The organism is Streptomyces anulatus, assembly GCF_000721175.1.
GTDB classification, from domain to species: domain Bacteria; phylum Actinomycetota; class Actinomycetes; order Streptomycetales; family Streptomycetaceae; genus Streptomyces; species Streptomyces anulatus_C.
The window spans coordinates 114,458-345,143 of sequence record NZ_JOEZ01000003.1 but is presented as its reverse complement, the minus strand read 5'-3'; the positions used below and the strand labels follow the sequence as shown (position 1 = coordinate 345,143).

Annotated in this window: 193 protein-coding genes and 11 pseudogenes (1 of these 204 only partly in view); 81 read left to right on the top strand and 123 right to left on the bottom strand. The window is 71.0% G+C overall.

Annotated features, from left to right (window positions below; all coding sequences use genetic code 11):
* Positions 1-31: 31 nt before the first annotated feature.
* The 3 genes from IG90_RS0104575 to IG90_RS41455 all read right to left on the bottom strand — a co-directional run bounded on the left by IG90_RS0104575 (position 32) and on the right by IG90_RS41455 (position 1,381).
* On the bottom strand, positions 32-286 hold the full coding sequence (locus IG90_RS0104575; protein ID WP_030577884.1) for a hypothetical protein: 255 nt from the start codon (positions 284-286) through the stop codon (positions 32-34).
* A 130-nt stretch (positions 287-416) separates the two neighbouring features.
* The gene (locus tag IG90_RS0104565) at positions 417-1,022 is read right to left on the bottom strand and encodes a hypothetical protein (protein ID WP_030577882.1); all 606 of its coding nucleotides are present in this window, start codon (positions 1,020-1,022) and stop codon (positions 417-419) included.
* On the bottom strand, positions 980-1,381 hold the full coding sequence (locus tag IG90_RS41455; protein WP_233435905.1) for an ATP-binding protein: 402 nt from the start codon (positions 1,379-1,381) through the stop codon (positions 980-982). Before IG90_RS41455 ends, IG90_RS0104565 begins: the two co-directional genes overlap by 43 nt.
* A gap of 248 nt (positions 1,382-1,629) precedes the next feature.
* Between IG90_RS41455 and IG90_RS0104560 the strand changes: the two genes are divergently transcribed.
* Positions 1,630-2,877, top strand: a complete 1,248-nt coding sequence (locus tag IG90_RS0104560) for a helix-turn-helix domain-containing protein (protein WP_030577880.1) — start codon at positions 1,630-1,632, stop codon at positions 2,875-2,877.
* Between the two features lie 59 nt (positions 2,878-2,936).
* On the opposite strand, the gene cutA is transcribed toward IG90_RS0104560, so the two are convergent.
* Positions 2,937-3,263: a divalent-cation tolerance protein CutA gene (gene cutA / locus IG90_RS0104555; protein WP_030577877.1), complete on the bottom strand. Its 327-nt coding sequence runs from the start codon at positions 3,261-3,263 to the stop codon at positions 2,937-2,939.
* A 279-nt stretch (positions 3,264-3,542) separates the two neighbouring features.
* Complete coding sequence (locus tag IG90_RS43300; protein ID WP_051859979.1) at positions 3,543-4,223, bottom strand: PDDEXK family nuclease; 681 nt, start codon at positions 4,221-4,223, stop codon at positions 3,543-3,545.
* On the opposite strand from IG90_RS43300, the gene IG90_RS46845 reads away from it, so the two are divergent.
* From IG90_RS46845 to IG90_RS46610, 3 genes are all read left to right on the top strand, one after another.
* Positions 4,105-4,719, top strand: coding sequence for a transposase (locus tag IG90_RS46845; protein WP_342447232.1), 615 nt, complete (start codon positions 4,105-4,107; stop codon positions 4,717-4,719). The two genes, IG90_RS43300 and IG90_RS46845, sit on opposite strands and share 119 nt — an antisense overlap.
* Positions 4,709-4,960, top strand: coding sequence for a transposase (locus IG90_RS46615; protein ID WP_280922279.1), 252 nt, complete (start codon positions 4,709-4,711; stop codon positions 4,958-4,960). The genes IG90_RS46845 and IG90_RS46615 overlap by 11 nt, the downstream gene beginning before the upstream one ends.
* Before the next feature lie 63 nt (positions 4,961-5,023).
* The gene (locus tag IG90_RS46610) at positions 5,024-5,155 is read left to right on the top strand and encodes a hypothetical protein (protein WP_267958685.1); all 132 of its coding nucleotides are present in this window, start codon (positions 5,024-5,026) and stop codon (positions 5,153-5,155) included.
* A gap of 100 nt (positions 5,156-5,255) precedes the next feature.
* On the opposite strand, the gene IG90_RS0104540 is transcribed toward IG90_RS46610, so the two are convergent.
* Complete coding sequence (locus tag IG90_RS0104540; protein ID WP_030577871.1) at positions 5,256-6,632, bottom strand: IS1380 family transposase; 1,377 nt, start codon at positions 6,630-6,632, stop codon at positions 5,256-5,258.
* A 326-nt stretch (positions 6,633-6,958) separates the two neighbouring features.
* On the opposite strand from IG90_RS0104540, the gene IG90_RS0104535 reads away from it, so the two are divergent.
* From IG90_RS0104535 to IG90_RS0104520, 4 genes are all read left to right on the top strand, one after another.
* Positions 6,959-7,729 carry a GIY-YIG nuclease family protein gene (locus IG90_RS0104535; protein WP_030577868.1) on the top strand — a complete coding sequence of 257 codons (771 nt, stop codon included), beginning with the start codon at positions 6,959-6,961 and terminating at the stop codon, positions 7,727-7,729.
* Between the two features lie 133 nt (positions 7,730-7,862).
* A complete protein-coding gene (locus IG90_RS0104530; RefSeq protein WP_030577865.1) occupies positions 7,863-8,075 on the top strand; it encodes a hypothetical protein in 213 nt (70 codons plus the stop codon).
* Between the two features lie 71 nt (positions 8,076-8,146).
* Positions 8,147-8,776 (top strand): hypothetical protein, encoded by a 630-nt coding sequence (locus IG90_RS45135; RefSeq protein WP_209443546.1) that lies wholly within the window; start codon positions 8,147-8,149, stop codon positions 8,774-8,776.
* Positions 8,777-8,931: 155 nt separating this feature from the next.
* On the top strand, positions 8,932-9,732 hold the full coding sequence (locus IG90_RS0104520; RefSeq protein ID WP_030577859.1) for a hypothetical protein: 801 nt from the start codon (positions 8,932-8,934) through the stop codon (positions 9,730-9,732).
* 157 nt (positions 9,733-9,889) lie between these two features.
* Here the strand turns inward: IG90_RS0104520 and IG90_RS41435 are convergent, their stop codons facing one another.
* The gene (locus tag IG90_RS41435; RefSeq protein WP_319755266.1) at positions 9,890-10,060 is read right to left on the bottom strand and encodes a helix-turn-helix transcriptional regulator; all 171 of its coding nucleotides are present in this window, start codon (positions 10,058-10,060) and stop codon (positions 9,890-9,892) included.
* Positions 10,061-10,541: 481 nt separating this feature from the next.
* Between IG90_RS41435 and IG90_RS0104510 the strand changes: the two genes are divergently transcribed.
* A complete protein-coding gene (locus IG90_RS0104510) occupies positions 10,542-11,816 on the top strand; it encodes a tyrosine-type recombinase/integrase (protein WP_030577856.1) in 1,275 nt (424 codons plus the stop codon).
* A gap of 715 nt (positions 11,817-12,531) precedes the next feature.
* Here the strand turns inward: IG90_RS0104510 and IG90_RS45530 are convergent.
* From IG90_RS45530 to IG90_RS0104485, 4 genes and pseudogenes are all read right to left on the bottom strand, one after another.
* Positions 12,532-12,967, bottom strand: a pseudogene (locus tag IG90_RS45530) (zinc-binding dehydrogenase).
* Between the two features lie 136 nt (positions 12,968-13,103).
* Entirely contained in the window at positions 13,104-14,312 is a 1,209-nt protein-coding gene (locus IG90_RS0104500) for an NAD(P)/FAD-dependent oxidoreductase (RefSeq protein WP_030577854.1), read from the bottom strand.
* Between the two features lie 134 nt (positions 14,313-14,446).
* On the bottom strand, positions 14,447-15,388 hold the full coding sequence (locus tag IG90_RS0104490) for an RNA polymerase sigma-70 factor (protein ID WP_030577851.1): 942 nt from the start codon (positions 15,386-15,388) through the stop codon (positions 14,447-14,449).
* A gap of 155 nt (positions 15,389-15,543) precedes the next feature.
* The gene (locus IG90_RS0104485; RefSeq protein ID WP_030577849.1) at positions 15,544-16,017 is read right to left on the bottom strand and encodes a carboxymuconolactone decarboxylase family protein; all 474 of its coding nucleotides are present in this window, start codon (positions 16,015-16,017) and stop codon (positions 15,544-15,546) included.
* Positions 16,018-16,189: 172 nt separating this feature from the next.
* On the opposite strand from IG90_RS0104485, the gene IG90_RS0104480 reads away from it, so the two are divergent.
* The 3 genes and pseudogenes from IG90_RS0104480 to IG90_RS0104470 all read left to right on the top strand — a co-directional run.
* Positions 16,190-16,576, top strand: a complete 387-nt coding sequence (locus IG90_RS0104480) for a DoxX family protein (protein WP_030577847.1) — start codon at positions 16,190-16,192, stop codon at positions 16,574-16,576.
* 439 nt (positions 16,577-17,015) lie between these two features.
* Positions 17,016-18,113, top strand: coding sequence for a hypothetical protein (locus tag IG90_RS45525; RefSeq protein WP_245170707.1), 1,098 nt, complete (start codon positions 17,016-17,018; stop codon positions 18,111-18,113).
* Positions 18,114-18,231: 118 nt separating this feature from the next.
* Positions 18,232-18,762, top strand: a pseudogene (locus IG90_RS0104470) (DUF2252 family protein); the annotation flags it as partial.
* Between the two features lie 150 nt (positions 18,763-18,912).
* Here the strand turns inward: IG90_RS0104470 and narI are convergent.
* The 6 genes from narI to IG90_RS46840 all read right to left on the bottom strand — a co-directional run bounded on the left by narI (position 18,913) and on the right by IG90_RS46840 (position 27,138).
* Positions 18,913-19,632, bottom strand: a complete 720-nt coding sequence (gene narI, locus IG90_RS0104465; RefSeq protein WP_030577841.1) for a respiratory nitrate reductase subunit gamma — start codon at positions 19,630-19,632, stop codon at positions 18,913-18,915.
* Positions 19,629-20,327 carry a nitrate reductase molybdenum cofactor assembly chaperone gene (narJ, locus tag IG90_RS0104460; RefSeq protein WP_030577839.1) on the bottom strand — a complete coding sequence of 233 codons (699 nt, stop codon included), beginning with the start codon at positions 20,325-20,327 and terminating at the stop codon, positions 19,629-19,631. Before narJ ends, narI begins: the two co-directional genes overlap by 4 nt.
* On the bottom strand, positions 20,324-21,982 hold the full coding sequence (gene narH, locus IG90_RS0104455; RefSeq protein ID WP_030577835.1) for a nitrate reductase subunit beta: 1,659 nt from the start codon (positions 21,980-21,982) through the stop codon (positions 20,324-20,326). The genes narJ and narH overlap by 4 nt, the downstream gene beginning before the upstream one ends.
* Positions 21,982-25,719 (bottom strand): nitrate reductase subunit alpha, encoded by a 3,738-nt coding sequence (locus IG90_RS0104450; protein WP_030577832.1) that lies wholly within the window; start codon positions 25,717-25,719, stop codon positions 21,982-21,984. The genes narH and IG90_RS0104450 overlap by 1 nt, the downstream gene beginning before the upstream one ends.
* A gap of 280 nt (positions 25,720-25,999) precedes the next feature.
* Positions 26,000-26,332, bottom strand: coding sequence for a cupin domain-containing protein (locus IG90_RS0104445; protein ID WP_030577828.1), 333 nt, complete (start codon positions 26,330-26,332; stop codon positions 26,000-26,002).
* A 608-nt stretch (positions 26,333-26,940) separates the two neighbouring features.
* Entirely contained in the window at positions 26,941-27,138 is a 198-nt protein-coding gene (locus IG90_RS46840) for a hypothetical protein (RefSeq protein ID WP_209443545.1), read from the bottom strand.
* Between IG90_RS46840 and IG90_RS46835 the strand changes: the two genes are divergently transcribed.
* The gene (locus tag IG90_RS46835; protein WP_206433908.1) at positions 27,131-27,451 is read left to right on the top strand and encodes a hypothetical protein; all 321 of its coding nucleotides are present in this window, start codon (positions 27,131-27,133) and stop codon (positions 27,449-27,451) included. The two genes, IG90_RS46840 and IG90_RS46835, sit on opposite strands and share 8 nt — an antisense overlap.
* Positions 27,444-27,917: a hemerythrin domain-containing protein gene (locus tag IG90_RS0104435; protein ID WP_030577823.1), complete on the top strand. Its 474-nt coding sequence runs from the start codon at positions 27,444-27,446 to the stop codon at positions 27,915-27,917. Before IG90_RS46835 ends, IG90_RS0104435 begins: the two co-directional genes overlap by 8 nt.
* Before the next feature lie 298 nt (positions 27,918-28,215).
* Here IG90_RS0104435 and IG90_RS0104430 read toward each other — a convergent pair whose 3' ends face one another.
* From IG90_RS0104430 to IG90_RS0104380, 11 genes are all read right to left on the bottom strand, one after another.
* Positions 28,216-29,388 (bottom strand): GTP-binding protein, encoded by a 1,173-nt coding sequence (locus IG90_RS0104430; RefSeq protein WP_030577820.1) that lies wholly within the window; start codon positions 29,386-29,388, stop codon positions 28,216-28,218.
* Between the two features lie 5 nt (positions 29,389-29,393).
* Positions 29,394-29,564, bottom strand: coding sequence for a 50S ribosomal protein L32 (gene rpmF, locus IG90_RS0104425; RefSeq protein WP_030577817.1), 171 nt, complete (start codon positions 29,562-29,564; stop codon positions 29,394-29,396).
* A gap of 251 nt (positions 29,565-29,815) precedes the next feature.
* A complete protein-coding gene (locus IG90_RS0104420) occupies positions 29,816-30,994 on the bottom strand; it encodes a 3-hydroxybenzoate 6-monooxygenase (protein ID WP_030577814.1) in 1,179 nt (392 codons plus the stop codon).
* 317 nt (positions 30,995-31,311) lie between these two features.
* Positions 31,312-32,088, bottom strand: coding sequence for a 2,3-dihydro-2,3-dihydroxybenzoate dehydrogenase (locus IG90_RS0104415; RefSeq protein ID WP_030577812.1), 777 nt, complete (start codon positions 32,086-32,088; stop codon positions 31,312-31,314).
* A 5-nt stretch (positions 32,089-32,093) separates the two neighbouring features.
* Positions 32,094-33,509 (bottom strand): FAD-dependent oxidoreductase, encoded by a 1,416-nt coding sequence (locus IG90_RS0104410; RefSeq protein WP_030577809.1) that lies wholly within the window; start codon positions 33,507-33,509, stop codon positions 32,094-32,096.
* Positions 33,509-35,392: a squalene--hopene cyclase gene (gene shc, locus IG90_RS0104405; RefSeq protein ID WP_033893651.1), complete on the bottom strand. Its 1,884-nt coding sequence runs from the start codon at positions 35,390-35,392 to the stop codon at positions 33,509-33,511. Before shc ends, IG90_RS0104410 begins: the two co-directional genes overlap by 1 nt.
* A complete protein-coding gene (locus IG90_RS0104400; protein ID WP_051859977.1) occupies positions 35,389-35,817 on the bottom strand; it encodes a DUF2834 domain-containing protein in 429 nt (142 codons plus the stop codon). Before IG90_RS0104400 ends, shc begins: the two co-directional genes overlap by 4 nt.
* Positions 35,804-37,342, bottom strand: a complete 1,539-nt coding sequence (locus IG90_RS0104395; RefSeq protein WP_051859975.1) for a flavin-containing monooxygenase — start codon at positions 37,340-37,342, stop codon at positions 35,804-35,806. The genes IG90_RS0104400 and IG90_RS0104395 overlap by 14 nt, the downstream gene beginning before the upstream one ends.
* Positions 37,339-38,232: a 1,4-dihydroxy-2-naphthoate polyprenyltransferase gene (locus IG90_RS0104390; RefSeq protein WP_051859974.1), complete on the bottom strand. Its 894-nt coding sequence runs from the start codon at positions 38,230-38,232 to the stop codon at positions 37,339-37,341. The genes IG90_RS0104395 and IG90_RS0104390 overlap by 4 nt, the downstream gene beginning before the upstream one ends.
* The gene (locus IG90_RS0104385; protein ID WP_030577797.1) at positions 38,226-38,936 is read right to left on the bottom strand and encodes a methyltransferase domain-containing protein; all 711 of its coding nucleotides are present in this window, start codon (positions 38,934-38,936) and stop codon (positions 38,226-38,228) included. Before IG90_RS0104385 ends, IG90_RS0104390 begins: the two co-directional genes overlap by 7 nt.
* A 12-nt stretch (positions 38,937-38,948) precedes the next feature.
* Positions 38,949-39,998, bottom strand: coding sequence for a polyprenyl synthetase family protein (locus IG90_RS0104380; protein WP_157846282.1), 1,050 nt, complete (start codon positions 39,996-39,998; stop codon positions 38,949-38,951).
* A gap of 377 nt (positions 39,999-40,375) precedes the next feature.
* On the opposite strand from IG90_RS0104380, the gene IG90_RS0104375 reads away from it, so the two are divergent.
* A complete protein-coding gene (locus tag IG90_RS0104375) occupies positions 40,376-41,752 on the top strand; it encodes a cytochrome P450 (RefSeq protein WP_233435891.1) in 1,377 nt (458 codons plus the stop codon).
* 120 nt (positions 41,753-41,872) lie between these two features.
* Here IG90_RS0104375 and IG90_RS0104370 read toward each other — a convergent pair whose 3' ends face one another.
* Entirely contained in the window at positions 41,873-43,039 is a 1,167-nt protein-coding gene (locus tag IG90_RS0104370) for an IS701 family transposase (RefSeq protein WP_051859973.1), read from the bottom strand.
* A gap of 573 nt (positions 43,040-43,612) precedes the next feature.
* Between IG90_RS0104370 and IG90_RS0104365 the strand changes: the two genes are divergently transcribed.
* The 8 genes from IG90_RS0104365 (at position 43,613) to IG90_RS0104330 (ending at position 54,708) form a co-directional block, all read left to right on the top strand.
* Positions 43,613-44,971, top strand: coding sequence for an aminopeptidase P family protein (locus IG90_RS0104365; RefSeq protein ID WP_411572611.1), 1,359 nt, complete (start codon positions 43,613-43,615; stop codon positions 44,969-44,971).
* 45 nt (positions 44,972-45,016) lie between these two features.
* Positions 45,017-46,459, top strand: a complete 1,443-nt coding sequence (locus tag IG90_RS0104360) for an aminopeptidase P family protein (protein WP_030577781.1) — start codon at positions 45,017-45,019, stop codon at positions 46,457-46,459.
* Positions 46,460-46,908: 449 nt separating this feature from the next.
* A complete protein-coding gene (locus tag IG90_RS0104355; RefSeq protein ID WP_030577778.1) occupies positions 46,909-49,302 on the top strand; it encodes a sensor histidine kinase in 2,394 nt (797 codons plus the stop codon).
* On the top strand, positions 49,299-49,703 hold the full coding sequence (locus IG90_RS0104350) for a roadblock/LC7 domain-containing protein (RefSeq protein WP_030577775.1): 405 nt from the start codon (positions 49,299-49,301) through the stop codon (positions 49,701-49,703). The genes IG90_RS0104355 and IG90_RS0104350 overlap by 4 nt, the downstream gene beginning before the upstream one ends.
* A 69-nt stretch (positions 49,704-49,772) precedes the next feature.
* Positions 49,773-50,981, top strand: a complete 1,209-nt coding sequence (locus tag IG90_RS0104345) for an ABC transporter substrate-binding protein (protein ID WP_030577771.1) — start codon at positions 49,773-49,775, stop codon at positions 50,979-50,981.
* A gap of 1 nt (position 50,982) precedes the next feature.
* A complete protein-coding gene (locus IG90_RS0104340) occupies positions 50,983-53,094 on the top strand; it encodes an ABC transporter permease (protein WP_030577769.1) in 2,112 nt (703 codons plus the stop codon).
* A complete protein-coding gene (locus IG90_RS0104335; RefSeq protein ID WP_030577766.1) occupies positions 53,091-53,969 on the top strand; it encodes an ABC transporter ATP-binding protein in 879 nt (292 codons plus the stop codon). The genes IG90_RS0104340 and IG90_RS0104335 overlap by 4 nt, the downstream gene beginning before the upstream one ends.
* 10 nt (positions 53,970-53,979) lie before the next feature.
* The gene (locus tag IG90_RS0104330; protein ID WP_030577763.1) at positions 53,980-54,708 is read left to right on the top strand and encodes an ABC transporter ATP-binding protein; all 729 of its coding nucleotides are present in this window, start codon (positions 53,980-53,982) and stop codon (positions 54,706-54,708) included.
* A 99-nt stretch (positions 54,709-54,807) separates the two neighbouring features.
* On the opposite strand, the gene IG90_RS0104325 is transcribed toward IG90_RS0104330, so the two are convergent.
* The 4 genes from IG90_RS0104325 to IG90_RS0104310 all read right to left on the bottom strand — a co-directional run bounded on the left by IG90_RS0104325 (position 54,808) and on the right by IG90_RS0104310 (position 58,370).
* On the bottom strand, positions 54,808-56,025 hold the full coding sequence (locus IG90_RS0104325) for an FAD-dependent monooxygenase (RefSeq protein ID WP_030577761.1): 1,218 nt from the start codon (positions 56,023-56,025) through the stop codon (positions 54,808-54,810).
* Between the two features lie 178 nt (positions 56,026-56,203).
* Positions 56,204-56,530, bottom strand: a complete 327-nt coding sequence (locus IG90_RS0104320; RefSeq protein WP_030577759.1) for a hypothetical protein — start codon at positions 56,528-56,530, stop codon at positions 56,204-56,206.
* On the bottom strand, positions 56,530-57,921 hold the full coding sequence (locus IG90_RS0104315) for a hypothetical protein (protein WP_030577757.1): 1,392 nt from the start codon (positions 57,919-57,921) through the stop codon (positions 56,530-56,532). Before IG90_RS0104315 ends, IG90_RS0104320 begins: the two co-directional genes overlap by 1 nt.
* Positions 57,918-58,370 (bottom strand): hypothetical protein, encoded by a 453-nt coding sequence (locus tag IG90_RS0104310; RefSeq protein ID WP_233435890.1) that lies wholly within the window; start codon positions 58,368-58,370, stop codon positions 57,918-57,920. The genes IG90_RS0104315 and IG90_RS0104310 overlap by 4 nt, the downstream gene beginning before the upstream one ends.
* Positions 58,371-58,628: 258 nt before the next feature.
* Between IG90_RS0104310 and IG90_RS0104305 the strand changes: the two genes are divergently transcribed.
* From IG90_RS0104305 to IG90_RS0104285, 6 genes and pseudogenes are all read left to right on the top strand, one after another.
* The gene (locus IG90_RS0104305) at positions 58,629-60,098 is read left to right on the top strand and encodes an aldehyde dehydrogenase family protein (protein ID WP_030577755.1); all 1,470 of its coding nucleotides are present in this window, start codon (positions 58,629-58,631) and stop codon (positions 60,096-60,098) included.
* A pseudogene (locus IG90_RS45515) lies at positions 60,086-60,271 on the top strand (amino acid permease); the annotation flags it as partial. The gene IG90_RS0104305 and the pseudogene IG90_RS45515, both read left to right, overlap by 13 nt.
* Before the next feature lie 32 nt (positions 60,272-60,303).
* On the top strand, positions 60,304-61,863 hold the full coding sequence (locus tag IG90_RS0104300; protein WP_030577754.1) for a GMC family oxidoreductase: 1,560 nt from the start codon (positions 60,304-60,306) through the stop codon (positions 61,861-61,863).
* A gap of 57 nt (positions 61,864-61,920) precedes the next feature.
* The gene (locus tag IG90_RS0104295; RefSeq protein WP_030577752.1) at positions 61,921-62,550 is read left to right on the top strand and encodes an alpha-ketoglutarate-dependent dioxygenase AlkB; all 630 of its coding nucleotides are present in this window, start codon (positions 61,921-61,923) and stop codon (positions 62,548-62,550) included.
* Positions 62,551-62,646: 96 nt separating this feature from the next.
* Positions 62,647-65,238, top strand: a complete 2,592-nt coding sequence (locus IG90_RS0104290; protein ID WP_030577750.1) for a SpoIIE family protein phosphatase — start codon at positions 62,647-62,649, stop codon at positions 65,236-65,238.
* 663 nt (positions 65,239-65,901) lie between these two features.
* Positions 65,902-67,389, top strand: a complete 1,488-nt coding sequence (locus IG90_RS0104285; protein WP_030577748.1) for an exopolysaccharide biosynthesis polyprenyl glycosylphosphotransferase — start codon at positions 65,902-65,904, stop codon at positions 67,387-67,389.
* A 74-nt stretch (positions 67,390-67,463) separates the two neighbouring features.
* Here the strand turns inward: IG90_RS0104285 and IG90_RS0104280 are convergent, their stop codons facing one another.
* The gene (locus IG90_RS0104280) at positions 67,464-68,447 is read right to left on the bottom strand and encodes a GDP-L-fucose synthase family protein (RefSeq protein WP_030577747.1); all 984 of its coding nucleotides are present in this window, start codon (positions 68,445-68,447) and stop codon (positions 67,464-67,466) included.
* Positions 68,448-68,563: 116 nt separating this feature from the next.
* On the opposite strand from IG90_RS0104280, the gene gmd reads away from it, so the two are divergent.
* The 5 genes from gmd to IG90_RS0104255 are packed head-to-tail and all read left to right on the top strand — an operon-like array spanning position 68,564 to position 74,315.
* On the top strand, positions 68,564-69,577 hold the full coding sequence (gene gmd / locus IG90_RS0104275) for a GDP-mannose 4,6-dehydratase (RefSeq protein ID WP_030577745.1): 1,014 nt from the start codon (positions 68,564-68,566) through the stop codon (positions 69,575-69,577).
* Complete coding sequence (locus IG90_RS0104270; protein ID WP_030577743.1) at positions 69,574-70,479, top strand: DNRLRE domain-containing protein; 906 nt, start codon at positions 69,574-69,576, stop codon at positions 70,477-70,479. The genes gmd and IG90_RS0104270 overlap by 4 nt, the downstream gene beginning before the upstream one ends.
* Complete coding sequence (locus IG90_RS0104265; protein WP_030577737.1) at positions 70,476-72,737, top strand: LamG-like jellyroll fold domain-containing protein; 2,262 nt, start codon at positions 70,476-70,478, stop codon at positions 72,735-72,737. Before IG90_RS0104270 ends, IG90_RS0104265 begins: the two co-directional genes overlap by 4 nt.
* A 4-nt stretch (positions 72,738-72,741) precedes the next feature.
* Positions 72,742-73,482 carry an Rv1352/Rv1906c domain-containing protein gene (locus IG90_RS0104260; protein ID WP_030577722.1) on the top strand — a complete coding sequence of 247 codons (741 nt, stop codon included), beginning with the start codon at positions 72,742-72,744 and terminating at the stop codon, positions 73,480-73,482.
* Positions 73,479-74,315: a glycosyltransferase family 2 protein gene (locus IG90_RS0104255; RefSeq protein ID WP_030577711.1), complete on the top strand. Its 837-nt coding sequence runs from the start codon at positions 73,479-73,481 to the stop codon at positions 74,313-74,315. The genes IG90_RS0104260 and IG90_RS0104255 overlap by 4 nt, the downstream gene beginning before the upstream one ends.
* An 11-nt stretch (positions 74,316-74,326) precedes the next feature.
* Here the strand turns inward: IG90_RS0104255 and IG90_RS0104250 are convergent, their stop codons facing one another.
* On the bottom strand, positions 74,327-75,490 hold the full coding sequence (locus IG90_RS0104250) for a glycosyltransferase (protein WP_030577699.1): 1,164 nt from the start codon (positions 75,488-75,490) through the stop codon (positions 74,327-74,329).
* Positions 75,491-75,598: 108 nt separating this feature from the next.
* Here IG90_RS0104250 and IG90_RS0104245 point away from each other — a divergent pair, with 108 nt between their 5' ends.
* Positions 75,599-77,128 (top strand): hypothetical protein, encoded by a 1,530-nt coding sequence (locus IG90_RS0104245; protein ID WP_030577696.1) that lies wholly within the window; start codon positions 75,599-75,601, stop codon positions 77,126-77,128.
* On the opposite strand, the gene IG90_RS0104240 is transcribed toward IG90_RS0104245, so the two are convergent.
* From IG90_RS0104240 to IG90_RS0104230, 3 genes are read right to left on the bottom strand one after another with little or no spacing between them, the layout of a single operon-like run.
* Positions 77,097-78,341, bottom strand: coding sequence for an MATE family efflux transporter (locus tag IG90_RS0104240; protein ID WP_030577695.1), 1,245 nt, complete (start codon positions 78,339-78,341; stop codon positions 77,097-77,099). The two genes, IG90_RS0104245 and IG90_RS0104240, sit on opposite strands and share 32 nt — an antisense overlap.
* A complete protein-coding gene (locus tag IG90_RS0104235; protein WP_030577693.1) occupies positions 78,338-80,041 on the bottom strand; it encodes a hypothetical protein in 1,704 nt (567 codons plus the stop codon). Before IG90_RS0104235 ends, IG90_RS0104240 begins: the two co-directional genes overlap by 4 nt.
* Positions 80,038-81,300 (bottom strand): glycosyltransferase, encoded by a 1,263-nt coding sequence (locus IG90_RS0104230; protein WP_030577690.1) that lies wholly within the window; start codon positions 81,298-81,300, stop codon positions 80,038-80,040. The genes IG90_RS0104235 and IG90_RS0104230 overlap by 4 nt, the downstream gene beginning before the upstream one ends.
* Before the next feature lie 149 nt (positions 81,301-81,449).
* On the opposite strand from IG90_RS0104230, the gene IG90_RS0104225 reads away from it, so the two are divergent.
* Positions 81,450-81,899 carry an FAD synthase family protein gene (locus IG90_RS0104225; protein ID WP_030577687.1) on the top strand — a complete coding sequence of 150 codons (450 nt, stop codon included), beginning with the start codon at positions 81,450-81,452 and terminating at the stop codon, positions 81,897-81,899.
* Here the strand turns inward: IG90_RS0104225 and IG90_RS0104220 are convergent.
* A complete protein-coding gene (locus IG90_RS0104220) occupies positions 81,868-82,611 on the bottom strand; it encodes a CDP-alcohol phosphatidyltransferase family protein (RefSeq protein ID WP_030577684.1) in 744 nt (247 codons plus the stop codon). The genes IG90_RS0104225 and IG90_RS0104220 overlap by 32 nt on opposite strands.
* 162 nt (positions 82,612-82,773) lie before the next feature.
* Here IG90_RS0104220 and IG90_RS0104215 point away from each other — a divergent pair, with 162 nt between their 5' ends.
* Complete coding sequence (locus tag IG90_RS0104215; protein ID WP_030577681.1) at positions 82,774-83,142, top strand: nuclear transport factor 2 family protein; 369 nt, start codon at positions 82,774-82,776, stop codon at positions 83,140-83,142.
* A gap of 18 nt (positions 83,143-83,160) precedes the next feature.
* Here IG90_RS0104215 and mnhG read toward each other — a convergent pair whose 3' ends face one another.
* The 9 genes from mnhG to IG90_RS0104170 form a co-directional block, all read right to left on the bottom strand.
* Positions 83,161-83,514 carry a monovalent cation/H(+) antiporter subunit G gene (gene mnhG, locus IG90_RS0104210; protein ID WP_030577678.1) on the bottom strand — a complete coding sequence of 118 codons (354 nt, stop codon included), beginning with the start codon at positions 83,512-83,514 and terminating at the stop codon, positions 83,161-83,163.
* Positions 83,511-83,843 (bottom strand): MrpF/PhaF family protein, encoded by a 333-nt coding sequence (locus IG90_RS0104205; RefSeq protein ID WP_030577676.1) that lies wholly within the window; start codon positions 83,841-83,843, stop codon positions 83,511-83,513. The genes mnhG and IG90_RS0104205 overlap by 4 nt, the downstream gene beginning before the upstream one ends.
* Positions 83,840-84,469 carry a Na+/H+ antiporter subunit E gene (locus IG90_RS0104200; protein ID WP_030577674.1) on the bottom strand — a complete coding sequence of 210 codons (630 nt, stop codon included), beginning with the start codon at positions 84,467-84,469 and terminating at the stop codon, positions 83,840-83,842. The genes IG90_RS0104205 and IG90_RS0104200 overlap by 4 nt, the downstream gene beginning before the upstream one ends.
* Positions 84,466-86,118, bottom strand: coding sequence for a Na+/H+ antiporter subunit D (locus IG90_RS0104195; RefSeq protein WP_030577672.1), 1,653 nt, complete (start codon positions 86,116-86,118; stop codon positions 84,466-84,468). Before IG90_RS0104195 ends, IG90_RS0104200 begins: the two co-directional genes overlap by 4 nt.
* On the bottom strand, positions 86,115-86,732 hold the full coding sequence (locus tag IG90_RS0104190) for a Na(+)/H(+) antiporter subunit C (protein ID WP_030577669.1): 618 nt from the start codon (positions 86,730-86,732) through the stop codon (positions 86,115-86,117). Before IG90_RS0104190 ends, IG90_RS0104195 begins: the two co-directional genes overlap by 4 nt.
* The gene (locus IG90_RS0104185) at positions 86,729-89,632 is read right to left on the bottom strand and encodes a Na+/H+ antiporter subunit A (protein WP_030577665.1); all 2,904 of its coding nucleotides are present in this window, start codon (positions 89,630-89,632) and stop codon (positions 86,729-86,731) included. The genes IG90_RS0104190 and IG90_RS0104185 overlap by 4 nt, the downstream gene beginning before the upstream one ends.
* 319 nt (positions 89,633-89,951) lie before the next feature.
* Positions 89,952-90,410 carry a (4Fe-4S)-binding protein gene (locus IG90_RS0104180; protein WP_051859970.1) on the bottom strand — a complete coding sequence of 153 codons (459 nt, stop codon included), beginning with the start codon at positions 90,408-90,410 and terminating at the stop codon, positions 89,952-89,954.
* A 116-nt stretch (positions 90,411-90,526) separates the two neighbouring features.
* The gene (locus tag IG90_RS0104175) at positions 90,527-90,928 is read right to left on the bottom strand and encodes a RidA family protein (RefSeq protein WP_030577659.1); all 402 of its coding nucleotides are present in this window, start codon (positions 90,926-90,928) and stop codon (positions 90,527-90,529) included.
* Positions 90,925-92,124 (bottom strand): acyl-CoA dehydrogenase family protein, encoded by a 1,200-nt coding sequence (locus IG90_RS0104170; protein ID WP_030577658.1) that lies wholly within the window; start codon positions 92,122-92,124, stop codon positions 90,925-90,927. Before IG90_RS0104170 ends, IG90_RS0104175 begins: the two co-directional genes overlap by 4 nt.
* Before the next feature lie 150 nt (positions 92,125-92,274).
* Here IG90_RS0104170 and IG90_RS0104165 point away from each other — a divergent pair, with 150 nt between their 5' ends.
* The 4 genes from IG90_RS0104165 to IG90_RS0104150 all read left to right on the top strand — a co-directional run bounded on the left by IG90_RS0104165 (position 92,275) and on the right by IG90_RS0104150 (position 96,123).
* Positions 92,275-93,963: an AMP-binding protein gene (locus IG90_RS0104165; RefSeq protein WP_030577655.1), complete on the top strand. Its 1,689-nt coding sequence runs from the start codon at positions 92,275-92,277 to the stop codon at positions 93,961-93,963.
* A 9-nt stretch (positions 93,964-93,972) separates the two neighbouring features.
* Complete coding sequence (locus tag IG90_RS0104160; protein WP_030577652.1) at positions 93,973-94,794, top strand: PaaX family transcriptional regulator; 822 nt, start codon at positions 93,973-93,975, stop codon at positions 94,792-94,794.
* A 61-nt stretch (positions 94,795-94,855) separates the two neighbouring features.
* Positions 94,856-95,686, top strand: a complete 831-nt coding sequence (locus tag IG90_RS0104155; protein WP_030577650.1) for a GNAT family N-acetyltransferase — start codon at positions 94,856-94,858, stop codon at positions 95,684-95,686.
* Positions 95,683-96,123: a hypothetical protein gene (locus IG90_RS0104150; protein ID WP_030577647.1), complete on the top strand. Its 441-nt coding sequence runs from the start codon at positions 95,683-95,685 to the stop codon at positions 96,121-96,123. Before IG90_RS0104155 ends, IG90_RS0104150 begins: the two co-directional genes overlap by 4 nt.
* Here IG90_RS0104150 and IG90_RS0104145 read toward each other — a convergent pair.
* Entirely contained in the window at positions 96,110-98,431 is a 2,322-nt protein-coding gene (locus tag IG90_RS0104145; RefSeq protein ID WP_233435889.1) for a bifunctional salicylyl-CoA 5-hydroxylase/oxidoreductase, read from the bottom strand. The genes IG90_RS0104150 and IG90_RS0104145 overlap by 14 nt on opposite strands.
* 2 nt (positions 98,432-98,433) lie before the next feature.
* Positions 98,434-99,261, bottom strand: coding sequence for an enoyl-CoA hydratase family protein (locus IG90_RS0104140; RefSeq protein WP_030577640.1), 828 nt, complete (start codon positions 99,259-99,261; stop codon positions 98,434-98,436).
* Positions 99,262-99,544: 283 nt separating this feature from the next.
* Between IG90_RS0104140 and IG90_RS0104135 the strand changes: the two genes are divergently transcribed.
* Positions 99,545-99,994, top strand: coding sequence for an ATP-binding protein (locus tag IG90_RS0104135; protein WP_030577638.1), 450 nt, complete (start codon positions 99,545-99,547; stop codon positions 99,992-99,994).
* Here the strand turns inward: IG90_RS0104135 and IG90_RS0104130 are convergent.
* The 11 genes from IG90_RS0104130 to IG90_RS0104080 all read right to left on the bottom strand — a co-directional run bounded on the left by IG90_RS0104130 (position 99,945) and on the right by IG90_RS0104080 (position 112,790).
* Positions 99,945-101,432, bottom strand: coding sequence for an amino acid permease (locus tag IG90_RS0104130; RefSeq protein WP_030577636.1), 1,488 nt, complete (start codon positions 101,430-101,432; stop codon positions 99,945-99,947). The genes IG90_RS0104135 and IG90_RS0104130 overlap by 50 nt on opposite strands.
* 279 nt (positions 101,433-101,711) lie before the next feature.
* Positions 101,712-102,716, bottom strand: a complete 1,005-nt coding sequence (argF, locus tag IG90_RS0104125; protein WP_030577634.1) for an ornithine carbamoyltransferase — start codon at positions 102,714-102,716, stop codon at positions 101,712-101,714.
* A gap of 149 nt (positions 102,717-102,865) precedes the next feature.
* Positions 102,866-104,101 (bottom strand): arginine deiminase, encoded by a 1,236-nt coding sequence (locus IG90_RS0104120; protein ID WP_030577631.1) that lies wholly within the window; start codon positions 104,099-104,101, stop codon positions 102,866-102,868.
* A gap of 87 nt (positions 104,102-104,188) precedes the next feature.
* The gene (locus tag IG90_RS0104115; RefSeq protein WP_030577629.1) at positions 104,189-106,786 is read right to left on the bottom strand and encodes a polynucleotide kinase-phosphatase; all 2,598 of its coding nucleotides are present in this window, start codon (positions 106,784-106,786) and stop codon (positions 104,189-104,191) included.
* The gene (locus tag IG90_RS0104110; RefSeq protein WP_030577626.1) at positions 106,783-108,276 is read right to left on the bottom strand and encodes a 3' terminal RNA ribose 2'-O-methyltransferase Hen1; all 1,494 of its coding nucleotides are present in this window, start codon (positions 108,274-108,276) and stop codon (positions 106,783-106,785) included. The genes IG90_RS0104115 and IG90_RS0104110 overlap by 4 nt, the downstream gene beginning before the upstream one ends.
* A gap of 80 nt (positions 108,277-108,356) precedes the next feature.
* On the bottom strand, positions 108,357-109,274 hold the full coding sequence (mmuM, locus tag IG90_RS0104105; RefSeq protein WP_030577624.1) for a homocysteine S-methyltransferase: 918 nt from the start codon (positions 109,272-109,274) through the stop codon (positions 108,357-108,359).
* Between the two features lie 40 nt (positions 109,275-109,314).
* Positions 109,315-110,238 carry an LLM class F420-dependent oxidoreductase gene (locus IG90_RS0104100; RefSeq protein ID WP_030577616.1) on the bottom strand — a complete coding sequence of 308 codons (924 nt, stop codon included), beginning with the start codon at positions 110,236-110,238 and terminating at the stop codon, positions 109,315-109,317.
* A gap of 126 nt (positions 110,239-110,364) precedes the next feature.
* Positions 110,365-110,865, bottom strand: coding sequence for a DUF6099 family protein (locus IG90_RS0104095; protein WP_030577615.1), 501 nt, complete (start codon positions 110,863-110,865; stop codon positions 110,365-110,367).
* A gap of 124 nt (positions 110,866-110,989) precedes the next feature.
* Positions 110,990-111,349, bottom strand: a complete 360-nt coding sequence (locus IG90_RS0104090; protein ID WP_030577614.1) for a nucleotide pyrophosphohydrolase — start codon at positions 111,347-111,349, stop codon at positions 110,990-110,992.
* A 90-nt stretch (positions 111,350-111,439) separates the two neighbouring features.
* Positions 111,440-111,844, bottom strand: a complete 405-nt coding sequence (locus IG90_RS0104085; protein WP_030577613.1) for a cell division protein SepF — start codon at positions 111,842-111,844, stop codon at positions 111,440-111,442.
* A 148-nt stretch (positions 111,845-111,992) separates the two neighbouring features.
* On the bottom strand, positions 111,993-112,790 hold the full coding sequence (locus tag IG90_RS0104080) for a DeoR/GlpR family DNA-binding transcription regulator (protein ID WP_030577611.1): 798 nt from the start codon (positions 112,788-112,790) through the stop codon (positions 111,993-111,995).
* Between the two features lie 220 nt (positions 112,791-113,010).
* Between IG90_RS0104080 and IG90_RS0104075 the strand changes: the two genes are divergently transcribed.
* Together IG90_RS0104075 and IG90_RS0104070 are read left to right on the top strand one after the other, a co-directional pair.
* Entirely contained in the window at positions 113,011-113,898 is an 888-nt protein-coding gene (locus tag IG90_RS0104075) for an SIS domain-containing protein (RefSeq protein ID WP_030577609.1), read from the top strand.
* 31 nt (positions 113,899-113,929) lie between these two features.
* Complete coding sequence (locus IG90_RS0104070) at positions 113,930-114,595, top strand: DedA family protein (RefSeq protein ID WP_030577607.1); 666 nt, start codon at positions 113,930-113,932, stop codon at positions 114,593-114,595.
* Between the two features lie 125 nt (positions 114,596-114,720).
* Here the strand turns inward: IG90_RS0104070 and IG90_RS0104065 are convergent, their stop codons facing one another.
* The 6 genes from IG90_RS0104065 to IG90_RS0104040 form a co-directional block, all read right to left on the bottom strand.
* A complete protein-coding gene (locus tag IG90_RS0104065) occupies positions 114,721-115,275 on the bottom strand; it encodes a hypothetical protein (protein WP_030577605.1) in 555 nt (184 codons plus the stop codon).
* Between the two features lie 205 nt (positions 115,276-115,480).
* Positions 115,481-116,554 (bottom strand): FecCD family ABC transporter permease, encoded by a 1,074-nt coding sequence (locus IG90_RS0104060; protein ID WP_030577602.1) that lies wholly within the window; start codon positions 116,552-116,554, stop codon positions 115,481-115,483.
* Positions 116,551-117,588 carry a FecCD family ABC transporter permease gene (locus IG90_RS0104055; protein ID WP_030577599.1) on the bottom strand — a complete coding sequence of 346 codons (1,038 nt, stop codon included), beginning with the start codon at positions 117,586-117,588 and terminating at the stop codon, positions 116,551-116,553. The genes IG90_RS0104060 and IG90_RS0104055 overlap by 4 nt, the downstream gene beginning before the upstream one ends.
* A 49-nt stretch (positions 117,589-117,637) precedes the next feature.
* Positions 117,638-118,687, bottom strand: coding sequence for an iron-siderophore ABC transporter substrate-binding protein (locus IG90_RS0104050; RefSeq protein ID WP_030577597.1), 1,050 nt, complete (start codon positions 118,685-118,687; stop codon positions 117,638-117,640).
* 235 nt (positions 118,688-118,922) lie between these two features.
* Positions 118,923-120,059: a GDSL-type esterase/lipase family protein gene (locus tag IG90_RS0104045; RefSeq protein ID WP_078585175.1), complete on the bottom strand. Its 1,137-nt coding sequence runs from the start codon at positions 120,057-120,059 to the stop codon at positions 118,923-118,925.
* Positions 120,060-120,487: 428 nt separating this feature from the next.
* Positions 120,488-121,456, bottom strand: coding sequence for a hypothetical protein (locus IG90_RS0104040; RefSeq protein ID WP_030577584.1), 969 nt, complete (start codon positions 121,454-121,456; stop codon positions 120,488-120,490).
* Between the two features lie 154 nt (positions 121,457-121,610).
* Between IG90_RS0104040 and IG90_RS0104035 the strand changes: the two genes are divergently transcribed.
* The 3 genes from IG90_RS0104035 to IG90_RS0104025 all read left to right on the top strand — a co-directional run bounded on the left by IG90_RS0104035 (position 121,611) and on the right by IG90_RS0104025 (position 123,955).
* The gene (locus IG90_RS0104035; protein WP_030577581.1) at positions 121,611-121,835 is read left to right on the top strand and encodes a hypothetical protein; all 225 of its coding nucleotides are present in this window, start codon (positions 121,611-121,613) and stop codon (positions 121,833-121,835) included.
* A 137-nt stretch (positions 121,836-121,972) separates the two neighbouring features.
* Positions 121,973-123,490, top strand: a complete 1,518-nt coding sequence (locus IG90_RS0104030) for a cryptochrome/photolyase family protein (protein WP_030577578.1) — start codon at positions 121,973-121,975, stop codon at positions 123,488-123,490.
* Between the two features lie 18 nt (positions 123,491-123,508).
* A complete protein-coding gene (locus IG90_RS0104025) occupies positions 123,509-123,955 on the top strand; it encodes a hypothetical protein (protein WP_030577574.1) in 447 nt (148 codons plus the stop codon).
* A 4-nt stretch (positions 123,956-123,959) separates the two neighbouring features.
* Here IG90_RS0104025 and IG90_RS0104020 read toward each other — a convergent pair whose 3' ends face one another.
* Positions 123,960-125,303 (bottom strand): aminotransferase-like domain-containing protein, encoded by a 1,344-nt coding sequence (locus tag IG90_RS0104020; protein WP_030577571.1) that lies wholly within the window; start codon positions 125,301-125,303, stop codon positions 123,960-123,962.
* Between the two features lie 171 nt (positions 125,304-125,474).
* Between IG90_RS0104020 and IG90_RS0104015 the strand changes: the two genes are divergently transcribed.
* Positions 125,475-126,122: a LysE family translocator gene (locus tag IG90_RS0104015; RefSeq protein ID WP_030577568.1), complete on the top strand. Its 648-nt coding sequence runs from the start codon at positions 125,475-125,477 to the stop codon at positions 126,120-126,122.
* 15 nt (positions 126,123-126,137) lie between these two features.
* On the opposite strand, the gene IG90_RS0104010 is transcribed toward IG90_RS0104015, so the two are convergent.
* From IG90_RS0104010 to IG90_RS0103980, 7 genes are all read right to left on the bottom strand, one after another.
* Positions 126,138-127,196, bottom strand: coding sequence for a vWA domain-containing protein (locus IG90_RS0104010; RefSeq protein WP_030577565.1), 1,059 nt, complete (start codon positions 127,194-127,196; stop codon positions 126,138-126,140).
* 183 nt (positions 127,197-127,379) lie between these two features.
* Positions 127,380-129,932 carry a collagenase gene (locus IG90_RS0104005; protein ID WP_078585174.1) on the bottom strand — a complete coding sequence of 851 codons (2,553 nt, stop codon included), beginning with the start codon at positions 129,930-129,932 and terminating at the stop codon, positions 127,380-127,382.
* 317 nt (positions 129,933-130,249) lie between these two features.
* Positions 130,250-131,311, bottom strand: coding sequence for an ABC transporter ATP-binding protein (locus IG90_RS0104000; RefSeq protein ID WP_030577560.1), 1,062 nt, complete (start codon positions 131,309-131,311; stop codon positions 130,250-130,252).
* Entirely contained in the window at positions 131,308-132,381 is a 1,074-nt protein-coding gene (locus IG90_RS0103995) for an ABC transporter ATP-binding protein (RefSeq protein ID WP_030577557.1), read from the bottom strand. The genes IG90_RS0104000 and IG90_RS0103995 overlap by 4 nt, the downstream gene beginning before the upstream one ends.
* A 1-nt stretch (position 132,382) precedes the next feature.
* On the bottom strand, positions 132,383-133,369 hold the full coding sequence (locus IG90_RS0103990; RefSeq protein ID WP_030577554.1) for an ABC transporter permease: 987 nt from the start codon (positions 133,367-133,369) through the stop codon (positions 132,383-132,385).
* Positions 133,366-134,337 (bottom strand): ABC transporter permease, encoded by a 972-nt coding sequence (locus IG90_RS0103985; protein ID WP_030577550.1) that lies wholly within the window; start codon positions 134,335-134,337, stop codon positions 133,366-133,368. The genes IG90_RS0103990 and IG90_RS0103985 overlap by 4 nt, the downstream gene beginning before the upstream one ends.
* A 20-nt stretch (positions 134,338-134,357) precedes the next feature.
* Positions 134,358-136,103, bottom strand: a complete 1,746-nt coding sequence (locus IG90_RS0103980) for an ABC transporter substrate-binding protein (RefSeq protein WP_030577547.1) — start codon at positions 136,101-136,103, stop codon at positions 134,358-134,360.
* A gap of 355 nt (positions 136,104-136,458) precedes the next feature.
* Between IG90_RS0103980 and IG90_RS0103975 the strand changes: the two genes are divergently transcribed.
* Positions 136,459-137,169, top strand: coding sequence for a GntR family transcriptional regulator (locus IG90_RS0103975; protein WP_030577544.1), 711 nt, complete (start codon positions 136,459-136,461; stop codon positions 137,167-137,169).
* 148 nt (positions 137,170-137,317) lie between these two features.
* On the opposite strand, the gene IG90_RS0103970 is transcribed toward IG90_RS0103975, so the two are convergent.
* The 7 genes from IG90_RS0103970 to IG90_RS0103940 are packed head-to-tail and all read right to left on the bottom strand — an operon-like array spanning position 137,318 to position 144,174.
* Complete coding sequence (locus tag IG90_RS0103970; RefSeq protein ID WP_030577542.1) at positions 137,318-138,268, bottom strand: ornithine cyclodeaminase family protein; 951 nt, start codon at positions 138,266-138,268, stop codon at positions 137,318-137,320.
* Positions 138,265-139,347, bottom strand: a complete 1,083-nt coding sequence (locus IG90_RS0103965; RefSeq protein WP_030577539.1) for a proline racemase family protein — start codon at positions 139,345-139,347, stop codon at positions 138,265-138,267. Before IG90_RS0103965 ends, IG90_RS0103970 begins: the two co-directional genes overlap by 4 nt.
* The gene (locus tag IG90_RS0103960; protein WP_030577536.1) at positions 139,344-140,345 is read right to left on the bottom strand and encodes a 4-hydroxyproline epimerase; all 1,002 of its coding nucleotides are present in this window, start codon (positions 140,343-140,345) and stop codon (positions 139,344-139,346) included. Before IG90_RS0103960 ends, IG90_RS0103965 begins: the two co-directional genes overlap by 4 nt.
* 1 nt (position 140,346) lies before the next feature.
* Positions 140,347-141,255: a dihydrodipicolinate synthase family protein gene (locus tag IG90_RS0103955; RefSeq protein WP_030577533.1), complete on the bottom strand. Its 909-nt coding sequence runs from the start codon at positions 141,253-141,255 to the stop codon at positions 140,347-140,349.
* Between the two features lie 9 nt (positions 141,256-141,264).
* A complete protein-coding gene (locus tag IG90_RS0103950; protein WP_030577530.1) occupies positions 141,265-142,761 on the bottom strand; it encodes an FAD-dependent oxidoreductase in 1,497 nt (498 codons plus the stop codon).
* A complete protein-coding gene (locus IG90_RS0103945; RefSeq protein WP_030577527.1) occupies positions 142,754-143,017 on the bottom strand; it encodes a (2Fe-2S)-binding protein in 264 nt (87 codons plus the stop codon). Before IG90_RS0103945 ends, IG90_RS0103950 begins: the two co-directional genes overlap by 8 nt.
* A complete protein-coding gene (locus IG90_RS0103940) occupies positions 143,014-144,174 on the bottom strand; it encodes an NAD(P)/FAD-dependent oxidoreductase (RefSeq protein ID WP_030577525.1) in 1,161 nt (386 codons plus the stop codon). The genes IG90_RS0103945 and IG90_RS0103940 overlap by 4 nt, the downstream gene beginning before the upstream one ends.
* 185 nt (positions 144,175-144,359) lie before the next feature.
* Here IG90_RS0103940 and IG90_RS0103935 point away from each other — a divergent pair, with 185 nt between their 5' ends.
* A complete protein-coding gene (locus tag IG90_RS0103935; protein WP_078585173.1) occupies positions 144,360-146,036 on the top strand; it encodes an aldehyde dehydrogenase (NADP(+)) in 1,677 nt (558 codons plus the stop codon).
* 20 nt (positions 146,037-146,056) lie between these two features.
* Here the strand turns inward: IG90_RS0103935 and IG90_RS0103930 are convergent, their stop codons facing one another.
* Positions 146,057-147,052, bottom strand: coding sequence for a hypothetical protein (locus IG90_RS0103930; protein ID WP_411572608.1), 996 nt, complete (start codon positions 147,050-147,052; stop codon positions 146,057-146,059).
* Between the two features lie 17 nt (positions 147,053-147,069).
* On the opposite strand from IG90_RS0103930, the gene IG90_RS0103925 reads away from it, so the two are divergent.
* The 5 genes from IG90_RS0103925 (at position 147,070) to IG90_RS0103905 (ending at position 153,891) form a co-directional block, all read left to right on the top strand.
* Positions 147,070-148,248, top strand: coding sequence for a CapA family protein (locus IG90_RS0103925; protein ID WP_030577516.1), 1,179 nt, complete (start codon positions 147,070-147,072; stop codon positions 148,246-148,248).
* A gap of 209 nt (positions 148,249-148,457) precedes the next feature.
* On the top strand, positions 148,458-150,710 hold the full coding sequence (locus IG90_RS0103920; protein ID WP_030577512.1) for a PDC sensor domain-containing protein: 2,253 nt from the start codon (positions 148,458-148,460) through the stop codon (positions 150,708-150,710).
* Between the two features lie 6 nt (positions 150,711-150,716).
* Positions 150,717-152,300 carry a poly-gamma-glutamate synthase PgsB gene (pgsB, locus tag IG90_RS0103915; protein WP_030577509.1) on the top strand — a complete coding sequence of 528 codons (1,584 nt, stop codon included), beginning with the start codon at positions 150,717-150,719 and terminating at the stop codon, positions 152,298-152,300.
* A complete protein-coding gene (locus IG90_RS0103910; RefSeq protein ID WP_030577506.1) occupies positions 152,297-152,779 on the top strand; it encodes a poly-gamma-glutamate biosynthesis protein PgsC/CapC in 483 nt (160 codons plus the stop codon). Before pgsB ends, IG90_RS0103910 begins: the two co-directional genes overlap by 4 nt.
* 32 nt (positions 152,780-152,811) lie before the next feature.
* The gene (locus IG90_RS0103905) at positions 152,812-153,891 is read left to right on the top strand and encodes an NlpC/P60 family protein (RefSeq protein WP_030577503.1); all 1,080 of its coding nucleotides are present in this window, start codon (positions 152,812-152,814) and stop codon (positions 153,889-153,891) included.
* Between the two features lie 139 nt (positions 153,892-154,030).
* Here the strand turns inward: IG90_RS0103905 and IG90_RS0103900 are convergent, their stop codons facing one another.
* The 3 genes and pseudogenes from IG90_RS0103900 to IG90_RS0103895 all read right to left on the bottom strand — a co-directional run bounded on the left by IG90_RS0103900 (position 154,031) and on the right by IG90_RS0103895 (position 158,191).
* Positions 154,031-156,712: an FG-GAP-like repeat-containing protein gene (locus IG90_RS0103900; protein ID WP_209443543.1), complete on the bottom strand. Its 2,682-nt coding sequence runs from the start codon at positions 156,710-156,712 to the stop codon at positions 154,031-154,033.
* A 172-nt stretch (positions 156,713-156,884) separates the two neighbouring features.
* Positions 156,885-157,013 (bottom strand): annotated as a pseudogene (locus IG90_RS47020) (L,D-transpeptidase family protein); the annotation flags it as partial.
* 368 nt (positions 157,014-157,381) lie between these two features.
* Positions 157,382-158,191 carry an SMI1/KNR4 family protein gene (locus IG90_RS0103895; RefSeq protein ID WP_030577496.1) on the bottom strand — a complete coding sequence of 270 codons (810 nt, stop codon included), beginning with the start codon at positions 158,189-158,191 and terminating at the stop codon, positions 157,382-157,384.
* Between the two features lie 64 nt (positions 158,192-158,255).
* Between IG90_RS0103895 and IG90_RS45510 the strand changes: the two are divergent.
* The 7 genes and pseudogenes from IG90_RS45510 to IG90_RS0103860 form a co-directional block, all read left to right on the top strand.
* Positions 158,256-158,378 (top strand): annotated as a pseudogene (locus IG90_RS45510) (serine/threonine-protein phosphatase); the annotation flags it as partial.
* Between the two features lie 246 nt (positions 158,379-158,624).
* A complete protein-coding gene (locus IG90_RS0103885) occupies positions 158,625-159,752 on the top strand; it encodes an ABC transporter permease (RefSeq protein ID WP_030577490.1) in 1,128 nt (375 codons plus the stop codon).
* Complete coding sequence (locus IG90_RS0103880) at positions 159,749-160,465, top strand: ABC transporter ATP-binding protein (protein ID WP_030577487.1); 717 nt, start codon at positions 159,749-159,751, stop codon at positions 160,463-160,465. The genes IG90_RS0103885 and IG90_RS0103880 overlap by 4 nt, the downstream gene beginning before the upstream one ends.
* A gap of 62 nt (positions 160,466-160,527) precedes the next feature.
* Positions 160,528-161,139 (top strand): TetR/AcrR family transcriptional regulator, encoded by a 612-nt coding sequence (locus IG90_RS0103875; RefSeq protein ID WP_030577484.1) that lies wholly within the window; start codon positions 160,528-160,530, stop codon positions 161,137-161,139.
* Between the two features lie 187 nt (positions 161,140-161,326).
* Positions 161,327-161,523: pseudogene (locus IG90_RS41420) on the top strand (SpoIIE family protein phosphatase); the annotation flags it as partial.
* Between the two features lie 68 nt (positions 161,524-161,591).
* Positions 161,592-162,866, top strand: a complete 1,275-nt coding sequence (locus tag IG90_RS0103865; protein ID WP_030577479.1) for a PucR family transcriptional regulator — start codon at positions 161,592-161,594, stop codon at positions 162,864-162,866.
* Positions 162,867-163,078: 212 nt separating this feature from the next.
* Positions 163,079-164,671, top strand: coding sequence for a CocE/NonD family hydrolase (locus IG90_RS0103860; RefSeq protein ID WP_051859968.1), 1,593 nt, complete (start codon positions 163,079-163,081; stop codon positions 164,669-164,671).
* Positions 164,672-165,231: 560 nt separating this feature from the next.
* On the opposite strand, the pseudogene IG90_RS39105 reads toward IG90_RS0103860, so the two are convergent.
* From IG90_RS39105 to IG90_RS0103840, 4 genes and pseudogenes are all read right to left on the bottom strand, one after another.
* A pseudogene (locus IG90_RS39105) lies at positions 165,232-167,237 on the bottom strand (beta-glucosidase).
* Positions 167,234-168,055, bottom strand: coding sequence for a carbohydrate ABC transporter permease (locus tag IG90_RS0103850; RefSeq protein ID WP_030577473.1), 822 nt, complete (start codon positions 168,053-168,055; stop codon positions 167,234-167,236). Before IG90_RS0103850 ends, IG90_RS39105 begins: the two are co-directional and overlap by 4 nt.
* A complete protein-coding gene (locus IG90_RS0103845; RefSeq protein ID WP_030577470.1) occupies positions 168,052-168,987 on the bottom strand; it encodes a carbohydrate ABC transporter permease in 936 nt (311 codons plus the stop codon). The genes IG90_RS0103850 and IG90_RS0103845 overlap by 4 nt, the downstream gene beginning before the upstream one ends.
* Positions 168,988-169,019: 32 nt before the next feature.
* Positions 169,020-170,321, bottom strand: a complete 1,302-nt coding sequence (locus tag IG90_RS0103840) for an ABC transporter substrate-binding protein (protein ID WP_030577466.1) — start codon at positions 170,319-170,321, stop codon at positions 169,020-169,022.
* Between the two features lie 140 nt (positions 170,322-170,461).
* Between IG90_RS0103840 and IG90_RS0103835 the strand changes: the two genes are divergently transcribed.
* Positions 170,462-171,493, top strand: a complete 1,032-nt coding sequence (locus IG90_RS0103835; RefSeq protein WP_030577464.1) for a LacI family DNA-binding transcriptional regulator — start codon at positions 170,462-170,464, stop codon at positions 171,491-171,493.
* Positions 171,494-171,809: 316 nt separating this feature from the next.
* Here the strand turns inward: IG90_RS0103835 and IG90_RS41410 are convergent.
* Positions 171,810-171,980: pseudogene (locus IG90_RS41410) on the bottom strand (DUF4345 domain-containing protein); the annotation flags it as partial.
* 97 nt (positions 171,981-172,077) lie between these two features.
* Here IG90_RS41410 and IG90_RS45505 point away from each other — a divergent pair.
* Positions 172,078-172,263: pseudogene (locus IG90_RS45505) on the top strand (DNA-binding protein); the annotation flags it as partial.
* A gap of 56 nt (positions 172,264-172,319) precedes the next feature.
* On the opposite strand, the gene IG90_RS0103820 reads toward IG90_RS45505, so the two are convergent.
* Both IG90_RS0103820 and IG90_RS0103815 read right to left on the bottom strand, forming a co-directional pair.
* Positions 172,320-173,603, bottom strand: coding sequence for an MFS transporter (locus IG90_RS0103820; RefSeq protein WP_051860214.1), 1,284 nt, complete (start codon positions 173,601-173,603; stop codon positions 172,320-172,322).
* Positions 173,600-173,938: an MBL fold metallo-hydrolase gene (locus IG90_RS0103815; protein ID WP_030577455.1), complete on the bottom strand. Its 339-nt coding sequence runs from the start codon at positions 173,936-173,938 to the stop codon at positions 173,600-173,602. Before IG90_RS0103815 ends, IG90_RS0103820 begins: the two co-directional genes overlap by 4 nt.
* Before the next feature lie 87 nt (positions 173,939-174,025).
* On the opposite strand from IG90_RS0103815, the gene IG90_RS0103810 reads away from it, so the two are divergent.
* Both IG90_RS0103810 and IG90_RS0103805 read left to right on the top strand, forming a co-directional pair.
* Positions 174,026-174,703 (top strand): ArsR/SmtB family transcription factor, encoded by a 678-nt coding sequence (locus IG90_RS0103810; RefSeq protein ID WP_030577452.1) that lies wholly within the window; start codon positions 174,026-174,028, stop codon positions 174,701-174,703.
* 43 nt (positions 174,704-174,746) lie between these two features.
* Complete coding sequence (locus IG90_RS0103805) at positions 174,747-175,094, top strand: aminotransferase class V-fold PLP-dependent enzyme (protein ID WP_030577448.1); 348 nt, start codon at positions 174,747-174,749, stop codon at positions 175,092-175,094.
* Between the two features lie 360 nt (positions 175,095-175,454).
* Here the strand turns inward: IG90_RS0103805 and IG90_RS0103795 are convergent, their stop codons facing one another.
* The 5 genes from IG90_RS0103795 to IG90_RS0103775 all read right to left on the bottom strand — a co-directional run bounded on the left by IG90_RS0103795 (position 175,455) and on the right by IG90_RS0103775 (position 179,241).
* Entirely contained in the window at positions 175,455-175,721 is a 267-nt protein-coding gene (locus IG90_RS0103795; protein ID WP_008741329.1) for a metal-sensitive transcriptional regulator, read from the bottom strand.
* Positions 175,722-175,725: 4 nt separating this feature from the next.
* Positions 175,726-176,673: a sulfite exporter TauE/SafE family protein gene (locus tag IG90_RS0103790; RefSeq protein WP_051860213.1), complete on the bottom strand. Its 948-nt coding sequence runs from the start codon at positions 176,671-176,673 to the stop codon at positions 175,726-175,728.
* A complete protein-coding gene (locus IG90_RS0103785; RefSeq protein WP_030577438.1) occupies positions 176,670-177,254 on the bottom strand; it encodes a rhodanese-like domain-containing protein in 585 nt (194 codons plus the stop codon). The genes IG90_RS0103790 and IG90_RS0103785 overlap by 4 nt, the downstream gene beginning before the upstream one ends.
* A gap of 171 nt (positions 177,255-177,425) precedes the next feature.
* The gene (locus tag IG90_RS0103780; RefSeq protein WP_030577435.1) at positions 177,426-178,814 is read right to left on the bottom strand and encodes an MBL fold metallo-hydrolase; all 1,389 of its coding nucleotides are present in this window, start codon (positions 178,812-178,814) and stop codon (positions 177,426-177,428) included.
* Between the two features lie 100 nt (positions 178,815-178,914).
* Positions 178,915-179,241, bottom strand: coding sequence for a rhodanese-like domain-containing protein (locus tag IG90_RS0103775; protein ID WP_030577432.1), 327 nt, complete (start codon positions 179,239-179,241; stop codon positions 178,915-178,917).
* Positions 179,242-179,432: 191 nt separating this feature from the next.
* On the opposite strand from IG90_RS0103775, the gene trxA reads away from it, so the two are divergent.
* From trxA to IG90_RS0103750, 5 genes are all read left to right on the top strand, one after another.
* Complete coding sequence (trxA, locus tag IG90_RS0103770) at positions 179,433-179,804, top strand: thioredoxin (RefSeq protein ID WP_030577429.1); 372 nt, start codon at positions 179,433-179,435, stop codon at positions 179,802-179,804.
* Between the two features lie 393 nt (positions 179,805-180,197).
* Positions 180,198-180,554, top strand: a complete 357-nt coding sequence (locus IG90_RS0103765; protein WP_030577426.1) for a carboxymuconolactone decarboxylase family protein — start codon at positions 180,198-180,200, stop codon at positions 180,552-180,554.
* Between the two features lie 621 nt (positions 180,555-181,175).
* Positions 181,176-182,534, top strand: a complete 1,359-nt coding sequence (locus IG90_RS0103760; protein WP_030577423.1) for an MBL fold metallo-hydrolase — start codon at positions 181,176-181,178, stop codon at positions 182,532-182,534.
* Positions 182,535-182,602: 68 nt separating this feature from the next.
* Positions 182,603-182,968 (top strand): rhodanese-like domain-containing protein, encoded by a 366-nt coding sequence (locus IG90_RS0103755; RefSeq protein ID WP_030577420.1) that lies wholly within the window; start codon positions 182,603-182,605, stop codon positions 182,966-182,968.
* A complete protein-coding gene (locus tag IG90_RS0103750; RefSeq protein WP_030577417.1) occupies positions 182,965-183,708 on the top strand; it encodes a sulfite exporter TauE/SafE family protein in 744 nt (247 codons plus the stop codon). Before IG90_RS0103755 ends, IG90_RS0103750 begins: the two co-directional genes overlap by 4 nt.
* 84 nt (positions 183,709-183,792) lie before the next feature.
* Here IG90_RS0103750 and IG90_RS41395 read toward each other — a convergent pair.
* Positions 183,793-183,980 (bottom strand): annotated as a pseudogene (locus IG90_RS41395) (TerD family protein); the annotation flags it as partial.
* A 535-nt stretch (positions 183,981-184,515) separates the two neighbouring features.
* Between IG90_RS41395 and IG90_RS0103740 the strand changes: the two are divergent.
* From IG90_RS0103740 to IG90_RS0103725, 4 genes are all read left to right on the top strand, one after another.
* Positions 184,516-185,544: a FecCD family ABC transporter permease gene (locus IG90_RS0103740; protein WP_030577411.1), complete on the top strand. Its 1,029-nt coding sequence runs from the start codon at positions 184,516-184,518 to the stop codon at positions 185,542-185,544.
* A 34-nt stretch (positions 185,545-185,578) separates the two neighbouring features.
* Positions 185,579-186,667 (top strand): FecCD family ABC transporter permease, encoded by a 1,089-nt coding sequence (locus tag IG90_RS0103735; protein ID WP_030577408.1) that lies wholly within the window; start codon positions 185,579-185,581, stop codon positions 186,665-186,667.
* Positions 186,664-187,497 (top strand): ABC transporter ATP-binding protein, encoded by an 834-nt coding sequence (locus tag IG90_RS0103730; RefSeq protein WP_030577405.1) that lies wholly within the window; start codon positions 186,664-186,666, stop codon positions 187,495-187,497. Before IG90_RS0103735 ends, IG90_RS0103730 begins: the two co-directional genes overlap by 4 nt.
* A gap of 193 nt (positions 187,498-187,690) precedes the next feature.
* Positions 187,691-188,647 carry an ABC transporter substrate-binding protein gene (locus IG90_RS0103725; protein WP_030577403.1) on the top strand — a complete coding sequence of 319 codons (957 nt, stop codon included), beginning with the start codon at positions 187,691-187,693 and terminating at the stop codon, positions 188,645-188,647.
* 83 nt (positions 188,648-188,730) lie between these two features.
* Here the strand turns inward: IG90_RS0103725 and IG90_RS0103720 are convergent, their stop codons facing one another.
* From IG90_RS0103720 to IG90_RS0103685, 8 genes are all read right to left on the bottom strand, one after another.
* On the bottom strand, positions 188,731-190,089 hold the full coding sequence (locus tag IG90_RS0103720) for a glutamine synthetase family protein (RefSeq protein WP_030577399.1): 1,359 nt from the start codon (positions 190,087-190,089) through the stop codon (positions 188,731-188,733).
* On the bottom strand, positions 190,086-191,915 hold the full coding sequence (locus IG90_RS0103715) for an IucA/IucC family protein (protein WP_033893635.1): 1,830 nt from the start codon (positions 191,913-191,915) through the stop codon (positions 190,086-190,088). Before IG90_RS0103715 ends, IG90_RS0103720 begins: the two co-directional genes overlap by 4 nt.
* Positions 191,912-193,405 carry an MFS transporter gene (locus IG90_RS0103710; protein ID WP_033895328.1) on the bottom strand — a complete coding sequence of 498 codons (1,494 nt, stop codon included), beginning with the start codon at positions 193,403-193,405 and terminating at the stop codon, positions 191,912-191,914. The genes IG90_RS0103715 and IG90_RS0103710 overlap by 4 nt, the downstream gene beginning before the upstream one ends.
* Positions 193,402-194,817, bottom strand: coding sequence for a lysine N(6)-hydroxylase/L-ornithine N(5)-oxygenase family protein (locus tag IG90_RS0103705; RefSeq protein WP_051860212.1), 1,416 nt, complete (start codon positions 194,815-194,817; stop codon positions 193,402-193,404). Before IG90_RS0103705 ends, IG90_RS0103710 begins: the two co-directional genes overlap by 4 nt.
* On the bottom strand, positions 194,814-196,529 hold the full coding sequence (locus IG90_RS0103700) for an IucA/IucC family protein (protein ID WP_051860211.1): 1,716 nt from the start codon (positions 196,527-196,529) through the stop codon (positions 194,814-194,816). The genes IG90_RS0103705 and IG90_RS0103700 overlap by 4 nt, the downstream gene beginning before the upstream one ends.
* 227 nt (positions 196,530-196,756) lie before the next feature.
* A complete protein-coding gene (locus tag IG90_RS0103695) occupies positions 196,757-198,445 on the bottom strand; it encodes a pyridoxal phosphate-dependent decarboxylase family protein (protein WP_078585379.1) in 1,689 nt (562 codons plus the stop codon).
* Positions 198,442-199,839, bottom strand: coding sequence for a diaminobutyrate--2-oxoglutarate transaminase (locus tag IG90_RS0103690; RefSeq protein ID WP_051860210.1), 1,398 nt, complete (start codon positions 199,837-199,839; stop codon positions 198,442-198,444). The genes IG90_RS0103695 and IG90_RS0103690 overlap by 4 nt, the downstream gene beginning before the upstream one ends.
* A 94-nt stretch (positions 199,840-199,933) precedes the next feature.
* Positions 199,934-201,124: a type III PLP-dependent enzyme domain-containing protein gene (locus IG90_RS0103685; RefSeq protein WP_206433899.1), complete on the bottom strand. Its 1,191-nt coding sequence runs from the start codon at positions 201,122-201,124 to the stop codon at positions 199,934-199,936.
* 457 nt (positions 201,125-201,581) lie between these two features.
* Between IG90_RS0103685 and IG90_RS39100 the strand changes: the two genes are divergently transcribed.
* Both IG90_RS39100 and IG90_RS0103675 read left to right on the top strand, forming a co-directional pair.
* Entirely contained in the window at positions 201,582-202,217 is a 636-nt protein-coding gene (locus tag IG90_RS39100; RefSeq protein WP_051860209.1) for a hypothetical protein, read from the top strand.
* A gap of 309 nt (positions 202,218-202,526) precedes the next feature.
* Positions 202,527-204,467, top strand: a complete 1,941-nt coding sequence (locus IG90_RS0103675; RefSeq protein ID WP_030577373.1) for an ATP-binding cassette domain-containing protein — start codon at positions 202,527-202,529, stop codon at positions 204,465-204,467.
* A gap of 191 nt (positions 204,468-204,658) precedes the next feature.
* On the opposite strand, the pseudogene IG90_RS45500 reads toward IG90_RS0103675, so the two are convergent.
* Together IG90_RS45500 and IG90_RS0103670 are read right to left on the bottom strand one after the other, a co-directional pair.
* Positions 204,659-204,867, bottom strand: a pseudogene (locus IG90_RS45500) (hypothetical protein); the annotation flags it as partial.
* Positions 204,868-205,081: 214 nt separating this feature from the next.
* On the bottom strand, positions 205,082-206,548 hold the full coding sequence (locus IG90_RS0103670) for a non-reducing end alpha-L-arabinofuranosidase family hydrolase (RefSeq protein WP_030577370.1): 1,467 nt from the start codon (positions 206,546-206,548) through the stop codon (positions 205,082-205,084).
* Between the two features lie 567 nt (positions 206,549-207,115).
* Here IG90_RS0103670 and IG90_RS0103665 point away from each other — a divergent pair.
* Positions 207,116-208,549, top strand: a complete 1,434-nt coding sequence (locus IG90_RS0103665) for an endo-1,4-beta-xylanase (RefSeq protein WP_030577367.1) — start codon at positions 207,116-207,118, stop codon at positions 208,547-208,549.
* A 1,117-nt stretch (positions 208,550-209,666) separates the two neighbouring features.
* On the opposite strand, the gene IG90_RS0103660 is transcribed toward IG90_RS0103665, so the two are convergent.
* From IG90_RS0103660 to IG90_RS0103630, 6 genes are all read right to left on the bottom strand, one after another.
* Entirely contained in the window at positions 209,667-210,926 is a 1,260-nt protein-coding gene (locus IG90_RS0103660) for a TIGR02679 family protein (RefSeq protein WP_209443542.1), read from the bottom strand.
* Positions 210,917-215,032, bottom strand: a complete 4,116-nt coding sequence (locus tag IG90_RS0103655; RefSeq protein ID WP_030577361.1) for a TIGR02680 family protein — start codon at positions 215,030-215,032, stop codon at positions 210,917-210,919. The genes IG90_RS0103660 and IG90_RS0103655 overlap by 10 nt, the downstream gene beginning before the upstream one ends.
* The gene (locus tag IG90_RS0103650; RefSeq protein ID WP_030577358.1) at positions 215,029-216,261 is read right to left on the bottom strand and encodes a TIGR02678 family protein; all 1,233 of its coding nucleotides are present in this window, start codon (positions 216,259-216,261) and stop codon (positions 215,029-215,031) included. The genes IG90_RS0103655 and IG90_RS0103650 overlap by 4 nt, the downstream gene beginning before the upstream one ends.
* Positions 216,258-217,868 (bottom strand): TIGR02677 family protein, encoded by a 1,611-nt coding sequence (locus IG90_RS0103645; protein WP_033893633.1) that lies wholly within the window; start codon positions 217,866-217,868, stop codon positions 216,258-216,260. The genes IG90_RS0103650 and IG90_RS0103645 overlap by 4 nt, the downstream gene beginning before the upstream one ends.
* Positions 217,869-217,946: 78 nt before the next feature.
* Positions 217,947-219,041, bottom strand: a complete 1,095-nt coding sequence (locus IG90_RS0103640) for a polyketide synthase dehydratase domain-containing protein (RefSeq protein ID WP_030577353.1) — start codon at positions 219,039-219,041, stop codon at positions 217,947-217,949.
* Between the two features lie 613 nt (positions 219,042-219,654).
* The gene (locus tag IG90_RS0103630) at positions 219,655-220,041 is read right to left on the bottom strand and encodes a hypothetical protein (RefSeq protein WP_030577350.1); all 387 of its coding nucleotides are present in this window, start codon (positions 220,039-220,041) and stop codon (positions 219,655-219,657) included.
* Between the two features lie 216 nt (positions 220,042-220,257).
* Between IG90_RS0103630 and IG90_RS0103625 the strand changes: the two genes are divergently transcribed.
* On the top strand, positions 220,258-220,578 hold the full coding sequence (locus IG90_RS0103625) for a WXG100 family type VII secretion target (protein ID WP_030577345.1): 321 nt from the start codon (positions 220,258-220,260) through the stop codon (positions 220,576-220,578).
* Positions 220,579-221,304: 726 nt separating this feature from the next.
* On the opposite strand, the gene IG90_RS0103620 is transcribed toward IG90_RS0103625, so the two are convergent.
* The 4 genes from IG90_RS0103620 to IG90_RS0103605 form a co-directional block, all read right to left on the bottom strand.
* Entirely contained in the window at positions 221,305-221,697 is a 393-nt protein-coding gene (locus IG90_RS0103620) for a type II toxin-antitoxin system death-on-curing family toxin (RefSeq protein ID WP_030577344.1), read from the bottom strand.
* Positions 221,694-221,888: a ribbon-helix-helix protein, CopG family gene (locus tag IG90_RS0103615; protein WP_030577341.1), complete on the bottom strand. Its 195-nt coding sequence runs from the start codon at positions 221,886-221,888 to the stop codon at positions 221,694-221,696. The genes IG90_RS0103620 and IG90_RS0103615 overlap by 4 nt, the downstream gene beginning before the upstream one ends.
* A gap of 291 nt (positions 221,889-222,179) precedes the next feature.
* On the bottom strand, positions 222,180-223,508 hold the full coding sequence (locus tag IG90_RS0103610) for a class I SAM-dependent RNA methyltransferase (protein WP_030577338.1): 1,329 nt from the start codon (positions 223,506-223,508) through the stop codon (positions 222,180-222,182).
* A 139-nt stretch (positions 223,509-223,647) separates the two neighbouring features.
* On the bottom strand, positions 223,648-225,729 hold the full coding sequence (locus tag IG90_RS0103605) for an APC family permease (protein WP_033893631.1): 2,082 nt from the start codon (positions 225,727-225,729) through the stop codon (positions 223,648-223,650).
* Positions 225,730-226,051: 322 nt separating this feature from the next.
* Here IG90_RS0103605 and IG90_RS0103600 point away from each other — a divergent pair, with 322 nt between their 5' ends.
* Together IG90_RS0103600 and IG90_RS0103595 are read left to right on the top strand one after the other, a co-directional pair.
* Complete coding sequence (locus IG90_RS0103600; RefSeq protein ID WP_030577332.1) at positions 226,052-226,720, top strand: potassium channel family protein; 669 nt, start codon at positions 226,052-226,054, stop codon at positions 226,718-226,720.
* The gene (locus tag IG90_RS0103595) at positions 226,720-227,397 is read left to right on the top strand and encodes a potassium channel family protein (RefSeq protein WP_030577329.1); all 678 of its coding nucleotides are present in this window, start codon (positions 226,720-226,722) and stop codon (positions 227,395-227,397) included. Before IG90_RS0103600 ends, IG90_RS0103595 begins: the two co-directional genes overlap by 1 nt.
* A gap of 77 nt (positions 227,398-227,474) precedes the next feature.
* Here the strand turns inward: IG90_RS0103595 and IG90_RS0103590 are convergent, their stop codons facing one another.
* The 4 genes from IG90_RS0103590 to IG90_RS0103575 form a co-directional block, all read right to left on the bottom strand.
* Positions 227,475-228,266: a DUF3159 domain-containing protein gene (locus tag IG90_RS0103590; RefSeq protein ID WP_030577327.1), complete on the bottom strand. Its 792-nt coding sequence runs from the start codon at positions 228,264-228,266 to the stop codon at positions 227,475-227,477.
* Positions 228,267-228,269: 3 nt separating this feature from the next.
* Positions 228,270-228,698 carry an OB-fold nucleic acid binding domain-containing protein gene (locus tag IG90_RS0103585; RefSeq protein ID WP_078585376.1) on the bottom strand — a complete coding sequence of 143 codons (429 nt, stop codon included), beginning with the start codon at positions 228,696-228,698 and terminating at the stop codon, positions 228,270-228,272.
* 132 nt (positions 228,699-228,830) lie between these two features.
* A complete protein-coding gene (locus IG90_RS0103580; protein ID WP_030577321.1) occupies positions 228,831-229,526 on the bottom strand; it encodes a response regulator in 696 nt (231 codons plus the stop codon).
* A gap of 82 nt (positions 229,527-229,608) precedes the next feature.
* A protein-coding gene (locus IG90_RS0103575; RefSeq protein WP_030577319.1) for a sensor histidine kinase crosses the window boundary here: on the bottom strand, positions 229,609-230,686 show its 3' end. The gene runs 1,466 nt beyond the window's last position; the window shows 1,078 of its 2,544 coding nt (coding positions 1,467-2,544); the start codon falls outside the window, past its right edge; the stop codon is at positions 229,609-229,611.

Below are 230,686 nucleotides of genomic sequence, written 5' to 3'. Positions count from 1 at the left end.
GTTCCAACTCGGGGTACTGGGCCAGGGCCAGTCAGGCCGCTTCCGGCGGACCGTCAGTCGAAGGCGAGACCGATCCATTCGGCGCGGCCGGCAGGCGCGAGAGCCGGTGAAAGCGCGAGAGGTCGAAGCCGCGCCCCTGAACCTCGCCGGCGGGCACGGCGAAGAGATCGATGCCCTCTTCGCTGGGCGCCGTCGGGGCGGCTTCCCGGATGGCGAGGAGCGCTTCGCCCTGCTCGCGGTGCGGCAGGAGGCGCGGCGCACGATCGGTGTGTCCCTCGAAATTCATGGTCAGCCCTCGGTCAGGTGTATTTGAAGGTGAAGGCGAGTGCGACGCTCACGGTGACGATCAGGACGACCTGGGCGCCGATCTGCCGCCAGCCCCAGCCCTTCCTGTCCATCCAGCGCAGTGGACGCCTTCAAGTCGGCGCGACGGGCTCCTCGGAGATCACGAGGTGGAGAAACGCCCTGCAGTGCTCGCCCAGGTGTTTGATCACGGCGTGGTACTCGTCGTCGTCGGAGCTGATGTTGTGCCGGTCGAGGACGATCACGCCGTCGGCCAAGCCCTCTCGGAGCTGCCGCTCGGCTTCCCGCCAACCAGGTCGATCCCAAGGCGGCGTGTAGACGCCCTGGCTCGCACTGGATGCCGGGAAGTACGTCGTGGCCACCGGGACGGCCACATCGTGGAGCCGGGCGGCGATCGCGTAACCGAGCTGGTCGGCCTCAGCCTGTAGCGTCCCCCAGCCCTCGTCAGGTCGGGCCCTCGGACTCGGTACCAAGCTGTACGCCAGCACGCGCAGCGGCTGATCGTCCTGCGTTTCGACGACCTGTCGGTAGAAGTGCTGACGGAGGCCTCGGAGTTGGCCAGCTCGGGACTGGCATTTCCCCCGGGCGGTGCGGGGCCATCTCGGGTGGTCATTGCGAGCAATCGGCGACCCACCGCCCGTGTGCTTCTCACGCCCCCGGTCGAAGGCAACGAGGCTCAACACGTCGGATCCGTGCTTGACTGCGTCGTGCGACGACATGGGGGTGCCTCCGTGAGGGTCGGGATGACCGCGTACGTCGTTCGGCCGCCGTCCGCGACGCCCCACCGAAGCGACAGACAGGCGACGAGGTGCAGCCCTCGACCACCGAGGCCAGCGGCACTTGCACGTCGTCGCTTGGCCGGTGCGGTGCTGTCGTCGGTGACTCGGATTCGAAGCTCGTGGTCGTCGTGCCGCAGTCGCAGTCGGACATCCCCGGAACCGTGGATGATCGCGTTGGATACCAACTCCGAGACGACGAGCCGAGCGTCCTCTGCCGGCGCCTCCGGCAACGACCACTGCTTCAGCACGGTGGCCGTGGTTCGTCGTGCTTTAGCGACGTGCACATCCTTCGGCTCCATGGCCATCTCGAAGACTTGAGAGGTCAGCGGACACCGAGCGGTCGCGGCGCCGACGTCGTGGGCGCCACCGTCGTCGCCTCCAGGTCGAGGTGGCGTTGCTGTCCGGTGCGTGGTCATGTGCACATCGCACCGTGGCTGCGCGATCCAGAACAGGGGAAACCGGAGGGGGGAAATCTTTGTCAAGGGGGGAAAAACAGAGGGGAGTTGAGGGGAGTATTGGCTTTCTCCCACGGATAGGGGTCAGACTCATGGCAGTGGATCCATTTGCCGAGCTGCTCCGTCACCTGCGGCGTAACGCGAATCGGACGCAGGACGAGCAGGCCGGTGCGATCAACTCCGCTTCCGGCCGGGCAACGATGACCCGCCGAGAGGTGAACCGGTACGAGAACGGTGGCAACGTTCCGACGGACCACACCCTGGGGAACATCGCTTTGGCCTGTGGCGTCCCGCTGGAGCCGCTGCTGCGCGAGGCGAAAGTCGCCCGCGCCAGGCGGCGAGAGAAGAACAAGGCCGAGGCGGAGGACCTGGACGACGTGAATCGCCGAACGCTGTTGGGAGGCGCAGTCATCGGTGCGGCTGCGGCTGCCGAGCCGTGGGGCCGGCTGGCCTACGCACTCAGCAAGGGTTACAAGATCGACCCTGAGTCCGCGGGGGTGCTTATTGATCATGCGGCCCGGTTGCACATGGACGAGCTGAACGAGAGCGCGCTCAGCCTGCAGTCCCGGGTCGAGGCGCACTTGGACGCGATCACTGCGGCCCTTCCCCGCGCCGGAGCCCACGAGCGAGCCCTGACCATCGCGGCGGGGGAGACCGCTGCTCTTGCCGGATGGGTTGCCTGGGACCTTGGCGAGCACGACAAGGCCACTTCCTATTACGGAGTGACCTCGGAGTGCGCGAAGAAGGCTGGACACCCCCCGCTGCGCGCCCTCGCTCTGGGCTACGCGAGCTACGGTGCCCCCAGCCCTGCGAAGGCGCTGGAGATGCTTTCGCAGGCAGCTCAAGACGTACGCGGACGTGGCAATGCAACCGCCGCAGCGTGGGCCCTGGGCCGGTACGCGGAGGAGGCCGCTCAGTCAGGCGATGACGCTGGCGCCCTTCGTGCTCTCGACCAGGCCAAGTTCGCCTACGACTTCGCCGACCACACGAGCGAGCAGGCGTGGGTCCGCTTCGTGACGCCGTACCGGATGGACTCCTTGACCCTCTCGGTCTACGGCGAACTCAAGCGTCAGGAGCTGACGGCCACGGCCGACTCCGCAGTCGAGCGCCTCGGCGGTGAACTACCCGAGTCCGGTGTGGTCGTCCTGGGTGACCTGGCGTCCGCCCTTCTGCGCGGCGGCGACGTAGATCGCGGGGCCTACGTCGCGCACCAGTTCGCCGCAGCGGCAGAGTCGAAGCCCAACACCATGGGCCGTCAGCGGGCGCAGGCCATCGCTTCCGGGCTTCCCGACACCGAGCATGATCTGGCCAGCCACTTGCTGACGTTCGCGACGCTGTGAAGCGTCCAAGCGTCCAAGCGCACAGGCTAGGTGAGAGCGAGGCGCTGTGGTGGTGACCTCTACAGCGGACGCGTCTCGTCGACGACCCAGGACAAGTACGCCTCCGCCCCTCCGGTCACAGGCAGCGTGACCCACTGGGGGACGTCGTACGGGTGCCTCTCGTGAAGCCATGCCTCCAGCGCGGGGAGGCGATCCGACGACGTCATGTAGGAGATCCGCCACTCCTGAGCCTCTTCGACTTTCCCCTGCCACCAGTAGAAGGCGGTGATGGGTGCATCGATGTGAACACCCGCTGCCAGCTTGCTCTCAACAGCACCTCTGGCGAGCGTCTTCGCCAGTTTCTCGTCGTTACTGGTCGTCTGCGCGATCACGATCTCGTGGTCCATGCGGCTACCTCTCCACCTCGGGTACTGCGACCCTACCCATGTGTTCGACGCAGGCCAGCGAGAGGGACGGAGGTGGCCCGTAGTGTTCGAGACGCCATGATTTGAAAACGCCGGGCGCGCGAATCCGTTCCAGGCCTGCCGGGTTCAGCGCCCCCAGCCGACCGTCCCTGGGGAGCCGTCGAAGTGTCGCCGCCTCGTGGCGGCAGCACGGCGCCCAGTCGGTGCCGGGCGAGAGTGGACCTTCACCCGCGCGTGGGCGAGCATTACGCGCCCACGCCCTCACGCTTCGTACGGGGCCTCCGAGCGGGAGTGCTCCGAATCGGCGGCCTCTGCCTCAGCAATCTGTTCGGCGATCTCCCTGCGGATGGCCGCCGTGTCCGCAGGCGACCATACCGAGCCGCTCCCGAAAGGCAGCACACGGTCGTGGGGCTGGAACAGCTCCTCGCTTTCCAGACTGCGGCAACAGGCGCGGCACTTCCACGGACGCCGCAGGGTGATCCACTGTCTGAGCCCGCACCAGGGGCACAACACGAAGTACGCGCTGGGCCCGTGAGCGGCGGCCCAACTGGCATAGCCCGACCGGCTGCGTGCCACGTTGATGTCGCCGTGGGTGCGTTCCGCGACCCAGCCAAGGAGGACCATCTCGCCACCGGGCCACGCACAGGCGCAGGGGCCGTCGCAGCGGCAGGCGCGCGTCTTGCCCAGCTCGACGGCCTTTTCCTTACGGGGCGTGGCTGGTCCCTTGACCTCAAGCCATGTCCCGATCTCGGGCAGCCAGAAGTCCGGCAGATAATGCGCCCCTGACGGCAGGATGACTCGCTCGGGCTCGTACTGCCAGAGGATGCGTTGGGTGTCGAGGGTGCGGGCCCAGTCGGCTTCGAGCCGGGAACGGAAGGTGGTGCCGCTGTACTCCGTCGGCACGGCTTCGATGGGCTGGCCGTCTGTGGGGAGGTCCGTCACGGCGTCTCCGTTCCTGGTCAATTATGCGCCGACCCACAGTTTGACCGCTAACCTCGCGCTTTACGGCTTCTCTACTTTGTTGGCCATCACCGAGCTCGCCCTCAACAATGGCGCAACGCTCCGCTCACAGGCCGGATCGGTGCTGCTGGCCGAGATGGTCCGCAAGTCCGTTCTGAACACCGCGATATCGGTGGCACTCACGCCGTGGCGCAAGCCGCGGACCGTGCACGATCCGGGGAAGATCCTGCTGGATGTGGCCTTGGCCGTCGCACTCGGCGGGGCTGTCTGGTCGACATCGGCATGCTGCGGGCCGAGCCGGATGTTCGGCCCGGTGGCCTCCGATCCCGCAGTCTCCCGTGTCATCGGCAGACTCGCCGCGTCCGCCCGAAAGCCCACGCGGCGATCCGGGGCGCACGTTCCCGAGCACGGGGCGGGTCTGGGAGCTGGGCGGTGCGAACAGTCCGGCCACCGACGGCCAGGTGATCGTGGACATTGACGGAGTGTTAACCCTCGCGCACTCCGAGAAACAGGACGCCACCGCGACCCGGAAGAGGACCTTCGGCCACCATCCCCTCGTCGCGTTCGTCGACCACGGCCAGGCCGGGTCCGGGGAGCCGGTGGCCTCCCTGCTGCGGCCCGGCAACGCAGGCTTCAACACCGCCGCGGACCACATCGAATCCGCCCGACTCGCCCTGGCGCAACTCCTCAAGATCTGCGGCTGGGACGGCAGACACTGATCCGCACCGACTCCGGCGGCAGCATCCACGCCTGATGGGCAGTGGCTGTCGTATTTCGTCGGAATGACCATCACCGACGCCATCCACCAGGCCGTACTGAAGATCCCTAAGAAGGCGTGGCCGCCGGCCCTAACCTCGATCTTGCATGACGGTCCGCCGACGGAGTCGGTGGACCGTTTCGCTTTCGGTGGCTGATGGCGGGCATTCCGAGGGCCCGAGTGTCGCCTCGGGTGGGCGCCGGGTTCCACTGCTCCGGGCTGGGTCCTCTTCTCGTAGGGACAGGTGGATCCGCTGGTCAGTCGGGGTTGGGCAGGAGCGCAAGTCGTTCGAGTGCGGCGGTGATCTCGCCGGTCCAGGGCCAGTGGCGGGCGAGGCGGAGGATGCGGCGTCGGCCGGTGGTGACGAGCTGGCCGGCCGCGGAGAACAGGCGGAACCGCAGCCGGCGGGGCTCGAAGAGGCGGGCCTGGCCGGTCAGCGCGAGCATGGGCATCCAGGCCAGCAGGTCGAGGGCGATCTGGACGATCTCCAGCCAGACCTTGTTCTGGGCGGTGTGGTGCAGGGGCAGGTTGCGCAGTCCGGTCGCGCGGGCGGCCCGGATGCGGTCCTCGGCCCGGGCCCGCAGGCGGTGGCGGAGCTCGAGCTCGGCGATCGGCCGGTGGGGGGTGTTGGTGGCGAAGCAGGTGATCCGCATGCCGCCCGCGTCGGTGATCCTCAACTGGGCACCGGGATGCGGTCGTTCTTTGCGGACGATCAGCCGCATCCCTTTCGGCCAGCCGGTGAGGACATCGCCGGTGAGTTCGGCGACCCAGGCGCCGTCGCGGATCTCGCCGTCCGTTTCGATGGCCGGGGTCCAGGCCGGCGCGGGGATCTTGAGGACGTGGCTGTGGATGGTCTCGGTGATCACCATGCCGACCGAGTAGGACAGCCAGCGTCCTCGCTTCGCGAGCCAGGACACGAAGTCGTGGGTGCCGCCGGCGGAATCGCAGCGGATGAGGGTCTGCCGCCCGCGTCGGTACTTCTTCGGCAGCTGGGCCAGGGCGAGGCGGGCGGTGGTGATGTGGTCGGCGGCCGTGTTCGAGCCCGCGTTCCCCGGTCTGAGCAGGGCGGCGACCGGCTCTCCGGTTCCGCCCGGGCCGTGGTCGACGAAGGCCGTCAGCGGGTGATGGCCGTAGGTCTTCTTCCAGGTCGCGGCCGCGTCCTGTTTGTCGGAGTGCGCGATCACCAGGACGCCGTCGAGGTCGACCGTGACCTGTCCGTCAGCGTCCGGGGCATTCTCCCCGGCCAACGACCAGACCCGCTGCCGGACTTCGGACCGTGCGGACCGGATGGCCTGCAGGACCTTCTCGCCGGAGGTGGCGAGGGTGTCGATCAGGCGGGAGACGGTCGGGTCGGAGGCGACCGGGCCGAAGACGGCCGGCTCACACCGCAGCATCGCGACGTCCGCGAGGCAGTCCCCGCCCAGTGCGACCGCCAGGGCGACGTCCAGCAGGACCTTGCCCGGGTCGTGGACGGCCCGCGGTTTGCGCCACGGCGCCAGCACCTGCGATATCGCTTGATCCAGACCGGTCTTGCGGACTGTTTCGACCAGTAGGACCGATCCGGCCTGGGAGACCACGGCTCGGCCGTCATCCTGGACACGGACATGGGGGTAGGACCCGGTAGGCTGCTTCACCTGGAAAGTGCCTCCGACAGGAGCGGGAACAAGGACCTCAGCAATCCTCATTCTCGCTGGTCAGGGGCACTTTCTGCTTACCTGATCGCCTGTCGGACAGCCCGCTTCATGAAAGCGCGAGGCTAATACCCCGGCGGCACCGAACGGCCCAGCGCCTGGGCCGCGGAGATCACCGATATGCCCGACCTGGGCACCTGGCCCAGAGGGATGCGGCTGGTCGTCCGGGAGGAGCAGCCTCACCCCCGGAAAGCCGCACCCCACACGCACAGCGTCCCCGTCTGCGAACTGATGAGAACTCATGAACGATTGAGGCTAACCTCCGTTCCATGCAGTTCATCCTCGATGGCGAATCCTTCGAGCTGACGCCCACGCTTGTTCGTAGGCGTCTCGCTGGTCACGTACCCGAGGAGATCCGCGAGTACTGGGTCGAAGTAGATGGTGTGCATTGGCCGGTCAAGCAGGTCATCTCGCTTGCGACAGGTGCCAAGCGCAGCCGATTTCAGTCGCATGCCTCTCGGCGATGGCTGCAGAACCTCGGGTTCTTGATCGGTGCCGGGTCCTCGGCCACCGAGAGCGGCTCAATCCCGCGGCTGACCGGCGCGTCTCATCGTGGGCCTTTCAACGAGTCCCAGCTCAAGGAACTGGAGGCGCTCGACGTCCGCGTTGCGTTCTCGTGGCTGAGCGCCGGCCCTATCACGCTGGACGAAGCCGGCCTGCCGAGGTTTCCCGGACTCCCGCGAGCGCCAGGGCTCTACCGCTACGATTTCGGAGTGGCCGACGGCATCCGCGTGCTCTACATCGGGGAGTCCGTGGAGCTGGCCAGGCGAGCCAGCAACTACCGCAACGCCAAGACGGATCGCTCTAGTCAGCGCACCAGCCGCCGCATCCACAAGGAGATCGTCGGCCACTTGGAGTCCGGTGGTTCTATCGCATTCGCCATCGCAACGTCAGTCCGCTGGGGTGACGATGTCGAACTGGACCTGCGGCTCAAGTCCGCCCGTCGCCTTGCCGAGAACGCTGCGGTGCTCCTCGCGCAGTCGCAGTCCGGGATCCGCGTGCTCAACATCGACGTGGAGCTGGGAAAGGACAGCGAGTGAGCAGTCTTCCGGACCTTCGCTTCCTGCTCTCGATCAACAGCGAGAACGCGTGGAGCGATCTACTCGCCACCAGGAGTGGATTCCGTGGAAACCCCATCCGCCGCGCAAGACCTTGCAGTGGGAGAAGGATGGCGTGGCTCGACTCAAGGCGCTCGGCGCTCCAGCGTTCCTCGGCGCTGGCTACGGCGAGAAGCAGGCCAAGCTCAGCGGTGAAGTCGAGTTCGGCGCGCGCTTCGTGCTGCCGCCCTCAACCACACTCAAGGAAGCCGCCGAGGTGCTCAGCAGGGTGGCTGTGATCGGGTCCCGGATGGCACAGCACGCGACTCAGCCGCAAGGGAGACTGTGATCGACGGAGAATCTGACAGCGGCGATGCAGGGGTGGATGGATAGATGATGGGCGACTTTGGACCCGACCGCTTGCGGCAGCTCTTCGGCGACCCGAACGAGGACGGGGTCTACCTTGTCGGCGTCGTGGAGTTCTCGGACGATGCGAGCGAGGACCAGTGGTCGTTCGTCGGGAACACTCAGATGGGGACCCTGAAGTCAGTTGCCAGCAGGCTCGGCTATGAGCGGCGTGACATGGGGATTGCGGAGCCCTACCGAGAGCCTGGCCGTGGGGTGTTGCCGGACGGAACAGAGCTGGCAGTCACCTCGACCACAGTGCCGGGAAGCGCATCCTGGCATCGGATTAGCCGGGAGCCAACGCCGGAGGAACGGTTCCGGTGGGCAGGGCATCCAGTGCCGCCGCCACCTCCGCCCAAGCCGGTGCCGGTCGGTCCCAACATGGAGACGGCGAGGCCTCGGATCGAGGAGCACCAGGGCGAGGTCTTCTACACGAAGACCGGCAAGCCCTTCACCTACCGGACCAACCACTACACCCTGGTCATCGTCGAGAGCCGGCGCAACGTGCAGTGGCACGAGATCAGGTCAGCGCTGGAGGCCTGGCCGATCGTGGGACCGTCGGAGATTCCACGATGCCCCGAACGTTCTGGGCGGTACGTCTACGGGATCGTGTCCGACGAGCGGATCCGGCAAGGAGACTGGTGACAACCTTGGACCTGCGGCTCTGTGGCGGTTGATGCGATGTTCGCCGAACCTGCCGAATCGTCGGACGCTGCAGCTACGGTTATGGGTGAGGTTCTACTACCGTGACATCCTCGTCGACCGAGCGCCGAGGAAGACCCGAGCACTGACGAGGATGCATGGCCGAGGACCAGGAGTACGACGAGGTCGATGCAGTTGTTCGCATCCCCAAGGGCGAGCGTCTCGCCGAATCGCGGAAGAGCGAAGGCTGGAGTCGTGGGTTCACTCCCAAGACGAGTGACAAGGGGCCGGAGCACGTCGAGATCCGCCTGAAGGCCGAAAAGGAGTCAGGTTCCGCAGACAAGCCCGAGATCGTCTACGTCACCGAGTACGTGGAGGATCAGCGTCCTCAGCTCACCCCCGGCCAACAGGCCCAGGCTGACATCACGGGCCAGATCATCGAGGGTCTCGTAGAAATCGCAAAACCTCTCGTTGCCCACTGGTGGCACACCCAGACCGTGCCGTTCCTCGTTGCCAAGCGCGAAGCCTTCGTGCTGAAGCAGCAGGCCCGCAGAGCCCAGAAGAACGCCTTGCGGGCCGGGGTCACGACGACACCTCCTATTGCTGTCCCGGGGGGCGAGGCTGACGCGTCTTCCCAAGATGTGGCCACCGCGCGCAGCGACCCGAAGGTCACTGTGACGAGCGAGCAATTCCAGCAGATGTTCATGACTTGGCTCGCTCGTGAGGACGCCCAGCAGGCACTCTGGAGCCTCATCGTGAATGCCGAGGTCGAGGATGGCGGTGCCGCCACCCTGGCATGGCAGCAGGAACTGACAGAGCTTTCGCCTGAGCAGCGAACCGAACGGGTCATGGAGTTCCTAGCTACCAACCCCTCGATTCTGGAGGACTTCGCTCGTCAGCTCATGGGCAGCATGGCCCCCGGGCTCAGCGAGACGACTCTCAGACGCGACCGGGCGTAGAGCCGTGCCGTTTCAGGATGGCGCGTCGCTAGAAGGGTCCTCCGACCTGAGTCTGAGGCTCTCTCCAAGGCAAAGCGCTGGTGGCGTCAGGCGAGTCGGCCTGTACGCCGGGTTCTGTCGCCCGACCAAGGACAAGGGCACCAGTAATCATGGCCGATCAGGTCGCGCGATTCACCGCTTGAGCTTCCAGCCATGCCTCTACCTCCGACCAGCGGTAGCGCAAATAGCGCCCGACCTTGTGGGCTCGTGGACCCTGGTGTCGGTGATTCCATATGTAGACCGTGTTCAGAGGTACGCCCAGGAAGTCGGCCAGCTCCTCCGCGCTCATCAAGGGACAACGGTCCCCCGCGCCACTAGCGGCTTCTTCCGCGCGGGCAGTGGTTCGACGCATGGGCACTCCAGAACGGTTCGAAGCGAGCAGGAAAGAACCACGTGAGCGGTATTCCGCCGTGGTGGTGCACGGAACGTTTGCATTAAATTCCGGCCGGACCAAAAAGAGGGCCTTTCGACGAAATGCCTACGACTCTTGCGAACTCTCGAAGGACACAGGCGAATGCTCGCTGAGGGTTCGGCGAGCCCTCGTCGAACCCTCAGCGAGCATTCGTCTAGGTGAAATCTTCTCCACCGCTCTGCATCCTTTGTCGCGAAGACCCCAAGAATGCATTTGACATCCTCAGCTCGCCTGGATCAACATCCAATGCACTCAGGGTGCGATGAACGGGCAGACAATCTCGCCGTCGACGATGGCCCTGATTGAAACGAGTCCACAGATGGACTCAAAGGCCCGTTGGAAACTAGGAGTTGAGTCGATGCCGTACGACCGCTGGCACAAGTCGCGCCCGAAAGACGGGGAGTCGACCTGCAAGGAACACGGCAAAGTCCCGACGCGGGATCACGGGACGGGGAAGCGGTGGCAGGCCCGATGGCGCAACCGGGAAGATGTCCAGCAGACGGAGCTGTTCCGCACCGAGGCCGAAGCCCGCAAGCACGAGACCAAGATGCGGTCCGGAGTGGACGACGGTTCGTACATCAACCCTCGCGCCGGCGAGGTCAGGGTCGGTGAACTCGCCCTCACGTGGCTCAAGGGGCACGAACACAAGAATCCACGAACTTACCGACGCCACAAGGAGCGAATTCTCCTGCACGTCGTTCCTACCGCAGTCGGGAAGATGCGCGTAAAGGACGTGAACGCCTCGTCTTTGCTGGACTGGCTGCACGACCGTCGCAGGCTGCTCGAAAGTTCCACGCTGCGCCTGGTCTTCGACAATCTTCGGGCTGTCTTTGACCTGGCCGTGGACGACAGCCTGATACACAAAAATCCGTGCCTCGCCAAATCGGTGCAGGACGCCAAGCCGAAGCGAGGAGGTGGCGGCCGGGCAGAGCTGACCCTAACGTGGAAGGACACCGAGAAGATCCGTGCCGAACTTCCCGACCGCTACAAAGCACTCGTTGACTGTGGTCGCGGCCTGGGTCTTCGGCAAGGAGAGATATTCGGCCTGTCACCAGAAGATATCGACTGGGCACATCCGGACGGCGCCATGGTGCACGTGCAACGGCAAGTAGTCCACGACGGCTCGTTCCTCGTATACGCCCTCCCCAAGGGCGGAGACCACGAGGACCCGAAGGACCGGTGGGTCGAGCTGACCGACGACGTGGCCATCCCCCTGCGCGAGCACATGGAGAAGTACCCGCCGGTCGAGGTGACCCGACCGTGGGGCAGCAAAGGCGGCGACCCGGCCACGGTGCGGCTGATCTTCTACACCCGGGAGAAGACCGCCATTCAGTCGAATTGGTTCAACTCCTACCGCTGGAAGCCCGCCCTGGCGTCGGCCGGCCTCATCAACCCCCTTGAGCCCGACGCGAAGGGACGACGCTGGGAGAAGTCCCGCGACGTGATGATGCACGCGCTCCGACACCTCTATGCGTCGATGATGATCAACGGCGGGGTAGACGTGCACACGCTCGCGGACCGCCTCGGCCACGCCGATCCCGCGTTCACTCTGCGTAAATACGTGCACCGGGTCGTGGGAGCCGGTTCCAAGGTCCGCATCGCGGTCCGGAGCGCCTACACCAGGGCCGCGTGACTCCTGCTCCGTGCGGCTTGTGCAACAACCGTGCAAGATGATCTTCAAGAGGGGTCATTTGCGCAGGTCAGAAGCTTTGTCTATGAGTTCCGGGACATCTGAAAGCCTGCAAAAATGGCACCGCCACACCCCTTCTGACCTGCACAAATGCGAGTCGAGGCGGGGTGTGACGGAGTCCCTGGAGCTTTTCTGGGACTTTGAACCAGGAGCGACGGCTTCCGTGCACCGCGCTCTTCACATGATGAGTCATCGGAAAGACGTCGACCTGTGCGAGTCACAGAAAAGACCAGGTCAGAGCCGTGCTATCAACTCTCTGTCCCGGGTGCTGGCGCCCGAGCGTCAAACGAGCGTCATGACCTACAGTCCAGCCCTGCTCCTCGGACGGAAAGGATGCCACGACCAGGTGACCTGCACGAGCCTGCTCCCGCTCACTCCGGACGCAAGCTCGCGAATCCTGACCCTCACCGCTTCTCCGGCCGTCATAATCCCTCGTGGTCGAACACCTGAAGAGCGTCGAGGCAGTTGACAATCCACCGCCCCCTGCCGCTACGTACGATGCCCAGGCCCTGTGCGGCATCCAAACCCGCCTGGGACGCTGCGGGTTGCTGCTGGCCAAGCCTCTGGTCGACGGCGGTTACACCTCCCTGGTCGGCAGGGAACCGGCAACCCGGGAACGCAGGTCATGGTTACCGGGTATGTGCTGGTGTCCCTCGGGTCAGGGGGTCAGGACGGTCTTGCCGGCCAGCTCTCCGGCGGCAGCCGGGGCGCGGACTGCAGCCTGGTCGGCACGCAACCGCTCGGCCAGTTCTCCGCCCTCGACTTGGGCGGCCAGCTCGGCGATCCGGGCGAACCGGCCGGCGGCGCGGGCGTGGACCGTGGCCAGGTCGGCCAGTGGCAGCCGCTGGGCCACCTCGATCGCCAGATCTCCGGCGTCGACGCGGGCGACCAGCTCGGCGAGCTGGGTGGCGTCGCTGCGCACGAACATGAATACCGTGCGCACCCCCACGCCCGGCATCCTGCAGGCCGGGAGTGATGATGCTGACGAAGGCTCCGCCGTCGGCGACCAGGTCCATCAGCTGCGCGTTGTCCTCAGGGCTTGCGGGAGCCAGCTGCAGGACCACGTCGAAGTGCTGCCCGGCCAGCGCCTGCACAACGGGAGTCACTGCGTAGTCGACGATCCGGTCCGCGCCGTAGGAGCGGATACGCACAGCCCCACGCTTCGTGGTCGGCCCTGGCGGCCGACCACGTTCGCGTGCGTCCACAGACGAGCCTCGCAGCAGGCACCGGTCAGACTGTCCGGTCGGCGGCGGCCGGCGCCTCGACGCTGTGGGCGCTCAGCAGTTGCCGACGCTTGGCGACACCTCCCGGCATGCGGTGCAAGCGGAACGAGCCGGGCTTGTGTGCCTCTGCGGCCAGGTGTTTCAGGGTGCCGTTGCAAACCATTTCCTTGATCCTGGCACCCAGGCCGTCGTCGATGTGCAGCCCGATCGCGACGTCGGACCTGTTGGCGAACTGGTAGATGCCCGCGCTCCGGCCCAGGCTGATGCACTGGGCGTAGAACGATTGGTGGAGGCTTTCCGGCTGCTCACCCGCAAGTCGGCTGAACACGGTGTCGGCGGCTCGCGCGGCCAGCGGCGCCGCGTTCAGGCAACTCATCCGCAGCGGTAGGCCAGAGGGTGCCGCCGCATCCCCGGCCGCGAGGATGTGCTCGTCGTCCACGCTGGTCAGCGTCTCGTCCGTGAGCAGGCGGCCCGCGGCGTCGGTGCTGAGCCCGCTGCGGGCGGCCAGGTCGGGAACGCCGAAGCCGACGGTCCAGACGGTGACCTCGCTCAGCAGCTCACGGCCGTTCACGAGCCTTACGGTCTCGCGGGTCACGGCCGACACCTTCGCGTCGGAGCCGTCGATGACCGTCACCCCGAGCTTGGCGAGCCGCTTCCCAACCGAGCGCCGACCACGGGTGTGCAGGTACGGGCCGAGCGGGCCGCCGCAGACGAGGGTCACCCGGCGGCCCTGCTCCGCCAGCTCGGCGGCGGTCTCGATACCGGCGGGACCGGCGCCGACCACCGTCACCGGGGCTGTGGCGGGCGCGGCGTCGAGGACGGGGCGCAGCCGCTGTACCTCCTCCAGGGTGGCGATCGGGTACGCGAACTCGGCCGCCCCTGGCACGCTCGGTTCGGCGCTGCCACTGCCCACGGCGTAGACCAGGTAGTCGTAGTCGAGGGCGCCGTCGGCCGCCGTTGTCACGTTGCGCTCGGCCGCGTCGATACGGGTCACGGTGTCGACCACCAGCCGGACGCCCTCGGCCAGGACGTCCTGGTAGGCGATGACCGCGTCGTCGGACCCGCCCACCAGCTGGTGCAGGCGGATCCGGTGGACGAAGTCCGGGCGCGGGTTGATCAGCGTCACGGCCACGTCGTCGCGCAGCGTCAGCCGGTTTGCGGCCATCACGCCCGCGTATCCGCCACCGATCACGACCACATGCGTGTTCCCAGCCACAGTGTCTCCTCTGATTCCAGGTGTTCTGTCAGTGCTTCAGGTGCACGAAGGCGTGCTCGCGCACGGTCCGCTGGGCGGCGATGAGCTGGTTCACCTCCCTCTCGCCCCTGGTCAGTGTTTTGTTGCGGGCAGCTCTAAAGCCGGCGACCACGGCACTGCGTCCGCCTGCGATTCCACTTCACTTCCTCGTCGATGGCCCAGGCATCGGCGACCGGCCCGAGGTGGCCGAGCTTGTCTGGGTTGATCACCGAGCGGATGGTCCGGATCTGCCCGTCGAGCACGTCGAGCGCCAAGGCATGAAGGACCTTGCTGTCCCGGTCGCGGAAGACCGCGCCCGGCTGGCCGTTGATCTCGTGCTGCTCGAACGTGACGTGGATCCGGGCCATGAGGGGGAAGACGGAGGCGAGCAGGCGGGCCACGTTCTCGGCGCCGACGACGGTCTTGGCCAGCTGTGGGGCCTTGCCGCCACCGTCCCCGACCAGCTGGATGTCGGCGGACAACAGGCTCTGCAGCCCGCCCATGTCACCCTGCGACAGCGCCTCGAAGAACCTCGTCGCCAGCTCCTGCCGCTCCTGGCGGTCCGCCTCGAACCGGGGTCGCCCGGCCTGCATGTGCCGACGCGCCCGCACAAGCAGCTGCCGACACGCCGCCTCCGACCGTCCCACCGCGGTGGCGATCTCGTCGAAGCCGAAGGCGAAGACCTCCCGCAGCACGAACACTGACCGCTCCAGGGGGCTGAGCCGTTCCAGGAGCAGCAGCGCCGCCATCGATACGGAGTCGGCCAACTCGGCCGCGCGCGCCGGATCCTCGTACGGATCGCTCAGGAGCGGCTCGGGCAGCCACGGGCCGACGTACTTCTCCCGCCGGACCCGGGCAGAGCGCAGCACGTCGATCGCGATCCGGGTCACCGTGGCCGACAGGAACCCCTTGGCCGACACAGGGCGGGTCGCCGAGGTGTCGAAGCGCAGCCACGTCTCCTGCACCGCGTCCTCCGCCTCGCCCACGCTGCCCAGAATCCGGTACGCGATCGAGAACAGCAGCGGCCGCAGCTCCTCGAACTCCTCGACCTTGCTCACACGGTCTCTCCCTCACAGTCCTTGGCCCGCCGGTCCGACCCGCGCCGACAAAGCGTCCTTCGAAGATCATCCAATTCGTGGCCAGGGCGGCCGCTCGCCCCCGGACGGCGCCTTGCCCCGAACAACCCGGGGCCGGGGCGCGGCCGCACGGTTGTTCAGTGGAACTGGCCAACCTCGTAGTCGCCGGCGGGCTGCCGCGTGATGATGTTCAGCCGGGTCACCGTGTTCATGAACGAGACCAGGATCACCAGGGCGGTGAGCTGGTCCTCGTCATAGTGCTGCGCGGCACGGGCCCAGACCTCGTCGCTGACCCCGTCGGCCGCGTCCGCGACCCGGGTCCCCTGTTCCGCCAGCTCCAGGGCGACCCGCTCTGCCTCGGTGAAGACCGTCGCCTCCCGCCACACCGCCACCAGGTGCAGACGCACCGCCGTCTCGCCGGCGGCCGCCGCCTCCTTGGTGTGCATGTCGGTGCAGACCGCGCATCCGTTGATCTGGCTCACCCGCAGCGCCACCAGCTCCTGTGTGGTGGCCGACAGCGGCGACTCCTTCAGCGCCTTCCCCGCCGACATGAAGTGCTTGAGGGCCTTGCCGGCGGTCGGGCTGTCGAAGTAGTTCAGTCGCGCGTCCATCTTCTGTTCCTCCGTGCTCGTCGGTGACTTCACCCTCGAGACGAGGCAGCCCGCTTCGCTGTGACATGGCGGGATGTGACGCGCATCTCTCCACCGGCGAGGTTCGCCGATGTCACAGGACACGCCCCTGCGTCGTCTCGGGTGCGGAAAGACCTCGATCAGGGAGTTGATGATGAACATCGCGCTGTGGATCACCGCCAGTCTGCTGGCTGCCGTCTGCCTGGCCGGCAGCGCCAAGATGTTCGTGCCGCAGGAGAAGATGGCCGCCATGGGCGGCACCGCCACACAGTGGGTCCAGGACTTCAGCCCCAGTGCCGTCAAGGCCATCGGCGCCATCGAGTTCCTGGCAGCGGCCGGACTGATCCTGCCCGCGGTGCTCGACATCGCGCCAGTCCTGGTGCCACTGGCCGCCACCGGACTCGTTCTGCTGTTCCTCAGCGCGGTCACCATGCGGCTCCGCCGGGGCGAGAGGACCACGATCACGGGCGACCTGATCTACCTCTGCCTGGCGGCCTTCGTGGTGTGGGGCCGTTTCGGCCCCGAGTCCTTCACGGGCTGACCACCCACCGCTTCCTCAGGCGAACCACCATCGAGAAGACAGCGCACGGACCTCGCCAGCACACCACCTGCCCACCGGCCAGCATCTTCAAGATGGCGCAGGCTCAATGTTCAAAGCCGGTGACCGTACTGCCGTATTAAGCCGAAAGGCGCCCGTCAGCTCTGGGAGTCCCCTGGGACTTTTCTGGGACTTCCGGCCCCATCAAGCGGCACGAACGTGAAATAGCCGAAAGGTCATTCGCGCAGGTCAGCGACCGCCAGCCGCTCATCGCGGCAGGTCACAGCGCTGGCTGGTCTCTTCCGGGACATCTGACGGGCGGGGTGTCGTGCCCCTTGGGGACACGGGGCACGACACCCCTAAACACGCGACGACCTGCGGTTATACCCTTTCTCGGCCTTCCATTGATCACCGCCGTTTTTCATCACCTTGTGCAACGCGTGTGCAAGATGATCTTGAAGAGGTAACGGTGCATCAGTATGACCTGATCGCCCGTCAGCCTTCACGGAGAGTGCTCACCAGAGGAGCCTCGCAATGCCCGCACCGACGCTGCCACTGGCGTTCCTTCAAATCGGAGTCGACTACGACCAGTTTCGGCCCGGACCTCTACACGTACCGGACGAACATTCACCCAGCCGCCTCGGAACCCGGGGTGATACGCCTCGGTCCCCGGCTCGTTGATCAGTGCCATGGCCAGGGTGTTCTACACGGTCAGGACGAGTGCGGTGCGGGCACGGCGCGTGGCGCGATCGAGTCGACGCACGGGGCGTACCAGCGGGAGGGGATGGCGGGCGTACATCGACGCCAGCAAGGTCATCAAGACCACGAAGGGGCCGGCTTCTCGCCCGCCGAGAGGATCCCGGCCGTCCACACAGACTTCGTCGTGTTCGCGTCGGAGGATGTCGGCAAGGTCAAGACCTACGTGAGAGTGCTGGAAATCCTCGGGGGCTGGCTGCCCGTCATCGCGTTGCTGGTCGCGGCCGCCGGAGTGTACGTGGCCTTCAACCGCCGGCACGCGCTCATCGGGGCCGCACTGGCCGTGTTCGTCGCCATGCTGGTTCTCGGAATCGGCCTCACCGTGGCCCGTGACGTCTATCTCGACCGTCTGCCGCCCGGGACGTCCCAGGCCGCGGCGGGAACCGTGTACGACGCCCTGGTGAGGTTCCTGCGTGCCGGCCTCCGGGCGGTCGCCGCGGTCGCCCTCTTCACCGCCGCCGGCGCCTTCCTCGCCGGGCCGGCCCGGATCGCCGCGCTCACGCGCACCGGCTGCCGGAGAAGCATCGGTGCCCTGCGCGACGTGGCCACATCGGCAGGGCTTCGTCTCGGTCCGGTCGGTCGGTTCGTCCATCGTTTCAAGCGCTGGATCGGGGTGGCCATCCTGGTGGTCGCCGCGGTTGTGCTGTTCACCTGGAGCTACCCGACGACGGCGGTCGTGGTGTGGACCGCGGTGATCATCCTGGCGGGCTTCGCGATCCGCGAATTCCTGGACGATGACTCCGCACCGCCCGCCGCCTCCCGGGCCGGCTCCGCCACTCACTGACCCGACTCGCCGCCGGCCCCTCAGGGGACCCGTCGACTGCCGCGCATCGGAGCGGTCGATCCACTACTGACACCCCGTCGCCCTCGCCCTGGTGAAGGCCGGCTCTGGAGCCGCTGCCATGACCGAGAACCACCTGGACGGCCGCGGGTTGCGGCACCACACTCCGCAGGAGCGGGCCGCGCTGGGCAAGGCGGCGCGAGCCGCCGTGCCCCGCTCCAGCCACGCCTGGTTCTCGGCGGGGCCCGGGCGGCCGGACCCGTTGGAGATCATTGAGAAGCAATCGGCGACACGGCTGCCCGAGCTCGTGCCGATCCGCTACGGAAGGATGTCCGAGTCGCCGTTCCGGTTCTACCGTGGGGCCGCCGCCATCATGGCGTCGGACCTCGCTGACACACCGCAGACGGGCTTCCGTGCACAACTGTGCGGCGAAGCTCACCTGTTGAATTTCCGGCTGTTGGCCTCGCCCGAGCGGCGCCTCATGTTCGACATCAACGACTTCGACGAGACGCTGCCGGGGCCTTGGGAGTGGGACGTCAAGCGTCTGGCGGCCAGTCTCGTCATCGCCGGCCGGTCGAACGGCTTCAGCACCAAGGAACGCGCCGGGCTCGTTCGGGCCACCGTGCGGTCCTATCGCGAGAGCATGCGAGCCGGACATGACTCCGATTGGTTGCCTTGGCTCCGATTCTGGCTCCGCGGCGTCCACGGACAACTCGGATGCGAGTCCGTTGCCCGTCAGCGGGCTATGCCGGCTGACGGTTCCGGCAGGTGGCCGGGACCGGCGGGCTGACCATCATCCGTGTCAGCCCACCCGGTCCCAGCCGCGACGCGGCTGGTGGCTGCCGAGCCGGGTGGTGTCGCGGCTGCGGTAGACGATGTAGGGGCGGGTGAGGTACCCGAGCGGGGCGCTGAACACGTGGACGAGCCGTGTGAAGGGCCACAGCGCGAAGAGCGCCATGGCGAACAGGCCGTGGAGCTGGAAGCCGAGCGGCGCTTCGCCCATGAGTTCGGGGTGGAGGTCGAATCGGAAGATCCCGCGGAACCAGACCGAGACGCCGTCTCGGTAGTCGTAGTCCTCGAGGATGTTGGCCGCCACCGTGTTGAACAGACCGAGGAAGATCACCACGGCGAGGAACAGGTACATCACCTTGTCCATCCGGGTGGTGGCTGAGAAGACCGGGCCCACCGTGCGCCGGCGGTAGATCAGGATCACCATCCCGACGACCGTGGCCAGCCCCGCCAGCGCGCCGACCGAAAAGGCCAGGAAGTGGTAGAGCCCTTCGGACACACCGACCGCTTCGGTCCAGGACTTGGGGATGCCCAGCCCGATCACGTGGCCGAAGAACACCCCGATGATCCCGAAGTGGAACAGAGGGCTGCCGATCCGCAGGATCCGGTTCTCGTAGAGCTGGGAGGAGCGGGTGGTCCAGCCGAACTTGTCGTAGCGGTAGCGCCACAGATGTCCCAGGACGAAGGCCGTCAGGCAGATGTAGGGGAAGACCACGTACAGGAACTGATTCATGTGCGGGCTCCTGGAAAGGTGGGCATCGGCAGGGGTGTCGTCTCGCGAGACGCGGCTGGGCTGAACTGGGGGTTGGCAAAGGGTGCGAGCCCGACCTCTTCCTCGGGCGGCCCTTCCGCGGCGAGGCGGCTCACGGCGTCCCGCTCGTCGCCACGCAACGGTGGCAGGGTCGCGGTGACGGCTTCGACCAGGCCGGCCCACGGAGAGGCCATGTCCCGCAGCGACAGCCGAAGCAGCTCAAGACCGGCCCGGTGGTCGAGCATCAGCCCTCGGCCGAGCTCCCTGTCGACCGTTGCGGCGAACTCGAGCACGACGCACAAGTGGTCGGGCAGCTCCGAATCGTCGAGTGCGAAGCCGGCGCGCAGGTAGACCTGCTTGAACCGGAGGAGAGCGACTCCCCGTTTGCGGGTGTCCCCGTGGGCGAAGTAGGTCAGGAACAGGTTGCAGCGTCTGCGGTTGTCGAAGGTCTCGACGTACTTCGCCTGCAGCTCCGCCAGTGGCATGGCCTCCAGCTGCTCCACGGACGTGCGCATCGTCCCGCCGAGTGCCGGGGGCAGTTCCCGCATCGCCGACCGGACCAGCGCGATCCGTCCGGGGAGCTCTTCGTCCGGGTAGTCCAGCAGGAGGGAGACCGACTGCCACACGATGGTCAGCTGGTGCGGAGTCAGCGCGGGCTTCGCACGGACCCTGCTCATGAGTCCGATCCCTTCGAGGGGAAGAGCCCGGGGGGAGAGCCCCTGCCGTCCCAGTTGAGCAGGTTGACCCGGTCTGCCTTGTCGTCGGGGCCGGCCAGCGAGTCGGAGGTCTGCCGGTCCTGCAGCATCTGGAAGTTCTCCACCGCGATCGGTGTCGGGGCGCCCGATCCTTCCCCGAACGGTCCGGAACCACCCATTCCGGGACCGCCCTCGTAGTCGAGCGAGCACTCCGTGGCCAGCTCTTCCAGGGAGTGGGCCTGCTCGGCGTGGGCGGACGGGATCACATAGCGCTCGTCGTACTTCGCGATCGCCAACAGGCGGTACATGTCATACATGTCCTCCTCACTCATCCCGACGGCGGCCGGGATCGACGCATCGGGTTCGCGGCCCATGTTGATGTCACGCATGTAGCAGCGCATCGCGGCGAGCTTCTTCAGCACGCCGTCCACAGGCGTGACATCGCCGGCGGTGAAGAGTTCGGCGAGGTACTCGACCGGGATCCGCAGCGCGTCGATCGCGGCGAACAGGTTGCCCTTGTCCTCGGCGTCCTCGCCGGTCTCCTTGACCACGTCGACGACCGGGGACAGCGGCGGGATGTACCAGACCATGGGCATGGTGCGGTACTCCGGATGCAGCGGCAGTGCCACCTTGTAGGTACTGATCAGGGCGTGGATCGGGGAGCGCTGGGCAGCGTCGATCCAGTCGCGGGCGATGCCTGCCTTCTCGGCCGCGCGCACCACCTCCGGGTCGGACGGGTCGAGGAAGACGTCACGCTGTGCCTCGTAGAGCCCTTGCTCGTCGGTGGTGGACGCGGCCTCGAGCACCTTGTCGGCGTCGTACAGCATCAAGCCGATGTAGCGCAGCCGGCCGACACAGGTCTCGGAGCAGATGGTGGGCTGCCCGACCTCGATACGGGGGAAGCAGAAGGTGCACTTCTCGGCCTTGCCGGTGCGGTGGTTGAAGTAGATCTTCTTGTAGGGGCAGCCGGAGACGCACATCCGCCAGCCGCGGCACTTGTCCTGGTCGACGAGGACGATCCCGTCCTCCTCGCGCTTGTAGATCGCACCGCTGGGACACGAGGCGGCGCACGAGGGGTTCAGGCAGTGCTCGCAGATGCGCGGCAGGTAGAACATGAAGGTCTGCTCGAACTCGAACTTCACCTTGTCGGCGATCTTCTGCAGCAGCGGGTCCTGGTGGCCGTTGAGTGTGGAACCGCCGAGGTCGTCGTCCCAGTTGGCCGACCACTCGATCTTCATGTCCTTGCCGGAGATCAGCGACTTGGGACGCGCGACCGGCGTGTGCTCCTGGGCAGGCGCGTTGGTGAGCGTGGAGTAGTCGTAGGTCCAGGGCTCGTAGTACTCGTTGATCGAGGGGAGCTTGGGGTTGGAGAAGATGGTCAGCAGCTTCTTGAACCGGCCGCCGCCCTTGAGTGTGAGCCGGCCGCGCTTGTTGAGCGTCCAGCCGCCCTTCCACTTCTCCTGGTCCTCGTAGGTGCGCGGATAGCCGAGCCCCGGCTTGGTCTCGACGTTGTTGAACCAGATGTACTCGGTGCCGGAGCGGTTGGTCCATGCCTGCTTGCACGTCACCGAGCAGGTGTGGCAGCCGATGCACTTGTCGAGGTTCATCACCATCGCCATCTGCGCCATGACCCTCATCAGTAGGTCACCTCCTGCGAGCGCTTGCGGATGACGGTGACCTCGTCGCGCTGGTTGCCGGTGGGGCCGAGGTAGTTGAACGCGTAGGTGAGCTGGGCGTAACCGCCGATCAGATGCGTGGGCTTGACCAGCAGCCGGGTGAGCGAGTTGTGGATGCCTCCGCGCTTGCCGGAGGTCTCGGCGATCGGTACGTCGATGAGCCGGTCCTGTGCGTGATACATGTACACCGTTCCCTCGGGCATCCGGTGGGACACGATCGCCCGGGCGACCACGACGCCGTTGCGGTTGACCGCCTCGATCCAGTCGTTGTCCTTGATCCCGACCTTCGCGGCGTCCCGGTCGCTCATCCAGATGTTCTGGCCGCCCCGCGAGAGGGAGAGCATGAACAGGTTGTCCTGGTATTCGGAGTGGATGGACCATTTGTTGTGCGGGGTGAGGTAGCGCACGGTGAGCCCCTCGACGCCCTGGCCGTCGGAGCCGTCCGAGACGTTGCCGAGGGAGGGCTCGGCGAACAGGGCCGCCATGTTCAGCGGGGGCCGGTAGACCGGGAGTCCCTCGCCGAGCTCGGCCATCCAGTCGTGGTCGAGGTAGAAGTGCATACGCCCGGTCAACGTGTGCCACGGCTTCTTGCGCTCGACGTTGATGGTGAAGGGCGAGTACCGCCGGCCACCGCTCTCCGATCCGGACCACTCCGGTGACGTGATCACGGGGACGGGCGGGCCCTGGGTGTCGGCGAAGGTGATCTGTTTGCCCTCGTGCTCCTCGGCAAGGTCGGCCAGCCGCACGCCGGTGCGCTTCTCGAGAGTCTTGAACCCCTGGGTGGCAAGCGCCCCGTTGGTGGTGCCGGACAGCGCGAGGATGGCCTCGCAGACGTTCACATCGCGCTTCAGCGACGGTCGGCCTGCCGCCGCACCGGTCCGGACCGTGCCGTTCTTGCGCCGCAAGTAGTCCACCTGCGCGCCGAGTTCGAAGGTCACGCCCTTGGTGGTCGCTCCGAGCGTGTCCACCAGCGGGCCGAGTGCGTTCATCTTCTCGGCCACGGCCCCGTAGTCGCGCTCGACCTCGACGAGCCTGGGCATCGTGACCCCGGGGACCGGCTCGCACTCGCCCTTCTTCCAGTCCCGCACGGTTCCGTGCGGGTTCGCCATCGCGTCCGGGGTGTCGTGGGTGAGCGGAAGGGCCACCACGTCCTTGCGGACCCCCAGCCGGGTGCCGGCGAGCTCACTGAACTTCTCGGCGATCGCCTGCCAGGCGTCCCAGTCCGTGCGGGTCTGCCAGGGCGGCGTGATGGCCGGGTTGAAGGAGTGCACGAAGGGGTGCATGTCCGTGGTGTTGAGGTCGTGCTTCTCGTACCAGGTGGCGGCGGGCAGCACGACGTCGGAGAAGATCGTGGTGCTGGTCTGCCGGAAATCGATCGTCATGAGCAGGTCGAGCTTGCCCTCGGGGGCCTCGTCGTGCCACTTCACGTCGACCGGACGTCGGTCCTGCGGTGTCTCGGTGGCGCGCACCGAGGAGTCGGCGCCGAGCAGATGCTTGAGGAAGTACTCGTTGCCCTTGCCGGACGAGCCGAGCAGGTTGGCCCTCCAGATGGACAGGATGCGCGGATAGTTCTCGGGGGCGTCCGGGTCCTCCCCCGCGAACTCCAGGGCACCCGACTTCAACTGCTCGACCACGTACTCGCCCACCGGGGTCCCCGCCTCGGCGGCCTGGTCGCTCAGGTCGAGTGGGTTCTGGTTGAACGTCGGGTAGGACGGCATCCAGCCCATGCGCGCGCTCTGCGCGAGTACATCGGCGGTGCTCATTCCCGCGAGCTGCCCGCTGCCCGTCCGGGCGGACAGGGTGTCGGCACCGAACTGGTCGTAGCGGAACTGGTTGGTGTGGAGATACCAGTACGCGGTCTGGATCATGTTGCGCGGCGGCCGGTTCCAGTCCAACGCGTTGGCGATCTGTGTGTAGCCGGTGATCGGCCGCACCTTCTCCTGGCCGACGTAGTGCGCCCAGCCACCACCGTTGACCCCCTGGCAGCCCGTCAGGTTGGTGAGGGTGAGGAACGCGCGGTAGATCGTGTCGGAGTGGAACCAGTGGTTGGTTCCGGCGCCCATCACGATCATCGAGCGTCCCTTGGACTCCTCGGCGTTCGCGGCGAACTCGCGCCCGACCCTGGCCGCGGTGGAGGCCGGGACACCGGTGATCTTCTCCTGCCATGCCGGGGTGTAGGGCGACTCGGCGTCGTCGTACCCGGTCGCCCATTCTCCCGGAAGGCCGTCCCGGCCCACGCCGTACTGCGCGAGCAGCAGGTCGTAGACGGTGGTGACCAGGTGGCCGCCGACCCGCCGGACCGGCACACCGCGCGGCAGGTCGGCCGCCGCACCGTCGGGGGTGTCGAAGCGCGGGAACCGGACGAGCACGCTTTCCTGCGAGGTGCCCATCAGCGTCAGTTGGGGGTCGACGTCACCGAGTTCCAGATTCCACTCGCCCACACCGGCCTCGCCGTAGCGGTGCCCCAGAGAGCCGCCCGGAACAGTCGGCTGCCCTGTCCGCGCGTCGACCAGCACGGTCTTGAACGCGGCGTTCTCCTCGTGCTGGTGCTCGGGGAGGTCGGAGGCGGTGAGGAACTTGCCCGCCGTGTACGTGTTCTCGCCGCTCGTACCCGGTCCGGCTGTTTCGTCGAGCCGGACCAGGTAGGGAAGATCGGTGTAGGTCTTGACGTACTGCGTGAAGTACGGGGTGTGACGATCGACGAAGAACTCCTTGAGCACGACGTGGCCCATGGCCATGGCCAGGGCGGCGTCGGTGCCGGGCTTGGCCGGCAGCCATTCGTCGGCGAACTTCACGTTGTCGGCGTAGTCGGGGGCGACCGCGATGACCTTCTGGCCGCGGTACCGGGCCTCGGTCATCCAGTGCGCGTCCGGTGTGCGCGTCACCGGCAGGTTGGAGCCCCACATGATGAGGTAGCCCGCGTTCCACCAGTCCCCTGACTCCGGGACGTCGGTCTGGTCGCCGAACACCTGGGGCGAGGCCACCGGGAGGTCGGCGTACCAGTCGTAGAAGCTCAGCATCGAGCCGCCGACGAGGTTGATGAACCGGGCGCCGGAGGCATGGGAGACCATCGACATGGCCGGGATCGGTGAGAAGCCGGCCACCCGGTCGGGGCCGTACTTCTCGATGGTGTGCACGTGGGCAGCCGCGATGATCTCCGCGGCTTCCTCCCAGGTGGCACGGACCAGGCCGCCCTTGCCCCGCGCGGACTTGTACGCCTTGGCCCTCAGCGGGTTCTCGACGATGTGCGCCCACGCCCGCACCGGGTCGCCGTCGTGCTGTGACTTCGCCTCACGGAACATCTGGAGCAGGACACCACGGACGTAGGGGTAGCGCACCCGGGTCGGCGAGTAGGTGTACCAGGAGAAGGCCGCGCCGCGCGGGCAGCCGCGGGGCTCGTACTCCGGCGAGTCCGGGCCGACCGAGGGATAGTCGGTCTGCTGGGTCTCCCAGGTGATGATCCCGTCCTTGACGTAGACCTTCCAGGAGCAGGAACCCGTGCAGTTGACACCGTGGGTGGAGCGCACGACCTTGTCGTGGCTCCACCGGTCCCGGTAGAAGTCGTCGGCGTCACGGCCCCCTCTCTGCGACAGCGTCCTCAGATCGTCGGAGACCGTACCCCGGGTGAAGAACCGCCGACTGCGTACCAGCGCGTCGGCCAGGGGCCCGTCCATCCCGATGTCCTTGTCCTTGCCCATGGCGCTTCCTGTCCTCGTGCGGTAGGAGGGAACGGTGATCGCGCGGGTGACCTGTCCAGGGGTTGACCGATGATCGGCGGAGGTGCCCGCCGACCCCTGTCGACTCCGCAATGCCACCGACCGGTCGCGCACCGCACCACTATGTGGCTCGGGCGGTCTGCCGGAGCGCACGGAGGGGAGCGTGTCGAGCGGCGCGTGGCGCGGATGGCTCAGCGCTCGAGGTGCGGACAGCCGCGCCGGGCGACACGTCGAGCGACTCCGGGGACCGGCGCCGAGATCATCATTGACGCTTCGCGACGGTGAGCAGGACCGCGGATCTTTCCAGTGCCTCAAGACTGTGCCGAGCCGACGGTACTACGATCATGTCACCGGTCATTCCGTCCCACGATGTTTCGGCGCTGCGCAAGCGCACCCGTCCGCGCAGAACGAGCAGTGTGGCTTCGCCGGGGTTTTCGTGTTCGGCGAGTGACTGCCCCGCCTCCAGGGCGACGAGAGTCTGGCGCAGCATGTGCTCGTGGCCGCCGTAGACGGTCTCCGCACTACGCCCGGAGGCTGCTTCTGCGGCTCGCTGCACGTGCTCGCGGACTTTGGCGTCCAAAGAGAACTTCTGCATGGGGCCGAGTCTGCCACTCATTCAGTGATCGTCAATGCCCGGCACGACGCCGCCGTTGCGCGGACGCCGTCCGAGGCCCCGGAGTACTGGCGGCGCGGTATCGGTTCAGGTGCCGCTGCGTGCCTGCTCCGGGTGGCCGCGAGAAGTCTCACCGCGGTCCGTCGTACAGGCAGCGACGGAGCAGCATGAGTACGTGGATGCCGGTCACGCGCGCCAGGGTCTGCGGCCGAGGTGCGGATGTGCTGACCGTTGATCTCTCGCATCGGTCCTTCTGTCATGCCTGGTCCCAACGAGTCGTGGTCCGTCACGTGGTGGGGCGGCAGGGAGGGCCTCTCTCACCGGTACGGGGCGTCGTAGGTCATTCGACTTCCGGTAGCTGCGCTCTGGTCCCGGTCGGCAGAAAAGAGAGGCCGAACGGCCCTGCCGCCCGGCCGGCCGGTGGCCGAATCTGGGGATGGAGTCGCTGGTGGAGGATCGGGGGGGGTGTGCCGTTCCTTGCTGTCAGCTGGTGGCGGCCGCGAGCGAGACGGGGGGCGGCAATGCGCCATGTGAGCGAAGCGCGGTTGACGGGCGAGCGGACGCGGGTGGGGGGCCGGCTACGGCCTCGGTCAGGCGGACGCGGCGAACCGCATGTCGGGTTCGGTACCGCCGGCGGTCACGATGCGGCCGGTAGGCGGCGGGCTGCCGGACCGCGTGGGGCCGACACCGGTGCCCGGTACGGCCATGGCGGACGTGGCCGTCGGCGCGGCCGTACAGTCCGCTCCCCCGTCACCGGCTCCGGTGGGCAGCATCGCGTTCATGGCCATGGCCGCCGCTCCGGGAGCCGGCAGCGGTGCCACATTCGCCCTGGTCGCCCTGCTGTCTCCGGCGAACAAGGTCGGGTCGGTCACCGGGACGGTCGGCGCCGCCGGCGGACCGGGCGGCTTCATCCCGCCACTGGTCATGGGCACCAGCTACGGCACCGCAGCCTCCTGCGCCCTGGGGCCGGTCCTGCTCGCCGTCGTGGCACCGGCGGCACTCGCGTACACCGTCGCCGGCGTACGCCGCGTAGCAGCCCGTCCCGCATCGCCCGACACCGAGCGCGCACCCGTGCGCGAACGAAGGGATCCCCATGTGTGAGTACTGTGGTTGCCAGTCGATCAAGGCCATCGCCGAACTGACCGCCGAACACGACAGCGTGGTCAATCTGATCAGCCTCGTGCGTGCTGCCCACGACGGCGCCGATGCCGCGGAGATGGCCCGGGTGGCACGCCTGATCACTGCGATTCTCCTCCCGCACACCCAGGTGGAGGAACACGGTCTCTTCCCGGCGATGTCGGACGAGTTCCCCGAGCAGATCGACGCGTTGGAGGACGAACACCGGCGCATCGAGAAGGTCCTGGGCGAGGCCGCCGACGGCGTCCCGGCCGATCCGGGCTGGCCCGGTCGGCTGATGGAGGCACTCGCCCTGCTGCGTGAGCACATCCTCAAGGAACAGGACGGGGTGTTCCCGGCGACACTGGCAATCCTCACCCCGGAGCAGTGGGACATGGTGGACGCGGTACGCACCCGCGTCACCGACGCGGCTTCCACGCCCACCCGTTAGGCGTGTTGTCCACTGCTCGGGGGCCTGCTGCCGACAAGCCCCACGGATGAGCCCGGCCCTCGCCCGGCATCCCCCCTGTCACCTGCACGGGGACGGCATCCGCCGCTTCTCCTACCGCGCCGATCGTGCTCCAGGCAGGCGGAACCGTCGGAGTGTCCGGCCCGGAAGTGCCGGGAGGTGCGGAGTCGCATCGCGCGGCGGGACGGGCGGCGTCACCTTCCGCCTCTCGGGTGGGTGGCTGCACGTTGTACCGGGTTGGGCGGTGCCGTGGCTGCGACCACCGCCCAACCCGGAGATCTCAGGTTCGCGTGACGAGTTCGGGGTGCTCGTGCTCGCAGGCGTCGTCGATGCCATAGGTGTCCCACGAGGGAAACGCGTCGATGAGAGGACGGTCTTCACCATCGGACATGAGGCAGCTCGCCAGGGCGGCCTCCAGCTCTGTCGCGCGCAGTCCGGTGCCGATGAAGACGAGTTCCTGTCCCTGCGCGGTGTCCGCGTCGCGCGCACCGGAGGGCTCGAAGCGGGCGACGGCGCCGGCCTGTGACCACAGGCCGGTCACGTGGGGGCGGCTCGCGAGCCAGAAGAAACCCTTGGACCGCAGGACCTGTCCGTACGCTCCGCTGTCCAGCCCCTCGGTGACGAACGTCCACAGCCGGCCGGGGTGGAAGGCGCGGTCGGAGCGGAAGACGGTGGACGAGATGCCGTACTCCTCCGTCTCCGGGACATGGTCCCCGTTCAGTTCCATGACCCAGCCAGGGGCTTGCTCGGCGCGTTCGAGGTCGAACAGCCCTGTACCCAGTACGTCGTGCGGGTGCACGGTCCCACGGGTGGCCGGCACGATCCTGGCGAGCGGGTTGAGGCGGGTGAGTGCCACCTTGAGCACGTCGGCCGCCTCGGCGTCGACCAGGTCGAGCTTGTTGAGGACGATGACGTCGGCGAACTCGATCTGGTCCACGAGCAGATCGCTGACGGTGCGCTCGTCGTCCTCGTACTGGTCGAGGCCCCGCTCGGCCAGGCCGTCCCCGCCGGAGAGCTCGGGCAGGAAGTTCGCGGCATCGACGACCGTGACCATGGTGTCGAGCCTTGCCAGGTCGCCCAGGGTCGCGCCGTCGTCGCGGGGAAAGGCGAAGGTGGCCGCGACGGGCATGGGTTCGGAGATGCCACTGGACTCGATGAGGAGATAGTCGAAGCGGCCCTCGCGGGCAAGCCGGCCGACCTCCTCGAGCAGGTCGTCGCGCAGAGTGCAGCAGATGCACCCGTTGGTCATCTCGACCAGACGCTCCTCGGTGCGCGACAGCGCGGCCTCGCCGCCCCGAACGAGCGCGGCGTCGATGTTGATCTCACTCATGTCGTTGACGATCACCGCGACCCGCAGGCCCTCGCGGTTGCTCAGCACGTGGTTGAGCAGCGTGGTCTTGCCGGCGCCGAGGAAGCCGGACAGGACGGTGACCGGCAGACGGTCGTGCTTCATCGACTTCAGCCCTCGGGGCGCAGCAGGCCGCGCTCGTACGCCTTGGCCAGACGCTGAGGCACCCGGTACACGGTGCCATCGACGGTGACGGGCACCAGCTGCGGGGTCGTGGCCTTCCACTGCGCGCGACGGTGGCGGGTGTTGCTGCGGGACATCTTCCGCTTGGGGACGGCCATGGATATCTCCTGGGTAGGTGGTCGACACCCTCAGGCTATATGAAAATGGATCCCATTATCAATTGAGTCACTTCCGTCTTGACCAGGTGGCGAGTTCGAGGACGGCGAAGGAGCTGCGCCTTGATCGCGCACGGCCCCGGGTAGCGCGCCGGAGGCCCACCTCAGGCATCCGGCCCCATCGGCGTGGACACGCATGTGGACCAGCCGGCGGTTCGCGTCCTACAGGCCCGCCCGTGCCGCCGCCTCCTGCCTCACCCGAAGTGCCGGGCTCCGTGCAGCCAGGCGACCTTCTCGTACAGGTCTTCCTCGGGAAGCGAACCGAGCAGCGCGTCGCGCTCCCGGGCCCGCTCCCCCGCCGGATGGTAGAGCCGCGTGCCCATGGCACGGGACAGGAGCTGGACGCGCGCGGTGCGCTCGCGTCGCGCGGCGTTGTACTCCCGCAAGCGGTGCGGCACCTGGTCGTCGGCCGCGTCCGCCAGGACGTCGCCGAGGACCACGGCGTCCTCCAGGGCCTGGCAGGCGCCCTGGGCCGCGTACTGCAGCATCGGGTGGGCGGCGTCGCCCATGAGCGCGGCCCTGCCGTCGGCCCAGGTCCGGACCGGGTCACGGTCACACAGCACCCATTGGCGCCACTGGTCACCGAGCTCCAGTAGGTGGCGGGCGTCCTCGCCCAGGCCGGGGAATCTGTCCAGCACGACGGGGCCGGGGACGGGGCGTCCGGAGACCGGCTCGCGGGCGCGGTCGTCCAGGGTCGCCGCGAGGTTGAGGTACTCGCCGCCGCCGATGAGGTAGTGGACGACGTGCCAGTCGGGGCCCGCCCACAGGGTCACCGCGTTCTCGCGCAGCGCGGGTGGCACCCGCTCCACCGGGACCACCGAGCGGTAGATGGTGTGACCGCAGACCCGGGGTGCGCCGTCGCCCACGAGTTGGGCGCGGACCGCGGAGCGCAGGCCGTCGGCACCGATCAGGAGCCCGCCGGTGAAGGTGCGCCCGTCCTTGGTGGTCACGGTCACCCGCCCCGGGTCCTGCGTGTATCCGAGCACGGCGGCGCGGGTGACGAGGGTGATCGCCCGATGTGACCGGCAAGCCGTCAGGAGCGGCGTGAGGAGGTCGCTGCGGTGGACGACCGCGTACGGGTTGCCGAAGCGTTTCCGGTAGCGGGCGGTGACCGGCATGCTGATCAGCGTCCGGCCCGACGGCCCGTCCATCAGGCGCAGTTCGTCGACGAGGACGGCGCGGCTGTGCACCTGCGGGCCCACGCCCAGGAGGTTCAGGGCGTGGAAGCCGTTGGGCCCGATCTGGATGCCCGCCCCGAGTTCGGCGAAGGTGTCCTCGCGCTCGAGGACGGTGACGCGATGTCCCGTGCGGGCGAGGGAGAGTGCGGTGGCGAGGCCGCCGATGCCGCCGCCCGCCACCAGTGCGTGGGTCATGGCGCCGTCCTGGCGTCCTGCCGCAGGGCGTGGGCGAGCAGCGCGCCGGGGATGCGGGGCCCGTTCATGGTCAGGGCCGACTCGGCGTGGAACTGCGTCGAGGTGAATCGTGTCCTCGGCGTCGATGACGAGGACCCTGCGTCCCTCCGGCGGCGCGGGCGCGAAGGGGGCGGGGCACGGCGCGCGGCACGCGTCGGCCCGCCGGTCGACGGCGGGGGCCGGCAGCTCGTCGGGAAGCGGCAGCGGGTACGGCGCGACGGGCGGGATCCCGGGCGTGTCAGGGTCGGTCCTTTCACACGGCCGCGGTGGGTGGCCGGTCACGTCGCGGCGCCGAGGGTCGCTCCGCCGTCGACGGTGAGCGTCTGCATCGTGACGTGCCCGGCCTCGTCCGAGAGCAGGTAGCCGACCGCGTGGGCGACGTCGCGCGGGCGGGCCACCTTGCCGAGGGGGATCCCCACCTTGTACGTGTCCAGGCTCCCCGCGACGCACAGGGCGGTGGCGGTGCCGTCGGGGTGCATGTCGCGCAGCATGGGAGTGTCGGTGGAGCCGGGGGCGACGACGTTGCAGCGGATGTTGTACCGGGCGACCTCCAGGCCCAGGCACTTGGTGTAGGCGGTGGCCGCGGCCTTGGACGCCGCGTAGGCGGCCATCCCCGTGCGGGCGGTGCCGGCCGCATTGGAGGTGACGGTCACCAGGGCTCCCCGGCCGCGCGGGATCATGCGGTGGACGACCGCGCGGGACATGAGGAAGACGCCCCTGCTGTTGACGGCGAAGGTGGCGTCCCAGTCCCGCTCGTCGAGCCGGTGGGCCGCGCCGACGCGTAGCACCCCGGCGGTGTTCACCAGCGCTTCCAACGGACCGAGTTCACGTTCGGCGCCGTCCACCAGGGCTTCGACGGCGGCGGACGAGGTGACGTCGGCCGGGCGGGCGTGGACGGCGAGTCCGTCGGCCGTCAGCTTCGACACCCGCTCGGTCAGCCGCCGCGGGTCGAGGTCCACGGCGACGACCGTGTCCCCCCGTTCGGCCAGCAGCCGGGCGACCGCCGCGCCGATGCCCCCGGCCGCCCCGGTCACCAGGACGGTTCTGGATGTCATACGGATCACCTCCGCCGGCGGCGCCGGGTCAGGGCACGGACGGCCGCGGCGACCGGCAGGAGGGCCCGGCGCAACGTGCGGGCGAGGGCCGGGCTGATGTCGCCGATGGGGTCGATCCGTACGGGTGGGAGGCCGGGGCGGGTGGCCGCGCGTACCGATTCGGCAGCGGTCAGCCCGGAGCGCACGGCGCCCTCCATGCCGGCCACGCCGGGTGGCGCGGCGCAGAAGTCGCCCGCGATGTGCAGGTTCTCCAGGGTGGTGGTGCTCAGGGGCCGGTAGCGGTCGAGACCGGGGCCGGGGGCGAAGAACGGTGCGGTGAAGTGCGGCTGGTAGCAGACGTGCTCGATGTCGCTCCAGGTCAAGTCCGTTAGGTAGGTGCTGAGTTCGTCAACCAGTATCTTGACGGCCGCGTCCTGCGGCAGGCCGGCGAGGAGGGAGACCCGGCCGACGACACAGTTGAGGACGGTGCGGTGATGCCCCTCGAAGGCCTGGCCGATGTCGAGGAGCGTGATGGCGTGCGGCGATCCGACGAGGCGGATGTGCTCGTCGGGCAGCCGCGGCAGGTGGCGGCGCAGGTAGATGTGGAGCGCACCGAGCGGGCGTGAGGTGAGCTCATCGATCCCATGCGGTGGTTGCAGGGATCCGGTGACGTCGCCGCCGAGGGCGGACAGCTGTCCGTGCGGCACGGCGAGCACGACGTGGCCGGTGAGGTCCTCGGTGACGGTGGCGCCGTCGGCCGTGTTCCGCAGCGTCAGGCTCCTGACCCGCCCGGCGTCCACGGACACGCCGACGAGCTCCCGGCCGGTGCGCACCTCGACGCCGTCCTCCTCCAGACGCCGCCGGAAGGGCTCGATCAGCCACTGGTGGAGGTCGCCCCTGGGCATCATGACCCGTCCCGGGTGGCGGGCGAACGCGGCGATGCTGCCGCGGAATCCCGCCGCCGACACCGCGGGGCTCTCCGCCGCGCTGGAGGCGACGAAGAGGTGCTCGATGTCGGCGATCGCCGCGTCGGTCAGGTACCACCTGCTGTGCAGGAAGTCGTGCAGGGACTCGTCGCGCGCCCCGTACTCCCGGGACAGGAGGTCCAGGACGCCGTAACCGAAGAGCAACCGGTCCGCGGCGGGGGTCACCGCCGTGCGGAAGACGGGGAACTCGCCCGGCAGCAGCTGGTGGAACTGCTGGGTCGCCCGCAGACTGCCGCGCAGGCCGAGGTCGTCGAGGAGCCGCAGCGTGTTGCGGTACCAGGCCGGGAAGATGTGCACGCCGTGGTCCTCGACCCTGCCGTCGATGACCTTCGAGCCCGCCATGCCGCCCAGCTCCTGGCCGGCCTCCAGCAGTCGTACCGGCAGGCCGAGTCCGCGCAGGGTCCAGGCCGCGGTCATCCCGGCGAGCCCGCCGCCCACCACGGTGACGGTGCCCATCACCGCTCCCGCGCGACGAGGGCGGCCCGGTACTCCGACAGGGCCATCACGGGGTAGATGAGGCGCAGCAGGCTGTCGCGCCAGTACAGGCCGTCGTGGTGCACCACCCAGGTGTGCCAGGGTTCGGCCCAGTCTCCGTCGGGCTGTTGGGTGCGGGTCAGGAAGTCCACGCCCGCGCGCACCGGAGCGCTGTCCTCGCGGCCGGCCGCGACGAGGGCGAGCAGCGCCCAGGCCGTCTGGGAGGGGGTGCTCGCGCCCCGGCCGATCCACTCGGACTGGTGCAGGGCGCGGATGTCCTCGCCCCAGCCGCCGTCGTCCTGCTGGTGAGCGGTGATCCAGTCGCAGGCACGGGAGACCGCCGGGTCGTCGCCGGGAACGCCGCAGGCGGTCATGCCGGTGACGGCGGCACTCGTGCCGTGGAGGTGGAAGCAGGCCCACCAGCCGGGCCAGGAGCCGTCGGCGTGCTGGTTGCGGCGCAGCCAGTGGATGCCACGCCGGGCGGCCGGGGTGTCCGCCCCGCCGTCGGCGCCGAGCGCCTCGAGGACGTGTCCGGTGATGTCGGCGGAGGGCGCTTCGAGGAAGCCGATGGACGCGAGCTTGTCGCGGCCGGGCAGCCGCCAGCGCAGCGGTTCGAAGGCCGCCCAGCCGCCGTCGTCGCCCTGCTGGGACAGCAGCCACCGGTGGGCGCGCTCACAGGCGGCGTCCACGGCGCGGTCACTGCCGCGCGGGTGGATCCGGCGCAGTGCGGCCATCGCCCAGGCCGTGTCGTCGGCGTCGGGGTTGGCGTTGTTGGTGAACTCGTACGGCCAGCCGCCCGGGACCGGGTCCGGGGTCAGCACCGCCCAGTCGCCCAGCTCGGTGACCTGGTTGTCGAGCAGCCAGCGCACCGCCGGTTCGGTGGCCGCCTTCGCCTCGGGGCCGCCGGCCATGACGTTCGCCGACAGCCCGAGGGCGGTGTCCATGACCACGGAGGTCCACATCTCGATGCGGCGCTGCCCGTCCTTGTCGACGACGTACCGGTCGAGGCCCGCCATCGCGGCTCGCAGGACCGAGTGGTCCTGGGGGCAGCCGACGGCCGTCAGCCCCATGACGACGTTGGCGGTCTGCGGCCAGTTGCCGCCCCAGCTCCCGTCCGTCTCCTGGGTCCTGATCAGCCAGCGGGACGCCTTGCGGATCGCACGGCGGCGCAGCGGGCCGACGGGGTGACGGCCGTAGAGGTGGCTGAGGGTGGTCGCGGCGCGCACCGCGAGAGGGCGCGGCAGGCGACGCCGGCCCGGCTCGGCGAACAGCTCCCGGATCTCGAACCCGGCCGGGACCACCGGGCGTTCGGCCATGAACAGGCTGTTGGCGACGACGATGCCGCGGGCCGCGGCCCCGAACTGGTAGATGTTCCCCGGGAACGAGCTGGGCAGCAGGACGATCTCAGGCGGGATCAGCGGGATGTCGCGCCACGGCCACAGGCCGATCAGGGCCAGCCACGCCAGCATGATGAGGTTGTCGACGGACTCGATGCCGCCGGCCTCCCGGATGGAGGCGGCCGCGGCCCGCAGCTCGGGTTCGTCCGCCGCGTGTCCGGCCAGGCGCAGGGCCACGTAGCAGAACACGGACAGCAACAGCTCGTCGGGCCCGGCGTGGTAGGAGGCCCAGCCACCCGTCGGCGTCTGTTCCGCGAGGATGGTGCGGGCGGCGGCGGCCACGGTCTCGTCCACCGGCAGCCGCAGGTAGTGCCGGAGGATGACCTCACCCGACTCGCCGATCAGGCTGGTCTCGAAGTCTCCTTTCCAGTACCCCGAGGGGTCCTGGCGGGCCCGCAGGAGGTCGGCGGCCAGAGCCAGGGAGCTCTCGGCGCTCGCCGCGGACCCGGTGGCTTCGCTGGTCGTCATCGCTGCCTGCCTCTCGTCGGTGTGCGGTGGCCGGGTGGGGCGGCCTCGGTGCCGCTGCCGCGCGCGGCGGCGATCTTCAGCTGGCGTACGTACATGAAGGCGCAGAAGCTCGCGACCAGGGCCAGGGCGGGTGCGCCGACGATGTACGCCCACACGTGCGCGATGCCGTGCCGCCGGCCTTCGACGATCATGAACACGGCCAGCGCTGCCCAGACGAGGACCAGGTCGGCGTAGACGAACACGGTGGCCGCGTTGACCGTGGCGTCCCGCAGGAAGTTCCGGACGATGCCGAGCGGCCCGGCGTCGGATTCCCGCACCACGAAGGCCACGGCCTGGGCGCCCATGACGAGGCCCCCGCCGAGCGCGAAGAGCCCGTAGGTCAGGCACAGGGCGCGGTCCTGGCCGCTCAGGTCACTCGGTGGCATGGCGGTGCCCTCCCTCGGGCGGGTCGAAGCGGTAGTCGTCGAGGTCGAAGTGGCGGGCCCGCCAGGTGGCCTCGTACGTGGCGGCGGGACGGACGGCCGGCGCGTCGCCGTACCGGTCGAAGTAGTAGCTGTTCGCGCCGCGGCAACTGTCGTGCGCGAACACGGTGTTCGGCTGGCGTCGCAGCACCCGGCGGAAGGACCTGTCGTGCTTCTCGGGCCGGACGACGGCCTGGGTGGCGCCCCGCCGGCGGGCCTCGGTGATCACCCGGAGGATGTGGGTGACCTGGTAGTCGATCATGCCGAACCAGGATCCGCCGGTGAAGGAGTACGGCCCGACGATGAACCACAGGTTCGGGAAGCCCTTGACCGAGGTGCCCTCGTAGGTCTGGAAGCGTTCGACGCGCCAGAACTCCGCCAGGTCGCGGCCGCCGAACCCGTGCAGCGGGAAGGGCGGCAGGTTGTCCAGCACATGGAATCCGGTGGCGAGGATCAGCACGTCGAGCTCGTGCTCCTCGCCGTCGGCCGTGGTCACGCCGGTCTCGGTGACCCGGGTGACGGGTTCGGTGACGAGGCTGACGTTGTCGCGGGTGAACGCGCGCCAGTAGCCCTTGCCGAACGAGGGACGTTTGCAGCCCAGTCGGTGGCGCGGGGTGAGCCGGGCCATCAGGTCGCGGTCGCCGCGGACCTGGCTGCGCAGGTACAGCCGGGACGCGGCCTCGCCCGCCTGGACCAGGAAGGGGAAACGCCGGTAGTGGATCATGGCGAGTACGAAGCCGACCTCGGTGGCCGTGTCCGTGACCTGACGGACGGTTCGCTGGCTCCAGGGCGCCGCCGCGAACATCCTGCGCACCGCGCGCGGTATCGGCACGTCGGGCTTCGGGAAGATCCAGTTGGGGGTCCGCTGGAAGACGTGCAGCCGGTCCACCGACGGGGCGACCTCCGGGAGGAGCTGGATCGCGGAGGCGCCGGTGCCCAGGATGCCGACCCGCCGCCCGGCCAGCTGAACGGACGGGTCCCAGCGGGCGGTGTGCATGAGGTCGCCCGCGAAGCGGTGCAGCCCCTCGATGTCCGGCGTCTTCGGCTTGGTGAGCCATCCGGTGGCGCACACGACGAAGCGGCCGGTGACCTCGGTGCCGTCCGTGAGGCCGACCCGCCACAGGTGCGCCGCCTCGTCGTACACCGCCCGTTCGACCGTGGACCCGAACCGGATCCGCCCGCGCAGGCCGTACTTGTCGACGCACCGGTCCGCGTACGCCTTGAGTTCCACGCCCGCCGGGAAGGCCCGCGACCACGACGGGTTCGGTTCGAAGGAGTACGAGTACGAGAAGGCGCTGATGTCCACCGCGACGCCCGGATAGCGGTTGGCGTGCCAGGAGCCGCCGACGTCTTCCTGCGCTTCGAGGAGAAGGAAGTCCTCGATCCCGGAGCGCCGCAGCCCGATCGCGGTGCCGATCCCGGAGAACCCGGCGCCGATGACGAGCACCTCGTGACGCGGTGCGCCGCTCTCCCGTTCGACTCCGTTCACAGCGCCACCCCGATCGTGAGCAGCGCACCGAAGACGAGCAGCAGCACACAGGTGTGCTCGAGGACCGGGATCAGGTCACGGCCACGGGCACCCGCCCGCACCCGGCGCACCGGCAGGACCGCGGCCGGCAGGGCGCCGAGGACGAGCAGGGCCCACGGGCGGGCCGGGGCCAGCAGCAGCGCGCAGCCGAAGGACGCGGCGATCAGGGCCAGGTAGTAGTGGCGGGTGCGCCGGTCGCCGAGCCGGACCGCGACGGTGATCTTGCCCGCGGCGGTGTCGGTGGGAATGTCCCGCAGATTGTTCGTCGTCAGCAGGGCACAGGCGAGCAGCCCGATGGGCACGGAGGCGCCGAGCGCGAGCAGCGGTATCCGCTCGAGCTGGATGTACGCGGTGGCGCACACGGCGATGACACCGTGGAAGACGAAGATGCTGATGTCGCCGAGCGACCGGTAGCCGTACGGGCGTGCGCCTCCCGTGTAGTACCAGCCGCCCAGCGCGCACACCACCGCGAGGGCGAGCAGCCACCACGAGACGGTGACGGCCAGGGCGATGGCGCTGAGCACGGCGACGCCGTACAGGGCGATTCCCGAGCGCAGCACGCGACGAGGTGAGGCCTGTCCCGAGCCGACCAGCCGGGCGGGCCCCACACGGTGGTCGTCGGCGCCGCGCACCCCGTCGCTGTAGTCGTTGAAGAAGTTGGTGCCCAGGACGAAGCCCAGGGCGAACAGCATGGTGAGTGCGGCCCGCCATCCGCTGAGGCTGCCGTGCGAGGCGGCGACGGCGCTGCCCACCGCTACCGGAGCGAGGGTGACCGGCAGCGTCTTGAGGCGGGCGCCCACGATCCACGCGTGCAGGGCGCCGACGGCCGGCTCATCCGGACGTGTCAGCATTTGCGTCCAACCCCCAGGTACAGCACTCCGGTTGACCGAGTGGGAACCATGCGGACCTCCTCACGTCGTCCGACCAGATAGCGCAGTCCGTCCCGGACGTGCGGGCGCAGCCCGGTCAGTCGCAGGGCCACGCCTTGGGCGTGGGCGGTGGCGACGAGCCGCCGCCGGTCGACGAAGAGCCGGTGGTCGTGGGTGCCGCGCGGTGGTCTGCCGGGCAGGGGCAGGTTCTCGGCGACGCCGATGGCCAGCACGCGGGCGAGCACGGTGGTCGCGATGGTGTCGACGATCAGCGTCCCACCGGGTCGCAGCACCCTGCAGGCCTCCTCCACCGCGCGGAACGGGTCGGGTACGTGTTCGAGGCACTGCCCGGCCGTGACGACGTCGAACGAAGCGCCCGCGAAAGGGAGCCGGCCGATGTCCGCCTGGGCGACCGCGTCGAATCCGTGGCCGAGCGCCTCGCGCAAGGAGCGGGACGACAGATCGACCCCGATCACCTGGTACCCCTTGCCTGTCAGGTGCGGCCCGAACAGCCCTCCCCCGCAGGCCACGTCGAGCAGACGGGCTCCCTCGCGCGTGGCGCGCGGAACGTGGGCGGCGCGCGCACGGGCGATCCAGCCGAGCGGAGCGAGCGGCCCTCGCGGGTCCCACCAGGCATCGGCGAGTGCGTCGTAGTCGGTGATGAAGTCGCTGCGGATTCCCGGCACGAGCACCCTCCCTCACGGAGCCGTGGGCAGGACGTGAAGTGCCGGATGCTGGGTGGCGAAAACGTCGATGAGATCACGCAGGCATTGCCGCACCACGGGCGCCCTTCGCATGGTCGCCGGATGTGTTTCGACGGCATGCAGCGCATCCGAGATATGCCGTTGCGCCAATTCGGCGGCCCGGTCTATCGCACCGCATTCCCGCACCACGGCGACAATCCTGCGGCATTGCTCGTCGGAAATGGGGAGATCGCGCAGGAGCGGCAGCACCAGGTCGGGAACGTCCTTCACCGCGTAGATGACCGGAAGGGTGTAGACGCCGTTCATAATGTCTTTGGCCTGCTGTTTCCCGGTCTCCTCGCTACAGATGTCGAGAATGTCGTCCCAGATCTGGAACGCCATGCCGAGGTGGTGCCCGAACCGTTCCAGCGCCGCCCGGGCGTCGTCCGACGCCTCCGACCGGAGTGCGCCCATGCCCGCGGCCGTGCGCAGCAGGCGCGCGGTCTTGCCCGAGACGGCGGCGAGATAGTCCTCCTCCGTGCGCTGCGCATCGTGCAGTTGGCTCGACTCCAGCATCTGCCCGACGCAGACGTCGATCAGCGTGTCGGCCATGACCTGCACCCGCGTCACGTCCAGGGAGGCGGCGACCTGCATACAGCGCGCCAGGAGGTAGTCGCCGGCCAGCAGGGCGAGCGCGTCGCCGTACACGGCGTTCGTACTGGGTCTGCCGCGCCGCAGCGTCGCGCCGTCGATCAGGTCGTCGTGGCAGAGGGTGGCGATGTGGAGCGTCTCCACGACGGCGGCGGCCTCGATGACGCGCTGTTGCGCGACGGTGTCCCGTACGCCCTCCGGCAGATCCTCCAGCAGATAGGAGGAGAGCAGGACAAGCGTGGGCCTCAGCATTCGGCCCGGCTTCTCCACGGCGTATCGGATCGGTTCGCTGATTCGCCCCTGGGAGGGAATCACCAATGACCTCAGTGATTCCCGTACCCGGGCCAGGTCCTCCTGAAGGCGCCCTTGAACCCGGGATAAATCCTCGCGGTTCGGAACGTGGTTCGGGCGCATTGCCGGAACTGAAGTTCTCTTCACTCGCATGCCTCCCCCGTGACCAGTCGAAGGTGACCCACAGGCTAGGATCCGTCAACTCGACGGCGCCAGAACGCAATTACTCAATTGCCGAAAGGAACGGGAGTCTCCACCTCCACTCTCACGCATCGAATGGCGGAACTGGGCATTTCGTGGCGAAGTTCCGGCCCACCCGCACACACCGTGACCCACCCCATACGCATCATGTGATTCAGATCACACGCACCCCCTTGAGGTGACATGCCAAAGAAGCGTCCGCGCCCGGATGCGGCATGGACGGTGCCTCCCACCCTCCTTACAGTCCACGTGCTGGCCCCGTGCGACCCCAAGCAGCCAAGGAACACAAGGAGTCGGTCATGGACATGAACAACGTTTCCACGGCGCCCCGGGCCCCCGGCGCCCGGCCTCTGGTGGGGCATCTGCCGGCCTTCCTGCGCTCACCCCTGGCGTTCCTGCGCACCCTGCCCGCACACGGCCCGGTGGTGGAGATCCGGTTAGGCCGCATGCCCGTCATGGTGGTGTGCGACCCCGAACTGACGCGCTCCGTACTGGTCCAGGACCGGGTCTTCGACAAGGGCGGCCCGCTCTTCGAGCGCCTGCGCGAAGCGGGCGGCCAGGGCCTCGCCACCTGCCCCGCGGCCGAACACCGCCGCCAGCGCCGCCTGATGCAACCCGCCTTTCACCAGGCCAGGTTCCCCGACTACGCCCGCATCATCACTCAGCGGATCGACACCGTCGTGGGCGGCTGGCACGACGGCCAGGTGCTCGACCTGGGCATCACCTCGCGCAGCCTGACCGCCGACATCGTGCTGTCCTCGGTCTTCGGCACCCGCCTGGAGCCGGCGATCCACGCACGTCTGGCGGCGGACTTCGACACGCTCATGGCCGGCTTCACCCGGCACACCCTGCTGCCGAAACCGCTGCGCAAGGTGCCCACGCCGGGCACCGTCCGCTACCTGCGGGCCACCGAACGCGTCCGCCGCTCGATGACACAACTCACCGCCGAGCGCCGCCGACGCGGCGACGCCGAAGGTCCTGAAGGCGCGACCCTCCTGTCGATGCTGATGGCCGCCCGCGACCCGGACAGCGACACTCCCGCCCTCACTGACGACGAACTCGTGGACCAGGCCGTGACCATGTACTCGGCAGGTACGGAGACCACGGCCGGCGCGCTGAACTGGAGCCTGCGCCTCAGCGCCACGCACCCCGACGTGCACCGGCGCCTCACGGGCGAGGTCACCTCCGTCCTCGGCGGCCGCACGGCCCGCTGGGAGGACCTGCCCCACCTCACCTACACGCGACAGGTGTTCACCGAAGCGCTGCGCATGCACCCGCCCGGCTGGTTCCTGACACGCCGGACCGAGAAGGACACCGAACTGGGCCCGTACGCCCTGCCCCGCGGCACGACCCTCGCGTACAGCCCGTATCTCATCAGCCACCTGCCCGAGCTCTACCCGGACCCGCTGCGCTTCGACCCCGACCGCTGGGACGCCCAGGGCTCCAAGCCCCGGGTCCCCTTCGCGGTGTTCGGCGGCGGAGCCCGCAAGTGCATCGGGGACGAGTTCTCGATGATGGAGGGCGTCATGCTGCTGGCGTCCCTGCTCAGCCACTGGGACGTCACCCTGCTGGACACCCGCCTCACCCAGCCCCGCCTCCCCCAGCTCACCCTCAACCCCGGCAGGCTGAGGGTCACGCTCACCTCACCCGCGCGGTCGGCGACGAGCTCGCCATGAGGCGCCCCCGTGCGGCGCGCACTCCCGCAGGGGTGCGGCGCGCCGCACGGGAGTACCTGACGTACCGGCGCTCGGCCCGGACGAGGGGCGGGGACCGACCCGTCGAGTCCGTGCCGCGGATCAGGCCGCGCCGCTGTCGGTGCCCGTCGCGGTCAGGCGCTCGAAGGCGTAGGCCGCCGACATGAGCGTCATGTGGTGGTGCCAGCCGGGGTAGGAGCGGCCCTCGAAGTCCGCGAGGCCGAAGTGGTCCCGCAGTCGGCGCACCGTGGCGGGGGTCCGCTCGGCGGTGTCCGCGAGGGCGAGCACCGCCATGGGCTGGTGGTGGGTGAGATCGGTGAGGAAGTACCTCGGAGCGCGGTCCTCCCCGGCCGGGAGCTCGACGATCACCCTGCACAGGCGCCGCCGTGCGGCCGACGCCCCGACGGCCGGCCGGACGACACAGGTCCGCACCCGGGAGGGCCCGCGCCCGGGCGCCCCCGCCGCGACACCCGCGTCACTCAGGGGCAACCCGGGGGCACTACGGAGGAGTTCTCGTGCAAGGACCGGCCCCCGGTCACCGGCCCGCGGATGCAGGACGGTGTCACCGGAGATCCGTGCGACGAACCCTGTCCCGAGCGTGGCGACCCCGGACAGGAACATGGCGTCGTGCGGGACCCGGGTGAGGTCGACGACGACCGGGAACCCCCTGCGACGAGTGGCGCGCGTCCGGGCCCGTACGAGATCGAGAGCGCAGGCTCCCTCCGCGGGTGTGACCTCGTCCTCGGCGATGCGGGCCGCGGCTCGCCACGCCCCGTCGCTCTGCCACCGCCCCGGCAGCACCAGGCGCCAGTCGACCGGTACGCACAGGTCGGCCGACGCCAGGAACAGGCCGACGGCCAGCTGGCCGTTGACCCCACCCTCGGTGTCGGCGGTCGCCCGCCGGTGCACGCCGGCCGAGTGCTCGCCGCGCTTGGGTATCGCCGCCACCTCCAAGCCCCAGACCGTGGTCGCACGGCGCTGCTCGACCCACTCGGCGAGCGCGTGCCGCACCGGCCGCCAGTCCCAGGGGCTGACGTTGACGAACTGTTGCAGGGCCTGCGCGGTGTGCGGGGAGTCGGAGACCGCGGCCGCCATCCGCCGCAGCGACTTCTTGCCCGGGGTCGACAGCAGGCCCCTCACGTACTCGCGGGAGCGGTTGCGCTGGTCCGTCCGCGAAAGGCTGCCGAAGAGACGGTCGATGAACTCCGACAGCGGTTCCTCCTTATGGCCCGGGATTTCACGGTGCCGCTGGACGGCGATATCGCTCATGTCCGATCCCCCTGTTTGATCTCGCCCCTGACAGCTGCAACAACATAGGGAGCACTCCGTTCGTACGTCCAGGCAGTGGAGCGAAGCCGCACCGGCCCGGCGGGGCCTGCGATGAGACCTTGCGCGTCCCCGGCTTCCCCGACCGGCTCGATGCCTCGGTCCGGTTTCCGCGATCCTCGGCAGAGCGAAGGACAGGCCGGCGGCAGCGAGAGCCAAGGGAGACGTGAGGACGCTGGTCGCCGTCACGGGACGTCGCGCCATCACGGCCGTTTCTCGAGCAGGCCGAGATCCCTCAGGACATCCCGGTCGACCAGGTGCGAAACGGCCGAGCAGCGACCACGCAGGACCCCGGCGGCCAGGGGTGGGTCGGCGGCGCGGCAGGGTTCCGATGGGGCCCACACCTTGCCCTGTAAAATGTCACACCGTACATTGCAAGCTCCATCCACCCACGATCGAGGAGGAACGAGCGTGACGGATTCGCACCGGGAGGCGGTCGCAACTGATGAGTCGGACGAGGGCAGGACGCGGAAGAACGGTCTGTACGGGGACGTGAGCGCCGAGCTCGCCGAGAACATGAGGCAAGGCTGGGCGGACACCGAGCGCCACGACCTCGAGCCCATAGCGCAGGCGGTGTACACCGCACGCCGCCGGGCGACGCTCTCCGCCCTCTTCCCCGGGGAACTGCTGGTGATCCCCGCCGGCAACCCGAAGGTCCGCGCCAACGACACCGACCACCCGTTCCGGCCGTCCTCCGACTACGTCTATCTGACGGGTGACCAGTCACAGGACTCCGTGCTGGTCCTGGAGCCCGGTCAGGGCTGCGAGCACCGGGCGATCGCCTATCTGCTCCCCCGGTCCGACCGCGAGAGCGGGGAGTTCTGGCGCGACTACCACGGTGAGCTCTGGGACGGCCGACGCAACAGCCTCACCGAGAACGAGCGGCTCCTCGGCCTGCCCTGCCGCGATGTCCGCACGCTGACCGAGCGGCTCGCCTCGGCCACCGGCCCGATCCGTCTGCTGCGCGGCCACGACGCGGGCGTCGACGCCGCCCTGGACGACAGGGTGACCGCCGAGCGCGACACCGAGTTCCGCACCGCCCTGTCCGAAATGAGGCTGCTCAAGGACGAGTTCGAGATCGCCGACCTGCGTCACGCCTGCCGGGCGACCGCGCGTGGCTTCGAGGACGTGGTGCGCGTCCTCGGCACGGACACGCCGACCCTGGAGCGGGCCGTCGAGGGCACCTTCCGGATGCGTGCGCGGATCGAGGGCAATGACGTCGGCTACGCGTCGGTCTGCGCGGCGGGACCGCACGCCACGACCCTGCACTGGGTCCGCAACGACGGCGAGGCCCGCCCGGGCGAGCTGCTGCTGATCGACGCCGGAGTGGAGAGCCGCAACCTCTACACCGCCGACGTCACCCGCACCCTGCCGGTCGACGGCCGCTTCACGCCGATCCAGCGCAGGGTGTACGACGCGGTGTACGAGGCGCAGTCGGCCGGCATCGCAGCGGTCAGGCCAGGTGCCAAGTACCGGGACTTCCACCACGCGGCCCAGCGTGTACTGACCGAACACCTCGCCTCCTGGGGGCTGTTCGGCGAGCGGTCGGTGGACGAGGCGTACGAACTCGGGCTGTACCGCCGCTGGACGCTGGCCGGCACGGGCCACATGCTCGGGCTGGACGTACACGACTGCGCGAAGGCCCCCACCGAGCTGTACGTGGACGGGACGCTGGCGGCGGGCATGGTGCTCACCGTCGAGCCGGGCCTGTACTTCCAGTCGGACGACCTGACCGTGCCCGAGGAGTTCCGCGGCATCGGCGTGCGGATCGAGGACGACTTCCTGGTCACCGACGAGGGCAACGAGAACCTCTCGGCCGGCCTCCCCCGGGCCGCCGACGACGTGGAGGCGTGGATGGCCCGGCTGCGGGGCTGACGACCGGATGACGCGGGACCCCACAGGATGACGGGAAGGCATGTGATGGAACAGCGGGACGGCTCGCGCGGGGCGCGGAGTCACGATCGTCGGACACCGGCCGCGGTGGCCGAGGTCTTTCGGCAGGGGTGGGCGGACACGGACAGGAGGCTGCCGCCCGTCTCCGGAGCGGCGTGCGCGGCCGAGCGGCGTGCGGCGGTGTCCGAGAGGTTCCCCGGAGAGCGGATCGTCGTCCCGGCGGGCGGGCTCAAGACCCGCAGCAACGACTTCGACTACGCCTTCCGGCCGCATTCGGCGTTCATCCACCTCACCGCCGAGCAGGGGACGTCCGCGGTGCCGGACAGTGTGCTCGTCTTCGAACCCACCGGCAGCGGGCACGAGGTCACCCTGTTCACCCGGCCACGGTCGCCGCGCGACGCCGGCCCTTCCGGGGCGGAGTTCTACAGCGACCGGCAGCACGGCGAGTTCTGGGTCGGCCGACGCCGGACGCTCCAGGAGACCGCGGACGCCCTCGGTGTGGAGGCGGTCGCCCGGGAGCGCATGGAGTGGGCACTCGGCGGCGGCGTCCCGACCCGGGTGGTGCGCGGCGAGGACGCCCTCGTCGACGCGCTGATCCCGCCGTCCGCACCGGCCGAGGCCGAACTGCTCGCCTTCCTGTCGGAGTTGCGGCTGGTCAAGGACGCGTGGGAGATCGATCAGCTGCGCGCCGCCGTCGGGCACACGGTCGCCGGCTTCCACGACGTCGTCGGTGAACTGCCGCAGGCCACCCGCCTCGCGCGGGGCGAGCGGTGGGTCGAGGGCACCTTCAACCGGCGGGCCCGGCTGGAGGGGTACGGTCTGGGGTTCGAGACCATCGCGGCGGCCGGCGCGCACGCGTGCGTGCTGCACTGGATGCACAACGACGGCCCGGTGCGGGACGGGGAGTTGCTGCTGCTGGACGCGGGTGTCGAGGCCGACTCGTTCTACACCGGGGACGTCACCCGGACGCTGCCAGTCGGCGGCCGCTTCTCGGAGGTCCAACGGCGCGTCTACGACCTGGTGTTCGCCGCCCAGTCGGCGGGTATCGCCGCGCTGCGGCCCGGTGCGCCGTACGGCGCCTTCCACGACGCCGCGACGCGCGTCATGGCCGAGGGGCTCGACGCCTGGGGCCTGCGGCCCGGTGGCGGGGCGATCCCGCACGAGGCCGGCCTGTACCGCCGGTACACCGTCTGCGGTACGGGCCACATGCTCGGCCTGGACTGCCACGACTGCGCCGCCGCCCGCGGCGAGACGTACCCGGGCGGCGTGCTGGAGGAGGGCCACGTGCTCACCGTCGAGCCCGGGCTGTACTTCCAGCCCGACGACCTGACGGTCCCCGAGGAACTGCGCGGCATCGGCGTGCGGATCGAGGACGACTTCGTCATCACGGCCGACGGTGCGCTGTGTCTGTCGTCGGGTCTGCCGCGCGGTGCGGACGAGGTCGAGGCGTGGATGGACGCGCTGCGGTAGGGGCGCGCCGCCCGTCGGCCGACGAGGTCTCCGGGGAGCTGCCTGATGGTCGAAGTCGCCGACACCGCGCTCCTGCCTCCCGCGCCGCTGATCAAGGCCACCACCCTCGGCCACGTCAGCGGAGGCCAGCGGCGGCCTCGGCGTCGGCTCGGGAGACTGCGCGGGCAGCGCGTGCAGGGCGGAGAGCGCTCAATAACCGTTGTTTTCCGCACACTTGTGATCGAGGACAGACCATCCCTGTGCGGTAGGTGCGCAGATTTTTCAGAGATTCACCCGTCCGGAGGCGTGCACTACGGCATAGGATCATGCCGCGCGCCTCTGGGGCCTCTTCTGCCCCACCAGCCCCCTTCCTCTCACCGAAACGCACTCACCGACACCCTCCACGACTCGTTAACAGGTATCTGCGTGTCACCGATACTCGAGCCCGGTTCCGGCGACGGAGCCGCGCAGTGAAAATCAATCGTCGCCTCGTACTCCTCGTCACCGCACCGCTCACCGTGGCCGTCGCCTTCTCGGTTCTGGCGCTCGCGCCCGCGACCAACCAGGCGCTCCAGGCCGACCGGCTGACCTCGATGATCCATGCGGCGGACGGGGCAAGCGAGTTGGCCCATATGTTGCAACGTGAGCGGGCGGCGGCCACCGCCCTGATCTCCGAACAGGATGACGCGGACACGTTCCGGTTACGTGCGAACGCGACCGACAGGAGCATCGCCGGATTCCGCAACCGGACCAAGGAACTCTCCGCGTTACCCGGCAGCGCGCAGGGCGCTCTGGACCGTATCGAGCGCTTCATCGAAGAGATACCCGGGCTGCGCGCCCAGGTGCGCTCGGGCAGCAGCACCGTCTCCGCCCTCGCCTTCGGCTACCGGATCGTGATCGCCGACCTCAACAGCTACCGCGACGGCATCGCACAGGCGGACGGCGTCGACGCCGACATCGCGGACCGGATCCGCGCCGCGGCCGCCCTGTCGGAGGCCGCCGAACACACGGCACAACAGCAGGTCACCGTGGCGAGGGCGCAGGCGGCGGGCGGTTTCACCACCGCCTCCCAGCGGACCTTCGACGCCGGCCGGATGGGCTACACCGAGTCGGTCGGCGCCATGTTCGACCTCGGGCCGGGCGAATGGCGGACCTGGCTGGAGCGCACCCTCTCCGGGGCGAAGGCGCTGGAAGCCCGACGGCTCGAGGACGAGATCGGGCGCACGGGCGCCGGCAAGGACATCACGGTCACGCCGAAGGAATGGCAGAAGGCCGCCAACGACCGCCAGGAGCTGCTGCGTTCGGTGGAAAAGCGGGTCGACGCGGCCGTCCTCGCCGAGGTCTCCGACGTACGCACCACCCTCATATGGACGGCCGCCGCGGAGGTCGCCCTGGTGGTGCTGACCCTGGTCGGCGTCGTCGTCGTCGCGATCCGCCTGGGGCGCGTCATGATCCGGCGGCTGCGCGATCTGCGCAACGCCGCGCACGAGGTCGCCCACTCCGGGCTGCCCGCCGTGATGAGCGAACTGTCCCAGCCCGGCGCGCTGCGCGGCGCGACGCCCGAGGAGGTGGCCCGGCGGACCGGTGACCCGGTCAGGACCACGGGTGAGGACGAGATCGGCGAGGTCGGCGAGGCGTTCAACGCCGTCCACCACGAGGCCGTCCGCCTTGCTGCTCAACAGGCCCACGCGCACGAGCAGTTGGCCGAGACGCTGGTAGGTGTCGCCCGCCGGGGAGCCCGGTTGACCGCCGTCATGGTGTCCGAACTGGACACCGTGCAGCGCGACGAGGCCGATCCCGTACGGATGAAGACCCTCTTCGCTCTCGACCACCTCGCCGTCCGCATGGAGCGCAACACCAACAACCTCCTGGTGCTGGGTGGTTACGGGAACGCCCGGGTGCGCTCCGCCGATGTCGGGTGCTCCACCGTCATCGTGGCCGCCGCCCAGCAGATCGAGCGGTTCGACCGCGTCTCGCTCGGCGCGATCGAGTCGGGGATCGGCATCACCGCCCGTGCCGTGCACGACGTGGCGCACATCCTGGCGGAACTGCTCGACAACGCGACCCGGTACTCACCCCCGGACAAGCAGGTCGGCGTCGCCGTCTGGCGGCTGTGGGACCGTGCCGTCGTGCAGATCGTCGACGAGGGGGTGGGCATCACGGCGGAGCGCCGCGCGGTCCACAACGCCGCGTTGCGCGAACCGCAGGCGGGCATCGGCGACGTACGGTCCATGGGTCTGCATGTGGTGGCACGGCTCGCCGCGCGCCACGGCATCGTTGTCGAACTGCGCGACTCCTCCGGCCCCGGCACCATCGCCGAGGTGACGCTGCCCGCGAAGGTGCTGGCGCTGGACCTGCCGGAGGAGGGGAAGCAGCCGGGCGTACGGGGCGACGATGCCGGCTACGAGACGCCCCGGCCGATCACCCCGCCGGGGGCGGGGGGCCGCCGGCAGCCGGCCGGAGCGGACGCGCGGCCCGCCCGCGGGAGCGCGACGGTCGGTGCGGGTGTCGGCACGCGTGAGCGGGGGCACGACACCACGCCCACGCCCGCACATGAGCGGGGGCTCGGCAGTACGCCCGCGCCGCATCCCGTGCACGACGAGCCCGCGACGCGTGTCGCCGGAGTCAGTTCATCGGGGCTGCCCGTGCGGCAGCGCAGAGCGCCTCAGCAGTGGCCCGCCGCGGGCAGACGGGACGGCGCCGAACAGCGCGCCGGCGCCGGTGCTCCACGGCCGTCGCCCCGCCGCCGGGACTCCCGGCAGGTCTCCGACGTACTGGCGGCCTACGCCCAGGGGATCAACCGGAGCACGAACCACCGGGGGCGTTCCGCCCCGGACGACAACACCGAACGGACCGAGAAATGACCACCTCCTCCGACCTGAGCTGGATCCTGAGCGATTTCGCCGGGCGCCTCCCGGAAGTCACCCAGGCGATAGCCGTGTCCGTGGATGGACTCGCGCTGGCGTACACGGGCGTGGAACGCGACGACGCCGAACGGCTGGCCGCCATCGCGTCCGGCGTCGTCAACCTGCTCTCCGCGGCAGCCCAGTTGACCAACACCGACCCCGTGGAGCACAGCCTCACCGCGATGGAGGGCGGCTACATGTTCTCGATGGCCGTCTCCAGCGGCGCCTCGCTGCTCGTGACCACCACCAGGGACGCGGACATCGGTGAGGTCAGCTACATGATGTCCGAACTGATCAACCAGGTCGGTGACTCGCTGTCCCCCCAGGTACGCGATCCGAGCTTCCCGCCGTCGCGCTGACCGCCGGTCCGGCCGTACCAGCCGACGCTCCCGCCATTCCCCCCCCCTCCACCCCTGATGAGAGCCCTCATGTTCTTCTTCGCCCAACCCAGCCCCCGCCGCCGCCGTGGATTCCGGCCGGTCGGCGCCGCCGCCCTCGCCCTCGGACTGGCGGCCGTCACCGGTTGCAGCGGCGACAGCGGCGCCGACGACGACACCGTGAAGATCGGCCTGGTGGCCTCCCTGTCGGGCACCTACGAGCCGGTCGGCACGGAGCTGCGGGACGGCTTCAAGCTGTATCTGGACACCCACGGCAACAAGCTGGGCGGCCGCGAGGTCGAGCTCATCGTGGCGGACGAGGGCGACGGTCCGCCGACCGCCGTGCCCGCGGCCACCAAGCTGGTCAAGAAGGACAAGGTCGACGTGCTGACGGGCCTGGTCGGCGGCGGCTCGGTCAACGCGGTGCTGCCGTTGGTCCAGCAGGCCAAGATCCCCTTCCTGGGGTCGAACGCCCGTCCTCCGGTCAAGGACATCGAGTACGTGTGGACGACGAGCTTCCTGTCCGACGAACCGGGCAGGGCCATCGCCCCGTACATCAAGGAGAAGGTCGACGGGCCGGTCTACGCGATCGGCCCCGACTACCAGGGGGGTCACGACGAACTACGAGGATTCACCGATGAGTTCAAGCGCGTGAAGGGAGAGCTCGCCAACCCGGACGGCGAGACCACCTGGACGCCGTTCCCGAAGACGACCAACTTCATGCCGTACTTCGCGGAGATCGCCAAGACCGATGCCAAGGCGGTGTACTGCTTCTACGCCGGCAAGGCCGCGATCGACTTCGCCAAGCAGTACGCCCAGTCGGACATCGCCGATCTCCCGCTGTACACGGCCTTCGTCACCGAGGGCAGCGTTCTCCAGGCCCAGGGCGCCGCGGCGAAGGACATCTACTCCGTCCTGAACTACGCGGCCGACCTCGACAACGAGGCGAACCGCACGTTCGCCGCCGACTGGACGGCGGAGCACGACAGCCAGCCCACCACCTACGCCATGGCGTCGTACGACGCGGCCGCCGTGCTGGACAAGGCGATCGCCGACGCGGCGAAGGACGGCGACGTGACCTCGCAGACCATCAACGAGGCCATCGCGGGTCTTGGCCAGATCGACAGCCCGCGCGGCGCCTGGGAGTTCGGCGACAAGGCCCACTCGCCGGTGCAGACGTGGTACCTGCGCCAGGTGCGGCCGGACGGCGCCCAGTTGGCCAACGTCATGGTCCAGGACCTGGCGACGCTCGGCAGCTGACATGGATCTCCTGGATGCCCACCTCATTCCGGCGGTGGACGGAGTGGCCTTCGGGCTGCTGCTGTTCGTGGTCGCCGCCGGCCTGAGTCTCGCCTTCGGCACGGCGGGTGTGCTGAATCTGTCGCACGGCACGCTCTACGCGATCGGCGCCTACACGGGGGCCGAGCTGAGCGACGGGACCTGGGGCGGGCTCGCCCTCGGTCTGGCCGCCGGTACCGCGGCGGCGTGCGTCGCCGGGGCGGGGCTGTCCGCCGCGACGGCTCCGCTCGCCCGGCGTGGGCATCTGGCGCAGGCGCTGCTGACGTTCGGGCTCGCCCTGATCGGCGGCGATCTGCTCATCCAGTTCTTCGGGGCGGACGAACTTCCCGTGCGCGTACCCGAGGCGCTCGACTCCTCGGTGACCCTGCTGGGCCACCGCTACCCCGCCTACCGGCTCTGCTTCATCGTGATGGCCGTGCTGCTCGCGGCGTTCGGGACCTGGGTGCTGACCCGGACCCGTATGGGCGCGGCGGTACGGGCCGCCGCCGACGATCCGCAGATGCTCGCGGCCACCGGTCACAGCCCCCGGGCGGTCCACACCGGCGTCCTCGCGGCGGCGGGTGCGCTGGCCGGGGCGGCGGGCGTGCTGGGGGCGCCCATCATCGGCCCCGGGCCCGGTACGTCCGAGACCGTGCTGATGCTGTCGCTCGTGGTGGTCGTGCTCGGCGGGCTGCGCTCGCTGTGGGCGACCTTCTTCGCGGCGGTCGCCGTGGGCGAGGTGCAGACGCTGGGCGTCTCGGTGGCGCCCGACCTGGCGCCGTATCTGCTCTTCGCCGCGATGGCGGCGGTGCTGGTGCTTCGCTCCCGCTTCGCGGAACCGGCGACGGCGCACGGTCCCGAGGGCCCTGCCCCGGATCCGGTCGCCCGGCTCCGGAGCCATCTCGCCGCCCGCCTGCGACGACGCCCGCGCGGGGCGGCGGGAAGCGGAGCGGCAGCTGAGGCGCCAGGGGCAGTGGAGGCACGCGAGGCGTCGGAGGGGGACCGGATCGTCATCGCGCCCCGCACGGGCAGGAGCCTCCTGCCCGCGTGGACCGGACGGCTGCCGGGCGGGGCCGCGTGGCGGCAGGCGGCACCGCTGCTCGTCCTGCTCGTGGTGCTGATCGCCCTGCCGGCCCTGCTCGACGCGTACAGCATCTCGCTGGCCGGTTCCGCCCTGGCCCTCGGGCTGCTCGCGGTCAGCGTCACCATCCTCACCGGCTACGCCGGTCTGCCCACCCTCGGGCAGACCGCGCCGTTCGCCGTGGGCGCGTACGCCACCGCGAATCTCGCCGACGCCGGGTGGACCGTGGGCCCCGTCCAGATCGTCCTGTCGGCGCTCGCGGCCGCGGTCTTCTCGGCGGTGGTGGGGCCCGCGGTGATCCGGGCCCGCGGCACCACCGTGCTGATGATCACGCTCGCCATCGGTGAGCTGACCGGGGCGGTCGTCAACCAGCTCAAGTCCGTCACCGGCGGCGCCGACGGTCTCGTCGGCTTCCCGGCCACCCGGGCGCTGTGGGGCGGGGAGGGGATGCTGGAGGAGAGCGAGCTGTACAACTACGCGCTCGTCGTGGCCGTCGTCGCCGTCGCCGTCACCCTGCTCGTCCTGCGCTCCCCGGCGGGGAAGCTGCTGACCGGCACCCGGGGCGCCGAGGCGCGGATGCGTGCCTCGGGGCATCCTGTGGGGCGCTACCTGCTGGTGGCCCATGTCTGCGCGGGCGCCCTGGCCGGCGTGGGCGGGTCACTGATGGTGACCGTCCAGCAGTACCTCTCCCCCGCCGACGTCGGGTTCGAGATCGCCGCGTTCGCCCTGCTGGCGGTGGTCATCGGCGGTACGACGTCCGTGATCGGCGCGCTGCTGGGCGCCGGACTCATCGTCGCCACCCGGGACTGGGTCGCCGGATCCTGGCCCGGCCACGGTCCCCTGCTGCTCGGCGTTCTCTTCGTCGCCACCGTGTACGTGCTGCCGCGCGGGCTGGCGGGTCTGCGCAGCGGCGGATCCGGCGGCGGGAGCGGGCCGTCCCGCGACGCTTCCAGGGCCGAGGATCAGCCCCCGCCCGCCCCCCTTTCGGCCCCCGCCGGGAAGGTCTCCCCATGACACCCGCACCGACCCCCGCGGCATCGGCACCGGAACCGGCGCCCCCCGTCCTCGACCTCACCCGGCTCACCCGCAGATACGGCACGCTCACCGCCGTCGACGACGTCGGCCTGCGGCTGTCGGCGGGCGCCCGGCACGCCGTCATCGGCCCCAATGGCGCCGGGAAGACCACGCTGCTCAACCTCATCGCGGGGACGGACCGGCCCGACCACGGCACGATCACCCTGGACGGCACCGACATCACCGTTACGCCCACGGCCAGGCGGAGCCGTCTCGGTATCGCCCGGAGCTTCCAACAGCTCTCGGTGATAGCCGACTTGTCGGTGCTGGACAACATCGTCCTGGCCGGCTGGCCGCACCACCCGAAGCGGCGCGGGGCCTGGCGCAGTCCGTCCCGCTACCGGCTGCACACCGAGTCCGCGGGCCGTCATCTGGAGACCGTCGGCCTCGCGGACCTCGCCCACCGGCCGGCTTCCACGCTCTCGCACGGGCAGCGCCGCATGCTCGACCTCGCCGCCGCGCTGGCGGGCAACCCCCGGCTGCTGCTCCTGGACGAGCCGGCGGCCGGACTGACCGACGGTGACATCGGCCGGCTGCTCGGCATCCTCGGCGGTCTGCCGGCGAGCGTCGCGGTCATCCTGGTCGAGCACCATGTCGAGGTGGTCGCGCAACTCGCCTCTTCGGTGACGGTGTTGGCCGCCGGGAAGGTGCTCGTCACCGGCCCGACCCAGGAGGTGCTCGCGCATCCCGAGGTCCGCGACGCGTACCACGGCACCGGTTCGACGGCGGGCCCGGGCCATGCCCGGGGAACGGGGATCCCCACCGTCCGTCCGTCCGCCACCGAAGCGGCGTCCGTCACCGAAGCGAGAGGCTGACCGGCCCCCGATGCTCGAACTCACCGGCCTGACCGCGGGCTACCACGGCGGCACCGTCCTGCACTCCCTCGACCTGTCGGTGCCCGCCGGCACGGTCCACGCCGTCGTCGGCCACAACGGCGCCGGGAAGACCACCCTCGTCCACACCGTCGCCGGACTGATGCGCCCGAGCGCCGGAACCGTCACCCTGGACGGCCACGAGGTGACGGGCCGGCCCGCGCACCGGATCGCCCGTGCCGGGATCGGGCTCGTACCGCAGGGCCGCCGGGTGTTCGCCGGGCTGACCGTCGACGAGCACCTGCGACTGTCCTACCGCCCGCCGCACCGCGGCGACACGACGCGCCCCAGCGTGTGGACCCCCGCGCGCGTCCTGGAACTGCTGCCCCGGCTGGGCGAGCGCCGGGGCAACCGGGGTACGGATCTGTCCGGCGGCGAACAGCAGATGCTGGCGCTGGCCCGCGCGCTGCTCGGCTCGCCGCGGGTGCTGCTGCTCGACGAGCCCACCGAGGGCCTGGCGCCGGTCCTCGTACGGCAGGTCAACGAGCTGGTGACCACGCTGGCGGCCGAGGGCATCGCCGTACTGCTGGTGTCCCCCAGCCCCGCCCAGGCCGTCGAGTCCGCCCGGGCGCTCACGGTGCTCACCTCGGGGCGGATGACGCTGCGCATGACCGGAGAGGAAGCCCGTGCCGACGCCACCTCGCTGCACGCGGCGCTGGAACTGACGGCGACGGCGGTCTGAGAGCCTGCCGGGGGGCCTTGGCCGCCCGATCAGAGGTCACCCGACAGGCTCTGAGGCGCGAGCGGGGACGGTCCGCCCCCTCGCACCCCGGCCCGGCCGCTACCCGGCCTTCATGCTGTGGCCGCCGAAACCGCTGCGCCGGTCGGAGCCCTTGTTCTGGTCCTGCCACCACGCGTCGAACTCGGGCTGCCCCATGGCGGACCAGTCCGGTGTGTTCTCGACCTGCGCGCCTCCCATCCGGCGGGCGAGCGCGACCATGGCGGACCCCACGGGCCCGCGCCCGGCGTCGTAGCTCCCCAGGATCTCCTCCCAGTTACTCCCGGCCTTCCAGGAGGCCTCCAGGGCGGTGGCGTCCTGGAGCGCCTTCACGCTGCCGCCGCCGATGTGCGGCCGGGCGACGCTGGCGGCGTCGCCGACGAGCACCATCCGTCCCGAGGTGTAGTGCGGCACCTCCAGGTCGTAGATGGGCTGGATGAAGGTGGTCTCGGCGGGGGTGCGGAGCACCCTGGCGGCCCAGTACGGCGGGAAGTCGTCGGCGACCAGGGCGCGCAGGTGCGCGGTGAGCTGGGAGTTGAGCCGGCCCGGCGGCAGGGAGGTCGGGGTCCGCAGGTCGGGGTGGAGGCCGTCGGTCCGCGGAGGCGCGGTGTAGAGAACCCAGTTGAGCAGGTGGCCGCCGACGCCGTCCGGGATGCGGTAGATCATGCAATGTCCGCCGGGGAAGACGATGTTGTGCGCGTCGCGGCCGTCCGAGGGGAGGTCCGCGACGTCCGGCGACGTGCCGCGCCAGCCGATGTATCCGGCGTACGTGGCGTCCGCGCCGGGGAACATGGCCTCGCGGACGACGGAGCGGTATCCGTCCGCCCCGATCACGACGTCGAAGCGCTCCCGCTGTCCGTCCGCGAGCCTCAGCGTCACACCGTCGCCGTCCGGCTCCACCCCGGTGACCACCGCACCGGACCGGTAGGAGACCGCCTCGGGCACCCGGCGGCGCAGCTCGCTCCACAGGGAGCCCCAGCTGTAGGCCCGGAACGGGAACGGCTGCTCGCCGACAGGCCGGCCGTGGCCGGCCTCGCCGTCGCGCACGCTCCACACCCTCCGGGTCAGCGGCGCCCAGGGCATCTCCGGTGCGACGTAACCGGCCTCCCTCAGCTCGTCGTACCGGTCGCTGTGGAGGGCGATCCCCACCCCTCTGTCCCGGAGCCGGGCATCGGCACGCTCCAGGACGGTGACCCTCTCGGCTCCCCCGCGCGACGCGGCCAGAGCCGCGGCGCACCCCGCTATGCTGCCGCCGACGACGGCGACGCTGCCTCCACGCATGACTGGCGCTCCACTCACTCGGTGTTCCGGGCGTTGCCTCCGTCGGCGGGGAAGCCGTTTCCGCCGACGGCACGGCCGGGTGAATTCCCCTTATTCCAGAAGCCGTTGGCCCGTGATCGATGATCAGGGCCCGAGCGCGATCCTATCGGGGAGTACCGGGCCGCGGGCTGTCCCGCTCTCAGCCCCCCAGAGCCCACCGAATCGCGGCGACCGCGCTGATGACCAGCGGCGGGGCCAGCCACCACGGGCCCATGGCGCGCCGCACCGTCGGGGGCGCAACCGTGACGAGGAGCCCGAGCGCGCTGAGCGCCAGGGCGAGGAAGCTCATCAGCGCGATCGCGCCGTACGCGTCCTGATCCCAGCTCCCCGAGGGGCGCGTGATCAGCGCCGTGTAGCAGCAGAAGGCCGCCAGGGCGTAGAGGATCGTCAGCGGCACCGCCATGGCCCATCGCAGACAACCGCTGTCGTCCTCGGCGGCGCGTGCAATTCCGTGCTGGTCGGACATCACCGCAATGCATCCCTGGCGTTCTCGAGGTGGTTGCCGAATCCCCGGCCGTATGCCTGGGCCTGGTCCCCTTCCCAGTAGGGACCTCCGTTGTACCGGGCGGCCAGCTCCTGAAATTGAGCGGGCGTCATCTTCTCCGCCGGGACGTCGGCGAATTCGCTCTCCGCTTTGAGCTGCGCCAGATATTCGGACGCGATGAAGATGTTCTGTCCCGGATCCTGCAGGGACTCCTCCACGATCGCCCGCTGGTGGTCGGTCAGACTGTCCGGGTCGTAGCCGAGCACTTCAGCCCCACGTCGGATCTGGATCGCGATGGGGCCGAAGGAGGTCTCGTCAGGACTACCGCCGAGACGCCACGGCAGGTTCTCCGGCGAGATGGGGCTCAGCCCCCAGGGTGCGTCGGCCTGCTCCCGAATCGTGTCGACCACATCGTCCGCGTACCCCGGTTGGCCCGCGATCTCCTGCCACGCGATGCCCGCGACCATGTCCGCGGGCAGCCCGGATCTACTCGCCGCGGCTTGGATGATCTCCTTGTTCGCCGCGATCCACTCTCGCTTCTCCTGGTCCGAGGACGGGGGGATCCAGTAACCGTCTGTCGCCGGAGGGAGGTCGGCGAGCTGCATTCTGATGTCACGGAGCATCGGCGAGACAGGAGCACTGCCGACCGGTGCCGCGTAGTCCTGTTTCGGCCCGCTGCCGGGCAGCTGGCTCAGCGGGTTGTCGCGGGCCTCGCGGGCCTCGCTCCGCAGGGCGGAGACGGCCGAGTAGATGTCCACGCGCGGGATGTCTCGCAGCCGGAACTCCGGAAGCAGGTCATACGCCTGCTTCATCGCGTGCACGCAGATGTCACGAGCCTCCTTCTCCACCGTCTTGGCGAGGTGGAAATCGCCCCCCGCGGCGTCGTGCAGCCGATGCGCCTCGTCCTTGATGTCGTCCACATCCATGGTCAACTCGGCGAAGAAGTCCAGCACCCCGGTCGTGCCGCGCATGTCCTCCCACTGGCGCATGGGCTCCGCGTCCTGAGCCCTACGGGTAATGGCGGTGCCTTTGGTGGCGATCAGCGTCGCCAGTGCCTGCTCATTGGCTTTGCCGTTGGAGTAGTGGCTCTTCGCGGTCGCCAGTGCGAAGGCATAGCCGCGGAGCGCACTGGCGGCCTTGCCGTAACCCTCCGCGAGGTTGACCAACAGCTTGCGCGCCTCGGCGACACGGGCCTCGTAGCTCCGGCTTCCCTCGCTGCGCCAATGCGTCTTCTTCTCGGCCCGCTCCGCGGGCTCGTCAGCCTCCGTCAGCATGTTGCGTATGCGGAGGAATTCATCGGCGTTACGCTCAACCAGGGGCGGATTGCAGCCATCGAGAAACTCGACGTCACTTCGGTAGCTCAGAGTGCTCACTTCGCCTCCGGCGGTATGTAGCTGCCGTCACGCAGAATCGTGTCCAGGAAGTGACGAGCACGGTCGTCGTCCACGGTCACCAGGTTCGAACCAGCGGTCCTGAGCCGCGTGGAGAGGGCCGCGAAGAGTGCGACCGCGTCCTGGTACTGGTCATCGGCGAATCTGCCGAAACGTTCGACCTGTGCGGCCACGTCGCTGTGCGACCTCGGATCGCGGGCCAGAGTGCACAGGTCTCCGTCCGGGCGGCCCTCGTGGAGGAAGCCTGCGATCTCGATCAGCAGATTGGCGTTCCCGTTGATGGACGCGCTGTTGTAGTCGAGAGTGCCGTCCACAGGCGCACCTCCCTGACTTCCTCCGGCATCAGTCGGCAGCTGATTGAGCTGCATACCGCCGGACTGGCGCGCGAGCGCCTCCGCCTTCAGGTTGGCCCACTCTTCATCGAAAGACACGCATCCCCCCACAGCTGTTGTCATCCAGCTCGGCCCAGCAGGAAATCCTATCGGGTGGTGGGGGTGGGCAGCGTGCTGAAAGCAGGTGAGCAGATCCCAGCCGTGCCCGGCACCCCCTGCCCCGATCGGCTGCGCCCGCCATGCGCCCCCGCCCCGCCGCTCCTACCGTCTGTCCTGATGTCGTCACGCAGGAAGCCGGTCGCCGCCGTGGCCAGCACCCCGGCGGGGCGCCCGTCCCAGCCCCGTACAGGAGGAGCCATGCCGGAGCTGTTCATCGATGGCCACTGGACCGCTGCCGCCGAGGGGCGCACACGGGAGATCCGCTGTCCGGCCGACGGCACGCTGGTGGCCGCTGTCGACGAGGGCGGGGCCGAGGACGCCGCCGCTGCCGTCGCCGCGGCCCGGCGGGCCTTCGACCAGGGGAGCTGGCCGGGGACGCCCGCCGCCGAGCGGGGGCGGCTGCTGCTGCGGGTGGCGGAGCTCCTGGAGCGGGACAGGGACGTCTTCGCGCGGGCCGAGTCGCTGGACACGGGGAAGCGGCTGGTCGAGAGCCTCTACGACATGGACGACATCGCGAACTGCTTCCGGTACTTCGGCAATCTCGCCGCCTCCGGGGGCACCGACCGGGTCGTCGACACCGGGAACACGGACACGGACAGCCGTGTCGTCCACGAGCCCGTCGGGGTCTGCACGCTCATCACGCCGTGGAACTATCCGCTGCTCCAGACCGCCTGGAAGGTCGCCCCGGCGCTCGCGGCCGGCAACACGTTCGTCCTCAAGCCGAGTGAGCTGACCCCGCACACCGCCATCCTGCTCATGGGGCTGCTGACCGAGGCCGGGCTCCCGGACGGGGTCGCCAACCTGGTGCTCGGGGCGGGTGCCGTCGTGGGCGCGCCGCTGACCGAGGATCCGCGCGTGGACATGGTGTCGTTCACCGGCGGGCTCGCCACCGGGCGGCGCATCATGGCGGCCGCCGCGCCCACGGTGAAGAAGGTCGCCCTGGAGCTGGGCGGCAAGAATCCCAACATCGTCTTCGCCGACGCCGACTTCGACACCGCCGTCGACCACGCGCTCACGGCGGTCTTCCTGCACGCGGGGCAGGTCTGCTCCGCCGGGGCGCGGCTCCTCGTCCAGGACGAGCTGCACGACCGGTTCACCGACGAACTAGTGGCGCGGGCCCGCCGGATCCGGCTCGGCGGGCCGTTCGACGAGGACGCGCGCAGCGGGCCGCTGATCTCCGCAGCGCACCGGGACAAGGTCGAGGCGTACGTGGCCGAGGGCATCGCCGAGGGGGCGGTGCTGCGCTGCGGGGGCGCGCGGCCCGACGATCCGGCGCTGGCGGACGGCTTCTACTACCCGCCCACCGTGCTGGACGAGTGCGCCACCTCGATGTCCGTGGTGCAGGACGAGTCGTTCGGTCCGGTGCTCACCGTCGAGCGGTTCCGGGACGAGGACGACGCGGTCCGGCTGGCCAACGACACCGTGTACGGGCTGGCGGGGGCGGTCTGGACGCAGGACGGCGGGCGCGCCCACCGGGTGGCGTCGCGGCTGCGGGCGGGCACCGTGTGGATCAACGACTTCCACCCGTACGTACCGCAGGCGGAGTGGGGCGGCATGAAGCAGTCCGGCTTCGGCCGCGAACTGGGTCCGGCCGGGCTTGCCGAGTACCAGGAGGCCAAGCACATCTGGCGGAATGTCGCCGCGACCCCGCAACGATGGTTCGAGTGAGTACGGGTACGGGTCCCGGTCCCGCGCCCGGAAGCGGGAAGAGGCCGCAGACCGGGCACGACGACGCGCCCGGTGAGCCCGGCTGACGCCCCGGACTCAAGCGCACGCTCGGCAACTTCCGCACCTTCGCCGCCGGGATCAGCTGCATCTCGATCCTGACCGGCACCTTCCAGCCCCCACCGGCCGGCCGAACTCAGGAGACCCGATGCCCGAAGCCAGCCCCGCGCCCGTGTTCGATTACGTCGTCGTGGGCGGCGGTACGGCCGGAGCGGTCATCGCCGCCCGGCTCACCGAGGACCCCGCTGTCACCGTCTGCGTACTGGAGGCGGGCCCCTCGGACGTCGGGGACGACAGCGTCCTGCGGCTGGAGCGGTGGATGGCGCTGCTGGAGTCCGGTTACGACTGGGACTATCCGGTGGAGCCGCAGGAGAGGGGCAACAGCTTCATGCGGCACGCCCGCGCCAAGGTGCTCGGCGGCTGCTCCTCGCACAACTCCTGCATCGCCTTCTGGGCCCCCGCCGAGGACCTGGACGAGTGGGGCGCCCTGGGCTGCACCGGGTGGAGCGCGGCGGACTGCTTCCCGCTCTACAAGCGGCTGGAGACCAATGACGCGCCCGGCGACCACCACGGGCGCTCCGGTCCCGTCACCATCCGCACCGTGCCGCCCCGCGACCCGTGCGGCGCGGCCCTGCTGTCGGCCTGCGCGGAGGCGGGCATCCCCACCGTGCCGTTCAACACGGGCTCCACGGTGATCCGGGGCGCGCACTGGTTCCAGATCAACGCCCGCGAGGACGGCACCCGTTCCTCGGCCTCGGTGTCGTACCTGCATCCGGTTCTCGGCTCCCGGCCGAACCTGGAGGTACGGACCGGCCTCCAGGCGAAGCGGCTGCTGTTCGACGGCGACCGGTGCGCCGGGGTGGAGTACCTGGAGCCCGACACCGTCCACAGCGGGGCGGTGTACGCGCGGCGCGAGGTGATCGTCTCCTGCGGCGCGATCGACTCCCCGAAGCTGCTGATGCTGTCCGGCATCGGCCCGGCCGGACATCTGCGGGACACCGGGGTGGACGTACGGGTGGACTCCCCCGGCGTCGGCTCGCACCTCCAGGACCACCCGGAGGGCGTGATCATGTGGGAGGCGAAGCAGCCCATGGTCACCACCTCCACCCAGTGGTGGGAGATCGGGATCTTCGCGGACACCGAGCCGGGGCTCGACCGGCCGGACCTGATGTTCCACTACGGCTCGGTGCCGTTCGACATGAACACCTACCGGCGCGGCTACCCCACCTCGGACAACGCGTTCTGCCTGACCCCGAACGTCACCCGTGCCCGGTCGCGGGGCACGGTGCGGCTGCGGAGCCGGGACTTCCGGGACAAGCCCCGGGTCGATCCGCGCTACTTCACCGACGAGCACGACGTACGGGTGATGACGTACGGGCTGCGGCTGGCGCGGGAGATCGTGGCGCAGCCCCGGATGGCCGACTGGGCGGGTGCGGAGTTGGCTCCGGGGCCTGCCGCGACCACGGACGCGGAGCTGTTCGACTACATCCGCGAGACCCACAACACCGTGTACCACCCCGCGGGGACCGTGCGGATGGGCCCGGCGGAGGACCCTGACTCGCCGCTCGACCCGCAGTTGCGGGTCAAGGGGGTCCCGGGGCTGCGGGTGGCCGACGCGTCGGTCATGCCGTTCCTGACGACGGCCAATCCGTGCATCACCACGATGATGATCGGCGAGAAGTGCGCCGATCTGATCAAGGAAGGCTGAGGCCGGGACCCTTCAACATAATTCGCACACGTGCTCGAATGACGTTAGGCTCGACCCATGGCCGTACACCTGCAGAGTTCACTCTTCGACCAGGGGCCCGAGGTCGGCACCCACTCCCTGAGCGGCCTGCGGCGGACCGACCTGGGGCACGGGGCCTGGATCGACGTGCTGCCGCAGTGGCTCCGGGGCGCGGACACGCTGTTCGAGACGCTGGTCAACGATGTCGCCTGGCGGGCCGAGCAGCGCGTCATGTACGAGCGCGTGGTCGCGGTCCCCCGGCTGCTGGCCTTCTTCGGCCGCCACGATCGCCTTCCGCATCCGGCCCTGGAGGCCGCCCGTACCGAGCTCGGCGAGCACTACGCGGCCGAGCTGGGCGAACCCTTCACCACGGCGGGGCTGTGCTTCTACCGGGACGGACGGGACGGGGTCGCCTGGCACGGGGACACCATCGGCCGGGGAAGCACCGAGGACACCATGGTCGCGATCCTCTCACTGGGAGCCCCCCGGCATCTCGCGCTGCGTCCGCGACGCCCTGGCCCCGCCCCCGTACGCAGGCCGCTCGGCCACGGCGACCTGATCGTCATGGGCGGCAGTTGTCAGCGCACCTGGGAGCACGCGGTCCCCAAGACCGCGCGGGCCGTCGGACCGCGCGTCAGCGTGCAGTTCCGGCCCGACGGGGTGCGCTGACCCCGGTGCCGGGCGGCCCCTGCCCGGGTCACCGCGGTTGTGCGGGTCCCGGGCAGGGCGGATTCTGAGGGTAATGAAACCGGGCCGGGTCGCGCCGTGAGCGCGGCGAACACGGCGGAGAGCGCCGATTTCCGTGGCCCCCTGGACATCACCAGGGCGGCCACGATGGTTCTGGACGCCGAGAGCACCGTCATCGGCTGGAGTCCCGCGGCCACCGAGCTCCTCGGCCACCGCCCCTCCGACGTCCTGGGGCGGCCCCTGAGCGCGTTCCTCTCGGTGCACCCGATCGGCGGCGCTCCCCCGGCCGGTGTACCGGCCGACGTGTCAGGCGCCGCCGGAACCGCAGGTCCCGGGCTCGGGCCGCCGTCCCTCGTCGGCAGCCCGATCCACGTGGCCCGCGCCCGCGACGGCCGCGAGCTGCTGGTGGCCACGGCGACGTGCCCCCTGCCGGGCGCGACCGCGGGCAGCGGCGGGCCGGGGACTCCGGACCGGATCATGGTGGCGGCGGAGGTGGGGGCGCTGCGGGACTGGGAGTCGCGGCTCGCCCTGCTCCAGGGGCTGGCCACCCAGTCGCCCGTCGGCCTGGCCATCTACGACACCGACCTGCGTCTGACCTGGAGCAACACCGCCTACGAGCGGGAGATCGGGCAGCCGCTGGCCGCGTTCCGAGGCATGCGGGCCGACGAGCTGTACTCCGAGGGCTCCTTCGTGACCGCCGGCTACCCGCAGACGCTCGACGGCGTCATGCACCAGGTCCTCGACACCGGCGAGCCGGTCCTCGACCTGCACTTCCGGGGACAGCCGCCCAGCGACCCGGGGAGGGACCATCTGTGGTCCTGCGCCTACTACCGGCTGGAGGACGCCCACGGGCACGTGTTCGGCGTGTGCGAGGACGCCTTCGACATCACCGACCGCTACCGGGTCCAGGAGCGGCTGACCCTCCTCGTCGAGGCCGGACGCAGGATCGGCACGGTCCTGGACGTGGCCACCACCGCCGAGAGGATCGCCGAGGTGGCGGTGCCGGACTTCGCCGGCACCGTACGGGTCGATGTCACCCGGGCGGCGGTGACCGGGGAGACGGCGGCGGTGGGCAGCACGGCGGACATGACCCTCCTGCGGGTCGCGGAACGGCCGGCGCCGGGGTCCGGCGCACCGGACCCCGGTCTCCTCAGCGCGGACCCGTCAGGCGCCGGCCTCCCGGACACGGGCCTCCCCGGCGCGGCCCTGGGCCCCCGGGACCCCACCGCCCCCGGCGGGCCCCGGGGGCCCTATCCGCCGGTCGTCTATCCGCCCGGCTCCCCGCAGCACCGCAGCCTGTCCTCCGGCGGCCTCGTGCTGGACGAGAGCACCCTCGTCGTCCCGCTGCGGGCCGGCGGCGGCATCCTGGGGCTCGTCACCTTCGACCGGGGCGTGAGCTCTGACGCCTCGGGCCGGGCGCTCGCCCCCGACCGGGCGACCACGTTCGACAACGGCGAGGTCGCCCTGGCCGACGAGCTGGCCGCCCGGACCGCGGTCTGCATCGACAACGCCCGCCGCTACACCCGCGAGCGCACCGCCTCCCTCGCCCTCCAGCGGCAGCTGCTTCCCCATCACCTGCCGCCGCAGTCCGCGGTCGAGACCGCCTACCGCTATCTGCCGGCGGACGATGTGACCGGCGTCGGCGGGGACTGGTTCGACGTGATCCCGCTGTCCGGGACCCGGGTCGGTCTCGTGGTGGGGGACGTGGTCGGGCACGGGCTCCAGGCAGCCGCCACCATGGGCCGGCTCCGCACCTCCGTACGGGCCTTCGCCCAGCTCGACATGGCCCCCGACGAGCTGCTGACCCGGCTGGACGACCTGGTGGGGCAGCCCGCGGAGGAGCGGTCGGACACGTACGACGGGGCCGTGGAGACGTACGACGTGACCACCGGGGCGACCTGTCTGTACGCGGTCTACGACCCGGTCTCCCGGCGCTGCGTCATGGCCCGTGCCGGGCATCTGCCTCCGGCGATCGTCGACCCCGGCGGCCGGGTGTCGTTCCCTGACCTGCCCGCCGGGCCGCCGCTCGGTCTGGGTGGCCTGCCGTTCGAGTCGATGGAGATCGACCTGCCGGTGGGCAGCCTGCTGGCGCTGTTCACCGACGGGCTGGTCGAGGCCCGGGACCACGACATCGGCCAGGGCCTCGACGCGCTGGGCGGGGTACTGGGCGACCGTTCCGCGTCGCTGGAGGAGCTGTGCGACCGGGCGGTGTCCGAGCTGGTGCCCGGCGGCACGAGCGCCGACGACACGGCCCTGCTCCTGGTCCGCACCCGCGAGCTGGGACCGGAACGGGTGGCCGACTGGGAGCTGACCGCCGAACCGGTGTCGGTGGGCCGGGCCCGCGCGCTGGTCACCGGGCAACTGGCGGCCTGGGGCCTGGAGGAGCTGTCGTTCGCGACCGAGCTGGTCGTCAGCGAGCTCGTCACCAACGCGGTCCGGTACGCGGGCGGGCCGCTGGGGCTGCGCCTCATCCGGGACCGCACCCTGGTGTGCGAGGTCGCGGACACCGGCCACACCTCCCCGCACCTGCGGCACAGCGCGGAGGACGACGAGGGCGGCCGTGGCCTGTTCATCGTGGCGCAGCTCGTCCAGCGGTGGGGCACGCGGTACACCCCGACCGGGAAGACCATCTGGACCGAGCAGACCCTCCCGCCGGCCGGAGCCGGCTGACCTGTTCCAGCCGGATGCCGCTGACCCGTTCCGCCCGGGTCCGCACGTTGCCGATCCCACAGGCCCTATCGGGTGTACCCCGGTACCTCGGCCCACGGTCGGCGGCACCGCCCCCACGTCCGGCGGCGGCAGCCTGGCCGCCACCTGGCTCCTGTGATGTCCGTAACTCTCGCAGCAACACTGCTCGTTGGTGCCGGGGTTCTGGTCCACCGGCGCACCAGAAGGCGCACGGGGGGCGCATTCCGACCCCGTAGCGATCCCCCGCCCTCGGGGTACGGGCGGAGAATGCGTGAACCCCCTGGCCGGGAACACCGCCCGCCAGGGGGTTCACGCGTTCCCGGGGCGGCACACCGGAGTCGGAGCCTCCATGGGCCGCCCGTCGCCACCGGCCGGCACAAGCGCTTACCCGTCTGTCGCTCCATCAACATCCGTACACAGAGGGCGACATCGCATGGTTCCAGCCGATCGGAGGTGTCTGGACCGAGCCGTCTGAACTTCACGGGAACTCCAGCGAAATGGCACGTGTGTGGATATCGTGCACCGAGCGAGGGCGCATCCGTCAGTCCATGGGATCGACGGATGCGTCCCGTTTGCGGGGGTGCGACTGTGACTGGGGGGTTCATGGGGCATGTCGAAATACCTGATACCGACCTATCCGGACCGGTGGGACTCCGGGGCGCGCCGCGCCCCCGCACCGCCGCATCCCGGAATCGCACGGCGGCCCTGGAACAGCTGTGGAGGGCCCCGACAGCACAGCGCGACCCGGCCGGCCGGGTGCCGGCCAGGCGGAAGCCGACGCCCGGCCCGGCCCTCGCCGCACTGACCGACCTGCTCGCTCTGGCCGGTCCGGCCTGGCTGCTGCTGCGCTCGGGCGACCAGCCCCGTCCGGTGGCGGCAGCCGTGGTGGCGGGGCTGGTGTGGGCCGGGCTGCGCGGGGCCCGGGGGCGGTACACGGGCCGGCCGGGGTCCGGGCCGGGCGGCGCGCTCGGCGCGGTCGGGGACTGGCTCGTGCTCATCGGCCTGCTGGCCGTGCTGCACACGGCGGCGGGAAGCCCGGTGGACCCGGCCACGGCCGTCGTGGCCGTGGCACCCGGGCTGCTCGTCGCCACGGCGGTGGCGGGGCTGCGGCGCGGCCACCGGATCCGCAGGGTACTGCTGGTCGGCGAGGCTGCGGGGGTGGACCGGGCGGCCTCGCTGCTCAACTCCCGTACGGATCACGACTATCGGCTGGTCGCCGCCATACCGGTGGGCGCCGCCCGGCTGGAGCTGGACGGTGTGCGGGTGCCGGGGCGCCTCGCGTCCTGCCCGGCCGACGACGACGTGAGCACGGTGCTCGGCGGGGTCTACGCCCACGCGGCGGACCTGGTGCTGGTGGCTCCCGGGCCCCAGCTGACCGGCGACCGGCTGCGGCGGCTCGGCTGGGGGCTGCACGACGGGGGCGTCGCCCTGTCCGTGGTCTCGGAGCTGTCCGGGGTGGCCGCCGAGCGGGTGCGCCCCGTGAGCGCGGCCGGGCTGACCCTGCTGCACGTAGCGCCGCCGCTGCGCGGGGGCCCGCAGGCGGTGGTCAAGAACGTACTGGACCGGGCGGGAGCCCTGTTCGGACTGCTGGCGCTGGCACCGCTGTTACTGGCGGTGGCACTGAGCGTCCGGCTGTCCTCGCGGGGTCCGGTCTTCCACCGGCAGGTCCGGCAGGGGCAGCACAACCGGCCGTTCACCATGTGGAAGTTCCGCACGATGGTGGCGGACGCGGAGGAGCTCAAGGCGCAGCTCGCCGCGGCCAACGAGGTCGAAGGACCGCTGTTCAAGATGCGCAGCGACCCCAGGGTGACGCCGGTCGGACGAATGCTGCGGCGCACCTCGATCGACGAACTCCCCCAGCTGCTGAACGTGTTGCTCGGGCATATGTCGCTGGTGGGGCCACGGCCGCCGCTGCCGGAGGAGGCCTCGCGCTACGACGAGCGGGAGCACCGCCGGCTCGCCGTGAAACCGGGGCTCACGGGGCTGTGGCAGGTGAGCGGCCGCTCCGACCTGAGCTGGCAGGAGACCGTCTCGCTCGACCTGTGGTACGTCGACAACTGGTCGGTCGCCGCCGACATGGGGCTCCTCGCCCGCACCGTGCGCGCCGTCACCGACGGCCGCGGGGCGTACTGAGGACGGCGGGCGTGCGGATGCGAGGAGCACCACCGGTGTACCGCCGCGGGACACCGTCCGACGGCGGCCAACGGTCAGTTTCCGTTCGGGAGTTGGCCGAGCCACCAGGCGTAGGTGCGGGCGATGCCGTCACGCAGCGGGATCCGCGGCGTGAAGCCCAGGGAGGAGAGGCGGGTCACGTCGAGCAGCTTGCGGGGCGTCCCGTCGGGCTTCGAGGCGTCCCAGCCGATGCGTCCCGAATAGCCCGTCACCTCTCTTACGATTTCGGCCAGTTCACGGATGGTCAGGTCCTCGCCGCAGCCGATGTTGACGGGTTCGTCACCGTCGTAGGCCTCCAGCAGGCGCACGCAGGCGTCGGCGAGGTCGTCGACATGGAGGAACTCCCGGCGCGGGGCGCCGGATCCCCACAGGGTCACCTCGGGGGCCCCGTCCCGCCGCGCCTCGTGGAAGCGGCGGATCAGCGCGGGCAGGACGTGCGAGGTCTCCAGGTCGAAGTTGTCGCCGGGCCCGTAGAGATTGGTGGGCATGGCGCTGATGTAGGAGGCGCCGTACTGCCGCCGGTAGGACTGGGTCTGGACGACGCCGGCGATCTTGGCGAGCGCGTACGCCTCGTTGGTGGGCTCCAGCTCGCCGGTGAGCAGCGACTCCTCGCGGATCGGCTGGGGCGCGAGGCGGGGGTAGATGCACGACGAGCCGAGGAAGAGCAGCCGCTCGGTCCCGGCCGCGTGCGTGCCGGCGATCACGCTGAGCTGGATGCGCAGGTTGTCCTCCAGGAACTGCACCGGGTACGTGCTGTTGGCCATGATCCCGCCGACCTTGGCGGCGGCCAGTACCACGGCGTCCGGGCGGACCTCCTTCAGATACGTCTCGGTCCGCGCGGCGTCGCGCAGATCGAGGAGGTCACGGCCGCGGGTGAGCACCTCGTGGCCGTCGTCGGCGAGGCGGCGGGCCACCGCCGAGCCGACCAGGCCGCGGTGTCCCGCGACGAATATGCGGGAGCCGGGCCGCAGTAGGGAGCGGGCGGATTCCTGTGGCGGGAGAGGGAGTTCGGTCGTCATGGCTCGGATTGTGCCAGCAGAAAGGGACTGCGGTGACACTTTGCCGCAGACCGCTTCAATTCCGATATGTCGGTGAACGTCGCCACCGGGGCGATCACAGCAGAGAAGGGGGAATCGTGGCGAAGACCGCGCTCATCACCGGAGTGACCGGCCAGGACGGTTCTTATCTGGCCGAGTTGTTGCTCGACAAGGGGTACACGGTGCACGGGCTCATACGGCGTTCGTCGAGCTTCAACACCGAGCGGATCGACCACATCTACCAGGGACCCGAGGAGCCCGAGCGCTCCTTCGTCCTGCATCACGCGGACCTGTCCGACGGTGTGGCACTGGTGAACCTGCTGCGCGACATCCAGCCCGACGAGGTCTACAACCTGGGCGCGCAGTCGCATGTGCGGGTGTCCTTCGACGCCCCGCTGTACACCGGTGACGTCACGGGGCTCGGCACCATCCGGCTCCTGGAGGCGGTCCGGGCCAGCGGCATCCAGACCCGGATCTACCAGGCCTCGTCCTCCGAGATGTTCGGCGCCAGCCCGCCCCCGCAGAACGAGCAGACCCCGTTCCACCCGCGCAGCCCCTACAGCGTGGCGAAGGTCTACGCCTACTGGGCGACGGTCAACTACCGCGAGGCGTACGGCATGTTCGCGGTGAACGGGATCCTCTTCAACCACGAGTCACCGCGCCGGGGCGAGACCTTCGTGACCCGGAAGATCACCCGGGGCGTCGCCCGGATCAAGGCCGGGCTCCAGGACCGGCTGCACCTGGGCAATCTGGACGCGGTCCGGGACTGGGGGTATGCGCCGGAGTACGTGGACGCCATGTGGCGGATGCTCCAGTGCGACGCCCCCGACGACTACGTGGTCGCCACCGGCGAGGGTGTCAGCGTCCGGCAGTTCCTGGAGTGCGCCTTCGAGCACGCGGGCCTGGACTGGCGTGAGCACGTGCGCTACGACCCGAAGTACGAACGCCCCAGCGAGGTCGACGCGTTGATCGGCGACGCCTCGAAGGCCGAGGAGCTGCTGGGCTGGAAGCCCGAGGTGAAGTCGCGGGAGCTGGCCCGGATCATGGTCGACGCCGACATCCGGCAGCTGGCCGACCAGCTGACCGGGGCCGCCGTCCGGGTGGACAGATGAAGGGGCCGGGCCGTCGCGGGCGCATCGCGACCGTCGCGGCCCTCGCGCCGGCCGCCGGGGTGCTCGCCCCGGTGGCCGCCGCGCCCCCGGCGACCGCACTCACCGAGCCCGTCGGCTTCACCGCCGACCGCCAGCCCGCCCACCAGACCATCGGGATCGTGTGGTCGCTGACGGAGGCGAACGGGGCCGTCCACGCGGGCGGCACGTTCTCCTCCGTCCGCCCGGCGGGCACCCCGGCGGGCGGCGGCTCCACGCCCGCCGTCAACTCCGCCGTGTTCGACGCCGAGACCGGGGCGCCGGCCGGCACCCGGAGCAGCGGCACCGCGACCGTGCCGGCGCCGGCCGTCTCCCCGGACGAGTCCACGCTGTACGTGGGCGGCTACTTCAACGCGGTGAACGGGACGAGCGCCGACGGGCTGGTCACCGTCGACACCGCCACCCGCACCTGGCGGGCCGGGTTCTCGCCGAACCCCTCCGCGACGGTGCGCGCGCTCGACGTGGCGTCGAACGGCACGGTGCACACGGGCGGCGACTTCCGGTCGGTGAACGGACAGGTCCTCGAAGCGGCCCGCATCCGGTTCCGTACGTCGTCGGATCCGACGGCGGGCTCCACCGACAGCCACAGCGTGGTGCCGGTCACCGGCGCCTGGACCGATTCGACGGTCACCTACAGCTCCCGGCCGGCGCTCGCCGTGTCCGTGCTCGGGACGATCACCGGCGCGACCGCCGTCTCCACCGACCACTCGGTGGAGCTCTCCGCGCCGGCACCGGGCGGGGCCCTGCGCTCCTCCTACTCACTCGCCCTGACCAGCAGCGGGACGGACAGTCTGCGCGTCTGGTCGGGCGAGGCAGGACCCGCGGCCTCCCGGCCGCAGCTCGTTCTCACCTTCGGAGCTGAATGATGAACGGAAGTACGGGGCAGAGAACCGGAGGGCGCGGCCGTGTGCGGGCCGTCTCCGCCGCTCTCGGCCTGCTGGCCGGAGCCCTGACCGCGACCGCGGCCGGGCCCTCTCCGGCGGCTGCGCTGACACCACCGGTCGCCATCACCGCGGACGACCTCACCACCTGGCAGACCAACGGCATCGTCTGGTCGATGGCCGCCGACGACGGCGTCGTCTACGCGGGCGGCACCTTCTCCACCCTGCGGCCCCCCACCGCCGCTCCCGGAACCGGCGAACAGCCCGCGGTGAACTTCGCCGCGTTCGACGCGGCGACCGGGGTTCCCACCGACTGCTCGCTGTCCTTCACCATCTCCTCGGGCACCGCGACCGTACGGGCCCTGGCCCTGTCCCCGGACGGCGAAACCCTCTACGCAGGCGGTCAGTTCGGGGCGGTGAACGGGGTCGGGGTCAGCAACATCGCGGCGATCGACACCGCGACCTGCACCCCTCGGGACGACTTCAAGATCTCCGTGACGGCAACCGTGCGGGCGCTCGCCGTCACCGCCGACACGGTCTATCTGGGCGGGGACTTCAACAGCGTCGGCGGGCAGACCAGGAACAAGTTCGCCGCCGTCACCACCGCCGGGGCGTCACTGCTGCCCTTCACGGCCAACGCCGACGAGGTGGCCCGGGCCGTCGAGCTGACCCCGGACGGGCAGAACGTGCTGCTCGGCGGGGACTTCTTCCGCATCAACGGCACCACCACGCACGCCCTGGCCGTGGTCGACGCGACCACCGGACAACTCACGAAGTCCTACCCGGGGTTCATCCACAACAACTCCACGGTCCAGGACATCACCACCGACGCCACCGGCTTCTACACCGCCAACGAGGGTACCGGCGGCGGGGTGTTCGACGGACGCATCGCCATGGACCTGAGCGACTTCCAGCAGCGCTGGCGGGACACCTGCCTCGGCGCCACCCAGGCCGTGGCGGTCCATTCCGGGGTGCTCTACAGCGGCAGCCACGCCCACGACTGCTCCAGCATGGGGGCCTTCCCGGACCAGCCGCGCAAGCACCTGCTGGCCCAGGCGGTCGACGACCCGAAGCTGCTGCCCTGGTTCCCGGACACCAACGACGGCATCGGCGAGCCGGTCGGACCACGGGTGATGACCCAGGCGAGCAGCGGCGACCGCCACTACCTTTGGGTCGGCGGCGAGTTCACCACCGTCAACAGCAAGCCGCAACAGGGGCTGACCCGGTTCGCGGACGGCCCGGACACGGGCGCGCCCTGGGTGCCCAACGTCAGCCTGTCCACACTGACCCCCGGGCAGATCGACGTGAACTGGCAGACCAGCTTCGACACCGACGACGGGGAGCTGACCTACCGGATCTACAAGGACGGCTCGAACACGCCGATCCACACGGCGACCGGACACTCCGTCTTCTGGGACCGGCCGCAGCTGACCTGGACGGACACCGACGTCGCGCCGGGCGAGACGCACTCCTACCGGATGACCGCGAGCGACGGCACCAACACCAGCACCAGGTCCCCGGCCCGGTCCGCGACCGTGGCGAGCACGACGGAGGCGTACCCGGCGCGGGTCAGGGCCGACGGGGCGACGCTCTACTGGCGCTACGACGAGGGCACGTCGACGTTCGCGCACGACAGCAGCGGCGAACTGAACAACGGCTTCCTGCGCAACGCCCCGGCCTACCGGCAGACCCCGGCGGCGGTCGCCGGGCCCTCCACGGCGATCGGCTTCAACGGGAGCAACGAGTACGCGTACAGCAACCGGCAGCACCCCGCGCCGCCCCGGTTCTCGGTGGAGACCTGGATCAAGACCACCACCACCAGGGGTGGGAAGATCATCGGCTTCGGGAATCTGACGCAGCAGAACAGCACCCGTCACGACAAGCACGTCTACATGCGCAACGACGGGCGCCTCACCTTCGGCGTCCAGAGCGGCGGCATGCGCACCGTCACCACCTCGGGTGCGTACAACGACGGCCAGTGGCACCACGTCGTCGCCACCCAGGGCCCCTGGGGCCAGGGCATGGCGCTCTACGTCGACGGGCAGTTGCGCACGTCGAACACCCTGGTCACCGGCAACGACAACCGTCCGGGGTACTGGCGGATCGGCGGGGACAACCTCGCCAACTGGCCGAGCCGTCCGACGAGCAACTTCTTCGCCGGGCAGATCGACGAGACCGCTGTCTACCCGACCGCGTTGACCGCCTCGCAGGTCAGCGCGCACTACGCCCTGAGGAATGGCTGATCCGATGAGGAATCCGTTCCTGGCCGGCGCCGCCGTCGTCATGACGCTGGCGGCGCTGGCCGCCTGCGGCTCGTCCGCGGACGGGAACGGCCCGGAGGCCGCGGGCGCCCAGCGCCCCGCGGCCTCCGGGCCCGCCGTCCCCGGCCCGACCGCCGGCACGCCCACGACACCCGACCCGCACTCCGCGGGGAAGCCGGAGGAGCCGGCGGCCGCCGGCCCGACCGCTCCCGACGCCACGGCGAAGGGACCGAAGACCGCGCCCGACGAGATCACCCCGGCCACCGGGACGTTCACGAAGAAGCAGAAGGAGTATCTGGAGGACCGGGTGCCGAAGGGCATGGACCCGGCCGCCGTGCTCCAGACCGGCCAGGAGACCTGCGCCAAGCTCCGCTATCTGGTCAAGGCCGACCGGGACACCGCCGTCGGCGCCATCGCGACGGACGAGATCCCGGACGCGGCGGCCGCGGTCGCCGGACTCTGCCCCCGGCACCAGGACCTGGTGGACGAGGCGGCGTACGCCTACCCGGACGGCACCCACACAGGCAAGGAGCTCCGGCCCGGCGTCTACCGCTCCGCCTCCCCCACCACGGGCTGCTCCTGGCAGATCACCGGTGCCGGGGGCGAGGAGCTGTCCTCGGGCCGGTCCGGCACCGGCACGTCCCGGAAGATCACGATCCCCGAGTCCGCCCGCACGTTCACCTCCACAGGCTGCTACGCCTGGCTGCCCGAAGGAGCCGACGGATGACCACAGGAAAGCCGCTCCCCATAGCGGTGGCGATCCCCACCAAGAACGAGGGTCTGAACATCGCGGAGGCGGTGAGATCGGTGCTCGGCCACTTCGAGGCGGTCGTGGTGGTGGACTCCCACAGCACCGACGACACCGTCAAGATCGCCGAGGAGTGCGGGGCCGAGGTCGTCACGTATACCTGGGACGGCGGCCACCCGCGCAAGAAGCAGTGGTGCCTGGAGAACGTCCGCACCGATCTGGACTGGATCCTGCTCCTGGACGGCGACGAGCGGCTCAGCCCCGGGCTGCTGGCCGAGCTGCGGGAGACCTTCAGGGACCCGGCGGCCGCGAAGCCTGCCGCATACGACATTCCGCTCGGCTACTGGTTCTCGGGGAAGCGGCTGCGGCACGGATACACCATCCGCAAGCGGTCGTTGACCGACCGGACCCGCTCCCACTACCCGGAGGTCGGCGACCTGGACGCCCCGGGCATCGGTGAGGTCGAGGGGCACTACCAGCCGGTCGCGGCGACGGTGGGGACGCTCACCCACCCCATCGAGCACCAGGACCTCGACCCGGTGACCGCCTGGTTCGAGCGGCACAACCGGTACTCGGACTGGGAGGCGTGGCTGGAGCAGCACCCCGAGGTCAAGGAGCAGGTGCGCCAGGTCAAGTCCCGCCAGGGGCAGTTGTTCCACAAGGCGCCGTTCAAGCCGGTGGTGTCCTTCGCGTACATGTACCTCTACCGGCGGGGCTTCCTGGACGGCCGGGCGGGCTTCGACTTCGCGCTGGCGATGAGTTTCTACCGCTGGCAGATCGCACTCAAGTCGCGCGAGAAGCCGCTGCGTTGACAGTCAGCCGCTCACCCTCGCCTCCGGCGGACCACGTCCTCGTAGGTCCGCCGGAGGGTGGTGGTGACGACCTCGATGGTGAAGCGGTCGTTCACCAGCTCCCAGGCGGCCTTGCCGGCCTGCTCGGCGGCCTCCGGCTCCAGCAGCTCCAGGATCGCGTCGGCGACCTTGCGCGCGTTGGCCGCGTCCTCGCCGACCCGGCTGTCGATCACCCGGCCGGCCCCGGCTCCGGCGACGTCGGGGGCCTGCCCACAGGTGCGGGTGATGACGACGGGGGTGCCTACGGACATCGCCTCCAGGACCGAGACCGGGAACGGCTCCTCGATCGCCGGCAGCACGTACACATCGGCCTCGCGTCCGGCGGCGAGGACCTCGTCGTGCTCCAGCGGGCCCACGTGGTCCAGGGATTCCATGACGCCCAGCTCCCGGGCGAGGGCGAGGGTGCCGGGCAGCGCGCCGGTGTCCGGTCCGGCCAGAACGAAGCGGGCGTCCGGGTGACGGGCGAGGATGTGCGGCATCGCGGCGACGAAGTCCTCGGGCCGCTTGCGCTTCTGGATCCGGGCGAGGTAGAGCACGGTCGGCGGCCGGCCGGGGTCGCGGGCGGGCTTGCGCTCCTGCGGGCGGACGCCGTTGACCAGCCGTACGGTGCGGGTGAGCGGGACGGGGGCGGCGACGGCGTTCACATCGAGCCGCTCCATCTCGGTGAGGTGCAGGACGGCGTCCGCGCCGCGCAGCACCTTGCGCACCCCGAGCACGTCGGTGAGCTGGGCGACCTTCTTCTCGGTCGGGTCGATCATGCCGTGGGTCTGGACGACCAAGGGGGTACGGGTCGCGAGCGCGAGGACGGCGGCGGGCAGGGTCACCAGGTCCCGCATCAGATGGACGTGTACGAGGTCGGCGCCGCGCATCATGCGGCGGGCGGTGCGCAGCAGTGCGGCGGAGGTGATGCCGCTGACCTCGAACATCGGGAGCAGGTGCCGGGCCTGGAAGAGGTGGACCGGAACTCCCTCGACATGGCTGGGCAGTTCGCCGTTCGGGAAGCCGTCGCCGAGGGCCATGATGCGGGCGTCGTCACCGGCGGCCCGCTGGACCTTGGACAGGTTGAGCGCCACCCGGGTCGGACCGCCGAAGGCGTGGTCCGGAGTGTGGAGCGTGACGACGTGCAGGATCTTCACCAGAGTCCCCCTCGACTACGGCCAATTGTTCACAGGGTAGTCATCGGCCCTCCCCAAGTGGGCTGATTCGTTAGAGTGTTCAGCGATTCACTGATCCCGGGGGGGCGCATGGCGTCGGTGCACACATCGGCGCACGGACCGGCCGACGACACGGCCGCGCATCCCAGGGCCCGGGGCGGCCCTTCCGAGCCCCCCGAGCGGCCGATCGCCTGGGCGATGCTGTCGCGGGCCGTGTCGGTGCCGCTCATCCTGGGGCTGGTCTGCTTCCTGCCCGCGGTGATCGCCGCGCAGCCCGGCAGCGGCGTCCGGGACACCGCGTACTGGCTCCAGCTGGTCCTGACCTGCTACGCGGGGGCCCGGCTCTCGACGATGATCCTCTCCACCCGGCGGCGGCTGCTCCAGGGCGTCATCTGGATGTTCGTGTACATCGCGATGGGCGTGGCCCCGTTCGCCCAGGTGGTGATCGGGCAGACGCCGACGCCGATGGTGGGGCCGCGCCAGGACCTGGTCACGGCGATCGCGATGGTCCTGGTGGGGTGTGCCGCCTTCGACCTGGGGGCGCTGCTGGCCTCGCGGCGCCCGCTGCGGAGGCGTACGCCCTCCGCGCGGTACACCGTCGGGCCCGCCGTGGCGCATCCGCCGCGGCTGCGGCTGCTGGCGCTGGTGGCGTTCGCGGCGAGTGCGTTCTACGTGATGAAGCTGGGCGGGCCCGCGGTCTTCTTCTCCAGCCGGCAGGAGATCAGCGAGACCGTGGCGGCGAGCGGGGTCGTCTCGGAGGGGTCCCATGTGGGTTCCGCGTTCCTGAAGGGCTTCGGCCAGGTCCCGGCGCTGCTGGCGCTGCTCTTCTACACCCGCCGTCTGGCGACCTCCTACCGGGCCCGCCGCACCCCGTCGACGGTGCTGGTCTGGGTGGCGCTGGCGGCGCTGAACCTGGTGGTGAACAACCCCGTCTCCAACGCTCGTTACTGGTTCCTGACGGTGCTGATGGCGTTCGTGTTCACCGCGCTCCCCAGCAGTGCGGCGGTCTACCGCACGGTACTGGCGACGGGGGTGGTGGGGGCGCTGGTGGTGTTCCCGTACGCGGACAGGTTCCGCTACGACGACGAAGGACGGCGGCCCGCGCAGTCGGCGTCGGTCTTCGAGCCGCTGGTGACCAAGGACTACGACCAGATGGTGATGTTCGCCAACACCATCTCGTGGGTCGACACCCGGGGCCACACCTACGGCCGTCAGCTGACGGGCTCGGCCCTCTTCTTCGTGCCGCGCGCGGTGTGGAGCGGGAAGCCGGAGGACACCGGGGTCCGGGTCGGGCAGTGGATGGGACTGCGGATGACCAACCTCTCGGCCCCGCTGTGGACCGAGCTCTGGGTCGACTTCGGCGCGACCGGGATGGCCGGCGGCATGGCGCTGATCGGCTATGCGGCGGCCCGTACCGACCGCAGGTACGCGCGGGCCGTCACCCGGGCGGGGCCCGGCCCCGGAAGCGTGCTGGCCATCGCGGCGCCGCTGATCGCCGGATACACCTTCATCCTGCTGCGCGGCCCGCTGCTCCAGGCGGCGGGGAAGCTGGCCATCGCCGCGCTGTGTCTTCTGCTGATCAGCACGTTCAGGGAGCAGAGGGCGAAACGTCGGCGGTGACGGTCTCCTCCGGAGCCGGGGTGCGGCGGCGCAGTCGGGCCACCCTGATCCAGGTCGCGACGGCCTTGCAGAGCGACCCCAGGAACAGCCCCCAGGCGGCGCCCGGGACGCCCCCGGCGACGTAGCCGCCCGCGAGGAACGCCACGGCGGTGAGCGAGAACACGACCTGGATGGAGAGGGTGGTGCGCGGGTCGAGCATGCGCAGGGCGAGCAGCCCGCAGGTGCCGACGGCCATCGCGGCGTACTGGCTGCCCGTCGCCGGGAGCAGGGCTGCGGCGGTGGGCCAGGTGTCGCCGAGCAGTTCGCGCCCTGCGCTGTCGGGCAGCAGGGCCAGCACGGTGGCCCAGAGCGCGGCGGTCGCCGCGAGGACGGCGGCGAGGAGGGCGGTGGCCCGGATCCGGCGGCGCTGGTCGCCGATGCGGCCGAGCAGCGGGGGGCCGAAGGAGGTGGCCGAGGTGTAGAGCACGTTGAGCGGGCCGAAGAGGGTGGTCGCCCCGCGCAGCGCGCCGACGAGGAGTGGGTTGCCGACCGCGCCGAGGCCGAGGACGGACAGCTGACCGGCCGCGTTGCCGACGCCGAACTCGACGGTGAAGCGCTGCCCGAGGTGTCCGCGCCGCAGCATCGGGCGCAGCCGCACCGGGGCCCCCGTCGTGGCCCGGTGGAGGAGGGCGGCGGACAGGAGCAGGGCGGGCAGGGCGGACAGGCCCCAGACGGCGACCAGGCGGGCGGGGGAGGCTCCGTAGTCCTGTACGGAGAGTGCCCCGAGCACACAGGCAAGCCGCAACAGGTCGGAGGTCAGGGCGAGATGGGGCTGCTGGAGGGTGGAGAAGGCGTAGCGCACGGCGTCCTGTCCCAGCACCACGGGGAGCACGAGGCCGAGCATCATCAGGGCGCGGGCGGTGTCGCCGGGGACGAGGACGCAGACGGCGGCGAGCAGCGCGCCGAGGCCGGCCGCGGTGAGCACGGTGAAGGCGACGGCGGACCGGCAGGCGCCCCGGGTCTCCTCCCCCTCGCCGCGCTTGAGGACCAGCGGCTGCCCGGTGTACGCGCCCGAGACGCCGAGGAGCACCGTGAAGACCAGGTAGACCGCGGAGAAGCGGGCGAAGTCGGTGACGGTGGAGAGCCGGGCGGCGGCCACCAGCACCAGGATGTTGGTGAGCGCCGCGACGCCCTGGTCCGCGACCGAGCAGAGGACGGCGGTGCGGGCTCTCACCTGCGGGCGGCCGGGAGGGTGAAGGAGCGCAGTCCGAGGGTCTCGGCCGGATCACCGGTGAGCTCGGGCCCGGCCGCCTCGGCCGCCGGGGCTCCGCCGCCCCCGCCACCGTCACCGCCGGTGGAGCGGCGGCGGGGGGACGTGTTGCGGCGTTCGGCCCGGCGCAGTCTGCCCCGGCCCGGGTGGAGCAGGGCGCCGAGGACGGAGCCGCCGGAGGCGCCGATGATCTCGCGGATGCGTTCCAGGTCGCTGCGGTGCACCTCGCGCGGGTCGCAGACGATCATGACGCCCTCGACCCGGTCGACCAGGGCGACCGCGTCCGCGTAGGAGAGGACGGGCGGGGCGAGGACGATGACGACGCCGCCGGGCCGGTCGGCCTCGGCGACGACGCGGCCGACGGACGGTGAGGTCAGGGCGCGGGGGACGTTGTCGACGGTGGTGCCGGGGATCAGGGCGAAGGCTCCGGAGCCGGGGACGTCGACGTTGGTGCGGCCGCCGGTGGGCCAGCTGCCGTCGCCCTCCTCGGCGGCCCAGCGCGGGGGGCGCACCTCGTGGGCGGCGGAGCCCAGGACGCGGGCGAGGGAAGGGGTGCGCAGGTCGGCCTCGACGAGCAGGACGTCGCGGCCCATCTCGGCGAAGGCGGCGGCCAGGTTGGCGGCAGCGGCGGCGGCTGCCGTGTCGTCGCCGCGCGGGGCGGTTACCAGCAGGCGGCGGCTCTCGGCGAAGGAGGGGTCGTAGGCGAGCCGGAAGGCGACGGCGCGGTACTCCTCGGCCAGCCGGGAGCCGCCGCGGCCGATGGCGAGCAGGCTGCCCGCGGCCGCGCGTTCCCGGGGCAGGGTGCCGAGCAGGGGTGCGCCGAGCGAGTGGACGAGTTCGCGGGTGGAGCGTACGGCGGGGTCGAAGACGAGGCGCACCCAGGAGAGCAGCAGCCCCAGCGCGAGGCCGACGACGCCGCCGAGCCCGAGGAGCAGGGGCAGTCCCGCACCGGTGGGCACGGTGGGGGCGACGGGCTTCTTGTTGAGGTAGCCGGGGGTGGTGTCCAGGGCCTTCAGCTCGGAGATCTTCCGGCTCAGCTCGGAGATGGAGACGATGATGTTGGCGCGGGCGCTGCTGACGTCATCGGCCGCCCCCGCGCCGATCTGCCTCTCCAGCAGGTCGCGCTTCTCCTCCAGCGGGTCGAGCTGGGCACGGTAGCCGTCGGACATGTTCTTGATGCTGTCCTCGGTGCGCGCCTTGCGGTGGGCCAGATAGGCGCCCGCGAGGGCTTCGGCGCGGGCGCGGGCCTGTTCGGGCGTGGCGCCGGTGTAGGAGAAGCGGAGGGTGAGGGTGTTGGGCGGGTTGGTGACCTGGAGCCCGGCGAGGAGCTTGCGGGCGGTGACGTCGTCACCCGCCTTGAGGAGCGTCCCGGCGGCCAGGGTGCCCACGGTGTCGCTGACGGCGGTCTGACGCTCGGAGCCGATGTTGATGCCCTTGTCGGCGGTGGATCCGGCGGCGAAGGGGTCGGAGATCGCGGAGCGGACGAGGACCTCGCCGGTGGCGGTGTAGGTGTCCTCGCCACCGAGGGCGAGGTAGCCGCCGCCGAGCAGGCCGATGACCACGCCGGAGGCCAGCAGGGAGCGGTAGCGCAGGAGTTGGCGGAACTGGTCGCGCAGGAGCGCCGGTTCGTCCTGGTCGTCCGGGGCGCGGTGCTGTGGCGTCATCGGCGCGGGCTCCCTTGTGCGTCCGGCAGGACCTCGGCGAGCAGGTCGTCGAAGCGGGCGAGGCCCGCTTCCCGGCTCAGATGGCGTGCGACGTAGCGCGGGCCCTCGGCCCCGAGGGCGTCGGCCGCTGCCGGGTCCGCCGCCAGTTTCCGCACCGCTTCGAGGAGGGCGGCCGGGTCCTCGGGAGCGACGAGGACCCCGGCCCCCGAGCGGCGGACCTCGTCCGCGGTGCCGCCCTCGTCGGCGACGGAGGCGATCACGGGGCGTCCGGAGGTGAAGTAGGAGGTGAGCTTGGAGGGGACGCTCATGTCGAGGACCGAGGCGCGCTGGGTGACCGCGAGGACGTCGGCCGCGGCAAGGACGTCGGTGAACTCCTCGGCCCCCGTGGGCTCCAGGAAGTCCACGTTGGGCAGCCCGTCGGCGCGGGCGCGCAGAGCGTCGCGCTGGTTGCCGTCGCCCATCAGGACGACGCGGACGTCCGGTGCCGAGCGGGCGGTGTCCACCAGGACTTCGAGGCCCTGCTTGAGGCCCATGTTGCCGGAGTGCAGGAGGACCGGTGTGGATTCGGGCCAGCCGAGCCGGGCCCGGGTCGCGGCCCGGTCGGCGGTGGGGCCCTGCACGTGGGTCCAGTTGGGGACGAGGCGGATGCGGCCGGGATCGACGCCGAGGGCCCTGACGCCGGGGACGAAGCTCTCGTGGATGACGCCGACGAGGGCGGCGCCGCGCAGTGCGTACCTCTCGGCCGTCGCGGCGACGGCGGCGGCCCGGCCGCCGCCCCGGATGCCGCTCTGCGCGGCGGCGGCGCCCATCAGGTCCTGGACGACGGGGAGGTAGGGGACGCGGTGGCGGCGGGCGAGGCGGGCTCCGATGACGCCGCCGGCGAGGCTGGGCATCTGGGAGATCACGGCGTCGGGCCGTCCGGGCGGCGGGGCGAACAGCCCCGTGGCGAGGACGCTCGCCTCGAACGCGGCGCGTTTGAAAGCGGTCTGACGGAGCGGCACATAGTGCCGGCGCCGGTGTACGCCGACGCCGCCGCGTATCTCCACGGTCCGCCAGACACCTCGGTAGTCGTCGTCGAGACGCCAGGCGGGATAGTGCGGCATACCGGTGAGCGCCCGGACGCGGGCGCCCGACGCGGCCCAGTGCTCGGCCAGTTGGGTGGCGTACGGGCCGATGCCCGTGAGCTCCGGGGCGTAGTTGGTCGAAACCACCAGGAGACGGCGGTCTCGCAGCGGACTGGGCCTTGACGTTTCGGACATCGGACGATCGCCTTCCCCCACGACAGCCGCTGTCCCACCGGGGAACAGCCCTTGCCGAGCTTATCCGTTCACGGCTTGCACAAGTGTTCTTCACAGTAAGGTCGTTGGAACATCACCGGATCACGTTCACCGTGGGGGGAGAGATACGGATGGTGCAGCACAGGGTGGGTTACGCACCCGGGGTGTACGACCTGTTCCACGTCGGGCACCTCAACATCCTGCGGCACGCCCGCAGCCAGTGCGACTACCTGGTCGCGGGGGTCGTGTCGGACGAGATGGCCGCCCTCGCCAAGGGGCACACGCCGGTGATCCCGCTTCGCGAACGGCTGGAGATCGTCCGCAGCGTCCGCTTCGTGGACGCCGCGTTCGTGGAGACCGTGCCGGACAAGGTCGAGACCTGGCAGCAGGTCCGGTTCGACGTGATCTTCAAGGGCGACGACTGGCGGGGCACGGAGAAGGGGCGGAAGCTGGAGCGCGACTTCGCCGAAGTGGGCGTGGAGGTCGTCTACTTCCCGTACACCGTGCACACGTCCAGCACCCAGCTGCGCCGGGCGCTGGACGTGCTCGTCAGCCGGCCCGGAGCGCTTTCAGCTCCCTGAACCACTTGGCGAGGAAGGCCGCCAGGAACAGCGTCTGCACCACCGCGAGCACGGCGTACCCGGCGCGGAAGGCCCCGGGTGCGCCGAGCAGCAGGAACACCAGGCAGAACACCCCGTAGTCGGCGGGCAGCAGCACCACGGCCCGCACCCGGGAGACGGGCGCCGCAGGTACCGCCGGTTCCGCCCACGACGGGCCCCGGGCGCTCGCCGCCGCCTTGCCGAGCTGTTCGCGCAGCAGCCCCGCGCAGAACGTCACCACGGCGGCCAGCTGGAAGCCCAGCGGCAGCAACAGCCATGCCGCCGAGGGCAGTTCACCGAAGCGGTAGAAGGAGATCAGGACGGCGGTGTGGACGAGCAGCAGCTTCCCGCAGTCCACGACATGGTCCAGCCACTCCCCGTCGGGCCCGCCCCGGCCGGTGAGACGGGCGAGCTGCCCGTCGGCGGAGTCGAAGGCGAAGCCGACGGCGAGCGCCGCGTAGACGAGGACGGCGAGCGTCCACGACGGCTCGACGAGCGCGACCGAGGTCAGCGCCCCATAGGTGAACAGTGCGCTGGTCAAAGTCACTTGATTGGGTGTCATATTCGCTCGGCAGGCCCCGGCCGCGAGCACGCGCCCGGCGGGCCGGTTCACGTACCGCGAGTAGAGCGAGACACCCTTGGCGCTCTTCTGTGCGCCGCGCAATTCGCGCAGCACTGTGCCCGTGCTTCCCATACGCCCCCCAGCGTCCGGCATTGCCCGCATCATGGCACGCGGACACGGGCTCGGGGCGCGTTTGCGCTCCCTTACCTCCGGAGTAATCGACGCCCCGGGGGCCCTCGCGCCAGGGTGGGGACACCGCCCCGGACCGCCGGGCGCCGGAGGAGAGGACTTACCATGACCGCGTACGACGAGGCCGTTCAGCACTACTTCGCCGCCTGGAACACCACCGGGGCCGAGGAGCGGGCGAAGGCGGTGGCCGCCGCGTTCACCGCCGACGCCCGCTACACCGACCCGCTGGCCGAGGTGCGCGGGCACGAGGGGCTGGCGGCCCTGATCGGCGGCGTGCACGAGCAGTTCCCCGGTTTCCGGTTCACGCCCACCGGCACACCCGACGGGCACCACGATCTGGTCAGGTTCGCCTGGGAGCTGGTCTCCTCGGCGGACGGCTCCGCGCCGGTGGCCGGGTTCGATGTGGTCCGGCTGGCAGAGGACGGCCGGATCAGCTCGGTGAGCGGGTTCCTGGACCGCGTGCCGGAGGCGTGAACGCGCGCCGCCGCACGGTCACTCGCCGTCGGTGAGCTGTTCGTCGAGTTCGTCGAAGAGCAGCTCACCGTGTTCGATCTGGCCGGTGCGGTACGCGGACCGGGCCACCAGGTGCGAGGCCACCGGGCTGGTGAGCATCTGGAAGAAGGCGATGAGGACGAGGGTGGCGAGCTCCATGCCGCCGCGCAGCCGCAGCGCGACCCCGGCCAGCACCAGAATGATGCCGAGGGTCTGCGGCTTGGTCGCCGCGTGACTGCGGGAGAGGACGTCGGGGAGCCGGATCATGCCGATCACCCCGAGCAGACAGATCGCGGCGCCCAGGAGGAGCAGCACGGCGCCGGCCGTGTCGGCGATCTGGAGCCAGAGATTCACCGCGGGCCCTCCTGGGTGTCGTCGGGGTGCGAGGGGCGGGGGGTACGGGGCCGGTCGCGTACGGCGATGAAGCGGGCGATGCCCACAGAGCCGGTGAACCCGAGGAACGCGAGCACCAGCATGATCGAGAAGTAGAACGGGTCCCTGGCGAACGCCGACTTGGCGCCCAGACCGGCGATGATCAGGGCGGCGCAGACGTCCAGCGAGATCGCCCGGTCCAGCATGGAGGGGCCACGCCAGATGCGGGCCAGCAGCAGCCCTCCGGCGACGAGGATCAGCACGACGGCGGTGGTCAGCAGGATCCGGTCGACCTGTTCGGGTGCGGTCATGGTGCGGGCCTCCCGGCGGCGAGCTGGGGCGGTGGCGGGGGTTCGGCGACCCGGGCGATCTCGTCGGGGGTGCCGAAGGCCCGTACGGTCAGTTCCTCCATCCGCCACACCTTGCGCCGGGCGGCTTCGAGCTCCTCGGGCCGGTCGGCGTCCAGGACGTGCAGGAAGACGGTGGCGGTGGCCCGGCGCACCTCGATGATGGAGCCGCCGGGGACGTTGGAGACGGCGACGGCGGTGGCGGCGAGCATCAGGTCGCTGCGGCAGCGCAGGGGGACGCCGATGACGGCGGCACGGTGGGGCAGGCCGAAGAAGATCTGCCGGGTGACCTTCACCCCCGAGGTGTACATGTCGTGGAAGAGATAGCAGGCCAGGCACACGATGCCCCAGAGGTGCAGCCGCAGCCCGAGGTCGACCCGGGGCAGCGGGAAGGCGAGGCAGACGACGGCCGAGACGACCACGCCGGTCAGGACGTTGGCCCAGGTGAGGGTCGACCAGAGCAGGACCCAGATGACGGTGAGCCAGGCGATCAACGGCAGGTCCAGCACCCGTCGGCGGCGGGTGCCGAACTCGCAGCTCAGCGGGGGCAGATCGGCGTTGCGGAACGAGAACCGCAGGATGCGTCTCACCGGCCCAGCACCTCCTGGATGTAGGGGGTCCGCTGGAGGAGTTCGGCGGCCGTGCGGTCGGTGTAGGCGGTGAACGGGCCGGCGAACACCGTGAAGGCGAGGCCGATCGCGATGGTCGCCGCGGTGGCCGCGGTCATCGGGCGGGGCAGCCGGCTGGTGGTGATGACGGCGCGCTCGTGCAGGGTGGCGGCAACCGCCTGGCCCGCCGGGCGGTGCGCCGGTGCGATGCCCTCGTCCCCGGTGCCGCGGATCCGGTCGGGGCCCGCGTCCGGGTCCTCGTCGCTGTCGTCGCCGGACTCCAGGACGGTGCCGGCGGCGGCCTGGCCGGGCGGGGCGGCGCGCCAGAAGGCCAGGTTCCAGACCTTGGCGACGACGTACAGCGTCAGCAGGCTGGTGGCGGCCGAGCCGGCGACCAGGACCCAGGCCCAACCGCCGCCGTCGGCGACACCCGCCCGCATCAGCCCGAGCTTGCCGATGAAGCCGGACAGCGGGGGGATCCCGGCGAGGTTCATCGCGGGGACGAAGAACAGCAGGGCGAGCATCGGCGCGGCCCTGGCCAGACCGCCGAGCCGGGTCAGTTCCGTGGTGCCGCCCCGGCGTTCGATGAGCCCGGCGACGAGGAACAGTGTCGTCTGGACGGTGATGTGGTGGGCGACGTACACGATGGCCCCGCCGTACGCCTCGCGGGTGGCGAGGCCGATCCCGAAGACCATGTAGCCGATGTGGCTGATCAGGGTGAAGGAGAGCAGCCGCTTGAGGTCGGTCTGGGCGACCGCGCCGAGGATGCCGATGACCATCGAGGCCAGCGCGAGGGCCATCAGGAGGTCGCCGATGCGGTTGCCGGGGAAGAGCAGGGTCTCGGTGCGCAGCATGCAGTAGACGCCGACCTTGGTGAGCAGGCCGGCGAAGACGGCGGTCACGGGGGCCGGGGCGGTCGGGTAGGAGTCGGGGAGCCAGGCGGCCAGCGGGAAGACGGCGGCCTTGATCGCGAAGACGGTCAGCAGCATGGCCTGGATCAGGGTCTGTACGCCGATGGGGAGTTCGGTCAGCCGCACCGCGAGCTGGCCGAAGTTCACGGTGCCGGTGGCCGCGTACGTCATGGCGATGGCGGTGAGGAAGAGCATCGAGGAGAACAGCGAGATGATCACGTACGTGGAGCCCGCGCGGATCCGGGGTCCGGTGCCGCCGAGGGTGAGCAGGACGAAGCTGGCGACCAGCATGATCTCGAAGCCGACGAAGAGGTTGACGAGGTCGCCGGCGAGGAAGGTGCAGGAGACCCCGGCGACGAGGATCAGGTACGCGGGGTGGAAGACGGCGAGCGGGGTCTCCTTGTCCCGGTCGGTCATGCCCTGGCCGAGGGAGTAGACGAGCACGCAGAGCGTGACGGCCGAGGAGACCGTCAGCATCAGCCCGGACAGCCGGTCGGCGACCAGGGTGATGCCGAGCGGCGGGGCGAAGTCGCCGAGGTGGACGGAGAGCGGGCCCTGCCGGTCGGCGGCGACCATGAGGGTCGCCGAGAGCGCGGTGACGGCGGTGAGCACGGCGACGCTGATGAAGCGCTGGAAGCGCCCGAGCCTGGTGCCGAAGGCCAGGCTCAGACCGGTGGCGCACAGCGGCAGCAGCACCGGCAGCGGAACGAGCGCGTTCATCCGTCGGCTCCTCGGTCACGGGGGTAGCGGTCGTCCGCCTTGGCGTCGCCGTCACGTGCGTAGTCCTCGGGGTCCGCGCCCAGCACGTCGTTCCACAGGTTGCCGGAGGCGTCGCGGCCCCGGGCCTGGCGGGCGCGGTCGGCGCGGAGCCGGTCGCGGAGCCGGCGGCGCTCCTCCCGGTAGCGTTCGCGCTCCTCGGCGGTGGGGTCGGCTCCCGACCGGAACTGCTCGCGCAACTGGGCGCGTTCACCGAGGACTTCGGCGCGCAGCACGATGCGCCGGTCCTCCAGGTCGTCGTGCACCTCGTCGGTCCCGGTGATCTGGTGGCTGCGGTAGGCCATGGCCAGCAGGAACGCGGTGGTGGCCAGGGTGATGACGATGGCGGTCAGCGCGATGGCCTGCGGCAGCGGGTCGGTGACCCGGCTCAGGGACACCCCGTACAGCAGGGGTGCGGCGCCGGCCCGGCCGGTGGAGGAGAGCACCAGCAGGTTGATGCCGTTGCTGATGATGACGGCGCCGAGCAGAATGCGGGTCAGCGGGCGGGTGAGCATGAGGATGCCGCCGACGGCGCAGAGCACGACGGCGGTCGCGATGAGCGAGGCGCTGACGGTCATCGCAGAGGCCCTCCCACCTCGGGCCCGCCCTCGGGCGTGAGGACGCCCGCCGCCCGTTCGATCTGCCGGTCGACCTTGGCGCCGAGGGCCCGCACGATGTCCAGGACGACGCCGAGGACCAGCAGGTAGACGCCGAAGTCGAAGATGACCGAGGTGCTCACGTGGTACTCGCCGAAGACCGGCAGGTGTCCGTAGTACGTGAACGCGTGCAGGACGGTGCCTTCCGCGAGTCCGAGGAGGGCGACCCCGGTGGAGACGAAGAGGCCGAGGCCGGTGAAGAGTCCGGGTTGCAGGGGGGCCGCCTCGGCGAGTTCGAAGCGGCCCCCCGCCAGGTAGCGGGTGATCAGGGCGACCCCGGCGACGAGTCCGGCGACGAACCCGCCGCCGGGCAGGCTCTCGGCGCAGAACAGCAGATAGACCGAGAGCACCAGGATCGGGTGGAACACCAGCCGGGCCACCACTTCGAAGACGATCGAGCGGTGCTCGGGGGCGAGGGTGGCTCCGGCGGCCAGCCAGCTGCGCTCGGGGGCCGCCTCGTCGCCCTGCGGCAGCCGGGAGGAGTGGTGCGCCGACAGGGACCAGGCGGTGCGGCCCCGCAGCTCATCCTGGGCCATGGAGCCCTCGCTGCGGCGGTGGAGGTAGATGAGGCTGGTGACGCCGACCGCGGCGGCGGCGAGCACGGCGGACTCACCCATCGTGTCCCAGGCGCGCAGGTCGACGAGGATCGTGGCGACGACGTCCTTGAGCCCGTGGTCGGCGACCTCCTGGACCATGGCGGTGCCGGCCGGTTCGGCGGTGCGCGCGGCTGCGGCGACCCACATTCCGACGCCGACGGTGGCGGCGGCCGCGAGGGCCACCGGGACGCGGGTGGCGCGCCGCCAGGTGCTCACGGTCTCCTGGAAGTGGACGGGCATCCGGCGCAGCACCAGCACGAAGACGATCATTGCGACGGTCTCCACGCAGAACTGGGTGAGCGCCAGGTCGGGCGCTCCCTGGACGACGAAGAGCAGCGCGGTGCCGTAGCCGGTCAGGCCGGCCAGGACGACGGCCTTCATGCGCCGCCTCACGGTCAGGCACAGCAGGGCGGCGGCGCAGGTCAGGGCGGCGACCGCGCCCTGGAGCGGGTTGTCCCAGAGCCGGGGGCGCACGGCCCCGTCCCAGGGGGTGTCGACCATGAGGACGGCGAGCTGTCCGCCGAGCATGACGAGCAGGGTGGTGGCCAGGTACACGGAGAGGGAGCCGCGCTGGATGAAGCCGGTGACCTGGAGGGCGAGACGTTCCTGCCCGAGGAGCAGATGGCCGAAGACGCTGTCGGCGGTGGGCCAGGCGATCCGGCGGGAGAGCCGGGTGACGTGTGCGCGGCCGAGGAAGAGCACGACGCCCGCCCCCCAGGCGAGGGCCGACAGGAGCAGGGCGACGCCGAATCCGTGCCAGAGGGAGAGGTGGTACGGGTCCGGGCCGGCCGGGAGCGTGTCGGCGTACGCGCCCTGCAGCCGGTCGGTCCAGCCGACGCCGGGGCCTAGCGCCAGGCCGAGGACAGCGAGCAGGGCGGGCGGCGCGAGGAAGGCCCACCCGACGCGGTGGACGGGGGTGTCGGGGACGCCGCGCTTGCGGGCGAACGCACCCCAGAAGAACCGCAGGGTGTACGCGGTGGTCAGCGCGGAGCCCGCGACGACGACGCCCAGCGCCCACCGTTCGGCGGCGGAGCCGTGCAGCAGCGCCTCGAACGCGGCCTCCTTCGCGGCGAAGCCGAGCAGCGGCGGCAGGGCGGCCATGGAGGCGGCGGCGAGCACGGCGACGCCGGCGACGTACGGCAGGGAGCGGCCGACCCCGGACAGTTCGCGCAGGTCGCGGGTGCCGGCGGCGTGGTCGACGATGCCGGTGACGAGGAAGAGCGGGGCCTTGAAGAGGGCGTGCCCGAGGATCATCGCGGCGGCGGCGAGCGCGGCGTTACGGTTGCCGGTCCCGGCGAGCAGGGTGAGGAAGCCGAGCTGGCTGACGGTCCCGTAGGCGAGGACGAGCTTGAGGTCGTTCAGGCGCAGCGCCCTCCAGCCGCCGAGCAGCATGGTCGCACCGCCGAGGACGAGGACGACGGGTTTCCAGACGGGGACGTCGGCGAAGGCGGGGGCGAGCCGGGCGACCAGGTACACCCCGGCCTTGACCATCGCGGCGGCGTGCAGATAGGCGCTGACGGGGGTCGGCGCGGCCATCGCGTTCGGAAGCCACATGGAGAACGGCCAGATCGCGGACTTCGACAGGGCCCCGCACAGCACGAGGACGACGGCGACGGACACGGCGAGCGTCGTCTCCGGCGGATCGGCGACGATCGCGGAGATCCGGTACGTGCCCGCGGCCTGGCCGATGATCAGGAAGCCGACGAGCATGGCGAGGCCGCCCAGCGTGGTGACGACGAGGGCCTGGAGGGCGGAGCGGCGGCTGTGCCGGTGTTCGCTGCCGTGGCCGATCAGCAGGTAGGAGAAGACCGTGGTCAGCTCCCAGAACACATAGAGCGTGATCAGGTCGTCGGCGAGGACCAGGGCGAGCATCGCGCCCGCGAAGGCGAGCAGGTTCCCGGCGAAGCGGCCCAGTTGCGGGGTGCCGTCGGTGAAGTAGGAGGCGCAGTAGAGCAGGACGAGCGCGCCGACCCCCGCGGCGAGCAGCACCATCAGTTCGGCCAGCGCGTCCAGGCGCAGGGCGAGGGCGACGCCGTAGTCCGGGATCCACTGCCAGGACCAGGTGTCCGCGCCTCCGGAGGCGGCGGTGTTCCAGCGGGTGAGGGCCCAGACGGTCGCGGCCGCCGGGGGCAGCGCGAGCACGACGAAGGCCCGTCGGCCGAGCCGGTGCACCAGCGGTCCGGCGCAGGCCGCCAGCGCGAAGTGGGCGACGACGAGCGCGATCACAGTGGGGTGTCCGGTTCGGGCGACGAGGCATCCGGCATAAAGGGCACTGAATACAGATATATCCCTCTGGGTGATTCACCCGACCGGCGCGCCGCGCACCTCCGGGCCGCTGTGTCCGGGCCCACGGCGGTCGAGCGCTGGGGCGCGGCCTTCTCAGAGCCTGTCGGGTGGCCTTCGATCGGAAAGCGGACGCGGTCCGGTGCGTGCGATTCCAAGGCGCCGAGAGGTCCTCGTAGCGGAGCTGCCAGGGCATTTCCGCAACGCCGGAAGCGTGCGTGCCAGCGCGTGGCCGCCTGATCGGAGGTCACCCGACAGGCTCTCAGCCGTGTCCGGCGCAGGGCCCGCTGTGGTCGCAGTACGGGGTGTTGCCGGTGGCGCCGCAGCCGCAGAGCATCACCCGGGTCTCCCGCCGGGGCCCGTGGGGCGTGGCGACCTCCAGGTCCCCGCGCACATGGAGCACCCCGTCGGCGTGCAGCGACACGTGGGTGGGGACGTCGGGCACCTCGTCGGGCATGCCGTCGGTGCGGTGGTACTGGAGGGCGCCGCTGGGGCAGCGGTGGATGACGTCGGCGACCTCGTCGGCGGATGCGTCGTCGGGCTGGACCCACGGGCGGCGGCCGGCGTCGAAGACGGTGGGGAGCCCGGTCACGCACTCGGCGGCGTGCAGGCAGCGGTGCGGCTCGAAATCCACGACGATGCCCTCGCCGTCGTAGGACCGGGCGGCGGGGCGCGGGGGCGGCTGGCTGGGCACCGCTGACTCTCCTGGGCGGCTCGGCATCCGGACCGCTTCAGCCTCGCTCCGCCGCCCCGCGGCCGCTACTCGGGCGGGCGGCGGAAGGCGGGGCTCCGGGGGCCGGGGGCCCGGGGGCCCGGCCCATGGCGTCGGGGCCCGGATCACGGCAGGACCGCGACCCCGTCGATCTCTACCATCGCCTGCTCGTCCCACAGCCGGGCCACCCCGATGACGGCCATCGCCGGGTAGTCGCGCCCCGCGAGCCGGCGCCAGATCCGGCCCAGCTCGGCGGCGTGGGAGCGGTAGTCGGCGACGTCGGTGGCGTAGACGGTGACCCGGGCGAGGTCCGCGGGGGCGCCGCCGGCCGCGTGGAGAGCGGTGAGCAGGTTGCCCAGCGCGACGGCGAACTGGTCGGGCAGGGTGGCCCCGACGACCTTGCCGTCCGGGTCGAGCGCGGTCTGTCCGGCGAGGAAGACCAGGTGCCCGCCGGTGGCGACGACCGCGTGGCTGAAGCCGGTGGGCGGGGAGAGTTCGGCCGGGTTGATCCGGTGGGACGGACTCATGCGGGCGGCTCCTCGGTGAGGCCCACGGGCTCCACGGGCTCGTGGGCGGCAGGCTGCTGGGTGGCAAACGCCATCCGCTCGGCGGCGTCCGCGTACAGCTCCTTGGCGATGATGGTGCGCTGCACCTCGCTCGCGCCCTCGTAGATCCGCGGCGCGCGGACCTCGCGGTAGAGGTGTTCGAGCAGATGGCCCCTGCGCAGTGCCCGGGCGCCGTGCAGCTGCACGGCGGCGTCGACGACGTACTGCGCGGTCTCGGTGGCGTACAGCTTGGCCATCGCCGCGCGGCGCGGCACGCCGCTCTCCCCCGCGTCGTACGCGGCGGCCGCCGCGTACACCAGGAGGCGGGCGGCCTCGGTGCGGGTGGCCATCTCGGCGACCTGGTGCGAGACGGCCTGGAGGTCGCTCAGCGGGCCGCCGAACGCGGTGCGCCGGGCGGTGTGCTCCAGGGTCGCGTCGAGGGCGGCGCGGGCCATCCCGACGGCGAAGGCCCCGACGCTGGGCCGCAGGAGGTTGAGGGTGTTCATCGCGACCCGGAAGCCCCGGTCGGGCTCGCCGAGCACGTCGTCGGCGGTGACCGGTACGCCGTCGAACTCCAGGGTGCCGATGGGGTGCGGGGAGAGCATGTCGAGGGCGGAGCCGGTGAGTCCGGGCCGGTCGGACGGGACCAGGAACGCGGTGATGCCGCGGGAGCCCGCGCCGGGGGTCGTGCGGGCGAAGACCACGGTGAAGTCGGCCTCGGGGGCGTTGGAGATCCAGCACTTCTCGCCGGTGAGCGCCCAGCCGTCCGGGGTCTGCTCGGCGGCCAGGCCCAGGGCCGCCGCGTCGGAGCCCGCACCGGGCTCGCTCAGCGCGAACGCCGCGACGGCCCGCCCGGCCCGGACCTCGGGGAGCCAGCGTTCGCGGTGGGCGGGGGTACCCGCCTGGATGACCGGGGTGGTGCCGAGGCCCTGGAGGGCGAGCGCGGTCTCGGCCTCGGTGCAGCCCCGGGCCAGGGACTCGCGCAGCAGGCACAGGTCGAGCGCCCCGGAGCCGAGCATCCGCTCCAGCAGGCCCAGCTCTCCGAGCGCGGCCAGCAGCGGGCGGTTGACGCGCCCGGGCTCCCCCTTCTCCGCCAGCGGGCGCAGCTCCTGTGCGGCGAGGGTGCGCAGCTCTTCGCACCATGCGGTTTGTTCCGGTTCGAGGGAGAATGCCGTCATGGCGGCGCCTCTCTTGTCGCGTGTGGTCGCGTGTCCTGTCGCGTCGCGTGGCATCTCGTCGCGTTGCATCGCACGTCATGTCTTATCGCGGACCGTTGACTACCGTCACCCGAACGATACGCTCCAGAGGCGACAAGGGGGCGATCCTTCATGGAGCCGAATTCCTCGCCGAACACGCCCACAGCCGCCGCCGACGCGTCCGTACGCGTCCCCGGCGCGCATCCCGAGCCGGCCGCCCGCGCCGCGGGCGCCCACGCCGACACCTTCACGCGCGACCATCTCCCGCCGCCGGAACAGTGGCCGGAGCTCCTCCTGGAGGACCCCGCGCCGCGCTACCCCGACCGGCTGAACTGCGGACACGAACTGCTGGACCGCACCGTCGAGGAACGGGGCGCCGACCGTCCGGCGCTGCGCTCCGGCGACGGAAGCGTCTGGAGCTACGGCGAGCTGCGGGAGACGGTGGACCGCATCGCCCATGTGCTGACGGAGGACCTGGGCGTCGTGCCGGGCAACCGGGTGCTGCTGCGCGGACCGACCACGCCCTGGCTGGCCGCCTGCTGGCTCGCCGTCATGAAGGCGGGCGCGGTCGCCGTCACCGTACTGGCGCAGGCCCGCGCGAGGGAGCTGTCCACGATCTGCTCGCTGGCGCGGATCAGCCACGCCCTGTGCGACGCCCGGTCGGTGGCGGACCTGGCGAAGGCGGACGTCGACGGCCTGCAGGTCACCCCGTTCGGCGGGGCCGGGCCCGGGGACCTCGCCAGGCTGGCCGAGCGCAGGCCCGGCCCGTACCGGGCGGTGGACACGGCCGCCGACGAGGTCGCGCTCATCGCGTTCACCTCGGGGACCACCGGGCGCCCCAAAGGCTGCATGCACCTCCACCGGGACCTCCTCGCCATCGCCGACACCTTCTCCCGGCAGGTCCTGCGCCCCACGGCCGACGACGTGTTCGCGGGCAGCCCGCCACTCGGCTTCACCTTCGGCCTGGGCGGACTGCTGGTCTTCCCGCTGCGGGCCGGGGCCTCGACGCTGCTGCTGGAGCATGCGGGCCCGCGGCAGCTGCTGCCCGCGCTGGCCCGCCACCGGGTCTCGGTCCTCTTCACCGCGCCGACGGCGTACCGCACGATGCTCGGGCAACTGGACGGCCACGACCTCTCGGCGCTGCGGCGCTGCGTGTCGGCCGGGGAGAACCTGCCGGCGGCGACCTGGAAGGCCTGGTACGAGGCGACGGGGCTGCGCATCATCAACGGCATCGGGGCCACCGAACTGCTGCACATCTTCATCTCGGCCGCCGACGACGCGATCCGGCCGGGCACGACGGGGATACCCGTGCCGGGCTGGCGGGCCCGGGTGGTGGACGAGCACGGGGACGAGCTGCCCGACGGCGAGGCGGGACTGCTCGCCGTACGCGGCCCGGTCGGCTGCCGCTATCTCTCCGATCCGCGGCAGACGGAGTACGTCCGGCACGGCTGGAACATGACCGGTGACACCTTCGTCCGTGAACCGGACGGCTACTTCCGCTACGTGGCCCGCGCCGACGACATGATCATCTCCTCCGGCCACAACATCGCGGGCCCCGAGGTGGAGGACGCCTTGCTGCGCCACCCGGAGGTCGCGGAGGCAGCCGTGGTGGGCCGGGCGGACGAACTGCGCGGCGAGGTCGTGGTGGCGCACGTGGTGCTGACTGAGGGTTCGGAGCAGACGGCGGACTCGCTGCGCGCCCACATGAAGGCCGGCCTGGCCCCGCACAAGTGCCCGCGCGTCTTCGTCTTCCACTCCTCGCTCCCCCGCACCGCGACCGGCAAACTCCAGCGGTTCCTGCTGCGGGACCAGCACCCCTAGAGTGATCACGTGGCCGAGTTGCGCACCCCCCGCTCCCTGATCATCACGCTCTACGGCGCCTACGGCCGTCCGCCGGACGGCGCCCCGTTCGCGGTGTCGGAGCTGATCCGCCTGCTGCACGCCGTGGGCGTGGACGCCCCGTCGTCACGTTCCTGCGTCTCGCGGCTGAAGCGGCGCGGGCTGCTGGTGGCCGCCCGTGCGGCGGACGGCTCGGCGGGCTACGCGCTGTCGCCGGAAGCCCGGCAGCTGCTGGACGACGGCGACCGGCGGATCTACCGGCACCCCGCGACGCGGCTCGCCGACGGCTGGGTGCTCGCGGTGTTCTCCGTGCCCGAGGCGGAGCGCAGCAAGCGCCACCTGCTGCGCTCCCGGCTGGCGCGGCTCGGCTTCGGCACGGCCGCGCCCGGCGTGTGGATCGCCCCGGCCGGCCTGTACGAGGAGACCCGGCACACCCTGGAGCGGCTCGAACTCGCCCCGTACGTCGACCTGTTCCGTGGCGAGCACCTCGGCTTCGCCGCCACCCGTGAAGCGGTGGCCCGCTGGTGGGACCTGGCGGCGGTGGCGCGCCTGCACCACGACTTCCTGGAACTGCACGAGCCGGTGCTGCGGGACTGGGAGGCGTCCGGGGACACCGACGGCGAGCCCCGCCCGCAGACCGCCTACCGGGACTACCTGCTGGCGCTGGACTCGTGGCGGCGACTCCCTTACGCGGACCCGGGTCTTCCGCCGGAGCTGCTGCCCGGGGACTGGCCGGGCGGCCGGTCGGCGGAGGTGTTCGGCCGGCTGCACGAGCGGCTGCGGGACGCCGGGGAGCGGTTCGTGCGGGGGTGACCCCCCCGCATGAAGGGGAAATCCGGGTGCCCCGGGGCCCGGCGCGCGGGCAGGATGAGGCATGACCTGGACCTTCACGCACGACACCGGCACGTTCCTCGCCGCGGCCGGCGCGTCGCTCGCCGCGCGGCCCGTCGAGCACACGGTGGCGCTCACCGTCACCGAGCGGCTGGGGCGCGCCGGAGCGCATCACTACGGTGAGGGCGATCCGGTGCTCGGCTGGTGGCGCGGGGCGGACGGTGCGGTGGCGGGGACCCTGGTGCGCACTCCGCCCCGTCCGGCGCTGCTGAACGGCGTGCCCGCGGAGGCGGTGGTACCGCTGGCAGAAGCCCTGGGAGCGGGGCCGGACCTGGCCGCGGTCAACGCGGACCGGGACACCGCGGCGCTGCTGGCCGCCGTGCTGCCGGGCTACCGGACCGAGCAGGAGCAGCGGCTGTACCGACTGGGCGCGCTCCGGCCGCCCTCCCCTGCGCCGGAGGGCCGGGCCAGGGCGGCGAGACGGGCGGACCGGGCGCTGCTCGTGGAGTGGATGCACGGGTTCGCCGACACGACCGGGCAGTCCAAGACCTCGGCGGAGTGGCTGGTGGACGAGGGTACGGAACGTGGGGCGCTCACCCTCTGGGAGAGCGGCGGGGCGCCGGTGGCGCTGGCGGGGCGCTCCCGGATGCTGGCGGGCACGGTGCGGGTGACGTCGGTGTACACCCCGCCGGAGCATCGCGGCCGGGGGTACGCGGCCGCCGTGACGGCCGAGGCCTCCCGGGCCGCCCTGGCGGCGGGCGCGGCCGAGGTCCTGCTCTTCACCGACCTCGGCAACCCGACGAGCAACGGCGTGTACCGGCGCATCGGTTACGAGCCGGTGGCGGACCGGATGCAGATGAGGAGGGACGCGTGACGGCGGAGCCCGTGACACCGGACCCGCTCTGGCTGGTCGCGGCGAACGTGGTGCGGTGGCGGCGGTACGGGGACGGCGGGCAGGAGCTGCGGCCGGGAACCAGGTCGTACCGGGGCGGCGCGAAGGTGTACGTCGTCGACACCTACCCGGGCATGGGGCACGAGCAGGTGACCACCATCGGGCGGGCCCGCACCGGCCGCTGGATCACCGTCGACACGGGCTCGCGCCATCTGCACACCTTCCGGGCCGCGCAGGTGTACGCGCCGGCCGTGCTGCGCCGGGCGGAAGCGATCGCGGTGCGCACGCGGTCCCGGGAGGAGGCCGAGGAGCTGGCCGGCCTGCTGGAGCGGCTCGCCGCCGGGTACCGCGAGACCCACCACGGCGCGCCCCACCCCGCTCCGTGCCTCTGCCACACCTGCGTCGTCACCCCAGGGTGAGCCGGGGCTTCGGTCCGTCGGTGCGGCCGGTGGGCGGGGGGCGGCTGCCCGCGCCGTACGGGAGCGGCCAGGGCGCACCGGGTCCGCGGTAGCCCTGTTCGGCCGCCGCGTGCAGGGTCCAGTGCGGGTCGTACAGATGGGGGCGGGCCAGGGCGCAGAGGTCGGCGCGGCCCGCCAGGAGCAGGGAGTTGACGTCGTCCCAGGAGGAGATCGCGCCGACCGCGATCACGGGGACGTCGACGGTGTTGCGGATCCGGTCGGCGTACGGGGTCTGGTAGGAGCGGCCGTACTCGGGGCGCTCCTCGGGCACGACCTGGCCGGTGGAGACGTCGATGGCGTCGGCACCGTGGGCGGCGAAGGCGCGGGCGATCTCCACCGCGTCCGCCGCTTCCGTGCCGCCCTCGGCCCAGTCGGTGGCGGAGATCCGCACGGTCATCGGCCGTTCCCGCGGCCAGACTTCGCGTACGGCGTCGAAGACTTCGAGGGGGAAGCGGAGCCGCGCCTGAAGTGATCCGCCGTAGGCGTCGGTGCGGTGGTTGGTGAGCGGGGAGAGGAATCCGGAGAGCAGATAGCCGTGGGCGCAGTGGAGTTCGAGGAGGTCGAAGCCGCTGCTCGCGGCGCGCCGGGCGGCCGCCGCGAACTGCTCGCGCACGGCGTCCAGTCCGGCCCGGTCCAGCTCCGCCGGAACCTGGTTGACTCCGGGCACGTAGGGGAGCGGGGAGGCGGCCGTCAGTGGCCAGTTGCCGGTCTCCAGGGGCTGGTCGATGCCCTCCCACATCAGCTTGGTGGAGCCCTTGCGGCCGGAGTGGCCGAGCTGGACGCCGATGGCGGCGCCGGGGGCGGAGGTGTGGACGAAGTCGGTGATCCGCCGCCAGGCGGTGGCCTGTTCGGCGTTCCACAGGCCGGTGCAGCCGGGAGTGATGCGGCCCTCGGGGCTGACGCAGACCATCTCGGTCATGGTGAGTCCGGCGCCGCCGAGCGCACGGGCCCCGAGGTGGACGAGGTGGAAGTCCGCGGGGAGCCCGTCGGTGGCGGAGTACATGTCCATGGGTGAGACGACGACGCGGTTGCGCAGTTCGAGGCCGCGCAGGCGCAGCGGGGTGAACATCGGCGGAGTGCCCGGCGCGCAGCCGAACTCCTCCTCGACGGCGGCGGTGAACGAGGCGTCGCGCAGCCGGAGGTTGTCATGGGTGACCCGGCGGCTGCGGGTGAGCAGGTTGAACGCGAAGCGCCGGGGCGGCTGGTCCACATAGGTGGCCAGCTCCTCGAACCAGCGCAGGCTGGCGGCCGCGGCGCGCTGGGTGGAGGCGACGACCGGGCGGCGCTCGGCCTCGTACGCGGCCAGGGCGGCCGGCAGGTCCGGCTGTTCCTCGACGCAGGCGGCCAGCGCGAGGGCGTCCTCGACGGCGAGCTTGGTGCCGGAGCCGATGGAGAAGTGGGCGGTGTGGGCCGCGTCGCCGATGAGCACCGTGTTCCCGTGGGACCAGCGGGAGTTGGTGACCGTGCGGAAGGCGAGCCAGGAGGACCTGTTGCCGCGCAGGGGGCGGCCGTCGAGGGCTTCGGTGAAGAACTTGCCGCAGCGGGTGGTGGATTCGGCGGCGTCACAGGTGTCGAGCCCGGCGGCGCGCCAGACCTCCTCGCGCATCTCGACGATGACGGTGGAGGCGTCCGCCGCGTACGGGTAGGCGTGCAACTGCATGACGCCGTACGGAGTTTCGGCGATCTCGAAGCGGAAGGCGTCGAGCGCGAAGCCGGCGGCGAGCCAGATGTAGCGGTTGCGGTGTTCGGTGAGGGAGGGGCCGAAGGCTTCGGGGTGCGCCTGGCGGGTGGCGCTGTGCACCCCGTCGGCGGCGACGACCAGGTCGTAGTGGGCGGCGAGCTCGGCGGCGGGCGGGGCCACGGTGCGGAAGCGGAGGTCGGCGCCGAGGCCGGCGCAGCGCTCGTGCAGGATCTCCAGGAGCCGGCGGCGGCCGAGGGCGGCGAAGCCGTGGCCGCCGGAGGTGTGGGTCCGGCCCCGGTGGACGATGTCGATGGTGTCCCAGCGGACGAATTCGCGGCTGAGCGCCCGGTACACCTCGGGGTCGGCGTGCTCGATGCCGCCGAGGGTCTCGTCGGAGAGGACGACGCCGAAGCCGAAGGTGTCGTCGGGGGCGTTCCGCTCGAAGACGGTGACCTCGCGGTCCGGGTCGAGCCGCTTGAGGAGGGCCGCGGCGTAGAGCCCGCCGGGGCCGCCGCCGATGACCGCTATCCGGCGCACGCGGTCCGGCACGGCGGCGCCCTGACGCCACGTCGCTGCGGGGGCCGGCACGGCTACCTCCCCTGCCACTTCGGCGGCCGCTTCTCGCTGAAGGCGGCGTGGAACTCGGCGTAGTCCTCGCCGTGCATCAGGAGGGCCTGGGTGTTGGCGTCCAGCTCGACGGAGGCGGCCAGCGGCATGTCGAGTTCGGCGGTGAGCAGGGCCTTGGTCTGGGCGAGGGCGAGGGCGGGGCCGTCTGCGAGGCGGCGGGCCAGTTCGGCGGCGCGCTCGTCGGCCTCGCCCTCCTCGGCCAGCTCGCTGATCAGACCGATGCGCTCCGCCTCGGGGGCGCGGACGGCGTCCCCGAGCATCAGGAGCCGGGTGGCGTGGCCGAGGCCGACGACCCGGGGCAGCAGGTAGGCCGCCCCCATGTCGCCGCCGGAGAGGCCGACCCGGGTGAAGAGGAAGGCGAAGCGGGCCGACGGGTCGGCGACCCGGAAGTCCGCCGCCAGGGCCAGCACGGCTCCGGCTCCGGCGGCGACGCCGTGGATGGCGGCCACGACGGGGAAGGGGCACTCCCGCAGCGCCCGGACGACCTGTCCGGTCATCCGGTTGAATTCGAGGATCTGTGCGGTGTCCATGGCCAGGGTGGCGCCGATGATCTCGTCCACGTCGCCGCCGGAGCAGAAGCCGCGCCCCTCGCCGGCGAGGACGAGGGCGCGGACGGAGCGTTCCCGGGAGAGCTCGGCGAGGAGGTCGCGCAGATCCGCGTAGGCGCCGAAGGTGAGCGCGTTGAGTTTTTCGGGGCGGGCGAGTGTGACGGTGGCCACACCGTCGTCCCGGGTCAGCCGCAGATGACGCCATTCCTCGGTGCTCGGGGCCGAGCTGGGAAACGGGCTCATGGAGGGGTCCCCTTCAGCGATCGGGCTGGTGCCGGCCGTGCGCGGGTCGCGTTCCGCCTTCGAAGTTATCACCCTTATGTGACTGCCGTCACGAGGTCGCAATACAGCGTCCATGAGACCGTTGTGGCGAAAGTCCCCTTTGCTCCGGCCGGCCGCCTCTATGACTGGACCGGAGCGGTTCGTAAGGTTGAAACCAGGAAGTCTCGTCACGAGTACGACGTGAACCCCAGAAGTCGAGACCTCCCGCTTCGAGGAAGACCCGCTCCCGAACGGAAACCCCGCCGTGCCGCCCGATGTCCCCGTCCCCGCTTCCTGGCGCATCGCCCTGCCGCATTCCACCGCGGCCGTGCCGATCGCCCGCGCTCTCATCCGTACGGCACTGTCGGACATCGACGCCCCGGCCGACAGCGACACCGCAGAGCTGCTGACCGCCGAGCTGGTGGCCAACGCCGTGGAGCACACGCTGGGCGGTGAGCCCATCGAGCTGGTCGTGGAGCTGCTGCCCACCGGCTGCCAGGTCGAGGTGCACGACCGCGACCCCGCCCCGCCGGGCGACCTGTCCCGGCCGCACCCGGGCTGGGAGGTCGATCCCTGGCAGGAGCACGGCCGCGGCCTGCTGCTGATCCGGACCCTCAGCTCCGCGTGCGGTCACCGCACCACGGAGCACGGCAAGGCCGTCTGGTTCACGCTTCCGGCGATACCGGCGCAGCCGGGTCCGTCTCCGGGGAGCTGACCAGCCGGGAGCGCTTGCGGCCGTAGCCGGCGTACAGCAGCGAGCCGACGGCCAGGAAGACCGCGAACTGGACCCAGGTCGTCCAGCCGGTCCCGTACATCAGATACAGGCAGAACGCGACGCCCAGCAGCGGGCTGACCGGGTAGAGCGGCACCCGGAAGGTCCGCTTCAGCTCGGGGTTGCGGCGGCGGAGCACCACGACCGCGATGTTGACGGCGACCATCGTGGCGAGTGTGCCGATGGTCGTCAGGTTCACGACGACGTCGAGCGGGACGAAGGCGGCCGGGACCGCGAAGACGCAGGCCACGATCCAGGTGTTGGCGACCGGGGTGTGGGTCTTGGGCGAGACCCGCTCGAAGACGCGCGGGATGAGTCCGTCGCGGGACATCGACATCAGGATGCGGGTCTGGCCGTACATCACGGCGAGCACCACCGAGGCGATGGCGACGACCGCGCCGAAGGCGATGATGCCGCCGCCGACCGTGGAGTCGGTGACCTGGTTGACCGCGATCGAGAGGGCCGCGCTCTTGTTCGCGACATAGTCCGAGCCGATCGCACCGATGGCCGAGAGCGCCACCGCGCAGTAGAGCAGGGTGACGACGCCGATGCAGATCAGGATGGCGATCGGAATGTTCCGGCGGGGGTTCTCGACCTCTTCACCGGCGGTGGTGATGGCGTCGAAGCCGATGTAGGAGAAGAACGCCAGCGAGGCGCCCGCGGTGATCCCGCCGAGCCCGTGGGTCGCGAACGGCATGAGGTTGTCGTCCTGGAACGCGCTGAACGCCACGGCGCAGAAGGCGACGAGGATGCCGATCTTGAGGACCGCCATGGTGGCGGTGGCGGTGGCGCTCTCCCGGACACCGCGCACCAGCAGGGTGGCGGCCATGGCGATCACGACGACCGCCGGCAGGTTGACCACGCCGCCGTCGCCGGGCCCGGAGGACAGGGCCTCGGGGAGTTCCCAGCCGATCACGCTGTTCAGCAGCTCGTTGACGTACTGGCTCCAGCCCACCGCGACGGCGGAGACCGAGACGCCGTACTCCAGCAGCAGGCACCAGCCGACGAGGAAGGCGGTGCGCTCGCCGAGGGCCGCGTACGCGAAGGAGTAGGAGCTTCCGGAGACCGGGATGGCGCTGCCCAGCTCCGCGAAGGACAGGGCGGTGAAGATGCAGGTGATCGCCGCGAGGAGATACGAGATCACGACGGCGGGGCCGGCCTCGGCGACGCTGTCGGACAGCCCGACGAAGATGCCGGCGCCGACGATCGCGCCGACCCCGAAACAGACGAGCTGGAAGAGGCCCATCGTGCGCTTGAGGCCGTGCCCCTCCAGGTCTCCGCCGGACTCGGCGATGAGCTGATCGGGGCTCTTGCGGCGCAGGCCCGGCTTCGAGGGGCCGGGGCGCTTCGGGGTGCCGGTACGCGGCAGACCGGGGCTCATGCGGGACGTTCTCATCTCTGGTGGTGCAGTGGGGGGACGTTTCCCTGTACGCACGGCGGCCGTGGGGGCCCCGGGCGACATGGGAAGGGGTCCGGGCATCGCGAGCCCGAACCCCACCAAGAGGCGACATCGTAGCCACCGACGCACATGTTCACCCAATCGGGTGCATGAGCATGCGAACCCCTGCCCCGTATCCGTACGGAGGTCTCGCCGTCCCCGTGCGGAGGCCTCGCCGGCCCCGCGCGGCGGAGGCCTCCCTCGTCTCCGTACCGGTGAGGGCTACTTCCCGGCCAGCGTCGCCACCAGCACGGCCTTGATCGTGTGCATCCGGTTCTCCGCCTGGTCGAAGACGACCGAGTGCGCGGACTCGAAGACCTCGTCGCTGACCTCCAGCTCGGTCAGCCCGTACCCGGCGTGGATGTCCCGGCCGACCTGGGTGCCGAGGTCGTGGAAGGCGGGCAGGCAGTGCAGGAACTTCACGTCCGGATTGCCGGTGGCCCGCAGGACGTCCATCGTCACGGCGTACGGCCCGAGGGCGGCGATGCGCTCGGCCCACACCTCCTTGGGCTCCCCCATCGAGACCCAGACGTCCGTGGCGACGAAGTCGGCGCCCCGGACGCCCTGGGCGATGTCCTCGGTGAGGGTGACCGTCGCGCCGCTGGCCTCGGCGAGCTCCCCCGCCCGCGCCACGACGGCCTCGTCCGGCCAGTAGGCCTTCGGTGCGACGATCCTGACGTCCAGGCCGAGCAGGGCGCCGGTGATCAGGTAGGAGTTGCCCATGTTGAAGCGGGCGTCGCCGAGGTAGGCGAAGGCGCTCTCCGTGACGGGTCCCTCGCCGTGCTCGGTCATGGTGAGCACGTCGGCGAGCATCTGGGTGGGGTGCCAGTCGTCGGTGAGCCCGTTGAAGACCGGCACCCCGCCGTACGCGGCCAGCTCCTCGACGGCCTGCTGGCTGTCACCCCGGTACTCGATCCCGTCGAACATCCGGCCGAGCACCCGGGCGGTGTCCTTCACGGACTCCTTGTGGCCCATCTGGGAACCCGCCGGGTCCAGGTAGGTGGTGGCGGCGCCCTGATCGACGGCGGCGACCTCGAACGCGCAGCGTGTGCGGGTCGAGGTCTTCTCGAAGATCAGCGCGATGTTCTTCCCGCGCAGCCGCTGGACCTCGGCCCCGGCCTTCTTCGCCGCCTTGAGTTCGGCGGCCAGCGAGACCAGGCCGAGGAACTCCTCGGAGGTGAAGTCCAGCTCCTTGAGGAAGTGGCGGCCGGTGAGGTCTATGGCCATGATGACTGCTCCTGGGTCGGACGGGGATCGGCGCACTGCGCGCGATGAACTGGAAGTCTATACGATTCACCGCATCCCTATACAGGGCCGTGTGCGAGATCATGTACGGGCCGTGCACGGCGCCACGGAGGTCCCGGTCCGGCGGCCTCTCACGCCACCGGGTCCCGCTCCACCGGGCAGCTCATACAGCGCGGCCCGCCGCGGCCCCGGCCCAGCTCGCTGCCGCGGATCTCGATGACCTCGATGCCCTGCTTGCGCAGATGGGTGTTGGTCGTGGCATTGCGCTCGTACGCCACGACGACGCCGGGCTCGACCGCGAGCACGTTGCAGCCGTCGTCCCACTGCTCGCGCTCGGCCGCGTGCACGTCCTGGGTGGCGGTGAGGACCCGGATGGAGTCGAGGCCGAGGGCGGCGGCGATGGCGCGGTGCATGTGCTCGGGCGGATGGTCGGTGACCTTCAGCTCGCGGGGGCCGTTGCCCGGCTCGATGGTGTACGAGCGGAGCATGCCCAGACCGGCGTACTGGGTGAACGTGTCGCCGTCGACCATCGTCATCACCGTGTCCAGGTGCATGAACGCGCGGGCCTTGGGCATGTCCAGCGCCACGATCGTGCGCGCCGAACCGGCGTCGAAGAGGCCGCGGGCCAGCATCTCCACCGCCTGCGGGGTGGTGCGCTCGCTCATCCCGATCAGGACCGCGCCCTGCCCGATGACCAGGACGTCACCGCCCTCGATGGTGGAGGGGTAGTCGGCCTGCCCCTCCGACCAGTGGTGGAAGACGCCCGCCTCCGGGCCGGTGAAGAGGGGGTGGTGCCGGTAGATGGCCTCGAAGTGGACGGTCTCGCGCTGCCGGGCGGGCCAGCGCATCGCGTTGATGGAGACCCCGTCGTAGATCCAGGCCGAGGTGTCCCGGGTGAAGAGGTGGTTGGGCAGCGGGCCTAGCAGGAAGTCGTCCAGGTCCATCACATGGAAGCGGACGGAGGTCGGTTCGCTGTGCCGCTCCAGGAACTCCCGCTTGGTCATGCCGCCGACCAGGGCCTCCGCCAACTCCTTCGAGGACAACTCCTCGAAGGCGGCCCGCAGATGCTCGGTGGCGAGCGGGCCGTACTCCTTCTCGTCGAAGACCCGGTCCAGCACGAGCCGCCGGGCGACCGGGATGTCGAGGGACTCGCGCAGGAGATCGCCGAAGTGGTGCACGGCGATCCCCCGGTCGCGCAGCACGTCGGCGAACCCGTCGTGCTCCTCGCGGGCGCGGCGCACCCACAGGACGTCGTCGAACAGGAGCGCGTCCTTGTTCCTGGGGGTGAGCCGCTTCAGCTCCAGATCGGGGCGGTGCAGTATGACGCGGCGCAGCCGCCCGGCTTCGGAGTCGACATGGAATCCCATGCCTTCATCCTCACCGCGCGGAGCGCCGTTCACCCCGCGAACCGCCCACCGGTTCCGCGGAGGTGTCCGTGACGGGTGAGCCGCCGGTCAGAGCCGGGGGTCCACCGGCTCCGACTCCAGGGCCAGGACGGCGAACACCGCCTCGTGGACCCGCCACAGCGGCTCGCCCTCCGCCAGCCGGTCCAGGGCCTCCAGGCCGAGCGCGTACTCCCGGAGCGCCAGCGAGCGCTTGTGGCCGAGGGACCGGGAGCGCAGCCGCTCCAGATTCTCCGGGCGGGTGTACTCGGGGCCGTAGATGATGCGGAGGTACTCCCGGCCGCGCACCTTGATGCCGGGCTGGACGAGCCGGTCCCTGGCGTCCCGGACGAGGGCGCCGAGCGGCTTGACGACCATGCCCTCGCCGCCGCGCCCGGTCATCTCCAGCCACCAGTCCACGCCCGCGCGCACGGAGTCCTCGTCCCCGGTGTCGACGAGGAGCCGGCGGGTGACCTGGAGCAGCCCGGTCGGGTCGTGCTCCACGAGCCGGTCCAGCCAGGCGAGCTGCTCGTCGTGCGGGACGGCGGCCAGGGAGCGGCCCTGGACGGCGAGGATCTGGAACGGGGCGAGACGCACCCCGTCCAGCCCTTCGGTGGACCAGCAGTAGCGCCGGTACGCCTCCGTGAACGCGGCCGCGTCCTGGGCGCGGGCACGCTGGAGTCCGGCGAGGTCCGCCACCTCGATGCCCCGGTGGGCCGCCTGCTCCAGGGCGGCGACGGCCGGCGGGAAGACCGCACCGGACGCGGCGCCGACGGCGGCGTACTGCGAGCGCAGCAGCCCGCCGGCCTTGAGCGACCACGGCATCAGTTCGGCGTCCAGGAGCACCCAGTCGGTGTCCCACTCCTCCCAGAGCCCGGCGGCGGCGAGGGCGGTACGGAGCCGGGCCAGGACCCCTTCGGTCATGGCCGTGTCGTCCAGGAACGGCCGGCCGGTGCGGGTGTACAGCGCACCGGTCGGGCCCGCCGTGCCGAACCGCGCGGTCGCGGCATCCGCGTCCTTGCAGACCAGGGCGACGGCCCGGGAGCCCATGTGCTTCTCCTCGCACACGACCCGCTCGACGCCGTCGGCGCGGTACTGCGCGAAGGCCTCGGCCGGGTGCTCCAGGAAGCCGTCCATGCGGGAGGTGGCGGTGGGGGCCATGGTGGGTGGGAGGTAGGCGAGGAGCTGCGGGTCGACGGCGAACCGGCTCATGACTTCGAGCGCGGCGGCGGCGTTCTCCTCGCGCACCGCGACACGGCCCAGGTGCCGGGTCTCCACGACCCGGCGGCCCTGCACGTCGGCGAGGTCCAGCGGCCGGCCCTCCCGGCCCCCGGGCGCCTCGGTGACCAGCGGCTTGACGGGCTCGTACCAGACCTTCTCGGCGGGTACGTCGACGAGTTCGCGCTCCGGCCAGCGCAGCGCGGTCATCTTCCCGCCGAAGACGGCCCCGGTGTCCAGGCAGATGGTGTTGTTGATCCAGGAGGTGCTGGGCACCGGCGTGTGGCCGTAGACCACGGTGGCGCGGCCCCGGTACTCCTCGGCCCACGGATAGCGCACGGGCAGCCCGAACTCGTCGGTCTCCCCCGTCGTGTCCCCGTACAGCGCGTGCGAGCGGACCCGGCCGGAGGTGCGGCCGTGGTACTTCTCGGGCAGCCCGGCGTGACAGACCACCAGCTTGCCGTCGTCCAGGACGTAGTGGCTGACCAGCCCGTCGATGAACTCCCGCACCTGCCCCCGGAACCCGGGGTGCTCGGCGTCCTCGCGCTCCAGCTGCTCGACGGTCTCGGCGAGCCCGTGGGTGAGCTGGACCTTGCGGCCCGCGAGATAGCGGCCGAGCTTGTTCTCGTGGTTGCCGGGGACGCACAGGGCGTTGCCCGCCGCGACCATGGACATGACGCGGCGCAGCACGCCGGGGCTGTCGGGGCCCCGGTCGACCAGGTCGCCGACGAACACGGCCGTACGCCCTTCGGGGTGGGCGCCGTCCACGTAGCCGAGCTTGCCGAGCAGGGTGTCCAGCTCGGAGCGGCAGCCGTGGACGTCCCCGATGATGTCGAACGGGCCGGTGAGGTGGCGCAGGTCGTTGTAGCGGCGCTCCAGCACCACTTCGGCGCTCGAAGCCTCCTCCTCGGTGCGCAGGACGTGCACCTTGCGGAAGCCCTCGCGCTCCAGACCGCGCAGGGATCGCCGCAGCTCGCGGCGGTGCCGCTGGATGACGTGGCGCGGCATTCCGGCGCGGTCGGGGCGGGACGCGTTGCGCGCGGCGCAGACCTCCTCGGAGAGGTCGAGGACGATGGCGATGGGCAGGACGTCGTACGTCCGGGCCAGCTGGACGAGCTGCTTGCGGCTCTCGGACTGGACGCTGGTGGCGTCGATGACGGTGAGCCGCCCGGCCTCCAGGCGTTTGCCGGCGATGTGGTGCAGCACGTCGAAGGCGTCGCGGCTGGCGCTCTGGTCGTTCTCGTCGTCGGCGACCAGCCCCCGGCAGAAGTCCGAGGAGAGGACCTCGGTCGGCTTGAAGTGCTTGCGCGCGAAGGTGGACTTGCCCGATCCGCTGGCGCCGATGAGGACGACGAGGGAGAGGTCGGTCACCGGCAGGGTGCGCGCGGCGGTGGCGGCGGTGCCGGATTCCGTACCGGCTTCGGCACCGGTGTCGCTGTGGTCGTTGTTCATGCGGCCTCCGCCTCCTTCGACTTCTCGGTCGTTCCGGTGGTCGTGATGGCGTCGGTCCGGGTGAACACGGCCATCTGGGTCGGCGGTCCCACCTCGGGGTCGTCGGGCCCGACCGGCTCGAACCGGACGGTGTATCCGTGCCGTTCGGCGACCTTCCCGGCCCAGTCCCGGAACTCGGCCCGGGTCCACTCGAAGCGGTGGTCCCGGTGCCGGACGTGTCCGGCCGGGAGGGTCTCCCAGCGCACGTTGTACTCGACGTTCGGCGTGGTCACGAGCACCGTCCCCGGTCGCGCGGCACCGAACACCGCATACTCCAGGGCGGGCAGCCGGGGCAGGTCCAGGTGCTCGACGACCTCGCTGAGCACGGCGGCGTCATACCCCGCCAGCCGCTTGTCCGTGTAGGTCAGCGAACCCTGCCGGAGGGTGACCCGGCCCGCCTGGCGCTCTCCCATCCTCTCCAGCTTCAGCCGCCGCGAGGCGATGGTGAGGGCGCGCATCGAGACGTCGACGCCCACGATCTCCGTGAAGCGCACGTCCTTGAGGAGCGCCTGCACCAACTGGCCCTGGCCGCAGCCGAGGTCGAGCACCCGGCTCGCCCCGGCGGCGCGCAGCGCGTCGATGATCGCGGTGCGCCGCCGGCCGGCGAGCGGGACCGGCTTCTCCTCGGTGTCGGTGCTCTCGTCCACGGCGTTGTCGACGCTCTCCACGTCGAGGTCGTCCGATTCGGCGAGCCGCACCAGCTCCAGGGCCTGGTCGGCCTGGCGGGTGAGCCCCCAGCGGTGGGACAGGTAGCGCCGGGTGATCAGCGCCCGCTCGGGGTGGTCGGCCAGCCAGCCCTCCCCGGCCCGCAGCAGCTTGTCCACCTCGTCGGGCGCGACCCAGTAGTGCTTGGCGTCGTCGAGCACCGGGAGCAGGACGTAGAGCTGCCGCAGCGCGTCGGCGAGCCGCAACTCGCCCTCCAGCAGCAGGCGTACGTAGCGCGAGTCGCCCCACGCGGGGAACTCCTCGTCCAGCGGTACGGCCGTGACCTCGACCCGCGTCCAGCCGAGCGGCGCGAACAGCCTGTGCACCAGCTCGGCACCACCCCGGGCGGGCAGGGCGGGCACCTCGATCCGCAGCGGCAGCGGGCTTTCGGCCCGCTCGGGCATGGCACGGCAGACCCCGCCGAGCGCTGACTTGAACACGGCCGCGAGGGCGACCGACAACAGCGAGGACGCCGCGTAGGGGCGGTCGTTGACGTACTGTGCGAGCGCCGCGTCGGGCGCGCCTCCCCGGCCCTTGCCCTTGCCGCGCCGCACCAGCGCCACCGGATCCACCTCCAGCAGGAGTGCGGCCGTGCAGCGCTCCGCGGACGCCTCGGGGTAGAAGACGTGTGCGGAGCCGTGCGAGGTGGGATACGTCTGCGCCTTGTCCGGATGCTTGTGCAGCAGGAAGCCCAGGTCCGTGGCGGGACGTTCAGGGGTGCCGGTCGTACCGATTGTCAGGAACACCTGTCCGAGTATGATCCTCACCCCCTGCCCCCACCAGGTATTTTCTCCACCGCCCTCTCGCCTCGCCCTTGCCCCCTTCCCTACCGCTCCAGCCGCCCGGCCAGTTCCGTGATGAGGTCCGGCCCCACCCGGCAGCATCCTCCGACGAGCCGGGCCCCGGCCCCGGTCCAGGCCCGCACCCGCCCGGTGTCGAAGGTGCTGCGCCCGGTCCACCCCCGCGCTCCGGCGTCCCAGCCCTCCCCGCTGTTCGGGTAGACCACGGCGGGCCTGCCCGTGACCGCCACCGCCTGCTCCACGGCGTCCTGCGCCTCCTCCGGATCGCAGCAGTTGACCCCGACCGCGAGGACGGAGTCCCGCCCCGCCGCCACCGCGAACGCCTCCTCCAGCGGCTGACCGGCCCGGGTCCGGCCGCCCGCCACGCTGTACGAGAGCCAGTACGGCAGTCCGGTCTCCTCGGCCACCCGGACCAGGACCTCGGCCTCGTCCAGGTCCGGCACCGTCTCCAACGCCAGGGCGTCGGGCCCGGCAGCGGCCAGTGCCGCCACCCGGGGGCGGTGGAAGCGCTCCAGCTCCCGGACGCTCAGCCCGTAGCGCCCCCGGTACTCGCTGCCGTCCGCGAGCATCGCCCCGTACGGTCCGACCGACGCGGCGACCCAGGTCTCCCGCCCGGGATCGGCCCGGCGCGCCGCTTCGGCGGCGCCCCGGGCCAGCCGCACTGCGCGGGCGAGCAGGGCGTCGGCCCCGGCCCGGTCGATCCCGTACCGCCCGAACCCTTCGAAGGTGGCCTGGTAGCTGGCCGTGATGAGCACCTGCGCCCCGGCCCGGAGGTAGGCGAGGTGGGCGGCCTCGATCTGTTCCGGCGCGTCGGCCAGCAGCCGCGCCGACCAGAGCGCGTCGGACAGGTCGCAGCCCTGCGCCTCCAGTTGGTTGGAGAGCCCGCCGTCCAGCAGGACGGGCCCGGTGGCCAGCGCGTCGGCGAGCGTGCTGCCGGTGCTCACGGTCAACTCCTCAGGTCAGGTCAGGTCAGGTCAGGTCAGGTCAGGTCAGCTGGGACTGGATCTGCGAGGAGATCAGTTCCAGATGGTCCAGGTCCGCCAGGTCGAGGATCTGGAGGTAGATCCTCGACGAGCCGATCGCCCCGTAGGCGCAGATCTTGTCGACCACCTCGGCGGGCGATCCCGCCAGCCCGTTCGCCTTGAGCTCTTCCACGTCCCGGCCGATGGCCGCCGCGCGTCGGGCGACCTCGGCGTCGTCCTTGCCCGTGCAGACGATCAGCGCGTTGGAGTACACGAGGTCGTCCGGCGAGCGTCCGTGCGCCTGCGCGGCGGCCCGGACCCGGCCGAACTGCTTCTCGCTGTCCTCCAGCGAGGCGAACGGGATGTTGAACTCGTCGGCGTACTGCGCGGCGAGCCGCGGGGTGCGCGTCGCGCCGTGACCGCCGATCAGGACGGGCACCTTGGCCTGGGCGGGCTTGGGCAGCGCGGGCGAGTCGGTGAGCTGGTAGTAGGTCCCGTCGTAGCTGAAGGTCTTGCCGACCTCCGTCGCCCACAGGCCGGTGACGATCGCGAGCTGCTCCTCCAGGCGGCCGAACTTCTCCTTCGGGAACGGGATGCCGTAGGCCTTGTGCTCCTCCTCGAACCAGCCCGCACCCAGACCCAGTTCGACCCGGCCGCCGGACATCTGGTCGACCTGGGCCACCTGGATGGCCAGCACCCCCGGAAGCCGGAACGTGCCGGCGGTCATCAGCGTGCCGAGCCGGATCCGCCGGGTCTCGCGCGCCAGTCCGGCCAGGGTGATCCAGGCGTCCGTCGGTCCGGGCAGCCCATCGCCGGAGCCCATGCGGAGATAGTGGTCGGAGCGGTAGAAGGCGTCGAAGTCCAGGTCCTCGGCGGCCTTGGCGACGGTGAGCAAGGTGTCGTAGTCGGCCCCTTGCTGGGGCTCGGTGAAGATGCGGAGATCCATGGCTCCATCCTGCCCCTCCGGCGCCCGGTCCTCCTCACCAGCCAGGCCGGATCCCTCTCCAATCCCCCTCCCCGTCTCCCCCTCAGGGGCCGTCGGCTCCCCCTCTCAGGGGCCGTCAGCCGCCCCTCAGGGACCCGCCGCCGATGGTGCGGGGCCGCGTATGCCGCCGTAGGGGCCGTCGCGCTCCCTCTCGCGCTCCGCCAGTCGTCTCAGCATCCCGTGCACGCGGTCCAGTGATTCGTCGGCCGCGTCCATGGCCTCGATGCACTGCCAGTACAGACCGTCCTCCCCCGTGTCGCAGGCCACCCCGACCAGCGCGATCCCGGCCTCGCCGAGCAGCAGCGCCAGCCCGGCCAGGGCCGACCGCACATCGGCGATCCCGGACAACTGGGCCGCCCTGGCGCCGCCGGAGAGCACCGTCGGGTGGTCCAGGGCCGAGCATCCGGCGCCGATCTCCCCCAGCGCCCGCGCCTCGCTCCGCAATTCCATCGGTCCGTACAACGCCAGCCGGCTGCCGACCGCCCGCGCGAGCGCCTGGGCCTGCCAGGCCTCCGCCATGACGTCCAGAGCGCCCCGGCTGCCCGCCAGAGCCCGCCGCCCCGCCTCGATGACTCGCTCCGCTTCCATGTGTCTCCCCCGTCCGTACGAAAACCCGCTCACCTCATTCATTACCCACAGTGAGGTAGACAGCACCGTAAGGCCAGAGGAAATCGGAAATCTGTGGACACGAAGTCGACTGTGGATACCTCGCTCACTCCGAAGAGTGACGATCGTGGGGTTCCGGAGCGCTCGGCAGGGGGAACCGCTTCTCGTTCCGCTCCAACTTGGCCGCCAGCGCCACCGCCGGGTCGATGCCCAACACCTCGCAGAACTGCAGGAGATAGGCGAGCACGTCCGCCACCTCGTCGGCGACCCGGTGGGCCGATTCGGGGTTCTCCATGATCCGCGCCGACTGTTCGGGCGTCAGCCACTGGAAGATCTCCAGCAGTTCGGAGGCCTCGACGCTGAGCGCGGCCGCCAGGTTCTTCGGGGTGTGGTAACGCCCCCAGTCCCGCGCCGCCGCGAACGCGGCCAGCCGCCGCTGGAGTTCTGCCACATCGATGTCTGTCACGGCCTCAGGTCTATCACCGGCCACCGACAGTGGAGGAACGTGCGGCCGGGGGCGGCGGTCCGAGCCGGCTGCCGCCCCGACTGCCGCTTCCTACGACTGGTCGAGGCCCGCGGGAGTGACCCCCTCGACCTCCATGCCGACCGGCGCGAGCAGGAAGACATTGCGGTCCACCCGGTGCATGCCGCTGCCGAGGCCGAAGACCACACCACTGCTGAAGTCGAGAATCCGCTTCGCCACGTCCGATTCCGCCGCCGTCAGGTCGAGCAGCACCGGTACCTGGGCGACCAGGTACTCGGCGACCTCGCGGGCGTCCGCGAAGACCTGCACCCGCAGCACGACGAGGCGTCGCTGCTCGGCCGCGCGCTCGTCCGGGACGGTGCGGTGGTCGATCCGGGACGGCCACTCGTCACGGCCGCGCAGCGGTACGACCTGCGCGAGCCCCTCCCACTGTTCGTCGGTGGCGTCGTATCTGTCATACCTGTCGTACCTGCTCACAGGGCCACCCCGTCGTCGAGCCGGACGGATTCGCACCGGCTGCACTCACTGTTCATCGGGCAATCCTCTCGCCCCTCACCCGTTCGGCGTACCAACGACACGGCGAAGTCTCCGTCGGAGTCTCTTCCGGTACCCGGCGGACACCGGTTCAGACCGTGATGACCTGGACCCCCGCCTCGCCGAACCGGTCCCTCGCCTCCGCGGCGATGTTGGAGTCGGTGACCAGGACGTCGACCAGGCCCAGGTCGCAGACCCGGGCGAAGGCCCGTCTGCCGATCTTCGACGAGTCGGCCGCCACCACCACCCGCTGGGCCCGTTCCGCGAGCAGCCGGTTGACGCTGGCCTCGCCCTCGTGGTGGACGTACGCGCCGCGTTCGATGTCGATGGCGTTCACCCCGAGGACGGCGACGTCCAGGGTGATCTCGTTCATCACGCCGACGGCGAGCGGGCCCGTGAGCTCGTACGACTGGGGCCTCGCGACGCCGCCCGTCACGACCATCTTGATCTGCGGCCGGATCGCCAGCTCGCTCGCGATGTTGAGGGCGTTGGTCACCACGGTCAGCGTCGGCTGCCCGCCCGCCGCCGTCGCCTCGCCCACGATGTCCTGGCGTACCGCCAGCGCCCTGGCCACTTCGGTCACCGTCGTTCCACCGGTCAGGCCGACCACTTCGCCGACGGCGACGAGGCCGGACACGGCGCGGCCGATGGCCTGCTTCTCCGGCGCGTGACGGCCCGTCTTGTAGCGGAGCGCGAGTTCGTAGGAGACCCCGTGCGCGACCGCGCCGCCCCTGGTGCGGGTCAGCAGGTGCTGTTCGGCCAGCTGGTCCAGATCGCGGCGGATGGTGGCGGCCGAGACGTCGAGCGTCGTCGCCGCCTCCTCGACGTCCACCCTGCCGTGCTTGCCGACCAGTTCCAGCAGCGCGTCCCACCGGGCGTCCCTGGACAAGAGCGTCTCCTCACCGTCCGGCGCGGGCACCGCGTTTCGCGGGAACGCGGTCGCCGGTGGCCGGACCGCCGCAAGCGTCGCACAGGGTCTCCCGGGAGCCCTTCATCCACCTGCACCTTGCTTGTTTTTGTTCGATAACTGCATGTAATGTGCAGAATTCTACATGCGGGCTTCATCAGCCCCGTTCCGGTGGTCCACCTCGTTCCCGTGGAGTGCAGACGTGTCGTATGCCGAGACCGAGACAGCCAGTCAGCCCGCGTGCTGGCGGCGCGCCGCCGCCCTGGCCGACGGCCCCGGGGCCGCCGCCCTGCCCGTCGCGGGCGAGCGGATCGCGGTCGTCGGCTGCGGTACCTCCTTCTACATGGCGCAGGCCTACGCGGGGCTCCGCGAGGGTTCCGGCCAGGGCGAGTCGGACGCCTTCGCCGCCTCCGAGTTCCCCTTCGGCCGCGGCTACGACCGGGTCGTCGCGCTGACCCGGTCGGGGACCACGACCGAGGTGCTGGAGCTGCTGAACCGGCTGCGCGGCACCTCCCGGACGGTGGCCGTCACGGCGGACCCGCAGACTCCGGTCAGGGCGGCGGCCGAGGATCTCGTCGTCCTGGACTTCGCCGACGAACGGTCCGTCGTCCAGACGCGCTTCGCCACGACCGCCCTCACCCTGCTGCGGGCCCACCTCGGCCTGCACTCGGAGGACGTGGTCGCGGACGCGGAGACCGCGCTCGCCGAGCCGCTTCCCGAAGGGCTGCTGCGGAGCACCCAGTTCTCCTTCCTCGGACGGGGGTGGACGGTCGGTCTGGCCCACGAGGCGGCGCTGAAGATGAAGGAGGCGTCGCTGTCCTGGACGGAGTCCTACCCCGCGATGGAGTACCGCCACGGCCCCATCAGCATCTCCACCGCGGGCACCGCGACCTGGATGTTCGGCGACGCCCCCGAGGGCCTGCCGGAGCAGGTGCGCGCGACGGGCGCCCAGTGGGTGGACGACGCCCTCGACCCGCTGGCCGACCTCGTACGCGTACAACGCCTCGCCCTCGCCCGTGCGGCCGCACGGGGGCTCGACCCGGACCTGCCGCGCCACCTGAGCCGCTCGGTGGTCCTCGACACAGCCTGAGGGGTCACGGGGTCCGAGGGATCATGGCTGCATGCATCTGACCCTGTCGGACCCCCGAGAGCTGTCGGCCGCCTCCGAGCCGCAGGGAGGCGTCGCCGACTGGGCCGCCGGGCTGGTCGAGACGCTCGGTGGTCCCGGCGCGGGTGCGGCCATCGCACTGGAGAACGTGTTCCCCCCGCTGCCCAGCGAGGTCATCCTGCCGTTGACCGGGTTCGCCGCCTCGCGAGGCGTGCTCAGCATCGCCTCGGCCCTGTTCTGGACGACGCTCGGCTCGGTCGTCGGGGCGGTGGCCCTGTACAGCATCGGAGCCCTGTTCGGCCGGGAACGGGTGCACGCCTGGTGGGCGAAGCTGCCGCTGGTCAAGACCTCCGACCTGGTGCGGACGGAGGAGTGGTTCGCCCGGCACGGCACCAAGGCGGTCCTGCTGGGCCGCATGGTGCCGGTTTTCCGGAGCCTGATCTCGGTGCCCGCGGGCGTGGAGCGCATGCCGCTGCCGGTGTTCGTCGCGCTGACGACGGCTGGCAGCCTGGTGTGGAACACCGTGCTGGTGATGGCCGGATACTGGCTCGGCGACCAGTGGGACGTGGTCGGGACGTACGTCGGCGTCGCGTCCAAGGTCGTGCTGGCGCTGGCCGCCGTCGCCCTGGGCGGTTACGTCGTGATGCGCGTGCGGGGCCGCAACCGCGAGCGGCCCTGACGGCAGGGCACGGCACGAGGCGGCACCGCGCGGTTCAGCACCGCGCGGCCCGGCCGGAACCGCCGTCCGGCCCTCGGCCCCATGGACGACACCCCCGCCGCCGGGGGTGCCTCATGGCCGACCGTTCAGGACTCCTCGAAGTAGGCGTCCAGGACGGTGTCCAGCTCGGCCGGCCAGCCCTTGAGCTGTCCGCGGCTCTCCGCCTCGACCTCGGCGTTGAACCACCGGCGGGTCGACAGGTGAACGGTCACCGTGAACCTGCGGCCGAAGCGGGCCGGGGTGGTCTCCACGGCGCCGATCTCGTCCCAGCCGAACTCGGCCTCCTGGTCGTCCAGCCGGAACCGGACGCCTTCCCGGGCGACCCGGATCGAACCACGCCGGTCGCTGACCTCGAATACGGGACCCTCCGCGACGTCCGCGCCCTCGGCCTCGCCCACCGCCTCGGCGTCGCCCCTCGCCGATTCCGGTTCCTTGCCGGCACCGGCCTCCCCGGTCGCCGCTTCGGGCTCGTCGTCGCGTTCACGCTCCGACTCCGGAGCAGCGTCCTTCGGACCGGCCTCCGATTCCGGTTCGGGCTTCCGGGTCGCGACGGGCGCCGCGAGTCCGGGCAGGGGGATGAACGCCGGGTCGGTGCCTGCGGCGAACTCGGGCTTCTTGTTCGAATCTATGCTCTGCTCCACGGCGGGCAGTATGGTCGACGAACCTGTACGTGACCAGTCGTCACCGCCCCGGCGCCGCTCCCGGCCCCCGTTCGGCCCTCTGCGGAACCGGCCCGGCGCGGGCCACTGACCGGGTTCACGGACGCCCCGTGGGGCCCTTGAGGCGTTCCCGGGGCTGGACCGGGCGGATCCCTGACGATCCGGGCAGCCGGAGCCTGCCCCAGTCTCAGAGCACGCCCTTGCGCCACTCCCGTACCAGCAGACAGCCGAGGTACGCGCCGCCGATCGCCATGGTGTAGATCCCGACCGGCAGATCGTCGAAGAGCGCCAGTTGCTGGGAGCAGAGGTCCGCGAGCACCAGCAGCAGACCGCCGGTGAGGGCGGAGAGCAGCAGGTGAGGACCGGAGACGCGGGTGAGGCGCTTGGCGATCTGGGGAGCGGTCAGGGCGATGAAGGCGATGGGTCCCGAGACGCTGACCGCGGCGGCCGAGAGGGCGATGGCCAGGACCACGGCGAGGGTCTTGGCCTTCTTCGGCTCGGAGCCGAGCCCCTCGGCGATGTCGTCGCCCATCTCGCCGATGTCGAGCCGCCGGGAGATCAGCGCGGTCAGCGGCGCGGTGGCGAGCAGGACCAGCCACACGGTGGTGGCGTCGGTCCAGGAGCGGGCCGTCAGGCTGCCGTTGACGTAGGCGGTGAGAACAGAGGCCTTGTCGCGCTCCAGGGCGTAGACGACGTACTGGGTGACGGCAGCGCCCATCGCGGCCACCCCGATCCCGGCGATGACGAGCCGGGCGGGGTTGCGGAAGCCGGTGCCGGTGGAGGCGTACACGACGGCCATCGCCACCACCGCGCCGATGAGCGCACCGACGGGGACGGGGACCGTGTCGGGGAACATCAGGGCGCAGATGGCGGCGCCGGCGCCGGCGCCGGCGGAGAGCCCGATGACGTCCGGGCTGCCGAGCGGGTTACGGGTGACCGACTGGAACAGCGCGCCGGAGAGGCCGAGCGCCGCGCCGACCCCGATGGCGACGGTGAGGCGGGGGCCGCGCAGCCGGTTGAAGACGAAGCGGTCCTTGCCCTCGGCGTCGCCGAGCAGCGCGGCGGGGAGGTCGGCGAGGTCGATGCCGAGGCGTCCCCAGGTCAGCGTCGTGACGGCGGCGGCGAGGAGGAGGACGAAGAGACCGGCACCCGCGAGCACGGAGGCCCGGCGCATGGGTATCGCCACGGTGCGGCCGACGACCAGATAGCCCCGGGGGGCCTTGCGGGCGGGGGCGGGGGCGGTTCGGTCGGTGACGGTCATGAGGTGCCCCGCATCCTGCGTACGGCGATGAGCAAAGCGGGCGCGCCGATGAAGGCGGTGACGACGCCGACCATGAGTTCGGTGGGGCGCATGATGACCCGGCCCACCACGTCCGCGAGGAGCAGGAGGGTGGGGCCCAGCAGGGCGGAGAAGAGGACCTGGACGCGGAAGTCGACGCCGACCAGGGCCCGTACGACGTGCGGGACGGCGAGGCCGACGAAGGCGATCGGGCCGACGGCGGCCGTCGCGGCGGCGCTGAGCAGCGTGGCGGCGAGCAGTCCGCCGCCCCGGGTGCGCCCGGGGTGCGAGCCGAGGGCGACGGCGGTCGCGTCGCCCAGGGCCAGGGCGTTGAGGCCGGGGCCGAGGGCGAGGGCGAGCAGGAAGCCGACGGCGGCGAAGGGCAGGACGGACCAGAAGACGTCCAGGTCCCGGCCGCCGAGCGCTCCGACGACCCAGTAGCGGTAGCTGTCGAACACCTGCGGTCTGCTGAGGGTCACCGCCTGGATGAACGCCATCAGTACGGCGGTGAGCACGGCTCCGGCGAGCACCAGGCGCACCACGCTCGTCCCCGTACCGGCGGATCCGATGACATGGACGAGGACGCCGGCGACCAGCGCTCCGGGCAGCGCCCACCACATGGTGTCGGTGGCGCCGGAGGCCCCGAGCCAGGCGGTCGCGGCGACGACGGTCGCGGAGGCGCCGGCGTTGATGCCGAGGAGGCCCGGTTCGGCCAGCGGGTTGCGCGAGACGCCCTGCATGAGGGTGCCCGCGACCGCGAGGCAGAGTCCGGCGAGGACGCCGAGGACGGTCCGCGGGTAGCGGCTCTCGATGATGACGGTGATGTTGGGGTCGGCGTTGCCCCCGAGGACATCGACCACATCACCGAACGAGGTGCTGCGACTGCCGAACATGACGCTCGCGCAGAGCGCGAGAGCCAGCGCGGCCAGGCCGAGGAGCAGGAGGAACGCCGTCCGAGCGGCGCCGGTACGGGAGGTACCGGCGCCGCTCGGCGGTGCGACCGTGGTGGTTGCCATGGGAGTGGAGTGTGCCTGGTGGCCCTGGTCCTTCGGATACCCGGCCGGGTTACTTGCCGGCGGCCTTGACGGCCTTGTCGATGATCGGCAGGTAGCGCTCGATCGTCCAGGGCACGGTCAGCGGGTTGATGATCGAGGAGGCGGTGACGAAGGAGTTGTCGTCACTCGCGACGACGGCGCCCTTCTTGATCGCGGGGATCGCGCCGTACAGCTTCTGGCCCTCGATCTCCTCGCGGTTCTTCTCGTCCGTGTAGAACGTGAAGATCAGGTCGCTGTCCTTGAGCTTCTCGGCGTTCTCCAGGCCGATGAGCGCCGAGTCGGTGCCGGGGGTCTCCTTGAAGCCGTTGACGACCGGGTCGATCTTCAGGCCGAGCGAGGAGACCATCGCGACCCGCTGCTCCTCGGGCTTGAAGACACCGAGGGTGCCGGGGCCGGAGTTGTAGATGTACGAGAAGGTGACGTCCTTGTAGTTCGGCCGGGTGGCCGCGGCGTCGGCGAGCTGCTTCTCGATCTTCGTCTTGAGACCGTCCGTGTCCTCGGTCCGGCCGAGCGCCTTGCCGATGATGTCGATCTGCTGGTCCCAGTCGGTGCTCCACGCCTGGTCGGGGTAGGCGACCGTGGGGGCGATGTCCTTGAGGACGTCGTACTGCTTCTGCGTGATGCCCGACCAGGGGGCGAGGATGACGTCCGGCTCCAGCTCGGTGATCGCCTCGAAGTCGATCTCCTCGCCGCCGGTGAACTGCTTGGGCAGCTTGTCGCCGGACTTCTTGACCGCCTCGTTGATCCACGGGAGGTAGCCGGACTTGTCGCTGCCCCAGGGGTAGCTCTCGATGCCGACCGGGGTCTGGCCGAGGGCTATCGCGGTCTCGGCGGAGCCCTGGCCGAGGGTGACGATGCGCTCGGGCTTCTCCTCGATCTTCGCGGTGCCGAGCGAGCTTTTGATCGAGACGGGGAAGGCGCCGTCGCTCTTCGCCGAGCCCTTGGCCCCGTCCTTGCCGCTGTCGCCGTCCGAGGAGCAGCCGACCAGGGCTACGGCGAGGGCCACGGTGGTGGCCGTGGCGGCGAGGGTGTGGCGGCGCACGCGGGTGAAGCCGAGCATGGAGGGTCCTCAGGTTGGCCGAGCAGTGAAGGTTAGGTAAGCCTAAGCCAGAGGGTTCGGCGCCTCCAACACGCCCCCCCTTCCGCATCGCGCGACACAAGCGCGCAGCATTCGATCCTGCCCGAGGTGGTTGAACGGCAGACGGTGACAGCCGGCCAGGACCGCGGGTCGCGGCGGAGCGGATCGCACACCGGGACGCCTGGCAGCGGGCCGACCGGCCCGGGGCGCCGACTCCTCAGCCGGGCCCGGCTGAGGGGTCGTTCATGTCGGCCGCCGCGTCGCCCTCATCGGCCCCGGGTCCTGCCTCCGAGGCCTGGGGGATCCTTGCGAGCTCCGCGCCGATACGGTCCGCGAGCACATGTTCTCCTTCGGCCGTGGGGTGGAGGCCGTCGGCGTAGAGCCTTCGGGCGTCCGCGACGGGCGCGACGGCGAGCCCGTCCACCAGGCTCAGGGCGCGGTCGCCCAGCCGTTGCAGGACCCGCACCGCCTCGGCGGTCAGGGACCGGGCGGTCTCCAGCGTCAGTCCGGCGCTGTTGACGGCCCGTTCACGCTCGGGCGAGGAGAGCGGGGTGAGCACCACGACGGGGGTGTGCGGGTGGCCGTCGCGGATGGTCTCCAGGAACCCGCAGACGGCCGGCCCCCAGCTCCGTGCGGTGAACGCGCCCCCGATGTAGGCGTTGATGCCGAGCTCCAGGGTGATCAGGTCCGCCGGGGTGTCCCGGATCGTGCGGGCCACCGCCTGATCGAGGTACGACTCTCCGGCGAACCCGAGGTTGCGCAGCCGCCAGCCGCGCTCCGCCGCGACCAGGGCGGGCCAGGTCTCGGAGGGCCCGGCGGCGAACACGCAGTGGGTGAGCGAGCTTCCGTGGACCAGGAGGCGGCGGCCCGTGCGCCGCGCCGCGAGCAGGTGCCGGTGGCCGCGCAGGGTCACCGCCCCGATCCGGGTGACGCTCAGATGCGGGAGCCAGACCTCCACCTCGGCGGGGCCGCCGTCCGTTCCGGGCAGCGGGAAGGCCATGCGGTGGCGGCCGGGGCCGCCGGTCCAGCGGTGGGCCAGGACGCCGTCGACCCGGACGTCCAGCGGGGAGCCGCCGGGGTCCGCCTCCAGCTCCGCCTCCAGCTCCAGCTCGGAGGCGTCCGTGCGGACGGCGAAGCGGACCCCGGCGGTGGTGCGGGCCAGCCGGCAGAGGATGGGCGACATCGCGGTGTCGAGCCGGTCCACCGGCATCCGCAGCGGCAGCGGCAACCCGGCGCCGTCACTGCGGTCCCAGCCGGCGATCCCGTCGAAGGACAGCCGTGGGTCCCCGGGAAGGAGCCGCGCCACGGCGGCGCTCGGGGCGGTCCCGCTCACGGTCACCTGTGGGTCCGACATCCTTCGCTCCGCCCATCGATCCGATCCGGCGGGCAACGGTCCGCCGGCCGATGATTCCTGGTGAACGTAGCAGCGACCATCTGCTGGACCGCAGGAGGAGCAGCCATGACCGCCACCCGGCCTTCCCCGCCCACCTCGCCCACCCCGCCCAGCCGCGAGCCGGAGACCGGTGACCGCGACCGGCACTTCTGCGAGCCGGCGCAGAAACGCCCCGGCATCGCGATGTACCGGGCGACGACGCCGGTGGTCCGCTCGATCGACGAACCCCGGAGGCCGGAGCGGCGCCTGCGGAGGCGGAGGGCGGGGGCCACGGCTGCCGGACCGGGCCTTCGGCGCGCTGACGGCCGCCGAGCGGCGGGCCCTGACCCGGCCGGCGGGCAGGATCCTCGACGTGAACCGACGCGGGAACCGACACCGCGGCGGACCGTTCAGTGCCCGTGACCGGCGGATTCCCCTTCCTCCGGCGCGGACTTCTCGGGCGCCGCTCCCCCGGCGTGCACGGTGAAGGCGGCCGTACGGACCTTCCCCTCGTGCCGGAAGTCGAGGAAGAGGCGGTAGGCCCCCTTGCTGGGAGCCGTCGCGGTGAAGGAGACCTCCGGGCCCGGCTTCGTTCGCCCGTCGCCCGGTTCGCCGTTCGGGTGGACGTGGAGGTACGCGAGGTCCCCGGCGCGCAGTGCGACGAGGTGGCCGTACGCGCCGAGGTAGGGCTGGAGGTCGGTGACCGGCCTGCCGTCCTTCTCGACCTCCAGCTTGAGCTCCCCGCCGGCCCCGGGGCGCAGCGCCCCGTCGAGCGTCACCTCGTATCCGTCGACGGTCACGGTCCTCTCCTCGCGCGGCAGCGGCTCGGGGCTCGCGTCGCCGGAAACGGCGAGGTCCGCGCCCAGGGTGAGGGCCTCGGCGTTCTTCACGTCCGGGGTGAAGTCGGCGAAGACCCGGTAGCCGCCGGCGTCGGGGAGCTCGACGGGGGTGGACCAGGTGCCGTCGGCGGCCCGCACGGGGTGCAGGTGCCGGTAGGTGGTGAGGTCGCTCGACGCCACGATCAGGTGCAGTTCCTTGCCGTGGTCGGTGCGGAACGCGGTCACGTTCCGGGAGGTGTCCTCGTCCACGACCGCGAACCGCAGCTCGGCGGGTTCGCCCGCCTCGACGCGCGGGGTCCTGAGGTCGAGGGCGTAGCCCCCCTCGGAGACCTGCAGACCGCCGGGAAGCTCCGGGGTCTCCCCCGCACGCTTCTCCCCCGCCCCCTCCGCTGCCGGATGGTCCTTCGCGCCGTGACCGTCCTGCTGGGGCCCGTCCTTCGCGGCGATGGCGGGATCCAGGGCGCCACCCACCGCGTACGCCGACCCGAAGGCCGCCGCGAGCCCTACGGCGAAGGCCGAGATCTTGAGACCGGTGTGCATGACCCACTCCTCGTCGAGGCCGCCGGGTCGCGACCACACCCAAAGATACCCCCTAGGGGTATGAAGTCAACCGGAGGGCGACCTTGCGGAGAGGGGGCCGGGACGAGAAGAATGACGTCACCGGCTTGGCCGAAGCCAAGGGAAGCAGGGCTTCGTGGGGGCGTTCGTCGCGTTGACGGCAGGGATCGGCGGGGCAGCCGTGTGGTGTGCCGTGGTGCTGGTCCGGCGCGGGCGTCGCGGGTCCACCGAGAACGCGGACGGGTTGCTGATCGAGCAGGAGGCCCGGCTGCGGGCCCAGCAGATGCGGAGCCAAGGCCGGGACTTCATGGCCCACCCGCACGGGAGGCAGGGTTCCGGCCCAGGGCCGCACCGCCACTGACCGCCGTCGGCCGGGCGCCTCGCCGTCACCGGCCCGCGTGCCCCTCGCCGGCCGGGGCCCGGCGTGGCGTCGCCGGGGCCTCGTCGGCCGTCCCTAGCGTGGTGCGGGGGTACCCGACGGCAGGACAGACGCACCTCATGGCACCACGCACCCACTGGCTCTTCGGGGACCAGCTCGGCCCCCACTTCCTGGATCCCCGCCACGGCGGACCGGACGCACACTCCCCCGTTCTGATGATCGAGTCCCGGTCCGTGCTGCGCCGACGCCGGTTCCACCGGGCCAAGGCCCATCTCGTCCTCTCGGCGATGCGGCACCGGGCGGACGAACTGGGCGACCGCGTCCACTACGTACGGGCCCAGACGTACGCGGAGGGGCTGGCGGAGGCGGGAGCCGGGGTTGGAGGACATCGCCTGACGGTCTGCCACCCGACCTCCCGCGCCGCGCTGGACTTCGTGACCGCCCGGGACGAGGTCGACGTCCTGGCGGCCCGGGGCTTCCTGCTGCCGCGGGCGGAGTTCGGGGTGTGGGCGAGGGAGCACAAGGGCGACCGCCTGCGGATGGAGGGCTTCTACCGGTGGGTCCGCCGGCGGCACGAGCTGCTCATGGACGGCGACGAGCCGGCCGGGGGAACGTGGAACCTCGACCACGACAACCGCGAGCCTCCGCCCCGGGGTCGTCCGACCCTGGAGGCACCCGCTCCGTACAGCCCGGCCGAGGACGAGATCGACGACGAGGTCCGCCACGACCTCGACCGCTGGGAGCGTGACGGGGAGGTCTCGTTCGTCGGCCGCGACGGTCCGCGCCGCTTTCCCGTCACCCGGCGGGAGGCGCTGGCCGCGCTCCGGCGCTTCGTCTCGCACCGCCTCGGCGACTTCGGCCGCTACGAGGACGCGATGCTCGCGGCCGACCCCGTGATGAGCCACAGCCTGTTGTCGGTGCCGCTCAACCTGGGTCTCCTGGACCCCGCCGAATGCGTCGAGCGGGCCGAGAGGGCGTGGCGCGCGGGCGAGGCGCCGCTGAACAGCGTGGAGGGCTTCGTCCGGCAGATCGCCGGCTGGCGGGAGTACGTGTGGCAGCTGTACTGGCACTTCGGAGAGGACTACCGGAACCGCAACGCGCTGCGCCACACCGCTCCGCTGCCCGACTGGTTCCTCGACCTGGACGCGGATGCGGTCACCGCGAACTGCCTGTCGACCACGCTGGCCCAGGTCCGGGACACCGGCTGGACCCACCACATCCCCCGCCTGATGGTGCTGGGGAGCCGTGCGCTGCAGGACGGCTGGAACCCGGCCGCGGTCACCGACTGGTTCCACCGCTGCTTCGTTGACGGCTACGACTGGGTGATGCTCCCCAACGTCGTCGGCATGTCGCAGTACGCGGACGGCGGCCGGATGACGACCAAGCCGTACACCTCCGGCGGCGCCTACATCAACAAGATGAGCGACCTGTGCGCCCCCTGCGCCTACCGGCCCACCGACCGTACCGGCGAGCGCGCCTGCCCGTACACGGCGGGCTACTGGGCCTTCCTGCACCGCCACCGGACGGCCCTGAGCGCCAACCACCGGATGGCGAGGGCGGTCAAGGGCCTGGACCGGCTGAAGGACCTCGACCAGCTCCTCGACGAGAGCGCGCAGCGCGGTGGCCGGGCACCCTGAAGGCAGAGGAGTTCGTGGGTGCCCCTCACCCGTCGGGTCGAGGTCCGCCTGGCCGGGTGGCGGGAGGACGAGGCTCGTGAACTCGTGCACCCCACGCGGTCCCTGGTGAGCCGTCATGGCTCGGACCTCCGGTGGTGGACCTGGGCCGGTAACCGTGCGAACGCGACCTTGTCGGCGACGCCGCCGTCCGTCGCTGATCCCGTGCAACGGCCCACCGACTGCTACGTGCGCCTGCGTGAAGACCTGACGCCCGACATGTGGCGGGAGAGCCGTGAGGCTGCGAACGGCAGTCCTGCCCTCGTTCTTCCGGATGTGGACCGTCGCGCCGTACACGGTCTCCCGTTCTCGGCAGCCCTGCCCGAGCGGCTCGCGGTGGCCACGGCCGCCGCCCGGCTCGCCGACTTCGAGGGAGCCCGCGCGGCTCTTGGCGAAGCCGTGCGGTTCCACCACGGCTTCGCCACCTGAGCTCTCAGTCCCCCGCAAGGTCGTCCGGCGTGGACCGGGCGAGGTCGGCGAGAGTCGCGAGGGCCCGGGAGAGGACCTCCCGGGTGGGGGACGCCAGGCCGAGGCGGATCGCGTGCGGGCCCCGGTGGCGGCCCACGGAGAACGCGGCGGCCGGGGTCACCGCGATGCCGTGCCGGGCCGCCGCGGCGACGAAGGTGTCGGTGCGCCAGGGGCCGGGCAGTTCCCACCAGCGGTAGCACGAGAACGGGTCGCCGCGTGTGCGGAAGTCGCCGAGGTGTCGGTGAGCGATCTCCTGCCGCGCCCCGATCTCCCGCTGTTTGGCCCGTACGAGCGTGCCGACGGTGCCGTCCGCCTGCCACTGCACCATCGCCTCCAGGGGGAACCGCATGGGCGTCCACCCTCCGGAGCGCAGGGCCCCCGCGACCCGTCCCGCCAGCGCGGCGGGGGCCACGGCGAACCCGAGGGACAGCCCCGGGGACAGCCGTTTGGAGAGGCTGTCGACGAGGACGGTCCGCTCGGCCGCCCGCGAGGCGAGGGACGGCAGGTCGTCCCGGAGGAAGGCCCAGACGGCGTCCTCGATCGCGTGGATCCCCGATGTCAGCAGCACGTCGGCCAGGTGGTCGAGCCGCCGGGCGGGCATGGTGAGCGACAGCGGGTTGTGAAGGACCGGCTGTACGTAGACGGCGTGGAGCGGATCGGCGCGGTGCGCCTCCTCCACCGCCTCCGGGATCAACCCGTCCGCGTCCATGGCCAGAGGGACGAGGGTGACGCCGAGCCTGGCCGCGATGGCCTTCAGCACCGGGTAGGTGAACTCCTCGACGCCCAGCCGGGCTCCCGGCCGGGTCAGTGCGGCGACGGCGGCGGAGATGGCCTGCCGGCCGTTCCCGGCGAACAGGACGCGTTCCGGGTCGGGCCGACCGCCGCCGCGCGAGAGGACTGCGGCGGCGGCCTCGCGGGCGACGGGGGTGCCGGCGGGCCCGACCGGGCGGAGCACCGACTCCAGGTGGTCGGAGCGCACCAGCTTCTCCAGGCCGGCGGCGAGCAGCCCGGCCTGTTCGGGGACGACGGGGTGGTTGAGCTCCAGGTCGACCCGGCTGGCGGCGGGCTCGGAGAGCGCGGGTGCGGGGGCGGACGCGCCGGGCGCGTCCGTGACGAAGGTGCCGCGTCCGACCTGGCCGACGGTGAGGCCGCGGCGGGCGAGCTCCTGGTAGACGCGGACGGCGGTGGAGTTGGCGATGGCGTACCGCCGGGCGAACTCCCGCTGCGGAGGCAGGCGTTCCCCCGCCCTGAGCCGGCCGGCCGCGATCTGTGCCGCCACGCTGTCGGCGACGGAACGGAAGTCCTTCACGGGCTCCACCTCCCTGGTGAGGGGCATCGAAGCACACCATTGCACCGAGTGCAATGCCTTCTATTGAACCGAGCCCGGCGGCGAACCTAGACTCCGATTGCACCGAGCCACGCGGCCGGCGGGAACGAGGCCCGGGCATGAACTGCGGCATGAACAGAGCGGCGGACAGGCATGGTTGAGCTGAGCGGGGTGCTGGGCGTCGCGTTGGTCGCCCTGGGCATGGTGCTCACCCCGGGCCCGAACATGATCTATCTCGTCTCCCGGAGCATCACCCAGGGGCGTCGGGCGGGAGTGGTCTCCCTCGGCGGTGTGGCCGTGGGCTTCCTGGTCTATCTGCTGGCCACGAACCTCGGCCTGTCGGTGGTCTTCCTCGCGGTGCCCGAGCTGTACGTGGCGGTGAAGCTGGCCGGCGCCGCCTACCTGGCCTATCTGGCCTGGACCGCCCTGCGGCCCGGGGGCGTCTCCGTCTTCGCCCCCGAGGAGCTCCCGAACGACTCGCCGCGCAAGCTGTTCACCATGGGCCTGATGACGAATCTGCTCAACCCGAAGATCGCCATCATGTACCTCTCCCTCATCCCGCAGTTCATCAGCCTGGAGGCGGGAAACGTCCTCCTCCAGGGCTTCCTGCTGGGCGCCGTCCAGATCGCGGTCGCCCTCACCGTCAACCTGAGCATCGTCCTGGCGGCGGGAGCCATCGCCGTCTTCCTCGCCCGCCGCCCGTCCTGGCTCCGCGCCCAGCGTTATCTGATGGGCACCGCCCTGGGACTGCTGGCCGTCTCGGTGGCCATGGACTCCTCGGCGCCGGCGACGTCGGGCTGAGCCAGTGGGCGGGCTTCAGACCATGATGAGCAGGCGCGTATCGGCCTTGAGCTTCCTGTTCACCGAACGGCTCTGCACATACACCTCCAGCGCCGGGTTGTTGCCGGCCTTCACGGAGACGGTCCCGCGGACACCGGCGCCGAACAGGAGGTTGCGCGCCGCCTCGCCCGTGTAGGCGCGGTCGGTGTCCTTCTCGACCACGATGACCTCCTTGTCGGGCTGAACCTGAACCCGGGTGCCCAACTGGTAGTAGCAGGAGCCGCGTTCGTAGGTGACGCCCGGATGCGAGTCGACGAAGGCCCGGATCTCCGTCTCCTTGTCGACCTTCAGCAGCCGGTACTTGTCTGCCGCGATCGGTTCGAGGTTGGCCCGCACGTCGTCGACCGATATGTCCTGGCCGACGGCGAACAGGTTCTTCGTGCCGCGCACCCCCTGCTCGCGACCGCGGAGGAAGCTGGTGGCGGCGGCGCGCACGGTGCCGATCGCGTCCTCGACGCCCTTCTGGGAGTCCGCGTCCCAGATCGCGATGTTGCCGGCCGGGAAGCCGTAGTTCTGGGCGGTGCGCTTCGCCAGGGAGTTGGGGACGAGGATCGCGGAGGTCCAGTGGCCCGGGAGCCCGTTCATCTTCGCGGTGATCCGGTCGAGCCAGGGGCCGAGGATGCTCATGTCGCCGTCGTGCCGCCGGTCGCCGCCGGAGGCGTTCTCCTCGCCGTCCGTCACCACGATCTGGAGGAAGCTGTGCTCGCCGTACTGCTCCCAGATGTGCCCCAGGTCGTCCAGGGACTTCAGGGAGGCCTCGATGAGAGCAGTGGCGCCGTTGTTGACCTTGTACAGCCCCCGCATGGACGGAAGGTGCTTCACGTCCATGTCCCAGACCAGGTTCTCCACCCGGTGGTCGAAGGAGTAGAGACTGATCCGCGTCTCATGGCCGAGACTGTCCGACTCGGCCTTCAGCCCCGCCACGAACTCGTCGACGACGCGGATGAGCTGACTCTGGTGCTGATACATGGAACCCGAGGCGTCCACGACCAGAGCGACGTGATTCACCTTGTGCTGGATCCTGTTGGCGGACATGGTCCCACTCCTTCTCCGGTGCTCCCCCGGTGCTCCCCGAGCGATGTCTTCGACTCTATGGGCCGCCACTGACAACGCCCTTCGCCGAGCTCCGCAATGCCGTCCGCCGGGGTCACGGTGGATACGGCCGAGCCGGGGCCGGCGCTGAAAGCGCCGACCCCGGCCGGGGGTGCGGTCGAAGGGTCAGTAGCTCGTGGTGACGGTGGCCCCGCCGAAGGCCGACGCAGCGTGGAGGCTGATGTAGTTGGCGCCGGAACGCGGGTTGCTGATGGTCAGGGTGTGGGAGTTGCCGGGCCCGGTGGCCCGGTTGGTGTGCGAGCCGGTGGTGGCCCAGTTGGAAGCGCTGTAGTAGAGGTCCGCGTCGCCGGTACCGCCGCTGACGGTGATCTTCAGCTGCTTGGTGCCGGCCGGGATGTACAGGTAGAGGTAGGCGTAGTCGCCGGTGGCGGCGGAGAGGTTGCTGCGGCGGCAGTCCTTGCCCAGGACGCGGGTGTCGGGGTCGGCGCACTCGCCGACAGTGGAGCCGCCGGTCACGGCGACCGCCCGGGTGGTGGTGGCCGTGGCGCCCTGGTCGTCGGTCACGGTCAGCCGGACGGTGTAGCTGCCCGCGGCGCTGTAGGTCTTGGTGGGGTCGGTCCGCGTGGAGGTGGTGCCGTCGCCGAAGTCCCAGGCTCGGGAGGCGACGGTGCCGTCGGAGTCGGTCGAGCGGTCGGTGAGGGCGACCGTCAGGCCCTCGACCGCGGCGGTGAACGCGGCGGTGGGGGCCTGGTTGCCCGGCTGGCCACCGCCACCGCAGTCACCGGCGGCGCAGGCCGTCAGCCAGGTCTTCCAGTCGCTGTCGTAGCGGGTGCCGATCGTGCTCGTGAGGTAGGTGCGAGCGGCGCTCCACTCGCCGGCGCGGTAGTGGGCGAGCACCTTGTCCATGTCGGCGGGGTGCTTCTCCAGCATGTACCGCACGGCGAGGTAGCCCCAGCGGTACACCCGGGTGGTGTCGTGGCTGTAGTCGGTGCTGAACAGGGTGGACAGGGCGTAGGTGCCCTTGCCCGCCTCGGTCATCGCCGCGGTGTAGGGCTCCTGGCGGTAGTGGTAGGAGATGTACTCGGCGAAGCCCTCGACCCACCAGATGGTGGGGGTGGTCATGTTGGCGGCGAAGTCGCCGTACATGGTGAACCGGCCGTCGAGGTAGTGGGTGTACTCGTGGTTGAGGTTCCAGATGTGGAAGTCCGGTCGCAGCCACTCGGCCTCGTAGGCGATGAAGCGGGGCTGGTTGCCCACGACGGCGGGGTCGCCCTCCAAGTACATGCCGCCGTTGTTGGTGTCGATCCCGTACATCGCGCCGGCGTAGGTCTGGTAGTCGGCGCTGGAGTCGTAGGCGATCACCTCGATGGCCGTGTTGTTGTCGTCGGCGACCGGGCCGTTGTCCTTGGCGATCCGGTGGAAGTAGGCGTCCTGCTCGATGAGGCTGGTACAGCTGGCGCTCAGTTCGGCGGACGTCATCTGCTGGGCCAGGATGCGGATGCTGGGGCTGCAGGTGTGACGGACCGGCAGGACCTCGCGCTTGAGGCGCTCCTGGAGGTCGCAGACGCCGTACGTGGCGCAGTTCGCCTTGTCGTAGTAGTCGGCCATCTCCGCTATGCCCACCCAGAGCGGGGCGGTGGGGCCGGTGATGGAGGTGTCCCGGAGCAGGGCGGTGGCCAGCGGGCGGACCTTGTTCCGCAGGCTCGTGTGCTGGAGGAAGCGGCCCAGTTCACGTCCGGCGTTGGAGGTCAGGTACGCCTGGTCGCCCTCCAGCAGGGAGAGGTGGTCGGCGGCGAAGCGGTGCAGCGAGTCGATGAGGCTCGGGTCCGACTCGACGGCGCTGACGAACGCGGGCACCTGGTGGCCCCGGAAGGTCACCGTGTACACGTTGTTGACCGCGGCGAGCATCCGCGAGGACGCGTTCCACGAGGAGTCGTAGTCCGCCAGCATCCGCTTGACGACGGAGATGTACCGGGCGTTCTCCGCGGCGCTGTCGATCAGGATGACCGCTTCGGACAGCGTCTCGCCGTTGGCGTCGGTGACGTCGCGCGACCGGGGGCTGGCGAAGAACGCGTCGAGGCCCGAGCGGATGGCGGTCCCCAGGGCGGGGCCGTACGGTCCGACGACGTCCGGGTTGTACCACTGTACGTAGTACCCGGCGCGGAGGTACAGCACGAGCTGCGGGGTGCCGGTGCTCGCGTCCCCGGGGTAGTAGGCGGAGTTGTCGCGCAGCGCGTAGGCCACGGACGTCATCTGCGCTTCACGGAACGCCAGTTGGGCGTTGCTTCCGGTGAGGCTGAACAAGGTGTTCACGCAGTCCGTGGTGGACGCCTTGATGAAGCGCACCAGTTCGCTTCCGGTGCGGCCGGTGAAGTCGGCCGGGTCGCACGCGGCGGCCGCCTTCGCCGAGGACTTCTTGCCCGCGTCCTGCTTCCGCGGGGCGTCGTGCTCGCCGTAGGCCTCCTTGAGGAGGGACTTGTCGGCGCTCAGCGGCGGGAGCTGGGACGCCTTCAACCGGTCCTTGGCCTGGTGGCCGGTGTCCGAGGTGGGGGACTGCTGCGCCTGCGGCGCGGGGTCGGCCGAGCCGCCGGGGCGGGACGGCTGGGACGCGTTCGATGCCGTGGCGGCCGAGGGGGAGTTCGGCTGCGCCTGGGCCGGCTGCGCGAGCAGCGCGACGCTCATCGCCCCGGCGAGAGCCAGGGGCAGAACGGCACCCACACCTCGGCGGACGAGTGTGGTTCTCACGTTGTTTCCTCCCATGAGGGATCGGAGGCACGCGCATGCGTGACCGATGGGATGTCCAGGGCGTGGGCCAGGGGGTGTTGTCGTGCCGTGCTGCCGGCCGGACGGAATGGGGTCCATGCCGCGGTTGACATGCCCACGCCCTGTGACATGTACAATGGCACAGGTCACACTTCACAGGGAAGACCCAGGGCCGAATCCGATGCGACTTCCGGGTGAACGCGGCCCGTCGGGAAAGTGACGTCTCGTCAGGGGTTGGCGGCCCGGAGGGATTTCCGGGCCGCCGGGGGCTCTCAGCCCGTTTCGGGGAAGTGGCAGGCCGCCGTGCGCGCGCCGGAGCCCACGACCTGGAGCAGCGGCCGCTCGGTACGGCACACGGCCTGCGCCTTGGGGCAGCGCGGATGGAATCCGCAGCCGCTGGGCGGCGCGGCGGGGCTCGGCGGGTCACCGAGCAGGATGATCCGCTCCCGGCGCCGCTCCGCCGCCGGGTCGGGCAGCGGCACCGCCGAGAGCAGCGCCCGGGTATAGGGATGCGCCGGCCGGTCGTACAGCTCGCGCTTGTCACCGATCTCGACGATGCGGCCCAGATACATCACCGCCACCCGGTCGCACACCCGCTTCACGACGGACAGGTCGTGCGCGATGAAGAGGAACGACAGCCCCAGCTCCGCGCCCAGACGCTCCATCAGGTTGACGACCTGGGCCTGGACGGACACGTCGAGCGCGGAGACCGGCTCGTCGGCGACGATCAGGCGGGGGCCGGTCGCCAGGGCGCGGGCGATGCCGATGCGCTGGGCCTGACCGCCGGAGAACTGGTACGGATGCCGGTCCAGGTGTTCGGCGCCCAGACCCACCAGGTCGAGCAGTTCGGCGGCCCGGTCCCGGGCCGCCGCGACCGTGGAGCCCTGCACCAGCAGGGGTTCGGCGATGATCCGGGCAACGGTCTGCCGGGGGTTCAGGGAGGCGTGGGGGTCCTGGAAGATGATCTGGAGGCGCTGCCGGACGGGCCGCAGTTCGCGCGGGGACAGATGGGTGATGTCGCGGCCCTCGAACTCCACGGTGCCCGCGGTGGGTTCGAGCAGCCGGACCAGCATCCGGCCCGTGGTGGACTTGCCGCAGCCGGACTCCCCGACCAGCCCGAGGGTCTCCCCCGCCGCGAGCTCCAGATCGACCCCGTCCACCGCGCGGACCGGCGCGGTGGCCCGCCCCAGGACGCGACGGCCGGGGAACGTCTTCACCAGATCGCGTACGGACAGCAGGGGCCGCGCGGAGGCGGGCCCGGCCGCCGCCGATGCGGACCCGACGCTCGACGAACGGGCTTCTGGGCGGCGGGGCTTGGCGTACGTGGGTTTCATCGGGCCTCCTCGGCCGGTACGGGGACCCCGCCGGCCGGGCCGGAGTGCGGGGCGGCCGGGGCGGCCGGCAGGGGAAGGTGGCAGGCGACCAGCCGGCCGCCGTCGGGTACGTCCCTGGGGCGCGGGCTCTCCTCGGCGCAGCGGGCCCGCTCCGGGGCGGTGGCGGCGGCAGCCCGGGGGCAGCGCGGTTCGAAGGGGCAGCCGGGTCTCGGCTCGGCCGGTGACGGCGGGGAGCCGGGGATGGCGCGCAGTGGTGCGTCGTCCGGGTCGTCCAGTCGGGGCAGGGAGTCCAGGAGGCCCCGGGTGTAGGGGTGCGCGGGGCTGTGGAACAGCTCGTCCACCGGGGCCTGTTCGGCGCCGCGCCCGCCGTACATGACGAGCACCTCGTGGGCGACGCGGGCCACCACGCCCAGGTCGTGGGTGATCATCAGGACGCCGAGCCCGCGTTCCTGCTGGAGCCGGGCGATCAGTTCGAGGATCTGCGCCTGGACGGTGACGTCGAGCGCGGTGGTCGGTTCGTCGGCGACGAGCAGTTCGGGTTCGCAGGACAGGGCCATGGCGATCATGGCGCGCTGGCGCATTCCGCCGGAGAACTGGTGGGCGTACTCCCCCGCCCGGCGGCCCGGTTCGGGGATGCCGACCTCGCCGAGCATCTCCACGGCTCGTCTTCGGGCGACGCGGCGGCTGCTGCCGAAGTGGTGGCGGTGGGCCTCCGCGATCTGTTCGCCGACGGTGTACGCGGGGTGCAGTGCGGACAGCGGGTCCTGGAAGACCATGGCCATCCGGCGTCCGCGCAGTCGGCCGAAGCGGCGGTCGGACAGGCCGAGGAGCTCCTGTCCGGCGAGGGTGATCGATCCGCTCACCCGGGCCCGGCGGTGCAGGCCCATCACGGCGAGGGAGGTGACCGACTTGCCGGAGCCGGATTCGCCGACCAGCCCGAGGGTGCGGCCGGCCGCCACGGTGAAGGAGACCCCGTCGACCGCCTGGACGGTTCCGGTGGGAGTGTCGAAGGCGACCCGCAGGTCGTGGACGCGCAGCAGGGGGTGGTCCGGTTCGGTGGTGGGCGGCACGTCAGTTCCTCACCCTCGGGTCGACGGCGGCGTACAGGAGGTCGATGACGACGTTGGCCGCCACGATGAAGAAGGCCGCGAGCAGGGTGACGCCGAGCACGACGGGCTGGTCGGAGCGTTGCAGGGCGTCGTAGAAGAGCCTGCCGACGCCGGGGATGCCGAAGATGGACTCGGTGATGACCGCTCCGGCCAGCAGGGCGCCGAGGTCCATGCCGAAGAGCGTGAGGACCGGCATCATCGCTGACCGCAGTCCGTGTTTGACCACGACGGTCCGGGCGGGCAGGCCCTTGGCGCGGGCCGTCCGGATGTACGGCTGCGCCATCGTCTCGATCATCGAACTGCGGCTCTGCCGCGCGTACATGGCGGCGTAGAGGAGGGCCAGGGCGATCCAGGGCAGCAGCAGGTTGACCGCCCAGGCCACGGGGTCGTCGGTGAGCGGGACATAGGCGGGGTAGGGCAGCAGCCCGGTCAGCCGGACCAGGCCGTACAGGAGCATCACCGCGGTGAAGTAGACGGGCAGGGAGGCCGTGGCCACCGCGCCGACCATCAGGGTGCGGTCGAGCAGCCCGCCCTTGCGCAGGGCGGCGGTCACCCCGGCGCTCAGCCCGAGCACCAGCCACAGGCCCGCGGCGCCGAAGGCCAGGGAGACGGAGACGGGCAGGCGGTCCATCAGCAGGTCCCACACCGGCAGGGCGTTCTCGTAGGAGTAGCCGAGGCAGGGGAAGCCGCACTGCAGCGCGTGGGGGCCGCTGCCCAGCTCGCGGCCGGCGAAGATCCCGACGAGGTAGTCGCCGAACTGCCGCCAGACGGGCTGGTCGAGGCCCATGAAGTGGCGTACTTCCGCGAGGCGTTCGGGGCTGCACGTCTTGCCGCAGGCCGCCGAAGCGGGGTCGGCGGGCAGCAGGTAGAAGATCACGAAGGTGACGGCGCAGATGGCGAGCAGGACGCCGGCCACGCCGAGGAGTCTGCGGACCAGGTAGGCGATCACGGGCGTCCTCCCTGGGGGTCGAGGATGTCGCGCAGCGCGTCGCCGAGGACCGTGAAGGCGAGGACGGCGACGAAGAGGAAGACGCTGGGGACGATGAAGTACATGGGGTCCGTCTCGTAGTACGCGACGGCCTCCGCGATCATCTGGCCCCAGGAGGGGGTGGGCGGGCGCACGCCCACCCCGAGGAAGCTGAGCGCCGCCTCGGTGCTGATCATTCCGGGGATCAGCAGCGTGGTGTACGCGATGACGGGCCCGGAGATGTTGGGCAGCACCTGCCGGGTGAGGATGCGCCAGGGCCCGCTGCCGCAGGCGCGGGCGGCCTCGACGTATTCGCGGTGGCGCAGGGAGAGGGCTTCGGCGCGCACCACGCGGGCGATGCCGGGCCAGCCGAAGACGCCGATGACGACGGTCATCAGCACGACCCGGTTGACGTCCTGGGCCACCGACATCATCGCGATCATGAAGATGAGCGAGGGGAAGGACATGGTGAGGTCCATCAGCCGGCTCAGTACGGTGTCGACGCGGCCGCCGAAGTAGCCGGCCGCGATGCCCGCGGCGGTGCCGGTGACGACGACGATCGCGGTGGCGGCGAAGGCGATCAGCAGGGAGACCTGGGCGCCGTGGACGACGCGGGCGAACAGGTCGCGGCCGGTGACCGGTTCGACGCCGAGCCAGTGTTCGGCGCTGACGCCGCCGAGGGCGCCGTGGGGCAGTCCGCCGAGGTAGGGGTCGATGGCGTCGGCGTCGAAGGCGGTGGGCGACCAGCCGCCCAGCCGGCTGAGCAGGGGCGCGGTGAGGGCGACCAGGATCAGCAGGGCGGCGGCGATCAGGGCGGTCCGGCTGCCCCGGTCGCCCCAGAGGCGGCGCCAGGTGGTCCGCCAGAGCGCGTCGGGCAGGGCGGGTGAGCCGGGTCCGCCGGCTGCCGGGGCGTCGCCCGGTCCGGCGGCCGGCGGAATGAGGGTGGTCATGGCGATGTGTCCTCGTCCCCTCAGCCCCTGGTCCGGGACGGGTCCTTCAGGCCGATCACCGCGAAGTCGAACTGGCCGGTCCAGGAGGGGTGTCCGAAGGCTCCGGCGATGTTGTCGCCGACGAGCAGCGGCTTGCGTTCCCAGAGCAGCGGGATGGCCGGGGACGTGCGCTGGATCTCCTGGTCGAGCGCGGTCCACGCCTCGTTGGCGGCGGTCGCGTCGGGCATCGCGGCGATCTCGTCCATGCGCTTCTCCACCGCCTTGTCGCGGAACTGGGAGACGTTGCCCTGGTTGCCCTTGGGCTTGATGGTGCGGCCGTCGAAGACGAACGGCAGGAAGGTGGCGGCGGACGGGTAGTCCGGGCACCAGCCGCTGATGGCCATGTCGGGGGCGTTGGCGGTGTCGCCGATGGTGTCGTAGTAGACCGAGGGGTCGACGGTCTCGATCCGCAGCCGTATGCCGACCCGGTCCAGGCTCTGCTGGAGCGCCTCGGCTCGGGTCTTGTCGCCGGTGGACACGGTGATCGTCGTGTCGAAGCCGTCGGCCTTGCCCGCCTCGGCGAGCAGCTTCTCGGCCTTCGTCACATCTCCGGTGGCCGGTCCGTCGTGGACCGGGTCGGCGGGCCGGCCGCCTGTGAGGGACGGCGGCAGATAGGCGGTGGCGACGTCGTTCAGGGCCGGGCCGCCGTTGGCGGTCACCTGGGCCTCCTTGTCGACGGCGTACTGCATCGCCTGACGGAGTTTCGGGTCGTCGAAAGGCGCCCGGGAGGTGTTCAGCGCGAGCATGTCGGTACAGCCGGTGCGCTCGGCGGAGAGCCGCTGACGGATCTCGGGCTTCGGCAGGACCTTGGCGACGCTGGAGGGCTGGAGGTCGGACCACTCGACCGCGGAGGCGTCGGCGCCCGCGCTCTCGATGATCCGGTCGTCGATCTGGCCGCCCTTGAGCCCCTGGATCACGACGATGCGGTCGGGGTAGGCCTTGCGCACCGGGTCGCTCGCCGCGTCCCAGTGGGGGTTGCGTCCCAGCACCAGCTTCTTGCCGCGGGCGTAACTCTCGATGCGGTACGGCCCGGAGGAGAAGGGCCGCAGGTCGTACTGGACGCCCTTCTCCCGGGACTCGGGCACGGGCGAGAAGGTGGGCAGCGTGACCGTGTAGGAGAACTCGGCGACGGGCCTGCGCAGCGAGAAGACGATGGTCCGGTCGTCAGGAGTCCGGATCGAGTCGAGGTGCTCGCCGTCCAGCGGACCGGCGTACCCCTCGGTGCCGGCCAGATAGCGCTGGGCGTAGTCGGGGCCGCCGGCGAGGTCGGGGGCGAAGGAGCGCTCGACGTTGTACTTGATGTCGCGGGCCCGGATCGGGGTGCCGTCCTCGTACACGAGGCCGGGTTTGAGCGTGAAGGTCCAGGTGCGGCCGCCGTCGGAGGATCTGCCGAGGTCGGTCGCGAGGTCGGGGACGATCTCGCTGCCCTTCTTCCCGGGTGCGGCCCGGAAGGTGGTCAGGGTGCGGTAGATCAGCCGGGTGCCGAAGTCCATGGTCGGCATGACCCAGTTGCGGGCCGGGTCCAGGTGGGCGAAGTCCTGATTGGACAGCACGGTCAGGGTGCCGCCCCGCTTCGGGGTACCGCCGATGACGGTGCCGGTCGCCACACCGGGCTGCCGCTTGTCCGGGCCGCGTTCGTCACCTCCCTGTGTGCTGCAGGCGGCCAGCAGGGCCAGGGCGAGCGAGGTGCTCAGGGATGCGGACAGCGCGCGGGTGCGACGGGACATGGGTGCACTCCTCGTACGGGGATGGGTCACGGCGAAGGCGGAAACAGGCCGGAGGGAAAGGGGAGGGCCCTGAAGGGCTTGGCGATCCGGGCGGCCGCGAGCGGGCCGGAGGACGACTGCTTGCAGAACGCGAGGCGGAGCGGGCCGGAAGATGCGTCGCGCCGCATCGTGTGACCCGTAACATAGTAATGTGAAATTGCACAGCCAAGGAGTTCGTCGCCCCGTTACCGAAATGTGTCCCCTCGATCCCCGGAATCGGCCGCCGATCCCCACGCCCGCTTCACCCTCGGGGGATGACGCGCCGCCGCGCAACGTGACATTGTATAGTGCGGTGACAAATCGTGAAGGGGAACGCATGAGTGAGCTGAAGTCCCGCAAACTCATCTCGGTGCAGGAGCATCTGCGCGATCAGGTGGCCAACGCGCTGCGTGCCGCGCTGATAGCTGGAGAGCTCCAGCCCGGCGTGATCTACTCCGCGCCCACCCTCGCCGCGGAGTACGGCGTCTCGGCCACGCCCGTGCGCGAGGCGATGCTGGATCTGGCCCGCGAGGGCCTGGTCGAGGCGGTGCGCAACAAGGGCTTCCGGGTCACCGAACTCTCCGAGCGCGACCTGGACGAGTACACCGAGATCCGCGCGCTCATCGAGATCCCCACCATCGGCCGCGTGACCCGCACCGCCTCCCGCGAGCAGTTGGAGGCCGTACGCCCGGTGGCCGAGGAGATCGTGACCGCCGCGCAGGCCGGCGACCTGATCGCCTACCTGGAGTCGGACCGCCGCTTCCACCTCGACCTGCTCGCCCTCGCGGGGAACGCCCGCCTCGTCGAGACCGTGGCCGACCTGCGCAAGCGCTCCCGGCTCTACGGGCTCACCGACCTGTCCCAGGAAGGGTCGTTGGTGGGTTCGGCGCGGGAGCACACCGCACTCCTGGACATCATGATCGCGGGGGACGCGAAGGGGGCCGAGGAGCACATGCGCCGCCACCTCGCGCATGTGCGGACCCTGTGGGCGGACCGTCGGCGGGAAGCCGAACGCGCAGCCCCGGCCCGTAAGCTCGGCGCACGCTGAAGCAGAAGTCCGGGGGAGGCGACACGCGTCGGCCGGAGGCCGCGTGCGTGAAGCCGAAGCCCGGCGGGAGTGAAGCGCGTTGTGCGGGGGCGGTGCGCGGTGATACCGAATTCCGGCGGTAGTGGCGCGCGTTGACGCTTGCCTCCGCTCAACTCACCTCCGCGTCACCGTCGTTCCCCGCCTTCCGCCGGTAGGCCGCGATGGCGACCACCAGGTCCTGCCAGCCCATCCCGCACGTCTTCACGACCAGCGGCCGGCCGGCCGGGACCGCGACGGCCCGGGGACCGGTCAGGTCCGCCAGGGTGACCAGGGCGTCCGGGGCGAGCGTGCCCTCGCGCATCGCCATGACGACGTCGCCCGCCTCGCGGAGGGCGGTCGCGCGGCTCTCCACCAGGACGGTGGCGCGCCCCATCAGCTCGCTGTCGAGCTCCCGCGCGTCCGGCTCGTGCGAGCCGACCGCCAGCACCACCGCGCCGTCGCGCACCAGCCGCCCGTCGACCACCGGTTCGCGCGCGGACGTCGCGGTGACGACGACGTCCGCGCGCCGCACCAGGGCCGCCACTCCCCCGTCGGCCGCCGCCAGGTGCCGGTCCGCCCAGCGGGGAACGGGCCCCCCGCGCCGGGTGACGACCGTGACGTCGGCCACCGGGACGTGGGCCCGTACGGCGGCGACGTGCCCCTCTCCCTGGGGGCCCGCGCCGTGGACCACCAGACGCGGTTCCCCGCCCCCGTCGGCGAGCGCGCGCAGCCGTTCCAGGCAGGCCGCGACCGAGACGGCGGGGGTGCGCAGGGTCGTCAGCGCCACCCCGTCCAGCAGAGCCACCGGTCTCAGGGTCGCGCTGTCGTGCAGCAGATACGTGGCGTTGATCCGCCGCAGCCCGCGCGCGGCGTTGCCGGGCGCGACGGTGGCGACCTTCACGCCGAACCAGCCGCCGTACTCGGAGGGCATGAGCAGTCCCTGACCGTGCGCCAGCGGCACGACCGCCCGCGGTACGTCACCGTCGGGGTCGAGCCCTCCGGCCAGCGCCTCCCGGACGGCGGCGACGGCGGCCGCCGGGCCGAGCGCGAGCACGTCCTTCTCGTCGAGCGTCACCGTCATCGCAGCACGAACCCGGGTACGAGGGTGTCGTCGGGATCGACGGTGAAGCGGCTGGTTCCGGTGGCGTAGGCGGTGCCCGTCACGGCCGGGACGACCGCGGGGCGGCCGTGGACCGTGGTCGGCCGCTCGATCCGGGCCCGGAAGGCGGAGCCCACCACCGACTCGTGCCGCAGCTCGTCGCCGAGCCGCAGCTCCCCGGCGTCGGCGAGGAGCGCCACCCGGGCCGCGGTGCCCGAGCCGCACGGGGAGCGGTCGACCTGGCCGTCCGCGAACACCGTGACGTTGCGGTGGTGCAACCGCCAGGTGCCGTCGGCCCGTTCCACCGGAGCGCCGGCCTCCTCGGTGAACACCGTGCCGTACACGCCCGACAGCCGGGGATCCCCGGGGTGTTCGGCGGCGTCGGCGGCGTTCAGCGCGTCGCGGATCTCACGGCCGGCCGCGATGAGCGCGGTGACGTCCCCCGGCCGGACCCGCAGGCCGAGGCCGAGCCGGTCCACCGGAAGCACGGCGTACATGGCGCCGCCGAAGGCGATGTCGACGCTGACGGTTCCCTGCGAGGTCGCCACCTCGACGCCGCGCGCGTGGACATGGCTGGGGACGTTGACGAACGTCACGTCCGCGATCCGGCCGCCGGCCGTGCGCACGCTCGCCGTGACCCGGCCGGAGGGGACGTCGACGACGACGTCCGTCCTGCCGTCGGCCGGCGCCGGGACCAGGCCGGTCGCGACCGCCCAGGCGCCGAGGGCGATCGTGCCGTGGCCGCAGGCGGTGGAGAAGCCGTCCTTGTGCCAGAAGAGGGCGCCGAGGTGAGCCCCGGCGTCGTCCGGCGGGACCAGGAAGGCCCCGTACATGTCGGCGTGGCCGCGCGGTTCGCCGCACAGCAGGGCCCGGGTCCACTGCGCCCCGGCGTCGGCCATGGCGGCCGTGCGGCGCTCGGCGACGGTGAGCCCGGGGCCGGTCACGGCCGGCGGGGACGCGGGCACGATCCGGAACGGTTCGCCCCCGGTGTGCCAGTCGGCGGTCCCGATCGGCCCGGTGTACGCCGTCCCGACCGGCCCGGTGTACGGATCGGCCGTCATACGGTGAATCCCGTCGGATAGGGGTCCGTGGGGTCGAGCAGATACTGCGCGGTCCCGGTGATCCAGGCGCGGCCGGTGACGGAGGGCAGGACGGCGGGCCGGCCGCCGACCGTGGTCTCCGCCAGGATCCGGCCGGTGAAGCGGGAGCCGATGAAGGACTCGTTGACGAAGTCCTGCCCGGTCTTCAGCAGCCCCCGCGCGTGCAGTTGGGCCATCCGGGCGCTGGTCCCCGTCCCGCAGGGCGAGCGGTCGAACCATCCGGGGTGGATCGCCATGGCGTGCCGCGAGTGCTCGGCGGTCGAGCCGGGGGCTTCCAGATAGACGTGGTGGCAGACGTCGATCGCGGGATCCTCCGGATGCACCACCGGGTTCTGCTCGTTGATCGCCTTCATGACGCCAAGCCCCGCGTCGAGCAGCCGCTGCTTCTCCGACCGGTCGAAGGGGATGCCGAGGTCCTCGGTGCGCACGACTGCGTAGAAGTTGCCGCCGTACGCCATGTCGTAGCGGACCGTGCCGAGTCCCTCCACATCGACGACCTGGTCCAGCGCGTGGCTGTAGGAGGCGACGTTCTCCAGGGTGACGGACTCCGCGCGGCCGTCGCGCACGGCGACCCGTGCCGTGACGAGACCGGCGGGGGTGTCGAGGCGTACGACGGTCTCCGGCTCGACCGCCTCGACCATGCCCGTCTCCACGAGGACCGTCGCCACGCCGATGGTGCCGTGGCCGCACATGGGCAGGCAGCCGGAGACCTCGATGAACAGCACGCCGAAGTCGGCGTCCGGCCGGGTCGGGGGCTGGAGGATGGCTCCGGACATGGACGCGTGCCCGCGCGGCTCGCACATGAGCAGGGTGCGCAGCCCGTCGCGCTCCGCCATGAACCGCTGCCGCCGTTCTGCCATGGTCGCGCCCGGCAGGACGCCCACCCCGCCGGTGATGACCCGGGTCGGCATTCCCTCGGTGTGCGAGTCGACCGCGTGGTAACAGACCGTGGAGCGCATGTCAGTTCACCCCGGCGTCGATGAGGGCCTGGGTGGCGGAGCGGACGACGGCCTCGGTCTCCGGGTCCAGGGCCTGCCGGGGCGGACGGCAGACGCCTCCGGCCCGGCCGATCATGTCCTGGCCGAGCTTGATCGCCTGGACGAACTCGGTCCTGCTGTCCCAGCGCAGTACGGAGTGGAGCCGGCGGTAGAGCGGGAGCGCGGTGTCGAGATCGCCCGCCAGCGAGGCGTTGTAGAGGTCGAGGCAGGCGCGCGGGAAGACCTGGGGGTAGCCGGCGACCCAGCCCTTGGCGCCGGCGACGGCGACCTCGAGGAGGGTGTCGTCGGTGCCGATGATCAGGTCGAGCCCGGGCGCGAGCTCGTTGATGGCGTAGCACCTGCGGACGTCGCCGGAGAACTCCTTGACGCCCACGATGAACCCCTCGGCGTGCAGCTTGGCCAGCAGCTCGGGGCGCAGATCGACCTTGGTGTCGATGGGGTTGTTGTAGGCGGTGACGGGGAGTCCGGCGGAGGCCACCATCGCGTAGTGCTCCAGGACCGCGCGGTCGTCGGCCCGGTAGGCGTTGGGCGGCAGGCACATGACGGCCTGGCAGCCGGCGTCCTTGGCGAACTGCGCGTGCCGCCGCGCCTCGATCGCGCCGTACGCTCCGACGCCGGGCATCACGGTGAAGCCCTCGGGGGCGTTCGCGACGGCGGTCTCCACGACGCGGTCGCGTTCCTCGTACGTCAGGGTCTGGTACTCGCCCAGCGAGCCGTTCGGGGCGACGCCGTGCAGGCCCTGTTCGGCGAGCCGGGCGACGTTGTCCCCGAAGGCGCCGTGGTCGACGGCGAGGTCCTGGTCGAAGGGGAGGCTCGTCGCGACGATGACGCCGTGCCAGGGCATGCGGGCAGGGGTGGAGGTGCGGTCCATGGGAACTCCTCAGGTGTGATCGGAAGTGGTCTCGCCGGAATCGGCGAGGGCACCGAGGGTGACGGGGGTCGCGATCAGCCGTTCGGCGGGGACGTACGGCTGATCGCGGGCCGAGACGAGGCAGTGCACGGCGGGCCCGCACATCCGGCCCTGGCACCAGCCCATGCCGGCCCGGGTCAGCTGTTTGACCTGCCGGTGGTCGGATGCCGCGTCGTCGGCGTGGGCGGACCGGACCGCCCCCGCGGTGACCTCTTCGCACCGGCAGACCGGTGTGTCGTCGGTCAGCCAGGCGGGCCAGGCCGGCGGCAGGGGGTGTGCCTGTGCCATCGCCCGGGCGAAGGCACGGTGCCGGGCCACCGCTGCACGCTCCGCGGCGAGCCTCCGGGCGTTCGGCAGGCCCGGCGCGGAGAGGTCGGTGAGGACCGAGACGGCGGCGACGCGGCCCTCGCTCACCGCGAGCGCGGCCCCGCCCACGCCGCAGGTCTCCCCCGCCGTGTACAGCCCGGGCACCGTGGTGCGCTGGCCGTCGTCGACGGCGGTGGCCATGGTGCCGTCGCCCGCGTCGGCGAGGTCGCAGCCGAGCGGGAGCAGGAGGTCGAGCTGGGGGACGAAGCCCCAGCCGACGCCCACGGTGTCGGCCTCGATCCGGCGCTCCGTGCCCGGGAGCGGGCTCCCGTCCACGTCCAGGGAGGCGGTGCGCACGACGGCGACCCGCCCCTGCTCTCCTTCCGCACCGACGATCGCGGTACGGGTACGGACCGGGACCCGGTGCCGGGCGAGCGTGCCGCCGTACCGGGCGGCCTCGGCCCACTTGGCCGGGTTGCGCAGCAGCGGCACGGGGTGGCGCAGCCACGCCGAGGGAGCAGCCGCCTCGCACACGGCGACGACCTCGGCCCCGCGTGCGGCGAGGGCCGCGGCGACGGGCAGCAGGAAGGGGCCCGTGCCGCCGAGGACCACCCGGCGGCCGGTGACGACTCCCCCGCCCTTGAGCAGCGACTGGAGCCCGCCGGCGGTGAGCACACCGGGCAGGTCCCAGCCGGGGAAGGGGAGTTGGCGGTCGTAGGCGCCGGTCGCCACCAACAGGGCCGGGGCGCGCAGCACGACGGGCCGCTCCTCGGGCGCCCGGGTGCGGTCCACGGCGTGGACGGTGAAGCCGTCGTCCTCGCGGGCCGTGGTCCACACGTGGTGGTTCAGCAGCAGCGTGAGCCGGCCGGTGCGCCGGTGGGCGGAGAGGGTGGCGCGGAGCGCCCGGTAGGTGCGCAGGCCGTGGTGGAGGCCGGCGGTCGGGAGGGTCCCCTGGGCGTGGAGCGGGGGGTGGCGCCAGAACTGGCCGCCCGGGGCGGCGCCCGAGTCGACGAGGACGACCCGCAGCCCGCCGTCCAGGGCGGTGGCGGCCGCGGCCATGCCGGCCGGGCCGGCGCCCACCACCACGAGATCACGGGGCTCACTCGTCGTGACGGGGCCATGGGGTCCGCTCGCCATCACGGGGTCACGGGGCTCACTCATCGTCGGTCTCCCCGGTCGTGACGGCCATGCCGGCGCGGGCCTGGACCAGACAGGCGCGCTGCCCGCCCGTGCCGTCGACGGTCACCAGGCAGTCGTGACAGACGCCGATCCCGCAGAAGATCCCGCGGGGCCGCTGCCCGCCCCGGGTGGTCCGCCAGGCGACCCGGCCCGAGGCGACGAGCGCGGCGGCCAGGGTCTGTCCGGGGATGAACGGCAATGGCTCGCCGTCCACGGTGAACGCGGTCGCTGCGGTCACTTCGGCACACCTCCGGGGGTGAGGAATCGGTCGGGCAGCAGGCCGGTGTGGGCGGCCGGATCGGCACCGCGCCACGGTCGGCCGAGCAGATGGGCGGTGACCAGGGCGCCGGTTCCGGGGGCGAGGCCGATGCCGGCGCCCTCGTGGCCGCACGCGTGGACGACGCCGGGGACGCGGGGGTCCGGCCCGATGACCGGCAGATGGTCCGGGCAGTACGGCCGGAAGCCCCGGTAGGCACGGATCAGGTGGACGCCGCGCAGGAACGGGAAGAGGCGGCACGCCTGGGCGGCGAGCGCGGTCACCACGGCCGGGTTCATCGCGGTGTCGAAGCCGACGCGTTCGCGGCTGGCGCCGATCAGGATGGTGCCCGCGCGGGTGCCCTCGACGACGCACGAGGTCTCCAGCCCCTCGTCGCTGGAGGCGACGTTGGCGACGTAGTCGGCGGAGTAGACCTTGTGCCGGATCATCGGCGGCAGCGGCTCGGTGACGAGGACGAAGCCCCGGCGCGGCAGGATCTCGACGGGGACGCCGAGCCGGCGGCCGACCTCACCGCCCCAGGTGCCCGCGGCGTTCACCACGGCGTCGGCGGGCAGCACCGTGCCGTCGGCGGTGCGCACCCCGGTGATCCGGCCGTCGGCTCCGGTGACCGCGGCGGCGGCCTCGCCGGTGCGCGTCCGGGCGCCGCGCCGGACCGCGGCGCGCAGCAGTCCGGCCGCCGCGAGGACGGGCTGCACCTGGGCGTCCTGCGGGTAGTGGACGCCACCGGGGAGGCCGGGCGCGGCATGCGGTTCGAGGTCGCGGACGCGTTCGACCGGTTCGGTGCGGACGCCGGCCGCCGCCTGGCGTGCGGCGAACGCGTGCAGGGCGGTGAGGGCGTCGGGCGTGCTCGCGACGACGAGGCCGCCCTTGGCCTCGAACTCGACGGCCTCCGCTCCGAGTTCCTCACCGGCCTCGTCCCACAGGTCACGGCTGAGCCGGGCCAGTTCCAGTTCGGGTCCCGGCTCCTTGTCGGAGAGGAGGATGTTGCCCTCCCCTCGGCTGGTCGTGCCCGCGCCGACGGGGCCCCGGTCGAGGACCGTGACGTCGAGGCCCGCCGCGGCGGCGTGGAACGCGCAGGCGGCGCCCACGATGCCCGCGCCGACGACTACGACTTTCATGGCCACCCCTCAGTGCCGTTCACGGCCACGGCGCCTTCACGGCAACCGGTAGTGCAATGTCACATGCCATTGCTTAGGCTATACATCCGGACGACCCGAGGACAACGCCGCCGCCCCGGTGACTTTCACCCGGGCACCCGACGACGGCGCGCCGCCCACCGGCGCGCACAGGGAGACGCATCGCCGTGAATCCGACCGACAACCCAGTTCCGCCCGGACACCCGCCCTTCCCGGGGCACCCGTCTCCGCCCGGGCACTCGCTCCTGACCGGGCACTCACTCCTGGCCGGCCGTGAGGCCCCCGGCACCGGGGACGCCTGGCACGCGATCGCCGCCGCGACCGGTGAACCCTTCGGCCCTCCGCACCGGGACGCCTCGGCGGAACAGGTCGCCGAGGCGGCCCGGCTCGCCGCGGCGGACGCCCGCGCCTTCCGCGCACTGCCGCCCGGGCGCCGGGCGGCCTTCCTCGACGCCTGCGCGGAGGGCATCGAGGCGCTCGGCGACGCCCTGCTGGAGCTCGCGGCCCGGGAGACCGGGCTCCCGGCGGCCCGGCTGACCGGTGAACGGGCGCGCACCTGCGACCAGTTGCGCCTCTTCGCCGATCTGGTCAGGAGCGGTACGGCACTCGGCGCCCGGATCGACTCCGGGCCCTCGGGCACCGACGTGCGGCTCCGGCGCATCCCCCTCGGCCCGGTGGCCGTGTTCGGTGCGAGCAACTTCCCGCTGGCGTTCTCGGTCGCGGGCGGCGACACCGCGTCCGCGCTGGCCGCCGGCTGCCCTGTGGTGGTCAAGGCGCACCCCGCACACCCGGGCACCGGTGAGGCGGTGGCCCGCGCAGTCACGGCCGCCGCCGCGCGCACCGGCATGCCGGCCGGGGTGTTCTCCCTGCTGGTGGGCCGGGGCCACGCTGTCGGCCTCGCCCTGGTCGGCGATCCACGGATCACCGCGGTGGGCTTCACCGGCTCCCGGACGGGCGGGCTGGCGCTGGTCGCCGCCGGCCGGTCGCGGCCGGTTCCCATCCCGGTCCACGCCGAGATGTCCGCGGTCAATCCCGTGATCATGCTCGACGGGGCCCTCGCCGAACCGGAGCCGGCGGCGGAGGCGTACGTGACGTCACTGACCAACGGCGCGGGGCAGTTCTGCACGAACCCGGGCCTCCTGCTGCTGCCCGCCGGGCCGGCGGGCGACGTCTTCCTCTCGGCGGTGGCCCGGACCGTGAAGGCCGCGGAGGGGCAGGTCATGCTCACCCCGGACATCGCCTGGGCCTGCACCGAGGGCGTACGCCGGTGGGAGACCGTCGCCGGTGTACGGGAGGTGGCCCGTGGCACGGCCGGGCCCGGCCCCTACGCACCGGCCCCCGTGGTCCTGGAGTGCGACGCGGCCACCTACGGCGCGCACGAGGACCTGACCGGTGAGGTGTTCGGTGCCGCGGGGCTCGTCGTGCGCTGGTCCGGTACGGAAGAACTCCTGCGCCTGCTGGAGGAATTGGAGGGGCAGCTGACGGCGACCCTGCACGGAACGGACGCCGACCGCGCGACGGCCCTGGAGCTGCTGCCGGTGCTGGAGGAGCGGGCGGGCCGCGTCCTGTGGGGCGGCTGGCCCACCGGCGTCGCGGTCTGCCACACGATGGTGCACGGAGGGCCGTGGCCCGCGACGAGCTCCCCCGGAACGACGAGCGTCGGCACCCTCGCCGTGGAACGCTGGCTGCGCCCGGTCTGCTATCAGTCCTTCCCCGACGTCCTCCTGCCCGCCGAACTCCGCGACGACAGGACCAGGGGAATCCCGCAGGAACAGAAGCCGGGACAAGGACAGGGACAGAGGCAGGGGCAGGGACGGGACATCACCCTCGGAGCAGGCGCGTAGAAGGCACCTGGCCCGAGGGCCTACGACGAACTGCCGGATGTCCACGCCACGACCAGCCCGGCGAGGGCGTCGGCGGCCTCCTCGGCGTCGCGGCCGTCGTCCGCGCGGGCGTGCCGGGCCAGCTCGACGTGGACGAAGCCGGCGTGTTCGCGCTCCGCCGAGCGGCCCTGAACGTTGGCCCTGCCCTCCAGCGGGCAGCGCGCGTTCCAGGCCCGGCAGACCCGCAGCCCGTCGTCGTCCATGCGGTCGGCCATGGCAACCACCTCGGCGGGCGCCGTCTCGACGGCGCCGGTGGAGACGACGGCGTCGTAGGGACGGTCGGAGGAGTCGGAGAAACCGTGCAGCTGAACACCGGGCACCCCGCGCTTCTGCAGCTCCACGACGATCGTCTGGAACGCGCTGTCCTCGCGGTGGGCGACATCGGCCGCGCCGTCCTCGCCGGCCCGGCGGTGGGCGCCGGCGAGGACGAGAGCACCGCCGGGGTTCTGCTCCAGGAGCCTGACGCCGAGGGCCTCCGTGTCGCGGTCGGAGACGGGGTGCGGAACCTGGGCGTTCCAGCGGACGGTGGAGTCGGCGTTCAGGTAGAGGCGGCCCCAGCGGGTGCTCTCGCCACCTCCGGTGGCGGCGATCTCGTCGTAACGGCGGCCCGAGTCGGTGTCGGTGAGGCGGGTGAGGCCGAGGCCGAGAGGGGCGAGCTGCCGTTCCGCGTCCTGGGCGTCACCCGACAGCAGGCTTCCGACGGCCTTCGCCAGCCGCGCGCGCTGCGCCTTGCCGGGCGGACGGTAGGGAGAGTCGGCGCGGAACTCCGCCGTGTATCCGAGGACGCGGCTGCGCAGGTCGACCAGTTCCCGGGCGCGCGGAACGGAATCCTCCGAATTCGGGGGCGTATCGGCCTGACAGCCCACCAGCACCAGGAGCAAACCTACCGGGATGAAAATGCGCAGCAACCGTGACCATCCCGTGATGACAATCCGATGGTCGGGTGTGAGGCTCATGTAAGTATGACTCAGTGACATTCCGTAATTCTCTCGGTATGGGTCGTTCGTTGGCTCTCCTGGCGACAGCCGTCGGCCTGACCGTGTCGTGCGGCTCCGAGCCCGCGCAACCCGAGGCCAAGGCCGGCGGCCGCAGCTTCACCGTCGCCGCGGCCGGCGACGTCCTCATCCATCCCGAGCTGGTCGAGCAGGCCGCCAAGGACGCCGGGAAGAGCGGGCGCGGGGAGGCCGGACTGGACTTCGGGCCGCTGCTCGCCGGGGTGAAGCCCGTGATCAGCAAGGCCGACCTCGCGATCTGTCACATGGAGACGCCCGTCGGAAAGCCCAAGGGGCCGTTCCAGGGGTACCCGGAATTCCTGGTTCCGCCGCAGATCCTGACCGGCCTGAAGGACGTCGGGTACGACACCTGCTCGACAGCCTCCAATCACACCTTCGACCACGGACTGAAAGCTGTGCGGCGCACGCTGGACGCCATGGACAAGGTGGGCCTCGGGCACAGCGGGTCGGCGCGGACGCCGAAGGAAGCAGAGCAGATCAATATCCTCGACGTCAACGGCGTCAAGGTGGCCCACCTCTCGTACTCCTGGGAGTCGTTCCTCAACCCCACTCCCAAGAAGCAGAGCTGGGCCTTCAACCGTTCCAGCACGGACGAGGTCAAGAAGGCCGAGAAGCGGGCCCGCGACCAGGGCGCCGAGGTGGTCCTGCTCTCCCTGCACTGGGGCCTGGAACATTACAACGAGCCGAGCGTCCCGCAGTTGGACATGGCCCAGCGGCTCACCGAGGAGACCGACGTCGACCTGGTGATCGGGCATCACGCGCACGTGGTGCAGCCGATCCAGAAGGTCAACGGCACCTGGGTCGCCTACGGCCTCGGCAACCAGGTGGCCAGGCACTCCTCGCCGACCGGGCTCACCGAGGAGGGGGCCATCGGCTGGTTCGAGTTCCACGAGACCGCCGACGGCTGGGACGTCTCCGCCCGCTACCGCACCACACTGGTGGACATCCCGCCCGAGATCGAGCCCGGGGAGAAGGCCCCCGAGGGCGCGGTCGAGGACCTCCGACTGGTGGACGTACAGCAGGCGCTGGAGAACCCCGACGGGCTGTCCGCCGACCGGATCGCCCGCTACCGGCTGGCCGAGGACCGCACGCGCGGCTTCCTCTACAACCGGGGAACGCCGGGCGGTGACGGCCTGAAGCGCCTGCCGCTGGAGAAGTGACCAGGCCCACACTTTTCTGCGCACTGACAGGCACAACCTATTAGGTGCTTATCAGTCTTTTCTGTGACAGCGTCTCGCAGCCACGCGACAGCGGTGCTTCCTCCGGGCACTGATGCACCCGCAGCGACCAAGGAAGAAAACCGGTGACATCGACTCCTGCCGCGCCCCTCGTGCCGAAAGGCCGGCGGCGCAGCCGCAGACGCGCGGACATGCCGCTGTTGGGCGGCATCCGGCCGCCGATCGCGTTGCTGTGCGTACTGATCCTCGCCCTCGCGGGCCTCACGGCCAAGGTCCTGGGGCCGAACGCGGAACCGGTCGTGCCGAAGGCGGTGCTCTCCTCTCAGCAGTACTTCGCCCAGGACGGCGCCATCGCCCTGCGCGCCTCGATCGACGAGCGGGTCACGGACCTCGAACGCACCGCCACCGCACTGAACTCGGACGGTCCGGCGGACCCCGAGCGCGTTCTGTCAGACCTGAGCAAGGCGTACCAGAAATGGACCGGCACCACGGTGCTGGACCTGGAGAGCGGCAAAGTACTCGCCGCCCGCGGGGAGCGCATCCCGCTCGCCTGGCTGGACAAGGACGTCCTCACCGGTGACCGGGCGCTCACCCCGCGCATGGTGCGGCTGGAGACCGGCGACGTACGCCTGATGACGATGGCCGTGCTGGACGGGAATCAAGGGGCGCAGCAGCTGCTGATCGCCTCCAACAGCCTCTCCGTGCCCCCCATCAACCTGGGCCCGTTCCGCAGCATGGCCGTCGTCGCGCGGGGCGGCGAGATCCTCGCCACCGCCGGCTTCGAGCAGTCCGAGGCGCTCAACTCGGACGCGGAGCGCAAGGAACTCACCTTCCTGCAGAAGCAGATGACCCGGCTGTCCGACCAGGCCGCCGAGGAGACCGAGCAGAACCCCATCAGCGCCCGGGAGCCCGGTTCCCGCGGCTACCCCGGGGTCAGCGGAACCCTGCTGGGCGGGGACTACAACGGGCGTGTCGCCACCGCGGGGTACGCCTCCCTCGCCGCCTCCGACCCGGATGACGGGGAGAGCGTCGCCGCCGGCCTCGGTCTCACCGTCGTCGCCATGCTTCCCGTGGTCCAGCAGCAGACCCTCGCCGAGGACAACCGCCAGCTCTTCGGGCTGCTCGCGGCGGGCGCCCTGGTCCTGCTCGGACTGCTCGCGGTCGGCGTGCTGTGGATGACCGTGCAACGTCCGCTGCTCGGACTGTTCCTGGAATCCCGCCGGCTCGCCCGCGGCGACCTGATCCGCCCGGTCACGGTGCCCCGCTGGGGCGAGGCCGCCCGCATCGGCTCCGCGCTGGAGCACATCCGCGGCCAGCTCAGCGGCGCGAGCTCCGCGGACGGTGCCGACGCCCGGCCGGCCGGCCGGTTCCGGGGCGGTGCGCGCGGGCCGCTGGCGCTGACGGCGGTTCTCCTGCTGCTGTGGTGCGTCCCCGTCGGGTTCCTGCTCAACCGCACGGACGGGACCGTCAGCATCCCCGCCGTCATGGTCAACGACCAGCGCGACCGCACCGACCTGGTCGCCGACCGGGCCCGCCGGGCCCTCAACGAGGCCCAGGCCGACCTCGTCTCCACCTCGCGCCTGCTCGACACCGACGACCCCGCCGCCACCGAGACCCTGCTGACGAACGCCCTGCGGGAGCACACCCGCTACCAGGCGCTGTACGTCGTCGGCAAGGACGGCGAGGTCGTCGCCCGGGCCGGCGGCGACCCCCACCCGTGGAGCACGGAGAAGGACCCGTCACTGGTACGCGTCTCCGGCAAGGGGGAGAATAAGCCCGTCGTCCAGGCCGGGGCGCCCGTGCCGGAGCACGAGGGCATGACCCTCGTCGGCGAGGTGCGGGTGGAGTTCCTCAACTCGCTGCTGAAGCGGCCCGGCCTCGGCGAGGTCCGGATCGTGAACACCGAAGCGCGGACCCTCGCCGCCAGCGACGGTTTCCTGGCCTTCGAGGGGCTGCCGAACGACGTGCTGCCCGACCTGGTGCGCGCCGCCAATGTGCAGGTGGGCGCCGGACCCGTGGAGAACGGCCTGCTCGTCCGGGACGGTGGCGCCGTCACCGTGGCGGCCGCGGCGCCGTTCACCGGCGGCGGCGTCGCCTCCGACCTCGGCTGGACCGTCGTGAGCTGGCAGAACGCCGCCCAGTTCGAGATCACCGCCTACGAGCGCGAGGACCGCAGCGTGCTCGCCAGTCTGCTCGGCCTCGCCCTGATCGTGGTCTGCCTGGGCTGGATCCACCTCGTCGTCGTACGGCCCCTGCGGGCCCTCGCGGCCGGCGCCGAAAAGCTCGCCGACGGAGACCTCAAGACCGTGCACTACCCCCGCTACCAGGACGAGGTCGGCGCCGTCGTCCGCAGCCTCGAACTGATCCGCCAGCAGTTGCAGACCCGCCGGCAGACCCAGGCGCGCCGGCCCGCCGAGCCCCGGCCCGACACCGGAGGAAGGTGACCCAGCGTGCTCTACCTCTACTTCGTCCTGTTGACCGGCAGTCTGTTCCTGCTCGTCGCGGGCATCATGGAGCAGCGTCGGCACTACGCCGCGCTGCACACCATCCCCTCGCGGGTGCTCGTCAACGGCATCCGCGGCAAGTCCTCCATCACCCGGCTCTGCGCGGGCGCGCTGCGGGGCGGTGACCTGATCACCGTCGCCAAGACGACCGGGACGGCCGCCCGCTTCATCCACCCGGACGCCACCGAGGAGCCGGTGTACCGGAAGTTCGGCATCGCCAACGTGGTGGAGCAGATCGGCATCGTCCGCCGGGCCGCCACCTACCGGCCCGACGCGCTCGTCATCGAGTGCATGGCCGTGATGCCGGCGCTCCAGGAGGTCAACCAGAGCAAGCTGATCCGCTCGACGATCGGCGTGCTGTGCAACGTACGCGAGGACCACCTCGCCGAGATGGGCCCCACCCTCGACGACGTGGCCCGCTCGCTGTGCCGCTCGATGCCCGAGGACGGCATCTGCGTCACCGCCGAGAAGGAACGTTTCCACATCCTCCAGGAGGAGGCGGACGCCCGGAACTGCCAGTTGGTGTACGCCGACCCGGAGACCGTCAGCGACGACGAGCTGCGCGGCTTCAGCTGGTTCACCTTCAAGGAGAACGTGGCGATCGCCCTGGTCGTCGCCGACCTGCTCGGCGTGGAGCGCGAGGTCGCCCTCCAGGGCATGTACGACGCGCCGCCGGACCCGGGCGTGCTCTCCGTGGAGCGCTATGTGGCGCCCGACGGCAACCGGCTCGCCTTCGCCAACGTCTTCGCGGCCAACGACCCCGAGTCGACGCTGATGAACATCAACCAGCTCCTCGACCTCGGCGCCATCCGCCGCCCCCTGAACGTGGTGATCAACTGCCGCCCCGACCGCGTGGAGCGCAACGGGCAGATGGGCGAGATCATCCCCGACCTCCAGCCCGACAACGTCTTCGTCATCGGGCATCCCGCCAAGAGCGCCATCGACGCCATCCCCGCCGAGTGGCAGGACCGGGCGGTCGACCTGGGCGGTGAGAAGCGAGCCGCCGAGGAGTTCATGCCGGCCCTGCTCGGGCGCATGTCCGACGGCGCGTCCCTGGTGGCCATCGGCAACATCCACGGCCAGGGCGAGGAGCTGCTGGAGTACCTCGCCGAACTCCCCGCCGACGAGAGCGAGGTGGACGAGGAGACGCCGAGCCCCGTCGCGGCGACTCCGGCGCAGGCGCCCCGCCTGGACCCGTTCGCCTCGTACCCCCCGGCGTACGAGGAGCGCTACCAGGCTTCGCAGACCCAGGAGATCCCGGTGGTCCGCATCCCGGTCCAGCCGACGGGGTCCCACCGGCAGCAGCACGGGTCGCACGAGCAGTACGCACAGCCCGACCGGTACGGACAGCAGGAGCAGTACGCACAGCGGGAGCGGTACGGACAACAGGAGCAGTACGCACAGCAGGAGCGGTACGAACCCTTCGGGCACCACACCGACGCCCCGAGGCAGCAGCCGCACGAACCCGCCCAGCAGACCTGGCCGCCGCCCCACGACGAGCCGCACGACGACGCCCGGAGATCCCGTTGACCACCGCCGCACTGACCCCCGAGATGGCCGCCCTGGGTATCGCCATAGGGCTGTTCTTCTCGCTGATGTGCTATCTCACCACCAACCTCTCGCCCGGCGGCATGATCACTCCGGGCTGGCTCGCCCTGACGCTGATCGAGGACGTCCAGCGCGCGGCCATGGTGCTGGGCGTCACCGCCCTCACCTACGGCGGCACCAAGATCATGCAGCGGCTGGTGATCCTCTACGGCAAGCGGCTGTTCGCGTCGGTGGTCCTGCTCGGCGTGCTGCTCCAGAGCACGGTGATGATCCTGCTCTCGCTGGAGTTCCCGCTGCTCTACGGCAACCAGACCCTCGGCTTCATCGTGCCCGGCCTGATCGCCTACCAGATGGTGCGTCAGCCCAAGGGCCCCACCCTGCTGGCCACCGGCACGGTCTCGCTCATGGCCTACATCGTCATCGCCGCCGGGCTGCTGCTCGGCATCATGCCCGCTGTCTGACAAGCCGCCCACGAACAACCGAGGAGTAACCGATGGCAGGGAAGAAGAAGTCGCGGCCCGTCGTCTCGGGCCTGGTGGTGCTGGCGCTCGTCGCGACCTCCGGCTACCTCACGCTCGAGCTGCGCAAGCAGGAGGCGCCCGGGGTGACCGAGGTCCGCAACGTCGGCGTCCTGGACGGCGGCAAGGCCTCCGGCTCCGCCTCGGACGACAAGGGCGAGTCCACGTGGTCCCGGCTGGAGAACCCCTCGCGCTCGGTACTGCGCGGCTCCGACGGACAGATCAAGGCGGTGTTCACCGACGGGGCGCGCCTGGCCACACTCACCGGCCCGGCCCGCACCTTCACCGAACCGGCCTCGACCTCCTCGAAGGTCTCCACCACGGACTGGGTGCGTCTGATGCCCGAGCCCTGGAAGAAGGGTGCCGAGAAGGAGAAGTGGTTCAAGGACTGGCACGCCGAGTACGAGGGCAGCAAGGAGGACGACGTCTTCGCGATCGCCTTCCAGTACGTGGCCGGCGCCCCGCAGAAGAAGGACGAGGAGGGCATCACGTACGCAGGTGACGCCAACTTCGGCCCCCTGAACACCACCGGCGCGGAGGGCGGTGACCTGCGTCTGGAGCAGTCCGACTTCTACGACTACCTCGGCCTGCCCTACCCCTTCCGCGACGGCCGGACCGGCACCCCCGAGGCCATGCGCGCCAAGTCCCTGGACTGCTCGGGATTCATCCGGATGACGCTCGGCTACCGCACCCGCTACCCGCTGATGTCCTCGGACACCTCCGGCGACGGCCTGCCGCGCACCGCCAACGGGATGGCCCGCTCCGACGAGGGCGCCGACGTACTCCCGCTGACCGGAGTGGGCCCCGACGACCGGCCGTCCGCCATCGACCAGCTCCAGCCCGGCGACCTCGTCTTCTTCAAGCTGGACGCCCGCACCAAGGACCGGCTCGACCACGTCGGCATCGTGCTCGGTTACGACACCGAGGGCCACCTGATCTTCGTCTCCAGCCGCGAAGAGGTCAACGGCCCGACCATCGGCGACGTCGGTGGGGTCTCCCGCCTGGACGGCAACGGCTACTACGCGAAGACGCTGCGCAGCGCGAAGCGGCTCTGAGTGTGCTGCGGGCCGCGGCGTCACGCCGGGCCCGCAGCACGCGCGGTCGGCAGAGAAGAGCCGGGGCCCTCCTTCATGGGAGGGCCCCGGCTGCATGCGTGACGCGTGCGCGCGTGGCGCTTGCGCTACGGCTGGAGCCCTACGGGTGGAGCACCTTGCCGATGCGCGCGGCCGCTGGAGTGCCCAGCTCGGCGAGGCCGTAGAAGACGCCCGAGGTGGTGACGATGCCCGAGGTGCTGCTGTTGTCGAGCTGGAGGACGGTGCCGTTGCCGGCGTCCTCGCCCTCGGCGCCGATCGCCACGTCCGCCCGGCCGTACCCGGACAGGTCGGTCAGCGAGACCGCCGAGCCGAAGCGGTCGTCCCTCTCGGACGAGCCCGGCACACCCTTGGTGTCCTGCGAGTAGATGACGGCGCCCGTGCCCGTCGGTCCGGTGGAGGTGGAGCGCAGCAGCAGCGTCGAGCCGGCGTTGACGTACGAGACGTCGCTGCGGGTCACGTTCTCGCCGGGCAGGCCGGCCAGGATGTCGGCGTACCCGTCGAGGTCGACGTCACCGACGGAGACGGACGCACCCATGTCGTCGCCGCTCTCGCCGAGGCCGGGAACGCTGGTTGTGTCCTGGTGCACGGTCTTGGTCCCCGTGGAGGTCAGGCCCGTCGACGATCCGAAGACCGCGGTGACGGCGCCGCCAACAGCGGTGTGACCCGACTCGGTGGCGGACGGCTGTCCGACGGCGAGGTCGGTGTAGCCGTCGCCGTTGAGGTCGCCCGAGGCCAGCGAACGGCCGCCGGACGCGGTCAGCATGCCGACCCGCTGCAGACCGGTCGGTGAGCCCTTCAGCCACACCAGGCGGCCCTTGCCCGCCGTGTCACGGAACGAGACCGCCACGTCGGCGTAACCGTCATCGTTGAAGTCGCCGCTCGACGCCGAGGAATAGGAGACGCGGCCCGTGTACGACGTGGCCGTGTTCAGATAGCCCCTCGTGCCGGCGCCGGTCGCGGAGTCCCAGGCGTACCAGCGCCCCGGCGCGCCCGGTGCGACGGAGAAGATGTCCGCCTTGCCGTCGGCGTTGAAGTCGCCGGCCGTGACGGTCGTGCCGAGCCCCTCGTCCGCGGTCCGGGTGGACGAGTTGGTCCAGTACAGCTTGCCCGTGGTGAGCGCGGGGCCGTACAGCGCGGTGACGGAACCGGTGTTGGCCTGCCCGGTAACCCCGTTCTCGCCGGGGGCGCCGACGATCAGGTCGGCGAAACCGTCACCGTTCAGGTCGCCGTACGCCGTGGAGGAACCGAACCGGTCGTCGCTCTCGGAGGTGCCGGGCACGCCCGGGCTGCTCTGGTTCAGCGTGCGGCGCGCCGCGGCGACGGGGCCGTCCGTGCTGCCGGGCAGGATGTGGACGCTGCCGTCACTGCTCGCGACCTTCGGCGTACCGACGACGAGGTCGGTGATGCCGTCACGGTTGAAGTCGGCTGTCGGGATCGCGGAGTTGCTGCCCGCGCCGGACGCGAACTTACGGATCGCGGGCAGCTTGCCGTAGAGGTTCACGCCGGGGCAGAGAGTGGCGAAGCCGTCGCGGTGACCGGAGAGGGTGTTCAGCGTGGCCTTCTCGCCGGCCTTGTACTTGCCGGTGTCGGCGGCCGCGGTCAGCGTGACCGTGCCGCTGGGGCTGACACCGTACTGGCCGAGCTTCCAGGCGGCGACACGCGCGGCCGAGTCCAGGGCGGCCCGGCTGGGCTTGCCCGTCTCGAAGTCGCCGAGCAGCGCGACGCTCGTGGAGTAGGAGTTGAAGCCGTACGTGTGCGCGCCGAGGACGGGCAGGTCGGCGCCGCCCTCACGGCCCTCGAAGATCTGGCCGCACTTGTCGACGAGGAAGTTGTAGCCGATGTCCTTCCAGCCCTCGTAACCCGGGCGCGGCGTCACGTGGTACGCGTAGATCGCACGGATCATCGCGGGGGACTCGGAGCAGCTGTAGTTGTTCGAGTCGGCCGTGTGGTGGACGAAAACGGCCTGGATCCTGTCGATGTACTCCGGGTCGCTGTAGTTCGTGGCCAGCGACTTGTCCGGGCCCCAACTGGTACGCAGCGTCATGGGCGGCCGCGTCACCGTGGAAGGTGGCGCGGTCGGTGTGGTCGGCGTCGGGGTGGCGGTCGGCGTGACCGTCGGCGTGACCGTATCCGTCGGCGTGGCGCTCGTGCTCGCCGTCTGCGTGGCCGCGTCCGTTGGCGTCGGGGACGCGGTTGCCGTCTCCGTGGCGGCCGCGGCCGGCGCAGGCGCCGCGGTCTCGTCGAGGGCGTACGCCGCCGGCTGCGCGTCCGCGCCCGGCGCCTTGGCCTCCTTGGCCGTGACGCCCGGGTCCACCAGGGTCAGTTCCAGCCCCTTGGGCAGACCGGCGCTCGACGTGCCGTCCGCGCGCAGCACGCGTCCCTCAACGGCGTCGGACGGCCCGACCCACAGCGGCTCGGACATGCCGGGCAGATCGGCCTTGGCGTCCCGCTTCTCGGCGAGGTGCTGGTCGAGGTGCACCTCCAGCCAGTCGCCCCACTCGCCGGTCTCGCGGTTGCGCGTGCGCACCTCCGCTCTGCCTTCGATCTCCGCGTCCGGGTTCGCCCAGGTGACACCGACAAGGGAGAACGGCTCGGTGCTGGTGCGCGGCACATCGCGCTTCTCACTGCCCGTCCCCTTGAAGCCGAGCGAGTGCACCTCGGCCTTGCGCGGCTTCAGCCCCTCCCGCACCGGATCCGTGCCGGGACTGGCCACAGCGGCTGTGACGACCCCCGCACCACCGAGCACGACGGCCCCGACGGTCAGCCAGGCGCGGCGTTTCATGCTCAGCGGTCTGTAGGCATGCGACTTACGCGAACTCAAATCCCCTACCCCTTATAAGAGTTCTGCTTCGGCTCGCCCCGGAAAAGAGGCGTGCCCCTATACCCAGCGCCGCACCCTCCTGAAACGTCACACTGGAGGCCGGGCGGATGGTCAGCCGATGGCGCTGCGCGGGCGGCAGGCCGGCCGGTGCGACCCAGCCCGTGATCCGGTCCATCGTCGAGCGTGGCACGGACACGCAGCCCGCGGTGGCGCCGCCGCCTTTGACGTGGAGAGAGAAACCGGCGCCCCGGCCCGGAGCAGCGGCGCTCGCACCCGACGCCAGGCGGGCCGATCCGGTGCAGTAGCACCTCGGCGGGCCGCCCGTCGTGGTGGACGCGGCATGCGCGAGCGTGGCCGGCGAACTGCCGCAGCCGGTCGAGGTGCTGCGGCTGGAGACGTTGCGGGAGTGCCCCACGCCGGCCCGGCCCGTCACGCCTCCCACCCGGCGACCTGGCGTTCCTTCAGTTCTCGTCCGGCAGCACAGGGGCCCCGAGGGGGTGGAGCTCACCCATGCCGCCGCGGTGGCCGGCCTGCGTCAGATCATCACCACCTCCACCCTCTCCGAGCGGGAGGCGACGACGGCGTCGAGATCCTGGCCGAGGCCGCCGGCAAAGCCGTGCAGGGGTCCGGTCAGCCGCTTTCCAGGTAGTTCATGAACCAGTGGGTGTCGAAATAGCGGGCCATCGTGAACGGGTGGTGCGGGTCGGTGAGCATGCGGCAGACGAACTCCGCGGCCTGGCAGTCAAAGGGGACGTCCTTGTTGTCGATGGACCGGACCACGACGGGCCAACGGTCGGGGTCGTCGCCGTCGGCCTTCCAGCAGTACAGGTCTTCGTGCTCAGTGCCCGCCCAGATGAGCAGACCGTCCCTTCTGAGGTCCGTCCACGGCTCCTGATTCAGGCCCAGATATCCGTCGAAGGCCCCCGTGCCGAACGTCTCGACCATGCGCTTGTAGTCGTTCGGCAGCGCGGTGCCCAGGCGTGACTCCACCTCCGCCCAGTCCACGTCCGGCCGCTGAGCGGGCTGTGTCCAGCCGGTGATCCGTCTGAGCCGCTCCATCCAGTCGACGTCCTCGTCCTCGTCCTCGTCCGGAGCGAGCACCAAGAGTTCCGGCACTTCCCTGTGAGCGACCACCAACACCGGACGCTCGGCCCCCTCGGCGTCCCGCGCCGTACCCGTGCCGACCCACTGATCCCCATACGCCCATGCCCGTATCTTCACGGCCCGGTCCTCGAAGGGGACGAGGAGAGCCGCGCCCCTGGACTCGTCGACCGTCGGATCGGTGAAGCCGTCGAGGACAAGGGTGCGCGGGGCGCCGTACCTGCTGTTGAGCAGGTCGGTCATGTCCTGCGGGTTCAGGTCGCTGGGCAGGTGGATGTAGCCGTCGCCCGAGCCGAGTTGAGCCAGCAGGTCGTTGACGGTCGCTTGCGTGAGCTCCATGGCGGACAGTGAAGCGCACCGCACTGACAATAGGCGTCGTCCAACCCAGAGCTGCAGTTCCTTGCCCCTGCTGATGCGGTACGGACAGGTGCGGGAGCTCGCGCCCGAGGTCGATCTGCCGTTCGGCGTCGATGCCCCTCACACCTACCGGATCCAGTCGCTCGACCTGCGGCCGGGTGACCGGCTGCCCACCAACCCCCTCCGAGAACTGCCGGACGATCCGACGGACCCCTGCCACGTCCGCGCAGCCAGGGGTGGGGCGGTGCGCGGCCGTGGCAGGGGTCCGGCGATGTACCGACAGCCTCGTCGGTAACATCCGATAAGATGCCGACACGCAAGTCGTCAAGTTTACGCAAAGCGCCGGGCTGGGCGTGTCCTGTCGCCTGCCGCCGCGGTCCTTCTGCCCCCGCCACCCTCATCGCTCGGAGATTCCGTGTTCCTTGCCCTACGCGATCTGCGCTTCGCCCGCGGTCGCTTCGCCCTCATGGGTGCGGTGGTCGCACTCATCGCCGTACTCGGCGTCCTCCTGTCCGGACTCGCCTCAGGCCTGGCGGATGCCGGTATATCCGGTCTGCGCGCACTGCCCATGACCCATATGGCCTTCGACCGGAAGGCGACCAGCGAGCAGTTCTCCCGTTCGACCGTGGAGCAGGAGGACTGGCAAGCGTGGTCCGAGGCCCCGGGCGTGGAGCGGGCGGAGCCGTTCGGGAACACTCTGGCCAACGCCCAGGTGACCCAGGGTGCCAAGAAGGGCGAGCAGGTCAACCTCGCCGTCTTCGGTATGGCGGCGGACTCACCCATGGCTCCCGTCTCCACCAAGGGCGAGGGTCTGAAGGAGAGCGGTGCCGGGATCGTCATCACACAGGAGATCGCCGATCTGGGTGTCGAGGTCGGGGATGTGCTGACCGCGGACAAGAGCATGGTGCGGCTGGAGGTCGTGGGCATGGTCGACGAGACCGTCTCCTACGGCCACATCGGAGTCGCCTACACGGACCTCGACACCTGGCGGCATCTGCACTACGGCCTGCCGGGTGACCTGCCCGAGGCCGCACGCCGGCAGGCCACGGCCGTCGCCCTGACTCTGGAGGAGGGTGCCGACGTCGCCGCTGTGGCGAAGGCGACCGCCACCCGCGCCGACACCAAGGAGACCACCTTCGACGCGTCCCCGGGCTACACGGCCGAGTCGAGCACCATGGCCCTGATCAAGGGCTTCCTGTATGCCATCTCCGCTCTGGTCGTCGGTGCCTTCTTCACCGTCTGGACCGTGCAGCGCAAGGCAGAGATCGCCCTGCTGAAGGCGCTCGGCGCCCCCACTGGATACATCCTGCGCGACGCACTGGCACAGGTCGTCGCCGTGCTCGTCGGCGCGACGGCCGTCGGCACCGCTGTCGGCCTGGCCCTGGGGAGCGCGATGATCGGGAAGGCGCCGTTCTCCCTCTCCGCCCCGGCCATCGCCACTTCCGCCGGCCTCCTCATCGGGCTCGGAACCGTGGGCGCCATCGTCGCCGTCCGCCGCATCACCGCCGTCGACCCCCTGACCGCTCTGGGAGCCACCCGATGACCACACCCTCCACCGACCCCCGGGCCGCCTCGGACGTGACAGACTCCGGCGGGCTGCGCCTGCTCGGCATCACCCTCACCCTGGGAGACGGCGACACCGCCGTCACCGCCCTCGACGACGTCGACCTGACCGTCGCTCCCGGAGAGTTCGTCGCCGTCGTCGGCCCCTCGGGCTCCGGCAAGTCCAGCCTCCTCGCCGTCGCCGGGGGCCTTCAGCAGCCCACCTCGGGCAGAGTCCACATCGCCGGCACCGAACTGACCGCTCTGTCGGACAAGGAACGCACCGCGGCCCGCCGGCGCCATATCGGCTTCGTCTTCCAGCAGTCGAATCTGCTGGCCTCCCTGACCGTGCGGGAACAGCTTCTCCTGCCCCTGCACATCGACGGCCGCCTCGACGCCGCGGCCCGGACCCGGGCCGACGAGCTCATCGATGCGGTCGGGCTCTCACACCGCTCCGGCTCCCGTCCGCACCAGCTGTCCGGAGGCGAACGCCAGCGCGCCGGTCTGGCCCGCGCACTGATGACCTCCCCCGCCGTCCTGCTGGTGGACGAACCCACCTCCGCGCTGGACCGGGTACGTGCGGCCGAGGCGGTACAGCTGATCGCCGAGCAGACCCATGAGCACGGCACGGCCACGGTCATGGTCACCCACGACACGGCGATAATGGACGCTGCCGACCGGGTGCACGAGATGGTCGACGGCCGCCTGTCCTGACCGGGGCCGCAGGCCGACGCCTCAGCGCCCGGCCCCGCTCGCCACCCAGGAGTCTGTCCCGCATGCCGAAGATCAACGCCTCCACCGTCGCCGAACATCGCGCGCAGCAGCGCGAAGCGCTGATCGGGGCAGCGATCGACATCCTGGTGAACGAGGGCGCCACCGCCGTCACACCCGCGGCGGTCGGCGCCCGGGCGGGCCTGGCCCGTTCCAGCGTGTATCAGTACTTCAACTCATCAGCAGCCCTGCTGGCCACCATCACGGAGGAAGCGTTCCGGCGCTCCAACGAAGCGCTCACCCATGCCATGGCCGCCGCGAACGGCCCGGTGGAGCGCGTCGAGGCGTTCTTCAGGGAAAGCCTCCGCCTCGGTGCCGAAGGCGCGCACCGGCCGACGGCCGCCCTCATGAGCGCCGGTCTGCCTCCCGCCGGCCTGGAGAGGCTGATGGAACTCCACCTGGAGCAGGTCGCACCGTTCCGTGACGCCGTCAGGGAGATCGACATCCCCGACCCCGAGCTCACGGCCGACCTGATCGCCGGAATGCTGCACACGGCCCTGTCCGCCGTGGAGCACGGCACCCCACTCGATACGGTCACCGAGCGCACTCTCGCACTGGTACGCCGCTGCCTCACTCCGGCCGACAGCGTGATCCGCGATCCGGAGCAAGGCATCTGAAGCCCGCCAGTACAACCCCGCCACCGGCCGCTTCAACAGCACCGACCCGGCAACCCGAAGCACTCCCCCGCCCACGTATCCCGTGACCGGCCAGAACGGTGGAGGCGGCGCCTTCGTCGACAAGTACCTCCACGGCCGCTCTCGTCCGCCCGCGACGCAGCCGGCCCGGCCGGCACCACCCCGGGGCTTCATCAACGCCGGCCATCCCCGGCCCCTGCTGATGCGGGACGGACAGGTTCAGGGGATCGTGCCAGAGGTCTGCCGTTCGGCGTCGTTGCCCCTCACACCTACCGGGTCCAGTCGCTCGACCTGCGGCCGGGTGACCGGCTGGTGATGCTGACCGACGGCATGCCCGAGCGCAACGCCGACCTCGATCCGTCCGACCAGCCGAAGCACTGTGACCGTCACCTCGAACCCGCCACCGCACGGTTACCGTCTGCGACAGTTGTTCCGTGACCGATCCCCAGCTCAAGGACATCTCTTTCGGCGGAGTTCTGGTGCACCGGCAGCTCTCGGCACACGCCCGCGACCTCGCCATGCGTGTGGTGGACGAACTCGCGGGCCAGTTGCCCGCTTACGGTGCGCTGCCCTTGGAGGAACTGCGCAGCGAGATCATGGGGGTGTCGTACCAGTGCATTCACGGTTTCGTCGAGGTGCTGCGCACCGGGGAGCTGCCGGGGCGTGAGCAGCTCGCCGTCATCCGGGAGGCGGCCGCTGACCGCGCCGAGGAAGGGCTGATGCTCGACTCGGTGATCAGTGCCTACCACGTGGGCGCGCAGGTGGTGCTCGATACTCTGTCGCCGATGGCTGGGCCGCAGGACGTCCAGGACGTCCTCACGCTGAACCGGGTGCTGATGCAGTACCTCCAGCGGGTCACGGCTGCGGGTGTGGGCGGCTACTTCCAGGAGCGACAGGCGGCGTTCGGCGTCGAGCACTTCGAGCAACAGGCGTTGCTGGACGCATTGCTGGCGGGTTCGCCCGCACAGGACGCGGCCGACCGGGCCGGTATCTCATTGCCGGCGCGGTTCCTCGTGCTGAGCCTGGCCGTCGGTGCGCATCCGGACGAGCGGACGCCGGGCGTGGACCCGGTGATCGCCGGACGTCGCAAACTGCGGAGGCTGCGGAGGGAGCTGGAGCGGCACGTGCCCGGTGTGGTGCTGTCGGCGCTGTCGGTGGACGGTGGCCTGGCCCTGCTGCCGCTTCCGGACGAGCAGGCCGGTGAAAGTGCGGCGGGGTTGGCCGGTGACGTACCGGAGGCCGTGGCGAACTGGACGGGCGGCATCCTCGGGCACATGATGCGGGTCTCGGGTGCGGCGATCATCGCGGGGGTCGCGATCTCGACGCCGGACGGTGTGCACGACGGGGCACGGCTGGCCGGCGACGTCCGCAAGGTCGCACAGGCCGCACGCCGCCCCCCGGGACCGTACCGGCTGGCGGACGTACTGCTGGAGTACCAGCTGACCCGTCCCGGGCCTGCGCTGGCGAAGCTCTCCTCGCTGCTCGCACCGCTGGCCGGGAAGCCGGAGCTGCTGGAGACGCTCAGGGCCTATCTGTCCTGCGCCATGGACCGGCGCAGCACGGCGGAACGGCTCAGCGTCCATCCCAACACCCTGGACTACAGGCTGCGTCGGATCACCGGTCTGACGGGCCTCGACGCGACCCGGCAGGCCGACCTGGCACGGGTGCAGGCAGCCCTGGCGGCGTATGACGCCCACGAATATTTGTGACCTGTCACAAACTCGTGCGGAAACTTCTAACGGCCAAGCCAAACGGATCCCGGCCGGTTCGGCCCCATCATTAACCAGCGACTTACCTGCCGGTAACCAATGGTTCGGCGCGGGTAACGAGGCGAGAACCTGTCGGCGTCGAGCCCGGCGGGCCTACTTCCGCTGCGTGCCGTTCCCCATCTCCTGCGGCACCGAGTCCTGGAGCACGTCACATGAGCCGCACCACTTCCGCCACCCGTTTCCGTTCCCGCAGATCCCGCGTCGCCATCGTCGTGGCCGCGGCCGTGACGGGAATGGGGGTCAGCCTCACGCCCAGCGCGCAGGCAACCGAGGCCCTGCCGACCACCACCGCGTCCCAGATGCTTCCCACCACGACGCGATTCGTCGACATCGCCGGCCACGAGGGCGTGAAACTCGCCGCGAACGTCGTCGCCCCTGCGGACACCAGCCGCGACTACCCTGTCATCGTGCTGCCCACCAGCTGGGCGATGCCGCAGATCGAGTACATCGCGCAGGCGAAGAAACTGGCGGAGAAGGGCTACGTCATCGTCTCGTACAACGTCCGTGGCTTCTGGCAGTCCGAGGGCGAGATCGAGGTGGCCGGTCCCAAGGACATCGCCGATGCCCGCAAGGTCATCGACTGGGCCCTGGCCAACACCGCCGCGGACCCCGAGCTGATCGGCATGGCCGGCATCTCCTACGGCGCGGGCATCAGCCTGCTGACGGCCGCTCAGGACGACCGTGTGGACGCCGTTTCCGCGATGAGCGGCTGGGCGGACCTCACCGAGTCCCTGTACAAGGGCGAGACGCAGCACACGCAGGCCACCGCGATCCTCGCGGGCCTCGGTTACGCGACGGGCCGGCCCAGCGCGGAGGCCGCCGAGAAGATCGAGATCATGCGCAGCGGGAAGACGGACCGCATCGACGAGGTCCTCCCCTGGGCCGATCAGCGCTCCGCCGTGAACCAGGTGGACCGGCTCAACGCCAACGACACCGCGGTCATGCTGGCCAACGCCTGGGGCGACTCGATCTTCGCTCCGAACCAGTACGCGTCCTTCTACGAGAAGCTGGACGGCCCCAAGCGCCTGGAGCTGCGCCCCGGCGACCACGCGACCGCGGAAGGCCTCGGCCTGCTCGGGCTGCCCAACGACGTCTGGGACAACACCCACCGCTGGTTCGACCACCACCTCAAAGGCGTCGAGAACGGCATCGACGCCGAGCAGCCCGTCCAGCTGAAGTCGCGATCCGGTGGCGCCTACGAAGGCTACCCGAGCTGGAACGCCGTCCCCAGCCGCACGCAGAACATCCGGTTCACGGACGACGAGGACATCCTCCCCAATCTGGGGTCCGGCGCGAACGCCGGCATCTCCTTCCTCTCCAGCATGCTGGACCAGTTCGCCCAGTCCTCCCCGAAGATCTCCATACCGCTGCTGCCCAGCACCCGTGCGGCCGTCTGGCAGACCGAGCGCTACGACACCGTCCAGCAGGTACGTGGCACACCGACGGTGCGGACGACCGTCACCAGCAACCGGTCCAGCGGCACGGTGGTCACCTACCTCTACAGCGTCGACGCGCTCGGCATCGGCGAGCTGGTCGCCCACGGCCCCCTGAGCTTCCACGGCAAGGCGCCGGGTCAGCCGTTCACGCTGGACATCGAGATGTTCTCCACCGCGTACGACGTCCCCGCGGGCCACCGGCTCGCCCTCGTCATCGACGGTGTCGACACCCGCTACAACGACTACAACACCGTGCTCCAGACGATCGACTTCGCCGGCGGGGCGGAACTGAACGTCCCCCTCCGCTGACCCGGTCGGCTCCACCGCCCTTCGAAGAGGGGTGGGCTCACCCCGAGCGGGGGACACAGCCGGTCAGTTCGAGGCTCGTGACGTCGGCCCCCTCGGACGCAAGGTCCAGGTGAGGATGCCGACCCGAGGTGTCCCTGCGAAGCACGCGGCAGCGGGCCGAGCACTTCGCAGGGCGACGGGTACGGGCAGGGACGGCCGTCCCTGCCCGTACCCGTCCGTCCGCTGCCGGGGCCAGGTCCCCGATGCCGCCACCACTGTCCAGTTGTTCGGCGGCAACCTCAGGCAGCGAGCCCTCACCGAAGCACGCGAGGCGACACAGAACGCCTCAGCCGGCTGAGCAGGCGGATCAACGTCACCGCCTGCGCCCTCGTCTGCTCCCGCGGACTCGCCATCGGCGGGACGACGGGCTTCGGCTTCACCGCCCTGACGGACTGCCACAAGGGCAGCCCGCCATCAGCGCCTGCTCCGCATCCCGGGCGGAGCGTCCGGCAGGAACGACGGAGGGACCTTCACGGATGGGACGACACCCGCGAAGGTCCTTCCGGTCGGGGTGCGCCGGACTACGGCGCTTCCATGAGGATCTCCGTCGCGGTGCTCATGTGCAGCCGACGGGTGTGGTCGACCGTTCGTACCGGCCCGGTCAACGTGACCCGGGCCGTGAGGCGCGCGTCGGTGCTCGACGCGCTCAGCCGCAGTTCGAGATCGCCCGGCTCGACGATCCGGTGGCCGTCGCGGCCCGTGAAGGACGCGAGGTCCGCCGGGACCGTCATCCGCACCCTGGCCGCCCGTCCGGCATCCAGGCCGAGGCGTACGTACCCGATAAGGCGCTGCACCGGCTGGACCACGGAGGCGACCGGGTCGTGAGGTTCTCCGCGTCGCAGCCCTCCCCGCTCGTCCCGCGCCCGAAGAGACCGGCCCGGTCGCCGAGTACGACGATCACGAGGTCGGCGCTCCTGGCCAGTTCGACGGCCTCGCCGAAGCCACCGGTGTCCGGGCCGTCGATGTCCGCACCCTGTGCGGAGACGATCTCGCTCTCGGGGAACTCCGCCGCACACGCCTCGCGCAGAGTGGGCAGTTCGATGCCGAGCGGGGTCCCGGGGTGCTGGCCCCCCACGTGGACGGGAAAGGCGTAGCAGCCGAGGACGGCCGTCGGGGTGTCGGCGTTGGGCCCGATGACTGCGATACGGGCGGGGGCTCCGGCGGCCGCGTCCGCCGCCAGGGGCAGGGTGCCGTCGTTGCGCAGGAGCACGACGGCCTGCTCGGCGACGCGGCGGGCGAGCGCGCGGTTCTCGTCGGTGTCGAGACGGACGGTCCCGCGCAGCACCTCCGAGTTCCCACCCACGGAGCCGCCCGTACCCACGGCTCCGGCGAGCACCGGCGGCACCGGACTCCAGTCCGCGTCCAGAATTCCCAACTGAGCTTTCTGGACCAGCACTCGGCGTACCGCACGGTCCACCAGCGCCTCAGGTACGAGGCCCTCGGCGATCGCGTCGGCCAGCGGGCCGCCGAAGGTCTTGACGGTCGGCAGTTCCACGTCCACACCCGCGCCGAGTGCGGCGCCGGCCGCTTCCCCGAAGTTCCCCGCCACGCCGTGCAGCGTCTTCAGGAACGCGATGCCGAAGTAGTCCGCGACAACGGTCCCGTCGAAGCCCCAGGTGTCGCGGAGCAGGCCGGTCAGCAGCGAACCGTCGGCCGCGGAGGGGATTCCGTCGGTGTCCGTGTAGGCGTGCATGACGGACCGTACGCCGCTTTCGCGTACGGCCATCTCGAACGGGGGCAGGATGATGTCGGCCCGCTCCCGCGCGCCCATGCCGACGGGGGCGAGGTTGCGGCCCGCCCGTGAGGCGGAGTAACCGGCGAAGTGCTTGAGCGTGGCGACGACCCCGGCCGACTCCAGTCCCCGCACATAGGCGGTGGCGACCGTTCCCACCAGGTACGGGTCCTCGCCGATCGTCTCTTCGACACGGCCCCAGCGTGCGTCGCGTACGACGTCGAGGACGGGGGCGAGCCCCTGGTGCACGCCGACGGAGCGCATGTCGCGGCCGATCGCGGCGGCCATCTCGCGGACCAGCTCCGGATGGAAGGTGGCGCCCCAGGACAGCGGCACCGGGTAGGCGGTCGCGCCCCAGGTGGCGAAGCCCGCGAGGCATTCCTCATGGGCGAGCGCCGGTATGCCGAATCGGTTCGCCCCGGCGATGCGCTCCTGGGTGCGCGCCAGCGAGAGGGCGCCCACGGCCGGATCGACCGGGGCCGTTCCGAACGGGCGGGTCAGCTGGCCGAGGCCGTGCGGAAGAAGGTCGTCGAGGGCGACGGCCTCCTCCATGTCGTGCTGGAACGGTGCGACTTCGGCGCCCTCGTCGGACGCGCCCACCCAGACGCCGAAGAGCTGGGAGACCTTTTCCTGGAGGGTCATGGCGGCGATCAGGGCGTCGGCCCTGGCCTCGGGATCGAGGGTGGGATCGCGCCAGGGCCCGGTGCGGTGTTCCGTGGCGCAGGGCACCGGTGCCCGGGAGTCGGTGGCCTCGGCTGGTGTCTGAACGCCGGTGTTGCCGATGTCGGCGGTCACTTTCCTCCCACTCCCATCAACCCCTGTACCAGGGCGCGACGAGCGAACAGATAGACGATCAGGATGGGGAACATGGACAGGACGACCGCGGCGAGCAGGCCGGGGGTGTTGACTCCGTGTTCCGTCTGGAAGTCGTAGAGCCCCAGGGTGATCACCTTGGTCTCCGCCGACTGGGTCAGGACGAGGGGGAAGAGGAAGCCGTTCCACGCCTGGAGCGCGGAGAAGACGACGATCGTCGAGACCCCGCTCCTGGACAACGGCAGCACCAGTTGGAAGAAGACCCGTCGGGACGAGGCGCCGTCCATCGTCATCGCCTCGTACAGATCGGGGGTGATGTCCCGCATCACACCCGTCAGGATCAGGGCGCACACCGGCATGGCGAAGGCCGCCGTCGGCAGGATGACGCCGATGAGGTTGTCGTAGAGACCGGCCTCGCTGATGACGAAGAACATCGGGACGATGACCGCCTGCGAGGGGATCGCCAGGCCCAGGAGGAACAGCCGGAAGACCGTGGTGGTGGCGCGACCCCGGCTCCTGACGATGGTGTACGCCAGCGGCGGGACGAGGAGTACGACGATGCCCACCACGGACACGGTGACGATGACGGTGTTGAGGAAGTACTGCGCGAAGCCGCTGTTGAGGTCGTCGATGTAGTTGTCGAGCGTGAAGTGCTCGGGGAAGGACAGCGGGCCGTTCGCCGCGTAGTCGGGGCGTGACTGGAACGTGGCGACGAGCATCACGTACAGCGGCAGCCCCACCACGAGGAGCCAGACCAGGGAGCCGAAACCGGCGAAGTAGTTGGGACGGCTCTTCCTCACAGTCCCTCCATGGTGCTGCGCATCCTGTCGTAGCCCGAGAGCCGCACCACGATCAGCGAGATGACCGTGGAGACGAGGACCAGGAGGAGGGCGATGGTGGAAGCCGCTCCGTAGTCGAAGCTCTTGAACGCCTTCTGGTACATGTAGTACGCGCTGATGGTGGTGTCGCTTCCCGGTCCGCCCTGGGTCAGGATGAGCACGGTGTCGAAGGTCGTGAGTCCGCCGACCACCATCAGGATCATCGAGGTGATGATCGAGTTGCGCAGCTGCGGCAGCGTGATGTGGAAGAACTGCCGCACCGTGCCCGCGCCGTCCACCTGCGCCGCCTGGTAGAGGACCTGCGGCACCGCGCGCGCCGCGCCCTGGTAGATCAGCGTGTGCAGTGGGGTGAACTGCCAGGTGCTGACGAAGACCAGGACGCCGATCGCGGTGGCCTGCGTCCCGAACAGGTTGCCGTCGCCGAAGAGCCATGTGGCCTGCGCGGGGACGCCGAGGTTGGGGTCGAGGACGGCGCGCCACAGCACGGACACGGCCGCGACGGACAGCAGCATCGGGACGAAGTAGATGGCGGACAGAACGGCCCGGTTGCGCTGGTGCCCCGCCGCCCAGACCCCGAGCAGGATGCTCAGCGGAGTCTGGACGGCGACCCCGAGCACGGTGAGCAGGACGCTCAGCCAGAGGCTCTTGATCATGACGGGGTCGTCGAGGAGCCTTCTCCAGTTGTCGAGGCCCGCGAATTCCGGGTCGCTCAGGCCGTCCCAGCTGGCGAAGGAGAGTACGGCGACCATGATGAGCGGGACGATGGCGAAGAGGCCGAAGAAGACGGCGGCGGGGGCCGCCCAGAGGAATCCCGGGCGGCCCGCTCCGATGCCGGACGAGCCGGGTTTCTCGACCGTCTCACCGTCTGCGGAGGGGGTGGCGGTTCGGGTCATGTCATGTGTTCCGGGTCCGGATCTCAGTGGGCTCACGAGGTCGGCAGCGCCTGCATGGCCTTGATGAAGGCGTCCTCGTCCATCGAGCCGTTGAAGAACTGCTGGAGGGACTGGTACATCGCGGTGGCCGCCGACTGCGGGTACGCCTGGTCCCAGGAGAGCTGGAACGCCGGGGCCGCCTTGACCATGTCGTACTGGAACTTCGCGAACTCGGGGCTGGCCGCGGCGTCCAGGAAGCCTTCGGTGTTCGTCGTGGTCGGCAGGTTGCCGATGGCGAGCTGCGCCTTGACGAACTGGTCCGAGTACATGAGCTTCAGGAACTCGGCGGCGGCCTGCGGGTGCTTCGTCTTCTTCAGCACGGAGTAGTAGTTGTTGGTGTTGCCGACGACGTTCGCCTGGTCGCCCTTGCCGCCTTCGACGGAGGGGAAGGTGCTGTATCCGAGGTCGCTCTTCGCGAACTCGGGGTGCGCGTCCTGCTGCGTCGAGTACTCCCACGAGCCCATCAACTCGAAGCCGGCCCTGCCGGTCGCCAGGAGCGTGGGGGAACCCTGGTCGGTGAACTTCACCGAGTCGAAGTTGGTGCCGAAGGCCCCGGCGTCCACCAGTTCCCTGATGCTGCTCAGCGCCTTCCGGCTGTCCGGGCTCGCCCAGGCGTCCTGGTCGCCGTCGAGGGCCTTTTGGAAGAGCTCCGGGCCGGCGATACGGTCGTACAGGTACTCGAACCACATCAGCGTCGGCCACCGGTCGCCGCCGCCCAGCGCGATCGGGGTGACGCCGTCGGCCTTCAGCGCCTCGACCGCCGCCAGCAGGTCGTCCCAGGTCTTCGGGGGTTCGACGCCCGCCTTCTTGAGGACCTTGCCGTTGTTGAACAGCAGGACGGGCTGCGTGCCGCGCATGGGGACCCCGTAGGACGTGCCGTCGACCACCGCGCTGTTGAACACGGACGGCAGGAACTTCGCCTTGAGGTCGGGGTCCTTGGCGATGAAGGGGTCCAGCGGGAGCAGGAGGCCGGCGTCGACGAACGGCTTGATGCTGCCGCCGCCCCAGTTGAAGAAGACGTCCGGAGCCTGCTTGCTGTTGATGATCGTCTGCAGCTTGGCCTGGTAGTCGGCGCCCGGGATCGTATCCAGGACGGCCTTCACCTTCGACGTCTTGTTGAAGGTGGCGACGATCTCCTTCTCCACCTTGTTCGCCGCGTCCCCGTAGACCAGGACGTGGATGGTGTCGTCGCCGGCCGCATCGGAGTCTCCTCCGCATCCGGACAGGGACAGCACCAGGGCCAGCGCGGCACCACCGACGACCAGGGTCCGCGAGAGCCGTGCGCGTTGCTTCATCGGCACACCTTTCGAAACTTTTTCGGAGCAGTTACCGAAACTTCCTGAGTGGGGACGCTAGGACTCCTCACCTGGGGGGTCAACCCTCGATCGAGGTGTTACCAAAGCGTTACGCATGGGCGGCAGTCGTCCCGTGCTTTATGCTCCTCGCCATGCGCGATGACGAGAAAACGGGCCGCATCACCCTGGCTCAAGTGGCCGAGCGGGCCGGCGTCTCCATTTCGACAGTTTCGAAGGTCCTCAACGGACGGCAGGACGTGGCGACCCCCACGAGGGTCAAAGTGGAACGTCTTCTGGAGGCCCATGCGTACCGACGCACCACCCGGTCGGCCAGCGAGGCGCCGCTCATCGAGATCGTGTTCCACGAGCTGGAGAGCATCTGGGCGATGGAGCTGATCCGGGGAGTGGAGAACGTCGCCAAGGCCCACGGCGCCGGGGTCGTCCTCACCGAAAGCGGAACCCGTCACTCGCCCGGACCCGACTGGATGGAGGCAATGCTCCAGCGGCGACCGCTCGGTGTCGTCCTGGTCTTCTCCACCCTGCCCAGCGAAGTGAAACAGCAGCTCAGGGCACGTTCGATCCCGTTCGTCATCATCGACCCGGCGGGCGACCCCGACCCCGACGTGCCCTCGGTCGGCTCCGCCAACTGGAATGGCGGACTGGCCGCCACCCGCCATCTCATCGAGTACGGGCACCGGCGCATCGGAGTCATCACCGGCCCCGAGGACATGCTCTGCTCCCGCGCCCGGCTCGACGGCTACCGGTCGGCGATGACCATGGCAGGGCTGGAGGTGGACCCCGACCTCATCCTGTTCGGCGACTTCCACGTGGAGGGCGGATACGACCGCGCCGCTGAGATGCTGTCGCACCCCCAGCGGCCCACCGCGATCTTCGCGGGCAGCGACCTCCAGGCACTCGGCGTACTGGAAGCCGCCCGGGTGCAGGGCCTGCGCGTCCCCCACGACCTCTCGGTGGTCGGCTACGACGACGTGTCCATCGCCCGTTGGTCCAGCCCGGCCCTGACCACGGTCCACCAGCCGCTGCACCAGATGGCGGAGGAGGCCGCGCAGATGCTGATGCGACTGCGGGCCCAGGAACCGGTGTCCACGCGGCTGGAGCTGGCGACGAGCCTGGTCGTACGCAAGAGCACGGCGCCACCGCCCGAGAACTGAGCACCGTGCGGGGCCACGTCCGTGCCGGTGAAGGGCCGCGGTCCGTGGGCGGGTGGGGGCAGTGTTCCACGGCCTGATGCCGTTCAGAGCGACAGGCGGCTTTGCAGCTACCCCTCCTCAAGGGGATGTCCTGGGTCCATGCGCCCGTCCCACCCCCGGTCTGTTGGTCAGCCAGCGGGGAAGGAGTCGGGGGTGCCGATGCGGTTCTTGAGCAGCGCCCGCGATCCGGGTCAGCACACCACTGCTGCTGCAGTCGCCGCCGTTGCACGTGCCCGGCCTGAAGGCCGCGCCACTCCGGCCGGGGCGGTCAGCACGGTCAGTTCCTCGCGTTCCACGCCCGTGTGGGCCAGTCGCCTCGCGGGGCCCGTTCCTCTGCGTTGGCCAGCCAGAAGAAGACCGGCGGCAGGCCGAGCTCGATCACCGCCAGCGCGATCTGGAACCACTGCGGCCAGCCGTGCACGGCGAGCGAGAGCAGTCGGCCGACGCCAACCCTGCGCGGTGCCGCGCCCTTCGGGCTCTACGCCCCGGTGCCGTGCTTCAGCGAGGTGACAGAGGAAGCCCGCCGCGTGATGCTCCGCGACGGGGTCGGGCGGGGCCTCGCCCAGTCCGCCGCCGGTCTGCTGCGCGCGACCGGGCTGCACGGCCACAAGTACGCCATGCTCCGCACCACCGCCCTGGCCCAGCCGGGCCGCGTCACGATCCTGACGTCCGACGTCGAGGACACCACCCTGCTCAGCGCCGACCACCCCCGCGTCACCGCCGAGAAGGTCCGGTCCGTGTCGTCCTGGCTTCCCTTGCCGGACCCCTGGGGCGCGCAAGTGGTGGTTCAGGGAGTGTCGGGCCGGTGCTCGGTTATCCAGCGCGCGGCGAGGAGCCCTGAGGCTGCGGTGAGGACGGCGGCGGCGATGACGGTGGCGTTGAGGCCGAGAGTGTCGGCAAGGATGCCGGCGACCAGGGCGCCGACCGCGTAGCCGATGTCCCGCCAGAACCGGTACGTCCCGAGTGCGTTGGCCCGCCAGGCCGGGTGGGCGTGGTCGGAGATGGACGCGATGAGGGCCGGGTAGACCATGGCGGTGCCGAAGCCGAGCGCGATCGCGGACACGATCCCGGCGAGCAGGGGACGGTCCAGTAGGGCGAGGGCGAGGACGAACCCGGCGGCCTGGACGAGCATCCCGTAGACGATGAGGGGTTTGCGGCCGATGCGGTCGGCGAGGTGACCGGTGGGGATCTGCCCGAGGCCCCACAGGATCGGGTAGAGGCCCTTGATGAGGCCGACGGCGGCCAGGCCGAGGCCGTGGTCGGTGAAGAGCAGCGGGAAGACGCCCCAGGTGAGGCCGTCGTTGAGGTTGTTGATCAGGCCCGCTTGGCTGGCGCCGCGCAAAGAGCGATCGTGCCAGGAGGTGCGGGTGAACGTGGCCTTCAGGCCGGTGTTCTCGTCGGTGGGCAGCGGCTTGGCGTGCTGGGTGAGTTCGAGGGCGACGTGGGCGGCGGTGTCGCGGACGACCAGGGCCAGGGCCAGTCCGGCGACGACGAAGACGACGCCGATGAGCTCGGGGACAGGGCGCAGGCCGTAGCTCGTGGCGAGGTAGCCGGTGAGGAGGGCGGTGACGCCGACGGCGGTGTAGCCGGCGGCCTCGTTGAGCCCGGTGGCCAGACCGCGGCGTGCGGGGCCGACGAGGTCGATCTTCATGTTGACGGTCATCGACCAGGTCAGGCCCTGGTTGAGGCCGAGCAGGACGTTGGCCGCGACGATCCAGCCCCAGGACGGCGCCCAGGCGAGCGCGAAGGGGACGGGGATCCCGAGCAGCCAGCCGGCCACCAGGAGCTGTTTGCGGCGGAAGCGGGCGGTCAGCGCCCCGGCGGCGAGGTTGGTCAGCGCCTTGGTGAGGCCGAACGCGATGATGAACGAGAAGACCGCCAGGTCACTGGTCAGACCGAACGTCTCGGAGCCGATGAGCGGGACCGTGGTGCGTTCCAGCCCGACCAGGCCGCCGACGCAGATGTTGACGATGACGAGCAGCGTGAACTGGAGCCGATTCTCGCGCAGGCCGAGGCGTACCGGACGGCTGGAGGTATGCGTCGGTGCGGCCGGGACGTGGGTGGTCTTCACGAGCGGCCGCCCGCCGTCAGCCCGCCGAGGTCGACCTCGTCCCCGTCGGCCAAGCCCTGGTGGTCGAAGGCGCGCCCTCCGGCCACGGAAGCCAGGATCGACGCGCCGTGGTCGTGGCCGAGCTGCACGGCGCCGGAGAGGAAGTCGGCGTGAAGGTGTGTGTCTGCCGCATGGGCGACGGTCAGACCGCGCCGCTCGGCGGCGGTGCGCAGGGCGCGCAGGTCACGGCTCGCGTCGACGGCGAGAGCGCGGCCATCGCCCAGATCGACGAGGTAGGCGCTGTTGCCGAGTCCTTCGTCGACCAGGGGGATCAGGTGATCTTCGGGGAAACCCATCGGGCTGTCCTTCACGAGAAGGGGGCGGGCGGAAGGCGTCACCGCCCGACATCAGTTACAGTAATCCATAGATATTTGGAGGATGCAATGCGGGACGCCATCACCAGCGGCACGAAGGCCGCCCTCTACGAAGCGTTCGCCGCCAGCGGCAAGGCGCTGGCCAGCGGAAAGCGTCTGGAACTGCTCGATCTGCTCGCGCAGGGCGAGCGCACCGTGGACGCCCTGGCGAAGGCGGCCGGGCTGAACCTGACCACCACCTCGGCGCATCTGCAGACCCTTAAGCAGGCCGGTTTCGTCGCCACCCGGCGCGAAGGCGTCCGGATCCACTACCAGCTCGCCGGCGATGATGTCGCCCAGCTCTTCGCCCTTCTGCGCAAGGTCGCCGACCGCCATCAGGCCGCAGTTCCCGTCGCCCGGGACGCCTATCTGGGCGAGGACGGCGCCGCCGAGGTCACCCGCGAGGGACTCCTGGCCCGGGTCGGGGCCGGCAACATGGTCGTGCTCGACGTCCGGCCGCTGGAGGAGTACCTCGCCGGACACATCCCCGGCGCTGTCTGCATCCCGGTCTCCGAGCTGACCGACCGGATCGGCGAACTGCCCGAGAAGAACGAGGTCGTCGTCTACTGTCGCGGCGAGTACTGCGCGCTCGCCTACGACGCCGTACGCCTGCTCACCGACCACGGCCGACGGGCGATCCGGCTCAACGACGGCATGCTCGAGTGGCGCCTGGCGGACCTTCCCGTACACGCCGGGGCGACGGCGTGAATGCCATCCCCGAAGGCGTTCCCTGGGTCTCGCCGACGGGCCGGTGTACCTGGACCACAACGCCACCACCCCGGTCGATCCGCGCGTCGCCGACACGATGCCGCCTCATCTGACGGACTTCTTCGGCATCCCCTCCAGCAGCCACCCCTATGCGCAGGCGCCTCGCCGGACACTGGACGAGGCCCGCGCCCAGGTGGCCGACTTGATCGGCGCCAGGGCGGGCGAGGTGGTCCTCACCGCCTCCGGCTCCGAGGCTGACTTGCTCGCGCTGCGCGGTGCCGTCCTCGCCTCCGGCCGCCCCCGTCCGCACGTGATCACGCAGGTCACCGAGCACACCCCGCCGTGCTGGAGACATGCCGTGCACTGGAGCGCCTTCACGGCGCCCGGGTGACGCTCCTGCCTGTCGACCGGAGCGGGCTCGTCGCGAATTGGTCACTCAGGCCGTCACCCAGTACGCCGCCCGCCCTACCGCGAACAGCCGGCCCGCACGGGCACAGGTACGCCATCGACGCCATACTCTGCGCCCGCCCTGGCCCAGCCGGGCCGCGTCACGATCCTGACGTCCGATGCCGAGAACATCACCGTCCTCACCATCGAGTACCCCGGTGTGGCCGCCGAGAAGATCTGATCCCCAGCCACCTCGGCGTCGCCTGCCACCACTTGGCCGGCCGGCGGAGGCCGGGCGCGCACGTCTCCACCCGCGGCACGAAGCGACGGCGGCCGGCGGATGTCCGCCGGCCGCCGTCGTGTGTCACGCGAGCGTGAGAAAGAGCTTCTCCAGTTCCTGCTCGGTCATCGGGGGCGCGCCCTCCTCGCTCTCGGCGAGGCACTGGCGCATCCCGCTCGCGACGATCTTGAAGCCCGCCCGGTCGAGGGCGCGGGAGACGGCGGCGAGCTGCGTGACTACATCTTTGCAGTCGCGGCCGGCCTCAATCATGGCGATGACGCCCGCGAGCTGCCCTTGAGCACGCCGCAGCCGGTTGAGGACCGCGGTCGCCGCCTCTTCTTCCACCTTCACCGGGTTACTCCTTCTCACCGACCATCGAATCAACAATACCCCTGTGGGTATGACGCCCAGGGTGTGCGACCGATTCCCGGGAGCCTGCCTGGGGCGCGTCCATGGCGGGCCGTGGGCGGCGTGCCCGTACTGCGCCCCGGGTCACGGCGGTCGCTGCCGCGAGGCCGATGCCGGTCCAGGTCAACGGACTGACCCAGACCGCGTGGGGCAGTTGCTGGCCGAGGACGAAGACACCCATGACGACGACGAACCAGCCGAACGCCTTGCGGAGGGTGTCCTGGGGGATGCGTCCGGCGAAGCGGCTGCCGATGAGGCTGCCGACGACGGCCGCGGCGGTCACCATCAGCGCGAGGCTCCAGTCGATCTGGACGTCGGCGAGGTGGCCGGCGAGTCCGGAGAAGGACTTCATGGCGATGACCAGGAGTGAGGTGCCGACGGCGACACTCATGGGCAGTCCGCCGAGCAGGGCGAGGGCCGGGACGACGAGGAATCCGCCGCCGGATCCGACCAGACCGGTGACCGCGCCGACGACGAGACCCTCGACGATCACGTGCTTGACAGGAAGTTCGGCGTGGGCGGGCTTGGCCGCCTTCGCCTTGCGGGACTTGCGGAGCATGGCGACGGCGGTGGCGAGCATCATCAGGGCGAAGGCGACGAGCAGGACGGTGCCCGGGATGTACTCGGCGAGGCGTCCGCCGCCGTAGGCGCCGACCATGCTGACCGAGCCGAAGATCAGGCCGGTGCGCCAGCGCACCCGGCCCGCGCGGGCGTGCGGGACAAGCCCGACCAGGCTGGTGGCGCCGACGACGAACAGGGAGGTGGCGATGGCCTCCTTGGTGTCCATCCCGGCCAGGTAGACCAGGATCGGCACGGTCAGGATGGACCCGCCGCCACCGAGAATGCCCAGACTGACGCCGATCAGGACGGACGCCGCGAGGACCAGCGTGATCACGAGCGGTCCCGCAGGGAGGCGATGACGGTGCGTATGTCGGTGCGCGGGCCTCGGTTGTAGGGGAGCCTGGAGAGCAGGACGCCCATCATGCAGGAGTTGCTGAGCGCCGCGTACGTCAGGCCGGCGCCGATCGCCGTACCGATCAGATGGACGCCGGGCACCAGGACACCGACGAGGCCGGTGGCCAGGACGATCGATCCGGCGACCAGGCGGACCTGCCGCTCCATGTCCCAGCGGTCCTCGCCCCGGTTGACCGGGGCTCCGGCGGCCTCCCAGGCCATCATGCCGCCGTCCAGGACACGCAGGTTGGGCAGGCCGGCCTCGGCGAGGGCCTGCTCGGCCTGGGTGGCGCGTGCCCCGGAGCGGCAGACGAGGACGACGTCCTCGTCGAGGTGGGTCAGGAGTTCGGCGCGGTGCTCGCGCAGGGTGCCCAGCGGGACGTTGTAGGAACCTGGGATGTGGACCGTCCGGAACTCGCCCGGAGTGCGCACGTCCAGAACGCGGGGAGCGCGTCCGCTGTCGACCAGGTGCTGCAGGGCGGTGGCGGTGAGGCCGGTGGCGCGGGAGGCGTCGGTCGTCATGAAAACTCCGTCGTGGTGAGGTGATTCCGTACGCGAATACGGGGCGGGGTGTATCTGAGCTCGGAGGCCGGCGCCCGCGAGGAGGGTCCCGTCAGGACAGAAGGTCTCCCCGCAGGGGCGCCGGCGGTTCGTCACGGCCGGAAAGGGCCGGTCCGGGGGGGCGGCAGCCGGTCAGACGGTCGCGGGGGTGTTCAGTAGTGCCCAGGCGGCGTAGCCGCCGAGGATGTCCGAGACGTCGGTGAAGCCGTGGTGGCGAAGGAGGCTCGCGGCGATGGAGGAGCGGTGGCCGCCTGCGCAGTGCAGAACGAGCGGCTTGTCGCGCGGGATCTCGTCGAGGCGGCTGGGCAGCTCGCCGAGTGCGATGTGCAGGGCGCCGTCGATGAAGCCGTTGTCTCCGCGTTCGCCGCAGTTGCGGACGTCGAGGACGACCGGCGGGTTGTCGCCCGCCAGGGCGGCACGGACCTGGGCTGCGGTGAGGCGGCTTGCCGGGGTGACCTCCTCGGTCAGGGCGGCCAGGGCGTCGTCCGGGGAGCGCAGGTAGCCGGTCACGCGGTCGAAGCCGATCCGGGCCAGGCGCGTGACGATCTCCTCCTCGCGGTTCTGCGGGGCGACGACCAGCAGGTCGGCGTCGGTGGGCAGGACGGTGCCGGCCTGCTCGGCGAACCGGCCGTCGGCCGGCACGTTCACCGAGCCGCGCAGGTGTCCGGCGGCGAACTCCTGCGGGTCACGGGCGTCGACCACCACGGCGCCGGAAGCTCGGAGGCCGGTGAAGTCCTCGGCACTCAGCGGCCTCGGTGCGGCAGCCGGATCGAACAGCGGGCGCTCACTGCGGTTCAGGATCGCGTCGTAGACGAAGTAGCCGGGAGCAGCGGACTGACCGGCGGTCACGATCGCCACGAAGTCCTCCTGCGACATGGGCGCGCAGGCGTAGTTGGTGGCCCGCTGCTCGCCGATGGTCGACTGCTTCTCGGTCGAAAGGTTCTTGCCGCAGGCGGATCCGGCGCCGTGCGCGGGGAAGACCCGCACCTCGTCCGGCAGGCCCATCAGCTTGTTCTGGACGCTGTCGTAGAGCATGGCGCCGAGTTCGTCGGCGCTGACACCGACGGAGGCGAGCAGGTCCGGCCGGCCCACGTCGCCAATGAACAGCGCGTCACCGGTGAGCACGCCGTACGGGACGCTGTCGTCGCCGTGCTCGCGGACCAGCACGCTGATCGATTCCGGGGTGTGCCCGGGGGTCTCCATGATCTCCAGGGTGACGTCGCCGAGGCTGATCGTCTCGCCGTCGACGAGCTTGCGGATCGGGTACTCCGTCTCGGCGCGGCGTCCGTAGCCGATCCACGCACCGGTCTCGGCCGCGACCTCCAGGTGGCCGGCGACGAAGTCCGCATGGAAGTGCGTGTTGATGACGCCGACCACGGTGAGGCCGTGCGCCTCGGCGTCCGCCAGGTACTCGGAGACGTCCCGGCGGGGGTCGACGACCACCGCGTTGCCGGTGGCCTCGTCGGCGATCATGTACGACGCCTGCGAGAGGCAGTCGAGGTAGTACTGGGCGAAGAACACGGAAACCTCCATAAGCGATGGTTCAGATACCCTAGGGGGTATCCGAGAGGTCAAAAGGTGGCCCGCTCCCCGGAGGGGCGGGCGCGTGAACGGGGGAGGGTCAGATCGCCCCGGGGGCGGACCCCGTCACGACCGGGCGGCCCGCGCCGGCCCAGCCCCGGGTCCCGCCGGCGACGGAAACGGCATCCATCCCGACGGCGGCAAGGCGGTCCGCGGCCCACTGGCTACGGTTACCGCTCGCACAGATCACATACACCGTTCGCCCCTCGGGTACGCGGGGCAGTGCGGCGGCCGGCGTCGACAGCGGGGCGAGGAATGCACCAGGCACGTGCCCCGCCCGGTACTCCTCCGGCTCCCGCACATCCAGAACGACGGCACCGGCCTTCCAGAAGTCGGCGAACGTCTCCAGGTCCACTTCACGAGCCATGAGCGAGATTCACCTCCAGATACCCCCCTGGGTATTACGTCTTCGACGGTAAGCAACTCCTGCCAGGGTTGTCAAATACCCCACTGGGTATTCGAGAGTCAATGGATGACGGGGTCGCGGAACAAACCCACACCCATCCCCGTTGAAGCTCCCATATACCCCACCGGGTATACGGGAGGAGAGTGGAACCCATGCCGACCGTCGAACTGACCAAGGAAAACTTCGAGAAGACCGTCACGGGCTCGGAGTTCGTGCTGATCGACTTCTGGGCCGGATGGTGCGGACCCTGCCGCATGTTCGGCCCCGTCTACGAGAAGGCATCCGAGCGTCACCAGGACATCGTCTTCGGCAAGGTCGACACCGAGGCGCAGCCGGAACTCGCCGGCGCCTTCCAGATCTCCTCCATCCCCACCCTGATGGCCGTCCGGGACCGGACCGTGCTCTACGCGCAGCCCGGCGCACTGCCTCCGCAGGCCCTGGAGGAACTGATCGCCACGATCCGGTCCGTCGACATGAACGACGTCCACCGGCAGGCCGCCACCCCCACCGCCGCGCGGAACTGACGCCCGGAGCACCACCACGAGATCACGACCGAAGGACTTCAGTCGTCGACGCCATGACCCCCGTCGCGGACGATGCGGCGCGCCGCCTCGACGCCGCACTCGCCGCCGTTGCGGAAGCCGGTACGTGAGCCGCCGGAACGCCGTGCAGAGCTGACCACCGCCGCCCCCGAGGCCGCCTGACGCCCCCTGGGGGGCCGCGGTGAACTGGCCCCCGGCGGGATGCGGCGCGACGATGGAGGCATGGTCCGACCGTCGGCCCTGCGCGGCAACCGTTACGGCAAACATGCCGGTGGTGAGCCTGCCGCGCGTCACCACGGTCGCTCTCCACCTCCCGGCGCCGCGTTCCCCATGCGCCGCTCCGGTGGCCGGCGGCCCCTGGAAGGGAGACGCATCATGTCGTACGGCACCCAGGTGCGGGACGAACTGCGGGCACCCAGCCGCGAGCTGCGGCGCGCGATCCCGCAGGTGTACGAGGGCTACAAACAGCTCCACGACGGCGCGCTGGAATCCGGTGCGCTGGACGCCAAGACCAAGGAGCTCATCGCGCTGGCCATCGCGGTGAGCAAGGAGTGTGACGGCTGCATCGCCCATCACGCCCAGGCCGCCGTCCGGCACGGCGCCACCGAGCAGGAGGCAGCCGAGGCGCTAGGGGTCGCCATCTTGATGAACGGTGGGCCGGGCACGGTCTTCGGCCCGCGCGCCTTCGCCGCCTTCCGCGAGTTCCAGGAGCAGAAGACCACCGCAGCTTGAGCACCCTGCCCGTGGTACGGCCGGGCGCGATCCCGACAGCGGGGCGCACTCGTCACCCGGGCCGACCACCAGCGACCGAAGATCGGCCTCCGATCGGGGCGTTACGCATGCCTTTGATGATGTGGCCGCTCCGGGCGACGCCGTGCGGTGACACCGACCGGCCGGCACGCTTCCCGGTGTCGAGACCCGTCGCCTTCCCGGCTCACTCGCACGGTCCGCGGTCCCATGATCCGGACCGGCAGACCGCCGCCTCCCTGACCTTCGGCCCCTGCAGGCGATTCGCGCGCGGGTCGGCGAGCGTGGTGTGCCCGCGTTGCCCGGAGTGGCCGCGCAACGACGGACCGAGCGCGAGAACCTGGGCCCCTCGGGAATCGAGGCATGGACGTCGATCTCGACCAGGGCCTGCCGGACGGCCCGCTGGATCTCCTCCATCGGGCCCTTCAGCCTCACCGTGCGGTCGCACGACAGGTCTCCCAACTCACTTCCCGTGCGGCCGGACACCTCCGGCGCGCGGGGCGCGTGTGACGGCTGCCACCCCTCGAAACATACCCCCGTGGGTAAGAGTGCTAGAATGGATTATATACCCCCGGGGGTAATTTTCGCGTGAAGGGAGTATCGCCCGTGTTCTTCGTCGACACCATCGAGCTCGAGGGTCTGGGCAACCGCAGCTACCTCGCCGGTGGCGAGCAGGCGGCGGTGGCTGTCGATCCGCCTCGCGACATCGACCGGGTACTCGCGGCCGCCGCACGACGAGGCGTGCGGATCACTCACGTCGTCGAGACGCACCTCCACAACGACTACGTGACCGGCGGCCTGGAACTGGCTCGCATCACGGGCGCCGTCTACCTGGTGCCGGCCTCTGCGCGTGTCTCGTTCGCCCGGACACCGGTCGCCGACGGAGACACCGTGGACGTCGACACCGATCTGACCCTGACCGCCGTGGCGACCCCCGGGCACACTCCGCACCACACCGCCTATGTACTCGGCGAGGCAGCCCGGCCTGTGGCCGCGTTCACCGGTGGTTCCCTCCTCATCGGCACGGTGGGCCGACCGGATCTGGTCGAACCGCGGCTGACCGAGGAACTGGCCCGCGCGCAGCACGCCTCGGCCCACCGCCTCGCCGACGCCCTGCCCGACGACACGGCGGTCCTGCCCACGCACGGCTTCGGCAGCTTCTGCTCCTCCGCGCAGGCCGACGGCGACGCGACGACGATCGGCAGGGAGAAGGCGGCCAACACGGCTCTGACCGTGGACGTGGACACCTTCGTCGGCGACCTGCTCACAGGTCTGGAGGACGTACCCGCCTACTACGCGCACATGGGTCCGGCCAACGCGGCCGGCCCGGCGCCGGTGGACCTCACCGCGCCCGCCGTCGCCGATCCGGAGGAGATCGCCGCACGGCTCGCCGCCGGTGAGTGGGTCGTGGACCTGCGCAACCGGATCGCGTTCGCCGAGGGGCATGTCGCGGGTTCGTTCAACTTCGAGGCGGACGGCAAGCTCGCGACCTACCTGGCCTGGATGATCCCGTGGGGCAAGCCCGTAACCCTGCTCGCCGAGTCGGCCGGGCAGTTGGCGGCGGCTCAGCGGGAGTTGGTCCGGGTCGGTATCGACCGACCGGCAGCCGCCGCGACCGGCGGTCCCGCGACCTGGCTCCGCGACGGTGAGAACGCCACCTCCTTCCCGCGCGCCACGTTCGCGGAACTGGCGGCCGAGGACACGGCTGGAGTCGTCGTTCTGGACGTGCGCCGCGATTCCGAGCGTGCCGAGGGCTGGATAGCGGGATCGGTCCACATCCCGATCCATGAGGTGCACCGCCGTCTCGGCGAGGTCCCGGACGGGACGGTGTGGGTGCACTGCGCGGGCGGCATGCGCGCGGGCATCGCGGCATCACTGCTGGACGCCGCCGGGCGACAGGTCGTCGCCGTGGACGACGACTTCGACGCCGCCGCCGAGGCCGGACTGACCGTCATCACCAGCTGAGCCCGAAGCACCTGGCCGTCCAGGCATGTGACAACCCCGAACGAGAGACGAGAAAGGTGACGTCGACGATGTCCCTCTTCCGCAGGAGCCGACAGCGCTTGTCCGTGGACGAGGCGCGCACACGCACCGGCGGGGAGTGGCCCGAAGCCGTGCTGCTGGATGTGCGGGAAGAGCCCGAGTGGAAGACCGGGCACGCCCCGGACGCGGTACACGCCCCACTGACCGGTCTGGCTGCGGGCGCCGCGTTGCCCGCATCCGCGCAGGGCCGTCCGCTCGTGGTGATCTGCCGCAGCGGTCACCGCTCGCAGCAGGCCGCGACGCTCCTGGCCGAACGGGGCGCGGACGCTGTCGACGTCGAGGGCGGCATGAACGCCTGGGCCGCTGCCGGGTACCCGGTCGTGGACGAACGCGGCAACGGCGGCTCGATAGCGTGAGTGTCCTGATCCTCGCGCTGGTCGCCGGGGCCGCCATCGGCCTGGCCCTCGGTGCTCTCGGTGGCGGGGGCAGCGTGCTCGCGGTCCCGGCGCTGATCTACCTGCTCGGGTTCTCCCCGGCGTCGGCGACCACCGCCAGCCTGATCATCGTCACCGCGACCTCGGCCACCGCTCTCTACGCCCACGCCAGGGACGGCAACGTCGCCTGGAAGACAGGTGCGCTGTTCGCGCTCGCCGGCGTCGTACCCGCTTTCCTCGCCGGTGCCGTTGCAGGGCGCCTCCCGGCGACGCTGCTCACCGGGGCTTTCGCGGTCGTCGCCGCGCTGGCCGCGGTACGGATGCTCCGGCCCGCGGGGGCCGAACCGCCGGAGCGGATACGGCCCGCGAAGGCGGTCGGCGCCGGGGCAGGACTCGGCGCCGTGACGGGACTTCTCGGCGTCGGCGGGGGGTTCCTCGCGGTTCCCGCCCTGGCGGGCGTCCTGGGCCTGCGGATGAAGCAGGCGGTGGGCACCAGCCTGCTGGTCATCACCGTGAACTCGCTGGCCGCGCTCACCGCGCGGACGGGGACGGGCGGAGACCTGCGCTGGGAGGTGATCGCCCCCTTCACCGGTGCGGCGATCCTCGGCGCCTGGGACGGCAAGCGCCTCGCGGCCAAGATCACCGGCGAGACCCTGCAACGGATCTTCGCCTACGTCCTGCTGGGGGTGGCGGCCCTCATGCTCGCCGACGTGATCGTCTGAGCGGGGCAGTCGGCCGAGACCAAGCTCCATCACCACTCCTCATCGAATACCCCCAGGGGTAACATGCTCCCCTTGGGGGCGCCAGTCGCCGCTGTGTACCAGGGAGCCGTTGCCCATCGGGACCAGGGAGTCGGGGCCCGCCAGGCGCACCGGGGCCCGTCAAGCATCGCGATGGCGATCAGGTCGAGGTCCGTGCCGGTCTTGCGGCGGAGTCCGCCCATCACCCCACCGCTGCTTCCGGCGGTGGCGTCCCAGGACATGCCCATGGACATCTGGGTGACCCCGCCCAGGTCCGCGGGGCCGACTTCCTCCCTGAGCGTTCATGCGCGGATCATCCTCTTGATGGCCGAATGACGGCACACAGGACCTGCCTGGAGCCCTCAGTCTTCGGCAGCCGCAGGGTACCTACAGACCTGTCAGTTCCTCCGCGTACACATGAGCGAGCAGCTGGGGTCCCACGTACTGCTGGCAGTTGCAACACCACGTTCATCAGCACGGGTTCCGGAACCGAAGCGGAGACTCGCTCATTCACCCGCCACCGCCTGCGGGGCCTCCCCACACCTGGAGCGGCCCCGCACCCCTGTGTCGATCACGCGACCTCGAGATCCGGCCAACCTCGTCAGCCGAACTCGGCATACCTCGGGAAGCCCGGCGCGAGGGGGCACCCGCGGGACGTCAGGGCGCTTCCCAGTGGTCGAGCCCTCGAGTAATTCGTCGCAGTCGTTACGCGGTGGTCGCCACCACCCCTATACTTAGGCTCGCCTAAGTTCGTGATCATTGAGGATCCGCCACGTCGGAATGGATGCGATGTCAGCCGCCACCATCAGCAGCCCAAGAGCCGCCCTTGTCGGCCGCCGGATAGGCTGGACGACAGCGGCCGTTGTCGCGCTGCTGCTTGCGGTGCTGCTCAGTCTCGCCGTCGGGGCCCGTCACATCGCCCCGGGTGAGGTCTTCGACGCCTTGCTGTCCGGCAGTACGAGCGAGGGCGCCGAGATCGTACGGTCGCTGCGGGTGCCCCGGACCGTCGTGGGCGTGATGGTCGGCGCGGCACTGGCCCTCGCAGGCACAGTGATTCAGGGCATCACTCGCAACCCCATCGGTGACCCGGGCGTGCTGGGCATCAGCCAGGGTGCCGCGGTGGGTGTGGTGCTGGCGATCGCTTTCGCGGGGGTGCACACGCTCGCCGGCTATGTATGGTTCGCGTTCGTCGGTGCCGGAGTCGCGTCGGTGGCCGTGTACGCCGTCGCGTCCAGCGGACGGGGCGGGGCATCGCCCCTGAAGCTGGCGCTGGCCGGCGCTGCCATCAACGCACTGCTCATCTCCGTCATCCAGGGCATGCTCACGACGGACGCCGCCACCTTGGACGAGTTCCGCTTCTGGCAGGTCGGCTCGATCGCCGGACGGAGTGCGGAAGTGGCCGGTCAGATCTGGCCGTTCCTCGCGGCGGGCGCGGTGCTGGTGCTTTCGGTGGCGCGAGGGCTCGACGCCCTGGCGCTCGGCGACGACGTCGCAAAAGGGCTCGGTCAGAACGTGGCGACCGTACGGATCGTGGGCGGCATCGGCGCGACCGTGCTCACCGGCGTCGGGGTCTCGGCCGCCGGGCCGATCGCCTTCATCGGCTTGGCGGTCCCGCATATCGCCCGTGCCATTGTCGGCACCGATCACCGATGGGTGCTGCCCATGGCGGCCCTGCTCGGACCGGTCATGCTGCTCGTGTCGGACGTCATCGGCCGAATTGTCTTTCCGCCGGGCGAGGTGCCGGCGGGGGTGATGACCGCCCTGATCGGTGTGCCGTTCCTGATCGCCATGGTCCGTCGCAAGGCGGTGTCCGCATGACGACCTCCTTCATCGAGCACAAGGCGGTGGGCACATGACGATCTCGCTCATCGAGAGTCAGGCGGCGGCCGTACGCCCCGGCGGATACACGCTCATGAGACACGGCCGTGCGTCCTTCCTCGTCCACAGGCGGGCCGCGGTCGTCGCCTGCGTCCTCGCCGTGCTGACGGCGGCTGTCTGCCTTGCGTACCTCTGTCTCGGTGAGAAGTTCGTCGCGCCGGGCGAGGTACTGAACGTGCTGTACGGGCGGTCTTCGAGGGCCGAGTTCGTGGTGGGCGAGCTGCGGTTGCCGCGGTTGGTTCTCGGGCTGATGGTCGGTGCCGCTTTCGGGGTCGGGGGTGCCCTCATCCAGACCGTTGCCCGCAATCCTCTGGCCAGCCCCGACATCATCGGTGTCTCCCAAGGGGCCGGCGCCGCGACCATCGGCGCTATGACGTTCGGTGTCGGCTCGTTCAGTGTGCTGCCGTACTTCTCGGTCGCGGGCGGAGTGATCGCCGCTGTGCTCGTCTATATCTTCGCGTGGCGCGGTGGACTGCACGCGGCGCGGTTCGTCCTCATCGGCATCGGCTTTGCCATTGCGCTGCGGTCCGTCGTCCATCTCTTCATCACCAAGGGCGACTATCTGGTGGCCCATCAGGCGCAGGTGTGGATTACCGGTTCACTCAACGGGCGTGGTTGGGACGAGGCCGCACCGCTCGGCTGGACGCTACTCGCCCTGGCGCCGTGTGTGGTCTGGGCGGCACGGGCACAGCGCAACGCCGCCTTCGACGACGACACGGCGACAGCGCTCGGCGTACCGCTCCAGCGGACCCGGTTCAGGCTGGCGCTGCTGGGCGTCTTTCTCGCGTCGGTGGCCACGGGTGCGGCGGGCCCGGTGGACTTCGTGGCGCTGCTTGCCCCGCAGATCGCCCGCCGGCTGACCCGCACGGCGCAGATCCCGCTGTTGTGCTCGGCGCTGCTCGGCGCGTTGATCGTGGTGGCCGCCGACCTGCCTGCGCGCCTGCTGTTCGCCCCGGTCGAACTACCGGTGGGTGTGCTGACCGCGGCTGTCGGCGCGCCGTATCTCATCTGGCTCATCGTGAAAGACCGCAGCGTCCGCGGCCGTACTGGAGGAGAAGCGTGACCGAGAGCAGGCTGACAGCCCGTGACCTGACCCTGGCTTACGAGGAACGCACGGTCGTGGAGGGCCTCGACCTGGACGTTCCTCACGGCCGCGTCACCGTCATCGTCGGTCCGAACGCCTGCGGCAAGTCCACGCTGCTGCGCGCCCTCGGACGGCTGCTCAAGCCGCGACGGGGCTCTGTGCTGCTGGACGGTGCCGAACTGAGCCGCATAGCCACCCGTACGATCGCGCAGTCCATCGGGCTGCTTCCGCAGACCCCGGTCGCGCCGGAGGCGATCACGGTGGCCGATCTCGTCGCCCGCGGTCGCCAGCCGCACCAGCGCTGGTGGCAGCAGTGGTCGGAGGAGGACGAGCGGGCGGTCACCGACGCCATGGACCGCACCGATGTGACCGCCCTCGCGGCGAGGCCCGTCGATGAGCTGTCGGGCGGTCAGCGGCAGCGCGTGTGGATCGCCATGGCGCTCGCGCAGGACACCGATCTGCTGCTCCTCGACGAGCCCACGACCTACCTGGACATCTCACACCAGGTGGAGGTGCTGGACCTGGTCCGGCAGTTCAATCGGGAGCGCGGGCGGACGGTTGTCGCGGTGCTCCACGACCTCAACCAGGCCGCGCGGTACGCCGACCACCTGGTGGCGATGAAGGCCGGACGCATCGTCACCCAGGGCCACCCCTCGGAAATCGTCACGGCGGATCTCGTACGTGACGTCTTCGGCCTCGCATCGGTTGTGGTGCCGGATCCGGTGACCGGCGGCCCGCTGGTTGTTCCCGGCAGCCCCTGGCATCAAGACGCCTCCCCTGCGCAAGCGGTCTCGGCAGAGGCCGGCTGAGTTCGCCAGCCAGCAACTGCGTTCGCGTGGACGGATGTCTGTTCGGTGCCGGGTAGGGCGAGGTCAGCCGTAGTGCCGCGTAGTCCGAGTTGTGATGTCGACGCGCTTGCCCCCACACTCACCTAAGGTTAGGTTTACCTAAGCTAACTCCCCCGCGCTGACCAGTGCACCTGTGACGAAAGGCTTTCCTCTCATGGCCCCCTCCCTCAACCGTCGCGCCGCAGCTGTTGCTGTCGTAGCCGCGCTCGCCGTCAGCGCCACCGCGTGCGGGTCCGAAAAGGATGACGCCAAGTCGGCGGCCGAGGGCGGAAAGCACACCGTGACCACCGCCATGGGCAAGGTGGAGGTCTTCGACACTCCCAAGCGCGTGGTCGTCCTGGACACCGACGCCCTGGACTCGGCCCTGACCCTCGGCGTCAAGCCGGTCGGCGCCGTCACCGCTGAAGCGGGCGCGCCGATGTCCACCTACCTCCCCGAGGACAAGCTCAAGGGCATCAAGCCGGTCGGACTCATCATGGAGCCCAACCTCGAGGCGATCGACGGGCTGAACCCGGATCTGATCATCAGCAGCAAGGCGCGCGACGAGAAGAGCTACAAGGAACTGTCGAAGATCGCACCGACCGTCTTCACCGAGACGACCGGCCCTGACTGGCGGAAGAACTTCGAACTGCACGCCGACGTGCTGGGCAAGAAGGAAGAGGCGAAGAAGGTCGTCGCCGACTATGACAAGCACGTCACCGAGGTGACCGAGGCACTTGGCGGCGTGGACAAGGCCGCCAAGACGGAGGTCGGGTTCGTGCGCTTCATCGAAGGCGCCGATATCCGCCTGTACATGAACGACACGTTCGTCGGCAGCATCCTCAAGGACCTGAAGGTCGGCCGCCCCGCCAACGTGGACAAGACCGGCTTCTCCCTCGACATCAGCCCCGAGCTGATCAGTGAGGGCGACTCCGACGTCATCTTCTACTCCACCTACGGTGACCCTGCGAAGGCGAAGGAGACCGGCGTCACCGGCGGCAAGCTGTGGAAGAACCTGGACGCCGTGAAGAACAACAAGACATTCAAAGTCGACGACAGCCTGTGGATGCTCGGCATCGGTTACACCGGCGCCGGCCAGATCCTGGACGAGATGAAGAAGAACCTCTCGTAACAGCGTTACCAGGCACTACGACTGCGGCCCTGGCCACGGAACTTCCGTGGTCAGGGCCGCAGTCGTAGCAGAGGCTCAGGACGTCACAGGCGTTCGAAGCCCCGGACTCGCTCCCAGTCGGTGACCGCCGTCTCGAAAGCGGCCAGTTCTGTGCGGGCGGCCTGCGCGTAGTGGCCGACGACCGCCTCGCCGAAGACTTTGGCGGCGATCTCGCTGTTCTCCCACCGGTGCAGGGCTTCGGTGAGCGTGCTGGGCAGCCGCGGCACCGACGGATCGGCCAGGGCGTTGGCGGTGTGCGGCGCCGGGAGGTCGAGCCCGTTCTCGATGCCGTACAGGCCGGCGGCCACCGCCGCGGCCACGGCGAGGTACGGGTTGGCGTCCCCCCCGGGCACCCGGTGCTCGATCCGCAGCGAGTGGCCGGAGCCCACAACACGGACCGGGCAGGTGCGGTTGTCCTGGCCCCAGGTGATGCCGGTGGGGGCGAAAGCCCCCGGCTGGAGCCGCTTGTACGAGTTGATGTTCGGCGCCATCAGCAGCGCGAAGTCGGCGAGGCAGGCAAGCTGACCCGCGACGAAGTGGCGCATCAGGTCGGACATGCCGTCCTCTGCCGCCGGGTCGGCGAGGACGGCGGAGCCGTCCGTGCCGCGCAGCGACAGGTGAATGTGGCAGGAGTTGCCCTCGCCCTCGTCGTACTTGGGCATGAAGGTGAGCGCGACGCCCTCCTGCGCTGCGATCTGCTTGGCGCCGTTCTTGAAGACGACGTGGTTGTCGCAGGTGGTCATCGCCTCGTCGTAGCGGAAGACGATCTCGTACTGGCCGGCGTGGCACTCTCCCCGGGCCGTCTCCATGGTGAGCCCTGCGCGCACCATCTCCCGGCGGATGCGGCGGACCACCGGCTCGATCTCGGCCAGACCCTGGAGGGAGTAGTCGACGTTGTAGCTGGTGCCCGTTTCCAGGCCGTGGTAACGGCGGTCCCACGCCTGACGGTACGACCCGCGGAAGATCAGGAACTCCAGCTCGGTGCCCGCGAAGGCTGTCAATCCGCGTTCGGCGAGCCGGTCGAGCTGGGTGCGCAGTATCTGGCGCGGGGCCACCTCGACCGGGTCGCCGCTCGGCCAGACGGCGTCGGCAAGCACGAGAGCGGTGCCCGGGTCCCAGGGAAGGGTGCGCAGCGTGGCCGGGTCGGGGCGGAGGACGAAGTCACCGAATCCGCTCTGCCAGGCGTCGATGGCGTATCCGGATCCGGTGCCCATCTCGACGTCTGAGGCAAGAAGATAGACGCAGGCGCCGAAGCCCTGCTCGGCCGCCTCGTCGAGGAAGTACGGCACGGACAGGCGACTGCCCTGGAGCCTGCCTTGGAGGTCCGGGACGCTGACGATGACCTCCTCGACGCGTCCCTCCTCGGCCTCGGCGCGGAGTCGCTCGTACGGCGAGTCGGTCATATCTGCTCCTGAAGTTCCTGCGGGCCGGCGATCGGGGTCGCGGTGGCGAGGGGGTTGGGGAGGGTGCCATGGACGACGTCGAAGCCCTCGTCCTTCTCCGCGCGGTCGTGGAAGCCACCGCCGAGCAACTGTTCACGGTTGAGCGCCACCCGGTCGAACTCCGCGGCGAGCAGGCCGAAGTCGTCGAACCGGTCGGCCAGTTCCGGGAAACGGGCGTGGTAGCGCTCGATCTCGGCGCGGACCATGGCCCAGAAATCCTCCTCCGGTACCCCGAGGTGCGCGGCGGCCAGCGGGGCGAAGAACCGGAAGTGACCGGCGAAGATGGCGCTGAGCAGAGAGTGGGCCAGCTCGCCGGCGGGCCAGCGCAGCAGCAACGAGTCGGCACGATCGGAGAGGCCGGCGTACTCCGGGTGACTGCCGGGCAGCAGGTTGACGTCCTCGGCGAAGTCCTTGACCGCAATGCCGATGGGGGTGTCGGCGGCGTCGTAGAGGACGACCGTGTTCTCGCCGTGCGGGCAGTACGCCACGCCGTACCGGTAGAGGTAGTGCAGCAGGCCGGGCAGCAGGGCGCGGAAGAAGCGGTCCAGCCAAGCGCGGGGTTCGAGCCCGGACCGGTCGACCAGCTCACTGACCAGTGCACGCCCGTCGGAACCGACCTTGAGCAGCGCAGCCATGGTGCGGGCCTGCTCGCCATCGCGCAGCAGCGCCGCGACCGGCTCACGCCAGACCGCGCCGAGCAGCTCGTGGTAGCGGTACGGGGCGTCCTTCACCGACTCGTACAGCGGGTGGTGCACGGCCACGCCCGCCACCTCGCCGAGCGGGTGGAAGCGCAGCTCGTCGCGGAGATACGGGTCGGCATCGCGGACGGCGTGCAGCCAGGCGCTCACATCGGGTGCGGCCTCGGTGGGCTTCGTGGAAAGGCCGCGCCAGACCAGGGTGTTGCGGATGAACAGCGGCACCTTCACGTTGCGGCGGTGCGGGTGGTCCAGATTCGCCAGGGTGCGGATGGACTGAAGCGGCCGGTAGCGGTCCGGGCCCTCACCGAGCAGCACGATGCGGCCGTCGGCGAGATACGGGGCGAAGAGGGTCGCGACGGCCTCGTCCCAGTGGAAGGGGTGCACCGGCAGCCAGCGGAAGCCGGCAGGGTCGTAACCGGTTTCGGCGCATGTCTCCCGGAGCGTTGACCCGAACTGCTTGCGTGTCTCCTCGGCGAGCTCCTCGGCGAGCAGGGTATCGGCGTCGAGACCGGGCACCCCGGAGTAGGAGGCGAGGCTGCTGTGAACACCAGCCCAGAGCAGGTGCACCGAACCGGCGGACTCGGGGGCGTAGGCGGCGGCGTCGGAGGCGGAGAAGCCCAGCCGGCCCTTGTTGAGCAGCATGCACGGGTGGCCGTCCTGATGTGCCTCCAGGTCGAGGTGGTCCAGGTCGGCGAGTTCGGCCGCGGGCAGGGCGCGGGAGATGACCTCGGCCTCCGCCCGCCGGGTGGCGGTGAGTTCGCGCAGCACCTCGGCGGTGGTGGGCCCGTCCCAGCCGAGAACCGGGCGGGCGTCGAGCAGCAGCTGTTCAGGGCCGGCCACGCTGCCGTCGGCCGGCTCGGGGTGGCGCCGCAGGGTGCCGGGTATGAGCCGCCAGGTGCCGAAGGTGCCGCGTGTTGCGCGGAAGGACCAATGGACTCCGTCGGCCAGGTCCAGCCGGTACGCGTCCGGGGTGCCGGCCGACGGGTCCGGTCCGGGAACGAACAGCTCCTCATAGGCGAACTCCTCCACTGCTTTGATGAGCAGTCGTCGGCCGGCCTGGGCCCAGGCGTCACGGCTGGTGCGGTTCATCGGTGGTTCTCCTCGGAGTACGCGGGGGAGGCGGTGGCCATCAGGGAAGGCGTGGAATCAACGGCGCCGGACCGCACAGAGGCGGGCATGCTGGTCGTAGTCGCGTCGGCCTGCGGTTTCGGCACATCGTCACGCCTGACCGCGGGCACGTCCGGGTCGGGCGACACCCGTCCCGCCCGCCGCGCGCCGGCTTGTGGAGCGGCGTTGCGGAAGCGCCGCACGGACAGGGCGACGGCGCATACCTGCACGGCCGCGGCGACAGCGAGGGGCAGCGCCAGGTCGTGGGAGACCGCAGCCGTGGCGGCCAGCGGCGCAGCGAGCAGACCGGCGGACCGGACAGTCTCCACCGCGGTGAACGCCGGGCCCTTCGTGCCGGTCGCGCGGAACATCCGCAGCTCGACGGCGACCTGGGCGAGGCCGAGCCCCACGCCGTACAGCAGCCGGCCGCCGACCAGGCCGGGCAGCGAGTCGGCCAGCCACGACCAGGCCATCCCGGCCGCGCCCACTGCCAGAGCAAGCGGCAGCAGCCGGTCACCGAACCGGTCGTGGCAGCGGCGCACCAGGGGCAGCACAGCCAGGGCGGAGACGCTCGGCAGGAAGAACAGCACGGCGGACCCGACCGATCCGCTGCCGAGGCTGTCGGCGAACTCGGTGAAGAAGGGCCGCGCGACATTGACCGAGAAGTCGAAGGCGACGCCGATCAGCGCGGCGTAGGCGAGCATCGTGAACCAGGTGAGGCGGCTTGACGGCCCGCGCACGACCGGGCCGGGCGAGTCCGGCGCCGTGCCCGACGCGCCGTCGGTGTCCTGGCCATCGCCGGCCGTGGAGCCGTCCGCGGCGGATTCAGCGGATTCGGCGGATTCGGCGGCTTTCACGTCCGGGCGCCTGCCCAGGATGCGGTACGTCAGCACCGCCAGGAGCGTGTCCAGGACCGCGAACGCCGAGATACCGATGCGGGGTTCCGGAAGCGCGAGGACTCCGGCACCCACCATCGTGGAAACCACGACGGACAGATGGAAGACGACCACCAGCGTGCACACCCCGGCCAGCCGGGCCCGCTCGCCGCCCTCCGATTCGTCGCCGTGCTCGGCGATGAAAGCCGGATAGGCCAGCAGCAGGGCGCTGTTGGTCATCACGATGAGCGTCGACAGCACCGTGTACGCGGCATAGCTGGGTGCCAGACCGAGCAGCAGGTCAAGAACGGCGGACCCGCACAGCCCGGCCAGCACCAGCTTGTGCAGCGGCCAGCGCCGGGCCGCCAGCCCCCACAGAGGGAGGGCGGCGAGCCCGACGATGCGGCAGATCCAGATGTACAGCCCGGTCGCTTCCGGGTCCTCGATGCCGTACAGCCGCTCGAACAGCTGAGGGAGGAACGGCGTCAGTGCGGTCTCGGCGACCAGGTGCAGCCCTATGACGGATATGAGCACCGTCTTGGCGCGGCGTGCCGCTCCACCCCGGGCCGGTGTCCCGGCCTGTTCCACAACCGTCATCGCGGCGTACCGGAGGATGTGGCCGCGGCCCCGTCCGGGACGGCCGTCGCAGGCGGGGCGGACGTCGGCGACTGCGGTGCGCCGAAGGTCGTGAACGCCTGCCGCGGGGCAACGGGCAGTACGTCGCGTCCGGCCGTGGCGTTGAGGATGGTCGCAGCGCGCCAGGCGCCGAGGGTGAGGTCGGGAGCGCCCACGCCGTGCGTGTGCATCTCGGCGTTCTGGACGTAGAGCGAGCCGGAAACCCGCGGGTCGAGCGCGACCCGGTACTCCCCGTCGATCTGGTAGCGGCCCCTGTCGTCCCAGTCGACCAGGTCGCCCATCGACTCCAGGAACGACGGACGGGAGGCGGTATAGCCGGTGGCGGAGACCACGGCGGAGGTCCGGACCTCGAAGAGCGAATCCTGCTGTTGAGGCCGGCAGGTGAGCAGGTACCCCTTACCGTCGGCCTTGGCCGCGACGATCTCCACGCCCGGCTGCAGGGTGGCGCGCGGCTCGCCACCCCCGATGGTGCGCTCGTACAGCTCGTCGTAGATCTCCCCCAGCGTCTCCTGGCTCACGCCCTTGTAGAGCTGCCACTGCTCCCGCACCAGCCGTTCGCGCGTGACCTCGGGGAGCTCGCGGAAGTAGCGGATGTAGTCCGGGGTGAAGTGCTCCAGGCCTATCTTCGAGTACTCCATCGGCGCGAAGGCCGTGGTGCGGGCCAGCCAGCGGACGTACGGGCCGCCCTGGCCGTCGCCGTCCTGGTGGCGGAGCAGGTCGAGCGCGACCTCGGCGCCGGACTGCCCCGCGCCGATGACCGTGACGTCGTCGGTGGCGGCCAGCCGGGCGCGGTACGTGCGGTAGTCCGCGCTGTGCAGCACACGGCCCGCGTGGGCGTCGGTCAGCAGCGGCCGCAGTGGCTCGGGAACGACAGGGTTGGTGCCCACACCCAGCACGACCTGGCGGGCCAGGACGCGGGTCTCGGCGCCGGAGGCGGATCGGTGCACGACAGCGAACGCGTCCGCCTTCTCGTCCCACTCCAGCGCAGTGACTTCGGCGTCGAAGCGGCATGAGGGCAGCCGCTCGGCAACCCAGCGGCAGTAGTGATCGTACTCACGGCGCGGAATGTGGAAGCGCTCGGAGAAGAAGAACTTGAACATCCGATCGTGGGAGCGGAGGTAGTTCAGATACGACCACGGGCTGGTCGGGTCCGCCATGGTGACCAGATCGGCGAGAAACGGCACCTGAAGTGTCGTTCCCTCCATCAGCAGGCCCGGATGCCAGGAGAACGCCGGCTTGGCGTCCAGGAACAGGGAACGGAAGCCCGGTACACCGTCCGCCAGCGCGGCCAGGGACAGGTTGAACGGGCCGATTCCGATGCCGACCAGGTCATACGGGAGATTCCGGTCGTCGGAAGTCGAGAGGGCGGTCACCGCTGGGCCTCCGTGAGGGGGTTGGGGAGATCGATGTAGACGGACTGGGTGTGGACGTCGCCGACGAGTTCGTCGAGCCCGTCCACGCAGGTCAGGTAGTTGCCCTTGCAGCGCAGTACGGGTGCGTCGAGCAGCAGGTCCAGCAGGCCTTTGGCGGCGGGCTCGGCCGTGCGCAGTCGCTCCAGTGCGGTGCGGCAGACGCGCAGCAGGTGGCCCTCGTCGGCCAGTCCGAGCGCGCCGAACGCTCCGACGAGACCGAGCAGGTTGTTGATGCCGAGGTAGTAGGCCACCCGCTCGTCGACGAAGGCGTCGTCGAATACCAGCTCGACGCCATCCGTGGCGCCGGGCAGGAGCCGCTCGATGTCGTCGGCGCGGGAAGCGGCAAGGTAGTACCCCTGGCTGTCCCGGTACCAGCCCGCGCGGGGCAGTCCATGAGTGTCGAGGGCCACCAGGGTGTTCTGGTGGTGAGGCTCCAGAGCGATGCCGTACCGCGCCTGAAGACGGATCAGGGGAGCGACCAGTACATCCAGGTAGCGGGCCAGCCAACGCTCCGACGCCTCGGCCACCGGGATGCCGAACGCGCGGGCGGCGCGCTCGATCGCCTCACACAGCAAGGCGCGGTGCTGCGGCGGGGAACCGTCGCCGGGACCGGTCCGCTCGGCCAGCAGGCCCGCCACGCACAGCCCTTCGGGCGCGCCGTTGCCGCCGCCTCGGAAGGGGTTGTCACGGATCGCGGTCTCCAGACCCGTTTCCGGGCCTTCGACTCCGACCGAAACCCAGGCGAACTCGCGCAGGATGCCGAACTCCGGATGCTCGGCACGGAGCCAGTCCCCGGGGCCCGCGGCCAGCAACTGCGTGGCCCTTACGCCGAGACGCATCTCGCTGCGCAGGTTGTTCCGCCGGGAGTTGGTGATCCGCATACCGAGGGACAGCTTCAGCATCACCTCGGCGTCCGGCCGCTGGACAGTACGCACCGAGGACGTGGGGTACCAGGCTGGGCCGGCCGCACCGAGCGGACGGAGCAGTCCGGCGTCGACGAGCGCGGCGACCTCCGGACGGGCCAGCACCTCCCGGGCCTGCCAGGGATGCGCGGGCACCGCGACCATGCCGTCGGGCACCTTCAGCCCGGCGGCGAGCGGACGCAGCAGCTGCGCGGGCGAACGGCCGTCCGCGCTCCCGCCGACCACGACATCCGGGTGGGCGGCGAACCAGTGCAGCGGGAACGAGCCGCGCAGCTCGGGCGAGTACGCCTCCAGCTCGGCCTCCGACGCCTCCTCGCGGCTCTTGGGCGCGGGATGGAACGGATGGCCCAGCAACAGCGCCTGCTCGCTGTCGAGGAACGGCGTCGGCCCCTGGCCGTGCTCGCCCTCGGCGCGCCGGTGGGCGATGTGCGTGGCGGTGCGCCGAGCGGAGTTCAGCACCCGGGCGGCGGCGTCGCCCCCGTGGTGCGGGAGCACACCGCGGCCCAGCGTGGTCTGCCGGATCAGTGCCGCCGCCACCAATGCCGCGTCGGCCGGAAGGCGGTCGCCGTCGTCGCCATCGGCTGTGACCAGGCTGGGCGCACCGAAGCGATGCCAGCCGGTGGCCGACCGGTACCGCACAGGAACCAACAGGGTGAGCCGGCTGGCGGGCAGGCCGATCAGCAGTGCCTGCCCGGTCTCCGGCACCTCGGTGCCGGTCTCGCGTACGTAGGCGCGCAGCAGCGTCTCCATCGCCGCGGCATCTCCCGCGCGGAGGGGGTCGGCGTCGTCCAGCGGGTCCGGGCCGGTCCCATGAGACCGGGGTGACGGGATGTCAGCAGCACTCCCCCGGGCGCCGGGCCCGGACGGCAACCCGTCCGGGGACGCCGGGGCAGTGCCCTCCAGACGTACGGTGCCGGATGCGGGCGCCCCTGCCATGGGCGGTGCCGGCCGCGCCGTACGGGCGTCGTCGGGCCGGTTCACCGGTTCTCCTCCTCGGCCTGGCCCGATGCGGCGACCGCGTGCAGCAGTCGCTCGACCTCGGCGGGAGTGGTGTGCGGGTTGAGCAGCGTGAGCTTCAGGCGGACCCGGCCCGGCCCCTCGCCCGGGAGCTCGGTGCGGCCGACGACCGCCCGGCCCTCGCGCAGCAGCCTGCGCCGCAGCGCCGCGTTCACCCGGTCGGTGTGCTCGGGGTCGGCGCCCTCGGGCAAGTAGCGGAAGAGGAAGGCCGTCAGGACGGGATCGGCGTGCAACTCCAGCCGGGGATGCGCCCGTACGGCCTCCGCACCGCCGCGCGCCAGCTCATGGCAGGCATCCACGAGCCGGCCCAGGCCCTCGCGGCCCAGTGTGCGCAGCGTGACGGCGATCTTGAAGGCGTCGGCGCGACGGGTGGTGCGCAACGAGAGGCCGAGGAGGCTGGGGTAGCCGGCGTCCTCGTCGTCCTGCGGGTTGAGGTACACCGCCCGTCGTGCGAGTGAGGCGTAGGTTTCCGCCCGCCGGACCAGGAAGATGCCCGCGGCGACCGGCTGCCAGCCCAGCTTGTGCCAGTCCAGGGATACGGAGTCGGCCAGCGCGATGCCGCCGACCAGTGGGGCGAGTTCGTCGGACAGCAGTGCGCCGCCGCCGTAGGCGGCGTCCACGTGCAGCCAGGCGCCGTACTCGGCGGCCAGCGCCGCGCAGGTGCGCAGCGGGTCGACCGCACCGGTGTCGGTGGTGCCGGCGGTGGCCACGACCGCCACCGGCACCTCACCCCGCGCGACGCAGTCGCGCAGAGCGGACGCCAGCGCCTCCGGCTTCATCCGCAGCTCGCGGTCGACCGGCACGGGGACGACCGCGTTCTCCCCGAGACCCAGCAGCGCGGCCGACCGCTGGACCGAGAAGTGGGCGGCGGCGGAGGCGAAGATCCGCGGACGCGGGCCGGTGCCCGGTACTCCACTCAGCTCGATCTGACGCTCGGCCGCCCGGCCCAGCACGCGGTCGCGGGCCAGCATCAGGCCCATGAGGTTGGACTCGGTGCCGCCCGAGGTGAGCACGCCGGCGGCTTCCGCTGGGTCGTACCCGACGAGCTGTGCCAACTCCTGGAGCAGCAAGGTCTCCACAGCCGTGGCGGCGGGCGCCTGGTCCCAGGAGTCCTGGGAGGGGTTGAGCGCGGCGACGGCGAGATCGGCGGCGACGGCCACGGCCAGCGGCGGGCAATGGAGATGCGCGGCGCAGGACGGGTCGGCGGGGTCGGCGCTGCCGTACGCCAGGAGTTCGGTCAGCTGGTGCAGGGCGTCGTCGCCGTCCGCCTCGGCGAACACCCGCGCGACCTCCGCGGCCAGGTCCTCGGGCGTCCCGGTGGGAACGGGTCCGCCGCGCCGCACGGCGCCTTTGGCGAGGGCCTCCAGGACGGCCTGCACCAGCGGCTCCAGTGCGACGGGGCCCTCCGCGCCTCCGGACAGTGCCGTCTTCCGGACCTGGTTGCCCGACGGTGCGGCGCTGCCGAGCAGCCCGGCCACGGCCTCGCCCAGAGGGCCGGCCCCCGCCGAGGCGGGTTCAGGGACGAGGCTCAATCCGCCGCGCGTATGGATTCCGCCGGTCTGCCCGGGCGCGGTCTCCGCGTCGTACGTTTTCAGGGCTGCGTCGAAGTCACCGGTGGCCGGCCCCGGGCCGGGTATCTCGCTCGTCATGCCCGCCCGCCCGGAACGTGCGGCGTCGTCACCGTGGCGATGGCGTCGGTGAGCCGGTCCAGCACCGCTTCGACCTGCTCGTCGGTGATGATCAGCGGCGGCAGCAGCCTCACGGTCGAGTCGTAGCGACCTCCCAACTCCACGATCAGGCCGCGCTCAAGGCATGCGGCCCGTACCTGCGCGGCCACCCGCGGGGCGACCGGCCGGGCGCCGCAGGAGTCGGGTTCGGCCTCGGGGTCGACCAGCTCGACACCGATCATCAGGCCGCGACCGCGAACGTCACCGATCGCGGGGAGTTCGCTCCGCAGACCTTCCAGCCGGTCCGTCATCCGGGCGCCGACGGTGGCCGCCCGCCCGGCCAGGCCCTCCTCGGCGACGTACCGCAGGGTAGCCGTACCGGTCGCCATGGCGAGGGTGTTGCCGCGGAAGGTGCCGGTGTGGGCGCCGGGCAGCCAGCCGTCGTAGTCCTCGTGGTAGACGAGTACCGCGAGCGGCAGGCTGCCGCCGATCGCCTTGGACATCACCACTGCGTCCGGCACGATCCCGCTGTGCTCCACGGCCCAGAAAGCGCCCGTGCGTCCGACGCCGGTCTGTACCTCGTCGACGATCAGCGGGATGTCCCGCTCCATGGTGATACGCCGCATCTCGCGCAGCCAGGCGTCCGGGGCCGGTACGGCGCCGCCCTCGCCCTGCACCGCTTCGAGGATCATCGCGGCGGGCGGGACGACTCCGCCGTTCGGGTCGTCCAGCAGGCGCTCGGTGTATGCGGTGGACAGCTGCGCGCCGCGCTCCCCGCCGACACCGAACGGGCAGCGGTAGGGGTACGGGTAGGGCAGCCGGGTGACGTCGGCGGCGATCCCCGGTACCGGCTGCTTGGTGGTGACACCGCCGGAAGCGGCCAGGGCTGCCGCCGTCATCCCGTGGTACGCGCCAGTGAAGGCGAGCAGCCCGTGCCGCCCTGTGGCGGTCTGCATCAGCTTGAACGCGGCCTCGACCGCGTCGGTTCCGGCGGGCCCGCAGAAGTGGATGCGGGCCTTGTCCGCGAAGCCGCTGGGCAGGGTGGCGAACAGTGCGTCGGTGAATTCGTCCTTCTCCGGGGTCGCCAGGTCCAGGACGTGCAGCGGCGCGCCACTGTTGATGGTCCGCTGAATGGCCTCCAGTACGACCGGGTGGTTGTGGCCGAGGGCCAGAGTGCCGGCTCCGGAGAGGCAGTCGAGGTAGCGGCGGCCGTCTGTGCCCTCGAGGTTCATGCCCTGTGCGCGGGCCGGAACGATCGGGAACGACCGGGCGTACGTGCGGGCCGAGGACTCCCGGGTGCGCTGGCGCCGCAGGATGGCGTCGGCCTGTCCCGTAGTGCGTTCGGCGTCGGTTCGTTCGGCGGGGTGCACGGTCATGATGTACGGCTCCAGGATGGGGAGGGTGGGGAAGCGAGCGGGTGGCGACGAGGAACCCGAGGCCCGGTACGGCCCGGACGGGGCCGCCGGCGCCTCAGAGCAGAAGGCGCTCGGCGACGGGGTGGCCGAGGAAGCTGTGCATGGCGAACTCCCAGCCGTAGGAGCCCGCGTACGGGAACACCACCAGGTCACCGGCGCGTATCCGGTCCACCAGGACATCGCGTAGAAGGGTGTCCTCCGGAGTGCACAGCTCGCCGACGACCGTCACACGCGTCTGTTCGGCGCAAGGGCGGAGACACCCCTCGGGCCAGTCCTCCACGGGCAGCACCGCCATGTTGTGGACGATGTCCCAGGAGGTGGGGAGCTGGAAGTGGTTGATGCCGCCGCGCAGCACCACGAACTCCTCGCCGTAGGACTCCTTCACGTCCGTCACCTCGGCGGCGTACCAGCCGCAGTCCGCGACCAGGAAGCGGCCGGGCTCCAGCACCACCTTCACGCCCGCGGGGACCTCGACAGCCGCGGCCAGTTCACCGAAGCGGGCGACGTCGAAGGGCTTCTCGCCCTCGAAGGCGACGCCGATGCCGCCGCCGATGTCGATATGCCGCAGCTCGATCCCGTTGTCCTGGGCAGTCCGCACGCTCCACTCCACGCACCAGCGCAGATACGCGGCATGGGACTCGGCATCGAGGTTGTTGGACGCGGCGTGGATGTGGAAGCCGATCACGTCCAGCCCCGGCAGCCGTAGGGCCTCACGCAGCACCCCGGGCACGTCGGGCTCCGCCACCCCGAACTGGGAGGGCACGCCTCCCATGTGCAGCGAGCCGGTGACGGGGATCGTCGCGGGATTGACGCGAAGCGCCACTCGGGCGCGGAGCCCTTCGCCGACCGCTATCCGGCTGATCCGGTGCAGTTCGAGGAGACTCTCGGCATTGATCGCCTCGGCTTTCGCCCGGACCAGGGCGGTGAGGACGGGGACGGATTTCGCCGGCCCGGCGGCGACCACCGGGGCCGGGGTATCTCCGGCCACCGGCTTGGCCGATACGGCGAGTTCGAGCTCTGCGCAGGAAGCGACCTCGAAGCCGTCGACATGCGGGGCCAGCGCCTGGACGACGCCCGGGAAGGAGTTGGCCTTCACGGCGTAGTAGACGGCTGCCCATTCCGGAAGCGCCCTGCGCAACTCGCGCGCACGCTCGGCGGCGACAGCACCGTCGTACACGTAGGCCGACACCGGGGCCTGGGCCTGCGCCAGCTCCAGCAGACGGTGACGGACCGCTGCGGGGAGCACTTCCACGGGGTAGGCGGATCGCGGAGCGGCGGACGGCGGCAACTGAATGGACACGGCTCTGCCTCGGGTCGGGGTCGGAAGGTTGAAGGTGTTCAGCGGCGGTCGAGGTGGCGCAGGATCGCCACGGGCGAAAGCGCTGTGCCGGAGTTGTGCGCCAGGGGGCGCCCGTAAGACGGGATCCGGCCAGGTCATCGCTGCCCGGCCCGTCCCGGATGCGCGGCAGCGGCGGCTCCGTCGTAGTGCTCGATCGGCGATCCGGTCGGTGGACCCATGGGTCTGGGCGTAATGGCACTGTTCGAACGAGGCACGGTTCCCCCTGAGGAAAGCGGACTGTCGGGCAGCCGCACGGCCACATCCAACCACTTAGGCGAGCCTAACCTAATGGTTTGCTGGATTGTTTCCAAGGGGGCGACTCCCGTAAGTCCTATTCAGGCCGTTTGATTCCTCCTCATGGCGCATGCTGGTCACCACCATCAACCTGTCCTCGCTGACCAGCACCGAAGCCGATCACCGGCAGGTGTGCCAGGAGCTGTGGGTCGCCCTGCTGGTCGACGGCACCCGCGCCCTCGCACGCATCGGCCGGTGGACCAAGGCGGCCGAAGCCATGGCCCAGCACCGCGGCATCGGCAACCGGCTCCTCGACGGCCGCCAGATCAAAATCATGGCCCTGATGGAACAAGGACGAAGCCAGCAGGCCCTCGACCTGATCGACACCACCCAACCGACGGAACCTTGGGAGACCGCCATCGGCCTGCTCCTGCGCGCCCACTGCCGGCCCGTCGGCGTACCGGTTGCGCGGACCGACCTTGAACACACCCTGGACGAAGCCACCATGCTCCTCGCCCCTCCCGATCCGTCGACCGCCGTGTTCCAGACCCGGGCGGGCCTGACCGCCCTCGACCTGGACCCCGACGGGCAGTGCGCGGACATGCTGCCCAAAACCATCGCCGAGGCGGCCCGGCTCGACGCCTACGCCGCCCGCGACGTCACTGCACCACCCCATCGCCGCGTCCGCCCTGGACGCCGGTTCGACCCATACGCTCAACGCGGTGATCGCCGCAGCCGGACTGGGATCCGGAATCCTGTCCGTTGACCACCACGAGGCGCTGACGGACGCGGTCGCCCACGCCGGTGCAGAGCTGGAAAGGCTACTGAAGACCGAACCAGATCCCCGCTAGAAGCGGGACGACCGGGAGGAACTGTCACGCCGCGCGGCGGTGTCGGCGTTTCGGCCATTTCCCGCCCGGAGCCACTCCAAGCCAGACCAGGGCCCCGCACCTGCAAGGTGCCCTCACGCAGGAAATGGCGGGCTTCCCAGCACGACCGAATGACGTGTGTTCGATATTGCAGCCGTGTCGTTAGACCTCACGACTCTGCCGCAGTGACCGTCCAAGGGGGAACGATGACCTCGGCCATCACACAGGACCAACCGCCGCAACCACCGAAGGGGACCGCGCCGGACGACAAACCGCAGGAGGCCAGTGTTCGAGAAGAGGAATACCTCTACCGCGACGAGTCACAGCTCCAGGCCGGCTCCCAGCTGACCTCCCGCACCATGGCGCGGCGCCTGCCCTCACTCGTGCGGCGCTCGGTGCAGATGGCGTGGCGGGTGGACCGCGGCGCGACCATCGGACTACTGGTATGCCAGGTGGGAACGGGCGTACTTGCCGCCCTCGGCCTCTTGGCCGTCACGGGCACGATCACTGCACTGATCTCCTCGGGTGACATCACCGAGCGGCTGTGGGACGCCGCCCCGCAGCTGACCGTCATCGCCGCCGCCACCGGACTGCGCGCGATGCTGGGCATCGCGGCCGTCTGGCTGACCGGCCGGCTTCGTCCGGTGCTCGGCCGGGCCGCAGAGCTGACGATGATCGAGGCCGCGCTCGGCGCAGAACTGGCCGCCAACAACAAGCCCGGCTACAACGACGCCTACGACATCGCAGACCGCGGCGCCCAGGTCACCCCCGACCTGGTGGAGGAAGCACAGAACGTACTCGCGGCGACCGCGACGCTCGCGGCCGGTGCGGCCGTCCTGACCGTCCTGCACCCCCTGCTCCTTCCCCTCCTCTTCCTCGCTTGCTTGCCGCAGGCCGCCGCCTACGTCCGATCCGCGCGCGTGATCTACCTCGCCGGCCTGGAGACCTCCGGGCGGCGCCGGATGCTGAGCAAACTGCGCTGGCACATGGCCTACATGGAGTCCAGCGAAGAGATGCGCGCCTGCCTGGCCGGCCCGTTCCTGACCAGCCGGTACCGGAAACTGGCCGCCTCGGTCAACACGGCCGAACGTAAGGCAGCGAACACGGGCGCCTGGATGGGACTGGCCGGCGCCCTCGCCGGCGGGATCGCCTCGACCGCAGTGTGGGCGGCGCTGATCTGGCTCCTGGCCTCCGGCCGCATGAGCCCGGCAGCCGGGGGCGGCGCCTTCTTCGCCCTCCAGACGGCCAGCGGGTCCGTACGCGGCATCATCAGTGGCGGAGCCCGCCTGGTGCGCACCGGCTGGTACGTCCAGGACTGGCAGAACTTCCTCGACAACGCCCACGGCCAGGCCATGGCAGACTCCCGCGGCACCGCCGCCCTCCCTGCTGTTCCGGAGCGCTTCGAGGTCCGCGACGTCACATACCGCTATGACGGAGCCCCGAAGGACAGTCTGAGCAACGTCTCCCTGCATGTGAAGCGCGGCGAGATCGTGGCGCTGGTCGGGGAGAACGGCTCCGGCAAGTCGACCCTCTCGCGCCTGCTGTGCGGGCTGCTGCTGCCCACCGAGGGCGACGTGGCCTGGGACCACGCCTCCACGGCGGACCTCGATCCGTGGGGAGCATGGGAGCATGTCGCGCTGGTGCCGCAGAAGTTCACGTACCTGCCCCTGACGATGCGCGACAACATCACGTTCGGGCAGGGCGACACCAGCGACGCAGCGCTGCTCGCCGCGTGCGAGTCCTCCGGCGCCGCGGAGATACTGCCGGACCTCCGTTCCGGCCTGAACACCCTCCTGACCAGCGAATGGTTCGGCGGGCAGCAGCTCTCCGGCGGGCAGTGGCAGCGCCTCGTTCTTACCCGCGCCTTCCACAGGCAGGCAGCGCTGCTGGTGATGGATGAACCCACGGCCGCCCTCGACGCCCGCGCTGAACACAGGATCTTCGCCGGCCTGCGCGAACTGGCCAAAGACCGCGCGGTCTTGCTGATCACGCACCGGCTCACCAACGTGGCCGTCGCCGACCGGATCGTGGTGTTGAACGAAGGGCGGATCGTCCAGGAGGGCACCTACGCCCAGCTCACCCAGCAGCCAGGGCTGTTCCGAACTCTGTGGGAGCTACAGCGCCGGATGAGCGGCGACACCCCCTGATTGCCCAGCCCGCGCCAAGCCACCGTTCTACGGGCAGAGACACCGGCCCGCGCCCGATGCTCCCTTCTCAGAACTCCTCATGTCCGCCCCCTCGTTACCTTTTTGGTGGCCCGGCAATGGGTTCCCGGCCCCGGGTGCGCAGCGCCGCCGCTGCTGCCACGTGCGCTGTCGCCCTCCCGGTTCATGCCGGATCAACCGGCTCCCACCCGGCTGTGGCGTGCCGGTGTCATGTTGTGATCCACGTGGCGCTGGGCTCCGGTCAACGTGATCCTGGACGTCAGGCGCGGATCCACGCTGGAGGCTGCCAACCGCACTTCCAGCCCGGCCGGCTCGACGACGCGCGATTGTCCCGTCCGGTGAAGGAGGCGACGTCGGCCGGGACCGTGACACGGAGGCGGCGACGCCCGGCGAAGGGACTTCGGCGGGTAGGCAGCCGTAGAAGGGGACATCGGACAGCGTCGGCGAATCGGTCGGGCTGGTAGGGGGTAGACGTCGACCACCCCCGCGCGCCGTCGCCGTACGAGCGCTGACGTTGTTGGCAGACCGGGCGGGCTCAGCCTTCCGCCGAGCCCGCCGCGTCGGCCCCGTACCGGAGCCGGACATGTGTCACGTCGTCAGCGCTGCAGCGTCAGCAGACCAGGACGGTAGGGCAGGAGGCCGTAGTCACCGCCGGAGTTGGGGCTGCGCCCCTGGTAGAGCAACTGCAGATTGCAGGGATCGACGGTCATGGTCTGGTCGGGGCTTGAGCGGATCAGTTCGCCGTGGCTGATGTCGTTGGTCCAGGCGGCGCCACTGTTGGCCTTGCCGGCGAAGGGGTTGCTCTCGGTCGCCGCCTGGGGTGTCCACGCGCCGTTCAGACTGGTTGCCGTGAACGAGCGGAAGTAGCGACCCTGCGAGCCGATCGCCTCGACGATCATGAGGTAGCGGTTCTGGCCCTGCAACTTGTAGACCTGCGGGGCTTCGAACAGGTTGTTCGTCGTATCGCTCATGATCACTGTCGAGGTCGCGCCGAAGCTGCCCGGGAAGTTCCCGATCGGCATACTGGCCCGGTAGATCTTGCCGTTGTCGCCGGCGAAGAACAGGTACATGTTCGTCCCGTCACCGATGAGCGTCTGGTCGATAGGGCCTGTTCCGGAGTCGGGGATGCTTCCGGAGAAGAGCACCTGCGGGGATGACCAGCCGTTCGGGTTGGTGGGATCGCTCGACGTGCGGTAGGAGAAGGCGGAACCGCCCCACTGGTAGGCGAGCACCCAGATATCCTTCGGCGCGAAGTAGAAGAGCGTAGGCGCGACGGTGGAAGCTGACATCGCGTTCTGGTCGGCCGAGGCCATCTCCGACCAGTCGGAGAACAGGCCGAAGTTCATCGAACCCCAGCGCGTCCCCGTGTCGTGCGTCGTCGCATAGACGAGCTGTTTGCCCTGGTAGGGGACGACGGTGAAGTCCTTCACCGAGACCCACCCCGGCTTGGGCTGCGCCAACGGGCCCGATGATGCCCAGCGGTAGGTCCCCGGAAGATCGCACGGGCCGGTGTTGCCGCCGTCGACCTTGACGAGCTGCCACTGCTGGTTGGTGCCGCCCCAGTCGTCGTACTGGACGGTGTTCGCGTTGTCGGCGGTGGAGGCACCTTGTACCTCGAGGGCCTTGCCGCTGTGGCGCGAGATGAACCTTACGAAGCCGTCCGAGCTGTCGGCCAGTCGCCATTGCTGGTTGGCGGCGTTCAGGTCGGCCCACTGGACGATCGATCCGCCGTTCGCGGTGGACCAGTTGTGGACGTCCAGCACCTTGCCCGAGTGGCGGGACTTGATGCGGTAGTAGCCGCCCCCGGAATCGACGAACTGCCACTGCTGCTGCCTCTGATCGTTCCTGGTCCACTGAGTGATGCGGGCGCCGTCGGCGGTCGCCATGTTGTAGACGTCCAGGGCCTTGCCGCTGTTGCGATTGACCAGCACGTACGAGGCGTTGGGGTCCACGGTCGCCGCCTCGGCGGGCTGGGCACCGAGGAAGGTGGCCACGAGCAACAGCGGTGCAAGGACCGCGAGCAGGCGCCTTGGGCGGGCCGGGGACGAGTGGCGATACCACATGAGCTGCGCCTCCTAGGGGCTGGTTTGAGGTGACCCTGATGAACAGCGGAGCGGAAGTGCCGTGGGTCCGGAACGGTTTCGAAAAGTTTCGAGAATTCCCGGATACTTTGACGTCACAAGCTAGGGATGCGGGGTTCTCCGGTCAAGGCTTGCCACTGATCTGTCCATAAACAGCACCTCTCCTTCGGGCCTGACCAGCGATCACGCCGAGCGGGCCCCTCCCGAGTGCGCGAAGACAGTTCACCAGCCCACGACGTATGTGCGGAGGAGGAGGGCCGAGCAAGCAGCGTCCGCGCCCTCGCCCCGACCGCGGCCCCACGAGGTTCGTCGGCGGCGGCGCCGGGGCTGTATTCCGACCCACCAGGCTATCTGAAAGTTTCGAAGTGCCAATCGAAACTTCTTCTGCAAGGAGTATTGACGGCCTGTCACCGATGCCTCAATCATCCCTGTCTGAGGAACTGACCGTGGTCCGAGATACCGAACGTCGGCCTCGGCCTTCTGTGTCCTGCACGGCAGATCCGCGCACCGCATCAGTCCTTCCGTGATTTCCACCTTGGAGGCACAGTCATGGGCTCCTACGCCCTTTCCGGACCCGTTGTCCGCCGGAAAACTCGCAGCCTGCTGTTGGCCCTGGTCGTCGGCGTCCTCGGTGCGTCGGCCGCGCTGGTCGCGCCACCGGACGCACACGCCGCCGAGAGCACGCTGGGCGCCGCGGCGGCGCAGAGCGGCCGCTATTTCGGCACCGCCATCGCCTCGGGCAGGCTGGGCGACTCGACGTACACGTCGATCGCGAACCGTGAGTTCAACATGGTGACGGCCGAGAACGAGATGAAGATCGACGCCACCGAACCGCAGCGGGGTCAGTTCAACTTCAGCTCCGCCGACCGCGTCTACAACTGGGCGGTGCAGAACGGCAAGGAGGTGCGTGGCCACACTCTGGCCTGGCACTCCCAGCAGCCCGGCTGGATGCAGAGCCTCAGCGGCAACGATCTGCGCCAGGCGATGATCGGCCACATCAACGGCGTGATGGCCCACTACAAGGGCAAGATCGTCCAGTGGGACGTCGTGAACGAGGCCTTCGCTGACGGAAGTTCGGGAGCCCGACGCGACTCCAACCTGCAGCGCAGCGGCAACGACTGGATCGAGCTCGCCTTCCGCACCGCGCGCGCCGCCGACCCGTCCGCCAAGCTCTGCTACAACGACTACAACGTCGAGAACTGGACCTGGGCCAAGACCCAGGCCATGTACTCCATGGTCCGAGACTTCAAGCAGCGCGGCGTGCCGATTGACTGCGTCGGCTTCCAGGCGCACTTCAACAGCGGCAGCCCCTACAACAGCAACTTCCGTACCACGCTGCAGAACTTTGCCGCCCTCGGAGTCGACGTGGCCGTCACCGAGCTGGACATCCAGGGCGCCTCGCCCACGACCTACGCCAACGTCACCAACGACTGCCTGGCCGTCGAGCGATGCCTCGGCGTCACCGTCTGGGGTGTGCGCGACAGCGACTCCTGGCGTGCGGAGCACACACCGCTGCTGTTCAACGACGACGGCAGCAAGAAGGCCGCCTACTCGGCCGTCCTCAACGCACTCAATGCCGGCGACACAACTGAGCCCCCGGCGGGTTCCGGACAGATCAAGGGCGTCGGTTCGAGTCGCTGTCTGGATGTGCCCAACGCCAGCACCAGCGACGGCACCCAGCTCCAGCTGTGGGACTGCGGCAGCAGCACCAACCAGCAGTGGGTGGCCACCGACTCGGGTGAGTTCCGGGTCTACGGCGACAAATGCCTGGACGCCGCCGGCACGAGCAACGGCAGCAAGGTCCAGATCTACAGCTGCTGGGGCGGAGACAACCAGAAGTGGCGCGTCAACTCCGACGGATCCATCGTCGGCGTCCAGTCCGGCCTCTGCCTCGACGCCGTCGGGGCCGGCACCGCCAACGGCACACAGATCCAGCTCTACTCCTGCTCGAACGGCAGTAACCAGCGCTGGACCCTAACCTGACGGGACCGGCCACGGACGAAGGGACGAACCGATGACGGCCTGCGGTGCGGTTCTCCCCTCCAGGAAGACATCGTTGACGGGCCCGGGTCGCCGCAGTGAATCCGGGGTCCGCCGAGGCGGCGGGCGGTAGGTAGGACGTTCGGCCTACGCCCCCGAGAGGCATCCCCGTCGGTGGTGCGGCTGGGCCAGCACCTCCCACCCACGTGGTCCTGGCCCAGCCGAGGGGATGGTACGGGCAGCGAGTCCTGCCGGTTCGCGGGTGGCGCACACGACTTCGCCGCCCGCCTCATCCGGCGGGGACGCTGCCGTTGTGCGCCAGGAGAGTTCCCGTTCCCTTGTCGACGAGGCCGTCCCGCGCGCTCCGGCGGCGCCGACGAGCATCGTCCACGGGCACGCGACAGGCGGGGTGGGCCCGGGGACAACGGATTGCTTCCCCCCTGGCTGAGGACCCGGCCCGCAGGTCCGGAGCCGGAGAGGCCCGTCAGGTTGAGACTCCCGCTCCGAGCGTCAAGAGTTTCCGAACGGGCCCCTGAAGGCGTCGCCGACGCGAGCGACTTCCTGATGAACTCGCAGTTCAGCAGGGTTCGAGGGCCAAGTCTGGCACTCGACCCGCTCCACGGAGGAAAACAGGTCGAGCGACCTACCCGAACCACAAAACCGCAGGTCAGGCACCCTTCGCAGCAGGCTCCAGAATCGCCACGCACTCCACATGATGCGTCATCGAAAAGATGTCGGCCTGAGCACGTGATGGAAAAGACCAGGTCAAAGGCCATTTCTCAGCTCGCCGTCCTGCGTGTGGCGGCCTGGAGCGTCAAACGAGCGTCATGGCCGACAGCCGGTGAACAGGCCGCCGAAGCCATGTCACCCATCGGGTCCACCCACCGGCTCCGGAGGCCAGCTCACCTGTCATGCCCCGCACCATCTTTCCGACCAACATCATGGGCCGGGCCCGCCGACCGAGAACACCCCGCACCCGGGCGGAGGAACTCCTCGGTCTCGGACGCCAACGACTTCGCGCTGCACCGGGAGAACCCCATCACCGCTCCTGCTGGTGTCTCCGCCGAACCCGGAACGGTTCACTCTCAACTGCCCCTACCCAGCCGGACGGTCACGCTCCTCACGTGAGATCGGACAACAGCAGCTCCAGCTCCCTCTCCTCCTCGACACGAACACCGAGTTCGGCGACGGCCGTAGCGAGTGCGGGCTCCCAGGGGGTCTCCGTCGGGGTGCTGACGAGCGGTGACAACGGAGGTTGGGCACAGCGGAGCACGGCGGCGCGGTAGTCCGCGGCCGTGTAGCGCCAGGGCAGCCAGGGGACGCGGCGGCGAAGGACGCCGGCGATCCGGAGCCCTCCCCAGTCGAAGTCCCCGTGGTAGTACAGGGTCGCTCCGTGGTCGTGCAACCCCCGGAGCAGTGTGAGGGCGGCGGCGGAAGGCTGGCCTTGGAGGCAGACCAGGGGCGGGCTGGCAGGGCCGAGCATGTCGGCCGCCGCCGCGAGGACGGTCGGGTTCTCGCAGATCCGCACCACGGGATCGGCGACGGCCGGAGGTCTGCGGGTGAGCTGGCGAAGGGTGAGCACACAGGGTTCGCCGTCTTCGGCCAGGCGGTCCAGGGCCGGGGTGCCGCGCAGGTTCAGGGTCAGGACGGTCGAGGACAGCTCGTCCCGCAACAGCCCCACCGAGGCCCAGGCCTCACGTCGCCATTCGGCGCCCTGACCATCGTGGAAACCGGTCAGCGCACGGGCCCCGGACAGAGTGAGGGTGGCCAGCGGTGTGCCGTCGTCAAGGGCGTGAGCCCAGCCGAGGACCCGGGCAGCGAAGGCGGGTAGCGAGACGACCGGGACGGCGGGGAGTGCGTACAGGGCGGTACACACACCGGTGAGCAGGCCGAACGTGACGTCTGGTGTGCGCCCCAGACGTCGCGCCAGGCCGTCGGCGCGTATCCGGGCCGCCCACTCCGCAAGCGCGGGGACCGTAGCGACGAGCTCGTCGAGCGGCGTGTGCGCCCTCCTCCAGGCTTCCTCCTCCTCTTGGCGGGCTTGGACGAGTGATGTGACAGGCCCGGTGAGCGCCGCGACCGCGGCGGCGAGGCCGTTCGGGCTGGCGCCCGAACGGCGCAGTACAGCGTCGACCGCTTCCAGCCGTACGGTCAGAGACCTGCCGCCACCGGGGGCCCGGGCGAGAAGTCTTTCGGCCGCTGCTCGCTGGGCCGGAGTGGGATCGGCCAGGGACACGGAACCAGTCATGGGCTGCCCGGCCACCAGTCGTCGGCGTGCTCGCTCGACGAGCCAGGAGAGGTCCGGCGTGCCGAGCAGCCTGGCCAGCCGCGGGCTGTCGACTGCTTCGGTGCCGGGCTCAGGCCCGTGGGTCAGCCCCACAGCGACTCGGGCTCCTCAACGCCGGGCGCGTCCTGGAGGGCGTCACGTACGGGGTCCTCGCGGCGCTGCCGTCGCGCGCCGTCCCATTCCCACCGGGTGACGAGGACCGCCGCCACCTCGTCGATCCGGGACAGTTGAGCGATGGCGATGCCGGGCACCTGCGGGTAGCAGGCCCACTCCCGTTCGCTGGTCATGACCACATCGAGGTCAAAGGCGCTCAGGAGGCCGAGGCACTTGGCGCGGGAGTCGTCGTCCACGCCCGCGAACGCCTCATCGAGAGTCACCAGGCGGGGCGCGTGCGGGCTGCCCGCGCTGGCGTAGTGGGAGGAGGCGGCGGCGAACAGCGGTACGGACACGGCGAGGACGCGTTCACCGCCTGAGGCGGGGCCGGTGGCGGGTACCCAGCGCCCGTGTTGGTGGCGCTCGACGCCGAACTCGTGCCAGGAGCGGTAGTCGAGCGCGGCAGTGAGGTGCTCGAGCCGGCTGCCCGGGCCGTCGTCGGACTGCTGGCGGGCGATCTGGGCCTGGAGGAACTCGCCCACCGCCGCGCGATCCTCCGACGTCCAGGCGTCCGCGGACTGGCGCAGCCTCTCGCGGGCTTGGGCCAGTCCGGACGGGGCCTTGCGCGAGGCCCGCCACACCAGCCGGAGTCTCATCCCGGTGGAGGTGGGGCGGTCCTCCAGTTCGGTGTTCATGTCCCGCACCTGTCGTTCGGCGGCACCGATGAGTTCCTGGAGGGTGCCGGCGACCTCGGTGATCAGGTGGGTTTCGAGGATCTCGCGTTCGTGCGCGGACAGGATGCGGGTGAGCTCGCCGACCTCCGTGGCGAGTGCTTCGGCGAGTTCGGGCACGGCGCGCTCACGGCCCTGGTAGACGATGTCGACGACCATGCCGTCCTCGACCATGCGGGCGGACGCGCTGTGTCCGTGCCGGGACAGGGTGTCCTGCAGGGCCTTGAGTTCCTCGCTGAGTCGGCGCTGGACGCGTTCCCAGGCCGCGTCCGTGTCGTCGACGGACGACAGGCCGGAGTCGATGGCCCGGGCGAACGCGATGGCCGGGGTCGCGGCCCAGTGGCCGTCGTCCGAGGCGGGGACGGTGATCTCGGGCAGCGCGACCGCGACCAGGCCGGTGGCCGTGAAGCGCTGGAGCGCGGCAATGGCCTCCGCACGTGCGTCAACGACTTCGGCGAGGTCCTTCTCCAGCTGCTCGATCCGCCCCTCGGCCCGGCTCGCCTCCCGGTCCGCCTGAGCGTGACGCTGCCCGGCGTTCTTCCGGTCGGTCTCACAGATCCGCTGTGCGTCGATGGTCTCGGCGAGGCGCCGTTGGAGTTCGGCGACGGCGGCACCGACGGTGGAGCGCAGAGTCCGGTGCCGCTCATCGGCCGCCGCCGCCTCGCGCGCCGCCTCTTCGGCCCGCTGGGCGAGGTCGACGACCCGCTGCTCCGCCTCGGCGGCCTCGGCACGCTCGTCGTCCACCTGCCGTGCGGCCTCCCCTTGTTCGCGCAGCGCGGGCCACAGAGCCGCCAGCGCGGTGGCGAGGGAGCCGAGGGCGTGACGCGCGGCGGTGAGTCCGGCCCGTTCGGCGGGCAGCCCCAGATCAGCGGCAGCCTCGGTGAGCTCGGCGGCAGCCCGCTCGGCGAGTTCAGCCGCCTCGACGACCTCGGTGGCACGCCCTTCGTACCGGGCACGGGCCTTGCGCACGGTCTCGGCGGCGGCGCTGACGAGCGCGTGTGCCCTGGTGAGCGGCGACTCGTCGGGGACGTCTGCGAGCTCGGCGTCGAGCGTGCGTCGGCGTGCCGCGATCGCCGCGGACCGAGCCGCGAGTTTCTCCGACTCCTCGCGCAGAGAGGCGAGTTCGATGCCGAGCGCCGCGACCCGGGCCCGGCGCGCTGCTTCGCGTGCGCCCTCGCCGATGTACGTGGCGGCGGGCTTGGCCCACGTACCGGTGAGCGCACCGACCCGAAAGCGCCCGTCGGGTGCCGCCCATGTCGTGGCTCCTCCCCCGCCGTCGAGGCCGATGGCGGCGAGCAGCCGGGTCACCGTCGTCTCGTCCAGGACGGCGGCCCGCCCATCGCCGTAGTCCACGGCGGGGCACAGCACGTCTGCCAGTGAGGGGCCGCTCACCGGTCCGTTCGACGGGGAGAGAAGGACATCGCATCCGTCCACGGCGAGGGCGGAGCCGTCGGGCAGCACCCAGGCGTCGAGGAGGCCGGAGGCTTCGAGCGCCGCTTCGAGCCCGGCACGGCCGGCTTCGGGCAGTTCGTCACGGAAGTCGACCAGGCGCCAGAGCGGCGCGCCCGGCAGCGTTTCGCGCAGGCCGGGGGTGCGCGTCGCCGGGGGCCGGGGTTCGCGTCCGGCGCCGGCTTCCAGTGCGGTGAGCTCGCGACGGGCCTCGGCGGTGCGCTCTGCCAGCTCCGTGGTCGCGCGGGCGGCTTCGGCCGCCTGGTCGGCGAGGTCCACCGAGCGGGCGGTGTGCGCCCGGGTGGCCGAGACCCGCGCCGGGTAGGGGCCGTCGAGGTGGCGGGTCCACTCCTGGAGTTCGTCCAGGAGGCCCGTCTCGTCGGCGTAGGACAGCTCCTTCCAGGCGCGGGCGCGTTCGCGTACGTCGTCCAGGAGGGCCCGGCCCGCCCGCGCCGCGTTCTCCTCCGCCTCGCCGTGCGTCTCGGCAGCCAGCGCGAGGTCGGTCTCCGCCTCGTCGAGACGGCCCGACGCCCGGCGGTGGTCGGCGGCGGCCTGCTCGGACACCTCGAGGCGGCCCTCGATGTGGCCGAGCGCCCGCCGGGCGCGGTCCGTGGCTTCCTCGACGGCCCGCCGCGATGCGGGCTCGGGCAGCAGGTCGCCCGCCGGCAGGGCGACGTGCGCGGCGGCTGCCTGCTCCCGCACGTGGGCACAGGTCTCTTCAGCGCGGCTCCGCGCCGCACGCAGCCGGTTGTCGGCGGTGCCGAGCCGCCCGAGGGCCTTGGTGTGGAGGGCGTCCGCCTGCTGCTGGTCCTCCCGCGCCCGGTTCGCCGCCTGCCCGGTTCGCGTCACGGCCTGGGCGGCGTGCTCCAGCTCTCGGGCGTCGCGCATCTCGGGCGCCTCGCGCAGCGCTGCCTCCTGGGCCCGCAGACGTTCACCGGTCTCGGCCAGGGAGCTGATCTCCTCTTCGGCCGCCGCTCGCTTCTCCTCTGCCCGGGTTCGGAGCTCCTGGTCCTCGGCCAGATCTCGCTGCACGCGCTCGTAGCGGGAGTGCTCGGTGCGGGGGAGCCGGGCGCGGCGCCGGGTGGCGATCCGGGCGTACCGCCGGTAGTGCTCCAGGAAGGCGGAGGCGGCCCGCTCGGCGGCGGACGCGGCGGCCAGCTCGTCCTTCTCCTCGTCCAGGGAGCGGAACGCCTCGGCCACGTCGGCGATGACGGCCTGGTCCACGGGCGGCAGCGCCTCGGTGAGGGCGCGGGAGAGAGCGGCTTCGTTGGGCCGCTTGGAGAGCTGGGGCTGGCGCAGCTGGATGAGCAGGTCGACCAGGGCCGCGTAGCGCTGCTCTCCGAGGCCGAAGAGCGCTTCGTCGACGGCCCTGCGGTACGTCTTGGCCTGGTCGTACACCATGCCGTGCCCGGCGACGGCCTCGGCAAGACGGTCCCTGGACAGGGCCGTGCCGGTGGCGTCGAGGAGCCGGAAGCTCTCCTCCGTTCGTTCGGTGGAGCCGTGGTCGACGCGCTGGCGGGTGACGGCGTACCAGTGTCGGGCGATGCCCCGCCCGCTGACGGCCTTGAGCCCGCACAGCAGCGTGCGGAAGTGCTGCTCGCCGGTTGCGTCGTCGAGCCTGCCGAATTCGATCCAGGTGTAGCCGAGTCGTTCGGTGTGCGGGTGCTCGCCACCGAGGAGCAGGTTCCACTCCATCCGCTTGCCCGGGTCGCCGTCGGGTTCGACACGACGCGGACTGAGGTCGCCGTCGAGCAGGAACGGCAGGGTCAGGGCGAGCACCTTGGACTTACCGGTGCCGTTGTTGCCGCGCAGCAGCAGGCGCCCGTCCCGGAAGCGGAACTCCTCCACGTCGTAGTGGAACAGGTCGACGAGCCCGATGCGCAGGGGTTGCCAGCGGGAACGCCGCGGGGTGGGGAGGCGGGTCACGAGGTGGCCTTTCGCTGCGGAGGCACGGGGGCGGAACCGGGTTCGCGGATGACGGTCTCGCCGACCGCGTACCGGGCGAGGGCGGGTCGCACCACGACCGCGTAGGGAGTACGGGAGACCAGGCCGAGCGCCGCCAGCCGGGCGACGGCCTGTTCGACGAGCTCGGTCTCCATGCCTGGCTCCCGGGCGGACTTCGACCAGAATCCGCCGTGCTGGGAGGCGAGTTCACGGACTCGGAGGGCAAGCTCGTCGAGATCGACGGGGCCGTCGGCGGCGGCCAGGTGCTCGGCGAGCAGCAGGGTGACATGGCCGTAGGTGCCCTGTTCGGGCATGCGGAGGTCAGTGAGGTCGTCTTCGGGGTCGACCATGGCGATCCCCTCGGCCCGCACCTCGGCGACCAGTCCGGTCAGCTCGGTGATGCGGGCGGTGAGGAAGCCGCGCTGCCGGGTGAGGTAGCCGAGTTCGGCGTCGCTCAGGTCGTCGTAGTAGAGCACCGGATCGTCGAGGAGCCTGCGGGTGAGCGAGCGGCGCATCGCGCGGAAGCGCAGCTCGTCGCTGTCCATGGCCGTTTCGGCGACGAGTTCGGCGAGCCGGTCGTCGAAGGCTTCGGCGTGGACGGTGGAGGGCCCGCGGCGGGACGCCAGAAGCCCGGCGAGGACCCGGCGTTCCACGTCGTACAGGACATCGCCCGCCCCGCTGACGTAGGCCTCTTCCTCGCCCGCGACCCGCCTCAGCACGCCGAGGCCGAGCAGCAGCCGTACGACGGCGGCGAGATCGAGGCGCTCGCCTCGGCGTTCCAGGGCGAACTCGATCCCCGTCGCGGCGAGTCGGGGATCGGCGGCGTCGAGGACGATCTGGTCGGCGAGGCGCCCCAGGGCGATCTGGGCCTCGCCGCGTTCGAGGGCGGCGAGCGCAAGGCAGAGCAGGACGTAGCGGCGTCGGGTGAAGGGGGCAGCACCGCGGGTCGTGTCCCGTGCGGGGTGGGTGGGGTCGGTCAGGACACCGGGACTCTTGCGCAGCCGCGCGGCTTCCGTGTCCGCCTGGAGCGCCCAGCCGGTGTTGCGGTCGAACCATTCCCGTAGCTCCGACGCGTGCCGGCGGGCGAGGCGGAACTCGTCTGCGTACCGGCCGCGGGCGAGCAGAAGTGGCTGCTTGAGCAGGGCGCGGGCGGCTTTGCGCAGCTCGGCGGCGTGCTGGCCGTCCAGGACTTCGGCGAGTGGTGTGGTCATCGTCGGGGTTCTCCGTCCGTCGGACGGTCTCCGTCCGTCAGGCCGTCCCCGTCCGTCAGGTCGAGGATTTCGATGAGGTGGTCCGGGCCGCTGAAGACTCCGCCGGGGGTACGGACCTCGGCGGTCGTACCGTCGGCGAGTGCGGTGAGTCTGATCTCCATGGAGCCGTCGTTGCTGGTGGCTGTGGTGTGCCGCATACCGGGCCGCCATGTGGCCAGGGCGTCCCCGAGCAGTTGGAGGAACAGCCCGAAGGAGTCCGGGTCGAGGTCGCCGAGGGCGGACAGACGCGTGACACCTTCGGTGACGAGCCGGGCGCGGGCGGCGGCCGTCTCGGCGGCCTGCTTGGCAGCTGTCTCGGCGAGCGAGCGCCGCAGCTCCTCCCGGTCCTCGACCTTGCGGGGCTTGCCCCGCCGCTCGTAGCTGCCGGTGCGGCGCAGCTGCGGGCTGATACGCAACGGCTCGGCCTCGGCCCACGGAGTGGCGGCCGGGACGGGCCTCGCCGCCCGGGCGGCGAGGGTGTCGGCGTCGACGGTGAGGTGCCGGGCCGGATAGAGGCCGAAAGCGGCCCGCCACAGCCGGTGCCTGGCATCGTCGTCGGGCGCCTCGGCAAACCAGCGCGCCAGCGTACGGAAGTCGGCCGACCGGTCGGAGCGGCCGGCCCGGCGCTCGTTCAGCGCTCGTACGACGGCGAGGAGCTGGGGAATCGCGCCGAGTGCCCGGCCGCGCAGGAGCCTGGCCTGCGATTCGCGCCCGTCCCTGCTGATGAACCACGCGCCCAGCCCCGACCAGCGGGCGGCCCACCGCTCGTACATCTCCCGCTCCGCGTTCGCGGCATCCTCCGGCGAGGCGTCGACGGCTTCCCGTCCGGCGGCTGCGCGAAGCAGGGGCTCCACCCTCCCGTCCTCCTCCAGCTCCAGGATCAGCCGCGCGATCCGTCCGCCCAGCGTGATCAGGTCCTGGATGAACCGCTCCAGGTACTGGATGAGCCGGTCCTTGTACGCGAGGAAGACCGCCTCTTCGACATCGTGCAGGTCGATGGTCTGCTGGAGCGATCCCATGAAGGCCCGGGCGTTGTCGGCGAGCGCGGCGAACCGGCTGGCCAGCGCGTCGAGCGCCAGATGCGCTTTGGCCGGATCCGGCTGCTCCTCGGCAGCCAGGACGAGAAGGGCGCGAAGCTGGGTGACGATGTCGTGCAGGGCCACGGCCTGGAGGGCACCGCGCCGCCCGAGCGCCTCGTCATAGGCGGACAGCGCCTCCTCGGCGGCCTCCCCCTCCCTCGTGAGCTGGTAGATGAACCGCTTCCGGTAGAAGTCCTCGACCGCGGTCACCCGGGCGGTATCGGGATCCGCCCGCAGATTGCCCCAGCCGACGAGCCTGTCGAGCGCGCCGACGACGGCGTCCGGCTCGGCGGGACGGACATCCGCCGGCAGCGCGGTGTGCACGTCCTCGGGCCGCAGGTGAACCGCGAACCGCTCCTTGGCCGTCAGGAACGTCCGCATCACGTGGCGGTAGAGCGGGGTGTTCGGCACCGTGAGATGAGCGAAGGGGCCGAAGCCCGACGGCTCGGGAAGGGGGCCGGCGGAAGCACTGGGGGCGGTGACAGTCATCGCCGCCATTGTCCCTGAGGCGCGGCAACCTCGGAAAGAGACCGAAATATCCGGCCGATTCACCCCGTTATGACCGGTTCAGGATGTCAGGACGAAGCCGGAGAAGGGGCGTCTCCCGACCGCCCTGGCCGACGCGATCGGCGCACCGCTCGCGTCGGCGAGGGAGAGGGCGGCGCCCGAGCCCTCCGGGGTGATCCGTACGCGCACCACGCCGGCGTCCACCGCGTACAGCCGGACGCCGGTCCAGGCGAACGGCAGCGCCAGGCGGCCGTCCTCCGCGAGCGCCAGCGGGTGCAGGGCGGCGTCGAGGAGGGCCGGGTGGATCCCGAACTCGCCCGGGGCGACGCGCTCCGGGAGCGCGACCTCGGCGAACATCTCCCGGCCGGCGCGCCACAGCGCCCGCAGGCCCCGAAAGGCGGGCCCGTACTGAAAGCCCCGCTCGGCGAGCGTGCCGTAGGCCGCCGTCAGGTCGACCGGTTCGGCGCCGGCCGGGGGCCACGGGGTGCCGGCCTGTACGGCCGGACCTTCCTTCGCGTGGCCCAGTACGCCGGTGGCGTGCAGGGTCCACGGGTGGACGGCGGCGGCGTCGGGCTCGGGTTCCGGGCGGGAGTGCACGGACAGCGCGCGCCGGCCCTCCTCGTCCGGGGCGTCGACCACGACCTGGAGCTGGACTCCGCCACGGCCGGCCAGCACCAGGGGGGCCTGGAGGGTCAGCTCGTCGAGCTCGTCGAGGCCGGTATGGTCACCCGCCCGGATGGCGAGGTCCACGAAGGCGGTACCGGGGAGCAGCACGGTGCCGGCCACGGCGTGGTCCGCGAGCCAGGGCTGCAAGGTCAGGGAGACCCTGCCGCTGAGGACCAGCTTGTCCTGGTCGGCCGTCCAGAGCGCGGCGCCGATGAGCGGGTGCCGCTCGGCGGCCATGCCGAGCCCGCCCGCGTCCCCGGCCGACGCCGGGCCCTCCAGCCAGTGGCGCCGGCGCTGGAAGGGGTAGGTCGGCAGGTCGACGACCGCGCCGGGCCCGCCGACCACCGCGGTCCAGTCGAGCGGGGCGCCCGAGACGTGGGCCTGCGCGGCGGAGGCGAGGAAGTCGTCGATTCCGCCCTCGTCACGGTGGAGCGAGGGCACGGTGACGGCACTGTCGTACGGCGTGTCGTCGATCGTCTCCGATGACACGCGCCGCCTTCTCGTAGCTGCGCAACGCTGTTTCCGGGAAGCCGGCCACGCCGGACCTCCAGGACTACGTCGACCACCTCGCAGCCCGCCTGGACGACCCGCACCGACGACGCAACGCTCCTCGCCCTCCGCCGGATCGGCACGTAGGGCCTGGGCAACGCGTGAGAAACAGGATCCGGCCGAGGACCTCAGAGTCAACCTCGATGTACCGGCCAGAACGCGGCCGTGCGGGGCGGCGTTGGCTGCGAGTTCCGCGACGAGCAGCGCGGCGGTGTCGGATGCCTCGCTGCCGCGCGGCACGCCCCATGCGTCGAGCTGGTGCAGCAAGAGCCGACGGGCGAGGTGCGCGCCACGCTGGGCGGGAGCTGAACCGCTGGAGAAGCACAGCCGCGAGGGGTTGCGCATGGCCGGTCGTGGGAATGGACAGGGCCTTCATCCGCCCGCAATGGCGGCGCTCAGCACCAGCAACCAGATGCGACGCGCGTCCGCCGTCCCTGCGTACCCGCCCACGAGTGGCCGGTGCGCGGCGCAGGCGGTCACACCCGGTCGACCTCCTCCGGAGACGGCACCGTGGATGACCTCCGGCCATGTCGAGGGGACGGGCCCCTGTGCTTCAGAGGTCTTGCAGGCGACTGCGCGGCGGCTGGTTAGACGGCGTTGACAAGGCGTCTGCGGCTGCTTCTATGTCGACGTCGACCTGGACTCTGCGGAACTGTTCAAGGGTTTCGAGCTCCTGGTCCGTGAAGCCGCCTTCGCTCAGACGAATAGCCTCCGCCAGGAATTGAATGGTCAGCCCGATGCGAACGGCATCCTCCGCGGCGCCGCGGTGAAGCGATCGACAGGACGTGGCAGTGGGGCCCTGCCAGCCGGTCTCGATGCCGTCGACAATCTCGTCCATGCGCTTGAACTGCTTGCCGAGATACTCGTGCATGCCATCCAGATCGTCCGCCAGTTTTTTCAACTGCGACGATGTATAAGCGAGTTTGGGCTCATCACCCATGTCGGTCCCCCACGTTCGAACCTGTGATGCAAGCCGACCAACCCTAGCAACACGGACACAACTTCACAGGCATGGGGTGTCGCGCACACGCACACCTCTATCACCCCTGCCACTGGGGGGCCAGGCTTCGAATTGGCAGACATGTGGCCGCCATGCGACCCGGTGCCCGCACGAACTCCGCTCAGGTGATGAGTAGCATCATTGGTGACTGCTTCCATGGGGATCAGCACCGTGCCGGACGAAGACCGCATCACCGTCAATTTCGCAACTTTGCAACAGCTTTCGGGTGACCTGGAGGGCATCCTCCGCATCCTCAACGAGAAGCTGGACACGTTGTACGGGCGGACCGCCAAAGCCGTGTTGAGCTGGGACGGTGAGGCACGCGAAGCGTTCATCGACGAGCTGGACAAGTGGAGCCACTCCGCCGGCGACCTCAAGGCAACCCAGGCTTGGCTCCACGAGGTCGTGGTGAAGGGGCACCTGAACTACGCCGCGGCCAACACGTCCGTACTCGAAGGCTGGGGAGGCGGTGCCTGATGGCCGGCCCTTCCTCACCCGCCCAGCCGCCGGGTGGGAGCGGCACTATCGACGTCAAGCCGAGCGACCTCTGGTCGGTCTCCGGTCGGGTCGCCGCACAGCAGGACTTCCTGGTACGGGGTGCCAAAACGCTACTTGAGGAGCTGGGCAAGTACCCCGACGCAGGCGGTGCCGGCACGCCACCTGTCGCAGCAGCAGCAAGGCTCTTCCCACCAGGGGCGAGCCAGCCAGCCGCGCAATAGGCCCATCTCGTAGCGGCCTGACGAGAAAGATCCACCACCCCGTGGACGGCAACGGCCACCCGCCGACAGTCGTAGTCCCCCACGGCCAGGTCCACGATGCGCAACAGGCACAGCCCGGTGCATGGGCTGCTCGTGCCGCCGCACTCCACCATCCCCGTCGACACCGGACCGCCGGTCACCTTCCTGATGTGGCCGCCCATTGCCGCGATCCGTGCAACTCGACGCACGGACCGCATACGACCTCATACATGAGCTGATGCCCTATCAAAGCGAATGCCCCATGAGCGTCAGGGCCGCCTTGCGCGGACCCTGTGAAGACCTGGGGCAACACTCGCCCACCCTCCCTTCCCGGATTGGAACCGCAGGTGTCGAGCACGCCCGGCTAGGCCCGAGCAACCCACGAAAACCGCAGGTCAGATCCCCTTTGCAGTAAGCTCCAGAATCGCCACGTACTCCACATGAGGCGCCCTTGCCTCGTCGAACGTCAGGAAACGGGGAACCAGGTCGCGAGGCGCTTGGCGATCGCCGGTACATCGACGTTGTCCTGCGCGACTTCCTCGACGAACGGGCCGGCCACGGAAACGGGGGGCGGGACGGTACTCACGCTGACGCCGTTGAACCGCAGGAAGACACGCATGGCGAGCCAGGCGGTGCGTTTGTTGCCGTCGATCAGCGCGTGGTTGCGGGCGACGGAGTGCAGCAGTGCCGCAGCCTTCTCGTGCAGCGTGGGATACAGCTCGGCCCCGAACACGTTCGCCCGGGGCCGCTCGATCGCCGACACCAGGAGACCCATGTCACGCACGCTGTGTTCGGTGCCGTTGACCGTGCGGGCGATGGCCAGAATCTCGTCGATCTGGATGTAGCGCAGGTCCGTCACTTCAGGTAGTCCAGGATCTCCGCATCGCTGTCCATCAGCTCGGCGAGGACGTCATCGACCTTCAGCTCGGCCCGGTCCTGGGCGTTACGGATGGCCTCGATGGCAAGTTCCTGCTTACTGCGGCCCTCCCGACGGGCCCGCTCGGTGAGCTTCGCGTCAAGGTCCTCGGGGAGTCGAAGTGTCATCGCCATACAGGGATGATACCAGGCCGGTATCAAGTGGCACGGTCGGGCGACGCTCGGCTCCGCGGAGCGTGGGACCAAGCAGCCGTGCGCATCGCTACCGCGGAGGCCCAAAGACTTCCACGCGAGCGTCATTCGAGCGTCAAGAATCCCGCGAGAGCCACTTGAAGGCATCGCCGTTGCAAGCGCCTCGCTCACGAATTCGCAGGTCAGAGAGCTCTCAGAGATCGATCTGTCCGCTCGAACCGCTGCACGGAGGGAAACAGCTCGAGCAACCCACCCGGACATCAAAAGCGCAGGTCAGGAGCCATTGCCCGCAGGTTCGAGGATCGCAACACACTCCACATGCGAAGTCATCGGGAACAGGTCGAACGCCCGCAGCGTCCGCACCTTGTATCCGCCGTCCCGGAAGTACGCCAGGTCCCGGGCCAGCGCCGCCGGGTCGCAGGCCACGTAGGCGATCTTGCGCGCGCCCAGGCCCGACAGGTGCTTGACGACCTGCTTGCCCGCGCCCGCTCGCGGCGGGTCCAGGACGATCAGGTCGCACTCCGTGATGCCCGTGCGGGGCAGGACCTGGTCGACCTTGCCGTGTTCGATGCGGACCCGGTCGAGGTCCTGGAGGTTGTGGCGGGCGTCCTCGACCGCGCGCTTGCCGGACTCGATGCCGAGGACCGCGCCCTTCTCGCCGATGCGCTGGCCGATGGCGCCGGCGAACAGGCCGACGCCGCAGTAGAGGTCGAGCGCCGTGTCGTTCTTGCGCGGCAGCAGGCCCTGCATGACCGCGCGGACCAGGGTGTTGGCCGCCTGCGGGTGGACCTGCCAGAAGCCGCCGGAGCCGACGCGGTACGTGCGGTCGTCGGCGCGTTCGCGGACGAAGGCGCGGCCGTGGACGCGGTGGACGCCGCCGTCCTTCTCGTCGACGCGGAGGACCGAGACCGGCTTGTCCAGCTCGACCAAGGGCAAGCGGCCGCCGGGCTTCGGGGTGAGGATGACCTGACGGTCGTTCGAGCCGGTGGCGGTGATGGCCTCCACCGCGGCGATCTGGGGCCACTCGCGCTTCTCGACGCCGAGTTCGGAGACGCCCGGCGCGGCGATCAGGCAGTGGTCGATCGGCTGGACGTCGTGCGAGCGGTGCTTGCGCAGGCCCGCACGGCCCTCGGCGTCGACGGCGTACTGGACGCGGGTGCGCCAGGCGGGCACCTCGCCCGGGGGGAGCTTGTCGCCCTCGGCCGGCATGACCGTGCCGTCCCAGCCGGCCTCCTCGGGGGTCAGGCCCGCCAGACGCAGGAGCTGCTCGGCGATCACCTCGCCCTTGAGGCGGCGCTGCGCGCCCGGCTTGGCGTGCTGCCAGTCGCAGCCGCCGCACATGCCGGGACCGGCGTACGGGCACGGCGCCTCGACGCGGTCCTTGGACGGCTCGATGATCCGTACCGCGTCGGCCCGCAGGAAGCGGGAGTCCGTGTCGCCGTCGGTGACCCTGGCGATGATCTTCTCGCCGGGGAGCGTGTGTCGTACGAAGAGCACCTGGTTCCCGTCGGTGCGGGCGATGCAGTGACCGCCGTGTGCGACGGGCCCGACCTCGACCTCGTACTCCTCCCCGACCAGCGACGACGTGGGTTCGTTCTGCATGAGGGGAGGCTCCAGGGAGAAAGGGGGCAAACGGTCGAGCATACGGCCGGACAACAGCCCGTCAGTCTACGTGGACATGGCCGGGGGTGCTTACCACGACCGGCCGCCGCCCCGCCCCGTCGTCCGTCGTCCGGTGGGCTCACCCCTTGCGGTTCGGCCCCTTGCGGTTGTTCGGCTCCTTGCGGTTCGGCTCCTTGTGCCCGCGCTCCACCGGGCCCCGGCGGACCGCCCCCGGAGCGCTCCAGTCCGCGCGCTTGCGGGCCCGCTTCTTCGCGGCCTCGGAGGACTGGAGCTGGTACGGGACGGAGGTCACCATGACGCCCGGTGTGAAGAGCAGGCGGCCCTTCAGGCGCAGGGCGCTCTGGTTGTGCAGCAGGTGCTCGTACCAGTGGCCGACCACGTACTCGGGGATGTAGACGCTGATCACATCGCGCGGGCTCTGGCGGCGCAGGCCCTTGACGTAGTCGATGACCGGGCGGGTCACCTCGCGGTACGGCGAGTCGAGGATCTTGAGCGGGACGTTGATACCGCGCCGCTCCCAGTCCTCGCGCAGCGCCCTCGTCTCAACCGGGTCGACGCTGATGGAGAGCGCCTCCAGGTGGTCGGCGCGGATCAGTTTCGCGTAGGCGAGGGCGCGCAGCGTGGGGCGGTGGAGCCTGGAGACGAGGACGATGGCGTGGACGCGGGAGGGGCGCGCGCTCTCGTCGGCGGGGGTCTCGTCGGCGGCGATCTCGGCGGCGACCCGGTCGTAGTGCTTCCGGATCGCGGTCATCGTGCCGTAGAAGATGACCATGCCGAGCAGGGCCACCCAGGCGCCGTGGGTGAACTTGGTGGCGAGGACGATCACCAGGACCACGCCGCAGAAGAAGGCGCCGAAGGCGTTGATGGCGCGGGAGCGGATCATGTGGCGGCGCTTGGCCTGGTCGCGTTCGTCGACCAGCAGGCGGTTCCAGTGCCGCACCATGCCGGTCTGGCTGAGGGTGAAGGAGACGAACACCCCGACGATGTAGAGCTGGATCAGGTGCGTGGAGTCGGCGCCGTAGATCCAGACGAGCAGGATCGCGGCTCCCGCCAGCAGCACGATGCCGTTGGAGAAGGCGAGGCGGTCGCCGCGCGTGTGGAGCTGGCGCGGCAGATAGCGGTCCTGGGCGAGGATCGAGCCGAGCAGCGGGAAGCCGTTGTACGCGGTGTTCGCGGCGAGGAAGAGGACCAGGGCGGTGGCGGCCGCGAGGACCATGAAGAGGAACGAGCCGTGGCCGAAGACCGCCTCGGCGACCTGGGCGATGACCGGGTCCTGGGTGAAGTCCGCGCCGACCGGGACGCCGTCGCGGAGCAGGTCGACGGCTGGGTTCTCGGCCATCTTGACGTCGGTGGCCAGGGCCAGGCCGATGATGCCGCAGAACATGGTGACGGCGAGCAGGCCCATCATGGCGAGTGTGGTCGCGGCGTTCTTGCTCTTCGGCTTGCGGAAGGCGGGTACGCCGTTGCTGATCGCCTCGACGCCGGTGAGGGCGGCGCAGCCGGAGGAGAAGGCCCGCAGGAGCAGGAAGACGAGCGCGAAGCCGGCCAGTCCCTCGTGTTCGGGCTTGATCTCGAGGTCGGAGGTGGGGGCTTGCATGGTGTCGCCGAGGATCAGACCGCGGAAGGCGCCCCACAGGATCATGAGGAAGACGCCGGCCACGAAGAGGTAGGTGGGGATGGCGAAGAGCTTCCCGGACTCCCTGACGCCGCGCAGGTTCATCAGGGTGAGCAGGACGATGGCGCCGATGGCGCAGAGCGTCTTGTGCTCGACGACGAACGGGATCGCGGAGCCGAGGTTCTCGACGCCGGAGGAGATCGACACGGCGACGGTGAGGACGTAGTCGACGAGCAGGGCGCTGGCGACGGTCAGTCCGGCCTTCGGGCCGAGGTTGGTGTTCGCGACCTCGTAGTCGCCGCCGCCGCTCGGGTAGGCGCGGACGTTCTGCCGGTAGGAGGCGACGACCGTGAACATGAGGACGACGACCGCCAGGGCGATCCAGGGGCTGAAGTGGTACGCCGAGACCCCCGCGATGGACAGCACGAGGAGGACTTCTCCGGGTGCGTACGCCACCGAGGACAACGGGTCGGACGCGAAGACGGGGAGCGCGATGCGCTTGGGGAGGAGGGTCTCCCCGAGCTTGTCGCTGCGCAGCGCCCGGCCGATCAGGATCCGTTTGGGCACGTCGGTCAGTTTGGACACGGTGAGGATCGTAAGCGGAGCCCGCGGCCGAAACGCACGCCCTTTCGACGTGGCCCCGCAATCTCCTGCGGTCGGCGGAGAACGCCCCGGTATTCCTTAACGCGATCCTTGCGCCCGTTCGGCCTGCTTTGCTTTTCCTTTACCGGGGTGCGCGGGGAAACGGACACGCGGATGAGGCATGGCCTCCCCCGGCGCATAAGCTCGACTCCGGGCCACACCGCGGGTGTGCGCCCCGTTGTTTGCCCAGCAAGCTGAGAGAGAAGTGTGAGCAGCGTGTTTTCGCAGGTCAGCCGGATGACCAGGACGGCGGGGTAGGCGCACAGTGCACATCGTCATCATGGGCTGCGGGCGCGTCGGAGCCGCTCTCGCACAGACCCTGGAACAGCAGGGGCACACCGTCGCGGTGATCGACCAGGACCCCACGGCGTTCCGTCGCCTCGGGTCCGGATTCGGCGGGCGCCGGGTCACCGGGGTCGGCTTCGACCAGGACACCCTCCGCGAGGCGGGGATCGAGGACGCCGGGGCGTTCGCCGCGGTCAGCAGCGGCGACAACTCCAACATCATCGCGGCCCGGGTGGCCCGCGAGATGTTCTCCATCGAGAACGTCGCGGCGCGGATCTACGACCCGAAGCGCGCCGAGGTCTACCAGCGTCTCGGCATCCCCACCGTGGCGACGGTGCGCTGGACGGCGGACCAGATGCTGCGCCGGCTGCTGCCGTCGGGCGCGGAGCCGCTGTGGCGTGACCCGAGCGGTGGTGTGCAGCTCGCGGAGGTGCACACGACGCCGTCCTGGATCGGCCACAAGATCAGCACGCTCCAGGAGGAGACGGGGGTCCGCGTGGCCTTCCTCACCCGGTTGGGCGAGGCCATACTGCCGACCTCGCAGACCGTCCTCCAGGAGGGCGACCTGGTCCACGTGATGATGCGTACGGACGAGATCGCCAAGGTCGAAGAGGCCTTCGCCGAGGGTCCCGAGGAGGACGGTCACTGATGCGTGTGTCGATTGCCGGGGCGGGCGCGGTGGGCCGTTCCATCGCCGCCGAGCTGCTGGAGAACGGGCACGAGGTGCTGCTGATCGACAAGGCGCCGAGCGCCATCTCGGTGGAGCGGGTGCCGATGGCCGAGTGGCTGCTCGCGGACGCCTGTGAGATCACGTCGCTGGACGAGGCGGCGCTGCAGCGGTGCAACGTGGTGATCGCCGCGACCGGGGACGACAAGGTCAATCTGGTCGTCTCGCTGCTCGCCAAGACCGAGTACGGCGTGCCTCGAGTGGTGGCCCGGGTGAACAACCCGAAGAACGAGTGGCTGTTCAACGAGTCCTGGGGCGTGGACGTCGCCGTCTCGACGCCCCGTCTGATGTCGGCCCTGGTCGAGGAGGCGGTGAGCGTCGGCGATCTGGTCCGGCTGCTGCGCTTCAGCCACGGCGACGCCAACCTGGTGGAGCTGACCCTGCCGCCGGAGTCGGCGCTCGCCGGCATCCGTGTCGGGGATGTGGCCTGGCCCGCGGACACCTCGCTGGTGACGATCATCCGGGGTGCGCGGGTGCTGACGCCGAGCCCGGAGGAGTCCCTGGAGGCCGGTGACGAGCTGCTCTTCGTGGCCGCCCAGGCGCGCGAGGAACAGTTGGAGGATCTGTTGTCGGTCCGGCACGATCCTGCGGACGGCTGACCACCGGAGACGGGTGAAGGGGTCCGGGACCACTGAGCGGCGGTTCCGGGCCCCTTCACAGCGTAGCGTTCCGCGGATCAGGCCTCCGGGTCACGGAGCGCCGCGGCGGCCTGCGCCTTGCGGTCCTTCTCGGCCTGCTCCTCGGCCTCCATCTCGGCGAAGACGTCGATGGGCGCCGGCGCCTTCGCGAGGAAGACCCAGGTCAGGTAGACCGCGAGCAGGAACGGCGGGATCTTCAGCGAGACCAGAACCCAGCCCAGCTGGGTGGTGTCGGCCCACCAGTAGAGCGGGAAGAGGATCGCGCACTTTGCCAGCAGGATGAAGCCCCAGGCGTAACTGGCCTTGGTGTACGCCTTCTTCCGGCCGGGGTTACGCGTCCGCCAGGAGAGGTTCTCCTTGAAGACCGGGCCGAGGATCAGGCCGATCAGCGGCACCCCGGCGACCGCGGTGCCGAGGTAGGCGACCGCGAGGCCCAGGGTGTAGAGCATGCCCGGCAGGTAGAAGTCCTTGGCGTTGCCCGTCATCATCGCGAAGACGACACCGAAGGCCACCCCGAAGACGCCGCTGAAAGCGTGCTTGACGGTGTCCCGGCGGATCAGCCGGACGGCGACGAGGGCCAGGGACACGGCCAGGGCCGCGATGGCCGAGACGTGCAGGTCCTTGTTGATGGTGAAGATCGTGACGAAGAGCAGCCCGGGCAGGACTGTCTCCACCATGCCGCGCACACCGCCGAAGGCCTCGAAGAGGGCGGCCTCGGTGACGGCCTTCGCCTCGGCGTCCTGCTGGGCGGCGTGCCTCCCGCCGGCGTGCTGCGGGTCGGTGCGGTGGGGCTGGTCCGTGTCGGACGTCGGCTTGTCGAGAGACGTCACCGGCTACTCCTTGCCGAGCGGTCGGAGTTCGTATGTGGGGTTGAACAGCACCCGGCGGCCTTGGCTCATGGCGACCCGCCCCGAGGCGATGATCCTGCGGCCGGGCTCTATGCCCACTATCGCGCGCCGGCCGAGCCAGACCACGTCCAGCGGTTCGGTGCCGTCGAAGAGCTCCGCCTCCAGGGCGGGCACTCCGGCCCGGGGACGGAGGGTGACGGTCCGCAACGTACCAGCCACCTTCACGATCTGCCGGTCGGAGCACTCGGAGATCCGGGTGCATCCGGTGGTGGCCTGCGCGTCCTCCCGCAGCTCCTGGGACTCCAGGTCCTCCTGGGAACTGGAGAGCCGGTCGAGCATACGGCGGAAGCGCCCGGAAGGTCGCGCCGCCTTCCCGGCCTTCCCGGCTTTCTCGGATCGGGAAACAGCACTCATACCCGAAGCGTACCGGTCCTGCGGGCGGTGTACCGAGGCCCAGGGCTACCACTCGAACGGGTGACGCACCGGCCGGGCGGGGCCCCGCCCGGCCGGTGCGTCCGCCGCCGTCAGCCGCACGTCCGCCGCGCGTCAGTCCCGCTCGAAGCGGTAGCCCATGCCCGGCTCGGTGACGAAGTGCCGGGGGTGCGAGGGGTCCGCCTCCAGTTTGCGGCGCAGCTGGGCCATGTAGACCCGCAGATAGTTGGTCTCGGTGCCGTAGGAGGGGCCCCAGACCTCCTGGAGGAGCTGCTTCTGGCTGACCAGGCGGCCGCCGTTGCGGACGAGGACCTCCAGCAGGTGCCATTCGGTGGGGGTGAGCCGTACGTCGCGACCCTCCCGGTGCACTTTCTTCGCCGCCAGGTCGACGGTGAAGCCGGCCGTCTCGACAAGGGCGACCTCCTCGGCGCCGGCCTCCTGGCCGACCGGTTCCGCGCGGCGTACGGAGGCGCGCAGCCGGGCCAGCAGCTCGTCCATGCCGAAAGGCTTGGTGACGTAGTCGTCCGCCCCGGCGTCCAGGGCCTTCACCTTCTCGTCGGAGGTGTGCCGCGCGGAGAGGACGAGGATCGGGGCCCGGGTCCAGCCGCGCAGCCCCTTGATCACCTCGACCCCGTCCATGTCCGGCAGCCCGAGGTCGAGGAGGACGACGTCGGGGTGACGGGCGGCGGCGAGCTGGAGGGCGGTCGCCCCGTCGGGCGCGGCGTCGACCTCGTACTGGCGGGCCTTCAGGTTGATCACGAGGGCGCGGACGATCTGCGGCTCGTCGTCGACCACAAGCACCCTGGTCATCGCGGTCCTGCCTTTCTGCTGCTCGGGGAGGGGGGATGAGCTCTGCTGTACGGGGGCGGGTCAGGAAGAGCGCGGGCGCGGGTCATGAGGTGGCCTGGGCCGGCAGCTCGGCGCGGGCCCGGACGCCACCCGGCGCCGCGGCGAGGGTCAGGACCATGGTCAGCCCGCCGCCCGGGGTGTCCTCGGCGTCGAGGGTGCCGCCCATGGCATCGGCGAAGCCCCGGGAGACGGCGAGGCCGAGGCCCACGCCGGCGCCGCGCGGGGCGTCCCCGTACCGCTGGAAGGGCTCGAAGATCCGCTCCTTGGCCTCGTCGGGGACGCCCCGGCCCCGGTCCACGACCCGTAGTTCGACCCGGCCGCCGAGTGCGCTGGCGGCCACGGCGACGGGCTCCGGTCCTGAGTTGTACTTGACGGCGTTCTCCACGATGTTGGCGACGACCCGCTCCAGGAGCCCGGGGTCGACGGCGACCATCGGCAACGTCTCGGGGATGTCGAGGTCGACGCTGCCATCCGGGATGCCGCCGAGCGCCATGGGGACCACCTCGTCGAGGTCGATCTCGCGGATCAGCGGGGTCACGGTGCCGGTCTGGAGGCGCGACATGTCCAGCAGGTTGCCGACGAGGTGGTCCAGCCGGTCGGCGCCGTCCTCGATGCCTTCCAGGAGCTCCGCCTCGTCCGCGTCGGACCAGGCCACGTCGTCGGAGCGCAGCGAGCTGACGGCGGCCTTGATCGCGGCCAGCGGGGTGCGCAGGTCGTGGCTGACGGCGGCGAGCAGAGCGGTCCTGATCCGGTTGCCCTCGGCGAGCCTGCGGGCCTCCTCGGCCTCCCCGACCAGACGCTGGCGGTCCAGGACGACAGCGGCCTGCGCGGCGAACGCGCCGAGCACGCGGCGGTCCTCGGCGGGCAGCACCCGGCCGGACAGTGCGAGGGCCATGTTGTCGCCGACCGGCATGTCCACGTCGGCGTCGTCGGGACGGGCGACCGGGGCCGGTCCGACGGATCCGGCGCAGGTCCACGGGTCGACGTCGCTGCTGCGCTCCAGCAGGGCGACGGACTCCATGGCGAAGGTCTCCCGGACCCGTTCCAGCAGGGCGTCCAGCGCGGTCTCGCCGCGCAGCACGCTGCCCGCGAGGAAGGAGAGGATCTCCGACTCGGCGCGC

Coding starts and splice junctions, on each gene's coding strand:
- IG90_RS0104575 (WP_030577884.1), bottom strand. CDS start 286: ATGAATTTCGAGGGACACACCGATCGTGCGCCGCGCCTCCTGCCGCAC.
- IG90_RS0104565 (WP_030577882.1), bottom strand. CDS start 1,022: ATGTCGTCGCACGACGCAGTCAAGCACGGATCCGACGTGTTGAGCCTC.
- IG90_RS41455 (WP_233435905.1), bottom strand. CDS start 1,381: ATGGAGCCGAAGGATGTGCACGTCGCTAAAGCACGACGAACCACGGCC.
- IG90_RS0104560 (WP_030577880.1), top strand. CDS start 1,630: ATGGCAGTGGATCCATTTGCCGAGCTGCTCCGTCACCTGCGGCGTAAC.
- cutA (WP_030577877.1), bottom strand. CDS start 3,263: ATGGACCACGAGATCGTGATCGCGCAGACGACCAGTAACGACGAGAAA.
- IG90_RS46845 (WP_342447232.1), top strand. CDS start 4,105: ATGCGTTGGGTGTCGAGGGTGCGGGCCCAGTCGGCTTCGAGCCGGGAA.
- IG90_RS46610 (WP_267958685.1), top strand. CDS start 5,024: ATGACCATCACCGACGCCATCCACCAGGCCGTACTGAAGATCCCTAAG.
- IG90_RS0104535 (WP_030577868.1), top strand. CDS start 6,959: ATGCAGTTCATCCTCGATGGCGAATCCTTCGAGCTGACGCCCACGCTT.
- IG90_RS0104520 (WP_030577859.1), top strand. CDS start 8,932: ATGGCCGAGGACCAGGAGTACGACGAGGTCGATGCAGTTGTTCGCATC.
- IG90_RS41435 (WP_319755266.1), bottom strand. CDS start 10,060: ATGAGCGCGGAGGAGCTGGCCGACTTCCTGGGCGTACCTCTGAACACG.
- IG90_RS0104510 (WP_030577856.1), top strand. CDS start 10,542: ATGCCGTACGACCGCTGGCACAAGTCGCGCCCGAAAGACGGGGAGTCG.
- IG90_RS0104485 (WP_030577849.1), bottom strand. CDS start 16,017: ATGGACGCGCGACTGAACTACTTCGACAGCCCGACCGCCGGCAAGGCC.
- IG90_RS0104480 (WP_030577847.1), top strand. CDS start 16,190: ATGAACATCGCGCTGTGGATCACCGCCAGTCTGCTGGCTGCCGTCTGC.
- narI (WP_030577841.1), bottom strand. CDS start 19,632: ATGAATCAGTTCCTGTACGTGGTCTTCCCCTACATCTGCCTGACGGCC.
- narJ (WP_030577839.1), bottom strand. CDS start 20,327: ATGAGCAGGGTCCGTGCGAAGCCCGCGCTGACTCCGCACCAGCTGACC.
- narH (WP_030577835.1), bottom strand. CDS start 21,982: ATGAGGGTCATGGCGCAGATGGCGATGGTGATGAACCTCGACAAGTGC.
- IG90_RS0104450 (WP_030577832.1), bottom strand. CDS start 25,719: ATGGGCAAGGACAAGGACATCGGGATGGACGGGCCCCTGGCCGACGCG.
- IG90_RS0104445 (WP_030577828.1), bottom strand. CDS start 26,332: ATGCAGAAGTTCTCTTTGGACGCCAAAGTCCGCGAGCACGTGCAGCGA.
- IG90_RS46835 (WP_206433908.1), top strand. CDS start 27,131: ATGGCCATGGCCGCCGCTCCGGGAGCCGGCAGCGGTGCCACATTCGCC.
- IG90_RS46840 (WP_209443545.1), bottom strand. CDS start 27,138: ATGGCCATGAACGCGATGCTGCCCACCGGAGCCGGTGACGGGGGAGCG.
- IG90_RS0104435 (WP_030577823.1), top strand. CDS start 27,444: ATGTGTGAGTACTGTGGTTGCCAGTCGATCAAGGCCATCGCCGAACTG.
- IG90_RS0104430 (WP_030577820.1), bottom strand. CDS start 29,388: ATGAAGCACGACCGTCTGCCGGTCACCGTCCTGTCCGGCTTCCTCGGC.
- rpmF (WP_030577817.1), bottom strand. CDS start 29,564: ATGGCCGTCCCCAAGCGGAAGATGTCCCGCAGCAACACCCGCCACCGT.
- IG90_RS0104420 (WP_030577814.1), bottom strand. CDS start 30,994: ATGACCCACGCACTGGTGGCGGGCGGCGGCATCGGCGGCCTCGCCACC.
- IG90_RS0104415 (WP_030577812.1), bottom strand. CDS start 32,088: ATGACATCCAGAACCGTCCTGGTGACCGGGGCGGCCGGGGGCATCGGC.
- IG90_RS0104410 (WP_030577809.1), bottom strand. CDS start 33,509: ATGGGCACCGTCACCGTGGTGGGCGGCGGGCTCGCCGGGATGACCGCG.
- shc (WP_033893651.1), bottom strand. CDS start 35,392: ATGACGACCAGCGAAGCCACCGGGTCCGCGGCGAGCGCCGAGAGCTCC.
- IG90_RS0104400 (WP_051859977.1), bottom strand. CDS start 35,817: ATGCCACCGAGTGACCTGAGCGGCCAGGACCGCGCCCTGTGCCTGACC.
- IG90_RS0104390 (WP_051859974.1), bottom strand. CDS start 38,232: ATGCTGACACGTCCGGATGAGCCGGCCGTCGGCGCCCTGCACGCGTGG.
- IG90_RS0104380 (WP_157846282.1), bottom strand. CDS start 39,998: ATGCGCCCGAACCACGTTCCGAACCGCGAGGATTTATCCCGGGTTCAA.
- IG90_RS0104375 (WP_233435891.1), top strand. CDS start 40,376: ATGGACATGAACAACGTTTCCACGGCGCCCCGGGCCCCCGGCGCCCGG.
- IG90_RS0104370 (WP_051859973.1), bottom strand. CDS start 43,039: ATGAGCGATATCGCCGTCCAGCGGCACCGTGAAATCCCGGGCCATAAG.
- IG90_RS0104365 (WP_411572611.1), top strand. CDS start 43,613: ATGAGGCAAGGCTGGGCGGACACCGAGCGCCACGACCTCGAGCCCATA.
- IG90_RS0104360 (WP_030577781.1), top strand. CDS start 45,017: ATGGAACAGCGGGACGGCTCGCGCGGGGCGCGGAGTCACGATCGTCGG.
- IG90_RS0104350 (WP_030577775.1), top strand. CDS start 49,299: ATGACCACCTCCTCCGACCTGAGCTGGATCCTGAGCGATTTCGCCGGG.
- IG90_RS0104345 (WP_030577771.1), top strand. CDS start 49,773: ATGTTCTTCTTCGCCCAACCCAGCCCCCGCCGCCGCCGTGGATTCCGG.
- IG90_RS0104340 (WP_030577769.1), top strand. CDS start 50,983: ATGGATCTCCTGGATGCCCACCTCATTCCGGCGGTGGACGGAGTGGCC.
- IG90_RS0104335 (WP_030577766.1), top strand. CDS start 53,091: ATGACACCCGCACCGACCCCCGCGGCATCGGCACCGGAACCGGCGCCC.
- IG90_RS0104330 (WP_030577763.1), top strand. CDS start 53,980: ATGCTCGAACTCACCGGCCTGACCGCGGGCTACCACGGCGGCACCGTC.
- IG90_RS0104325 (WP_030577761.1), bottom strand. CDS start 56,025: ATGCGTGGAGGCAGCGTCGCCGTCGTCGGCGGCAGCATAGCGGGGTGC.
- IG90_RS0104320 (WP_030577759.1), bottom strand. CDS start 56,530: ATGTCCGACCAGCACGGAATTGCACGCGCCGCCGAGGACGACAGCGGT.
- IG90_RS0104305 (WP_030577755.1), top strand. CDS start 58,629: ATGCCGGAGCTGTTCATCGATGGCCACTGGACCGCTGCCGCCGAGGGG.
- IG90_RS0104300 (WP_030577754.1), top strand. CDS start 60,304: ATGCCCGAAGCCAGCCCCGCGCCCGTGTTCGATTACGTCGTCGTGGGC.
- IG90_RS0104295 (WP_030577752.1), top strand. CDS start 61,921: ATGGCCGTACACCTGCAGAGTTCACTCTTCGACCAGGGGCCCGAGGTC.
- IG90_RS0104280 (WP_030577747.1), bottom strand. CDS start 68,447: ATGACGACCGAACTCCCTCTCCCGCCACAGGAATCCGCCCGCTCCCTA.
- IG90_RS0104270 (WP_030577743.1), top strand. CDS start 69,574: ATGAAGGGGCCGGGCCGTCGCGGGCGCATCGCGACCGTCGCGGCCCTC.
- IG90_RS0104265 (WP_030577737.1), top strand. CDS start 70,476: ATGATGAACGGAAGTACGGGGCAGAGAACCGGAGGGCGCGGCCGTGTG.
- IG90_RS0104260 (WP_030577722.1), top strand. CDS start 72,742: ATGAGGAATCCGTTCCTGGCCGGCGCCGCCGTCGTCATGACGCTGGCG.
- IG90_RS0104255 (WP_030577711.1), top strand. CDS start 73,479: ATGACCACAGGAAAGCCGCTCCCCATAGCGGTGGCGATCCCCACCAAG.
- IG90_RS0104245 (WP_030577696.1), top strand. CDS start 75,599: ATGGCGTCGGTGCACACATCGGCGCACGGACCGGCCGACGACACGGCC.
- IG90_RS0104235 (WP_030577693.1), bottom strand. CDS start 80,041: ATGACGCCACAGCACCGCGCCCCGGACGACCAGGACGAACCGGCGCTC.
- IG90_RS0104230 (WP_030577690.1), bottom strand. CDS start 81,300: ATGTCCGAAACGTCAAGGCCCAGTCCGCTGCGAGACCGCCGTCTCCTG.
- IG90_RS0104225 (WP_030577687.1), top strand. CDS start 81,450: ATGGTGCAGCACAGGGTGGGTTACGCACCCGGGGTGTACGACCTGTTC.
- IG90_RS0104220 (WP_030577684.1), bottom strand. CDS start 82,611: ATGGGAAGCACGGGCACAGTGCTGCGCGAATTGCGCGGCGCACAGAAG.
- IG90_RS0104215 (WP_030577681.1), top strand. CDS start 82,774: ATGACCGCGTACGACGAGGCCGTTCAGCACTACTTCGCCGCCTGGAAC.
- IG90_RS0104205 (WP_030577676.1), bottom strand. CDS start 83,843: ATGACCGCACCCGAACAGGTCGACCGGATCCTGCTGACCACCGCCGTC.
- IG90_RS0104195 (WP_030577672.1), bottom strand. CDS start 86,118: ATGAACGCGCTCGTTCCGCTGCCGGTGCTGCTGCCGCTGTGCGCCACC.
- IG90_RS0104190 (WP_030577669.1), bottom strand. CDS start 86,732: ATGACCGTCAGCGCCTCGCTCATCGCGACCGCCGTCGTGCTCTGCGCC.
- IG90_RS0104180 (WP_051859970.1), bottom strand. CDS start 90,410: ATGCCGAGCCGCCCAGGAGAGTCAGCGGTGCCCAGCCAGCCGCCCCCG.
- IG90_RS0104175 (WP_030577659.1), bottom strand. CDS start 90,928: ATGAGTCCGTCCCACCGGATCAACCCGGCCGAACTCTCCCCGCCCACC.
- IG90_RS0104170 (WP_030577658.1), bottom strand. CDS start 92,124: ATGACGGCATTCTCCCTCGAACCGGAACAAACCGCATGGTGCGAAGAG.
- IG90_RS0104165 (WP_030577655.1), top strand. CDS start 92,275: ATGGAGCCGAATTCCTCGCCGAACACGCCCACAGCCGCCGCCGACGCG.
- IG90_RS0104155 (WP_030577650.1), top strand. CDS start 94,856: ATGACCTGGACCTTCACGCACGACACCGGCACGTTCCTCGCCGCGGCC.
- IG90_RS0104140 (WP_030577640.1), bottom strand. CDS start 99,261: ATGAGCCCGTTTCCCAGCTCGGCCCCGAGCACCGAGGAATGGCGTCAT.
- IG90_RS0104130 (WP_030577636.1), bottom strand. CDS start 101,432: ATGAGCCCCGGTCTGCCGCGTACCGGCACCCCGAAGCGCCCCGGCCCC.
- argF (WP_030577634.1), bottom strand. CDS start 102,716: ATGGCCATAGACCTCACCGGCCGCCACTTCCTCAAGGAGCTGGACTTC.
- IG90_RS0104120 (WP_030577631.1), bottom strand. CDS start 104,101: ATGGGATTCCATGTCGACTCCGAAGCCGGGCGGCTGCGCCGCGTCATA.
- IG90_RS0104115 (WP_030577629.1), bottom strand. CDS start 106,786: ATGAACAACGACCACAGCGACACCGGTGCCGAAGCCGGTACGGAATCC.
- IG90_RS0104100 (WP_030577616.1), bottom strand. CDS start 110,238: ATGGATCTCCGCATCTTCACCGAGCCCCAGCAAGGGGCCGACTACGAC.
- IG90_RS0104095 (WP_030577615.1), bottom strand. CDS start 110,865: ATGGAAGCGGAGCGAGTCATCGAGGCGGGGCGGCGGGCTCTGGCGGGC.
- IG90_RS0104070 (WP_030577607.1), top strand. CDS start 113,930: ATGCATCTGACCCTGTCGGACCCCCGAGAGCTGTCGGCCGCCTCCGAG.
- IG90_RS0104060 (WP_030577602.1), bottom strand. CDS start 116,554: ATGACCGTCACCGACCGAACCGCCCCCGCCCCCGCCCGCAAGGCCCCC.
- IG90_RS0104055 (WP_030577599.1), bottom strand. CDS start 117,588: ATGGCAACCACCACGGTCGCACCGCCGAGCGGCGCCGGTACCTCCCGT.
- IG90_RS0104050 (WP_030577597.1), bottom strand. CDS start 118,687: ATGCTCGGCTTCACCCGCGTGCGCCGCCACACCCTCGCCGCCACGGCC.
- IG90_RS0104045 (WP_078585175.1), bottom strand. CDS start 120,059: ATGTCGGACCCACAGGTGACCGTGAGCGGGACCGCCCCGAGCGCCGCC.
- IG90_RS0104040 (WP_030577584.1), bottom strand. CDS start 121,456: ATGCACACCGGTCTCAAGATCTCGGCCTTCGCCGTAGGGCTCGCGGCG.
- IG90_RS0104030 (WP_030577578.1), top strand. CDS start 121,973: ATGGCACCACGCACCCACTGGCTCTTCGGGGACCAGCTCGGCCCCCAC.
- IG90_RS0104015 (WP_030577568.1), top strand. CDS start 125,475: ATGGTTGAGCTGAGCGGGGTGCTGGGCGTCGCGTTGGTCGCCCTGGGC.
- IG90_RS0104010 (WP_030577565.1), bottom strand. CDS start 127,196: ATGTCCGCCAACAGGATCCAGCACAAGGTGAATCACGTCGCTCTGGTC.
- IG90_RS0104000 (WP_030577560.1), bottom strand. CDS start 131,311: ATGAAACCCACGTACGCCAAGCCCCGCCGCCCAGAAGCCCGTTCGTCG.
- IG90_RS0103985 (WP_030577550.1), bottom strand. CDS start 134,337: ATGACCACCCTCATTCCGCCGGCCGCCGGACCGGGCGACGCCCCGGCA.
- IG90_RS0103980 (WP_030577547.1), bottom strand. CDS start 136,103: ATGTCCCGTCGCACCCGCGCGCTGTCCGCATCCCTGAGCACCTCGCTC.
- IG90_RS0103975 (WP_030577544.1), top strand. CDS start 136,459: ATGAGTGAGCTGAAGTCCCGCAAACTCATCTCGGTGCAGGAGCATCTG.
- IG90_RS0103970 (WP_030577542.1), bottom strand. CDS start 138,268: ATGACGGTGACGCTCGACGAGAAGGACGTGCTCGCGCTCGGCCCGGCG.
- IG90_RS0103965 (WP_030577539.1), bottom strand. CDS start 139,347: ATGACGGCCGATCCGTACACCGGGCCGGTCGGGACGGCGTACACCGGG.
- IG90_RS0103960 (WP_030577536.1), bottom strand. CDS start 140,345: ATGCGCTCCACGGTCTGTTACCACGCGGTCGACTCGCACACCGAGGGA.
- IG90_RS0103955 (WP_030577533.1), bottom strand. CDS start 141,255: ATGGACCGCACCTCCACCCCTGCCCGCATGCCCTGGCACGGCGTCATC.
- IG90_RS0103950 (WP_030577530.1), bottom strand. CDS start 142,761: ATGAGTGAGCCCCGTGACCCCGTGATGGCGAGCGGACCCCATGGCCCC.
- IG90_RS0103940 (WP_030577525.1), bottom strand. CDS start 144,174: ATGAAAGTCGTAGTCGTCGGCGCGGGCATCGTGGGCGCCGCCTGCGCG.
- IG90_RS0103930 (WP_411572608.1), bottom strand. CDS start 147,052: ATGTCACTGAGTCATACTTACATGAGCCTCACACCCGACCATCGGATT.
- IG90_RS0103925 (WP_030577516.1), top strand. CDS start 147,070: ATGGGTCGTTCGTTGGCTCTCCTGGCGACAGCCGTCGGCCTGACCGTG.
- IG90_RS0103920 (WP_030577512.1), top strand. CDS start 148,458: ATGCCGCTGTTGGGCGGCATCCGGCCGCCGATCGCGTTGCTGTGCGTA.
- IG90_RS0103905 (WP_030577503.1), top strand. CDS start 152,812: ATGGCAGGGAAGAAGAAGTCGCGGCCCGTCGTCTCGGGCCTGGTGGTG.
- IG90_RS0103900 (WP_209443543.1), bottom strand. CDS start 156,712: ATGAAACGCCGCGCCTGGCTGACCGTCGGGGCCGTCGTGCTCGGTGGT.
- IG90_RS0103895 (WP_030577496.1), bottom strand. CDS start 158,191: ATGGAGCTCACGCAAGCGACCGTCAACGACCTGCTGGCTCAACTCGGC.
- IG90_RS0103880 (WP_030577487.1), top strand. CDS start 159,749: ATGACCACACCCTCCACCGACCCCCGGGCCGCCTCGGACGTGACAGAC.
- IG90_RS0103875 (WP_030577484.1), top strand. CDS start 160,528: ATGCCGAAGATCAACGCCTCCACCGTCGCCGAACATCGCGCGCAGCAG.
- IG90_RS0103860 (WP_051859968.1), top strand. CDS start 163,079: ATGAGCCGCACCACTTCCGCCACCCGTTTCCGTTCCCGCAGATCCCGC.
- IG90_RS0103845 (WP_030577470.1), bottom strand. CDS start 168,987: ATGACCCGAACCGCCACCCCCTCCGCAGACGGTGAGACGGTCGAGAAA.
- IG90_RS0103840 (WP_030577466.1), bottom strand. CDS start 170,321: ATGAAGCAACGCGCACGGCTCTCGCGGACCCTGGTCGTCGGTGGTGCC.
- IG90_RS0103835 (WP_030577464.1), top strand. CDS start 170,462: ATGCTCCTCGCCATGCGCGATGACGAGAAAACGGGCCGCATCACCCTG.
- IG90_RS0103815 (WP_030577455.1), bottom strand. CDS start 173,938: ATGGGTTTCCCCGAAGATCACCTGATCCCCCTGGTCGACGAAGGACTC.
- IG90_RS0103810 (WP_030577452.1), top strand. CDS start 174,026: ATGCGGGACGCCATCACCAGCGGCACGAAGGCCGCCCTCTACGAAGCG.
- IG90_RS0103785 (WP_030577438.1), bottom strand. CDS start 177,254: ATGACGACCGACGCCTCCCGCGCCACCGGCCTCACCGCCACCGCCCTG.
- IG90_RS0103775 (WP_030577432.1), bottom strand. CDS start 179,241: ATGGCTCGTGAAGTGGACCTGGAGACGTTCGCCGACTTCTGGAAGGCC.
- trxA (WP_030577429.1), top strand. CDS start 179,433: ATGCCGACCGTCGAACTGACCAAGGAAAACTTCGAGAAGACCGTCACG.
- IG90_RS0103765 (WP_030577426.1), top strand. CDS start 180,198: ATGTCGTACGGCACCCAGGTGCGGGACGAACTGCGGGCACCCAGCCGC.
- IG90_RS0103755 (WP_030577420.1), top strand. CDS start 182,603: ATGTCCCTCTTCCGCAGGAGCCGACAGCGCTTGTCCGTGGACGAGGCG.
- IG90_RS0103740 (WP_030577411.1), top strand. CDS start 184,516: ATGTCAGCCGCCACCATCAGCAGCCCAAGAGCCGCCCTTGTCGGCCGC.
- IG90_RS0103735 (WP_030577408.1), top strand. CDS start 185,579: ATGACGATCTCGCTCATCGAGAGTCAGGCGGCGGCCGTACGCCCCGGC.
- IG90_RS0103725 (WP_030577403.1), top strand. CDS start 187,691: ATGGCCCCCTCCCTCAACCGTCGCGCCGCAGCTGTTGCTGTCGTAGCC.
- IG90_RS0103720 (WP_030577399.1), bottom strand. CDS start 190,089: ATGACCGACTCGCCGTACGAGCGACTCCGCGCCGAGGCCGAGGAGGGA.
- IG90_RS0103715 (WP_033893635.1), bottom strand. CDS start 191,915: ATGAACCGCACCAGCCGTGACGCCTGGGCCCAGGCCGGCCGACGACTG.
- IG90_RS0103710 (WP_033895328.1), bottom strand. CDS start 193,405: ATGACGGTTGTGGAACAGGCCGGGACACCGGCCCGGGGTGGAGCGGCA.
- IG90_RS0103700 (WP_051860211.1), bottom strand. CDS start 196,529: ATGGAGACGCTGCTGCGCGCCTACGTACGCGAGACCGGCACCGAGGTG.
- IG90_RS0103695 (WP_078585379.1), bottom strand. CDS start 198,445: ATGACGAGCGAGATACCCGGCCCGGGGCCGGCCACCGGTGACTTCGAC.
- IG90_RS0103690 (WP_051860210.1), bottom strand. CDS start 199,839: ATGACCGTGCACCCCGCCGAACGAACCGACGCCGAACGCACTACGGGA.
- IG90_RS39100 (WP_051860209.1), top strand. CDS start 201,582: ATGCTGGTCACCACCATCAACCTGTCCTCGCTGACCAGCACCGAAGCC.
- IG90_RS0103675 (WP_030577373.1), top strand. CDS start 202,527: ATGACCTCGGCCATCACACAGGACCAACCGCCGCAACCACCGAAGGGG.
- IG90_RS0103670 (WP_030577370.1), bottom strand. CDS start 206,548: ATGTGGTATCGCCACTCGTCCCCGGCCCGCCCAAGGCGCCTGCTCGCG.
- IG90_RS0103665 (WP_030577367.1), top strand. CDS start 207,116: ATGGGCTCCTACGCCCTTTCCGGACCCGTTGTCCGCCGGAAAACTCGC.
- IG90_RS0103650 (WP_030577358.1), bottom strand. CDS start 216,261: ATGACCACACCACTCGCCGAAGTCCTGGACGGCCAGCACGCCGCCGAG.
- IG90_RS0103645 (WP_033893633.1), bottom strand. CDS start 217,868: ATGACTGTCACCGCCCCCAGTGCTTCCGCCGGCCCCCTTCCCGAGCCG.
- IG90_RS0103630 (WP_030577350.1), bottom strand. CDS start 220,041: ATGGGTGATGAGCCCAAACTCGCTTATACATCGTCGCAGTTGAAAAAA.
- IG90_RS0103625 (WP_030577345.1), top strand. CDS start 220,258: ATGGGGATCAGCACCGTGCCGGACGAAGACCGCATCACCGTCAATTTC.
- IG90_RS0103615 (WP_030577341.1), bottom strand. CDS start 221,888: ATGGCGATGACACTTCGACTCCCCGAGGACCTTGACGCGAAGCTCACC.
- IG90_RS0103610 (WP_030577338.1), bottom strand. CDS start 223,508: ATGCAGAACGAACCCACGTCGTCGCTGGTCGGGGAGGAGTACGAGGTC.
- IG90_RS0103595 (WP_030577329.1), top strand. CDS start 226,720: ATGCGTGTGTCGATTGCCGGGGCGGGCGCGGTGGGCCGTTCCATCGCC.
- IG90_RS0103585 (WP_078585376.1), bottom strand. CDS start 228,698: ATGAGTGCTGTTTCCCGATCCGAGAAAGCCGGGAAGGCCGGGAAGGCG.
- IG90_RS0103580 (WP_030577321.1), bottom strand. CDS start 229,526: ATGACCAGGGTGCTTGTGGTCGACGACGAGCCGCAGATCGTCCGCGCC.